General features: G+C 65.1%; 201 protein-coding genes, 6 tRNA genes, 8 pseudogenes, 1 CRISPR repeat array and 1 riboswitch (1 of these 217 running past the window's edge). Of the genes and pseudogenes, 113 read left to right on the top strand and 102 right to left on the bottom strand.

The genetic code is table 11. The features are described 5' to 3' along the window. Positions 1–473: 473 nt before the first annotated feature. From cas3 to deoC, 10 genes are all read left to right on the top strand, one after another. Entirely contained in the window at positions 474–3,131 is a 2,658-nt protein-coding gene (cas3, locus tag QSJ95_RS09340; RefSeq protein WP_285641837.1) for a CRISPR-associated helicase Cas3', read from the top strand. A gap of 373 nt (positions 3,132–3,504) precedes the next feature. Further along, entirely contained in the window at positions 3,505–5,070 is a 1,566-nt protein-coding gene (gene casA / locus QSJ95_RS09335; RefSeq protein ID WP_285641835.1) for a type I-E CRISPR-associated protein Cse1/CasA, read from the top strand. Continuing rightward, on the top strand, positions 5,067–5,588 hold the full coding sequence (casB, locus tag QSJ95_RS09330; RefSeq protein ID WP_285641833.1) for a type I-E CRISPR-associated protein Cse2/CasB: 522 nt from the start codon (positions 5,067–5,069) through the stop codon (positions 5,586–5,588). The genes casA and casB overlap by 4 nt, the downstream gene beginning before the upstream one ends. Positions 5,589–5,599: 11 nt before the next feature. Continuing rightward, positions 5,600–6,733 (top strand): type I-E CRISPR-associated protein Cas7/Cse4/CasC, encoded by a 1,134-nt coding sequence (gene cas7e, locus QSJ95_RS09325; protein WP_285641831.1) that lies wholly within the window; start codon positions 5,600–5,602, stop codon positions 6,731–6,733. A 2-nt stretch (positions 6,734–6,735) separates the two neighbouring features. Beyond that, the gene (gene cas5e, locus QSJ95_RS09320) at positions 6,736–7,407 is read left to right on the top strand and encodes a type I-E CRISPR-associated protein Cas5/CasD (protein ID WP_285641867.1); all 672 of its coding nucleotides are present in this window, start codon (positions 6,736–6,738) and stop codon (positions 7,405–7,407) included. Continuing rightward, positions 7,382–7,993, top strand: a complete 612-nt coding sequence (gene cas6e / locus QSJ95_RS09315) for a type I-E CRISPR-associated protein Cas6/Cse3/CasE (RefSeq protein WP_285641829.1) — start codon at positions 7,382–7,384, stop codon at positions 7,991–7,993. The genes cas5e and cas6e overlap by 26 nt, the downstream gene beginning before the upstream one ends. Next, complete coding sequence (cas1e, locus tag QSJ95_RS09310) at positions 7,993–8,910, top strand: type I-E CRISPR-associated endonuclease Cas1e (RefSeq protein ID WP_285641827.1); 918 nt, start codon at positions 7,993–7,995, stop codon at positions 8,908–8,910. Before cas6e ends, cas1e begins: the two co-directional genes overlap by 1 nt. Beyond that, positions 8,907–9,206, top strand: a complete 300-nt coding sequence (gene cas2e / locus QSJ95_RS09305; RefSeq protein WP_285641825.1) for a type I-E CRISPR-associated endoribonuclease Cas2e — start codon at positions 8,907–8,909, stop codon at positions 9,204–9,206. Before cas1e ends, cas2e begins: the two co-directional genes overlap by 4 nt. 66 nt (positions 9,207–9,272) lie before the next feature. Then, positions 9,273–10,092: direct repeats of the CRISPR family, unit length 29 nt; unit sequence GTGTTCCCCGCGGGTGCGGGGATGAACCG. 407 nt (positions 10,093–10,499) lie between these two features. After that, the gene (gene amn, locus QSJ95_RS09300) at positions 10,500–11,975 is read left to right on the top strand and encodes an AMP nucleosidase (protein ID WP_009617376.1); all 1,476 of its coding nucleotides are present in this window, start codon (positions 10,500–10,502) and stop codon (positions 11,973–11,975) included. Positions 11,976–12,059: 84 nt separating this feature from the next. Further along, positions 12,060–12,818, top strand: coding sequence for a deoxyribose-phosphate aldolase (deoC, locus tag QSJ95_RS09295; protein WP_285641822.1), 759 nt, complete (start codon positions 12,060–12,062; stop codon positions 12,816–12,818). Positions 12,819–13,116: 298 nt separating this feature from the next. Here deoC and QSJ95_RS09290 read toward each other — a convergent pair whose 3' ends face one another. Further along, the gene (locus tag QSJ95_RS09290) at positions 13,117–14,163 is read right to left on the bottom strand and encodes an MBL fold metallo-hydrolase (protein WP_285641820.1); all 1,047 of its coding nucleotides are present in this window, start codon (positions 14,161–14,163) and stop codon (positions 13,117–13,119) included. Between the two features lie 97 nt (positions 14,164–14,260). Between QSJ95_RS09290 and QSJ95_RS09285 the strand changes: the two genes are divergently transcribed. Continuing rightward, a complete protein-coding gene (locus QSJ95_RS09285) occupies positions 14,261–14,878 on the top strand; it encodes a pseudouridine synthase (RefSeq protein ID WP_285641819.1) in 618 nt (205 codons plus the stop codon). Between the two features lie 7 nt (positions 14,879–14,885). Here the strand turns inward: QSJ95_RS09285 and QSJ95_RS09280 are convergent, their stop codons facing one another. Both QSJ95_RS09280 and QSJ95_RS09275 read right to left on the bottom strand, forming a co-directional pair. Then, positions 14,886–15,089, bottom strand: coding sequence for a DUF2788 domain-containing protein (locus QSJ95_RS09280; RefSeq protein ID WP_009617380.1), 204 nt, complete (start codon positions 15,087–15,089; stop codon positions 14,886–14,888). Between the two features lie 526 nt (positions 15,090–15,615). Continuing rightward, the gene (locus QSJ95_RS09275) at positions 15,616–16,095 is read right to left on the bottom strand and encodes an Lrp/AsnC family transcriptional regulator (protein WP_009617381.1); all 480 of its coding nucleotides are present in this window, start codon (positions 16,093–16,095) and stop codon (positions 15,616–15,618) included. A 443-nt stretch (positions 16,096–16,538) separates the two neighbouring features. Here QSJ95_RS09275 and QSJ95_RS09270 point away from each other — a divergent pair, with 443 nt between their 5' ends. Then, positions 16,539–17,657 carry a DUF6515 family protein gene (locus QSJ95_RS09270; protein WP_084229636.1) on the top strand — a complete coding sequence of 373 codons (1,119 nt, stop codon included), beginning with the start codon at positions 16,539–16,541 and terminating at the stop codon, positions 17,655–17,657. On the opposite strand, the gene QSJ95_RS09265 is transcribed toward QSJ95_RS09270, so the two are convergent. Genes QSJ95_RS09265 through pmcY form a run of 3 tightly spaced genes read right to left on the bottom strand, consistent with a single transcriptional unit; the run spans position 17,650 to position 19,476 of the window. Continuing rightward, complete coding sequence (locus tag QSJ95_RS09265) at positions 17,650–18,540, bottom strand: cation diffusion facilitator family transporter (RefSeq protein WP_009617383.1); 891 nt, start codon at positions 18,538–18,540, stop codon at positions 17,650–17,652. The two genes, QSJ95_RS09270 and QSJ95_RS09265, sit on opposite strands and share 8 nt — an antisense overlap. A 2-nt stretch (positions 18,541–18,542) precedes the next feature. Beyond that, a complete protein-coding gene (locus QSJ95_RS09260; protein WP_009617384.1) occupies positions 18,543–19,058 on the bottom strand; it encodes a DinB family protein in 516 nt (171 codons plus the stop codon). A gap of 1 nt (position 19,059) precedes the next feature. Then, positions 19,060–19,476, bottom strand: a complete 417-nt coding sequence (gene pmcY / locus QSJ95_RS09255; protein WP_069862083.1) for a periplasmic Zn2+ metallochaperone PmcY — start codon at positions 19,474–19,476, stop codon at positions 19,060–19,062. A gap of 168 nt (positions 19,477–19,644) precedes the next feature. Here pmcY and hrpB point away from each other — a divergent pair, with 168 nt between their 5' ends. From hrpB to QSJ95_RS09225, 6 genes are all read left to right on the top strand, one after another. Further along, positions 19,645–22,161 carry an ATP-dependent helicase HrpB gene (gene hrpB, locus QSJ95_RS09250; RefSeq protein ID WP_285641808.1) on the top strand — a complete coding sequence of 839 codons (2,517 nt, stop codon included), beginning with the start codon at positions 19,645–19,647 and terminating at the stop codon, positions 22,159–22,161. A gap of 178 nt (positions 22,162–22,339) precedes the next feature. Then, a complete protein-coding gene (locus QSJ95_RS09245) occupies positions 22,340–22,471 on the top strand; it encodes a hypothetical protein (RefSeq protein ID WP_285641806.1) in 132 nt (43 codons plus the stop codon). Between the two features lie 136 nt (positions 22,472–22,607). Further along, positions 22,608–22,997 carry a helix-turn-helix domain-containing protein gene (locus QSJ95_RS09240; protein WP_051879367.1) on the top strand — a complete coding sequence of 130 codons (390 nt, stop codon included), beginning with the start codon at positions 22,608–22,610 and terminating at the stop codon, positions 22,995–22,997. Positions 22,998–23,114: 117 nt separating this feature from the next. Beyond that, the gene (locus tag QSJ95_RS09235) at positions 23,115–23,771 is read left to right on the top strand and encodes a paraquat-inducible protein A (RefSeq protein ID WP_009617388.1); all 657 of its coding nucleotides are present in this window, start codon (positions 23,115–23,117) and stop codon (positions 23,769–23,771) included. Then, positions 23,758–24,378, top strand: a complete 621-nt coding sequence (locus QSJ95_RS09230; RefSeq protein WP_285641803.1) for a paraquat-inducible protein A — start codon at positions 23,758–23,760, stop codon at positions 24,376–24,378. Before QSJ95_RS09235 ends, QSJ95_RS09230 begins: the two co-directional genes overlap by 14 nt. After that, on the top strand, positions 24,371–26,674 hold the full coding sequence (locus tag QSJ95_RS09225) for a PqiB family protein (protein WP_285641801.1): 2,304 nt from the start codon (positions 24,371–24,373) through the stop codon (positions 26,672–26,674). Before QSJ95_RS09230 ends, QSJ95_RS09225 begins: the two co-directional genes overlap by 8 nt. Before the next feature lie 398 nt (positions 26,675–27,072). Here QSJ95_RS09225 and QSJ95_RS09220 read toward each other — a convergent pair whose 3' ends face one another. The 5 genes from QSJ95_RS09220 to mksB all read right to left on the bottom strand — a co-directional run bounded on the left by QSJ95_RS09220 (position 27,073) and on the right by mksB (position 34,582). Beyond that, positions 27,073–28,632, bottom strand: coding sequence for an ABC transporter permease (locus QSJ95_RS09220; protein ID WP_285641799.1), 1,560 nt, complete (start codon positions 28,630–28,632; stop codon positions 27,073–27,075). Next, positions 28,632–29,639: an iron ABC transporter substrate-binding protein gene (locus QSJ95_RS09215; RefSeq protein ID WP_061560657.1), complete on the bottom strand. Its 1,008-nt coding sequence runs from the start codon at positions 29,637–29,639 to the stop codon at positions 28,632–28,634. The genes QSJ95_RS09220 and QSJ95_RS09215 overlap by 1 nt, the downstream gene beginning before the upstream one ends. 122 nt (positions 29,640–29,761) lie before the next feature. Then, entirely contained in the window at positions 29,762–32,599 is a 2,838-nt protein-coding gene (gene mksF, locus QSJ95_RS09210) for an Mks condensin complex protein MksF (protein ID WP_285641797.1), read from the bottom strand. Further along, positions 32,596–33,315, bottom strand: a complete 720-nt coding sequence (gene mksE / locus QSJ95_RS09205; RefSeq protein ID WP_009617400.1) for an Mks condensin complex protein MksE — start codon at positions 33,313–33,315, stop codon at positions 32,596–32,598. Before mksE ends, mksF begins: the two co-directional genes overlap by 4 nt. After that, on the bottom strand, positions 33,305–34,582 hold the full coding sequence (gene mksB, locus QSJ95_RS09200; protein WP_009617402.1) for an Mks condensin complex protein MksB: 1,278 nt from the start codon (positions 34,580–34,582) through the stop codon (positions 33,305–33,307). The genes mksE and mksB overlap by 11 nt, the downstream gene beginning before the upstream one ends. Before the next feature lie 458 nt (positions 34,583–35,040). On the opposite strand from mksB, the gene QSJ95_RS09195 reads away from it, so the two are divergent. The 9 genes from QSJ95_RS09195 (at position 35,041) to QSJ95_RS09155 (ending at position 43,062) form a co-directional block, all read left to right on the top strand. Further along, the gene (locus QSJ95_RS09195) at positions 35,041–35,646 is read left to right on the top strand and encodes a hypothetical protein (RefSeq protein ID WP_009617406.1); all 606 of its coding nucleotides are present in this window, start codon (positions 35,041–35,043) and stop codon (positions 35,644–35,646) included. 161 nt (positions 35,647–35,807) lie between these two features. After that, positions 35,808–36,872, top strand: a complete 1,065-nt coding sequence (locus QSJ95_RS09190; protein WP_502945267.1) for a hypothetical protein — start codon at positions 35,808–35,810, stop codon at positions 36,870–36,872. Between the two features lie 14 nt (positions 36,873–36,886). Next, entirely contained in the window at positions 36,887–37,432 is a 546-nt protein-coding gene (locus QSJ95_RS09185; RefSeq protein WP_488410140.1) for a DUF6160 family protein, read from the top strand. 43 nt (positions 37,433–37,475) lie between these two features. Further along, positions 37,476–38,495: a DUF6160 family protein gene (locus QSJ95_RS09180; RefSeq protein ID WP_009617413.1), complete on the top strand. Its 1,020-nt coding sequence runs from the start codon at positions 37,476–37,478 to the stop codon at positions 38,493–38,495. Between the two features lie 106 nt (positions 38,496–38,601). Continuing rightward, positions 38,602–39,411: an energy transducer TonB gene (locus QSJ95_RS09175; RefSeq protein WP_285641794.1), complete on the top strand. Its 810-nt coding sequence runs from the start codon at positions 38,602–38,604 to the stop codon at positions 39,409–39,411. Further along, positions 39,408–39,860, top strand: a complete 453-nt coding sequence (rimI, locus tag QSJ95_RS09170) for a ribosomal protein S18-alanine N-acetyltransferase (RefSeq protein ID WP_009617416.1) — start codon at positions 39,408–39,410, stop codon at positions 39,858–39,860. Before QSJ95_RS09175 ends, rimI begins: the two co-directional genes overlap by 4 nt. Before the next feature lie 163 nt (positions 39,861–40,023). Then, positions 40,024–41,268, top strand: a complete 1,245-nt coding sequence (locus QSJ95_RS09165; RefSeq protein ID WP_285641791.1) for a C69 family dipeptidase — start codon at positions 40,024–40,026, stop codon at positions 41,266–41,268. 66 nt (positions 41,269–41,334) lie between these two features. After that, positions 41,335–41,979, top strand: coding sequence for a carbonate dehydratase (gene can, locus QSJ95_RS09160; RefSeq protein WP_009617419.1), 645 nt, complete (start codon positions 41,335–41,337; stop codon positions 41,977–41,979). Between the two features lie 87 nt (positions 41,980–42,066). Beyond that, positions 42,067–43,062, top strand: coding sequence for an isocitrate/isopropylmalate dehydrogenase family protein (locus QSJ95_RS09155; RefSeq protein ID WP_285641788.1), 996 nt, complete (start codon positions 42,067–42,069; stop codon positions 43,060–43,062). 2 nt (positions 43,063–43,064) lie between these two features. Here the strand turns inward: QSJ95_RS09155 and QSJ95_RS09150 are convergent, their stop codons facing one another. Next, the gene (locus QSJ95_RS09150) at positions 43,065–43,259 is read right to left on the bottom strand and encodes a hypothetical protein (protein WP_009617424.1); all 195 of its coding nucleotides are present in this window, start codon (positions 43,257–43,259) and stop codon (positions 43,065–43,067) included. A 180-nt stretch (positions 43,260–43,439) separates the two neighbouring features. Between QSJ95_RS09150 and QSJ95_RS32980 the strand changes: the two genes are divergently transcribed. From QSJ95_RS32980 to QSJ95_RS09130, 4 genes are all read left to right on the top strand, one after another. After that, positions 43,440–43,817 carry a type II toxin-antitoxin system Phd/YefM family antitoxin gene (locus QSJ95_RS32980; RefSeq protein WP_502945269.1) on the top strand — a complete coding sequence of 126 codons (378 nt, stop codon included), beginning with the start codon at positions 43,440–43,442 and terminating at the stop codon, positions 43,815–43,817. A 26-nt stretch (positions 43,818–43,843) separates the two neighbouring features. Next, positions 43,844–44,095, top strand: coding sequence for a HigA family addiction module antitoxin (locus QSJ95_RS09140; RefSeq protein WP_009617426.1), 252 nt, complete (start codon positions 43,844–43,846; stop codon positions 44,093–44,095). A gap of 1,505 nt (positions 44,096–45,600) precedes the next feature. Beyond that, complete coding sequence (locus QSJ95_RS09135; RefSeq protein ID WP_285641784.1) at positions 45,601–47,028, top strand: AAA family ATPase; 1,428 nt, start codon at positions 45,601–45,603, stop codon at positions 47,026–47,028. After that, complete coding sequence (locus QSJ95_RS09130; RefSeq protein ID WP_285641782.1) at positions 47,025–47,690, top strand: hypothetical protein; 666 nt, start codon at positions 47,025–47,027, stop codon at positions 47,688–47,690. Before QSJ95_RS09135 ends, QSJ95_RS09130 begins: the two co-directional genes overlap by 4 nt. Before the next feature lie 430 nt (positions 47,691–48,120). Here the strand turns inward: QSJ95_RS09130 and QSJ95_RS09125 are convergent, their stop codons facing one another. Next, positions 48,121–48,363 (bottom strand): DNA-binding protein, encoded by a 243-nt coding sequence (locus QSJ95_RS09125; protein WP_285641780.1) that lies wholly within the window; start codon positions 48,361–48,363, stop codon positions 48,121–48,123. A 172-nt stretch (positions 48,364–48,535) separates the two neighbouring features. On the opposite strand from QSJ95_RS09125, the gene QSJ95_RS09120 reads away from it, so the two are divergent. From QSJ95_RS09120 to QSJ95_RS09105, 4 genes and pseudogenes are all read left to right on the top strand, one after another. Beyond that, positions 48,536–48,757 carry a helix-turn-helix domain-containing protein gene (locus QSJ95_RS09120; RefSeq protein ID WP_285641859.1) on the top strand — a complete coding sequence of 74 codons (222 nt, stop codon included), beginning with the start codon at positions 48,536–48,538 and terminating at the stop codon, positions 48,755–48,757. 223 nt (positions 48,758–48,980) lie between these two features. Continuing rightward, positions 48,981–49,673: pseudogene (locus tag QSJ95_RS09115) on the top strand (tyrosine-type recombinase/integrase); the annotation flags it as partial. Positions 49,674–49,753: 80 nt separating this feature from the next. Then, positions 49,754–49,999: a FitA-like ribbon-helix-helix domain-containing protein gene (locus tag QSJ95_RS09110; RefSeq protein WP_009617429.1), complete on the top strand. Its 246-nt coding sequence runs from the start codon at positions 49,754–49,756 to the stop codon at positions 49,997–49,999. Beyond that, positions 49,996–50,415 (top strand): type II toxin-antitoxin system VapC family toxin, encoded by a 420-nt coding sequence (locus QSJ95_RS09105; RefSeq protein WP_061560667.1) that lies wholly within the window; start codon positions 49,996–49,998, stop codon positions 50,413–50,415. Before QSJ95_RS09110 ends, QSJ95_RS09105 begins: the two co-directional genes overlap by 4 nt. A gap of 81 nt (positions 50,416–50,496) precedes the next feature. On the opposite strand, the gene QSJ95_RS09100 is transcribed toward QSJ95_RS09105, so the two are convergent. From QSJ95_RS09100 to QSJ95_RS09055, 10 genes are all read right to left on the bottom strand, one after another. Beyond that, positions 50,497–50,573: transfer RNA gene (locus tag QSJ95_RS09100), tRNA-Met, on the bottom strand. A gap of 177 nt (positions 50,574–50,750) precedes the next feature. Continuing rightward, a complete protein-coding gene (gene ychF / locus QSJ95_RS09095; protein WP_009617432.1) occupies positions 50,751–51,851 on the bottom strand; it encodes a redox-regulated ATPase YchF in 1,101 nt (366 codons plus the stop codon). Positions 51,852–51,875: 24 nt separating this feature from the next. Then, entirely contained in the window at positions 51,876–52,460 is a 585-nt protein-coding gene (gene pth / locus QSJ95_RS09090; protein ID WP_009617433.1) for an aminoacyl-tRNA hydrolase, read from the bottom strand. 40 nt (positions 52,461–52,500) lie between these two features. Further along, positions 52,501–53,112 (bottom strand): 50S ribosomal protein L25/general stress protein Ctc, encoded by a 612-nt coding sequence (locus tag QSJ95_RS09085; RefSeq protein WP_009617434.1) that lies wholly within the window; start codon positions 53,110–53,112, stop codon positions 52,501–52,503. A gap of 106 nt (positions 53,113–53,218) precedes the next feature. Then, positions 53,219–54,160 (bottom strand): ribose-phosphate pyrophosphokinase, encoded by a 942-nt coding sequence (locus QSJ95_RS09080; protein ID WP_024128138.1) that lies wholly within the window; start codon positions 54,158–54,160, stop codon positions 53,219–53,221. Positions 54,161–54,244: 84 nt separating this feature from the next. Next, a tRNA-Gln gene (locus QSJ95_RS09075) sits at positions 54,245–54,319 on the bottom strand. Between the two features lie 58 nt (positions 54,320–54,377). Further along, positions 54,378–54,452 (bottom strand) — tRNA-Gln (locus tag QSJ95_RS09070). Positions 54,453–54,484: 32 nt separating this feature from the next. Continuing rightward, positions 54,485–55,333, bottom strand: coding sequence for a 4-(cytidine 5'-diphospho)-2-C-methyl-D-erythritol kinase (gene ispE, locus QSJ95_RS09065; RefSeq protein WP_285641776.1), 849 nt, complete (start codon positions 55,331–55,333; stop codon positions 54,485–54,487). A 1-nt stretch (position 55,334) separates the two neighbouring features. Then, complete coding sequence (lolB, locus tag QSJ95_RS09060; protein WP_009617438.1) at positions 55,335–55,958, bottom strand: lipoprotein insertase outer membrane protein LolB; 624 nt, start codon at positions 55,956–55,958, stop codon at positions 55,335–55,337. A gap of 8 nt (positions 55,959–55,966) precedes the next feature. Further along, the gene (locus QSJ95_RS09055; protein WP_043273584.1) at positions 55,967–57,688 is read right to left on the bottom strand and encodes a tetratricopeptide repeat protein; all 1,722 of its coding nucleotides are present in this window, start codon (positions 57,686–57,688) and stop codon (positions 55,967–55,969) included. A gap of 189 nt (positions 57,689–57,877) precedes the next feature. Here QSJ95_RS09055 and hemA point away from each other — a divergent pair, with 189 nt between their 5' ends. From hemA to QSJ95_RS09025, 6 genes are all read left to right on the top strand, one after another. Continuing rightward, positions 57,878–59,146: a glutamyl-tRNA reductase gene (hemA, locus tag QSJ95_RS09050; RefSeq protein ID WP_009617447.1), complete on the top strand. Its 1,269-nt coding sequence runs from the start codon at positions 57,878–57,880 to the stop codon at positions 59,144–59,146. After that, positions 59,143–60,225 (top strand): peptide chain release factor 1, encoded by a 1,083-nt coding sequence (gene prfA, locus QSJ95_RS09045; RefSeq protein WP_043273586.1) that lies wholly within the window; start codon positions 59,143–59,145, stop codon positions 60,223–60,225. The genes hemA and prfA overlap by 4 nt, the downstream gene beginning before the upstream one ends. A 6-nt stretch (positions 60,226–60,231) precedes the next feature. Further along, entirely contained in the window at positions 60,232–61,062 is an 831-nt protein-coding gene (gene prmC, locus QSJ95_RS09040) for a peptide chain release factor N(5)-glutamine methyltransferase (protein WP_285641770.1), read from the top strand. Continuing rightward, positions 61,056–61,826 (top strand): molybdopterin-synthase adenylyltransferase MoeB, encoded by a 771-nt coding sequence (locus tag QSJ95_RS09035; protein WP_285641769.1) that lies wholly within the window; start codon positions 61,056–61,058, stop codon positions 61,824–61,826. The genes prmC and QSJ95_RS09035 overlap by 7 nt, the downstream gene beginning before the upstream one ends. Beyond that, complete coding sequence (gene murI / locus QSJ95_RS09030; RefSeq protein ID WP_285641767.1) at positions 61,819–62,613, top strand: glutamate racemase; 795 nt, start codon at positions 61,819–61,821, stop codon at positions 62,611–62,613. Before QSJ95_RS09035 ends, murI begins: the two co-directional genes overlap by 8 nt. Before the next feature lie 126 nt (positions 62,614–62,739). After that, the gene (locus QSJ95_RS09025) at positions 62,740–63,264 is read left to right on the top strand and encodes an acyloxyacyl hydrolase (protein WP_043273589.1); all 525 of its coding nucleotides are present in this window, start codon (positions 62,740–62,742) and stop codon (positions 63,262–63,264) included. Between the two features lie 501 nt (positions 63,265–63,765). Here the strand turns inward: QSJ95_RS09025 and QSJ95_RS09020 are convergent. The 4 genes from QSJ95_RS09020 to QSJ95_RS09005 form a co-directional block, all read right to left on the bottom strand. Beyond that, positions 63,766–65,193, bottom strand: a complete 1,428-nt coding sequence (locus tag QSJ95_RS09020; RefSeq protein WP_285641764.1) for a cryptochrome/photolyase family protein — start codon at positions 65,191–65,193, stop codon at positions 63,766–63,768. Further along, on the bottom strand, positions 65,190–66,140 hold the full coding sequence (locus tag QSJ95_RS09015) for a MerR family transcriptional regulator (protein WP_285641763.1): 951 nt from the start codon (positions 66,138–66,140) through the stop codon (positions 65,190–65,192). The genes QSJ95_RS09020 and QSJ95_RS09015 overlap by 4 nt, the downstream gene beginning before the upstream one ends. Continuing rightward, a complete protein-coding gene (locus QSJ95_RS09010; protein ID WP_285641762.1) occupies positions 66,130–67,101 on the bottom strand; it encodes a YbgA family protein in 972 nt (323 codons plus the stop codon). The genes QSJ95_RS09015 and QSJ95_RS09010 overlap by 11 nt, the downstream gene beginning before the upstream one ends. Before the next feature lie 116 nt (positions 67,102–67,217). Beyond that, on the bottom strand, positions 67,218–68,201 hold the full coding sequence (locus QSJ95_RS09005) for an NAD(P)/FAD-dependent oxidoreductase (RefSeq protein WP_009617460.1): 984 nt from the start codon (positions 68,199–68,201) through the stop codon (positions 67,218–67,220). Positions 68,202–68,468: 267 nt separating this feature from the next. On the opposite strand from QSJ95_RS09005, the gene QSJ95_RS09000 reads away from it, so the two are divergent. Both QSJ95_RS09000 and hemH read left to right on the top strand, forming a co-directional pair. Continuing rightward, a complete protein-coding gene (locus QSJ95_RS09000) occupies positions 68,469–69,395 on the top strand; it encodes a TIGR01777 family oxidoreductase (protein WP_285641761.1) in 927 nt (308 codons plus the stop codon). Positions 69,396–69,404: 9 nt separating this feature from the next. Next, complete coding sequence (hemH, locus tag QSJ95_RS08995) at positions 69,405–70,430, top strand: ferrochelatase (RefSeq protein ID WP_285641759.1); 1,026 nt, start codon at positions 69,405–69,407, stop codon at positions 70,428–70,430. A 551-nt stretch (positions 70,431–70,981) separates the two neighbouring features. Here the strand turns inward: hemH and QSJ95_RS08990 are convergent. Continuing rightward, on the bottom strand, positions 70,982–73,123 hold the full coding sequence (locus QSJ95_RS08990; RefSeq protein ID WP_285641758.1) for a methyl-accepting chemotaxis protein: 2,142 nt from the start codon (positions 73,121–73,123) through the stop codon (positions 70,982–70,984). A gap of 192 nt (positions 73,124–73,315) precedes the next feature. Between QSJ95_RS08990 and QSJ95_RS08985 the strand changes: the two genes are divergently transcribed. Both QSJ95_RS08985 and QSJ95_RS08980 read left to right on the top strand, forming a co-directional pair. Then, the gene (locus QSJ95_RS08985) at positions 73,316–74,137 is read left to right on the top strand and encodes a M48 family metallopeptidase (RefSeq protein ID WP_061560681.1); all 822 of its coding nucleotides are present in this window, start codon (positions 73,316–73,318) and stop codon (positions 74,135–74,137) included. Positions 74,138–74,216: 79 nt separating this feature from the next. Further along, entirely contained in the window at positions 74,217–75,200 is a 984-nt protein-coding gene (locus tag QSJ95_RS08980) for an NAD-dependent epimerase/dehydratase family protein (RefSeq protein ID WP_074977386.1), read from the top strand. A 279-nt stretch (positions 75,201–75,479) separates the two neighbouring features. Here the strand turns inward: QSJ95_RS08980 and QSJ95_RS08975 are convergent, their stop codons facing one another. The 5 genes from QSJ95_RS08975 to QSJ95_RS08955 form a co-directional block, all read right to left on the bottom strand. After that, a complete protein-coding gene (locus tag QSJ95_RS08975; protein WP_043313657.1) occupies positions 75,480–75,923 on the bottom strand; it encodes a ketosteroid isomerase-related protein in 444 nt (147 codons plus the stop codon). Positions 75,924–76,009: 86 nt separating this feature from the next. Further along, complete coding sequence (locus QSJ95_RS08970; protein WP_009617469.1) at positions 76,010–76,591, bottom strand: TMEM165/GDT1 family protein; 582 nt, start codon at positions 76,589–76,591, stop codon at positions 76,010–76,012. Between the two features lie 67 nt (positions 76,592–76,658). Continuing rightward, a riboswitch (yybP-ykoY riboswitch) is annotated at positions 76,659–76,809 on the bottom strand. Between the two features lie 39 nt (positions 76,810–76,848). After that, the gene (locus tag QSJ95_RS08965; RefSeq protein ID WP_285641857.1) at positions 76,849–78,315 is read right to left on the bottom strand and encodes an amino acid permease; all 1,467 of its coding nucleotides are present in this window, start codon (positions 78,313–78,315) and stop codon (positions 76,849–76,851) included. A 124-nt stretch (positions 78,316–78,439) separates the two neighbouring features. Continuing rightward, complete coding sequence (locus QSJ95_RS08960) at positions 78,440–79,444, bottom strand: methyltransferase (RefSeq protein WP_285641753.1); 1,005 nt, start codon at positions 79,442–79,444, stop codon at positions 78,440–78,442. 41 nt (positions 79,445–79,485) lie between these two features. Continuing rightward, positions 79,486–80,448: a 2-hydroxyacid dehydrogenase gene (locus QSJ95_RS08955; RefSeq protein ID WP_285641752.1), complete on the bottom strand. Its 963-nt coding sequence runs from the start codon at positions 80,446–80,448 to the stop codon at positions 79,486–79,488. Between the two features lie 83 nt (positions 80,449–80,531). Here QSJ95_RS08955 and QSJ95_RS08950 point away from each other — a divergent pair, with 83 nt between their 5' ends. Further along, on the top strand, positions 80,532–81,161 hold the full coding sequence (locus QSJ95_RS08950) for a LysE family translocator (protein WP_285641750.1): 630 nt from the start codon (positions 80,532–80,534) through the stop codon (positions 81,159–81,161). Between the two features lie 378 nt (positions 81,162–81,539). Here QSJ95_RS08950 and QSJ95_RS08945 read toward each other — a convergent pair whose 3' ends face one another. Further along, positions 81,540–82,715 carry an acetyl-CoA C-acyltransferase gene (locus QSJ95_RS08945; RefSeq protein WP_285641749.1) on the bottom strand — a complete coding sequence of 392 codons (1,176 nt, stop codon included), beginning with the start codon at positions 82,713–82,715 and terminating at the stop codon, positions 81,540–81,542. 200 nt (positions 82,716–82,915) lie between these two features. Between QSJ95_RS08945 and QSJ95_RS08940 the strand changes: the two genes are divergently transcribed. The 4 genes from QSJ95_RS08940 (at position 82,916) to QSJ95_RS08925 (ending at position 88,722) form a co-directional block, all read left to right on the top strand. Then, on the top strand, positions 82,916–84,598 hold the full coding sequence (locus QSJ95_RS08940; RefSeq protein ID WP_009617479.1) for a fatty acid--CoA ligase: 1,683 nt from the start codon (positions 82,916–82,918) through the stop codon (positions 84,596–84,598). A 200-nt stretch (positions 84,599–84,798) separates the two neighbouring features. Beyond that, entirely contained in the window at positions 84,799–86,676 is a 1,878-nt protein-coding gene (locus QSJ95_RS08935; protein WP_285641747.1) for a DUF1302 domain-containing protein, read from the top strand. Between the two features lie 112 nt (positions 86,677–86,788). Continuing rightward, entirely contained in the window at positions 86,789–88,162 is a 1,374-nt protein-coding gene (locus QSJ95_RS08930; protein WP_009617481.1) for a DUF1329 domain-containing protein, read from the top strand. A gap of 119 nt (positions 88,163–88,281) precedes the next feature. Beyond that, positions 88,282–88,722: a response regulator gene (locus QSJ95_RS08925; RefSeq protein WP_169720925.1), complete on the top strand. Its 441-nt coding sequence runs from the start codon at positions 88,282–88,284 to the stop codon at positions 88,720–88,722. A 649-nt stretch (positions 88,723–89,371) separates the two neighbouring features. Here the strand turns inward: QSJ95_RS08925 and ypfJ are convergent. Together ypfJ and QSJ95_RS08915 are read right to left on the bottom strand one after the other, a co-directional pair. Next, positions 89,372–90,253: a KPN_02809 family neutral zinc metallopeptidase gene (gene ypfJ / locus QSJ95_RS08920; protein WP_074977409.1), complete on the bottom strand. Its 882-nt coding sequence runs from the start codon at positions 90,251–90,253 to the stop codon at positions 89,372–89,374. Between the two features lie 67 nt (positions 90,254–90,320). Then, a complete protein-coding gene (locus QSJ95_RS08915) occupies positions 90,321–91,181 on the bottom strand; it encodes a PhzF family phenazine biosynthesis protein (protein ID WP_074977411.1) in 861 nt (286 codons plus the stop codon). A gap of 141 nt (positions 91,182–91,322) precedes the next feature. On the opposite strand from QSJ95_RS08915, the gene alaC reads away from it, so the two are divergent. After that, positions 91,323–92,546, top strand: a complete 1,224-nt coding sequence (alaC, locus tag QSJ95_RS08910) for an alanine transaminase (protein WP_285641739.1) — start codon at positions 91,323–91,325, stop codon at positions 92,544–92,546. Positions 92,547–92,842: 296 nt separating this feature from the next. Here the strand turns inward: alaC and QSJ95_RS08905 are convergent, their stop codons facing one another. After that, on the bottom strand, positions 92,843–93,277 hold the full coding sequence (locus QSJ95_RS08905) for a DUF411 domain-containing protein (protein ID WP_058071514.1): 435 nt from the start codon (positions 93,275–93,277) through the stop codon (positions 92,843–92,845). Between the two features lie 173 nt (positions 93,278–93,450). Here QSJ95_RS08905 and QSJ95_RS08900 point away from each other — a divergent pair, with 173 nt between their 5' ends. The 3 genes from QSJ95_RS08900 to QSJ95_RS08890 all read left to right on the top strand — a co-directional run bounded on the left by QSJ95_RS08900 (position 93,451) and on the right by QSJ95_RS08890 (position 94,815). Further along, positions 93,451–93,918, top strand: a complete 468-nt coding sequence (locus QSJ95_RS08900) for a DUF4345 family protein (RefSeq protein ID WP_009617493.1) — start codon at positions 93,451–93,453, stop codon at positions 93,916–93,918. A 156-nt stretch (positions 93,919–94,074) separates the two neighbouring features. Then, positions 94,075–94,425 (top strand): hypothetical protein, encoded by a 351-nt coding sequence (locus QSJ95_RS08895; protein WP_069862010.1) that lies wholly within the window; start codon positions 94,075–94,077, stop codon positions 94,423–94,425. A gap of 87 nt (positions 94,426–94,512) precedes the next feature. Next, positions 94,513–94,815: a DUF1883 domain-containing protein gene (locus tag QSJ95_RS08890; protein ID WP_256514259.1), complete on the top strand. Its 303-nt coding sequence runs from the start codon at positions 94,513–94,515 to the stop codon at positions 94,813–94,815. A 6-nt stretch (positions 94,816–94,821) separates the two neighbouring features. On the opposite strand, the gene QSJ95_RS08885 is transcribed toward QSJ95_RS08890, so the two are convergent. From QSJ95_RS08885 to QSJ95_RS08875, 3 genes are all read right to left on the bottom strand, one after another. Then, positions 94,822–95,316, bottom strand: a complete 495-nt coding sequence (locus tag QSJ95_RS08885; RefSeq protein ID WP_069862008.1) for a DUF4136 domain-containing protein — start codon at positions 95,314–95,316, stop codon at positions 94,822–94,824. Positions 95,317–95,389: 73 nt separating this feature from the next. After that, positions 95,390–96,484: a tRNA (uridine(54)-C5)-methyltransferase TrmA gene (gene trmA, locus QSJ95_RS08880; protein WP_285641732.1), complete on the bottom strand. Its 1,095-nt coding sequence runs from the start codon at positions 96,482–96,484 to the stop codon at positions 95,390–95,392. 122 nt (positions 96,485–96,606) lie between these two features. Then, positions 96,607–97,902, bottom strand: a complete 1,296-nt coding sequence (locus QSJ95_RS08875) for an NCS2 family permease (RefSeq protein ID WP_074977418.1) — start codon at positions 97,900–97,902, stop codon at positions 96,607–96,609. A 330-nt stretch (positions 97,903–98,232) separates the two neighbouring features. On the opposite strand from QSJ95_RS08875, the gene QSJ95_RS08870 reads away from it, so the two are divergent. After that, positions 98,233–98,700 (top strand): SecDF P1 head subdomain-containing protein, encoded by a 468-nt coding sequence (locus QSJ95_RS08870; RefSeq protein WP_249917834.1) that lies wholly within the window; start codon positions 98,233–98,235, stop codon positions 98,698–98,700. A 306-nt stretch (positions 98,701–99,006) separates the two neighbouring features. On the opposite strand, the gene glyA is transcribed toward QSJ95_RS08870, so the two are convergent. Together glyA and QSJ95_RS08860 are read right to left on the bottom strand one after the other, a co-directional pair. Next, positions 99,007–100,260, bottom strand: coding sequence for a serine hydroxymethyltransferase (glyA, locus tag QSJ95_RS08865; protein ID WP_074977422.1), 1,254 nt, complete (start codon positions 100,258–100,260; stop codon positions 99,007–99,009). A 331-nt stretch (positions 100,261–100,591) separates the two neighbouring features. Then, positions 100,592–104,851 (bottom strand): sensor domain-containing protein, encoded by a 4,260-nt coding sequence (locus QSJ95_RS08860; protein WP_502945268.1) that lies wholly within the window; start codon positions 104,849–104,851, stop codon positions 100,592–100,594. Positions 104,852–105,100: 249 nt separating this feature from the next. Between QSJ95_RS08860 and ettA the strand changes: the two genes are divergently transcribed. Further along, a complete protein-coding gene (gene ettA / locus QSJ95_RS08855; RefSeq protein WP_253390049.1) occupies positions 105,101–106,765 on the top strand; it encodes an energy-dependent translational throttle protein EttA in 1,665 nt (554 codons plus the stop codon). Between the two features lie 230 nt (positions 106,766–106,995). Then, positions 106,996–108,330, top strand: a complete 1,335-nt coding sequence (gene gdhA / locus QSJ95_RS08850) for an NADP-specific glutamate dehydrogenase (RefSeq protein ID WP_074977429.1) — start codon at positions 106,996–106,998, stop codon at positions 108,328–108,330. Between the two features lie 495 nt (positions 108,331–108,825). On the opposite strand, the gene QSJ95_RS08845 is transcribed toward gdhA, so the two are convergent. The 4 genes from QSJ95_RS08845 to QSJ95_RS08830 all read right to left on the bottom strand — a co-directional run bounded on the left by QSJ95_RS08845 (position 108,826) and on the right by QSJ95_RS08830 (position 113,655). Then, positions 108,826–109,848 carry a cytochrome-c peroxidase gene (locus tag QSJ95_RS08845; protein WP_285641727.1) on the bottom strand — a complete coding sequence of 341 codons (1,023 nt, stop codon included), beginning with the start codon at positions 109,846–109,848 and terminating at the stop codon, positions 108,826–108,828. Positions 109,849–109,976: 128 nt separating this feature from the next. Further along, complete coding sequence (locus QSJ95_RS08840) at positions 109,977–111,197, bottom strand: RtcB family protein (RefSeq protein WP_285641725.1); 1,221 nt, start codon at positions 111,195–111,197, stop codon at positions 109,977–109,979. Between the two features lie 46 nt (positions 111,198–111,243). After that, positions 111,244–113,109, bottom strand: coding sequence for an Lnb N-terminal periplasmic domain-containing protein (locus QSJ95_RS08835; protein ID WP_285641724.1), 1,866 nt, complete (start codon positions 113,107–113,109; stop codon positions 111,244–111,246). A gap of 57 nt (positions 113,110–113,166) precedes the next feature. Continuing rightward, entirely contained in the window at positions 113,167–113,655 is a 489-nt protein-coding gene (locus QSJ95_RS08830) for a DUF3015 domain-containing protein (protein ID WP_009617533.1), read from the bottom strand. A 231-nt stretch (positions 113,656–113,886) separates the two neighbouring features. Between QSJ95_RS08830 and QSJ95_RS08825 the strand changes: the two genes are divergently transcribed. The 6 genes from QSJ95_RS08825 (at position 113,887) to bamJ (ending at position 119,095) form a co-directional block, all read left to right on the top strand. After that, positions 113,887–114,216, top strand: a complete 330-nt coding sequence (locus QSJ95_RS08825) for a TraR/DksA family transcriptional regulator (protein WP_043273629.1) — start codon at positions 113,887–113,889, stop codon at positions 114,214–114,216. Between the two features lie 99 nt (positions 114,217–114,315). Further along, positions 114,316–116,799: a Lon protease family protein gene (locus tag QSJ95_RS08820; RefSeq protein WP_249917828.1), complete on the top strand. Its 2,484-nt coding sequence runs from the start codon at positions 114,316–114,318 to the stop codon at positions 116,797–116,799. A 179-nt stretch (positions 116,800–116,978) separates the two neighbouring features. Further along, the gene (locus QSJ95_RS08815) at positions 116,979–117,320 is read left to right on the top strand and encodes a PA4575 family protein (protein WP_009617539.1); all 342 of its coding nucleotides are present in this window, start codon (positions 116,979–116,981) and stop codon (positions 117,318–117,320) included. A gap of 168 nt (positions 117,321–117,488) precedes the next feature. Then, positions 117,489–117,983, top strand: coding sequence for a TIGR00645 family protein (locus tag QSJ95_RS08810; protein ID WP_043273630.1), 495 nt, complete (start codon positions 117,489–117,491; stop codon positions 117,981–117,983). Positions 117,984–118,107: 124 nt separating this feature from the next. Further along, positions 118,108–118,407: a DUF6482 family protein gene (locus QSJ95_RS08805; protein WP_009617543.1), complete on the top strand. Its 300-nt coding sequence runs from the start codon at positions 118,108–118,110 to the stop codon at positions 118,405–118,407. A gap of 70 nt (positions 118,408–118,477) precedes the next feature. After that, entirely contained in the window at positions 118,478–119,095 is a 618-nt protein-coding gene (gene bamJ, locus QSJ95_RS08800) for a BamJ family beta-barrel-assembly machinery protein (RefSeq protein ID WP_009617545.1), read from the top strand. 337 nt (positions 119,096–119,432) lie between these two features. Here bamJ and QSJ95_RS08795 read toward each other — a convergent pair whose 3' ends face one another. Both QSJ95_RS08795 and QSJ95_RS08790 read right to left on the bottom strand, forming a co-directional pair. Continuing rightward, on the bottom strand, positions 119,433–119,657 hold the full coding sequence (locus tag QSJ95_RS08795) for a PA4570 family protein (RefSeq protein WP_009617547.1): 225 nt from the start codon (positions 119,655–119,657) through the stop codon (positions 119,433–119,435). A gap of 176 nt (positions 119,658–119,833) precedes the next feature. After that, the gene (locus tag QSJ95_RS08790; RefSeq protein ID WP_285641715.1) at positions 119,834–120,802 is read right to left on the bottom strand and encodes a polyprenyl synthetase family protein; all 969 of its coding nucleotides are present in this window, start codon (positions 120,800–120,802) and stop codon (positions 119,834–119,836) included. A 240-nt stretch (positions 120,803–121,042) separates the two neighbouring features. Here QSJ95_RS08790 and rplU point away from each other — a divergent pair, with 240 nt between their 5' ends. From rplU to QSJ95_RS08765, 5 genes are all read left to right on the top strand, one after another. Next, positions 121,043–121,354: a 50S ribosomal protein L21 gene (gene rplU, locus QSJ95_RS08785; protein WP_009617549.1), complete on the top strand. Its 312-nt coding sequence runs from the start codon at positions 121,043–121,045 to the stop codon at positions 121,352–121,354. Between the two features lie 24 nt (positions 121,355–121,378). Beyond that, positions 121,379–121,636, top strand: coding sequence for a 50S ribosomal protein L27 (gene rpmA, locus QSJ95_RS08780; RefSeq protein WP_089391111.1), 258 nt, complete (start codon positions 121,379–121,381; stop codon positions 121,634–121,636). Positions 121,637–121,792: 156 nt separating this feature from the next. Next, a complete protein-coding gene (cgtA, locus tag QSJ95_RS08775; protein WP_009617552.1) occupies positions 121,793–123,013 on the top strand; it encodes an Obg family GTPase CgtA in 1,221 nt (406 codons plus the stop codon). Between the two features lie 62 nt (positions 123,014–123,075). Then, positions 123,076–124,194, top strand: coding sequence for a glutamate 5-kinase (gene proB, locus QSJ95_RS08770; protein ID WP_009617553.1), 1,119 nt, complete (start codon positions 123,076–123,078; stop codon positions 124,192–124,194). Positions 124,195–124,205: 11 nt separating this feature from the next. Then, a complete protein-coding gene (locus tag QSJ95_RS08765; RefSeq protein ID WP_285641706.1) occupies positions 124,206–124,667 on the top strand; it encodes a CreA family protein in 462 nt (153 codons plus the stop codon). 304 nt (positions 124,668–124,971) lie between these two features. Here the strand turns inward: QSJ95_RS08765 and rpsT are convergent, their stop codons facing one another. After that, complete coding sequence (rpsT, locus tag QSJ95_RS08760; RefSeq protein WP_009617555.1) at positions 124,972–125,241, bottom strand: 30S ribosomal protein S20; 270 nt, start codon at positions 125,239–125,241, stop codon at positions 124,972–124,974. 243 nt (positions 125,242–125,484) lie between these two features. On the opposite strand from rpsT, the gene murJ reads away from it, so the two are divergent. From murJ to ispH, 6 genes are all read left to right on the top strand, one after another. Then, positions 125,485–127,023, top strand: a complete 1,539-nt coding sequence (murJ, locus tag QSJ95_RS08755) for a murein biosynthesis integral membrane protein MurJ (RefSeq protein WP_285641694.1) — start codon at positions 125,485–125,487, stop codon at positions 127,021–127,023. A 106-nt stretch (positions 127,024–127,129) separates the two neighbouring features. Next, positions 127,130–128,068 carry a bifunctional riboflavin kinase/FAD synthetase gene (gene ribF, locus QSJ95_RS08750; protein WP_074977447.1) on the top strand — a complete coding sequence of 313 codons (939 nt, stop codon included), beginning with the start codon at positions 127,130–127,132 and terminating at the stop codon, positions 128,066–128,068. A 23-nt stretch (positions 128,069–128,091) separates the two neighbouring features. After that, the gene (gene ileS, locus QSJ95_RS08745; protein WP_285641691.1) at positions 128,092–130,926 is read left to right on the top strand and encodes an isoleucine--tRNA ligase; all 2,835 of its coding nucleotides are present in this window, start codon (positions 128,092–128,094) and stop codon (positions 130,924–130,926) included. Further along, positions 130,919–131,422: a signal peptidase II gene (lspA, locus tag QSJ95_RS08740; protein WP_043318028.1), complete on the top strand. Its 504-nt coding sequence runs from the start codon at positions 130,919–130,921 to the stop codon at positions 131,420–131,422. Before ileS ends, lspA begins: the two co-directional genes overlap by 8 nt. After that, entirely contained in the window at positions 131,415–131,867 is a 453-nt protein-coding gene (fkpB, locus tag QSJ95_RS08735) for an FKBP-type peptidyl-prolyl cis-trans isomerase (protein WP_009617560.1), read from the top strand. The genes lspA and fkpB overlap by 8 nt, the downstream gene beginning before the upstream one ends. An 80-nt stretch (positions 131,868–131,947) precedes the next feature. Continuing rightward, positions 131,948–132,892 (top strand): 4-hydroxy-3-methylbut-2-enyl diphosphate reductase, encoded by a 945-nt coding sequence (gene ispH, locus QSJ95_RS08730; protein ID WP_285641686.1) that lies wholly within the window; start codon positions 131,948–131,950, stop codon positions 132,890–132,892. Between the two features lie 232 nt (positions 132,893–133,124). Here ispH and QSJ95_RS08725 read toward each other — a convergent pair whose 3' ends face one another. The 7 genes from QSJ95_RS08725 to QSJ95_RS08695 all read right to left on the bottom strand — a co-directional run bounded on the left by QSJ95_RS08725 (position 133,125) and on the right by QSJ95_RS08695 (position 141,573). Continuing rightward, entirely contained in the window at positions 133,125–133,556 is a 432-nt protein-coding gene (locus QSJ95_RS08725) for a type IV pilin protein (RefSeq protein ID WP_285641685.1), read from the bottom strand. An 11-nt stretch (positions 133,557–133,567) separates the two neighbouring features. Then, the gene (locus tag QSJ95_RS08720) at positions 133,568–138,544 is read right to left on the bottom strand and encodes a PilC/PilY family type IV pilus protein (protein WP_285641683.1); all 4,977 of its coding nucleotides are present in this window, start codon (positions 138,542–138,544) and stop codon (positions 133,568–133,570) included. A gap of 15 nt (positions 138,545–138,559) precedes the next feature. Then, a complete protein-coding gene (locus tag QSJ95_RS08715; RefSeq protein ID WP_181925953.1) occupies positions 138,560–139,093 on the bottom strand; it encodes a pilus assembly PilX family protein in 534 nt (177 codons plus the stop codon). Further along, complete coding sequence (locus tag QSJ95_RS08710; RefSeq protein WP_116422683.1) at positions 139,090–139,869, bottom strand: PilW family protein; 780 nt, start codon at positions 139,867–139,869, stop codon at positions 139,090–139,092. Before QSJ95_RS08710 ends, QSJ95_RS08715 begins: the two co-directional genes overlap by 4 nt. A gap of 11 nt (positions 139,870–139,880) precedes the next feature. Continuing rightward, positions 139,881–140,435, bottom strand: a complete 555-nt coding sequence (gene pilV / locus QSJ95_RS08705; protein ID WP_061560710.1) for a type IV pilus modification protein PilV — start codon at positions 140,433–140,435, stop codon at positions 139,881–139,883. Continuing rightward, positions 140,432–140,911, bottom strand: a complete 480-nt coding sequence (locus tag QSJ95_RS08700; RefSeq protein ID WP_285641672.1) for a GspH/FimT family pseudopilin — start codon at positions 140,909–140,911, stop codon at positions 140,432–140,434. The genes pilV and QSJ95_RS08700 overlap by 4 nt, the downstream gene beginning before the upstream one ends. 149 nt (positions 140,912–141,060) lie before the next feature. Then, on the bottom strand, positions 141,061–141,573 hold the full coding sequence (locus QSJ95_RS08695; protein ID WP_285641670.1) for a GspH/FimT family pseudopilin: 513 nt from the start codon (positions 141,571–141,573) through the stop codon (positions 141,061–141,063). A gap of 176 nt (positions 141,574–141,749) precedes the next feature. On the opposite strand from QSJ95_RS08695, the gene thiO reads away from it, so the two are divergent. Continuing rightward, positions 141,750–142,859 carry a glycine oxidase ThiO gene (gene thiO / locus QSJ95_RS08690; protein ID WP_285641668.1) on the top strand — a complete coding sequence of 370 codons (1,110 nt, stop codon included), beginning with the start codon at positions 141,750–141,752 and terminating at the stop codon, positions 142,857–142,859. 748 nt (positions 142,860–143,607) lie between these two features. Here thiO and QSJ95_RS08685 read toward each other — a convergent pair. The 4 genes from QSJ95_RS08685 to QSJ95_RS08670 form a co-directional block, all read right to left on the bottom strand. Beyond that, complete coding sequence (locus tag QSJ95_RS08685) at positions 143,608–144,945, bottom strand: sigma-54-dependent transcriptional regulator (RefSeq protein ID WP_256514291.1); 1,338 nt, start codon at positions 144,943–144,945, stop codon at positions 143,608–143,610. An 11-nt stretch (positions 144,946–144,956) separates the two neighbouring features. Beyond that, positions 144,957–146,546, bottom strand: a complete 1,590-nt coding sequence (locus QSJ95_RS08680; RefSeq protein WP_249917817.1) for a sensor histidine kinase — start codon at positions 146,544–146,546, stop codon at positions 144,957–144,959. After that, entirely contained in the window at positions 146,539–146,769 is a 231-nt protein-coding gene (locus QSJ95_RS08675) for a PP0621 family protein (RefSeq protein WP_009617584.1), read from the bottom strand. Before QSJ95_RS08675 ends, QSJ95_RS08680 begins: the two co-directional genes overlap by 8 nt. A gap of 138 nt (positions 146,770–146,907) precedes the next feature. Further along, on the bottom strand, positions 146,908–147,921 hold the full coding sequence (locus QSJ95_RS08670; protein ID WP_074977475.1) for an outer membrane protein assembly factor BamD: 1,014 nt from the start codon (positions 147,919–147,921) through the stop codon (positions 146,908–146,910). 146 nt (positions 147,922–148,067) lie between these two features. On the opposite strand from QSJ95_RS08670, the gene rluD reads away from it, so the two are divergent. The 4 genes from rluD (at position 148,068) to clpB (ending at position 152,660) form a co-directional block, all read left to right on the top strand. After that, entirely contained in the window at positions 148,068–149,027 is a 960-nt protein-coding gene (rluD, locus tag QSJ95_RS08665; RefSeq protein ID WP_069861972.1) for a 23S rRNA pseudouridine(1911/1915/1917) synthase RluD, read from the top strand. Next, entirely contained in the window at positions 149,024–149,752 is a 729-nt protein-coding gene (pgeF, locus tag QSJ95_RS08660; protein ID WP_074977477.1) for a peptidoglycan editing factor PgeF, read from the top strand. The genes rluD and pgeF overlap by 4 nt, the downstream gene beginning before the upstream one ends. Positions 149,753–149,852: 100 nt before the next feature. After that, positions 149,853–150,017, top strand: a complete 165-nt coding sequence (locus tag QSJ95_RS08655) for a hypothetical protein (RefSeq protein WP_159458809.1) — start codon at positions 149,853–149,855, stop codon at positions 150,015–150,017. A 78-nt stretch (positions 150,018–150,095) separates the two neighbouring features. Then, positions 150,096–152,660, top strand: coding sequence for an ATP-dependent chaperone ClpB (gene clpB / locus QSJ95_RS08650; protein WP_116422676.1), 2,565 nt, complete (start codon positions 150,096–150,098; stop codon positions 152,658–152,660). 401 nt (positions 152,661–153,061) lie between these two features. On the opposite strand, the gene QSJ95_RS08645 is transcribed toward clpB, so the two are convergent. Further along, positions 153,062–153,394, bottom strand: a complete 333-nt coding sequence (locus QSJ95_RS08645) for a PilZ domain-containing protein (RefSeq protein ID WP_043274046.1) — start codon at positions 153,392–153,394, stop codon at positions 153,062–153,064. 3 nt (positions 153,395–153,397) lie between these two features. After that, entirely contained in the window at positions 153,398–155,743 is a 2,346-nt protein-coding gene (locus QSJ95_RS08640; protein ID WP_253390066.1) for a DUF1631 domain-containing protein, read from the bottom strand. Positions 155,744–155,953: 210 nt separating this feature from the next. Here QSJ95_RS08640 and QSJ95_RS08635 point away from each other — a divergent pair. From QSJ95_RS08635 to cyoE, 8 genes are all read left to right on the top strand, one after another. After that, positions 155,954–156,029: transfer RNA gene (locus QSJ95_RS08635), tRNA-Asn, on the top strand. A gap of 9 nt (positions 156,030–156,038) precedes the next feature. After that, positions 156,039–156,115 (top strand) — tRNA-Pro (locus tag QSJ95_RS08630). 6 nt (positions 156,116–156,121) lie between these two features. Further along, positions 156,122–156,197 (top strand) — tRNA-Lys (locus QSJ95_RS08625). A 1,310-nt stretch (positions 156,198–157,507) separates the two neighbouring features. After that, entirely contained in the window at positions 157,508–158,434 is a 927-nt protein-coding gene (cyoA, locus tag QSJ95_RS08620; protein ID WP_009617601.1) for a ubiquinol oxidase subunit II, read from the top strand. Positions 158,435–158,442: 8 nt separating this feature from the next. Then, positions 158,443–160,419: a cytochrome o ubiquinol oxidase subunit I gene (gene cyoB, locus QSJ95_RS08615; RefSeq protein ID WP_074977484.1), complete on the top strand. Its 1,977-nt coding sequence runs from the start codon at positions 158,443–158,445 to the stop codon at positions 160,417–160,419. A gap of 3 nt (positions 160,420–160,422) precedes the next feature. Next, positions 160,423–161,052 carry a cytochrome o ubiquinol oxidase subunit III gene (cyoC, locus tag QSJ95_RS08610; RefSeq protein WP_285641643.1) on the top strand — a complete coding sequence of 210 codons (630 nt, stop codon included), beginning with the start codon at positions 160,423–160,425 and terminating at the stop codon, positions 161,050–161,052. Beyond that, positions 161,052–161,390: a cytochrome o ubiquinol oxidase subunit IV gene (gene cyoD / locus QSJ95_RS08605; protein WP_109934233.1), complete on the top strand. Its 339-nt coding sequence runs from the start codon at positions 161,052–161,054 to the stop codon at positions 161,388–161,390. Before cyoC ends, cyoD begins: the two co-directional genes overlap by 1 nt. Positions 161,391–161,400: 10 nt before the next feature. Next, a complete protein-coding gene (gene cyoE, locus QSJ95_RS08600) occupies positions 161,401–162,288 on the top strand; it encodes a heme o synthase (protein ID WP_089390508.1) in 888 nt (295 codons plus the stop codon). Between the two features lie 280 nt (positions 162,289–162,568). Here cyoE and QSJ95_RS08595 read toward each other — a convergent pair whose 3' ends face one another. From QSJ95_RS08595 to QSJ95_RS08555, 9 genes are all read right to left on the bottom strand, one after another. Further along, a complete protein-coding gene (locus QSJ95_RS08595) occupies positions 162,569–163,063 on the bottom strand; it encodes a JAB domain-containing protein (protein WP_285641640.1) in 495 nt (164 codons plus the stop codon). Positions 163,064–163,162: 99 nt separating this feature from the next. Further along, a complete protein-coding gene (locus tag QSJ95_RS08590) occupies positions 163,163–163,561 on the bottom strand; it encodes a hypothetical protein (RefSeq protein ID WP_285641638.1) in 399 nt (132 codons plus the stop codon). A 154-nt stretch (positions 163,562–163,715) separates the two neighbouring features. Next, positions 163,716–164,051: a hypothetical protein gene (locus QSJ95_RS08585; protein ID WP_285641636.1), complete on the bottom strand. Its 336-nt coding sequence runs from the start codon at positions 164,049–164,051 to the stop codon at positions 163,716–163,718. Positions 164,052–164,141: 90 nt separating this feature from the next. Then, positions 164,142–164,324, bottom strand: coding sequence for a hypothetical protein (locus tag QSJ95_RS08580; RefSeq protein WP_285641634.1), 183 nt, complete (start codon positions 164,322–164,324; stop codon positions 164,142–164,144). Beyond that, positions 164,321–165,262 (bottom strand): recombination directionality factor, encoded by a 942-nt coding sequence (locus QSJ95_RS08575; RefSeq protein ID WP_285641632.1) that lies wholly within the window; start codon positions 165,260–165,262, stop codon positions 164,321–164,323. Before QSJ95_RS08575 ends, QSJ95_RS08580 begins: the two co-directional genes overlap by 4 nt. 88 nt (positions 165,263–165,350) lie before the next feature. After that, positions 165,351–166,358: a YqaJ viral recombinase family nuclease gene (locus tag QSJ95_RS08570; RefSeq protein ID WP_285641630.1), complete on the bottom strand. Its 1,008-nt coding sequence runs from the start codon at positions 166,356–166,358 to the stop codon at positions 165,351–165,353. Positions 166,359–166,433: 75 nt separating this feature from the next. Next, the gene (locus QSJ95_RS08565) at positions 166,434–167,402 is read right to left on the bottom strand and encodes a DUF932 domain-containing protein (RefSeq protein ID WP_285641627.1); all 969 of its coding nucleotides are present in this window, start codon (positions 167,400–167,402) and stop codon (positions 166,434–166,436) included. A gap of 122 nt (positions 167,403–167,524) precedes the next feature. Further along, positions 167,525–167,854 (bottom strand): hypothetical protein, encoded by a 330-nt coding sequence (locus tag QSJ95_RS08560; protein WP_276213687.1) that lies wholly within the window; start codon positions 167,852–167,854, stop codon positions 167,525–167,527. A gap of 149 nt (positions 167,855–168,003) precedes the next feature. Next, positions 168,004–169,701, bottom strand: coding sequence for a YfjI family protein (locus QSJ95_RS08555; RefSeq protein WP_285641624.1), 1,698 nt, complete (start codon positions 169,699–169,701; stop codon positions 168,004–168,006). 838 nt (positions 169,702–170,539) lie between these two features. Here QSJ95_RS08555 and QSJ95_RS08550 point away from each other — a divergent pair. Beyond that, positions 170,540–171,490, top strand: coding sequence for a YagK/YfjJ domain-containing protein (locus QSJ95_RS08550; protein ID WP_285641622.1), 951 nt, complete (start codon positions 170,540–170,542; stop codon positions 171,488–171,490). 35 nt (positions 171,491–171,525) lie between these two features. Here the strand turns inward: QSJ95_RS08550 and QSJ95_RS08545 are convergent, their stop codons facing one another. The 4 genes and pseudogenes from QSJ95_RS08545 to QSJ95_RS08530 all read right to left on the bottom strand — a co-directional run bounded on the left by QSJ95_RS08545 (position 171,526) and on the right by QSJ95_RS08530 (position 175,755). Further along, the gene (locus QSJ95_RS08545; RefSeq protein WP_285641853.1) at positions 171,526–171,759 is read right to left on the bottom strand and encodes a helix-turn-helix domain-containing protein; all 234 of its coding nucleotides are present in this window, start codon (positions 171,757–171,759) and stop codon (positions 171,526–171,528) included. Then, positions 171,736–172,355: pseudogene (locus QSJ95_RS08540) on the bottom strand (serine hydrolase domain-containing protein); the annotation flags it as partial. The gene QSJ95_RS08545 and the pseudogene QSJ95_RS08540, both read right to left, overlap by 24 nt. A 277-nt stretch (positions 172,356–172,632) precedes the next feature. Then, positions 172,633–174,579: pseudogene (locus tag QSJ95_RS08535) on the bottom strand (DUF1302 family protein); the annotation flags it as partial. Between the two features lie 276 nt (positions 174,580–174,855). Continuing rightward, complete coding sequence (locus QSJ95_RS08530; protein WP_285641620.1) at positions 174,856–175,755, bottom strand: LysR family transcriptional regulator; 900 nt, start codon at positions 175,753–175,755, stop codon at positions 174,856–174,858. 94 nt (positions 175,756–175,849) lie between these two features. On the opposite strand from QSJ95_RS08530, the gene QSJ95_RS08525 reads away from it, so the two are divergent. Further along, positions 175,850–177,031 carry an MFS transporter gene (locus tag QSJ95_RS08525; protein ID WP_285641619.1) on the top strand — a complete coding sequence of 394 codons (1,182 nt, stop codon included), beginning with the start codon at positions 175,850–175,852 and terminating at the stop codon, positions 177,029–177,031. 36 nt (positions 177,032–177,067) lie between these two features. On the opposite strand, the gene QSJ95_RS08520 is transcribed toward QSJ95_RS08525, so the two are convergent. Both QSJ95_RS08520 and QSJ95_RS08515 read right to left on the bottom strand, forming a co-directional pair. Next, positions 177,068–178,375 (bottom strand): NtaA/DmoA family FMN-dependent monooxygenase, encoded by a 1,308-nt coding sequence (locus tag QSJ95_RS08520; protein WP_285641617.1) that lies wholly within the window; start codon positions 178,373–178,375, stop codon positions 177,068–177,070. Between the two features lie 69 nt (positions 178,376–178,444). Further along, positions 178,445–180,511 (bottom strand): TonB-dependent receptor, encoded by a 2,067-nt coding sequence (locus QSJ95_RS08515; RefSeq protein ID WP_285641616.1) that lies wholly within the window; start codon positions 180,509–180,511, stop codon positions 178,445–178,447. A 265-nt stretch (positions 180,512–180,776) separates the two neighbouring features. Here QSJ95_RS08515 and QSJ95_RS08510 point away from each other — a divergent pair, with 265 nt between their 5' ends. Beyond that, positions 180,777–181,562, top strand: a complete 786-nt coding sequence (locus tag QSJ95_RS08510) for an IclR family transcriptional regulator (protein ID WP_285641851.1) — start codon at positions 180,777–180,779, stop codon at positions 181,560–181,562. Between the two features lie 6 nt (positions 181,563–181,568). On the opposite strand, the gene QSJ95_RS08505 is transcribed toward QSJ95_RS08510, so the two are convergent. Further along, the gene (locus QSJ95_RS08505) at positions 181,569–182,363 is read right to left on the bottom strand and encodes an ABC transporter ATP-binding protein (protein ID WP_285641615.1); all 795 of its coding nucleotides are present in this window, start codon (positions 182,361–182,363) and stop codon (positions 181,569–181,571) included. Between the two features lie 186 nt (positions 182,364–182,549). Here QSJ95_RS08505 and fepB point away from each other — a divergent pair, with 186 nt between their 5' ends. The 6 genes from fepB to QSJ95_RS08475 all read left to right on the top strand — a co-directional run bounded on the left by fepB (position 182,550) and on the right by QSJ95_RS08475 (position 191,353). Next, on the top strand, positions 182,550–183,452 hold the full coding sequence (gene fepB / locus QSJ95_RS08500; protein ID WP_285641613.1) for a Fe2+-enterobactin ABC transporter substrate-binding protein: 903 nt from the start codon (positions 182,550–182,552) through the stop codon (positions 183,450–183,452). A gap of 3 nt (positions 183,453–183,455) precedes the next feature. Further along, entirely contained in the window at positions 183,456–184,499 is a 1,044-nt protein-coding gene (locus QSJ95_RS08495; protein ID WP_285641611.1) for a FecCD family ABC transporter permease, read from the top strand. After that, a complete protein-coding gene (locus tag QSJ95_RS08490) occupies positions 184,487–185,524 on the top strand; it encodes a FecCD family ABC transporter permease (protein WP_502945266.1) in 1,038 nt (345 codons plus the stop codon). The genes QSJ95_RS08495 and QSJ95_RS08490 overlap by 13 nt, the downstream gene beginning before the upstream one ends. A 260-nt stretch (positions 185,525–185,784) precedes the next feature. Beyond that, entirely contained in the window at positions 185,785–186,948 is a 1,164-nt protein-coding gene (locus tag QSJ95_RS08485) for an MFS transporter (protein ID WP_285641609.1), read from the top strand. A 198-nt stretch (positions 186,949–187,146) separates the two neighbouring features. Continuing rightward, a complete protein-coding gene (locus QSJ95_RS08480; RefSeq protein WP_285641607.1) occupies positions 187,147–189,405 on the top strand; it encodes an EAL domain-containing protein in 2,259 nt (752 codons plus the stop codon). 10 nt (positions 189,406–189,415) lie between these two features. Continuing rightward, positions 189,416–191,353 (top strand): sensor histidine kinase, encoded by a 1,938-nt coding sequence (locus QSJ95_RS08475; RefSeq protein WP_285641605.1) that lies wholly within the window; start codon positions 189,416–189,418, stop codon positions 191,351–191,353. Positions 191,354–191,589: 236 nt separating this feature from the next. Here QSJ95_RS08475 and QSJ95_RS08470 read toward each other — a convergent pair. After that, positions 191,590–191,709 (bottom strand): annotated as a pseudogene (locus tag QSJ95_RS08470) (DoxX family protein); the annotation flags it as partial. Here QSJ95_RS08470 and QSJ95_RS08465 point away from each other — a divergent pair. Then, positions 191,702–191,872 (top strand): annotated as a pseudogene (locus QSJ95_RS08465) (transposase); the annotation flags it as partial. The pseudogenes QSJ95_RS08470 and QSJ95_RS08465 sit on opposite strands and share 8 nt — an antisense overlap. Positions 191,873–191,892: 20 nt before the next feature. Further along, the gene (locus QSJ95_RS08460; RefSeq protein WP_285641600.1) at positions 191,893–192,219 is read left to right on the top strand and encodes a hypothetical protein; all 327 of its coding nucleotides are present in this window, start codon (positions 191,893–191,895) and stop codon (positions 192,217–192,219) included. Positions 192,220–192,304: 85 nt separating this feature from the next. Here the strand turns inward: QSJ95_RS08460 and QSJ95_RS08455 are convergent, their stop codons facing one another. After that, a complete protein-coding gene (locus tag QSJ95_RS08455) occupies positions 192,305–193,129 on the bottom strand; it encodes an alpha/beta fold hydrolase (RefSeq protein ID WP_285641599.1) in 825 nt (274 codons plus the stop codon). A gap of 157 nt (positions 193,130–193,286) precedes the next feature. On the opposite strand from QSJ95_RS08455, the gene QSJ95_RS08450 reads away from it, so the two are divergent. The 5 genes and pseudogenes from QSJ95_RS08450 to QSJ95_RS08430 all read left to right on the top strand — a co-directional run. After that, a complete protein-coding gene (locus tag QSJ95_RS08450; protein ID WP_285641597.1) occupies positions 193,287–194,513 on the top strand; it encodes an NADH:flavin oxidoreductase/NADH oxidase family protein in 1,227 nt (408 codons plus the stop codon). A gap of 35 nt (positions 194,514–194,548) precedes the next feature. Further along, complete coding sequence (locus tag QSJ95_RS08445) at positions 194,549–195,499, top strand: MBL fold metallo-hydrolase (protein WP_285641595.1); 951 nt, start codon at positions 194,549–194,551, stop codon at positions 195,497–195,499. A gap of 113 nt (positions 195,500–195,612) precedes the next feature. Then, positions 195,613–196,023: a MerR family transcriptional regulator gene (locus QSJ95_RS08440; RefSeq protein ID WP_285641592.1), complete on the top strand. Its 411-nt coding sequence runs from the start codon at positions 195,613–195,615 to the stop codon at positions 196,021–196,023. Positions 196,024–196,449: 426 nt separating this feature from the next. Further along, positions 196,450–197,202 carry an SDR family oxidoreductase gene (locus tag QSJ95_RS08435; RefSeq protein WP_285641591.1) on the top strand — a complete coding sequence of 251 codons (753 nt, stop codon included), beginning with the start codon at positions 196,450–196,452 and terminating at the stop codon, positions 197,200–197,202. A 174-nt stretch (positions 197,203–197,376) separates the two neighbouring features. Then, positions 197,377–197,721 (top strand): annotated as a pseudogene (locus QSJ95_RS08430) (histone-like nucleoid-structuring protein, MvaT/MvaU family); the annotation flags it as partial. 151 nt (positions 197,722–197,872) lie between these two features. Here the strand turns inward: QSJ95_RS08430 and QSJ95_RS08425 are convergent. The 5 genes from QSJ95_RS08425 to QSJ95_RS08405 form a co-directional block, all read right to left on the bottom strand. Continuing rightward, positions 197,873–198,178: an addiction module antidote protein gene (locus QSJ95_RS08425; RefSeq protein ID WP_285641589.1), complete on the bottom strand. Its 306-nt coding sequence runs from the start codon at positions 198,176–198,178 to the stop codon at positions 197,873–197,875. A 177-nt stretch (positions 198,179–198,355) separates the two neighbouring features. Beyond that, entirely contained in the window at positions 198,356–199,249 is an 894-nt protein-coding gene (locus tag QSJ95_RS08420) for an alpha/beta hydrolase (RefSeq protein WP_285641587.1), read from the bottom strand. Then, complete coding sequence (locus QSJ95_RS08415) at positions 199,249–201,810, bottom strand: autotransporter family protein (protein WP_285641585.1); 2,562 nt, start codon at positions 201,808–201,810, stop codon at positions 199,249–199,251. The genes QSJ95_RS08420 and QSJ95_RS08415 overlap by 1 nt, the downstream gene beginning before the upstream one ends. A gap of 174 nt (positions 201,811–201,984) precedes the next feature. Continuing rightward, entirely contained in the window at positions 201,985–202,302 is a 318-nt protein-coding gene (locus QSJ95_RS08410) for a lipoprotein (RefSeq protein WP_034040884.1), read from the bottom strand. Between the two features lie 29 nt (positions 202,303–202,331). Beyond that, on the bottom strand, positions 202,332–202,778 hold the full coding sequence (locus QSJ95_RS08405; protein WP_285641581.1) for a YfjT/YkfB family phage-associated protein: 447 nt from the start codon (positions 202,776–202,778) through the stop codon (positions 202,332–202,334). 102 nt (positions 202,779–202,880) lie between these two features. Here QSJ95_RS08405 and QSJ95_RS08400 point away from each other — a divergent pair, with 102 nt between their 5' ends. Further along, entirely contained in the window at positions 202,881–203,213 is a 333-nt protein-coding gene (locus QSJ95_RS08400; protein ID WP_285641579.1) for a helix-turn-helix domain-containing protein, read from the top strand. On the opposite strand, the gene QSJ95_RS08395 is transcribed toward QSJ95_RS08400, so the two are convergent. The 5 genes and pseudogenes from QSJ95_RS08395 to QSJ95_RS08375 form a co-directional block, all read right to left on the bottom strand. Further along, on the bottom strand, positions 203,210–203,413 hold the full coding sequence (locus QSJ95_RS08395) for a hypothetical protein (RefSeq protein ID WP_285641577.1): 204 nt from the start codon (positions 203,411–203,413) through the stop codon (positions 203,210–203,212). The genes QSJ95_RS08400 and QSJ95_RS08395 overlap by 4 nt on opposite strands. A 34-nt stretch (positions 203,414–203,447) precedes the next feature. Then, positions 203,448–204,167 (bottom strand): annotated as a pseudogene (locus tag QSJ95_RS08390) (recombination directionality factor); the annotation flags it as partial. A gap of 236 nt (positions 204,168–204,403) precedes the next feature. Beyond that, positions 204,404–205,702: an NAD(P)/FAD-dependent oxidoreductase gene (locus QSJ95_RS08385; RefSeq protein WP_285641575.1), complete on the bottom strand. Its 1,299-nt coding sequence runs from the start codon at positions 205,700–205,702 to the stop codon at positions 204,404–204,406. Positions 205,703–205,748: 46 nt separating this feature from the next. Next, positions 205,749–205,922, bottom strand: a complete 174-nt coding sequence (locus QSJ95_RS08380) for a DUF3094 family protein (protein WP_009617611.1) — start codon at positions 205,920–205,922, stop codon at positions 205,749–205,751. A 69-nt stretch (positions 205,923–205,991) separates the two neighbouring features. Continuing rightward, positions 205,992–206,621 carry a DUF1780 domain-containing protein gene (locus QSJ95_RS08375; protein WP_285641571.1) on the bottom strand — a complete coding sequence of 210 codons (630 nt, stop codon included), beginning with the start codon at positions 206,619–206,621 and terminating at the stop codon, positions 205,992–205,994. Between the two features lie 132 nt (positions 206,622–206,753). Between QSJ95_RS08375 and QSJ95_RS08370 the strand changes: the two genes are divergently transcribed. The 4 genes from QSJ95_RS08370 to QSJ95_RS08355 all read left to right on the top strand — a co-directional run bounded on the left by QSJ95_RS08370 (position 206,754) and on the right by QSJ95_RS08355 (position 208,679). Beyond that, positions 206,754–207,170 carry a GNAT family N-acetyltransferase gene (locus QSJ95_RS08370; protein WP_285641569.1) on the top strand — a complete coding sequence of 139 codons (417 nt, stop codon included), beginning with the start codon at positions 206,754–206,756 and terminating at the stop codon, positions 207,168–207,170. A 2-nt stretch (positions 207,171–207,172) separates the two neighbouring features. Next, complete coding sequence (locus QSJ95_RS08365) at positions 207,173–207,643, top strand: FAD/FMN-containing dehydrogenase (protein ID WP_285641567.1); 471 nt, start codon at positions 207,173–207,175, stop codon at positions 207,641–207,643. Beyond that, positions 207,640–208,356, top strand: a complete 717-nt coding sequence (locus QSJ95_RS08360) for an energy-coupling factor ABC transporter permease (protein ID WP_285641565.1) — start codon at positions 207,640–207,642, stop codon at positions 208,354–208,356. The genes QSJ95_RS08365 and QSJ95_RS08360 overlap by 4 nt, the downstream gene beginning before the upstream one ends. 107 nt (positions 208,357–208,463) lie before the next feature. Next, complete coding sequence (locus tag QSJ95_RS08355) at positions 208,464–208,679, top strand: hypothetical protein (RefSeq protein WP_089390514.1); 216 nt, start codon at positions 208,464–208,466, stop codon at positions 208,677–208,679. A gap of 287 nt (positions 208,680–208,966) precedes the next feature. Here the strand turns inward: QSJ95_RS08355 and QSJ95_RS08350 are convergent. From QSJ95_RS08350 to pilB, 8 genes and pseudogenes are all read right to left on the bottom strand, one after another. Continuing rightward, positions 208,967–209,080 (bottom strand): annotated as a pseudogene (locus QSJ95_RS08350) (putative toxin-antitoxin system toxin component, PIN family); the annotation flags it as partial. Beyond that, entirely contained in the window at positions 209,080–209,319 is a 240-nt protein-coding gene (locus QSJ95_RS08345) for a ribbon-helix-helix domain-containing protein (protein ID WP_285641562.1), read from the bottom strand. The gene QSJ95_RS08345 and the pseudogene QSJ95_RS08350, both read right to left, overlap by 1 nt. Positions 209,320–209,560: 241 nt before the next feature. Next, the gene (relB, locus tag QSJ95_RS08340; protein WP_285641560.1) at positions 209,561–209,764 is read right to left on the bottom strand and encodes a type II toxin-antitoxin system RelB family antitoxin; all 204 of its coding nucleotides are present in this window, start codon (positions 209,762–209,764) and stop codon (positions 209,561–209,563) included. A 172-nt stretch (positions 209,765–209,936) separates the two neighbouring features. Further along, positions 209,937–210,146, bottom strand: coding sequence for a DNA gyrase inhibitor YacG (yacG, locus tag QSJ95_RS08335; protein ID WP_089390516.1), 210 nt, complete (start codon positions 210,144–210,146; stop codon positions 209,937–209,939). Further along, a complete protein-coding gene (coaE, locus tag QSJ95_RS08330; RefSeq protein ID WP_285641557.1) occupies positions 210,143–210,751 on the bottom strand; it encodes a dephospho-CoA kinase in 609 nt (202 codons plus the stop codon). Before coaE ends, yacG begins: the two co-directional genes overlap by 4 nt. A gap of 69 nt (positions 210,752–210,820) precedes the next feature. Next, complete coding sequence (locus QSJ95_RS08325) at positions 210,821–211,693, bottom strand: prepilin peptidase (RefSeq protein ID WP_285641555.1); 873 nt, start codon at positions 211,691–211,693, stop codon at positions 210,821–210,823. A 2-nt stretch (positions 211,694–211,695) separates the two neighbouring features. Further along, positions 211,696–212,913, bottom strand: coding sequence for a type II secretion system F family protein (locus QSJ95_RS08320; RefSeq protein WP_285641554.1), 1,218 nt, complete (start codon positions 212,911–212,913; stop codon positions 211,696–211,698). 3 nt (positions 212,914–212,916) lie between these two features. Then, positions 212,917–214,620 (bottom strand): type IV-A pilus assembly ATPase PilB, encoded by a 1,704-nt coding sequence (pilB, locus tag QSJ95_RS08315; RefSeq protein ID WP_285641552.1) that lies wholly within the window; start codon positions 214,618–214,620, stop codon positions 212,917–212,919. A gap of 230 nt (positions 214,621–214,850) precedes the next feature. Here pilB and QSJ95_RS08310 point away from each other — a divergent pair, with 230 nt between their 5' ends. Genes QSJ95_RS08310 through QSJ95_RS08290 form a run of 5 tightly spaced genes read left to right on the top strand, consistent with a single transcriptional unit; the run spans position 214,851 to position 220,052 of the window. After that, positions 214,851–215,267, top strand: coding sequence for a pilin (locus QSJ95_RS08310; RefSeq protein WP_285641550.1), 417 nt, complete (start codon positions 214,851–214,853; stop codon positions 215,265–215,267). 59 nt (positions 215,268–215,326) lie between these two features. Then, entirely contained in the window at positions 215,327–217,270 is a 1,944-nt protein-coding gene (locus QSJ95_RS08305) for a tetratricopeptide repeat protein (RefSeq protein WP_285641548.1), read from the top strand. Then, on the top strand, positions 217,257–218,141 hold the full coding sequence (locus QSJ95_RS08300; RefSeq protein ID WP_285641546.1) for a glycosyltransferase family 2 protein: 885 nt from the start codon (positions 217,257–217,259) through the stop codon (positions 218,139–218,141). The genes QSJ95_RS08305 and QSJ95_RS08300 overlap by 14 nt, the downstream gene beginning before the upstream one ends. 1 nt (position 218,142) lies before the next feature. After that, entirely contained in the window at positions 218,143–219,231 is a 1,089-nt protein-coding gene (locus tag QSJ95_RS08295; protein ID WP_285641544.1) for a UDP-N-acetylglucosamine 2-epimerase, read from the top strand. Continuing rightward, positions 219,228–220,052: a polysaccharide deacetylase family protein gene (locus QSJ95_RS08290; protein ID WP_285641542.1), complete on the top strand. Its 825-nt coding sequence runs from the start codon at positions 219,228–219,230 to the stop codon at positions 220,050–220,052. Before QSJ95_RS08295 ends, QSJ95_RS08290 begins: the two co-directional genes overlap by 4 nt. Here the strand turns inward: QSJ95_RS08290 and QSJ95_RS08285 are convergent. The 4 genes in view from QSJ95_RS08285 to QSJ95_RS08270 are tightly spaced (at most 10 nt apart) and all read right to left on the bottom strand, a layout consistent with a single transcriptional unit that may run on beyond the window. After that, a complete protein-coding gene (locus tag QSJ95_RS08285) occupies positions 220,047–220,955 on the bottom strand; it encodes a lysylphosphatidylglycerol synthase transmembrane domain-containing protein (RefSeq protein ID WP_285641540.1) in 909 nt (302 codons plus the stop codon). The two genes, QSJ95_RS08290 and QSJ95_RS08285, sit on opposite strands and share 6 nt — an antisense overlap. Next, positions 220,937–222,004: an ATP-grasp domain-containing protein gene (locus tag QSJ95_RS08280; protein WP_285641538.1), complete on the bottom strand. Its 1,068-nt coding sequence runs from the start codon at positions 222,002–222,004 to the stop codon at positions 220,937–220,939. The genes QSJ95_RS08285 and QSJ95_RS08280 overlap by 19 nt, the downstream gene beginning before the upstream one ends. After that, positions 222,001–222,693 (bottom strand): class I SAM-dependent methyltransferase, encoded by a 693-nt coding sequence (locus tag QSJ95_RS08275; protein WP_285641536.1) that lies wholly within the window; start codon positions 222,691–222,693, stop codon positions 222,001–222,003. Before QSJ95_RS08275 ends, QSJ95_RS08280 begins: the two co-directional genes overlap by 4 nt. Positions 222,694–222,703: 10 nt before the next feature. Then, positions 222,704–223,575 carry the 3' portion of a nucleotide sugar dehydrogenase gene (locus QSJ95_RS08270; protein WP_285641534.1) on the bottom strand. Its footprint extends 433 nt past the window's final position, so the window shows 872 of its 1,305 coding nt (coding positions 434–1,305); its start codon lies off the right edge, out of view; it ends in the stop codon at positions 222,704–222,706.

The following is a 223,575-nucleotide window of genomic DNA, read 5'->3' as shown; positions in this document are numbered from 1 at the left end:
GGCTTATCCTGAACATCTTGCGGGGGCTGTGAGGTTGAGTTGGCGCTCAACGGTTTAACCCGTGCCTTCAGCCCCCGCAAGCCCTCCAGACGCCCCCTCGAAAATATTCCGGACAGTAGTGCGCGAATGCGGGGATGAACCGTAGTGCTCGCTGGCGATGACCGCCTCGATGTCGTGTTCCCCACGGAGGCGGGGATGAACCGCAGGTGTCGCGCATCGACGCCGATACCGTTCTGTGTTCCCCGCAGATACGGGGATGAACCGGTCAGACCAGTGCCGTAGACGCGGTCGGTGAAGTGTTCCCCGCATGTGCGGGGGTGAACTGGTCATAGTGATGCAGGCGCCGATCTGCTTCTATGCCGGCGACAACTTCGAAGTGGCAGGCTGCCTGCGTTTCGTTGACGCAGACACTGGTGCGTGCTGGCACTTTAAAATAATCTCGAACGCCATTGGTGGACAGTGGAGGTTCCCGGATGGGCGAAGGCAGGCCGTCGTTTTCCGGTCTCAGCGCTGCTGGTCGTACGGTCTGGGCGAAGAGCGGCGACGAGGGCGGCCATGGGCTGCTGGCGCACCTGCTGGATGTGGCGGCGGTGGCCGAAACGCTGCTGGAAATCGAGCCCGCCTCGACTCGACGTTGGGCCTCCCGTGCCCTTGGCGTCGATGAAGCTGAAGTCGGGCGCTGGGTAGCCGCCATCGCCGGGTTGCACGATTTCGGCAAAGCCATTCCCGGCTTCCAGGCGAAGTGGCCGGATGGCATGGCGGCCGACCAGGCCTATGGGCTGGCCTTCCCTGCCAGTGCCTGCAACCAGGGCCGACACGACCTCGCGACAGCCAGCCTGTTGGGTAGGGCCTTGCTGGATGTGGTCGCCATCGAGGCAGGTTGGCTGCGGGATGCGGTCCAGGCGGTCAGCGCCCACCACGGCTATCACTTTCTTCCCGACGAAACGAACCAGGGCAGGCCTTTGGCTGAGCCCGCCGCCTGGCCGGCCGTGCGCGACGAGATTCTGCGTGGCTACTGGCAGGTCGTGGCGCCCAATGGGATTCCAGCGCTCGATGAGCTTTCCCTCCCGGCGGTGAACTGGCTTGCCGGGCTGACCAGCGCGGCGGACTGGATCGCCTCCAATCCGGAATGGTTCGTGCCCGGCCAGCGCGGGTTCGACGGCCTGGCCGACTATTTCCTGGATGCCTGCCGACTGGCCCGCCTGGCCTTCAGCCAGATCGGCTGGCAGCCCTATCGGCCCCTGCTGGCCGGGCCGGCGGATACCGACGCCATGCTGGCCCGTATCGTCGGGCGTCCCGGGCTGTCCGCACGTCCTCTCCAGCGGGTTGGCGACCAACTGTTACAGGGCGTCCGCGGGCCCGCGCTCGTCGTGGTGGAGGCCCCGATGGGCGAGGGCAAGACCGAGTTCGCCTTTCTTGCCCACCTGCGCCTGCAGGCCGCCAATGGCCATCGCGGTCTGTACGTGGCGCTGCCGACCCAGGCCACCGGCAACGCGCTGTTCGACCGGGCCCTGACCTTTCTGGAGCAGTTCACGACCGGCCCGCTGGATGTGCAGTTGGTCCATGGCGGTGCCGGAATGAACGAGCAGGTCCGGCATCTGCGTGGCATCGATCATTCCTCCGCCGAGAGCCTCTCGGCTTCGGCCTGGTTTTCCCAGCGCAAGCGTCCGCTGTTGTCGGCCTATGGCGTCGGCACCGTCGACCAGGCGCTGTTCGCTGCGCTGAACGTCAAGCACCACTTCGTCCGCCTGTGGGGGCTGGCCAATCGCGTCGTGGTGCTGGATGAGGTCCATGCCTACGACACCTACACCTCAGGCCTGATCGCCGCCTTGCTGCGCTGGCTGAAAGCGCTGGGCTGCTCGGTGGTGCTGATGAGTGCGACCTTGCCGTTGGGACGGCGCGCCGAACTGCTACGAGCCTGGGGCGTGCCGTCGGACCAGGTGCCGGAGCTGGACTATCCGCGCCTGCTGGTTGCCGACGAGGGCGGCATACGGGGCGAGCACTTCGGCGCCCGGCCGCAGTCGCCGATCCGCCTGGCTGGGTTGGACGAAAGCCTGGACACACTGGCCGATACGGCGGTCGAACTGCTCGCAGGCGGCGGCTGCGGGGCACTGATCGTCAATACCGTGGAGCGGGCGCAGAAGCTCTACATAGGCTTGCGCCAGCGTCTCGGCGATGAGGTCCCGCTGCTGTTGTTCCATGCCCGTTTCCCCGCGGATGAGCGCGCCGAACGCGAGCGCGAGGTGCTTGCCGCCTTCGGCGCCCAGGGGGACCGCCCGCGGCGGGCATTGCTGGTCGCCACCCAGGTGGCAGAGCAATCGCTCGATATCGACTTCGACTTCATGCTCAGCGACCTGGCGCCGGTCGACCTGTTGCTGCAGCGTGCCGGGCGGCTACACCGCCATGATCGTGAGCGTCCCACCAAGCATGCGCAGGCCTGTCTGTGGGTTGCCGGCCTGCGGAACGGCGAATTGCCCGAACTCGAGAACACCGCTTGGCGCCATGTCTACGATGCCTACATCCTGCTGCGTACCTGGGCGCTGTTGCGGGACGGGGAAAGCCTGAGCCTGCCTGGGGATGTCGATCGCCTGGTCCAGGCGGTGTATGGCGACGATCCCTTGCCCGATGCTCTGGAAGAGAAGGTCAGGGCACTGATCGAGATCGAATCCTATGGCGGATACCTGGCGCGGGTGCAGAAGGAGCGGCGCGAATCCTTCAACATCGCTATCGACCCTGCGGAGGAACCGCGCAGCGCCTACAACGGAAAACCGCGAGGCAGCGAGGAGGGCGAAGGTGTCGGGCTGGAGAACAAGACGCGCCTGGGATCTGAGTCGATCACCCTGATCCCGGTCGAGGAAGTGGAGGGTGGCTGGTGCGTGCGCCCCGGCGAGCCGCCATTCGACCCGGCACGACCGTTGGACGATGCCCAGGCCCGCCGCTTGTACGAGCGCCAATTGAAAGTGTCTCGTCGGGCATTGGTCGCGCACTTCAAGCGTATCGACCTGCCCGCCGCGTTCGAGCATCCGCTGCTGCGGAACTGCTATCCGTTGCCGCTGCGGCAGGGGCGTTATCGGGAGAAGGGATTCAGCCTATGGCTGGATAAAGAGATCGGACTGGGTTTTGAGGACTAGGAGAACGGCTCCTAGTCCCCATCGTCCCTACGAATGTAGGGAAAGGCTTTGTTGGAGTAGGTCAACCAACTACCTATCCGGTTCATCCCCACTAAATCCTGGGGGGGGGTAATTCAGTTGATAGTCTAGTCTAACTATCTATCCTTTGTGCTGTTGGCGAGCTGCTCATATCTGCCCCTTTAGGCGACAGCCGTTGAGGTGATGGTTATGTCTAGCGAAGGCTTTTATCAGTTGTTGGAGTTCTTGTTCCGCCATGGCTCGGACTGGAAAGTATGGGTAGGCGTTCTTTTGGGGGCTTTCGTATGGGGCCTGTGGCGGGCCAAACGCTTTCGCTTCCTGATCGAGTACAAATCCAAGGAATAGGGGGGAAGGGATGACGGAACTCTACAACGTGCTGGACGAACCCTGGCTACCGGTGCGCCTTGCCGACGGGCACGTCGAGGCATTGGGGCTGCTGGAGGTTTTCGCCCGCAGCGGCGAGATCATCGCCCTGGCGGACACCGCGCCGCCCAACCTGGTGGCGCACTACCGGCTGCTGCTGGCCATTACCCACCGGGCGCTGAGCGAGGCGTTCGGCCGCTGGCGGGAAAAGGACCGTGCCCGCTGGTTCCGCGAAGGCCTGCCGCAGGCCGAGATCCGCGGCTACCTGGAAACCTGGCGCGAGCGCTTCTGGCTGTTCCACCCCGAGCAGCCTTTCATGCAGGTGGCCGCACTGGCGACAGCCGAGGAAACCCGCGACAAGTACAAGCCCTGGACGCAGATCGCCCTTGCCAGCGCCAGTGGCAATGCACCGATGGTGTTCGATCATGCCTGCGACCTGGCGCCGACAGCCATTCGGCCTGCGCTGGCCCTGGCCACCTTGCTCGGTTTCCTGCAGTTCACGCCCGGCGGCCTGGTCAAGAGCCTGCGCGACTCGGACAAGGCCGGCGCCTTGGCCAATACGGCTGCGGTGTTGCCGCTGGGGGAAAACCTGGCGCAAACGCTCTGCCTCGCACTGCACCCCGCGCCGCGCAGCGATGCCGAGCCCGATCTGCCGACCTGGGAGCGTGATCCGCCCAGTATCGCCGCCTTGCGCGGGGAGCCGCTTCTGGCCACAGGCCCCAATGATCGCTACACCCGCTTGAGCCGTGCAGTGCTGCTGCGCCGCGAGGCGGACGGCAACGTGCGCTGGCTGCACTATGCTGCCGGCCTGGCCTTGGGTGAGGACCCGAACGCGCCGGACCCGATGGCCAGTTTCCGGGCCGGCAGTAATGGCCTGGTGCGGCTGACCTTCAGCGAAGGGCGCGCCCTGTGGCGAGACCTGCCGGCGTTGGTGCCCCATGCGGGTGCGGGCAGCCAGGCCGCCGCGGTGGTGCAGAACGCGATCGGCTTGCATGGCGACCTGGCGTACTTCGAGCCGGTACACCAGCCATTGCTGGTCGCCGGCCTGGCCAGCGACCAGGCCAAGCTGCTGCGCTGGCGCCTGGAGCGGATTTCCCTGCCGTCGGCCCTGCTTCTGGAGCCGGACAAGGCCCTCTACCTGCGCGGGCGCCTGGAACTGGCCGAGACGCTGTTCCTGGAACTGAGGCGCCTGGCCAGCGGCATGCTCGCCGAGACCCTGCCTGACCCCGCCAGCAAGGACACCCGGGCCCGGGCGCGCAGCCTAGTGGACGCCGGGCCGCTGGCCGCCAGCTACTTCGCGGCAGCGGAGCGGGCCCTGCCCGAGTTGCTCGACGGCATCGGCGCCGGGGCGCTGGACGAAGCGGAGTCTCTCTGGCGTGGCGTCCTGCGCCGCTCTGCCGACGCGGCCTGGCAGCAGGTCCTGGCCGGGCTGGGGTACTCCTCCCGTGCCTTGCGCGCCGACGCTCGCTACTGGCCCCGCTTCCGTGGCCTGCTGAAGGCGCAGCTGGCGCTTTCCGACGATCCCACCATAGACGTAGACAAGGAGGCCGTGTCGTGAGTGACCACGCCGAAAAGTTCATCGAGCACCTGGCCGTGCTCAAGGACAGGGACCGCGGGGCAATGGCCGCATTGCGCCATAGCCTGGCCTTCGAGCCGGGCACCTACCCCAGGGCCTTTCCCTATGTCGAGCGCTTCGCCGGTGCTGCCGCCGATGAGCGCAATGCCCATCGGCTGGCGCTGTATGCCGTGGCGGGGTTGTTCGCGCGCCACCCGCTGCGGCGGTCGCAGAGTTTCGCCGCAGCCTTGGGTGAGCTGCTGCGCCTGCGGCAGAGCCCGAGCATCGAAAGCCGCTTCGTTGCCCTGCTCGGCGCCGATGCCGAGAACATCGTCGAATACCTGCGCCAGGCCGTCAGCCTGCTGGCCGCCGATGGCATCGGTTTTGATCATGCCCGCCTGCTGGTGGACCTGTCGCAGTGGCTGAACCCCGGCACCGATCCGAGCCGTCTGCGCCAGCGCTGGGCCCGCGACTTCTACCGGGCCGCCCAGCCCGTCGGCGAACCCACCGATAGCGAGTAAAGGAAGACTTCATGAGCCTGTTCCTCGAATTCCACCTGATCCAGAATTTCGCACCTTCCAACCTCAACCGCGACGACACCGGCGCCCCGAAGGACGCCATTTTCGGTGGCCAGCGCCGTGCGCGGGTGAGCAGCCAGTGCTTCAAGCGGGCCGTGCGCCTTGCCGCGAAACAACACGAACTGCTGCCCGAGGCCAACCGCGGTATTCGCACCAAGAAACTCAAGGCCCTGCTGCTCGAACGCCTGGCCGGACGTGATGCCGAGGAAGCCGGCTCGAAGGTCGAGGCGGCCTTGGGCGCCGCCGGCCTCAAGCTCAAGGACGATGGCAGGACCGAGTACCTGCTGTTCCTCGGTGAGGGCGAGGTGGCGGCCTTTGCCGCGTTGATCGAACAGCACTGGGACGAACTGCCGGTCGGCGGCGACAAGAAGAGCAAGAAGGACGCCAAGGCGAGCCTGCCAGCGGAAATCATCAAGAAGGCCAAGGCCCTGCTGGACGGCGGCAAGGCCGTCGACGTCGCGCTGTTCGGCCGTATGCTGGCGGACATGCCGGCGGTCAACCAGGATGCCGCCTGCCAGGTCGCACATGCCATCAGCACCCACCGGGTGGAGCGCGAGTTCGACTACTTCACCGCGGTGGACGACAAGGGCGATGAAGGCGAGACCGGCGCCGGGATGATCGGCCAGGTGGAGTTCAACTCCGCCACCCTCTACCGCTATGCCGTGCTCGACCTGCGCAAGTTGCTGGGCAACCTGCAGGAGGACCGGGAACTGGCGCTTTCGGCGGTGGAGGCCTTTACCCGGGCCCTGGCGCTGGCCATCCCCACCGGCAAGCAGAATAGCTTCGCCGCGCACAACCCGCCCGAATTCATCGGCGTGTGCCTGCGCCATGCCAGCCCCCTGAGCCTGGCCAATGCCTTCGAACGGCCGGTGTCGCCGCGTGCTGACCGGGCGCTCACCGAGCAGTCGGTCGAGCGCCTGGCTGCCTACGAAGACAAGCTGGCGCCTGTCTACGGGGCACCGCAGGACCGTTGGCTCAGCCTCGACCTCACCGACCGCTGGCCGGCGAGCAAGGGGGAACGGCTGGCCAACCTGGCCGCCCTGGCCCAACGCGCGCGCGAACTGGCGGCCGATGCGCTGGGGGCTTGAGCATGGCCACCTTGCTGCTGCGCCTGCAGGGGCCGATGCAATCCTGGGGCACCACCAGCCGCTTCGACGAACGCGATACCCAGCTGGAGCCCTCCAAATCCGGGGTGCTCGGCCTGGTCTGCGCCGCGCTCGGCCGTGACCGCCGCGAGCCGGTGGATGACCTGGCGGCCCTGCGCATGGGCGTGCGTGTCGAACGCGAAGGCGTGCCGATGCGCGACTACCAGACCGCCACCGGCGTGGTGATCGCCTCCAGCGGCAAGCCCGACCTCGATCGCACTGTCGTCAGCCCCCGCTACTACCTGGCGGACGCGGTGTTCCTGGTCGGCCTGGAAGGTGAGCGTGCGCTGCTGGCCGATGTCCATGCCGCCCTGGCCCGTCCGGTCTGGCCGTTGGCGCTGGGGCGCAAGAGCTTCGTCCCGACATCGCCTGTTCATTTGCCCGAGGGACTACGCGATCAGTCGCTGGAGTATGCGTTGGCGAACTGCTCCTGCCTGCTGGAAGGCGGTACGCCGCGAACGTCCAGGCGGCTACTGCTCGAGCATCCCAACGAAGGCAGCGTGCGCCTGGACCAACCGGTCGCCCCCTTCGCCGAACGGCGTTTCGGCCCGCGCTTCGTCAAATCCGCACTGTTCACCCCCGGAGGCGCGCATGCACCTGACCCGACTGCGGCTTGACCCGCGTAGTGCCCAGGCGCGGCGCGACCTCGGCGATGCCTACGAGATGCACCGTACCCTGGTGCGCGCCTTTGTCCGCGATGAGCAGCACACGCCGCCGCGCATCCTCTGGCGAGCGGAACCTATCTCCGCCTGGAGCGATCCGGTGGTGCTGGTCCAGGCGCAGGAGGCGGCCGACTGGTCGGTGCTCCAGGCCCTGCCGAACTACCTCAAGGGGCCGGTGGAAACCCGCCCACTGGTGCCGGAGCAATGGCTGCGGGAGGACGAGCACTTTCGTTTCCGGCTGTTCGCCAACCCGACGGTGACGCGCGAAGGCAAGCGCCTGGGACTAGTCGCGGAAGATGCCCAACTGACCTGGCTCGCCCGTCAGGGCGAACGGCTCGGTTTCTCGGTGGAGGCCGCTTTGGTGACCGGCAGCGAATTGCTGCGCAGCCGCAAGAGCGAGCATCGCATCAGCCTGCTGAGGGTGTGCTTCGAGGGGCGCCTGCAAGTCCGCGACCCGGCTGCGCTGGCCCAGGCGCTGCGCGCCGGCATCGGCCCGGGCAAGGCCTTCGGTTGCGGCCTGCTCAGCCTGGGGCGGGGTTGATGCTGCCGCCGCTCAAGCCTCTGCCTATGAAGGACCGCGTTTCGATGATCTTCATCCAGTACGGGCAGATCGACGTGCTGGACGGCGCCTTCGTCGTCATCGACAAGAGCGGCGTGCGCACCCACATACCTGTGGGCTCAGTGGCCTGCATCATGCTCGAGCCGGGTACGCGGGTATCCCACGCCGCGGTGCACCTGGCGTCGACGGTGGGCACCTTGCTGGTGTGGGTGGGAGAGTCGGGCGTGCGCCTGTACGCCAGCGGCCAGCCCGGCGGCGCCCGGGCTGACCGCCTGCTCTACCAGGCCCGGTTGGCGCTGGACGACGAGTTGCGCCTGAAGGTCGTGCGCAAGATGTACGAACTGCGCTTCCAGGAGCCCGCGCCAGCCCGGCGCAGCGTCGAGCAATTGCGCGGCATTGAAGGCGCGCGGGTGCGCGGAACCTACAAGCTGCTGGCGCGCCAGTACGGCGTCGACTGGCGCTCGCGTAACTATGATCACAAGCAATGGGATGCCGCCGATATTCCCAACCGCTGCCTGTCCGCCGCTACCGCGTGCCTGTACGGCATCACCGAGGCGGCTGTGCTGGCGGCCGGTTATGCGCCGGCGGTCGGCTTCATTCATACCGGCAAGCCGCTGTCCTTCGTCTACGACGTGGCCGACCTGTTCAAGTTCGAGACCGTGGTGCCCCTGGCCTTCCGCATCGCTGCCCAGTCTCCGCCGGAGCCCGAGCGCGCCGTGCGCCTGGCCTGCCGCGACCTGTTCCGCAGCAGCAAGCTGCTGGGGCGGATCATCCCGACCATCGAGGAGGTGCTCGCCGCAGGAGGAATCGCCCCTCCCGAGGCGCCGCCGGAGTCGGTGCCCCCGGCTATCCCCAATCCCGAAGGCATTGGCGAGGCAGGACACAGGACGCAGGGATGAGCTTTCTCGTCGTGGTGACCGAAAACGTCCCGCCGCGCCTGCGCGGCCGGCTGGCCATCTGGCTGCTGGAAGTGCGCGCGGGCGTCTACATCGGCGATGTGTCCCGGCGCACGCGGGAAATGATCTGGCAGCAACTGAGCGAAGGTCATGGGGATGGCAACGTCGTGATGGCCTGGGCAAGCGCCCATGAGTCCGGCTATGAATTCCAGACCTTGGGACCGAACAGGCGACTGCCCGTGGAGTTCGACGGCTTGCGATTGGTGGCTTTTCAGCCGCTGGATAACCCTGATCTTTAGCAAGAAAACTTTGGTGGATTTTTAGCGACTGATTTTCTCTTTGTAGAACAGTTGGTTACGCTAAGAGTGTTCCCCGCGGGTGCGGGGATGAACCGCAAACCGTCAAAGCCTCGCTTGCGCGGCTGCTGTGTTCCCCGCGGGTGCGGGGATGAACCGAGGAGCGCAAGCGTATCGGCCTCAACCAGGACGTGTTCCCCGCGGGTGCGGGGATGAACCGCATCCACTTCCCGCCGTGGTAGCGAACGATTGGTGTTCCCCGCGGGTGCGGGGATGAACCGGTGTTCGGCGAGTCGAGGCCGCCCACCACCACGTGTTCCCCGCGGGTGCGGGGATGAACCGGAGGGGAGGGCCGAGCCCTGGTCCGCTTCAGCGTGTTCCCCGCGGGTGCGGGGATGAACCGAGACGTTCATCATCGGCGGCTGGCTGAAGGCGGTGTTCCCCGCGGGTGCGGGGATGAACCGGCAATCTACACGCGCACCAGCGCCGTCATCGTGTGTTCCCCGCGGGTGCGGGGATGAACCGACGACAGCCTGTACTGGGGCGAACTGGGTGTGGTGTTCCGCGGGTGCGGGGATGAACCGCGTGCCGGACTGATGCAGACGGTTGTGGGGGTGTGTTCCCCGCGGGTGCGGGGATGAACCGCGCTTGCGCGACTGAGCCAGGCCGCCCAGCTCGTGTTCCCCGCGGGTGCGGGGATGAACCGTGCAGGTCGTACAGCGCCTGGATGGCCTGATGGTGTTCCCCGCGGGTGCGGGGATGAACCGGGTGCCAGGTGGTGGTGCTTGGTAGACCGGGAGTGTTCCCCGCGGGTGCGGGGATGAACCGAACGACCAGATTGCCGAGGTCGTCAACAACGTGTGTTCCCCGCGGGTGCGGGGATGAACCGTACCGCAGCGGCATCGACGAGATCACCAACAAGTGTTCCCCGCAGGTGCGGGATGAACCGACTTGCTTGAGCTTGCCGCTGACGACGGCGATGTGTTCCCCGCAGGTGCGGGGATGAACCGGAGCTCTACCCCGAGTTGTTCGACGACTGGAGGTGTTCCCCGCGTGTGCGGGGATGAACCGATCGTCGCGAGCTTGCTGCCCCTCCTGGAGAAGTGTTCCCCGTAGGTGCGGGGATGAACTGAACAACAAGTTGCTCGTTCGCCCCGTCCGTAGGTATTCCCCACGGTCGCGGGGATATACCACCGGAGCAACTGGTCGACTTGCTAATCAAGCACAAAATCCGTCATCCCCTTCCTGCAAATAAGCAGGCAAGATGGAGCTGATCGCTCAGACAGGAAGCCCACCATGAATGCCGAGCTCGGCGACGCTTTCGTCGTCGCCCATACCGCAGAAGAAGCGGTCGACCGCCTTGCCGCCTTGCACCAGCGCGCCACCGGGGCGCTCAGCCAGGCTCTGCGGCGCTACCTGAAGACCCGCGAGCAGCCGGGCGCCGAGGAGCGCGCGCTGTTCCGCTATCCGCAGCTGCGCCTGACCTACCTGTGCCAGGGCGAGGTGCCCTCGACCACCCGCGCCTACGCCAAGGTGCAGACGCCCGGCACCTATGCCGTCACCATCACCCACCCCGCGGCCTTCCGCAAATACCTGCTGGAGCAGTTGCGCCCGCTGATGGAAGACTTCACCGTGCGCATCGAGGTCGGTCCCAGCGAGCAGAACATTCCCTATCCCTACGTGGTGGAGCAGGGCGACGAGCTGGCCGGCTCGGGCGTGACCGCCGCCGAGCTGGCGCGGGTGTTCCCCAGCACCGATCTGTCGGCCACTTCCGACGGCATCGCCGACGGCCTGTACCAGTGGGAAGGCGCCGACCCCATGCCGCTGGCGCTGTTCGACGCGGCGCGCACCGACTTCTCGCTGCGCCGCCTGGTGCACTACACCGGCAGCGACTGGCGCTGCGTGCAGCCGTGGATCCTGCTGACCAACTACCACCGCTACGTCGACCAGTTCATCCACATGGGCCTGGAGCGCCTGCACGAGGACCCGCGCTTCGTGCGCATGGTGCTGCCGGGCAACGTGGTGATCGAGCGCGACATGGATCGGGGCGAAGCCAATGCCATCATCGCCGGCGTCGAGTGGCACCGCTTCCAGATGCCGGCCTACCACCTGATCGCCAGCGACGGCGACGGCGTCACCCTGATCAACATCGGCGTCGGCCCGTCCAACGCCAAGAACATCACCGACCACCTGGCCGTGCTGCGCCCGCACTGCTGGCTGATGATCGGCCACTGCGGCGGCCTGCGGCAGTCGCAGACCATCGGCGACTACGTGCTGGCCCACGCCTACATGCGCCGCGACGGCATCCTCGACCGGGTGCTGCCGCCGCACATCCCGATCCCGGCGCTGGCCGAGGTGCAGGTGGCGCTGCAGGAGGCCGCGGCGCTGGTCACCGGCGAACGCGGCGAGCAGCTCAAGCGGCGCCTGCGCACCGGCACCGTGCTGACCTACGATGACCGCAACTGGGAGCTGCACTGGGCCCAGGAGCGCCCGCTGATCAACCTGGCGCGGGCGGTGGCGGTGGACATGGAGAGCGGCACGATCGCCGCCCAGGGCTACCGCCTGCGGGTGCCCTACGGCACGCTGCTGTGCGTGTCGGACAAGCCGCTGCACAGCGAGATCAAGCTGCCCGGCGCCGCCAGCGCCTTCTACCAGCGCGCGGTGAGCCAGCACCTGGCGATCGGCATCGCCGCCGTCGACCTGCTGCGCACCCAGCTCAACTCGCTGCACTCGCGCAAGCTGCGCAGTTTCGACGAGCCGCCGTTCCGTTGATCCGACGCCTGGCCACGGCCCTTTCCCGCCCGCGCGGGGAGGGCCCGTGGCAGGATGGCGCAAAGGCCGCAACCGGAGGACGCCATGGCTGAACCCCTGCAACCGACCCGCGCCGAGCGCGCCGCGCGGGTACTGTCGCTGCTCGACCTGACCTCGCTGAACGCCGACGACGACATGCCGCGCATCGTCCAGCTCTGCCGCCGGGCGTTGACGCCTTATGGCGAGGTGGCTGCGGTGTGCGTCTACCCGCGTTTCGTGCATGTGGCGCGGCGTACGCTCAATGGCTTTGGTGCGCGGGCGGTGAAGGTCGCCAGTGTGTGCAACTTTCCCGCCGGCAATGCGCCTTTGGCCGAGGTGGTGGAGGAGGTGCGGCGTACCCTTGCCGAGGGTGCTGATGAGATCGATCTGGTCTACCCGTGGAAGGCGCTCAAGGCTGGCCGGGCCGATGGCGCGGTGGAGCTGATACGGGCCTGCAAGGCGCTTTGCGGGCCCTACCATCGGCTCAAGGTGATTATCGAAAGCGGCGAGTTGGGTGAGCCCGAGTTGATTCGTACGGCTTGTCGCGAGGCTATTGCCGGTGGTGCCGATTTTCTCAAGACCAGTACTGGCAAGGTGGCCGTGAACGCCACGCCTGAGGCTGCGCGGGTGATGCTGGAATGCATCGTGGAGGCGGGCGGCAAGGTGGGCTTCAAGGCTGCTGGTGGCATTCGTAGCCTGGACGATGCCGAGGTCTACCTGGCTATCGCGCAGGAGATGCTTGGGGATGACTGGATTACGTCCGAGCACCTGCGCTTTGGGGCTTCGGGGTTGCTCGATGAGCTGTTGCGCGAAATGGAGGCGTGACTTTTGTAGGAGCGAGCTTGCTCGCGAATGGTGCCTCTCTGCGATGCCTCCAAAGAGCACCCTCTCCCCAGCCCTCTCCCTGAAGGGAGAGGGGGCTAGTCCGTGCCGACGTGGAAGACATGTCTCATGGAAATATCAGGCGCTATGCGGGGCATCAGGGAGTGCGGAAGTGCCAGCGCACGCCGAACGACTCCCTCTCCCTTCAGGGAGAGGGTTGGGGAGAGGGGCGGCGTTCGTATTGGCACCAATGGTTCCGGGAGACTCTGGTCGAGAGTCCCCCCACACACGAAGCTAAGGCCTACCCACCCATCCGCCCCACCAACCACTGCTCCCCCGGCTTTGGCGCACGAAACGCCTGGCTTTCCACGCCCTGTTCGTCCAGCGCCCGGGCCAGGTCGTGGACGGGGGCGAACTGGCCTTCGTCGCTCAGGCGGAAGGTGCCGAAGTGGATGGCCATGCTGCACTGCGATTCCAGCGTGCGGTGGGCTTGCACGGCGTCGTCCGGGTTCATGTGGTGGTGGCGCATGAACCAGCGTGGTTCGTAGGCGCCGATGGGCAGCGCGGCGAAGCGCATCGGCCCGAAGCGTTCGCGGATCAGCGCGAATTCCGGGCCCAGGCCGGTGTCGCCGGGGAACAGCACGGGGCCGTCCGTCGATTCCAGCACGAAGCCCAGCCACAGGGTGCGGTTGGTGTCGTAGCGCGAGCGCGCCGACCAGTGCTGCGCCGGCACGCCGGTGAGCAGCATGCCCTCGTGCAGCGGCAGGCTCTGCCACCAGTCCAGCTCGTGCACGTCGACGAAGCCGCAGGCGCGGATCAGCTCGGCGTTGCCCAGGCCGGTCACCACCTTGGCTTGCGGGAAGCGCCGGGCCAGTTCGCCCAGGCTGCCGACGTCCAGGTGGTCGTAGTGGTTGTGGCTGACCAGGATCAGGTTGATCGGCGGCAGTTCGTCCAGGGCCAGGCCCGGCGGATGGTGGCGCCTGGGGCCGACGAAACTGAAGGGGCTGGTGCGCTCGCACCACAGCGGGTCGGTGAGGATGTTCAGGCCGCGGTGCTGGATTAGCAGGGTGGCGTGGTTGATGTAGGTGACGCGCAGCTCCTCGCCGCTGACCTGAGCCGGGGTTTCCGGACGGCGTTCGGCGCCGGGCTGTTCGATCCAGGCCAGTTGCCTGTCGCGCTCCAGCTGCCACTTGAGGAATTCACGGAAGCCATGGTGCGGCTTGGCGTCCAGGTTGCGGAAGCGCAGGCCGTCGAAGTTCGGGCTTTGCGGCCCGCTGTAGCCGCCGCCGAGGCGGCCGGCGAGGTTGAGCAGGGTGATCAGCCAGGGGGAGCGACGGGCCTTGGGCATGGTGGGATGCTCTGCGTGCTCTTGCGGGGGAACGGTGGCACAACCTAGCATGCCGGCCCATCCTTGTGCTCCGCCGACTCGTTGCCGTTTCCTGCCCATGCCCCGTCCGCCCCGTCCGCCTCGTCCCACCTCCCGCCGTCCCGCTCCCCGCCGCGTCGCCAAGGCTCCGCCGGCTCAGCCGCGGCTGATCCTGCTGAACAAGCCGTTCGACGTGCTGACGCAGTTCAGCGATGGCGAGGGCAGGGCGACGCTCAAGGACTACGTGCCGGTGCCCGGCATCTATCCCGCCGGGCGCCTGGACCGCGACAGCGAGGGCCTGCTGCTGCTGACCAACGACGGCCGCCTGCAGGCGCGCATCGCCGACCCCAGGCACAAGCTGCCGAAGACCTATTGGGTGCAGGTGGAAGGCGAGCCGGACGAGGCACAGTTGCAGCGCCTGCGCGAGGGTGTACAGCTCAACGACGGCCCGACGCTACCGGCCGAGGCGCGGCGCATCGACGAACCGCAACTGTGGGAGCGGGTGCCGCCGGTGCGTTTCCGCAAGTCGGTGCCCACCGCCTGGCTGGAGTTGGTGATCCGCGAGGGACGCAACCGCCAGGTGCGGCGTATGACGGCGGCCGTCGGCCTGCCGACCCTGCGCCTGGTGCGGGTGCGCATCGGCCCTTGGGGCCTGGACGGGCTGCAGCCGGGGGAGTGGCGCGAGGCGCAGCCCTAGGGCCGGATCAGAAACCGCCTTCCAGGCCGGCGACCACGAAGGATTTGACCAGGAAGCCGAAGACGCCGAGGCCGAGGGCGAAGAACAGCACCATGGTGCCCATGCGTCCGGCCTTGGACTTCTTGGCCAGGTCCCAGACGATGAAGGCCATGAACAGGACCAGGGCGCTGACCAGCCCGTACATCATCCAGTCTTCGAAACTCTCGTTCATTGCTGCTCCTGCCCGGCGCGGGCGCTTGAGTGGGGGCCGGAAGGTCCGGCGGTCGCGAGGACGGGCGGCATTATAAGGGCTTGGTCGCGGGTTGATCAGCGCTGTGCAGAAAGTGAGCAGAATTTCCCGCGCGGGGCCGGCGACGGCCGAAGAAGTCCCGCCGCAGCGGCCCCGGCGGGAAATAGTCGAGCGCCGGGCGGCCCCGGCAGGATGTGGGGTGCGCGCATTTGTCGCAGCGGACGCCCTTCGTAGGAGCGAGCCGTGCCCGCCTGGACGGTAGGAGCAACTGTCTTGCCGGCTGTGCCAAGGCGCGCCTCAACGGATGGGTTGAGCCTTGGCGAAACCCATGCGGTCGTGGTGATGGGTATCGCTTCGCTCAACGCTATCCTACGGGTCTTGTGTTTGCCGGAGGTATCGGCGCGATTCGCGGATGAGATCCGCTACGCTGCCCCATCCACGCCATTCCCCTGTAGGAGCGGGCCCTGCCCGCGATTCGCGCGCAGGGCGCGCTCCTACATTTGCCGGGTCAGCTGCGCAGGTGCTCCAGCGGCAGCTCGGTGCTGGCCATGATGTTGCGCAGCACGAAGCTCGACCGCACGCTGGTCACGCCTTCGATGCGCGTCAGGGTGCCGAGCAGGAAGTGCTGGTAGTGCTCCATGTCCGGCACCATCACCTTCAGCTGGTAGTCCGCGTCCATCCCGGTGACCAGGCTGCATTCCAGCACCTCCGGGCACTGGGCGATGATCGACTGGAAGTGCTCGAAGCGCTCCGGGGTGTGCCTGTCCATGCCGATCAGGACGAAGGCGGTGAGGCTCAGGCCGAGCTTCTTGCTGTCCAGCAGGGCGACCTGGCGCAGGATGTAGCCGTCGTCTTCCAGTTGCTTGACGCGTCGCGAACAGGGCGAGGGCGACAGGCCGATGCGTTCGGCCAGCTCCTGGTTGGAGATGCGCGCGTCGCGCTGCAATTCGGCGAGGATTCGCAGGTCGTAGCGGTCCAGTTTGTTCATTGTGGCCTCGAAAATTTATCGGCTTGCATGTTTTTATACATTCTTGGTGATTTATTGCGCAATGGGTAGTTCGATGCGCAATCTTCGCAATCCGCTGCCGGTTCGCTCCCCGTAACATGGCTCCAGAAATCACGGCCCGGACCCATACGTCCACGGCGATCCGCCCAATCAGGCGCATCGCGGCCTGCCGACCCGATCGGGTCGCCCAGGCCACCGGGCTACGCACCGCCCAGAAGGTGGAGCGAGGTGAGCCGGCGCCAGAAGCGACGAGCCAGGACGAATTCCCCGAGGGGAGGTCACCGACCTCCCTTTTTTCTTGCCTGCGATTTGCCCGCCGACCTTTACCTTGACTTTACCCTGGCCCCGGGGATGCGCTGCCTGCGCGGTTGTCTATCTGTCATGCAAACGAGCGAGGTCGGCCGGCAGGCCGCTGCGAGGCATTCATGAAGTCGAGCATCTGGCGTCTGGCATCCGTTGGGTTGCTGTCACTGGCCATCGCCGGCCAGGTCTTCGCCGAAGGCCAGGGGCCCGGGCAGGACGGCCATGGCGGACAGGGTGGGCATGGTGGCGGCAATGGGGGCGGCCAGTGGCAAGGTCGTCCGCAAGGCAATCAGGGTGGCCAGTGGCAGGGCCGACCGCAAGGTAACCAGGGCGGCCAATGGCAGGGCCGTCCGCAAGGCAACCAGGGTGGCCAGTGGCAGGGCCGACCGCAAGGCAACCAGGGCGGCCAGTGGCAAGGTCGACCGCAAGGCAACCAGGGTGGCCAGTGGCAGGGCCGTCCGCAAGGCAACCAGGGTGGACAGTGGCAGGGCCGTCCGCAAGGCAATCAGGGCGGCCAGTGGCAAGGCCGACCCCAGGCCAATCAGGGCCAAGGCCGACCCCAGAACAACTGGAACGGCCAATGGCAGGGTCGCCCTTCCGCCGGTCATGACGACCACGGCCCCGGCCGGCCTTCCGGCGGAGGCAGCTCCTGGCAGGGCCGTCCGCCGTCCGCGCCCGGCAATGCCTGGCATGGCCGCCCGGGCGGCAACTGGGGGCCGCATCCGTCGAACTGGCGGCCGGGCTATGTGGTGGACCGCGTGCCTTCGGGCTACTACCGGGTGCCCTGGCGCGGCAGCGACTATTTCTTCAACGACGGCTACTGGTACCGCCCCCATGGCGCGCGCTACGTGGTGGTGGCGCCGCCCTACGGCGTGCGGGTGCGCTACCTGCCGTCCTACGCCGAGCAGCTGTGGTTCGGCAGCATGCTGTACTTCCTCGCTGCCGGCACCTACTACCTGTTCGACAATTCCTCGCAGACCTACGAGGTGGTGCCGCCCCCGCCGCAGGTGGCGCAGGCCCCGCTGCCGACGGGCAATCCCTACGACGTGATCGCCTACCCGATGTACGGGCAGAGCCCGCAGCAGCAGGCCCAGGACCATTACGAGTGCCACACCTGGGCGGTCGGGCAGAGCGGCTTCGACCCGGCCATGGCCGGCTACGCGCCGTCGCAGCAGGCCGTGGATACCTACCGCGGCGCGCTGGGCAGTTGCCTGCAGGGGCGCGGCTACAGCATCAACTGATGGTTTCCCGGCCCACCACTTCCAGTGGGTCGGCATGCACCAGCACCTCGGCCCGGGGGAACTCGGCGCGGATCGCCAGCACGGCCTGGTCGCACAGGGTGTGGGCCTGGGACAGGCGCATGTCGCCGGGCAGCTCCAGGTGCAGCTGGACGAACCAGCGATCGCCGGAAATCCGTGTGCGCAGGTCGTGGGCGCCGACCACTCCGGGCACCTGGCGCACCAGTTCGAGCATGCGCTCGCTGACGTCCGCCGGCAGTTCCTCGTCCATCAGCACCGCCACCGACTCTCGGGCGATGCGCACGGCGCTCCAGAGGATGTAGGCGGCGATGCCCAGGCCGAAGACCGCATCCATCCGCGGGAAGCCGTAGTGCGCCAGCAACAGGGCAACCAGGATGCTGCCGTTGAGCAGCAGGTCGGAGCGGTAGTGCAGCGAGTCGGCCTGCACCGCCAGCGAACCGGTGTGCTTGATGACGTAGCGCTGCACGCCCAGCAGCGCGGCGGTCAGCGCCAGCGACAGCAGCATCACCAGGATCCCCCAGCCGGTGGCGCCCAGCGGTTCGGGGTGCTGCAGGCGGTCCAGCGCCTGGGAGCCGATGAGCACCGCGCTGACCGAGATGAACAGCGCCTGGCCCATGCCCGACAGCGACTCCGCCTTGCCGTGGCCGTAGCGGTGGTCGTCGTCCGCCGGGCGCAGCGAATAGCGCACCGCCAGCAGGTTGAGCAGCGAGGCAGCGCCGTCGAGCAGGGAGTCGGTCAGGCCGGCCAGCAGGCTCACCGAGCCGCTGTGCCACCAGGCCAGGGCCTTGGCCACCACCAGGGTGACGGCCGCCGCCAGCGAGGCGCTGGTGGCCAGGTGCAGCAGGCGGGCGCGTCGGTTGTCCAAGTTCAGCGGGTGTCCTGGCGTTGCGGCAGGAAATAGATGTAGTCGAGCAGCGGCGCCGGCTGGCCGAGGGCGGTGAGCGCGGCGCTCATCTGCCCGCGGTGGTGGGTGCCGTGGTTGACCAGGTGCTGGACGATGTCGGCCAGGCTCTGGCGGTGGTCCTGGCCGGCCATGTTGCGGTATTCCAGCAGCTTGCCGAGGTCGCGCTCGTCCTGCCGGGCCAGCCACTGTTTCCAGCCCTGTACGCCCTCGCGGAGGAAGTCGGCCAGGGCGGTGCGGTCCGGCGCGGCCTCGCTGTCCAGGCGGGTGAACTGCCAGGGCCGGCCCTCGACGCGATCGAGCCAGATGCGGTCGCCCACCGCGAGGTGGTTGAGGGTGCCGTGCAGGCTGCCGAAGAATAGCCCGCGCGGTTCGCGGTAGGCGGCCTCGTCCAGGGGCGCGACGGCCTCGAGGATGCGCTCGTGGGCCCACAGGTGGTAGTCGAGGAGTTTTTCCAGGTGGCGCCCCAGTGCCGCGTGCATGTCAGCCCTCCAGCTTGAGCCCCAGGCTGGCCAGTTGCTGCGGGTTGCCGACGCGCTGGATCAGGCGTGGGTCGTCCAGCGGCAGGGCGCGGCCGGTCTCGCGTTCGATGATTGCCTTGAGTTTAGTCCGGTCCACCCGGCCGTCGGCGCCGATCGCCTCGTGCAGTTTCTCGGGGGCGACGGAGTACTTTTCGTCCGGCAGGTAGATGGCTCCGGTGGCGAAGTCTACGCCGAAGGCGATCAGCCCCGGGATGATGTAGAACAACAGTCCGATGGCGTCGAACACGGCGATGGCCGGGTCGATGCGGCCGTCGATCTGGCCGCGGCGGTCGGGGTAGAACAGGGTGCCGCAGGCGGCCAGCTGGCTCAGCAGGGCTGCGCTGAGAACCGCGCAGGAAACTCGGGTGGCAAGACGCATCTAGGACCTCCGGAATAGGCTTCGAGCAACTATATCAATGCGGCGCAGGGGCCTCTATCGTCGGCCGCTGCTCCTTGTTGCATAGGACTGCGGCGGGCCGGCCGTGGTTCGCCGTTATAATCGCCGGTTCGTTATTTCCGCGTGCTTAAGGGTGGATGAAATATAGCCATGAATGCCCTTCCCATCGATGCCATTCTGCCATCCCTGCGCCAGGCCCTGGGCGAGCGCGACGAGGCCGTGCTGGAGGCGCCGCCCGGCGCCGGCAAGACCACCCGGGTGCCGCTGGCGCTGCTCAACGAGCCCTGGCTGGCCGGGCAGGGCATCCTCATGCTCGAACCGCGCCGCCTGGCCGCCCGCGCCGCGGCCGAGCGCCTGGCCGCGGAGCTGGGGGAGAAGGTCGGCGACACGGTCGGCTACCGCATCCGCCTGGACAGCAAGGTGGGGCCGAAGACGCGCATCGAGGTGGTCACCGAAGGCATCCTCACCCGCCGCCTGCAGGACGACCCGGCGCTGGAAGGCGTGGGCCTGGTGATCTTCGACGAATTCCACGAGCGCAGCCTGGACGCCGACCTGGCCCTGGCGCTGACCTTGAACGGCCGCGAGCTGCTGCGCGACATGCCGCTGAAGGTGCTGGTGATGTCCGCCACCCTGGAGGGCGAGCGGCTGTCCGCCTTGCTCGACGAGGCGCCGGTGGTGCGCAGCGAGGGGCGCATGTTCCCGGTGGAGCTGCGCTGGGGCCGGCCCTGGCAGGCCGGTGAATTCGTCGAGCCGCGGGTGGTGCAGACGGTGCTCCAGGCCTTGGCCGACGAGCCCGGCAGCCTGTTGGTGTTCCTCCCCGGGCAGGCCGAGATCCGTCGCGTCGCCGAGCAACTGGGCGAGGTCCTGGCCGGCCGCGACGAGGTGCTGCTGTGCCCGCTGCACGGCGAACTGGAGCTGTCCGCCCAGCGCGCCGCCATCGAGCCGGCGCCGGCCGGCAAGCGCAAGGTGGTGCTGGCTACCAACATTGCCGAGACCAGCCTGACCATCGACGGCGTGCGCGTGGTGGTCGACGCCGGCCTGGCGCGGGTGCCGCGCTTCGATCCGGGCAGCGGCATGACGCGCCTGGAGACCCAGCGCATCTCCCGCGCCTCGGCCACCCAGCGCGCCGGCCGCGCCGGGCGCCTGGAGCCGGGCGTGTGCTACCGCCTGTGGTCCGAGGCGCAGCACGAGCAACTGCCGGCCTACGGCACGGCGGAAATCCTCCAGGCCGACCTCGCCGGCCTGGCCCTGCAACTGGGCCGCTGGGGCGTGGCGCCGGAGGAACTGGCCTGGCTCGACGTGCCGCCGGCGGCGGCCTACGCCCAGGCCCGCGAGCTGCTCGCGCGTCTCGGCGCACTGAACGACAGCGGCGCGCTGAACGCCCACGGCCAGGCCATGGCCGAACTGCCGGCGCACCCGCGCATCGCCCACCTGCTGCTGCGCGGCCAGGCGCTGGGCCTGGGCAGCCTGGCCTGTGATGTCGCCGCCTTGCTGGGCGAACGCGACATCCTGCGCGGCGCCGGCGCCGACCTGCACGAACGCACGGCGCTGCTCGCCGGAGAGTCGGCCGGCAACCGCGCCAGCCGCGGTGCAGTACAACGGGCCAAGCAACTGGCCCGGCAGTTCCGCGGCTACCTGCGCGGCAAGCCGAGCGAAGCGGTGGCCGACCCCGACCATCCACGCTGGCTGGGCGCTCTACTGGCCTTCGCCTACCCCGACCGCGTGGCCCGCCAGCGCCGCGAGGGTGGCGGCGAATACCGCCTGGCCAACGGCCGCGCCGCGCAGTTCGGCGAGCCTGATGCCTTGATGAAGGAACCCTGGCTGGTGGTCGCCGACCTCGGCAGCCGCCAGGGCCAGCGCGAAGAACGCATCTACCTGGCCGCCGCCCTGGATGCGGCGCTGTTCGACTCGGTGCTGGCCGAGCAGGTGAGGGTGCACGACGAACTGGACTGGGACGAGCGCGAAGGCGTGCTGCGCGCCGAACGCCAGCGCAAGGTCGGCGAACTGGTGCTCAGCCGCGAGGCGCTGCCCGGCCTCGACGCCGAAGCCCGCAGCCGCGCGCTGCTCGGCCTGGTGCGGCGCAAGGGCCTGGAACTGCTGCCCTGGACCCCGGAACTGCGCCAGTGGCAGGCGCGGGTGAACCTGCTGCGCCGTCTCGACCTGGAAGGCAAGGGCGAAAGCGAGTGGCCGGACGTTAGCGATGCGGCCCTGCTGGCCTCCCTGGAGGACTGGCTGCTGCCGTACCTGGGCAAGGTCTCGCGCCTGGCCCACTTCGCCAACCTGGAACTGCCCGGCATCCTCCACGGCCTGCTGCCCTGGCCGCTGCCGCAACGCCTGGACGAGCTGGCGCCGCGCACCCTGCAGGTGCCGTCCGGCTCGAACATCCGCTTGGACTACAGCGAATTCCCGCCGGTATTGGCGGTGCGCCTGCAGGAACTGTTCGGCCTGGCCGACACCCCGCGCATCGCCGGCGGCCGCCTGGCGGTGAAACTGCACCTGCTGTCGCCGGCGCAGCGCCCGGTGCAGGTGACCCAGGACCTGGCCAACTTCTGGCGCAGCACCTACGCCGAGGTGAAGAAGGACCTCAAGGGCCGCTACCCCAAGCACTACTGGCCGGACGACCCGCTGATCGCCGAACCCACCGCCCGGGCCAAGCCGCGCAAATGAATGTGAATCGGAATTAAAATGCCGACTTATAGGGGCTGGAAGGGCCGAGTCGGAATTTTATTGCCGGAAAAGGCTGGGATAGCTAAATTGATCGGCATTAAAGTTCCGGTTAAGGTGCCCGCATGTCCGAGCAACTTACTCTCCAGACCTACTAGACGGCCAGTGGCACGATGCCCTGGTGCTGACGGTCGAAAACCCCGAGAAGGTCTTGCTTGGCGCGACTTCGGCCGGCTATGACACGAACTATCTCGTGACGTTCATCGAGTTGATGGACTCGGTGATAAGGATATTGCGGAGCCGCGCGCCCTGATGGCTCGCTTGACGCAGGCCGCGCAGACGTTCAGGGCTCTCCCCGAATTGCTCGCGGACCTGCCCGACGAGGTGAAGAGGTCGGCGAACATTCCGCTCAACGACCTGGACAGACGCATGGGCGAATGGGGCCTGCTATGAGGAACATCACCACCGAGGAGCGCCAGCGGCTGATCGACGACATTCTGCGGGCGAATGTGCAGGGGCGGGAGTCGCTCGGTGTTTCCATTCGCCGGTTGCGCGTCGAGGTCACCGGGCTCGACCAGGACACCTTCGCCGCCATGTGCAGGATATCGACGAAGGCGCTCTACCAGCTCGAGAGCGACAAGGGAAACCCCACCATCGGGACGCTCAATGGCATCCTCAACAAATTCGGCATGCGGATGACGCTGGGTGCGATCGTGGCTGATGCGGTACTCCCGGCGCGGCCCGCCAAGGCCGAGGGCCGGTTCCTTCCACGCGGCACCAGCCCCGCCATGGCAAAGCGCCGGGCGGCGGCAGGAGCCACTGGGAAACCCAGGGCCTGAAACACCGCCGATGGCAAGCCCCGCGAGCGGCTTTTCGGCCGATTCCGAGGCGTTGCGGGCGCAGCGCCGCGGGGGCCGCCTCGTCTACAATAGGCACAAATCATCCAGAGTCCCCCCATGTCCGAAACCGACAGCCGTGCGCTGCAAGACCTGCCGCTGGAGCAGCTGATCGCCTGCCATGAATGCGACCTGCTGATGCGCCGCGAGCCGGTCCCCACGGGCAGCCGCTCGGTCTGCCCGCGCTGCGGCTACGAGCTGGAAATCCACCGGCCGCACATGGTGCGCCGCGCCATGGCGCTGGTGCTCACCGCGCTTTTCCTCTACATCCCGGCCAACTTCCTGCCGATCATGAAGATCGACATCCTCGGCCAGGTCGGTATCGACACCGTCTGGGGCGGGGTGCTTGGCCTGTACGCCTCGGGCATGCACGGAGTGGCCGTGCTGGTGTTCCTGTGCAGCATGGTGATTCCCCTGGCCAAGCTGCTGTGCCAGCTGTTCGTCCTCTGCAGCCTGCGCTTCGACGTGGCGCGCGCGCAGGCCATGCAGTTGCTGCGCTGGTACCAGCACCTGCGCGAGTGGGGCATGCTGGAGGTCTACCTGATGGGCATCCTGGTGGCCATCGTCAAACTGATCGACATGGCCGAGCTGCACATCGGCGTGGGCCTGGCCTGCTTCATCGGCCTGCTGCTCAGCCAGATATGGCTGGAGGTGACCATGTCGCGCCACCAGGTGTGGGAATCGCTGGCCGGGGAGTTCGACGATGAGGGCCATTGACGCCGGCATCCTGACCTGCGGCGAATGCCACCAGCTCAACCGCGCCACCGGCGAGGAGCCGCAGCACTGTTCGCGCTGTGGCTCGGTGCTGCACGCGCGGCGGCCGAACAGCCTCACCCGCACCTGGGCGCTGCTGATCACCGCGGCCATCCTCTATATCCCGGCGAACCTGCTGCCGATCATGACCGTCAACTTCCTCGGCAGCGGCACCCCGGCGACCATCATGGAAGGGGTGGTGGAACTGATCCACGCGGACATGATCCCGGTGGCCGCGGTGGTGTTCGTCGCCAGCATCCTGGTGCCGACCTTCAAGCTGGTCGGCATCGCCCTGCTGCTTTATTCGGTGCAGCGCCACCAGCCGATGTCGGCGCGGCAACGCATCCTGATGTACCGCTTCATCGAGTGGATAGGTCGCTGGTCGATGCTCGATATCTTCGTCATCGCCATCCTCGTGACCCTGGTGAACTTCGGCAATCTGGCCAGCATCGAGGCGAACCTCGGTGCAGCCGCCTTCGCCACTGTGGTGGTGCTGACCATGCTGGCGGCAGTGACTTTCGATCCCAGGCTGATCTGGGATAACACGGACGCGGAAAACGACGATGAGTGAACTCCCCACCCCGAAACTGCGCAAGACCACCAACTGGTCGGCGATCTGGATTTTGCCGCTGATCGCCCTGGCCATCGGCGCCTGGCTGGCCTGGCGCGCCTACGACCAGGCCGGGGTGACCATCAACATCCAGTTCGAGAGCGGCGACGGCATCCAGCCGAACAAGACCGAGGTGATCTTCAAGGGCATCGCCGTGGGCAAGGTCGTCGACCTGCACGTGAACAAGCCTACCCTGGGCGTCACCGCGGTGGTCGAGATGCGCAAGGAAAGCATCGAGTACCTGAGCAAGCGCACGCGCTTCTGGCTGGTCAAGCCGCGTGTGTCCCTGGCCGGGGTGACCGGGCTGGAGACCCTGGTGTCGGGCAACTACATCGCCGTCGACCCGGTGAAGGGCGAGCTCAACCACGACTTCGTCGCGCTCAAGGAGCCGCCGCCGCTGTCCGACAGCCTGCCCGGCCTGCACCTGATGCTCAAGGCCGAGCGCCTGGGTTCGCTGGAGCAGGGCAGCCCCATCTACTACCGGCAGATCCAGGTCGGCCAGGTGAAGAGCTACCAGCTGGCCGACGACCAGAAGACCATCGAGGTGAAGATCCACATCGAGCCGGCCTACGCCAACCTGGTGCGCAAGCACACGCGCTTCTGGAACGCCAGCGGCATCACCCTGTCCGGCAGCCTCAGTGGCCTGAAGCTGCGCACCGAGTCGCTGGCCAGCATCGCCGCCGGCGGCATCGCCTTCGCCACCCCGGACAGCTACCCGGACAGCCCGCCCACCGACCCGACCAAGCCGTTCCGCCTCTACGAGGACTACGACGCCGCCCAGGCGGGCCTGGCGGTGCGCCTGAAGGTGGACGACGTCAGCGGCCTTTCCGCCGGCAGCACCCCGGTGATGTACAACGGCGTGCAGGTGGGCACGGTGAAGGCCATCGACATGAACAAGGACTTCAACGGTGCCACCGCCACCCTGTCCATGGACCCGCGCACCGAGGAGTTCCTCAACGCCAAGAGCGAGTTCTGGCTGGTCAAGCCGAGCATCTCGCTGGCCGGCATCACCGGGCTGGAGGCGCTGGTGAAGGGCAACTACATCGCCGTGCGCTTCTCCAAGGAGGGCGAGCCGACCCGCGAGTTCACCGTGCGCCCGAAGGCGCCGCCGCTGAACCTGGACGCGCCCGGCCTGCACCTGGTGCTGACCAGCGACCGCCTGGGCTCGCTGGAAGTGGGCACGCCCATCCTCTACCGGCAGATGAAGGTCGGCACTGTGCAGAGCTACCAGCTGTCCCGCGATCGCCAGCGGGTGGTGGTGGGCGTGCACATCGAGCCCGAATACGCGGCCCTGGTGAACACCTCGACGCGCTTCTGGAACGTCAGCGGCGTGACATTGAGCGGCGACCTCAACGGCATCAAGTTCAAGAGCGAATCGCTGCAGACGCTGATCAGCGGCGGCATCGCCTTCGACACCCCCGACCCCAAGGCCGCGCCCGTCACCAAGGTGCGCCGCTTCGCCCTCTACGACAGCGAGGACAGCGCTCACGCCAAGGGCCAACTGATCGAGCTGCGCGCCGACTCGGCCGACGGCCTGCGCGAGGGCACGGTGATCCGCTACCGCGGCCTGGACGTGGGCCGCGTGGAGCAGGTGGACCTCAGCCGCGACCTCGGCGGCGTGGTGCTCAAGGCGCGCCTGATCAAGGCCCAGGACAGCATCGCCCGCCAGGGCAGCCGCTTCTGGGTGGTCTCGGCGCAGTTGGGCCTGGGCGGCGCGGAGAACCTCGGCACCCTGGTCAGCGGCCCGTACATCGAAGTGCTGCCGGCGGCCAAGCCGGGCCCGGCGCAGACCGGCTTCAAGCTGCTGGGCCAGGAACCCAACCGCCTGCTCGACGCCGACGGCCTGCGCCTGACCTTGAGCGCCGCCCGCCGCGGCTCGCTGAAGCCCGGCGTGCCGGTGACCTACCGCGAGGTGCAGGTGGGCAAGGTGACCTCCTTCGAACTGGGCGAGCAGGGCGACCGGGTGCTGATCCACATCCTCATCGAGCCGCGCTACGCGCCCCTGGTGCGCACCGGCAGCCGCTTCTGGAACACCAGCGGGGTAGGGGTGGATGCCGGGCTGTTCAAGGGGGTGAAGGTGCGTACCGAGTCCTTCGAGACCATCCTCGCCGGGGGCGTGGCCTTCGCTACGCCGGACAATGCGCAGATGGGCGTCGCGGCAAGGCCGGGGCAGACCTTTGCGCTGTTCGACGAGTACCAGGATGAGTGGTTGCAGTGGGCGCCGAAGATTCCGTTGGGGAAGGCGGTGGGCGAGTAGGGCGTATAACCGTTCGCGGTTATACGCCGCTTATCCGAGACCAAGCGCCCCGCTGGGAGACCGGCGGGGCGTTTTTGCTTGGGGCGTGCGGGGGCTTTTGATTTTCGTAGGAGCGAGCTTGCTCGCGAACCAGGCTCCTTGTGACATAGGTGCGGTGAGACACTCCGCCCCTCTCCCTAACCCTCTCCCTGAAGGGAGAGGGGACCGTTGGGCAGAAACGGTTGTTCTGGAGTTAGCCGGCAACACCGAAAGCTACCGGCTGAAACCATCACTTCTCTCGGCACGGACAAGCCCCCTCTCCCTTCAGGGAGAGGGCTGGGGAGAGGGTGCTCTTTGAGCCAAACACCAAGCCGCCTGTTGTTCGCGAGCAAGCTCACTCCTACGAAAGCGCTCCCGCTTCAGCGCCCGCTCCGCGCCGCCCGCGTCGTCAGCAGGTACACCGGCACCCCGGAAATCAGGATCAGCAACGCCGCATAGGGCGCCGCCGCCGCGTACTCCAGCGTCGAGGTATGCACCCACACCGCCGTAGCCAAGGTGGTCAGCCCCGTAGGCCCAAGCACCAGGGTGGCGGTCAGTTCCTTCATGCTATCCAGGAACACCAGCACGAACCCCGCCCCCATGGCCGGCGAGATGATCGGCAGGGTGATGCGCAGGAAGGCGCGCAGCGGTGTCTGGCCCAGCGTGCGGGCGGCTTCTTCCAGTTGCGGCGAGGCCTTTTCCAGGGCTACACGGATCGGCGCCTGGGCCAGGGGCAGGAACAGCAGGGCGTAGGCGACCAGCAGCAGCGCACTGGTCTGGTACAGGTCCGGCACGTAGTGCAGGGCGAAGTACACCAGCGACAGGGCGATCACCAGCCCCGGCAGGGCCTGCAGCAGGTAGGGCAGGCGTTGCGCCCAGCGCGCCAGCGGGCCGGGGTAGCGCACCACCAGGATGCTCACCGGCAGCGCCAGCAGGCAGCCGAGCAGGGCGCCGCCGAAGGACAGCGACAGCGACGACAGCAGCGCCTGGCCGATCTCCAGCAGCGGGAAGGCCGCCGAGGCGCCGGTGAGCAGCCAGTAGCCGAGCATGGCCATGGGGATGCCGGTGCCGATCACCACCAGCGCCACCAGCAGCAGTTGCAGCGGCCATTTCCAGGCGTGCAGGCGCACCCGCTCGGCCTGCCGCGCGCTGCCCTGGCCGGTGCGCACCAGGCGGCCACGGCCGCGCATGCGCAGTTCCAGCCACAGCAGCAGGAAGCACAGCGCCAGCAGCACCGAGGAGAGCATGGCCGCGGTGGCGTTGCTGAACTCCAGTTCGAACTCCTGGTAGATCGCCGTGGTGAAGGTCTGGAAGCGCAGGATCGACAGCGCGCCGAACTCCACCAGCATGTGCAGCGCCACCAGCAGGCTGGTGGCGGCCAGGGTCGGGCGCAGCAGCGGCAGGGTCACCCGCCAGAACACCTGGCGCCGCGACACGCCGAGCATGCGCGCGCTTTCCTCCAGCGACGGGTCGAGGTTGCGCAGGGTGGCGGCCAGCGGCAGGTACACCAGCGGGTACTTGGACATGGCCATGACCAGCACCGCGCCGCCCAGGCCTTCGTAGGCCGGGCTCAGGGATACCCAGGTGAAGCTGCTGACGAAGGAGGGGATGGCGAACGGCAGGCACAGCAGCACGTTCCAGTAGCGCCGCCCGGGCAGGTCGCTGCGCTCCACCAGCCAGGCGCAGGCCAGGCCGAGCAGGGCGCTGAGCACGGTGACCAGCACCAGCAGCTTGAGGGTGTTGCCGAACAGGCGGAACACGTAGGGCCGCCAGAGCAGTTCCCAGGCCAGGTGCCAACCCGAGTCCCAGGCCTTGGCCGCGACGTAGAACAGCGGCAGCGCCGCCAGCAGGGCGAGCAGGAGCACCGGCGGCAGCAGCCACAGCGGCGCCTTGCGCCCGTGGCCGCCGCGGGCCTGGACCACGGGCGCGGCGATGGACATCAGTTCAGGCCGACGTCGCGTTCGAGGTCCAGCGCATCCTTGGCCTCACCCATGTCGGCGGGGCTGAGCTGCGGCGGGTTCAGCTCGGCGAACGGCTTGAGCTGCGGGTCGGCCTGCATGCCCTTGCGCAGCGGGTATTCGGCGGACTGGCTGAGGATGGCCTTCTGGCCCTCTTCGCTGAGCATGAAGGCGACGAACTGCTGGGCCTCCTTCGGATGCTGGCTGGACTTGAGCACGGCGGCACCGGAGACGGTGACCAGCGCGCCCGGGTCCTGGTTGCCGAAGAAGTGCAGGCGCGAGTTCAGCTCGCCCTTCTCCTTCTTCAGGGTGTACCAGTAGTAGTTGTTGATCAGCGCCATGTCGACCTCGCCGTTCTCCACGGCTTTCATGGCGGTGACGTTGTTGGTGTAGATGGAGCCGAAGGCCTTCAGCCCGGTGAGCCAGTCCTCGGCGGCGTCGCGGCCCTTGAGCTTGATCACCGCGGAAACCTGTTCGAGGAAGGCGCCGCTGGTAGGAACGAAGCCGAAGCGCCCGGACCACTGCGGGTCGGACAGGTCCATCAGGCTCTTGGGCAGGTCCTTCTCGTCGATCTTCTTCGGGTTGTAGGCCAGCACCCGGGCGCGGGCGGTGATGCCCACCCAGTCGCCCTTGCCGCCGGCGTTCTGCGCCTCGACCAGGGCCAGGGTACCGGCGTCCAGCGGGGCCAGCAGGCCGGCGCCGGACAGGCGCATCAGCGGCGGCGATTCCTCGGTGTAGATGACGTCGGCCGGCGAGCGCGCGCCTTCCTCGGTGATCTGGCTGGCCAGCTGGCCGTCGCCGCCCTTGCGGATCTTGACCTGGATGCCGGTCTTGTCGGTGAAGGCCTTGGCGATGGCGATGCCGGTGGCGGCGTGCTGGCCGTTGTACAGGGTGAGGGTGACCGGATCGGCAGCGGCGTGCAGAGACAGGCCGCCGAGCAGGCAGGCCAGGACAGCGCCCTTGACGCCGGCGAGCAGACGAACAGACATGGAAACTCCCGTGGTGTCGCCAATGAGAATGCAAGCCATTATATGTAACCTGGCCTTTCCGGCCAAACTCCATAGCCTGCTCATGAATGCCGCCGCCGGCTGCGCGCCGGCGGCGGGGGCGCTCAGGCCGGCTCCGCGGCCTCCTCGGCCGTGGCGGCGGGGTGGTCGACGGCCAGTTCGCGGCGGCGGATGAACTTCCAGTCGGCCTCGTCGATGTAGATGCCGTTGGGGCCGCTGCCGCCTTCCAGGTCGATGGCCACCTGCGCCGAAACCTGCGGCTTGACGCTCGCCAGGATCGGCACGAAGCCCAGCTGCAGGCTGGTTTCCAGCAGCGCGGCCTGGTTGCGTTCGTCGATGTCGGCGGCCTCGTCGAGGTAGTAGGGCAGGCGGATGCGCCCGGCCTGCTCGCGGTCCATCAGGTGCAGCAACAGGTACATGTTGGTCAGCGCCTTGATGGTCATGGTGGTGCCGTTGGAGGCGGCGCCGTCGATGTCGGTGTGGACGATCGGCTGGCCGCCGACCTTGGTGATCTCGAACGCCAGCTCGAACAGGTCCTTCAGGCCCAACTGGTTGTTGTTCGCCGCCACCAGGCGCGAGAGGTAGTCCTTGGCTTCCTCGTTCTTGGCATCCTGCTCGGCGCTCTGCGTCAGGTCGAACACCGAGAGGTTCTCGCCTTCCTCGTACTGGCCGGCGCTGTGGATGATCTGGTCGATGTGCTTGAGCGCTTCCTTGTTCGGCGCCAGCACGATGCGGAAGCTCTGCAGGTTCGACACCTGGCGCTTGTTGATCTCGCGGTTGAACAGCGCCAGCTGGTGCTCGAGGTTGTCGTAGTCACTGCGGATGTTGCGCAGCGTCCGCGCGATGTCGGTCACCGCCGCGCGGCGCGCCTTGGCCAGGGTCAGCGCCTCGTCGGTGCGGTGCGCGTAGGCGTTGATCAGCAGTTGCAGGCGACGCTCGGGGTCGTCCTCGCTGTCGAACTTGGCCACGCCCTTCAGGCGCACCTGGGCGTACAGCGCCTCGATCTGGCCGTCGATGCGCTGCAGTTGCTGCCAGGTGTCCTGGTAGTCGTTGAGCAGCGGCAGCAGGTTGTCCAGGGAATCTTCCACCGGCTCCATGAACGGCGTGCCGAAGGGCAGGTCGGCGGGCAGCAGCTGGCGGCGGCGCAGGGCGTCGTCGAGGGTGCGCTGCTTGGCTTCCAGGTCGGCCAGCTGGCGGCCCACCAGTTGCAGCTTGGCGGAAAGCTGCTGGACGCGCTCGGTGAAGGCGTCGGCCGAGCGCTTGAGCTCGTCCTGGGTGGCTTCCAGTTGCGCGAGTTTTTCCAGCTTGGCCGGTTCCTCGGCGCTCAGCGTCTCGCTGCGGCGGAAGTCTTCCAGGGCCTTCTGCGCGTCGAGCACATCCTGGTACAGCTTGTCGGCCTGGGCCTTGCTGGCGTTGCGGTCGGCGGCCACGGCCTGCTGCGTCCTGAGCTGCTTGAGCTCCTTCTCCAGGCGCTCCTTCTGGTCGCGCAGGGCGGCGCGGTCGGCCAGGGCCTGCAGCGCCGGCGGCTCGATGTGCGACAGGTCGATGGCAAGGCCCGGCACCTCGAAGCGCTCGCCCTTGAAGGCGTCGAGGATCTTCTCGACGCTGCCGACCCACTGGCCGTCCTCGTCCAGGCTCACGCCCTTGTCGCCCAGCGGCAGGCTGAACAGCGCGCCGTTGAACAGGCGCATCAGGCGCTCCACGTCCTGCTGCGAGAATTCTTCGCGCAGGCGCGCATAGCTGTTGTTGTCGGCGTGTTCGAGCTGCTGGCGCACGCTCTTCACGCGCTTCTCCAGATCGCGCACGCGCTCGTCCAGGTCCTCGCTGGAGAACTGCCGCGAGTGGGCCAGGGCGCCGGCCAGTTCGTCGTGGGCGTCCTTGGCGGCGAGCAGCTGCTGCTCCAGGACCTTGGCGTCGTCGACCAGGGCGAAGCGGTTCTTCAGCACCGCCAGCTCACCCATCCAGCGCTGGATTTCGCTGATCTCGCGCTCCAGGCGCATCAGCTCGGCGGTGCCGCCGCGCTGTTCGTTCTGCAGGCCGTCCTGCTCGCTGCGGTAGTGCTCGGCCTGGATCACCAGCTCTTCCTTGCGCGCCCCGGCGTAGTCTTCCCAGGTGCCCAGCAGGTTGTCGAGCAGCGGCGAGAGGCGGTGCATCTTGCCGCGCAGGAATTCGCGCTGCTGCACGCCGTTGGCCAGCGCCTCGACCAGCGGGCCGGCGGCGACCAGGGCCTGGTAGTCGCCCTCCATGCGGCGCACGTCGCGGAAGGCTTCCTCGCAGGCGGCGATGTAGTCGACGCTGCCCGAGCGCAGGCTGTGCTCGAAGGCGTCGAGGAACAGCTGCTTGAGCTTGGCCGCGGTGATCTCGCGCATGTGCAGCAGGTTGATGAACAGCGAGCGGAAGGTCTTCAGGCTCTGCTCGCTGGTGGAGCGCAGCGGGATCAGTGTCAGGTCCAGCGGCACCGAGGTGTGGCCGCCGACCAGCAGCCGGCGCAGCTCGTCGGGCTTGAGCTCGTAGGCCTTCAGGCCGGCGCGCTCCAGGCTGGCGTACAGCTCGCGCAGGCGCAGGCAGGTGCCGTTCTTCTGGTAGTGCTCCAGGTCCAGCTCGCCCTGGTAGGCGAAGAACTGGTGGCCGAAGCCGCCGCCCGGGCCGCGCCCGCCGCAGCCGATGACGTGGCGGCCGTGGGGCAGTTCCAGCTCGATGAGGATGTAGCTGGTGTCGGTGGCGAAGTAGAACTTGCGCGAGGCTTCCAGGCTGTACTTGCCGAAGCTCATGTCCGACATGCGCGCCAGGATCGGGAACTGCAGGGCGTTGATCGAGGCGGACTTGCCGAGGTTGTTGGCGCCGTACACCGACAGCGGCTGCTCCAGGGGGAACACGCCGAGGCTGTAGCCGGCGGTGTTGAGCAGGGCGAAGCGGCGAATGCCGTAGCGTTCCTGGGTCATGCCTGGGCCTCCATGTCGGCTTGTTCTTCGGCGATGGCGCGGGCGAGGGCGTCTTCCTCGCTTTCCGCTTCTTCAACCAGCGGCGCGGCCGGCTCGGCGGGCTCTTCCAGGCTGACGATCGGCTCTTCGTCCTCCTCGGCCAGGGCCGGGGCGACGTAGGCCAGGTCCTTGGCGTGCAGGCTGGCGGCCAGGTCGCGGTCCTGCTGCACCGACAGGCAGACGTCGAGGAAGCGGTGCACAGGCGGCAGGAAGCGGTACACGCCGTTGTCCTCGGCGGCGAAACCGAGCTGGGTCATCCGGCGCATGACCTTTTCTTCCAGTTCCTCCTGGGTGGTCACCTCGGCCTGCAGGAACAGGTCGCGGTACTTCTCCAGCAGCGGCGGCAGCTCGTCGCGGCCGATGCTGCCGCCGTCGAGCACGGCCAGCGGGTCGCGGCCCTGGTCGGCCAGGTGTTCCACCAGGATGAAGGTGAACAGCGCCAGGCGCTGGGCGGTCTTGTTGACCTGGGCGCCGATCTGCTCGGGGACGAAGTAGTAGAAGCCGCGGGTGTCGCAGACCAGCTCGAAGCCCAGCGAGCGGAACAGCGCGCGGTACTGGTCCTGCTGGTTGGACAACTGGCTGTACAGCTCGGGGTCGCGGCGGCTGATGTGGAAGCCCTTGAACAGCTCGCGGAAGATGGGCCCGAGCTGGGTCAGTTCGGAAAGATCAATTTGCATGGGGTTCGCTCGCTTTGTCGGCCTTGCCGCTCGGGGCGGCGAGCAGGGCGAAGGAGCACAGGCTGACGCTGTGCTGGGCGGTATCGTAGTCGCGGCGCTCCAGGCGCTCGCGCTGGAAGCGGCCGTCGCGCGACAGGCGCGAGAACCAGTAGAGCAGCTCGTCGGTGGCGCCCTCGGGCTCCTGCTCCAGCAACCAGACCATCAGGTCCGGCAGCGGCAGGGCGGCCTGGCAGCGCTCGAGCATCTCCCGCGCGGTGCGTGGCGCGTTGCGCGGGCCGTCGCCGCCGCGCTTGCCGGTCGCCTTGGGGAAGTGCGCAGGCTTGGGCTCGAAGCGGGCCAGGGCGAAGACGTAGCTTTCCACCTGCGAGGCGCTGCCGAGGAAGGTGCTCTGCGGCCGGGTGAACAGCGGCAGGGAGGCCTGCGGCACGGCGTCGATGCCCTTGCGGCGGATCACCGACAGGGCCAGCGCGGCGCCGCGGGTGATCGCGTTGTGCCGGCGGGCCTCCTCGCGCAGCGGCAGCAGCAGCTCGCGGGCGCGGCGCAGGGTGAGCTGGGCGGTGGTCTGCATCTCCAGGATGCGCGCGTGGGTGCGCAGCAGCTGGTCGTCGTCCACCAGCTGGCCGAGGCGCTGCTGTTCGCCCAGCAGGCGCAGCAGCACCTGCTCGACGCGGCGCACGCCCTGTTCGAAGGCGCCGTCGGCGGAAACCAGCTGGATCATCGGCTCGACGTACTCGTCCCAGGTCGCCAGGACCTCGGCGTAGCGCTGGCGCAGGGGAATCTGCCGGTCGCTGGTCTTGGCCCGCTCGGCCACGGCGATCAGCGCCTGTTCGTCGTTGGCCAGCTTCTTCAGCACGTCGCGCACGCGCATGTCGAGCAGGCGCAGCTGGCGCGCCAGGTCGTTGCCGTCGCGCACCTCGAAGGCGTCGCGGATGTAGCCGGCCAGGCGCTCCAGGTGGCGCAGGTAGGCCTCGATCTCCAGGCACAGGCCCAGGCGGTGCTCGTGGCGCAGGTAGGCGAGGAAGTCGTGGATCTGGGCGTTGAGCTCGAAGCGGTTGGGGCTCTTGGCCACCGGCACCAGGATGTCCAGGCGGATCCACTGGTCGAGCAGGGCGGTGACGTCCGCCGGGCTGCCTTCGGGCAGCTGCGCCGTGAGTTGCAGGCGCAGCTCCGCCAGGGCCAGGGTGCCGCTGTCGAAGCGCTCGCAGAGCGGTTCGAGCAGGGCCCAGTGTTCGGCGAGGGCGCGCAGTACGCGTCGGGGGTCGATCATCGGGTAGCCGCTGTTGACGGGTAAAGGGGGCGATTGTACTGCAAAGGTCCGCCCGCGGCGGAAGGGGTGACGAAACGCGGCAGTTTACGCCGTGAGGGATGTCGCCACGGCCCTGAAAAACGGCGTTAACCCCCTGAAATTCCTGGCATGTTTTCTGCCAGTTGGTCAGGGCCTGTTCCCGTTTCGTTCGCGGCCGCGCCGGAGCCAGTTTTTGCGCGAGGCTAGGCGCGAGGAGAGAGATTTGGTCATTCCAAATGAACGACGAGCAACGACGCATCGCACAAAAACTGGCCCGGCCCTGCGGGTTGCGCGAGAAATGGCGCCATGCGTCGTTACGGAACTTGACAAGGGAGTGCCATTGCCTGCGTTCCGTGCCTAGCCTGGCGCCATTTCTCGCGGCAACGCGGCTCGTGAACGAAACGGGAACAGGCCCTAATAGCCAATAGCCAATTGCCGCCATGACTTACGACGCCGCACTCGCCAAGGCCCGCTGGGCCGAACTGGAGCGCCAGGACGACCTGGACTGGGACCTGGACGCCATCACCGACCGCAGCGAGGCCATCGACTTCCTCAGGCGCTTCGAGAACCGCCTGTGCATCTATTCCTCCTACGTGGAGAAGCTCTACAGCAACTACAGCTTCGTGATCCCGGAGAGCCAGGAGGGCGGCATCACCATCCTGCCCAACGAGCAGGCCTGGTTCGACACCTTCCACGACATCCCCGCCGACGCCGTGGAGCCCACCGGCATCCACATCCTGCCCGGCGAGACCATGGGCCACAGCGGCCTGTACCTGAAGATCCCCGGCGAGCACCGCCTGGTGGGCTCCGCCGAACTGCCGTTCCAGGACGGCCTGAAGCTGCTGATCCGCCGCTACCGCATGCGCGACGAGCCCTTCCTGCCGGTGCTGGTCAAGGGCGACCTGCGCGAGTACGAGGCGCGCATGCCCTCGCTGCACCTGCATCGGCTCAACAGCGCGAAGCTGCAGGCGCAGTCGCGGCTGAACCTGGAGGCCATCAAGGGCGCCATCGCCGAGCACCTGATCGGGCTGTTCCGCCACGGCTGACGCGGCTGTTACGCCGGTGTGACCTTGGGTAACACGGCGGCCACCTGCCAGCAGGCGATTCTCGACTATGGGTCGGGCCACGATGGCCGGCGACTCCCTATAGTGGCAGACAGGGTTTTTTGCCCCTTGGTCGGCGAACGAGAAAAGAACAAGAGGTGGCCATGGCCAGCAGCCGTATCAGCCTTCCGCGCCCCGCCCGCATTGCGCTGGCGATGGGCGCCTGCCTTGCCTGGATGGCCCTGGCGGCGCGCGCCGACATGGTCGCCCTGGACGACGAGCAGCTGTCCGACGTGCAGGGCGCCGGCATCGGCTTCGTGGTGGACAACGCCATGATCGACGGCAGCAAGGCCACCACCAACATCACCGGGCTGAAGGACCCCAACGGCAAGGATGTCTCCATCGCGGTGCGCAACCTCTACCTGGGCGCCACCGGCAGCAACCACGGCAGCAACCTGCAACCGGTGACCATCGGCCGCCTGACCTACCCCTTCAAGCTCAACCTGGCCAAGGGCTCGGTGCTCACCACCCAGCTCGCCGACGGCCGCGTGGTCAACACCCTGCCCAGCGACGCCGACGTACTGGAACTGGCCTTCCCGCCGCAGATCGCCAACAACGCCGGGCAGCCCTGCATCAGCGGCTTCGCCGGCGCCGGCAGCGGCTGTTCGAGTCGCGCCAGCGAGAAGGTCGACCTGGGCGCGCGCTTCGACTTCACCGTGCCGGTCAGCGGCGGCACCCGCACCGACGTGCTGGCCCTGGACTTCCAGGACCTGGCGATGGACGGCAGCTACCTGCGCCTGTGGGGCTCCAGCGCGCGCAGCCAACTGGTCGGCGAACTGCGCCTGAACCTCTACGCCAAGACCCTCGACATCCTCTCCTGCGCCGCGGGCAACGCCAACTGCGCCAGCGCGGCGGAGAAGGCCGCGCGCAGCGTCTATCTGACCAATGCCTACGCCAGCGTCGCCCTGGGCTACGGCAAGTCCCAGCCGCTGCTGCTGTCGGTGACCGCCGACGGCAACTTCACCTTCGAGCTGCCCATGCTGACCGCGGCCAGCGCCGCGGACTTCTACGCCAACGCGCCGCGCACCAGCCTGGTGATCGACAACCTGAACATCGGCGGCACCCGGGCCTCCTACGGCGCGGTGCCGACCGGCGGCGTCAACCTGGGGCGCAGCGAGCTGTCCGGGTTGAGCTTCAACTACCTCAAAGTCACTTCCCACAACCTCTGACGGAGCACGGCACGATGAGCTTTCCACCGCTGCTTCCGCCCCGCCGCCGGCTCCGGGCCGCCGCCGTCGCCCTGCTGGCGATGCTGGCCGGCCCGCTCGCCCAGGCGGAACTGCGCACCCTGCCGGACGACGACCTCGGCCAGGTGGTGGGCCAGGACGGCCTGAGCCTGGGCGTCACGGTCAACATCCAGAAGACCCCCGGCATCACCCGCTGCCCGGGTGGCTGCGGCGCGCGGGTGGCGATCCAGCCGGCGGGCAGCGGCAACAACTTCCTGGTGCTGGACAACATCAGCGGGACCTTCAGCTTCGACGAGGTCACCGTGGACATCCTCTCCATCAACAGCGGCTTCGGCGGCGACGGCGCCGCCTTCAACCGCCAGGTCCTGCGGGTCGGCCTGAAGGACGTCAACTTCAACGGCGTCAGCCTGACCCTGGCCGGCGCCAACAAGGCCCGCAGTACCGATGCCGGCCTGGTGCAGACCGACCTGCTCAGCGCCCGCGTCGACGGCGTGCTGCACGTGCAGGGCAACCTCAACCTGTTCCAGGTCCCGGCCCGATGAGGGGAGCGCCCATGGCCGGGACCAAGCTCCAGGGGGAAAACCCATGACCTTCCTTTGCGTACGGCGCCTGCTGCTGGCCGGCGTGCTGCTGTGCCTGGCCGGCGGCGCGAACGCCGAGCTGCGGGCGCTGAGCGACAGCCAGCTGTCCGACGTCACCGGCCAGGCCTTCATCAACCTGGCCACCGACGCTGCCGCGGGGATCAACTACACCCGGCTGAACATCGGCGCCACGGTGGAAACGCAGCTGAACATGAACAAGCTGCAGCTCGGCCTCTACGACCGCGCCGGCGAAGCCGCCAACAGCGCGGACATCTCCATCAACAACTTCGCCCTGGGCACGGTCAACAACCAGACCGGGCAGATCAACCCCTTCACCATCGTCGATCCCTACGTCGAGTTCGCCTACGACGGCAACAAGATGGTCGGCGTGCGCATCGGCTTCAACCAGGCCAAGGGCGTGCTGTCCGGCGACATCCAGTCGCTGACCGGGAACATTCCGGTGCACATCAAGGGCACTGCCGACGCCATCTACAACAAGGCCACGGTAGGGCAGCAACTGCTGCTCGGCCTGGCGGGCATCTACCGCAGCAGCACGGTGGAGGCGGATGCCGGCCTGGTCACCTCCGGCGGCGCCAGCGACCCGGTGCGCGGCACCTACGCCGGCATGACCAACGGCTCGCGGCTGGACTGCACCAACGGCTGCGTGCCGCTGTGGACGGACATCGTCACCGGGCTGTTCACCTCCAACAGCTGCGCCATCCTCGGCATTACCACCTGCTTCAAGCTCAGCCAGTTCCAGTCGCTGCCGGTGGGCGACCTGAGCCAGGCCGGCCTGGCCGGTGCCGCCAAGGGCTTCTTCATCTCCTTGCAGAGCCAGGACGTGCAGTGGCGCGACATGGACTCCGGGCAGATGATCACCGCGCTCAAGGGCGCCTTCATGAACATGCCCAAGTACCGCGACGCCAACGGCAACCTGGTTTCGCCGATCAACATCGACTTCAACCAGGCCTTCAACGGCATCCCCCGCCAGGACACCTGCGTCGGCATGAACAAGGGCTGCTGAGCGGCCCATCCGCCGGCCGGCCTTTCCGTCGGGCGCGTTTCACGCGACAATTCCGCTCCGTTGCGTTTAGCCCTGCGCCCGCAGGATGCCCACAGGTACAGGACTCTTGATCGAAGAAGCCCGCCGCCGCGCCTATCTCGGCGCCATGCAGGTCGCCTCCTGGCTGCCCCGCGTGGTGCTGCCTTTCGCCGCGCCTTCGCGCCCGCAGTTGCTGGAAGCGCCGGAGCCCGTCCAGGCCCCGGCGCCGAATGCTGCGCCCGAAACCGCCCGCACGCCGGTCGCCGCGCCGGAGAAACCGGCGCCGACGCCCGAGGCCCGGCCCTCGATCCCGGTGGTGGTGCCGCGCCCCGCCGCCCAGGCCCGCACGCCGGTGGCCGCAGAAGTGCCCGCCGAAGCCGAGGCGCCTGCACCGCGCGCGCCGGTCGAGCCGCCGCCGCGCTTCAGCCTGCAACTATTGCGCGCCGGCGATTGCGCGCTGCTGGTCGAACTGCCCACCGGCGAGCCCCTGGCCAGCCGCGACCCGGCCTACCTGCTGCTCAAGGACCTGCTGCGCGCCGCCGGCTTGCCGGACAGTCCGCAACTGCTCGGCGAGCCGGTGCGCTGGCCGCTGCTCTCCGGCGGCAACATGGACCAGGGCCCGCAGGCGGCCCGCGAGTTCGTCCAGGGCTTCGTCGCCGCGCGCCTGGAAGACAGCGGCCCGTGCCGCTGCCTGTGGCTGGTCGGCCGGCCCGCCGTGCGCTTCGCCGGCGAGGCGGACGACGAGGCGATGCTGCGCGAGCTGCAGATCGAGGAACTGGGCGTGGCCTGGGCCATCCCCGGCCTGGAGCGGCTGAGCGACGAACCCGCCCTCAAGGGCGAGCTGTGGCGCGCCATGCGCCGGGTGCGCCAGCGCTGGCTGGACCAGGACGCAGAATGACCGACGCCATATCCTTCCGCCCGATGACCGAGGCGGATCTCGACGCCGTGCTCAAGATCGAATACGCCGCCTTCAGCCACCCCTGGACCCGCGGCATCTTCACCGACGGCCTGAAGAGCTACGACTGCTGGCTGATGTTCGAAGGCACCCAGCAGGTCGGCCACGGCGTCATCCAGATCATCCTCGACGAGGCGCACCTGCTGAACATCACGGTGAAGCCGGAAAGCCAGGGCCGCGGCCTCGGCCTGCGCCTGCTCGAACACCTGATGGCGCGGGCCGGCGAGCTGGGCGCGCGGGAATGCTTCCTGGAAGTGCGCGAGACCAACCAGAGCGCCTACCGCCTGTACGAGCGCTTCGGCTTCAACGAGATCGGCCGCCGACGCGGCTACTACCCGGCGGTGGGCGGGCGCGAGGACGCCCTGGTGATGGCCTGCACGCTGCTCGACTGACCGTCATCCAGGCCATATCCGGCCGCCGCGCACAGGCGTAGGCTGGGCGATCAATAACAAGAACAAGGTCGCGACATGAAGCCAACCGCTGCAGCGGCGGCGCCTGCCCGTCGTCATCCGCTTCTCGCCTCACATGCCGCCGGCGCGCGGCAGGAGGGCGCCCATGTGTGACACCCTCGTCCTGCGCGCCGACGGCTGCACCTGGTTCGCCAAGAACAGCGACCGCGAACCCTCCGAACCCCAGCGCCTGCTGCGCCTGCCCGCGGTGCGCGGCGATACGGCCAGGCAGATGCGCGCCACCTACCTGGAGATTCCCCAGGTCGCCGACCGCCATGCCGTCATCCTCAGCCAGCCCGCTTGGCTGTGGGGCGCGGAAATGGGCGTGAACGAGCACGGCGTGGCCATCGGCAACGAAGCGGTCTTCACCCGCCTGGTGGACCAGACCGGCGAGGCGCTGCTGGGCATGGACCTGGTGCGCCTGGGCCTGGAGCGCGGCGCCAGCGCACGCGAAGCCCTGGAGGTGATCTCCGGCCTGCTGGAGCGCCACGGCCAGGGCGGGCCGGCGGGCTTTCGCAACAAGCGCCTGCGCTACGACAACAGCTTCGTCATCGCCGATGCCGGCGAGGCCTGGGTGCTGGAAACCGCCGGCCGCCTGTGGGCGGCGCGGCGGGTGGAGCGCTGCGCCATCTCCAACGCCCTGAGCATCGGCCACGAATACGACCTGTGCAGCCACGACCTGCCGGCCCACGCCCGGCGCCTGGGCTGCTGGAACGGCCGCGGCGACTTCCACTTCGCCCGCGCCTTCGACGGCCGCCTGCTGCCCTGGGTGGCCGGGGCGCACCAGCGCCGGCGGATGAACCAGGAGTTCCTCGCCAGTTGCCCGCGCCAGCCCGGCTGGGAGGCCCTGGTGGTCGCCCTGCGCAACCACGGCCGGCGCGACCACAACTTCACCCGCCACGACAACCGCCAGGTGTGCATGCACGCCGGCAGCTTCTGGCGCCCCTCGCAGACCACCGCCAGCCTCATCGCCCGCCTGGGCCCGGACGGCCCGCGCCTGGCCGCCACCGGCACCTCGGCGCCGTGCCTGTCGCTGTTCCAGCCGCTGGGCTTCGAGGCGGCCGCCGGCGCCAGCCTGCTCAGCAAGGCCGACGAGCCGCTGGAACAGTCCCTCTGGTGCCGTTTCGAAGCGGTGCACCGCCGTGCGCTCGTGGACGCCGAATTCGCCGCCGCCCTGCGCGCCGGGCACGCCTGGCTTGAGGCCGAGCAACTCGCCGCGCTGGACCGCCGCAACCCCGACTGGGCGCGCCTGGCCGCCGAAGCCGAGGCCTGGCATGCGGCCTGGCAGCAACTCGCCGGGCAACTGGAGCCGCGCCTGCCGCGCTGGTGGCGGCAGCACGCCACGCCTTGAGCCATAGTGCTTGTCAAAGGCCGTCGGCGTTACGTAAGGTGCGCCAGCCGCAGAGGAGGAGCCACCATGAGCGACCTGGAACAACTGTTCGAGAACAACGCCCGCTGGGCCGAAGCAATCAATCGCGAGGACCCTGACTTCTTCGCCAAGCTGGCCCGCCAGCAGGCACCGGAATACCTGTGGATCGGCTGCTCCGATGCGCGGGTGCCGGCCAACGAGATCGTCGGCATGCTGCCCGGCGACCTGTTCGTCCACCGCAACGTCGCCAACGTGGTGTTGCACACCGATCTCAACTGCCTGTCGGTGATCCAGTACGCGGTGGACGTGCTCAAGGTGAAACACATCCTGGTCACCGGCCATTACGGCTGCGGCGGCGTGCGCGCCTCGCTGCAGGACCAGCAGTTCGGCCTGATCGACGGTTGGCTGCGGACCATCCGCGACCTCGCCTACGAGTACCGCGACCACCTGTCCCAGTTCGCCAGCGAGGAAGAGCGCGTCGACCGCCTGTGCGAGCTGAACGTCATCCAGCAGGTGGCCAACGTCAGCCACACCACCATCGTGCAGAACGCCTGGCACCGCGGCCAGTCGCTGTCGGTGCACGGCTGCATCTACGGCATCAAGGACGGCCGCTGGAAGAACCTCAACGTCACTGTCAGCGGCCTCGACCAGCTGCCGCCGCAGTACCGCCTGCGCCCCATGGGCGAGGCCTGAGCCGCCCCGTGCCGGTCGTCCGGCCCGCCTCGCCGGGCGCGCCGGGCAGACCGAAGATAGGGCAAGGCCACTGACGAAGAGGCGAGCATGCGCGAACTCTGCGTGATCCCCGGCGACGGCATCGGCCGTGAGGTCGTGCCGCCGGCCGTGGCCGTACTGCAGAAACTGCTGCCCGACCTGCGCCTGCGCGAAGCAGAGGCGGGTTGGGAGTGCTTCCAGCGCCACGGCACCTCGGTGCCCGAAGCCACCCTGGAAGCGCTGCGGGCATGCGGGGCCGGGCTGTTCGGCGCGGTGTCCTCGCCCAGCCACAAGGTAGAGGGCTACCGCAGCGCCATCCTGCGCCTGCGCCAGGAGCTGGGCCTGTACCTCAACCTGCGCCCGGTGCGCACCTGGCCGGTGGTATCGCCCCACGCCGGCATCGACCTGCTGATCCTGCGCGAGAACAGCGAAGGCCTGTACAGCGGCCGCGAGCACTGGGAGGCCGACGGCGTGGCCATCGCCGAACGGGTGATCAGCCGCGCCGCCTGCACGCGCCTGGCCCAGGCCGTATCACGCATCGCCCGGCAACGCCAGGCGCGGCGCATCACCCTGGTGCACAAGGCCAACGTCCTGCCGCTGACCTGCGGCCTGTTCCGCGACACCTGCCGCGACCTGCTGGCCACCGAAGGCTGGGGCGACGTGCTCGACGAGCGCCTGGTGGACGTGGCGGCCCTGCAACTGGTGGAGCGCCCGGAAGCCTTCGACCTGATCGTCACCAGCAACCTGTTCGGAGACATCCTCTCCGACCTCGCCAGCCACTGGGGTGGCGGCCTGGCCCTGGCGCCCTCGCTCAACCTGGGCGAGCGACTGGCCCTGGCCGAACCGGTCCACGGCAGCGCCCCCGACATCGCCGGCAGCGGCCGCGCCAACCCCCTGGCTGCCATCCTCAGCGCCGCCATGCTGCTGCGCTTCCACTGGCACGACGAAACCGGCGCTACACGCATCGAGCGCGCGGTGGAAAGCTTCCTGCGCGAAGAAGGCCACCTCGACCACGGCCTCGAAACCACCCGCGTGGTGGGTGAGGGCGTCCTGCAGCGTCTCTAGGGCTAGCCCAACTCGGGATGGTCGGCCAGCCAGGCCGCGCAGCCGCTGCCCACGGCCAACAAGGGCAGCACCGTCAGCATCGCGCGCAAGCCTCCGCCCATGGGCAGCCCCTGGACGAACAACGTCCATTCCTGGGCCGCCAGCCCGAGCAGCAGGGAAAGACAGACCACGATCAGCGTGCGGACGAGATAACGCATACAAACGCCCTGAAAAGCGGGAAAAAAGAAGCCATCGCCCGCTCGGAGCGGGGGCGGGCAATGGCTATGGGAGGGCAGGGAAATGGAAGAACCTGCGAAGGCAAAGGTAGCGCCCGGGGATAACATTAGCTAGCTAACGAATGCGCGAAGGAGTTTTTCCCGGGGTGAAACAATTCGGGTATCTGGAGTGGGGGCCGATGGGCGGGGCTGCGTCCTACGGCATGCCTTCGCCTGTCATTACAGGAGTGGGGGAGGGGGCATACCGCCGTTGCGGCGAATTCCGGGGCACTCTTCGATCATCATGGATGCGCTATTGCCCGGAAGTCTTGGAGTCCGCCATGCATCCTTTTCTCCTATGCCCACAACAACCTGAAGAAGCTCATCGAAGATGTTGTCGGTGGCGAGGATTTCATCGTGATTTCTCGTCGAGATACGCCGGATGCCGTGCTGCTTTCGCTCGATAGCTTCAACGGCCTGATGGAAACCGTCCATCTGCTGAAGTCCCCAGCCAATGCCGCCCACCTGGCGCGTTCCTTGGCTCAAATGGAGCAGAGATAGTGGATTGCCACTGAGGGAGCTGGACCATGACAACCAACGGAATGCGCCCCATTCATCCTGGGGAAATCCTGCGTGAAGAGTTCCAGCAGGCGCTGGGGATAACTCCGGCCGCGCTGGCTCGCGCCTTGAACGTGTCGGTCCCGACTGTTAAAGACATTGTCCGCGAGCGCCGTGGCGTCACTGCGGATATGGCTATTCGGCTGGGCCGCTACTTCGACACCTCAGCCGGGTTCTGGATGAACCTGCAGAGCCAGTACGAGCTAGCGACTCACGGTTAGAACTACTGGCTCGATGAAAGTATCAGGATGACTCCAAACTCCCAGCGCCTAAGGCTCTCGGGAAATCCGTAGGGCGCATAACGCCGATGGCGTTATCCGCCGAATCGCGGACAGAGTCCGCTCCTACGATTCAGGGAAGCATGGGCGTAGGACTTCGTCCGCGATTGGACTTGCCGGCCACGCCAGCCGTCCAGATGGCACTACGTGTTCAGGATGACTCTGGAGTTTCCGGCAGCTCCTCTCACCCCAGCCCTCTCCCTCCGGGAGAGGGCTGGGGTGAGAGGAGCGGAGCCAGGATTAGGCACCTTCGCTGAGCCAACGCATCGCTTACTTAAATGAACAGCGGGATGCGGTGGGACTTGAGGGGCGCGAGAGGGAGGGCCAGGTTGCTGACGCTTTGTAATCGCCGCCCAAAAGAAAAGGGGCTAGCTTTCGCTAACCCCTTGAAAATAATGGTGGCTACACCGGGACTTGAACCTGGGACATGAATCGCATGAGACGCCCCCTGCCTCACCCCGAAGCCCCATGAATCGGGCCTTGCAGCGATTCCATTCCCTCACACGAACAGGCTATTTCCGATAATCCGTCTGATGTAGTCACCCTAAACTCTTTACGGGTACTAGCGCCTCGCGCTAATTTCGATCATGGCTCCGTGCCATGAATGGATGCACCGTAAGGAAAAGGTTCATGGGTCTAGATGACCGCGACTGGATGCGTCGCGAAAGCCAGGAGCGCCGAGAAGAAGGTTGGTCTCACCGCCAAGCTCGGCGAGGATTTCGGCTGAACGCACTCCATGTGTTCGCCAGCCTGATATTTCTGATTGCCATGGTGGTGGCTTGGCCATCTCTCCACGCGTTTGTGCAGCGGCTTACTGCTCCACCTTCTGTTGATGAGCTCGGTCCGGTCGTGGACGTCCCCGAAGACTCATCCTCCATATCCCCGTCCCCCACGATTGCTCAACGCCAGGTCCCCTCTGCAGAGCCCGCTCGGCGTTCCCTTCGAGATTGTCTTAATGGCCGTACGGTCATTGATGAAAGTGTGATCCGTTGCCAGAACGGTGGGGAGCTGCCGAGCCTACGTAGCCCCAAGCCCAATGCTGAGCCTCGGGGTATGGTCTCTCCCGAATATCTTGCCAAGTTTCAAGCTGAGCGCGATCAGCAAGTTTCGCAACGTGGCAGTGGTCGCAGCGCTACTCAGGAACGAGACTCTCAATGGATAAAAAGTTGGGATGGTAGCAGTAGATACTTAGCTGAATGGATTGTTGTGAATAACGTTATTGACGGTGGAACTGTTTGTGAAAATCACCGCTGGGGTTCTATCGAATATCGAGAGCGTCGTAAGGGGGCAAAAATTTATTTTCGAGAGCAGTGTCGGGCTTGGAGGGATCGTGCTGGACGAGATCGTAAAGATTGGAGTTATATAATGAAGGATCGCTATTGCTCGGCAGAGAGTTCGTTTAGCCCAGCCGGTTAGGTCTTAGGCATAAATCTATAATTGGAGCGATCATGAAGATTGTTACGCTGTATAACCATAAAGGTGGAGTCTCTAAAACAACCACCACTTTTAACATAGCAACATATTTGGCTGATCATGGGAAAAAAGTCCTAATGGTCGACGCTGATCCTCAGTGCAATTTGACTGAGATTGCGTTGGCAAGGACAATTGCTGCTTTAGATAAGAGAGCAGAGGAAAGTGGAACTGGAGATGTAGGGGTATTGCCGGGTACAAGTATACTGGATGCGTTGAATCAGCGTATCAAGGGTGATGTTGCTTATATCGATATTGACAAAATTGAGCCTTGTGAGATTCATAAGAATCTGGACCTTCTCAGGGGCTCGGTTGACTTAAGTTCGATTGAGGATGATTTGGCGGAGGCGCATGTTCAACGCATGAGTATGCGAACTAACCTCATGCGCACATATGTCGCCATTGGTGATTTCTTAGTGAGGCTTGCTGACAAAAAAGGATATGATTATATATTCATTGACGTAGGCCCGAGCTCAGGGGCGCTTACTCGAGCGTTTTTCTTGGCGTGTGATGCGTTCTTCATTCCAGTAGCACCGGATCGCTTTAACGTGCAAGCTATTGGTACTTTATCCAAAATTCTTAGTCGTTGGATTAGAGAACACCAAGAGGTGATTTCTAAATATAACGAACTAGAAATGCCGATTAGGTCGGGGCGGCCAGCATTCCTAGGTGCAATTGTGCAAGCATTTAAGAAGTATGCTGGGGAGGCTAAGCCAGGCTTTAAGCTTTGGATGGGGCGTTTGCCTATTGAGATAAACAGTTCTTTGCGGCCTGTTTTGGAGAATTATTCTGAGGAGTTATATCTCCCTTCTATAACGAATCGTAATTCAGAGAACTCTATTGCTGTTGAGATTCCAGACTTCAACCAGCTTGCCCCTTTGATGCAAGAGGTTGGAAAGGCTGTGTTTAATATTGATCGTCTTGATACTGCCTTGATCACAAAAAGTGACAAACCCTGGGGGGGGAACAACTGGTCTGGCGCACAAAGGCGTATGGCTAGTTATAAGTTGCTGTTTAAGTGGCTGGCAGACGACTTGATTGCTTTTGATAATGGGAAGAAGATTTCTCCATTCCCTAAACCTGTTCTGCCGAAGAGAGCTCCTCGGAAAAATGCAGCTAAGAAGGCTGAGCCGAAAGTTTCGGCCGATGCTAAGTCGGCGAAATCCTTGGTTAAAAAGTCGACTGCAAAACCAGTAGGTAAGAGTGGGGCTGTAGAGGGTTCTGTTCAGAAGCCTGAAAGTAAACCTTCCCTGAGAAAGCCAGCATCTAAACCTGCCGCAAAGCCATCTGCTAAAAAGCCTGCTGTAAAGCCCGTAGCTAAATCTCCTGCTAAGTCTCCTGTGAAACCTGTGGCAAAGTCTTCCGGAGAAACAGGGGCGCCGAGGGTTAAAAGAGGTAAGAAATGAACTCCGAAATGAAGTTTCACTATGTGGCCTTCTTGGATATTTTGGGGTTCAAGGCCATGGTTGAAAATGAATTAAAAAGTGGGGAAGGCTTCTATTTACGGAAGCTATATAATTGTCATCAAAAGGCTAGATCTATATTTGAGACTGATCCGGAATTATCTGTAATTCAGTTTTCTGATTCAATTGTAATTTCTCGACCGTATTCTAAGTGTTATTTTGAGAGTTTCGTGGAGAGAATATGTGTATATCAAGGGTATCTTCTTGAGGAGGGGTTGCTTTGTAGGGGGGGAATAGCCGTAAACCAGTATTTTAATGATGAGTCGTTCACCTTCAGTGCTGGTCTTATTGATGCTTATATGGTCGAAAGCAAAAGTGCAAAGTACCCTAGGGTGGTGGTTTCTTCGGATGTTGTTGAGTTGGTTTTTTCGGAGGGAGATGTTTCGGGTAGTCTTATAAAAGAAGATGATGGTTTATATTTTGTAGATTATCTGGGTGGTTGTGAAGGTGAACGTGAAAGGTTGATTCCTGTAGTTGAGGAGATCGTCAATAAGGTATCTAGCTCGGTTAGTTCAAGCGTGAGGGAGAAAGGAATATGGCTTGCATCTTATTGTGATGCAGTCTGGGGGACTAATCTCTGCCCTCCAAGATTCATGACTGTATAGAGTATTGGCGATGCCTCCAAATTTAGGCATTGCCAGCTTTGCTGGAGAGAGTTCGATTTGCAAAGGTGATGACTGCTCTTGTTTCTCTTCTCTAGCTTCCCTAGTGAGTCAGTTATGATCTACTGTTTTTTAGTTCTATCCTGTGCGAACTTTTGTAATATTTAATTATTGTATCATAGGTAGGGCTGGGTTGATCTATATTTGGACGCTCTGTCCCCGTAATCCATTACCCTCTGTATTGAGGGTGGGTTCTACTTAAGTATCTCGATTTATCTGCTGCTGAGTGAGTTTACTTCGCTTGATATTCCGCTAGCGAATATATTTTTAGAGTCTGTATTAATTCTGGATAATCCCAATAATTGAAGTCTGCACTCTGTGGTTTTCTCTGTCATACAGACTTGCTGGGACTTCTCCAGAGGTTTTCTGCTTTTTAGCTTGATTTCTCATAGTCGGGGCTGAGATGGCCATGTTCTGGTTCAATTCTTCCAGATATGAGCCAGAGAGCGAAGTGAGGATATGCGTCAGCTAAAATTCCAACTTCCTCAGTGCTGATCCTAATCTTGCCACCGCTGATATTTTTCCAGCGATCGTAGTTTTTTCCTCCAAGCTCGCTGAGATGTTTAGGGCCAACCGTTCGGATCAGTTGTAATGCTCTATTTCGTACAGGATCCATAGAAATTTCCCGCTAGGAGTAACCTTTACTAAGTCTAGAGCCGGGAGTAACCTTTACTAATGGGGTAAATTTTACTCCAATTGAGAGCTGGTTAAGTCTCGCCCGATTATAGGGATTTCGTATGGAAGATTCTGGAATAGTGGGGTTCTCTGTCACCTGAGCCGCTGAGAAAATTTCTGATTTCCGCACCGCTCCATTCTGCTCCCAGTCGGTATTCGCCCAGATGCTGGGCCTGGAAGAGATCACCGAGGACGTAGTGCGCGGCTGGGTCGAGACCAAGACCCTCCCTACCGCCAAGATCGGCCGTCGTCGCGTCATCAACCTCCAGCGCATCCGCCGCGACCTGGAGCGGGGCAAGTCGATCTTCTGCCAAGGGGATTATGACGATGAGTAAGCCACTCCCTACTCAGAAAACGGGGAGCATCTGCTACCTCGTCGAAATGTCCACGCTCCACGGCCCGACTCGCCAACGCCGCTGGCATCGCATCCATCAGGGGGCTTCCCGCGCCGATTGTCAGCGCTGGATTGAAGAGTCGGTTTCGTGCTTCCCCACCGAAGCTGAGGTCCGCCGCTATTTTAGCCTTCCCCGCGAACGCGCCTTGCAGGCCTACCGCGTGCGTGGGGTGTCGGCGGTCTTCTCGGAGCTGATTCGTCTAAGGTCCTGGCACAAGGTGAACCCCCTGGCCAAGGTCCGCCAGATCAAGACGGATCAGGTGTCGCTGCTGCTGGAGGAGTGCAAAGCAAGCACGATCACCCACACGTATCCCGTCGCGATGTTGTGTCTCGCCACTGATGCCCGTTGGAATGAGGCCGAAAGCCTGCCCCGAGGCGCCGTCCAGGGAGGGAAGGTCCACTATCACCGAACCAAGAACCGGCAGAGTAGGGCGGTGCCTATTCCTAAGGACTTGGAGAGGCTGATTCTCAAACGGGGTATGCCCGGTACTGGTCGCCTGTTCATGTCCTGCCGTGCTGCCTTTCGCAGTGCATACCGGCGTTGCGGTTTCCACACGCCCGGCCAGATGACACACATCCTACGGCATACCTTCGCTAGTCATTACATGATGGGCGGAGGCGACATACTGACGTTGCAGCGCATTCTCGGGCATTCCTCCATCACCATGACCATGCGTTATGCACACCTGTCGCCGGAGCATCTGGAGTCCGCCATGCGTTTATCCCCCCTCGTGCAGTCGGAGCACAAACTGGATGCAGCAGATATCGACGAAGCTGAAGACGATATGGAGCTGCGCCGAATAGTTGAGGAGCGAGTGAACGAGCCGTCTCGGGAGGTTTCTCTGGATGAGCTGTGAACGTTGTCAGGAACCGTTGGTGTAATGAGATGAGCCCTAGTATGCTATCAGTGATTTCATTGATTGCGTCGGAGGCGATTATGGCCAGCATCACTATTAGAAACCTGGATGAAGATCTCAAAGCCAAGCTTCGCGTGGTTGCCGCCAGCCACGGTCGCTCGATGGAGGAGGAAGTGCGGATCATCCTCGCTCAGGCGCTCTCCAAGGGGGAGAAGCGGGGAGGGCTGGGTAGCCGAATCCATGCTCGCTTTGCTTCCGTGGGTGGCGCTGAAATCGAGCTACCGGCGCGCAAGACCAAGGCTCGGGCTGCGGACTTTGACGAATGATTCTGCTCGACACCAATGTGCTTTCGGAATTGATGAGGCCCAAGCCGGATCCGGCAGTGGTGGCCTGGCTCGATGCCCAGTCTGTGGATGACTTGCACATCTGTGCGATCACTGTGGCAGAAATTCTCTACGGCATAGCCAGGATGCCCGATGGGAAGCGTAAGCAGGCCCTCCATGACCTGGCCCTCGCAATGTTCGAGGAAGACTTCTCCGGCAACATCCTGCCGTTCGATACCGATGCAGCGGTGCACTATGCCGAACTGGTTGCTGCGAGCGAAGCGCGAGGCAAGATTGCCGATATGGCGGATGGGCAGATTGCCGCGATTGCCAGGTTGAATGGCGCGCAGATCGCCACGCGGAATGTCCGGCACTTCGAAAGCTTCGGTGTTCCGCTGATTGATCCCTGGAAAGGCTAGGCGGTAGGCACGCTGTAGTCACTTCGTAGTCACCACAGGCAAAAGAAAAGGGGTTAGCTTTCGCTAACCCCTTGAAAATAATGGTGGCTACACCGGGACTTGAACCTGGGACATCAGCATTATGAATGCTGCGCTCTAACCGACTGAGCTATGTAGCCGAGTGGCGCGCATTTTCCGGATCTTTCGGGGGGCTGTCAACCCCCTTTGGTTAGATATTTTTCTGTTCTTTCAAGCGTTTAGCGGGACGAGCGGTAGGGCGGGAACGAAAAAGGCCCCGCGGGGTGCGCGGGGCCTTTTCGGCTTGCTGGCGGGCGCCCTGGGGCGCTGCCGGGGGCTTAGACGTTGAAGCGGAAGTGCATCACGTCGCCGTCCTTGACGATGTAGTCCTTGCCTTCCAGGCGCCATTTGCCGGCTTCCTTGGCGCCGGCTTCGCCCTTGTACTGGATGAAGTCGTCGTAGGAGATGACTTCGGCGCGGATGAAGCCCTTTTCGAAGTCGGTGTGGATCACTGCGGCGGCCTGCGGGGCGGTGGCGCCGATGCGCACGGTCCAGGCGCGGACTTCCTTCACCCCGGCGGTGAAGTAGGTCTGCAGGTTGAGCAGTTCGTAGCCGGCGCGGATCACGCGGTTCAGGCCCGGCTCTTCCATGCCCATGGACTCGAGGAACATCTGCTTCTCCTCGTCGTCGTCCAGTTCGGCGATTTCTGCTTCGATCTTGTTGCACACCGGCACCACGACCGCGCCTTCTTCTTCGGCGATGGCGCGCACGGCGTCCAGGTGCGGGTTGTTCTCGAAGCCTTCCTCGGCGACGTTGGCGATGTACATCACCGGCTTGCTGGTCAGCAGGTGGAAGCCGCGCACCAGGCGCTTCTCTTCGTCAGCCATGTCCTTGACCAGGCTGCGCGCGGGCTTGCCGGCGGTGAAGTGGGCGATGAGCTTTTCCAGCAGGGCCTTCTGCGCGATGGCTTCCTTGTCGCCGCCCTTGGCGTTGCGGGCGACCTTCTGCAGTTGCTTCTCGCAGCTGTCGAGGTCGGCGAAGATCAGTTCGAGGTCGATGATCTCGATGTCGCGCTTGGGGTCGACGCTGTTGCTGACGTGGATGACGTTGTCGTCCTCGAAGCAGCGCACCACGTGGGCGATGGCGTCGGTCTCGCGGATGTTGGCGAGGAACTTGTTGCCCAGGCCCTCGCCCTTGGAGGCGCCTGCCACCAGGCCGGCGATGTCGACGAATTCCATGGTGGTGGGGATCACCCGCTCGGGCTTGACGATCGCCGCCAGGGCGTCGAGGCGCGCGTCGGGCATGGGCACGATGCCGCTGTTCGGCTCGATGGTGCAGAAGGGGAAGTTCTCCGCCGCGATACCCGATTTGGTCAGGGCGTTGAACAGGGTGGATTTGCCGACGTTGGGCAAGCCGACGATGCCGCAGTTGAAGCCCATGCTGTGTACCTCTGGCGAGACGGGTCAGGCCTTCGGGCTGTGCAGCTTCTGCATCGCGCGGGTCCAGTCGCCTGCGAGCATTTCCGGCAGCACGCCGAGGGCGGAATCGATGCTGGCGTCCAGCAGCTCCTGCTCGCTGCGCGGGGCGCGGCCGAGGACGAAGCCGGAGACCAAGCTGCTGTGCCCCGGATGGCCGATGCCAAGCCGCAGGCGATGGAAGCCGTTCTGGTTGCCGAGCTGGGCGATGATGTCGCGCAGCCCGTTGTGCCCGCCATGGCCGCCGCCCTTCTTGAGCTTGGCGGTGCCGGGGGGCATGTCGAGTTCGTCGTGGGCCACCAGGATGGCTTCGACCGGGATGCGGAAGAACCCGGCGAGCGCCGCCACGGCCTGGCCGCTGCGGTTCATGTAGGTGGTGGGGATGAGCAGACGAACGTCGCGGCCCTGGTGGCTGAACTTGCCGACCAGGCCGAAATACTTCTTGTCGGGGCTCAGGCTGACGCGTTCGCGGTCGGCCAGGCGCTCGACGAAAAGGGCCCCCGCGTTATGCCGGGTCTGTTCGTATTCCGGGCCTGGGTTGCCCAGGCCAACGATCAGTTGCACGGCGGTCACGACGGGGGCCCTTTCCTTGAGGCGGGAGGCTAGCGAGCGATTACTCGGCCGCGCCTTCCTCGCCTTCTTCCTTGACTACGCGGGAAGCGTGGATGTTGGCCACGGCCAGGTCGTTGCCATGGGCCAGCTGAACCAGTTCCACGCCTTTCGGCAGCTTGAGGTCGGACAGGTGAACGATCTGACCGACTTCGACTTTCGCCAGGTCGACTTCGATGAATTCCGGCAGGTCTTTCGGCAGGCAGGAAACTTCGACTTCGGAAATGACGTGGGAAACTTCACCGCCGCCTTGCTTGACGCCAACTGCGGTTTCCTCGTTGAGGAAGTGCAGCGGAACGTGAGCGGTCAGCTTGTGGTCGGCGACGACGCGCAGGAAGTCGGCGTGCATGACGAAGCCTTTGGCCGGATGGCGCTGCAGGGCCTTGATCAGCACGGTTTCCTTGGCGCCATCGACGTTCAGGGCGATGACGTGGCTGAAGGCAGCCTCGTTTTCCAGCAGTTTGGCGATTTCACGCAGTTCCAGGGTCACGGAAACCGGGGCTTTCTCGCCACCGTAGATGACCGCGGGAACCAGGCCGGCGTTACGACGCAGGCGGCGGCTCGCACCTTTCCCCAGGTCGGAACGCGCTTGGGCATTCAGAACAAAGTCAACCATTACTCTATCTCCACAATGAAAAGATCGCCCGAGCGCTTGCGACCAGCGTTCGGGCGAATCTTCAATTGCCCCGCCGTGGCGGGGCGCTTTCGTCAGGCCCTGTTCCTCAGCGGAACATGGCGCTGATCGATTCTTCGTTGCTGATCCGGCGCATGGCTTCGGCCACGACCGGAGCGATGTCCAGCTGGCGGATGCGGCCACAGGCCTGGGCAGCGGCGGACAGCGGGATGGTGTTGGTCACCACCAGCTCGTCCAGTACGGAACCTTCGATGTTCTCGATGGCACGGCCCGACAGCACCGGGTGGGTGCAGTAGGCGATGACCTTGGCGGCGCCGTGCTCTTTCAGAGCCTTGGCGGCGTGGCCGAGGGTGCCGGCGGTATCGACCATGTCGTCGACCAGTACGCAGGTACGGCCTTCGACATCGCCGATGATGTGCATGACTTCGGACTGGTTGGCCTTCGGACGACGCTTGTCGATGATGGCAAGGTCCACGCCCAGGGACTTGGCGACGGCGCGAGCGCGCACCACGCCACCGATGTCGGGGGAGACGATCATCAGGTTCTCGAAGCGCTGGTCCTCGATGTCGTCGACCAGTACGGGCGAGCCGTAGATGTTGTCGACGGGGATATCGAAGAAGCCCTGGATCTGGTCGGCGTGCAGGTCGACGGTGAGGACGCGGTTGACGCCCACCACGGTCAGCATGTCGGCGACGACCTTCGCGCTGATGGCCACGCGGGCGGAACGCGGACGGCGATCCTGGCGGGCATAGCCGAAGTAGGGGATGACCGCGGTGATACGAGTGGCCGAGGAGCGGCGGAAGGCATCGGCCATCACCACCAGTTCCATCAGGTTGTCGTTGGTCGGAGCGCAGGTCGGCTGGATCAGGAAGACGTCCTTGCCGCGGACGTTCTCGTTGATTTCGACACTGATTTCGCCATCGGAGAACTTGCCGACGGAAACATCACCGAGGGGAATGTGCAGTTGACGCACGACTCGGCGTGCCAGGTCGGGGTTGGCGTTCCCCGTGAAGACCATCATCTTGGACACGCGCAGTACCTGCCGGCTGAGGGTGGGCCTGATGAACCAAAAAGCTGTTCAAAGGCCGTGGCTTTTGAACAGCTTTTTTGTATATGGCAGGGGCGGCTGGATTCGAACCAACGCATGGCAGGATCAAAACCTGCTGCCTTACCGCTTGGCGACGCCCCTATGAATTTTGCTGTGCAGTGCTTCGGTTACCGTCGTACGCAAACCCCCGTGGGGTTAATGGCAGGGGCGGCTGGATTCGAACCAACGCATGGCAGGATCAAAACCTGCTGCCTTACCGCTTGGCGACGCCCCTGTATCGTACAACCGAATGCTCTGCATCCCTTCTCAGGTCAGCTCTTGAAGCTTGCGATGCAACAGGGAGATGTTGCGACCCCGTGCGACGAAGCTTGGCAGAGTGGCCGGAAGTTGGCGGCGAACTTTATCAGCATCGCCCTGGTTTGGGAAGCTCCCAAACACACAAGCTCCGGTTCCGGTCAGTCTGGCCGATGTGAATTTGTTCAACGACATCAGCGCGTTACGTACAGCTGGGTAACGTTTCTCGACGACCGTCTGACAGTCGTTTCGACCGTCCACCCCGAGAAGGCTGCGAACTTTAATGGGCGCGCTATCCCGTGTCAACTCGGGATCGGAGAAAACTTCTGCTGTGCTGACAAAGACTTGCGGCACGGCGACGAGGAACCAGGGCTCCTCCAGTTCGACCGGCGTGAGCTTCTCGCCCACCCCTTCGGCGAAGGCCGCGCGGCCGCGCACGAACACCGGCACGTCGGCGCCCAGGCCCAGGCCCAGGGCCGCCAGGCGGTCTTCGTCCCAGCCCAGTTGCCAGAGGTGGTTGAGGCCGACCAGGGTGGTGGCCGCGTCCGAGCTGCCGCCGCCGATGCCGCCGCCCATGGGCAGGTGCTTGTCCAGCCAGATGTCGGCGCCCAGCCGGCAGCCGGACTGCTCCTGCAGCTGGCGCGCGGCGCGGACTATCAGGTTGCTGTCGTGGGGCACGCCGGGGATCTCGGTGTGCAGGCGAATCTGCCCGTCCTCGCGGGGGGCGAAGTGCAGCTCGTCGGCGTGGTCGAGGAACTGGAACAGCGTCTGCAGCTCGTGGTAGCCGTCGGCGCGGCGCCCGAGGATGTGCAGGAACAGGTTGAGCTTGGCCGGGGCCGGCAGGGTCAGGCGTTCGCGCATGTCAGCGGGCCTGGCCGAGCAGGCGCGGTTGCCAGCTCTTGATCACCAGGGTGACGTCGAGGTTCTCGCCGTGCAGCTTCAGGCGCTCGGGCAGCCAGTAGCCGTCCTGCTGGGCGTAGCTGCTGTACTCCACGTCCCAGCCGTCCTGCTCCAGGCGCGCCAGGCGGCTGTCGCTGTCGAGGGTCAGGCGGCTCTTGCTGTCCGGCGCCGGCAGGCCGCGGATCCACCAGAGCAGGTGGGATACCGGCAGGCGCCAGCCCATCTGCTGCTCCAGCAGGGCCTCGGGGGACTCGGCCTGGTAGCGGCCCTGCCCGGCGACTTCGAGGGTCACCGCGCCTTCGCGCCCGGTCAGGCGCGCCGCGCCGCGGCCCAGCGGGCCGGACAGGCGGATGTCGTAGTAGCCCTGGCGCTGCAGCCAGAACAGGGTGCCGCTGCCGGAATCCCGGGGCGCGCGGATGCCGACCTTGCCGTCGATCTGCCAGCCGTCGAGGGCGGCGACGCGTTCCTTGTGGGTCTTCCAGCTGTTGGCGTTGCCCTGGCCTTGCAGGGCTTCCTGGGTGGTGAAGCCGGCGCAGCCGCTGAGCAGGAGCAGGGCGGCGGCGCCAAGGACGTGAATCAGACGCATGGGAAATCTCAGGGGGTCTTGGACCCGGTCAGGCGCAGCAGGGTGTCGCGCAGCACCGGGCTGTCGGGCTGGTTCTGCAGGGCGGTGCTCCAGACTTCGCGGGCCTCGCGCTGCTTGCCGCGGGCCCAGAGCACTTCGCCCAGGTGGGCGGCCACTTCGTGGTCGGGGAACTTCTCCAGGGCCTGGCGCAGGTAGGTTTCGGCCTGGTCGAGGTTGCCCAGGCGGTAGTTGACCCAGCCCAGGCTGTCGAGGATGGCCGGGTCGTCCGGGTTCAGCTGGTGGGCCTTCTGGATCAGCTCGCGGGCCTCGTCGTAGCGCGTGGTGCGGTCGGCCAGGGTGTAGCCCAGGGCGTTGAGCGCCATGGCGTTGTCCGGCTCGCGCTGGATGATCAGGCGCAGGTCCTTCTCCATCTGCACCAGGTCGTCGCGCTTCTCCGCCAGCATGGAGCGGGTGTAGAGCAGGTTGAGGTCGTCGGGGAACTGCTTGGTGCCCTGTTCGATGACCTGCCAGGCGCGGTCGGTCTGGTTGCGGTTGGACAGGCCCTCGGCCTCGATCAGGTACAGCTGGATGGCGTAGTCGGGCTGGCGCTCGCGGGCCTCGGCGAGGCGCCGCGAGGCTTCGGCGCTGCGCCCGGAGTCCATGAGGATTTCGCTCTGGCGCAGCTGCGCCGGGAGGAAGTCGTTGCCCGGGCCGACCTGGGCGTATTCCTTCAGTGCGGTTTCCGGGTCCTTCTGCTCCTCGGCGAGGCGGCCGAGGTTGAAGTGCGCGGCGTCGGTGTGGCTGTCGCGCTCGACCAGTTCCTGCAGGTAGACCTTGGCTTCGTTCCAGGCCTGGGCCTCCAGGCACACCAGGGCCAGGGAGAAGCGCAGGTCGTCGTCGTCGGGGAACTGCTGCACCAGGGCGGAGAACTCGGCCTTGGCGTCGTCCAGGCGGTTCTGCTCCACCAGCAGGCGGGCGTAGGCCAGGCGCACGCGCTTGTCGTCCGGGTGTTCCTTGATGCCGGCCTTGAGCAGCGGCAGGGCCTCGTCGCTGCGCTTCATGCTCTGCAGCAGGCGCGCGCGCAGCAGCATCGGCGCCACCTCGTGGCGGCTGGCCGGCTTGCTCTCCAGCAGGCTCAGGGCCTCCTGCGGGCGGCCGTCCTGCTGCAGCAGCAGGGCCTTGCCGAACAGCAGCTGGCCGTTGTCGGGGTACTTCTTCAGCAGGCGGTCGAAGCTCTGCAGCAGGCCGGCGCGGGTGTCCGCGTCGGTTTCCGCGGCGGACAGGGCGAGGAAGTCGAAATGGGTGTCGCCCTGGCCGTTGAGGACCTTCTCCATGTACACCATGGATTCGTCGTACTGGCCGGTGCGCGCCAGTTGCAGGGCGGCAGCGCGCTGTGCGTCGAGGTCGTCGGGGGCGGCCTTGGCCCAGATCAGCGAGGTGTCCAGGGCTTCCTGGTCGGCGCCCAGGTACTCGGCGATGCGGAAGGCGCGTTCGGCCACGCCCGGGTCCTGGGTCTGCTTGGCCTGGTCGACGTAGTTGGCCAGGGCGATGTCGAAGCGGTTGCGCTGGCCGGCGATCTCCGCCACCAGCAGGGAGTACAGGGTGTCCTCGCTGAAGGAGCCGTACTTGCGGCCCTTCTCCGCGCTGGCCGCACTGTCCTTGGCCGGTTTCGGCGCCGGTTCCTTGTGCAGCATGGATTGGCAGCCACCGAGCAGCAGCAGGGCGGTCAGCAGCGCTAGGGATTTGTTCATAGACGAAAGAGAGGGACCTGAACGGCGGGTTGTGCCCCATCATGACATAAGCCATTCGGCAAGCCCATGGGGTGGGGGCCGCCAAACCCAGCATAGACGCACAGATCGGCTGCTTGTATTGCGGTGGTTGTCCTCCACCGGTCGACGTAGGACAATTGCGGGCTTCCCGAATTACCTCAGCGATCCCGCATGGCCTTCATCGCCCTTGGCATCAACCACAAGACAGCTTCCGTGGCCGTCCGCGAGCGCGTGGCGTTCACCCCCGGGCAGATGGTCGAGGCCCTGCAGCTGCTCTGCCGGCTGACCGCCAGCCGCGAGGCGGCGATCCTCTCCACCTGCAACCGCAGCGAGCTGTACCTGGAGATCGAGCATCCGGAAGCCGAGGACGTGCTGGCCTGGCTCGCCGACTACCACCGCCTGAGCCTGGACGAGCTGCGCAACTGCGCCTACGTGCACCAGGACGAGGACGCGGTGCGCCACATGATGCGCGTGGCCGCCGGCCTGGACTCCATGGTGCTCGGCGAGCCGCAGATCCTTGGCCAGATGAAGTCCGCCTACGCCGTGGCCCGCGAGGCCGGCACCATAGGCCCGATGCTCGGCCGCCTGTTCCAGGCCACCTTCAGCACCGCCAAGACCGTGCGCACCGACACCGCCATCGGCGAGAACCCGGTGTCGGTGGCCTTCGCCGCGGTCAGCCTGGCGCGGCAGATCTTCAGCGACCTGCACCGCAGCCAGGCGCTGCTGATCGGCGCCGGCGAGACCATCACCCTGGTCGCCCGCCACCTGCACGAGCAGGGCGTGAAGCGCATCGTGGTGGCCAACCGCACCCTCGAACGCGCCAGCCTGCTGGCCCAGGAGCTGGGCGCCGAGGCGATCCTGCTGGCGGACATGCCCGAGCACCTGGCGCACAGCGACATCGTCATCAGCTCCACCGCCAGCCAGTTGCCGATCCTCGGCAAGGGCGCGGTGGAACGCGCGCTCAAGCAGCGCCGGCACAAGCCGATGTTCATGGTCGACATCGCCGTGCCGCGCGACATCGAGCCGGAAGTCGGCGAGTTGGACGACGTCTACCTCTATAGCGTCGACGACCTCCACGAAGTGGTGGCGGAGAACCTCAAGAGCCGCCAGGGCGCCGCCCAGGCCGCCGAGGAGCTGGTCGGCGACGGCGTCCACGAATTCATGCAGCGCCTGCGCGAGCTGGCCGCGGTGGACGTGCTGCGCGCCTACCGCCAGCAGGCCGAACGCCTGCGCGACGAGGAACTGCAGAAGGCCCAGCGCCTGCTGGCCAACGGCGGCGACCCGGCGGACATCCTCGCCCAGCTGGCCCGCGGCCTGACCAACAAACTGCTGCACGCGCCCAGCGTGCAGATGAAGAAACTCTCCGCCGAGGGCCGCATCGATGCGCTGGCCCTGGCCCAGGAACTGTTCGCCCTCGACGAGAGCCCTGAGAAGCGATGAAAGCCTCCCTGTTGACCAAGCTGGACACCCTCAGCGACCGCTACGAGGAGCTCACCGCTCTGCTCGGCGACGCCGAGGTGATCAGCGACCAGACCAAGTTCCGCGCCTATTCCCGCGAGTTCGCCGAAGTCGAGCCGGTGATCCTGGCGTTCCGCGACTTCCGCAAGACCCAGGCCGACCTGGAGGGCGCCCAGGCGCTGCTCAAGGACAGCGACCCGGACCTGCGCGAAATGGCCGAGGAAGAAGTCGCCAGCGCCAAGGCGCGCCTGGCCGAGCTGGAAGACGCCCTGCAGCGCATGCTGCTGCCCAAGGACCCGAACGACGGGCGCAACGTGTTCCTGGAAATCCGCGCCGGCACCGGCGGCGACGAGGCGGCGATCTTCTCCGGCGACCTGTTCCGCATGTATTCGCGCTATGCCGAGCGCCAGGGCTGGCGCGTCGAGGTCCTCTCGGAGAACGAGGGCGAACACGGCGGTTATAAGGAGGTGATCGCCCGCGTCGAGGGCGACAACGTCTACGCCAAGCTCAAGTTCGAGTCCGGCGCGCACCGCGTGCAGCGCGTGCCGGCCACCGAGTCCCAGGGCCGCATCCACACCTCCGCCTGCACCGTGGCGGTGCTGCCGGAGCCCGACGAGCAGGCGGCCATCGAGATCAACCCGGCCGACCTGCGCGTCGACACCTACCGCTCCTCCGGCGCCGGCGGCCAGCACGTGAACAAGACCGACTCGGCGGTGCGCATCACCCACATCCCCTCGGGCATCGTGGTCGAGTGCCAGGAGGAGCGTTCGCAGCACAAGAACCGCGCCAAGGCCATGGCCTGGCTCGCGGCCAAGCTCAACGACCAGCAGCAGGCCGCGGCGCAGCAGGCCATCGCCAGCACCCGCAAGCTGCTGGTGGGCTCGGGCGACCGCTCCGAGCGCATCCGCACCTACAATTTCCCCCAGGGGCGGGTCACCGACCACCGCATCAACCTTACCCTGTACTCCCTGGGCGAGGTGATGGAGGGCGAAGTGGAGCAGGTGATAGAACCGCTGCTGCAGGAATACCAGGCCGACCAGCTGGCCGCCCTGGGGGATTGAGGCGCCATGGCCACCATCATGACTCTGCTCGCCGAAGCGCAACTGCCGGATTCGCCCAGCGCGCGCCTGGACGCCGAGCTGCTGCTGGCCGCCGCCCTGGGCAAGCCGCGCAGTTTCCTGCGCACCTGGCCGGAGCGGGTGGTCGACCGCGAGGTGCGTGAGCGCTTCGAAGGCTGGCTGGCGCGCCGCCGCGCCGGCGAGCCGGTGGCCTACATCCTCGGCCGCCAGGGCTTCTGGAGCCTGGACCTGGAAGTGGCGCCGCACACTCTGATCCCGCGTCCGGACACCGAACTGCTGGTGGAAACCGCCCTGCAGCTGCTGCCGGCCAGCCCGGCGCGGGTGCTCGACCTGGGCACCGGCACCGGCGCCATCGCCCTGGCCCTGGCCTGCGAACGCCTGAGCTGGCAGGTCAGCGGCGTCGACCGCATTCCCGAGGCCGTGGCCCTGGCCGAGCGCAACCGCGAGCGCCTGCGCCTGGCCAACGTCGGCTTCCGCCAGAGTCACTGGTTCTCCGCCCTGGAAGGCGAGCGCTTCGCCCTGATCGTCGGCAACCCGCCGTACATCCCCGGCAGCGACCCGCACCTGCAGCAGGGCGACGTGCGCTTCGAGCCGAAGAGTGCGCTGGTGGCCGGCCACGATGGCCTCGACGACATCCGCCTGATAGTCGCCCAGGCCCCGCGCTTCCTCGAACCGGGCGGCTGGCTGCTGCTGGAGCACGGCTACGACCAGGCCGCGGTGGTGCGCGACCTGCTGCTGGGCAACGGTTTCAGCGAAGTGGAGAGCCGCCGCGACCTGGGTGGCCACGAACGCATCAGCCTGGGGCGCCTGCCATGTTGAACGACCAAGAGTTGAACGACGACGAACTGCTGCGTTACAGCCGGCAGATCCTCCTGCCGCAGATCGACATCGACGGCCAGCTGCGCCTGAAACAGGCCCGCGCGCTGATCGTCGGCCTCGGCGGGTTGGGCTCGCCGGTAGCGCTGTACCTGGCCGCGGCTGGCGTCGGCGAGCTGCACCTGGCCGACTTCGACAGCGTCGACGTGACCAACCTGCAGCGCCAGGTGGTGCACGACAGCACCCAGGTCGGCCGCAGCAAGGTGGACTCGGCGATGACCCGCCTGGCCGCCATCAACCCGCAGGTGAAGCTGGTGCCGCACCGCCAGGCGCTGGACGAGGATTCCCTGGCCGCGGTGCTGGCCCAGGTCGACCTGGTGCTGGACTGCTGCGACAACTTCTCCACCCGCGAGGCGGTCAACGCCGCCTGCGTCGCCGCCGGCAAGCCGCTGGTCAGCGGCGCGGCCATCCGCCTGGAAGGCCAGCTCTCGGTGTTCGACCCGCGCCGCGACGACAGCCCTTGCTACCACTGCCTCTACGGCCACGGCAGCGAAGCCGAGCTGACCTGCAGCGAAGCCGGCGTGGCCGGGCCGCTGGTGGGCCTGGTCGGCAGCCTGCAGGCGCTGGAGGCGCTGAAGCTGCTGGCCGGCTTCGGCGAGCCGCTGGTGGGCCGCCTGCTGCTGGTGGACGCCCTGGGCACGCGCTTCCGCGAGCTGCGCGTCAAGCGCGACCCGCAGTGCGCGGTCTGCGGTTCACGGCATGGCTGACGAGCGGCCGATAGGGGTCTTCGACTCCGGCGTCGGCGGCCTTTCGGTGCTGCGCGAGATCCGCGCGCGGCTGCCGGACGAATCGCTAGTGTACCTGGCCGACTGCGGCCACGTGCCCTACGGCGAGAAAACCCCGGAATACATCCGCGAGCGCTGCCGGCGCATCGCCGAGTTCCTCATCGCCCAGGACTGCAAGGCCCTGGTGCTGGCCTGCAACACCGCCACCGCGGCGGCGGCCTCCGACCTGCGCGAGCGTTATCCACAGCTGCCGATCCTGGCCATGGAGCCGGCGGTGAAACCGGCCGCGGCGGCAACCCGCAGCGGCGTGGTCGGCGTGCTCGCGACCACCGGTACGTTGAAGAGCGCGCGCTTCGCCGCGCTGCTCGACCGCTTCGCCAGCGACGTGCGGGTGATCACCCAGCCCTGCCCGGGGCTGGTCGAGCGCATCGAGGCCGGCGACCTGGACGGGCCGCAGACCCGCGAGCTGCTCCAGGGCTTCGTCGAGCCGCTGCTGGCCGAAGGCTGCGACACCCTGATCCTCGGTTGCACCCATTACCCCTTCCTGCGCCCGTTGCTGGGCCGGATGCTGCCGCCCGGCGTATCGCTGATCGACACCGGCGCCGCAGTGGCCCGCCACCTGCAGGCGTCGCTGGCCAGCCGCGGCCTGGAGGCGCGGGGGCTGGCAAAAAAAACGCACTTCTTCACCAGCGGGGCGGTCGAGATGTTCGAGAGGGTGTTGCCGGTGCTGTGGGGCCTTGATGAATCGGTCAGTTTTTTTGCCGATTGAGCAAGGAAGTTTCCGCGCATACGTAACAATGCGCTGACATTTCGCAGGCCATATCTGGCAAATCGCCTTATAATCATTAGCTATTCGCGGGGATTTTTCATTCAGCTTATCCATAAGGATCTTTCGATGAAGAAGCTACTCTCGCAGGCCGCCTTGGCCGCAATCATGATGGTGGGTGCCGCCGGCGCAGCGCAGGCCGCGAATCTGACCGCCGCGGCAGGCGCCACCGGCCAGGGCGACATGACCCTGCGCCTGGGCGCGAGTTTCGACTGGGACAAGACCTGGTGGGAAAGCAGTACCGGCCACCTGACCGGCTACTGGGACACCGGCGTCACCTACTGGGGGGCCGGCGACCGCGCGGGCGCCCGTTATTCGCTGTCCGTCGCGCCGGTGTTCGTCTACCAGTTCAACGGCGACAGCGTGAAGCCCTTCATCGAGGCCGGCATCGGCATCGCCGGCTTCACCGGCTCCGAGGTCGGCGACCATGACCTGGGCAGCGCCTTCGCCTTCGAAGACCGCCTGGGCTTCGGCCTGAAGTTCGCCGGCGGCCAGTCGGTGGGCATCCGCGCCATCCACTACTCGAATGCCGGGCTCGCGATGCCCAACGACGGCATCGAGTCCTACAGCCTGTTCTACAGCCATCCGCTGTAAGTTCCAGCTGTGCGAAAAAGCCGGCCCTGGTCAGGCTGTGTGAAAACCCGAGCGGCTCTTCGAAGAGTGCGTTCCTACGTGAAATCTGAAAAGGCTTGGCTATTCAGCCAACCCAGAATCCGCGTAGAAACGCGAAATCCAGGTTGTTTTTTAACCAGCTGGACCGATCCGGAGGTTTTCACACAGCCTGCTGGTGGCCGGTTTTTTCATGCCCGTATGGTTGACACAGCTTCCTTGCCGATCGCACCAAAGCGCTTTTCGTAGGATGGGTTGAGCTTGCGAAACCCATGCGGACATGGCGATGGGTATCGCTTCGCTCAACCCATCCTACGGGGGGCTTCTTCCGGACCCTGTCACACCCCGGCGCGATTCGCGGATGAATCTCCTACGCCGCCCCACCCGCGCCATTCCCATGTAGGAGCGCGCCCTGCGCGCGAAATCGCGGGCAGGGCCCGCTCCTACAGGTCCCGAGAAGCCATGTTCGCCTGCAACGTAGGCGGACTAGGCAGCCCCCGGCAGATTGCGGAAGGCCTCCAGCACCCGCTCGCGGCTCGCCGCCAGGTCGAGCATCGGCGCCGGGTAGCCGGGCGCGCCGAACAGCCCCAGGCGCGATGGCTCGTGCAGGCTTTCGTTGTCCAGGCCGGCCAGCTCCGGCAGCCACTGGCGCAGGAAGCGCCCGTGGGGATCGAAGCGGCGCGATTGCGCCAGCGGGTTGAACAGGCGGAAGTAGGGCGCGGCGTCGGTGCCGGTGGAGGCGCTCCATTGCCAGCCACCGTTGTTCGCCGCCAGGTCGCCGTCCACCAGGTGGCGCATGAACCAGCGTTCGCCTTCGCGCCAGTCGATCAGCAGGTTCTTGCTGAGGAACATGGCGGTGAGCATGCGCAGGCGGTTGTGCATCCAGCCGGTGGCCAGCAACTGGCGCATCGCCGCGTCGATGATCGGGAAGCCGGTGCGGCCCTGCTGCCAGGCTTCCAGCTCCGCCGGCGCGTGGCGCCAGGGCAGGGCCTCGGTTGGCGCGCGGAAGGCGCGGCCGCGGCTGACCTGCGGGAAGCCGACCAGGATGTGCTTGTAGAACTCGCGCCAGAGCAGCTCGTTGATCCAGGCCACGGCGCCCGGGCCGCCACTCTCGAATTCGCCCCGGTTGTTCGCCAGTGCCGCGTGCAGGCACTGGCGCGGCGAGAGCACGCCGGCGGCCAGGTAGGCGGAGAGTTGGCTGGTGCCGTCGAGGTCCGGGCGGTCGCGTCTTTCGTGGTAGTGCGCCAGGCCATCCTCGGCGAAGCCGGCCAGGCGTTCGCCGGCGGCCTTTTCCCCGGCGGGCCAGAACTCCCGCGCCAGGGCTGCGCTGGGCGTGAAGCCGGGCAGTTCCCCTGGCACGGGGTCGCTGTCCACCTCCAGCGGCGCCTGTGCTGGCGGTACCGGCTGGCAGGCGGGCAGGGCAGTGGCCAGGCGCTGGTAGCAGAGCTTGCGGAACTGGCTGAAGACCTGGAGGTAGCCGCCGCCGCGGGTAAGCAGGCTGCCGGGGGCGAACAGCAACTGGTCCAGGTGGCTGAGGAAGCCGACGCCGGCTTCGGCCAGGCGCCGTTTCACCGCCTCGTCGCGGCGGCTTTCGTGGATTCCGTACTCCTCGTTCACTCGTACCGCGGCGATGCCCAGGCTGCGGCACAGCTGCAGCAGCACTTCCGGCGCCTGGCTCCAGGTGTCCGCCTCGCGCAGCAGCAGCGGGATGTTCAGCAGCTCCAGGTCGCGCTGCAGCGTGTGTAGGTTGCGCAGCCAGAAGTCGACCTTGTTCGGCGAATCGTCATGGGCGCGCCACTGGCCGGGGCTGAGCAGGTAGCAGGCGATCACCGGGCCGGCCTGGGCGGCGGCGGCCAGGGCGCTGTTGTCGCGCACGCGCAGGTCGCTGCGTAGCCAGAGCAGTTGGCGCCTCATTCGCCACCCCCGCCGTTGAGCAGGCCCAGGGCGTGCAGGGTGGCGCGCGCTTGTAGCGGGTCTTGCGCCAGGTGCAGGCCCGGGTGGCTTTCACGTTGCAGCTCGGCCAACTCCTGGGCATGGATGTCCACGCTGGCGCCCACCAGCAGGGTGGGGCAGATGCAGCCGGCGAGCAGGCGCGACAGCTGCGCCGGGCTCAGGCTCTGGTCGGAGTAGAGGAGCAGGGCGCGCGGGTTCAGGCGCTGCTCGACCAGGGCGATCTCGGCGCAGGACAGCGGGCCGTCGAACACCTGCACCGGGCAGCCGGCGGAGCTGGCCAGCCAGGCGCACAGCCAGTGGCCGGTTTCCCGCGGGTGTTCCGACTGGTTCACCAGCAGCAAGGGCCGGCCCTGGTGCTGGCGGTTGTAGTGGTACAGGCGGCCGCCCAGCTTGCTGCGCAGCCAGGAGTGGTAGAGCAGGCGCTCCAGGCCGCTGCCGAACTGGCCCTGCCAGCGTAGCTGGAGGTCGCGCTGCAACGGCAGCATCAGGTGCTCGCACAGTGTCTGCGCCGGGTAGATCGACAGCGCGCCGTTGAACAGCTCGTCCAGGCGCTGTTCGTCGAGCCGGGCGATGGCGCTCAGCGCCTGCTGGCGCAGGTCGTCCCAGGGCGAGTGGGTCTCGGCTGCCGCCCGCGGCGGTTCGTCGAGCAGGTCGCGCACCTTGCCCACCGCCACGCCGCGCTCCAGCCAGGTGAGCACGCGGCGGATCCGCTCCAACTGCTCGGCGGAGTACAGGCGGTGGCCCTTGGCGGTGCGCTGGGGGACGACCAGCCCGTAGCGGCGTTCCCAGGCGCGCAGCGTCACCGGGTTCACCCCGGTGCGCCGGGCCACTTCGCTGATCGGCAGCCAGCCGGCGGCCAGCGCCTGGCGATAATCGTCGGGAAGGGTGTTGCTCGGTTCAGATGGCATTGCGTAGACCCAGGGCCTCGGGGTGGGGTTGCAGGTACGCCTGGCGGGCGATGTACGGGTGCGGGTGGCGGCGGAAGTGGTGCTTGAGCAGCGCCAGGGGCACCACCAGCGGTACCTCGCCGTGGCGGTACTGTTCGATCAGCCGCTGCAGCTCGGCGCGGTCGTCCGCCCCCAGCGCGCGCTTGAGGTAGCCGGCCAGGTGCTGCAGCACGTTGCTATGGCTGCCGCGGCTGGCGCAGTGGCCCAGCGCCTGGCTGAAGGCCCGGTAGTACTGCGGGCCGAACTGCCCCGCCGGATAGCGGCCGATGTCCGCCAGCAGCCGGCCCAGTTCGGCGTACTGGCGCGGGTCGTGGGCGAGCAACTGGTACTTGTGGCGCGAGTGGAAGTCGAGGATCGCCTTGTGCGTCAGCCCTGCGCGGCACAGGGTGAGCCAGTCGAGGTGGGCGTAGACGCGGGTGACGAAGTTCTCGCGCAGGCGGGGATCGTGCAGGCGGCCTTCCTCTTCCACCGGCAGCTCGGGGCGGGCGGCGCAGAAGGCTTCGGCGAACAGGCCGCGGGCGCCGGCCATGGGCGGCTGGCCATCTTCCGCGTAGAGCTTGACGCGGTGCAGGCCGCAGGAAGGGGACTTCTGCATGAAGATGAAGCCACCCAGCTCGCTCAACTGGCCGGCCTGTTCCGCGCCATAGCGACGCAATGCCGCACTGTGGTCCAGGGTCGCATCGCGGCTATCTACCGCACTGGCCACCGCGCGTGGCTGCGTGGCCTCGCCAACCAGGCGCAGGGTAGGGCGCGGCACGCCCAGGCCGATGGCGACTTCCGGGCACAGCGGGACGAAGTCGAAGTGCCGGGCGAGGTCCTCCAGGCACAGGCGCGAAGCCTTGTGCCCGCCGTTGTAGCGGACGTTCGCGCCGAGCAGGCAGGCGCTGATGCCGAGCTTGGGCCGGGAAGGGGAGGTGGGCATGGTCTGACCCTGTACAAATAGGCTTCGCGTGTACAACTGCTTTCAGCATAGGCCGAACGTTGTACAGCCGCAAATCATTTGTACAGGGTACGGCGCCCAAGCGGGCGCCGTCGGGCTCAGAGGTGTTGCAGCAGGCGGCGGGCGGCTTCCAGGCCGCTCAGCCAGGCGCCTTCGACGCGGCCGGAGAGGCACCAGTCGCCGCAGGCGTAGATGCCCAGGTCGGCATCGGCCAGCGCGCCCAGCTGGTGCGCTTCCAGCGGCCGGGCATAGAGCCAGCGGTGGGCCAGGGCGAACACCGGTTCGGGCACCGCGCAGCCGATCATCTCGGCGAAGGTGCCCAGCAGGTGCTCGATGACGGTTTCCTTGGGCTTGTCGATGTTCTGCCGGCTCCAGCTGCTGCTGGCGTGCAGCACCCAGGTGTCCATGTGTTCGTCGCGGCCGGGCTTGCAGCGGTTGCTGGCCATCCAGGTCAGCGGGCCTTCCTGGACGAAGCAGCCTTGCACCGGCGTCTGCAGGGGCTCGGCGAAGCCCAGGGCCACGGCCCAGGTCGGCTCCATGGCGATGCTCGCCGCCGCCGCCGCCAGCTTGGGCGCGCCGGCCAGCAGCGCCGCGGCCTGCGGCGCCGGGGTGGCGACCAGGACGTGGCTGAACGGGCCGTGGTTGCAGCCTTCGGAGTCCTGCAGGTGCCAGTGCTGTTGGCCGCGGAAGACTTCGGTGATGCGGCAGGAGAAGGTGACCTGCAGCCCCTGCAGCAGCGCGCGGGTGATGGCGCTCATGCGCGGGGTGCCGACCCAGCGCGGCTGCTCGTCCGGCGACGGGCTGAGCATGCCGTCGCGGTACTGGTACAGGGCCGGGTCCCACTCGGCGACCCAGCCGGCATCGCGCCAGTGCTGGATGGCGTCGAGGAAGCGGCGGTCGCGGGCGGTGAAGTACTGGGCGCCGAGGTCGAGCGCGCCAGCATCGCTGCGCTTGCTCGCCATGCGGCCGCCGCTGCCGTGGCCCTTGTCGAAGAGCTGGACTTCCTGTCCCGCGTCGAGCAGGGCGTGGGCGGCTGAGAGTCCGGCGATTCCGGTGCCAATGATGGCAATGGGGGCGCTCATGACATGCCTCGTAGGTTGTTGTGTTCAGGTTAGCGAGTCGAACAGCCTTGTACAATCTGTTTTATTTGTATAGTTGTTCGGTCGCCGTTCGAACGGTCGAGCGGAATTTCGTCCACGCTTCGCGGCCATTCCTTCGGGGGCGTCGCGTATCGGTTCCGGCATTTACAGCGTAGACGTTCGCCACACTCGGACGGGTGCAGTAATGCAAGCGTCGTTCCCTCGTCCAGACTGATGGTAGGTGTGGGAGTTCAGCGCAAGGAGGTTCAGATGCACATCTTCATTACCGGCGGTACCGGCCTGATCGGCCGCCGCCTGTCCCGCCACTGGAGCGCCGCCGGCCATCGGCTGATAGTGCTCAGCCGCCGTCCGGAGCGCGTCGCCGAGCTTTGCGGGCGCGAGGTGCGGGGCGTTTCCAGCTTCGAGGCGGTGGGCGACGAACAGGTCGACGCGGTGGTCAACCTGGCCGGCGAGCCCATCGCCGAGCGGCCCTGGACGGCGCGGCGCAAGGCGCTGCTGTGGGACAGCCGGGTACGCCTCACCGAGCGCCTGGTGGAGTGGCTGGAAGGCCGCAGCCAGCGGCCCTCGGTGCTGATCAGCGGCTCGGCGGTCGGCTGGTACGGCGACGCCGGCGAGCGTCCGCTGGACGAAGGCAGCGCGGCGGCCGGCGAGGATTTCGCCAGCGAGCTGTGCCTGGCCTGGGAACAGATCGCCATGCAGGCAGAGGGCCTGGGCATCCGCGTGGTGCGCCTGCGCACCGGGCTGGTGCTGGCGCCGGAGGGCGGTTTCCTCGCGCGCCTGGTGCCGGCCTTCCGCTTCGGCCTGGGCGGCCAGCTGGGCAACGGCCGGCAATGGATGTCCTGGGTGCACATCGAGGACATGATCGGCCTGATCGATTTTCTCTTGCAGCTAAGCGACGCCAGCGGTCCGTATAATGCGTGCGCGCCGCAGCCGGTGCGCAACCGCGATTTCACCCGGGCCCTGGGCCAGGCGCTGCACCGCCCGACCCTGCTGGGCGTGCCGGCCTTCGCCCTGCGCACCCTGCTCGGCGAGCTGTCGCTGCTGTTGCTCGGCGGCCAGCGCGTGGAGCCTCGGCGCCTGCTGGAAGCCGGCTTCGTGTTCCGCTACAACGATCTGCCGGCCGCCCTCGCCGATGTCCTCGCGCATCGCCCGGCGGCCGCCGCCCACCGTCACTAAGGATGCTGCATGACCCTCAACGCCCTGCTGCTGGTCAACCTGGGCTCGCCGGCCTCGACGGAGGTGGCCGATGTGCGCCGTTACCTGGACCAGTTCCTCATGGACCCGTACGTCGTCGACCTGCCCTGGCCGGCGCGGCGCCTGCTGGTGTCGCTGATCCTGCGCAAGCGCCCGGAGGAGTCGGCGCACGCCTATGCCTCCATCTGGTGGGACCAGGGCTCGCCGCTGGTGGTGATCAGCCGCCGCCTGCAGCAGGTCATGCGCAAGTACTGGCCGCACGGCCCGGTGGCGCTGGCCATGCGCTACGGTCAGCCGTCCATCGAGAACGCCCTGCTGGACCTCTACGAGCAGGGCGTGCGCCAGGTGACCCTGGCGCCGCTGTACCCGCAGTTCGCCGACAGCACCACCACCACCGTCATCGAGGAGGCCCGCCGGCTGATCCGCCAACTCGGCCTGCACGGCATGCACCTGCTGGTGCTGCCGCCGTTCTACGCCGAGCCGGAATACCAGCAGGCCCTGCTGACCAGCGTGCAGCCCTACCTGGAGCAACCCTACGACCACTTGCTGCTGAGCTTCCACGGCCTGCCCGAGCGGCACATCCGCAAGCTGGTGGGCGACCGCAAGCATGACCTCGACGCCGCCGACAGCCGCCACGTGCGTCCGGAGGTCCTGGCGCTGTGCTACCGCAGCCAGTGCCTGCGCACCGCGGAGCTGTTCGCCGAGAACGCCGCCCTGGAGAAGGGCCGCTGGTCGGTGTCGTTCCAGTCGCGCCTGGGCCGCGCCAAGTGGATCGGCCCCTACACCGACGCGCAGCTGGAAGTCCTGGCGAAGCAGGGCGTGAAGCGTTTGCTGGTGATGTGCCCGGCTTTCGTCGCCGACTGCATCGAGACCCTGGAGGAAATCGGCCAGCGCGGCCGCGAGCAGTTCCTCGCCGCCGGCGGTGAGGAGCTGGTGCTGATCCCCTGCCTGAACGACCAGCAGGCCTGGGCGCTGGCGCTGGCGCGGTTGTGCGAGCGCTTGCCGGAGCCGCTCTGACGGCCGGCTTTGCGCCCGCAGGAGAGACGTCGTCGTAGGATGGGTTGAGCGAAGCGATACCCATCACCATGGCTCGGCTTTGGCCCGGCGGCTCCGGGGCTGGCCTTGGCGTTGGCTGTGGCCCCGGTGTATCGGCGGATAACCGCGAACGGTTATTCGCCCTACGTCCCGGTCGGGCCTGGCGTAGGGCGCATAACGCCTACGGCGTTATCCGCCGCTTGGCCTCGACTCCCGGCGCCTCCGGGGTTGGCCTGGGCGTTGGCTGTGGCCTCGGTGTATCGGCGGATAACCGCGAACGGTTATTCGCCCTACGTCAAGGTCGGGCCTGGCGTAGGGCGCATAACGCCTACGGCGTTATCCGCCGTTTGGCCTTGGTTCCCGGCGGCTCCGGGGCTGGCCTTGGCGTTGGCTGTGGCCCCGGTGTATCGGCGGATAACCGCGAACGGTTATTCGCCCTACGTCCCGGTCGGGCCTGGCGTAGGGCGGATAACGCCTACGGCGTTATCCGCCGCTTGGCCTGGGCTATGCCGATTCAGGGCGGCAGCCAGGCCCTACACCTTGAATTGATTCACCAGCCGCCGCTGCTGCTCCGCCAGCCTGGTCAGCTCGGCGCTGGCCTGGGAGGCTTCGTCGGCGCCGCCGGCCACCTGGTTGGCGACCAGGCCGATGTTGGCGACGTTGCGGTTGATGTCCTCGGCTACCGCGCTCTGTTCCTCGGCGGCGCTGGCGATCTGGGTGTTCATGTCGTTGATCACCGACACCGCCTGGGTGATCGACTCCAGCGCCTGGGCCGCCTCGTGGGCGTGGCGCACGCTGTCGTCGGTCTTCTCCTGGCTCTGCTGCATCACCTGCACCACTTCGCGGGTGCCGTTCTGCAGCTGCTGGATCATGCTCTGGATTTCCTCGGTGGCCTGCTGTGTCTTCTGCGCCAGGTTGCGCACTTCGTCGGCCACCACGGCGAAGCCGCGGCCCTGCTCGCCGGCCCGCGCCGCCTCGATGGCGGCGTTGAGCGCCAGCAGGTTGGTCTGCTCGGCGATGCCGCGGATGGCCACCAGGATGGCGTTGATGTTCTCGCTGTCGCGGGCCAGGGTCTGCACCACGCCGACCGCGCGACCGATCTCGGTGGCCAGGGCCTGGATCGCCGCCGAGCTGCTCTCGACGATCTGCTTGCCCTGGTGCGCGGCCTGGTCGGCGTGGCTGGCCGCTTCCGCCGCGTGGGTGGCGTTGCGCGCCACGTCCTGGGCGGTGGCGGTCATCTCGTGGACGGCGGTGGCCACCAGTTCGATCTCCGCCAGTTGCTTCTGCACGCCCTGGTTGGTGCGGATGGCGATGTCCGCGGTGTGCTCGGAGGAGTCGCTGACGTGCTGCACCGAGGTCACCACCTGGCCGATCATGCCCTGCAGCTTGCCGAGGAAGGTGTTGAAGCCGCGGGCGATGGAGCCCAGCTCGTCGGCGCGCTCGCTGGACAGGCGGCGGGTCAGGTCGCCTTCGCCCTGGGCGATGTCGTCGAGCATGCCGACCAGCTGGCGCAGCGGCCGGGCGATGCCGTGGCCCACCAGCCAGATCACCAGCAGGCCGCCGGCGGCGATGAGCAAGCCGACCAGGGTCATGCCCAGGGTGTCGGAATCGCTCTGCGCCTTGAGCGCGCCCTGCAGTTGCTTGAGTTCGCCGAACACGGCCTGGCGCGGGATTTCCAGCATCAGCGTCCAGTGCGTGCCGGTGTCGCCGATGGCGAAGGGCAGGAACACGGCGATGGTGTCGCGGGCCTCGTCCTGCTGGTACAGCGGCTGCTCGCCCTGCAGCTTGCCGAGGCTGGCGGCCTGGCTCGCGTCCAGCACCTTGCCGGCCGGCTCGCCGAGCTTGCCGGCGTCCTTGGTGTAGGCCACCAGGCGGCCGTTGGCGGAGATCAGCGCCAGCTCGCCGGCGCCGTCGTAGAGGGTGGCGTCGGCGGCCTTGAGCAGGTCCTGGATGAAGTCCAGGGACAGGTCGGCACCCACCGCGCCGCGGAACTGGCCGTCGACCATGACGGGCGCGTTGAAGGACGACATCATTACCATCCTGCCGCCCATTTCATAGGGCGCGGGGTCGATCACGCAGGGCTTGTGGCGTTCCTTCGGGCACAGGTAGTACTCGCCCTCGCGCACGCCGGTGGGCAGCACCTTCTGGCTTTCCAGGGTGTCGCCCATGGCTTCCACGGTGAGGCTGCCGTCGGCCTTGCGGTACCACCAGGGCATGAAGCGCCCGCTGGCGTCGTAGCCGGCGCCGGTCTGCCCGGCGTAGAGGCTGTCGGGGCCGGCGAAGGCGCCGGGTTCCCAGCCGGCGAAGGCGTCCAGCAGCTTGGGGTTCTGCTGCACGGTCTGGCGCAGCAGGTTGGACATCTCGCCGCGGCTGATGCCCAGCAGCGGCTTGCCTTCGGCGTCCTTGCCATCCATCAGCATGTTGGCCTGGGCCAGGCCCTTGACCACCGTCAGCGGGTATTCCAGTTCGCGCTGGATCTGGCTGGCCTGGGCACGCGCCAGGGCTACCAGGCGTTCGTTGATGACCTTCTCCAGCAGCGCCTGGGTGCGCTCCTGTACCAGTGTCTGGGTGCGCCCGCCGGCGAACAGGGCATAGAGTACCAACGCCGCCACCACAGCCAGGACACTGGCCCCGGCCAACGCCACCACGGAAAACTGGATCGACTTGAACTTCATGGCGAAATACTCGCGTACCAGGGACAGCCTGTTCCGGTGTATCGGCAGGACTTCAGAGTTTCCTTAGGAAATGCCTGTAATGGGTTGTAACGCCCTTGTGTCGTCTCCTTTGCGGAGCGGTTGCCGGCCATCGGGGGGCGGCCTACCATTGCGCGCTGTCCAAGGGAGATTGCATTGCTTCAGGAGAGCATCATGCCCAGCCTATTCCGCTTCACCGGCCTGGCCGCCGCCCTGCTCCTGGCCGGGTGCCAGCAGGTCAACACCACCAGCGGCGGCGCCGTCGGCGTCGAGCGCAAGCAGTACATGTTCAGCATGCTGTCGAGCCAGCAGGTCGACCAGATGTACTCGCAGTCGTACCAGAAGACCCTCACTGACGCGACTTCGGCGGGCAAGCTGGACAACGACAGCAGCGACGCCAAGCGCGTCAAGGCCGTGGCCGCGCGGTTGATTCCGCAGACCGGCGCGTTCCGCCAGGACGCCCCGGGCTGGGACTGGCAGGTCAACGTGATCAAGAGCGACGAGCTCAACGCCAACTGCGGCCCCGGCGGCAAGATCATCTTCTACAGCGGCCTGATCGATCAGCTGAAGCTCAGCGACGACGAGATCGCCGCGGTGATGGGCCACGAGATCGCCCACGCCCTGCGTGAGCACGGCCGCGAGCAGATGTCCCGCGCCTACGCCGTGCAGATGGGCGAGAACCTCGGCGGCGCGCTGCTGGGCCTGGGCGAGACCAGCAAGCAGCTGGCCGACCAGGTGGTGCAGTACAGCCTGACCCTGCCCAACAGCCGGCAGAACGAGACCGAGGCCGACCTCATCGGCCTGGAGCTGGCCGCCCGCGCCGGCTACAACCCCCAGGCCGCGCTGACGCTGTGGCAGAAGATGGGCCAGGCCGGTGGCGACGCGCCGCCGGAAATCCTCAGCACCCACCCGGCGGACAGCACGCGCATGGCCAACCTGCAGGCCGCCATTCCCAAGGTGATGCCGCTGTACGAGCAGGCCAAGGGCCGCAATTGACGAGCGGGGGGATCGACGCCGTCGATCCGTTGCAGCCGGCCGCCGACGCGGCCGGTTCGACCATCACCAGGGAGCGCCAGTGAAAATCGCAGTACTCGGAGCCACCGGGCTCCTCGGCCACCACGCCGCGCGCGCCATCAAGGCCGCCGGCCACCAGTTGGTGCTGGTCCATCGCCCGTCCTCGCAGATCCAGCGCCTGGCCTACCTGGAGCCGGAGTGCCGGGTCGCCGAACTGTTCGACTACAAGGGGCTGGAGCGCGCCCTGAGCGGGCTCGACGCGGTGATCTTCAGCGCCGGCTACTACCCGCAGCGGCCGCGCCGCTGGCAGGAGGAGGTGGCCAGCGCCCTGGACCAGACCAATCATTTCTACGCGGCCTGCCTGCACAACAAGGTGCCGCGCATCCTCTACGTCGGCTCGGCCTTCGCCATGCCCCCGCACCCCCAGGGCCTGCCCGGCCACGAGGGGCTGTTCTACGAGAGCCTGCCCACCGGCAAGAGCGCCTACGTGATGTGCAAGTGGGCGCTGGACGAACAGGCCCGCGAGCAGGCCCGCGGCGGCCTGCCGGTGGTGATCGGGATTCCCGGCATGGTGCTGGGCGAGCTGGACATGGGCCCGACCACCGGGCGCCTGATCACCGCCATCGGCCGCGGCGAGATGTCCCACTACGTGCCGGGGCGGCGCAACGTGATCGATGCCGGCGAAGCGGGGCGCGGCCTGCTGATGACCCTGGAGCGCGGGCGCATCGGCGAGCGCTACCTGCTCACCGGGCACAACGTGGAGATGGCCGAGCTCACCGCCACCATCGCCCACCTGCTGGGCCGCCCGGCACCGCAGCCGATGCCGCTGCACCGCGCCCGCGCGCTGGCCACCCTGGGCCGCTGGCGCTATCGCCTGACCGGCAAGCTGCCGCTACTGGACGAAACCGCCATCGAGGTGATGGCCGGCGGGCAGTTCCTCGACGGACGCAAGGCCCGCGAGGAGCTGGGCTTCGAAAGCCACGTGCCGCTGGAAGACACCCTGCAACGAGCCATCGACTGGTTCCGCGCCAACGGGTACCTGTAGGCGCAACAGTCTTGCCGACTGCGCCGGGGAATACCGTGCCTTACCGCAAACTGTAGGAGCGGGCCCTGCCCGCGAATCGCGCGCAGGGCGCGCTCCTACAGGGGAATGGTGTGGGTGGGGCGGCGCGGATCCTATCCGCGAATCGCGCCGATACGCCCGGCTATCGCGGACAAGGTCCGCTCCTACGGGGAAACTCCGTGCCTTACCGAAAACTGTAGGAGCGGGCCCTGCCCGCGATTTCGCGCGCAGGGCGCGCTCCTACAGGAGAAGGCCGCTGCCTCAGGGTAGCGCCTGCTCCGCCAGCGGGCGGTTCTGCAGGCCCATCTGGCTGCGGAAGCTTTCCATGTCGATCAGCGTGCACAGCTCCTGCAGCTTGCCGTGGCTGTTGAACAGCCACAGGGCCATGCCGGGGATGCTGACCACCTTGTCGCTGGCCGGGTAGCCGAAGGCGGGGCGGCTGATGGTGCCCACCAGGGTGCTCCAGGTGAACACCTTGTGGCCCTCGCTTATGCATTCCTCGACCACCACTTCCAGGTCGTCCATGGACGCACGGATGCCCTCGATCAGCTGCCGGTAGCCGGCGCTGTCCAGGGGCTGGGCGGAGAAGCTGCTCTTGTAGAGGAAGTCCGGGCTGTGCAGCTGGGTGGCCAGGGCCAGGCGGCCCTTGTTCCAGCTCAGGTCGATGTGCTGGCGGGCGAGGCGTTTCAGGTCCTTGTCGGTCATGGCTGTTTCCTTCAGCGAAGGGGTGACAGCTACAACTGTAGGACGATGGCGTGGCGGCAACATTGGCCGCCACGCCGGAGCGGCTGTCAGAACAGCCCGGACAGCGTGGCCGCGTGCCAGGCCGCGGCCAGACCCAGGACGGCGAAGGCACAGGCGGCCAGGCGGCGGATCAGCGCCAGCGGCAGGCGCTCGGCGGCGAAGTTGCCGGCCAGCACCACCGGCACGTTGGCCAGCAGCATGCCGATGGTGGTGCCCAGTACTACCAGCCAGAAGTGCGGGTACTGCGCGGCCAGCATCACGGTGGCGACCTGGGTCTTGTCGCCCATCTCGGCGAGGAAGAAGGCGATCAGCGTGGTGAGGAAGGGACCGAACTTCTTCAGGCCTCCCTCTTCGTCGTCATCCAGTTTGTCCGGCACCAGGGTCCAGGCCGCCACGGCGAGGAAGGAGGCGGCCAGCAGCCAGCTCAGGGCGGCTTCGGAGAAGAAGGTGGAGACCCATTTGCCCACGGCGCCGGCGGCGAAGTGGTTGACCAGGGTCGCGGCGACGATGCCGGCGATGATCGGCCAGGGCTTGCGGAAGCGCGCGGCGAGGACGAGGGCGAGCAGTTGCGTCTTGTCGCCGATTTCGGCGAGGGCAACCACCAGGATGGGGACGAACAGGGATTCCATCAGGCTTTCCTAAGGGGGCGGGTCGACTAATCACCAATGACACGCGCCATCCGCCCACCCCGGGTCGGATCGCTCGTGTCATAGGTCTTGTCAAACCCGGGCCCGACTGCTGCGGGCCTTGGGGTCGCACGCGCCATGGTCTGCGGACCAAGTGTGTTGACGCGTGCCGGGCGAGGGCGGGAACCGCTCGCGGGAGACTACTCCCCTAGGACGGGGCGCATTCTGCCCAAGTCGTCCGGCTTGGGCAAGCCCGGCGTTCAGTCGACGTCGCGGCCGGAGGTGACGTCCATCTCCTCGTAGCGGACGAAGCGGTTGCCGTTCTTCAGGCGGTAGCCCCACCAGATGACGAGGAATAGCGGCAGGCTTATGTAGGTGGCGACCAGCCCGGTCCAGTCGATCGTCTCGCCGACGAACGCCTGGTAGTTCTGCCCGAGGGTGATTGCCAGGCACAGGGCGAAGGCGAACAGCGGGCCGAAGGGGAACCACTTGGCGCGGTAGGGCAGCTCCTCCAGCTTGCCGCCCTGCAGCAGGTAGCCCTTGCGGAAGCGGTAGTGGGAGATGGCGATGCCCAGCCAGACGATGAAGCCGCACATGCCCGAGGTGTTGAGCAGCCAGGTGTAGACGGTCTTGTCGCCGATGAAGCTGGTGAGGAAGCACAGCCCGCCGACCAGCGTGGTGGCGTAGAGCGCGTAGCGTGGCACGCCGCTCTGCGAGATCTGCCGGAACAGGCGTGGCGCCTGGCCATGCAGGGCCATGGTGTAGAGCATGCGGGTGGAGGCGTACATCCCCGAGTTGCCGGCGGAGAGGATCGCCGAGAGGATCACCGCGTTCATCACCCCGGCCGCCGCGGCCAGGCCGGCGCGCTCGAAGAGCAGGGTGAAGGGTGAGGTGCTGATGTCGCTGCTGTCGGTCTTGAGCAGGTTCGGATCGGTGTAGGGGATGAGCATGCCGATGACGAAGATCGACAGGATGTAGAACATCAGGATCCGCCAGAACACCTGGCGGATGGCGATGGGGATCGACTTGTGCGGGTGCTCCGACTCGCCGGCGGCGACGCCGATCAGCTCGGTGCCCTGGAATGAGAAGCCGGCGATCATCGCCACCCCGACCATGGCCTGCAGGCCGCCGACGAAGGGCGCGTCGCCGGTGGTGAAGTTGCTGAAGCCGGGGGAGTCGATGCCGTGCATGATGCCGAAGATGCTGGCCAGGCCGATGCCGATGAAGATCACCACGGCCACCACCTTGATCAGCGCGAACCAGAACTCGCTCTCGCCGAAGCCCTTCACCGAGAAGAAGTTGAGGCCGAACATGATGGCCAGGAAGATCGCGCTCCAGTACAGGCCGGGCACGTCGGGGAACCAGAAGTTCATCACCAACTGCGCGGCCACCAGTTCCGCGGCGATGGTCACCGCCCAGTTGTACCAGTAGTTCCAGCCCATGGCGAAGCCGAAGCCTTCGTCGATGAAGCGGCTGCCGTAGGTGGAGAAGGAGCCGGAGTCGGGAATGTAGGCGGCCATCTCGCCCAGGCTGGTCATCAGGAAGAACACCATCAGGCCGATCAGCGCGTAGGCCAGCAGCGCGCCGCCGGGGCCGGCGGTGGCCACGGTGCTGCCGGAGGCGACGAACAGCCCGGTGCCGATCGAGCCGCCGATGGCGATCATGTTCAGGTGCCTGGGCTTGAGCGAACGCTTGAGGTGCGCAGGGGTCTTTTCCGGTGACTTCACGAAGGTCAGCTCGGCTTCTTTCACGGTGCTTTTCACGGCGATCCTCGGCTCGTGAGGCGCGCCGGCCCGGCGCGCCCTTTCGGTCTGGGTGGAGTGTAGTGGGGCTGCGGCGAGGCGCCCGGGCTCAGGGGCGACGGGCGCTGTAGATGCGGAAACCGTCGCCCTCGGCGAGGCTGCGGCAGGGCCCCAGGTGCTGTTCGATCAGCGGCGGGTACTTGAGGAAGCTGTTGGCCACCAGGCGCAGTTCGCCGCCCGGGCGCAGGTGTTGCGCGGCTTCGCGCAGCAGGCGTTCGCTGGCCTGGTAGTCGGTGTGCACGCCCTGGTGGAAGGGCGGGTTGCTGACGATGGCGGCCAGGCCGGCCGGCGCCGCGTCGATGCCGTCGCCGCCGATCACCTCGCCTTCCAGGCCATTGGCGGCGAGGGTCAGGCGGCTGCTCTCCAGGGCGAAGGCGTCGACGTCGAGCAGGCTCAGGCGGCTGCCCGGGTAGCGGCGCTTGAGCACCGCGCCGAGCACGCCGGCGCCGCAGCCGAAGTCCAGCACCTGGCCTTCGGGCAGGCCGTCCAGGTGTTCCAGCAGCAGGGCGCTGCCGCGATCCAGGCGGCCATGGCTGAACACGCCGGGCAGGGTGACCACCTGCAGTTCGCCGTCGGCCAGGGCCAGCGTGTAGCGCAGGGCCAGGGCGTGCAGGTCGGGGCAGGGCAGGGCGCCGTCGATGGCGGCGTGCCACAGCTGGCAGTGCCGCGCGCTGTCGAGCTTGGCGGCCTTGGCCAGGGCGCCGAGCTGCCTGGCGGCGCGCTCGACGCCGGCGCGTTTCTCGCCCACCAGGTACAGCTGGCCGCCGGGCACGCGGCTGGCCAGGGCGGCCAGCAGGTAGTCGGTCAGCTCGCGGGACTTGGGCAGGAACAGCACGGCGGCGTCGAACCCGCCCTCCGGCGGCGTCACGCCGAAGTGGCAGCGCCCCGGATAGCGGCCGTCCAGTTGCCGCTGCTCGCCGGCATGCCAGCTCCAGCCCAGGGCTTGCGGCAGCTCGCCGAGCAGGCCGTCGGCGGGCAGGCCGGCCAGCAGCACGCGGCCGGCGAAACGTTCGATCTGGCGCAGCAGCACCTCGCTGGTGGGGGCGTTGGACATGCGGCCTCCTGAAAAAGGGCGCGAGTTTAGCACTTCGCGCTTCAGTCGACCCGCCGCAGCTTGTCGCCGCGGAAGAAGGCCGCGGCGTTGTCCGTCACCTGGCCGACGATGCGCTGCCGCGCCTCGCGGCTGCCCCAGGCGTTGTGCGGGGTGACGATCAGCCGCGGGATGTCGCCGGCCAGCAGCGGGTTGCCGTCCTTCGGCGGCTCGACGCTGAGCACGTCGGTGGCGGCGCCGCCCAGGTGGCCGCGGCGCAGGGTGTCGGCCAGGGCCTGCTCGTCGATCAGGCCGCCGCGGGCGGTGTTGACGATGAAGGCGCCGGGCTTCATCAGGTCCAGTTCGCGCTGGCCGATCATCCCGCGGGTCTGCTCGGTCAGCGGGCAGTGCAGGCTGATGGCGTCGACCTGCGGCAGCAGCTCGTCCAGCGCCAGGCGGTCGGCGCGCGGCGGGCGGCCAGGAAGTTGGCCGAGCAGCACGCGCATGCCGAAGGCTTCGGCCAGGCGGGCCACCGCGCCGCCCAGCTCGCCATGGCCGAGCAGGCCGAGGGTCTTGCCTTCCAGCTCGACGATGGGGAAGTCCAGCAGGCAGAACTGGGTGGACTGCTGCCAGCGCCCGGCGCGGACCGCCGCCTGGTAGTCGGGCAGCCGGGTGGCCAGGGCGAGCAGCAGCAGGATGGCGTGCTGGGCCACCGAAGCGGTGCCGTAGCCCTGGCAGTTGGCCACGGCGATGCCGCGCTCGCGGGCGGCAGCCAGGTCGACGTTGTTGGTGCCGGTGGCGGTGACCAGGATCAGCTTGAGGTCCGGGCACTGGGCCAGGGTTTCGGCGCTGATGGGCGCCTTGTTGCTGATGGCCACGTTGGCCTCGCGCAGGCGCCCGGCGATCTCGTCCGGGGCGCTGGCGGGGTGCAGGACCAGCTCGCCGAAGGCCTGGCGCAGGGGTTGCAGGTCGAGGTCGCCGAGGTCGAGGGAGGCGGTGTCGAGGAAGACGGCGCGAGTGCTGTTCATCGCTGGCTGTACCTTTTGCGGGAAGCGGGGCTGACGTAAGGTTGCCAGCCTGACAGCGTTAATCCCACCCCTGCGGAGGTTGCATGTACTGGACGGAATTTTTCACCGTGGCGCTGATCCACCTGCTGGCGGTGGCCAGCCCGGGCCCGGACTTCGCCGTGGTGGTGCGCGAGAGCGTCACCCACGGCCGCCGCGCCGGCACCTGGACGGCGCTGGGCGTGGGCTGCGCCATTTCCATCCACGTGACCTACTCGCTGCTGGGCATCGGCCTGATCGTTTCGCAGTCGATCATGCTGTTCAACACCCTCAAGTGGCTGGCCGCGGCCTACCTGTTCTACATCGGCATCAAGGCCTTGCGCGCCAAACCCAGCGGTGGCGACGGCAGTGTGACGGCTGCTGCGCCGAGCGAACGCACCCCGCGCGGCGCCTTCGTCGCCGGCTTCGTCACCAACGGCCTGAACCCCAAGGCCACGCTGTTCTTCCTCTCGCTGTTCACCGTGGTCATCAACCCGCACACCCCGGTGCTGGTGCAGGCCGGCTACGGCGTCTACCTGGCCTGCGCCACCGCGGCCTGGTTCAGCTTCGTGGCGCTGCTGTTCAGCCAGCAGCGCGTGCGCGCCGGCTTCGCCCGCATGGGGCACTGGTTCGACCGGATGATGGGGGTGGTGCTGGTGGGGTTGGGGGTCAAGCTGGCGCTCACCGAGTTGCGCTGAGGGTTAGGGGCCGCCTTTCGTAGGGGCGAGCTTGCTCGCGGATGGTGTTTGGCTGGGGCTTTGGGGGTTGCGCTTTAGAGCGCCCTCTCCCTAACCCTTTCCCTGAAGGGAGAGGGGACCGTTCGGTGTGTTCGGTTGCTTCGGCGTTAGCCGGCTTGTACCGATTACCCGGCTAACACCAAATCCTTTCTCGGCACGGACAAGCTCCCTCTCCCTTCAGGGAGAGGGCTGGGGAGAGGGGCTCTCAAGCAGCCGAGAATCGCGACAGCCCTGTCCGCGATATCACGCGCAGGGGAATGGCATACACAGCGGCTCGCACGGAGCCGAAACGAAAAGGGCGCGACCGAAGTCGCGCCCTTTGCGTTTCCGGTAACAGCGTTACAGCAACTCGACGGCCACCGCGGTGGCTTCGCCGCCGCCGATGCACAGCGAGGCCACACCGCGCTTGCCGCCCTTGTTCTGCAGGGCGTTGATCAGGGTGACGATGATCCGCGAGCCGGTGGAGCCCACCGGGTGGCCCTGGGCGCAGGCGCCGCCGTAGACGTTGACCTTGGCGTGGTCCAGGCCGTGCTCGCGCATGGCCAGCATGGTGACCATGGCGAAGGCTTCGTTGATCTCGAACAGGTCGACGTCGTCCTTGTTCCAGCCGGTCTTCCTGAACAGGTTGGTCATGGCGCCGATGGGGGCCAGGGTGAATTCGCTCGGGTCCTGGCTCTGGGTGGCGTGGCCGACGATCTTCGCCAGCGGCTTGAGGCCGCGGCGGGCGGCTTCCTCGGCGGTCATCAGGACCAGCGCGCTGGCGCCGTCGGAGATGGAGCTGGCGTTGGCCGCGGTGATGGTGCCGTCTTTCTTGAAGGCGGGTTTCAGGCTGGGGATCTTGTCCAGGTTGGCGGTCAGCGGCTGTTCGTCGTCCTTCACCACCACCTCGCCCTTGCGGGTGGTGACGGTGACCGGGACGATCTCGCTGGCCAGCGAGCCATCCTGGATGGCGGCCTGGGCGCGCTTGAGCGATTCGATGGCGTAGGCGTCCATCTCTTCGCGGGTGATGCCGTTGCTGTCCGCGGTGTCCTGGGCGAAGGAGCCCATCAGGCGGCCAGTGCGGGCGTCTTCCAGGCCGTCGAGGAACATGTGGTCCTTGATCTCGGCGTGGCCCATGCGCAGGCCGGTGCGGGCCTTTTCCAGCACGTAGGGGGCGTTGGACATGCTTTCCATGCCGCCGGCGACCATCACCTTGTTGGTGCCGGCCTTGAGCAGGTCGTGGGCCAGCATCACCGCCTTCATGCCCGAACCGCACAGCTTGTTGATGGTGGTGCAGCCGGTGGCGGCGGGCAGGCCGGCGTTGAGCGCCGCCTGTCGGGCCGGGCCCTGCTTCAGACCGGCGGGCAGCACGCAGCCCATGATCACTTCCTCGACATCGCCGGCCTCGATGCCGGCGCGGGCGACTGCTTCGCGGATGGCGATGGCGCCCAGGTCGACGGCGGAAACGCCGGCCAGGCTGCCCTGGAAGCCGCCCATAGGAGTGCGGGCGCCGCTGACGATGACGATTTCGGACATGGAAACTACCTCTTGGCTTTTGTTCTCGGGGTGTTCTGGAGGCTCGGCCGTGAACGACCGGGTGGCGGCGATTCTAGCGCGTGACCGGATCAGGCCAAAGAGTCACCCGCAAATCACTCTTTGGATGGATGATTGGTCATGGTTGCGCCTCTACAGTCACCGGCATCGACTCCCATGAAGGTCCCACAGGTAAGCCGAACATGCTCAAGACCCGTCTCCTCCCCGCTGCGAGCAATGCCTACCAGTACCCGTTGCTGATCAAGAGCCTGCTGCTGTCCGGCGCGCGCTACGAAAAAAGCCACGAGATCGTCTACCGCGACCTGGTGCGCTACAACTACGCCACCTTCAACGAGCGCGTCGCGCGCCTGGCCAACGTGCTCACCGAGGCCGGCGTGCAGGCCGGCGACACCGTGGCGGTGATGGACTGGGACAGCCATCGCTACCTGGAGGCGATGTTCGCCATCCCGATGATCGGCGCGGTGCTGCACACCATCAACATCCGCCTTTCGCCGGAGCAGATCCTCTACACCATGAACCATGCCGAGGACCGCTTCGTGCTGGTCAACGCCGAGTTCGTGCCGCTCTACCAGGGCATCGCCGGGCAACTGACCACGGTGCAGAAGACCCTGCTGCTGACCGATGGCGCCGACAAGAGCTGCGCACTGGCCGACTGCATCGGCGAGTACGAGACGCTGATGGCCGCGGCCAGCCCGCGCTACGCCTTCCCCGACTTCGACGAGAATTCGGTGGCCACCACCTTCTACACCACCGGCACCACCGGTAACCCCAAGGGCGTGTACTTCACCCACCGCCAGTTGGTGCTGCACACCCTGGCCATGGCCTCGACCATCGCCAGCCTGGACAGCATCCGCCTGATGGGCAACAGCGACGTGTACATGCCGATCACGCCGATGTTCCACGTGCACGCCTGGGGTACTCCCTACGTGGCCACCATGCTCGGTATCAAGCAGGTGTACCCGGGGCGTTACGACCCGGAACTGCTGGTCGAGCTGTGGAAACGCGAGAACGTCACCTTCTCCCACTGCGTGCCGACCATCCTGCAGATGGTGATGAACGCCAAGGCCGCCCAGGGCGTGGACTTCAAGGGCTGGAAGATCATCATCGGCGGCAGCGCGCTGACCCGCTCGCTGTACGAGGCGGCCCAGGCCCGCGGCATCCAGCTGACCGCGGCCTACGGCATGTCCGAGACCTGCCCGCTGATCTCCTGCGCCTACCTCAACGACGAGCTCCTGGCCGGCAGCGAGGACGAACGCACCACCTACCGGATCAAGGCCGGCGTGCCGGTGCCGCTGGTGGACGCGGCGATCATGGACGAGCACGGCCAACTGCTGCCGGCCGACGGCGAGTCCCAGGGCGAGCTGGTGCTGCGTTCGCCCTGGCTGACCCAGGGCTACTTCCGCGAGCCGCAGAAGGGCGAGGAACTCTGGGCCGGCGGCTGGATGCACACCGGCGACGTGGCCACCCTCGACGGCATGGGCTTCATCGACATCCGCGACCGCATCAAGGACGTGATCAAGACCGGCGGCGAATGGTTGTCCTCGCTGGAGCTGGAAGACCTCATCAGCCGTCACCCGGCGGTGCGCGAAGTGGCGGTGGTGGGGGTGCCGGACCCGCAATGGGGCGAGCGCCCGTTCGCCCTGCTGGTGCTCTTCGAGGGCCAGCAGCTGGACGCCAAGGGGCTGAAGGAACACCTCAAGCCTTTCGTCGAACAGGGCCACATCAACAAGTGGGCGATTCCTTCGCAGATCGCCGTTGTTACTGAAGTTCCCAAGACCAGCGTGGGCAAGCTGGACAAGAAGCGCATCCGTGTGGATATCGCTCGTTGGCAGGAGTCCGGCAGCGAATTCCTCTCCGCCCTGTAAGCCCTTCCCTACAGGCTGCGTCCCCCGAGCAAGCGCTTGGCACGGGGCGCGGCCTCTGCTAATCCTTCCTGCGAGCCGTCTAGCTTGCGGCTCGTTGCCGCAGCGACGCGCTAAATCACACTTTCGAGGGATCAAGCCCGCCGGGGGGCTGGCTATAGTCGCTGCCACTCATAACAAAAAACACACATGGAGTAGCGTCGATGACACAAATGAAGAAGATCTGGCGCCTGGCTCGTTTGCCACTGGCCGTCAGCCTGGCTTCCACGCTTGCCACCCCCGCTTCGGCGGTCACCTTCAACATCGGCGAGATCGAGGGCTCCTTCGACTCCAGCCTGTCGGTCGGCGCCAACTGGTCGACGCAGAATCCGGACAAGAACCTGATCGGTTCCAACAACGGCGGTCACGGCCTGTCGCAGACCTCCGACGACGGCCACCTGAACTACAAGGCCGGCAAGACCTTCTCGAAGATCTTCAAGGGCATCCACGACCTGGAGCTGAAGTACGGCGACACCGGCGTGTTCCTGCGCGGCAAGTACTGGTACGACTTCGAGCAGAAGGACGAGAGCACCGAGTTCAAGCCGCTCAGCGACAGTGGCCGCAAGACCGCCGCCAAGGCTTCCGGCGCCGAGCTGCTGGACGCCTTCATCTATCACAAGTACAGCATCGCCGACCTGCCGGGCAACGTGCGCCTGGGCAAGCAGGTGGTGAACTGGGGCGAGAGCACCTTCATCCAGGGCGGCATCAACTCGATCAACCCGTTCGACGTCACCGCGCTGCGCCGTCCTGGCTCCGAGATCAAGGAAGCCCTGGTGCCGGTGAACATGTTCTACCTGTCGCAGAACCTCACCGACAACCTCTCCGCCGAAGGCTTCTACCAACTGGAGTGGGACCAGACGGTGGTGGACAACTGCGGCACCTTCTTCTCCCAGCCGGACGTGATCGCCGACGGCTGCACCGACAACCTGCGCGTGCTGACCAATGCCCAGGCGCTGGGGGCGGGGAACGTGGCGCTGGCCAAGCAGTTCGGCGTGGACGTCAACAACGAGGGCGCCCTGGTGCGCCGCGGGCCGGACCGCGATGCCCGCGACAGCGGCCAGTACGGCCTGTCGCTGAAGTACTACGCCGACGCCCTGAACACCGAGTTCGGCGGCTACTACATGAACTACCACAGCCGCCTGCCGATCTTCAGCGGCCGCGGCGCTTCCCAGTCCATCTACAACCTGGCCAACTCCCTCAGCGGCACCCCGCTGCAAGCCTTCGCCCCGCTGCTGGTGGCGGGCAACTCCTCGTACTTCGTCGAGTACCCGGAAGACATCCACCTGTATGGCCTGAGCTTCTCCACCACGCTGCCCACCGGCACGGCCTGGCAGGGCGAGATCAGCTACCGGCCCAACGCCCCGGTGCAGCTGAACACCACCGACATCCTGTTCTCCGGCGTGGTGCCGCTGGGCGGCGTGTACGGCAACGCTTCGGTGCTCGAGGGGGTTCCGGACACCGACCTGCACGGCTACCGCCGCAAGGAAATCACCCAGCTGCAGACCACCTTCACCCACTTCTTCGACCAGGTCATGGGCGCCGAGCGTCTGACCCTGGTGGGCGAGGTGGGCTGGACCCACGTCGGCGGCCTGGAAAGCACCTCCAAGGCGCGCTACGGCCGCGACCCGGTATTCGGCCCCGGCCCGCTCCCGGCGACCGGCAACCTGAACACCTGCCAGGTGCTGAACAACTCGACCCTGGGCAGCGCGCCGAAGAACAACCTGTCGCGCAACTGCGAGAACGACGGCTTCACCACCGCCGACTCCTGGGGCTACCGCATGCGCGCCATCTGGGACTACAACGACGTGTTCGCCGGGGTGAACCTCAAGCCCAACGTGGCCTGGTCCCACGACGTAGACGGCTATTCGCCCGGCCCGGGCGGCAACTTCGAGGAAGGCCGCAAGGCGATCAGCCTGGGCGTCGACGCCGACTACATGAACACCTACACCGCGAGCCTTTCCTACACCAACTACTTCGACGGCAAGTACTCCACCCTGGTCGACCGCGACTTCGTCGCGCTCAGCTTCGGCGTGAACTTCTAAGCGGCACCCGCGCCCCGCCCGGGCCCGGGCGGGGCGCCAGCAGACAGAGATCGCGAGCGCGGCGGCGCGGCCGCCGCGCGAGCAGTAACGACTCATCGAGGACGACGCGATAATGAGAACAACAAAGAGACTGCTGCAAACCGGCGCACTGGCCCTGGGCCTGAGCCTGCTGGCCACCCAGGTGATGGCTGCGGTGTCCGCCGCCGACGCCGCCAAGCTGGGCACCACCCTGACCCCGGTCGGCGCCGAGAAGGCCGGCAATGCCGACGGCAGCATTCCCGCCTGGACCGGCGGCCTGCCGAAGAACGCCGGCGCCGTGGACAGCAAGGGCTTCCTCGCCGACCCCTTCGCCAGCGAGAAGCCGCTGTTCACCATCACCGCGCAGAACGTCGAGCAGTACAAGGACAAACTGACCCCCGGCCAGCTGGCCATGTTCAAGCGCTACCCCGACACCTACAAGATGCCGGTGTACCCGTCGCACCGCACCGCCACCCTGCCTGACTCGGTGCTCGAAGCGACCAGGAAGAACGCCACCGCCACCAACCTGGTGCAGGGCGGCAACGGCCTGCAGAACTTCCAGACCGCCAACCCCTTCCCGATCCCGCAGAACGGCCTGGAAGTCATCTGGAACCACATCACCCGCTACCGCGGCGGCCACGTGCGCCGTCTGGTGACCCAGGCCACCCCGCAGGTCAACGGCAGCTACTCGCTGGTGTACTTCCAGGACGAGTTCGTGTTCCGCACCGACCTGAAGGACTACGACCCGAGCAAGCCGAGCAACGTGCTGTTCTACTTCAAGCAGCAGGTCACCGCCCCGGCGCGCCTGGCCGGTAACGTGCTGCTGGTGCACGAGACCCTCGATCAGGTCAAGGAACCGCGCCTGGCATGGCTCTACAACGCCGGCCAGCGCCGTGTGCGCCGCGCCCCGCAGGTGTCCTACGACGGCCCCGGCACCGCCGCCGACGGCCTGCGCACCTCGGACAACCTGGACATGTACAACGGCGCGCCGGACCGCTACGACTGGAAGCTGGTGGGCAAGCAGGAGCTGTACATCCCGTACAACAACTACAAGCTCGACGATCCCAAGCTGAAGTATGCGGACATCATCAAGCCCGGCCACCTCAACCAGGACCTGACCCGCTACGAGCTGCACCGCGTCTGGCATGTGGTCGCAACCCTGAAGGCCGGCGAGCGCCACATCTACGCCAAGCGTGACTTCTACATCGACGAGGACACCTGGCAAGCCGCCGAGATCGACCATTACGACGGCCGCGGCACCCTGTGGCGCGTAGCCGAGGCCTTCTCGCAGTACTACTACAACAACCAGGTACCGTGGTACACCGCGGAAACCCTGTACGACCTGCTCTCCAGCCGCTACCTGGTGCTGGGCCTGAAGAACGAGGAGAAATCCGCCTACGACTTCAACTACAGCGCCTCTGAAAGCGACTTCACCCCCGCAGCGCTGCGTCAGGAAGGCGTGCGCTAAGTCGAGTCGCCTTGCTGAAAGCCGGCCTTCGGGCCGGCTTTTTCATGGGCCCGGGGTGGCTACGGTGGCGTGGCAGAATGCCGCTATACTCACGGCAAAACGCCGCCATGGGTGAGCCCTTGCCTCACGCGTACCGCAACCTGCTCGACGACGAAGAGATCGAGGCGCTGCTGGAAATCACCGTCCGTCCCGAGCGCCCCCCGACGGTGCTGCTGGTGGACGACGACCCGCAGGTGCTCGCCGAGATGCGCGAGCTGATCGAAAGCGCCGACCTGCAATGCCTGACCGCGAGCAACAGCGCCCAGGCCCTGCGCCGTATCGGCCGCGACGAATCGGCCATCGACCTGCTGGTCACCGACCTGTGCATGGAAGGCGAGGGCGCCGGCCTGGAGCTGATCCGCCAGCTCCACGCCCGGGGCACCTTCCTGCCGATCATCGTGCTCTCCGGCACCACCCGCGCCCGCGACGTGGTCGAGGCGATGCGCCTGAACGTGCTGGACTTCCTGCTCAAGCCGGTGGAGCCGGAGGAGTTTCTGCGGACGCTCAAGCGTTGCCTGTGAGGCCCCTGGTCATCTCCGCTACGGGGGAGGAACACCGCGCTTTCCCGGCTACCTGTAGGAGCGGGCCCTGCCCGCGATTCGCGCGCAGGGCGCGCTCCTACATGGGAATGGCGCGGGTGGGGCAGCGTAGGAGCGGATCTCATCCGCGAATCGCACCGGGATGGCCGGTTATCGCGGACAAGGTCCGCTCCTTGGGGGGAGGAACACCGCGCTTTCCCGGCTACCTGTAGGAGCGGGCCATGCCCGCGATTCGCGCGCAGGGCGCGCTCCTACATGGGAACGGCGCGGGTGGGGCAGCGTAGGAGCGGATCTCATCCGCGAATCGCGCCGGGATGGCCGGTTATCGCGGACAAGGTCCGCTCCTACGGGGGGAGGAACACCGCGCTTTCCCGGCTACCTGTAGGAGCGGGCCCTGCCCGCGATTCGCGCGCAGGGCGCGCTCCTACATGGGAATGGCGCGGGTGGGGTAGCGTAGGAGCGGATCTCATCCGCGAATCGCGCCGATACGTCCGGCCATCGCGGACAAGGTCCGCTCCTACGGGGGGAGGACCGTGCTTCCCGGCTACCCTACATTGCAGGTGAGCACGGCTTTTCGTGGGAGCGAGCTTGCTCGCGAACATGTCCGCGCGGCGGAATCCCTTCGTACTGGTTACAACGCCTGCGCCTTGAAGGTATCGCACTTGCCCGGCGAGCCCGAGTCGAAGCCGAGCTTGAACCAGCGCATGCGCTGCGCCGAGGTGCCGTGGGTGAAGGAGTCCGGCACCACGGTGCCGCGCGACTGCTTCTGCAGGCGGTCGTCGCCGATGGCGTTGGCGGCGTTCAGCGCGCTTTCGATGTCGCCCGGCTCCAGCCATTGCAGGCGCTTCTGGGCGTTGTTGGCCCATACGCCGGCGAAGCAGTCGGCCTGCAGCTCCAGGCGCACCGACAGGCCGCTGGCGCCCTCCATGGGCGCGCCGCGGCGGCGCGCGGCCTCGACCTTGGCCGAGATGCCCAGCAGGTTCTGCACGTGGTGGCCGACCTCGTGGGCGATCACGTAGGCGCGGGCGAAGTCGCCGGCGGCAGAGAAGCGCTGCTCCATCTCGCGGAAGAAGCCCAGGTCCAGGTACACCCGGTGGTCGCCGGGGCAGTAGAACGGGCCCACCGCCGAGGAGGCGAAGCCGCAGGCGGAGTTCACCCCGCCGTTGAACAGGATCAGCTTGGGCTGCTCGTACTGGGCGTTGCTGTGGGCGAAGATCTGCCCCCAGGTGTCCTCGGTGTCGCCGAGCACGGCGCGCACGAAGTCCACCTGCGGGTCGGCGCCGGTCGCCGGGCGGCCCTGCACCTGCGGGCGCGCCGGGGCCTGGCCGGCGTCCATCTGGCCGAGCAGGCTGCCGAGGATCTGCATCGGGTCCTGGCCCATCAACAGGCCGACCACCACCACGATGGCCACCCCGCCCAGGCTCAGGCCGCGGCCGCCGATGCGCATGCCACCGCCGCTGTCGTCGCGGGCATCCACCACGTTGTCGCTGCGTCGTCCTTTGCGCCAGAGCATGGCGTCTTCTCCTGAAAGTTCGTGGATTGAGTGTCGTCGGCGCCCGGCCGACCCGCCAGGCCGGCCGTCAGGCCAGCGCGCAGAGCAACTGGGCGTGGGCCAGCAGTTGCACCTTGCCGCCCACCTGCACCTGGTCGTCGTCGCCGACGCGCACTTCCAGCAGGCTGGGGCGACCGGCGAAGCGGCCCTGGTTCAGCTCGAAGGTCTCGCCGCGACGGGCCTTGCCCAGCTCCACCAGGTAGGCGGCGACCGGGCCGGCGGCGCTGCCGGTGGCGACATCCTCGACCAGCCCGGCGTTGTCCCAGGTGCGGCCCTCGCGGTTATCCACATCCAGCAGGAAGACGAAGGCCGCGCCCAGGGCGGCCAGGCGCTCGCCCAGCTCGGCGCGCTGACGGATGCGCCCGAGAGCCTCGCTGCGCACCGGCAGCAGCACGTAGGGCAGGCCGGTGCTGATCACCTGCGCCGGGTAGTCGGCGAGGTCGCCCGCGTTCAGCGAGAAGGCTTCGGCGAACCAGCGACGTTCCTCCGCGTCGAGCACGGCGCCGAACTGCGCCTGGCCCTGGTTCATCTGCGCGATGAAACCGTTGCCGTGGCGGCGGGTGGTGAGGTTCACGTCCCTGGTCGCCAGCTGCAGCGTCCAGTGCTCCTGTTCGCCACGCTGGTGGATGTGGTGCAGCAGCGCGGCGGCGCCCAGCAGCGGGTGGCCGGCGAAGGGCAGTTCTTCCTCGGGAGTGAAGATGCGCGCGGCGTAGGTGTCCAGCTCGGCGCTGGGGAACAGGAAGATGCTCTCGAACTGGCGCAGCTCCTGGGTCAGCGCCTGCAGCGTGGCGTCGGCCAGGCCGCGCGCGTCGGCGAACACCGCCAGGCCGTTGCCGGCCAGCGGGCGGTCGGCGAACACGTCGAGTTGCCAGTAATGCAGAAAGGACATGGTGCTCCCGTGGAAAGTAGGGCTCGACAGCGAGCCTAGCGGCGGATATGTTCGCCGACAAGAAAAGCCCAGCTTTTCAGGCCACCGCAGTGGCCGGCGTCGCTCGGACGGTTCCGGGCGCTTACGTTCACCGAGGAAATCATGACTGAACCCCGTTCAGCACGCCGTTTCGCGCGTATCGACCGTCTCCCGCCCTACGTCTTCAACATCACCGCCGAACTGAAGATGGCCGCCCGCCGCCGCGGCGAGGACATCATCGATCTGTCCATGGGCAACCCCGACGGCGCCACCCCGCCGCACATCGTCGAGAAGCTGGTGCAGGTCGCCCAGCGCGAAGACACCCACGGCTACTCCACCTCCCGCGGCATTCCGCGCCTGCGCCGGGCGATCTCGCACTGGTACAAGGAGCGCTACGCGGTGGACATCGACCCGGAAACCGAGGCCATCGTCACCATCGGCTCCAAGGAAGGCCTGGCGCACCTGATGCTGGCCACCCTGGACCACGGCGACAACATCCTGGTGCCGAACCCCAGCTACCCCATCCACATCTACGGCGCGGTGATCGCCGGCGCCCAGGTGCGCTCGGTGCCGCTGGTGCCGGGCATCGACTTCTTCAACGAGCTGGAGCGGGCGATCCGCGAGTCGATCCCCAAGCCGAAGATGATGATCCTCGGCTTCCCCTCCAACCCCACCGCGCAGTGCGTGGAGCTGGACTTCTTCGAGCGCGTGGTGGCCCTGGCCAAGCAGTACGACGTGCTGGTGGTGCACGACCTGGCCTACGCCGACATCGTCTTCGACGGCTGGAAGGCGCCGTCGATCATGCAGGTGCCGGGGGCCAAGGACATCGCGGTGGAGTTCTTCACCCTGTCCAAGAGCTACAACATGGCCGGCTGGCGCATCGGCTTCATGGTCGGCAACCCGGAACTGGTCTCGGCGCTGGCGCGGATCAAGAGCTACCACGACTACGGCACCTTCACCCCGCTGCAAGTGGCCGCCATCGCCGCCCTGGAAGGCGATCAGCAGTGCGTGCGCGACATCGCCAGCCAGTACCAGGCGCGCCGCGACGTGCTGGTGAAGGGCCTGCACGAGGCCGGCTGGATGGTCGAGAACCCCAAGGCGTCGATGTACGTCTGGGCGAAGATCCCCGAGCCCTATGCGCACCTGGGCTCGCTGGAGTTCGCCAAGAAGCTGCTGAAGGACGCCAAGGTGTCGGTGTCGCCGGGTATCGGCTTTGGTGACTATGGCGACGACCATGTGCGCTTTGCGTTGATCGAGAACCGTGATCGCTTGCGCCAGGCGGTGCGGGGGATCAAGGCGATGTTCCGGGCGGATGGGGTGTTGCCGAAGGCCAAGGTGGCTGAATAAGGCGGGAATGAAGAGAAGCGGCCGGTTGGTCGCCCCTTTTTGTTTGTGGGGGAGGGGCGGAAGGGCTTGGTGGAGGACTGGAGAGCGCCCTCTCCCTAACCCTCTCCCTGAAGGGAGAGGGGACCGTTGGGCAGGGTTGGATGTCGTGGCGTTAGCCGGCAACGCCGGAGGTTTCCGGCTGAAACCATTCCTTCTCTCGGCACGGACTAGCCCCCTCTCCCTTCAGGGAGAGGGCTGGGGAGAGGGAGCGGAGTTGATCCCAGGCTCCAAAGCAGCAGGGATACTCCAAGCTCCCCTCAACGCCCCGGATAATCCGCCAACACCACCGCCTTCCCATCCTTGCCCAACCCCAGCACCTGGTAGGCATCGTAACGCCCACCCATCTCCATCCCCGGCGAGCCCATGGGCATCCCCGGCACCGCCGCGCCCACCAGGTCGGCGCGCTCGCGCAGCTTGAGCACTTCGCTGGCTGGCACGTGGCCTTCGACGAACTTGCCGTCGATCACCCCGGTGTGGCACGAGCCCATGGTGTAGGGCACGCCCAGGCGCGTCTTCACCGCGCTCATGTCCGCCTCGACGTGGTCGTTGACCGTGAAGCCGTTGGCCTGCAGGTGCTTGATCCAGTCCTTGCAGCAGCCGCAGTTGACGTCGCGGTGCACGTCGATGGTCAGCGGCTCGGCGGCCTGGGCGGTGCCGGCGAGGAGGGCGGCGAGAAGGAGGATGCGGCGCATGGGAAGCTCCTGTCAGAACGAAATCCGTGGAGCATACTCTCAGGGACGGCGGTGCCCGTCCCTGCTCTGTATCAGCTTATGACGCCGCCGGCGAACTCGGCGTGCCGAGCAAGGTCTGTGTCCTTTATCCATCTTCATTTTGCCGAGGGCTGACGGGCCCCAGGAGGAACAGGATGCTCTTCGCCCGCTTCGTCTTGCTGCTACAGGCCTTGGTGTGGGCCGGCCTGGGCCTGCTGTACTGGGTGCGCCCCTACGAGATGGCCAACCTCAGCGGCATGCTGCTGATGGAACCGGAATCGGTCAGCGACGCCCAGGTGTTCTACGGCGGCCACCAGTTCGCCCTGGCGCTGTTCCTGCTGTTCGCCCTGCGCCGCCGCGAGCTGCTGCGCGCCGGGCTGATCCTGGTGGTGCTGGTGCAGCTCACCCTGACCCTGTCGCGGCTGCTCATCGCCTGGTCCTCGGGCCTGGGCATCGACACCGACGCCACCCTCTACGGCCTGGTCTACCGCGGCAGCGTGTCGCTGCTGGCGATCTTCGCCCTGTACTGGCTGGAGCGCGGCCGGCGCGAGCCGGAGCCGGCCGAACCGCTGCCGGAGGCGCCGGTGGAGAAGGTGCGCGACGCCGACTTCGAAGGGCTCTGAAACAAGGTCCGAATGACTCTGCGGCGAGTCAGGATGACTCCGCCGGATGATGTCATTTAGACTCTGTTATCGCGCCAGCCCTTGATTCATGGGCCCTCGGGAGCTGGCACGCTTGCTGTAATGGCTTGGCTACCTTCAAACGCCAATGGAGCGATCATGAAAGTAGCGAGCCTGTGTGCAATGGGTGTGGTGCTGTTGTCCTGCGCGGTGGCGCAGGCGGACCAGGTGGTGGCTGAACGGCCGGACAACACGGTCGGCGGCGGTTTCGGCGCGGGCAGCGGGGTGCTGATCGGCGGCGCCCTGGGCGGGCCCTTCGGCGCGCTGGCGGGGGCCGGCATCGGCTGGTTGGCCGGCAGCAGCGTGCAGCAGGCCAGCGGCGCCAGCCAGAAGGCCTACGTGGTACAGGCGGAGGACGGCGGCCAGCGCACCGTGCGTTCGCCCAACGCCGAGTTCCAGGTGGGCCAGCGCGTGGAGGCCGACGGTATCCGCCTGCGCGCCGCGAACTGACGCGCATCCGCACGGCGCCGCTGGGGCGGCGCCGGCTTCCGTGCTATCGTTGCGCCCCGTTCGACCGTCACCCGCAGGCCCCGCAACATGAAATTCATCCACAAGCGCGAACACCTCAACGAGGGCGACCTCGTGGTCATCGAATGCTCGCGCACCTGCAACATCCGCCTGATGACCGACGCCAACTTCCGCAGCTTCAAGAACGGCGCGCGCCACGCCTACCACGGCGGTGCCTTCGAGCGCTTCCCGGCGCGCATCCGCGTGCCCAGCACCGGGTTCTGGAACGTCACCCTGGACACCGTCACCCGCCGCGCCATCAGCGTCACTCGCAAGCCGGACTTCAGCTACACCATCAAGTTCGTGCGCAAGACTCCCTCCAGCTACAGCTGAGCCGCCTCAGGGGCGGTGCGCCGGGAAATCCTCCAGCAGCTTCGCCAATGCCTTGTCGAAAGCCTCCTGGCTCAGGTTCGGGTCCTGTAGCTGGCTGCTCAGCTGCGCTTCGTAGAGCACTTCGCGGCTGCGTTCGTCGACGATGCGCATGACCAGCCGCGCCAAGTCGGAATCGGCGAACTGCGTCTGGTTCACCACGCCTTCCTGGGTCGCCACCGGGCGCTGGATCACCCCGGTCTGGCGCTCCAGGCCCAATGCATAGAGCACCCGCAATTCGCCATTCTGCGCCTGGAAGCGGTAGCCCTTGGCTTCCAGGGCGCGGCGCAGGGCGGCGTCGAAGCGCTCCTCCAGGTCCAGGCGATGGCCGGGGGCGCGTACCGCCTGGATGGAGAAGCTGCCCTGGTGGCCATCGGCGGCCGGGGAGACCGTGACTTTGGCCGGGTCGCTGCCGGCGCAGGCGGCCAGCAACAGGGCGAGCAGGGGAAGCAGGAAGCGGTGCATGGCGAGGCTCTCTTGTGGTTATCCACAGCAGCCTAGCCGGCGGCGCGGTGCGCGCCGCCCAACCCAGGTTGGGTTAGCCGCGGCGTTCCAGTAGCACGCCCGCTTCCATGTGGTGGGTGTAGGGGAACTGGTCGAACAGCGCGCAGCGCGTCACCTGGTGGGTGTCGTGCAGCTGGGCGATGTTCTGCGCCAGCGTCTCCGGGTTGCAGGAGATATAGAGGATGCGCTCGAAGCGGCGGGTCAGCTCGCAGGTGTCCGGGTCCATGCCGGCGCGCGGCGGGTCGACGAACACGCTGCCGAAGTCGTAGCCCTTCAGGTCGACGTCGGCCAGGCGGCGGAAGGGGCGCACCTCGTTCAGCGCCTGGGTCAGCTCCTCGGCGGACAGGCGCACCAGGGTGACGTTATCCACAGTGTTGTCGGCCAGGTTGGCCAGGGCGGCGTTCACCGAAGTCTTGCTGATCTCGGTGGCCAGCACCTTGCGCACCCGGGTGGCCAGCGGCAGGGTGAAGTTGCCGTTGCCGCAGTACAGCTCCAGCAGGTCGTCGTCGCGCTGGCCGAGGGCCTCGTAGGCCCAGTTCAGCATCTTCTGGCAGACCGCGCCGTTGGGCTGGGTGAAGGCGCCCTCCGGCTGGCGGTAGTGGAAGGTCCGCCCGGCCACCTGCAGTTCCTCTTCGACATAGTCGCGGCCGACCACCAGGCGCTTGCCGCGCGAGCGCCCGACGATGCTCACGCCCAGTTCGGCGGCCAGCTTCTGCGCGGCGGCCTGCCAGGCATCGTCGATGGGGCGGTGGTAGCAGAGGGTGATGAGCGCGTCGCCCGCCAGGGTGGTGAGGAATTCCACCTGGAACAGCTTGTGGCCCAGGGCGCGCTCGGCCCAGGCGGCCTTCAGGCGCGGCATCAGCGCGTTGATGCGCTGGCTGGCGATGGGGAACTGCTCGATGTAGATGGGCGTGTGTTTGTCGCCCTGCTCGAACATCGCGTAGTGCCGGCTTTCGGTCCCGGCGTCGCGCCACAGGCGGAACTCGGCGCGCAGGCGGTAGTACTCGCGGGGCGAGTCGAACACCTGCGGCTCGGGCGCGGCGAAGGGCGCCAGCAGCTCGCGCAGGCGCGCGGCCTTGTCGGCCAGTTGGGTGTCGTAGGTGGCGGGGTCGAAACGGGGACTGCTCATGGGGAACTCTTGCTGCGCGCGGTGGCGGGCGATGGATTTCGTTGCGCCCGACCCATCCTGCAGGTGATTCGCGGGATGGGTGGAGCGAAGCGATACCCATGCTGCACGGGTATCGCTATCGGTCAGGCGTTGTACCAGCCCAGCTTGATGACGAACAGCACCGAGAGGATCACCAGCGCCCAGTTCAGTTCGCGGAAGCGGCCGGACAGCAGCTTGCAGGCGGTCCAGGTGATGAAGCCGAAGGCGATGCCGTTGGCGATGGAGAAGGTCAGCGGCATGGCCAGGGCGGTGACCACCACCGGCGCGGCCACGGTCAGGTCGTCCCAGTCGATCTCGGCCAGGCCCGAGGCCATCAGCACGGCGACGAAGAACAGCGCCGGCGCGGTGGCGAAGGCCGGGACGTTGCCCGCCAGCGGGGCGAAGAACAGCGCCAGGAGGAACAGGACGGCGACCACGATGGCGGTCAGTCCGGTGCGCCCGCCGGCGGAAACGCCCGCGGCCGACTCGATGTAGCTGGTGGTGGTGGAGGTGCCCAGCAGCGAGCCGAACATGGCCGCGGTGCTGTCGGCGATCAGCGCGCGGCCCATCTTCGGCATGTGCCCGTCCTTGCCCATCAGCCCGGCGCGCTTGGCCACGCCGATCAGGGTGCCGGAGTTGTCGAACAGGTCGACGAAGAGGAAGGCGAAGATCACGCTGGTCAGGCCGATGTCCAGGGCGCCCTTGATGTCCAGCTGGAGGAAGGTCGGCGCCAGCGACGGCGGCATCGACACCACGCCGCCGAACTGGGTAACGCCCAGGGCGATGGCGACGAAGGTCACCACCAGGATGCCGATCATCACAGCGCCGGTCACACGGCGCGCTTCCAGGGCGACGATGAGGATGAAGCCGAGGATGGCCAGCAGCGGCTCGGGCCTGGCCAGGTCGCCCATGCCCACCAGGGTGGCCTGGTTGGCGACGACGATACCCGATTCCTTGAGCGCGATCAGCGCCAGGAACAGGCCGATGCCGGCGGCGATGGCCGAGCGCAGGGCCAGCGGGATGCTGTTGATGATCCATTCGCGGATGCGGAAGATCGAAATGATGAAGAACATGCACGCCGAGAGGAACACCGCGCCGAGCGCCACCTGCCAGGTGTGGCCCATGTGCAGCACCACGGTGTAGGTGAAGAAGGCGTTCAGGCCCATGCCCGGGGCGAGGGCGATGGGGTAGTTGGCGATCAGGCCCATGATCGACGAGCCGATGGCCGCGGCCAGGCAGGTGGCGACGAACACCGCGCCCTTGTCCATGCCGGTTTCGCCGAGGATGCTCGGGTTGACGAAGAGGATGTAGGCCATGGTCAGGAAGGTGGTGATCCCCGCCAGGATCTCGGTGCGTACGTTGGTATTGTGCGCCTTGAGTTGGAACAGCTTTTCCAGCATGTCGTGCTCCCGTGTTTGGGCGTCTTGTCGGCTCGACCGGTCGGTCAGGATTGGCCGTCTTGCGCGGCCTGGGCAAAAAAGGCGGGCATGATAGCAGCTCGCCGGAAACGCGGGTATCGAGCCCGTCGACCGGCCCCACGACGAGCCTAGTTGGCTGGGGCCGTCACTGCCAGCGCAGGGCCCGCGCCAGCCCCTTCGTTGACTTCGGCCACGCCTGCCGGGCCGCCATCGGCGTTATCATGCGCCGGCCGGTACGCAATGACCGGCGCGTGTCGTTGTCCAACCGGCATTCGGCCCGATTCCATTGTTGCCTGACCCCATCGTCGACCCATGAAACGCCTGATCCCGCTCTGCCTCCTCGCCCTGCTGGGCGCCTGCGCCGGCGCGCCGCCAGTCCTGCCGCAGCACAGCTTCGACATCCACGCCACCGCCGACAAGCCCACCGCCAGCACGCGCACCCTGGCCGACCCGCAGGGCCAGGCGGTGCTGGTCGTGGCCCGCGCCGAACTCACCCAACGCGACGTGCAGCGCGCCGAGGTGGTGCTGGGCAACGGCGGCCGCCCCGGCGTGCTGGTGACCTTCGCCCCCGACGCCAGCAAGCGCCTGGCCCGGCTGACCGAAAAGCAGCAGGGCAAGGCCCTGGCGGTGGTCATCGACGGCCGCCTGCGCATGCTGCCGCAGGTATCCGAGCCGGTGCGCGACGGCCGGGTGATGCTGGAGGGCTTCGACAGCCAGGCCGAGGCGGAGGTGCTGGCGCGGCAGCTCAATGGGCTGCGGGATGTGCCGGTGCAGCCCTGATCCGTCGCTTCCAACGACGGATAATTGCGGACGGAGTCCGCTCCTACGGGGGCGCCTGACAATCGTAGGATGGGTTGAGCGAAGCGATACCCATCGCCATGGCCGCATGGGTTTCGCAAGCTCAACCCATCCTACGAAGAGCGCCTTGGTGCGGCCCGCAAGACAGTTGCTCCTACGATCGTGCTTCCCCGGAGGCGTAGGAGCGGACTCCGTCCGCGATTGGGCTCGCAGGCTGCGCGGGGCTATCCGAAGGTGAAACGAAAAAGCCCGGCAAATGCCGGGCTTTTCGTCGTTCTCGGCTAAGGCTTACTTGCCATACACCGGGAACTTGCCGCACAGGGCCTTGACCTGCTCGCGCACGCGGCCTTCCACGGCCTCGTCGCCCAGGTTGGCGAGGATCTCGCAGATCCAGCCGGCCAGTTGGCGGCACTCGCCTTCCTTGAAGCCGCGGGTGGTCACGGCCGGGGTGCCGATGCGCAGGCCCGAGGTGACGAAGGGCGAGCGCGGGTCGTTCGGCACGCTGTTCTTGTTCACGGTGATGAAGGCGCGGCCCAGGGCGGCGTCGGCGTCCTTGCCGGTGATGTCCTGCTTGATCAGGCTGAGCAGGAACAGGTGGTTCTGGGTGCCGCCGGAAACCACGTCGTAGCCGTTCTCGATGAACACCTGGGCCATGGTCTGGGCGTTCTTCACCACTTGTTCCTGGTAGGCCTTGAACTCGGGCTGCAGGGCTTCCTTGAAGCACACGGCCTTGGCGGCGATGACGTGCTCCAGCGGGCCGCCCTGGCCGCCCGGGAAGACCGCGGAGTTCAGCTTCTTCTCCAGCTCTTCGTTCTTGCGCGCCAGGATCAGGCCGCCGCGCGGGCCGCGCAGGGTCTTGTGGGTGGTGGTGGTGACGACGTCGGCGAAGGGCACCGGGTTCGGGTAGATGCCGGCGGCGACCAGGCCGGCCACGTGGGCCATGTCGACGAACAGGTAGGCGCCTACCTTGTCGGCGATGGCGCGGAAGCGCGGGAAGTCGAGGATCTGCGAGTAGGCGGAGAAGCCGGCGATGATCATCTTCGGCTTGTGCTCCACGGCCAGGCGCTCGACCTCGTCGTAGTCGATCAGGCCGTTGCCGTCGATGCCGTATTGCACGGCGTTGTAGATCTTGCCGGAGAAGCTGACGCTGGCGCCGTGGGTCAGGTGGCCGCCGTGGGCCAGGCTCATGCCCAGCACGGTGTCGCCGGCATTCAGCAGGGCCATGTAGACCGCGGCGTTGGCCTGGGAGCCGGAGTGCGGCTGGACGTTGGCGTAGTCGGCGCCGAACAGTTGCTTGGCACGGTCGATGGCCAACTGCTCGACCACGTCGACGTACTCGCAACCGCCGTAGTAGCGCTTGCCCGGGTAGCCTTCGGCGTATTTGTTGGTCAGCACGCTACCCTGGGCTTCCATCACCGCCGGGCTGGTGTAGTTCTCGGAGGCGATGAGCTCGATGTGCTCTTCCTGGCGCTGGGCTTCCTGCTCCATCGCGGCGAAGAGTTCGGCATCGTAGCGGGCGAGGGTCAAATCACGGCTGAACATGGCGGTCCTCATAAGGATCGGTGCTGGGAAAGGGGCGCATTCTAACCCAGGGCGCGTGCGCTGGCATATGAAAGGCGGTCATGTGGCGGATAAGCGGGGTTCACGCGGGGGGAGCGCTGTAGGAGCGGGCCCTGCCCGCGATTCGCGCGCAGGGCGCGCTCCTACAGGTGGCGCCGGGGGCATGGCGTAGGAGCAACTGTCTTGCCGACTACGCCGAAGTGCTCTTCGTAGGAGCGAGCTTGCTCGCGAATGAGCCCCGCTGCGGAATCTGTTCGCGAGCAAGCTCGCTCCTACGAGAAGCCGTGCCTGCCCGTACAGGGGAATCCTGGCGCTAGCCGAGCAGGAACAGCGCATTGCTGGAGAACAGCGCGGCGAACTGCTCGGCGGTCATCGGCCGGCCGAACAGGAAGCCCTGCACCTCGTCGCAGCCGTGCTCGCGCAGGAAGTCCAGCTGCGCCTGGCTCTCCACGCCCTCGGCGATCACCATCAGGTTCAGGCTGTGGGCCATGGCGATGATGGCGCGGGCGATCTGCGCGTCCTGCTCGCCGTGGGGCAGGCCGTCGACGAAGCTGCGGTCGATCTTCAGCACGTCGATGGGGAACTGCTTGAGGTAGTTCAGCGACGAGTAGCCGGTGCCGAAGTCGTCCACCGCGATGGCCAGGCCCAGGCGCTTGAGGCCGGAGAGGATGTGCATGGCCTCGGACACGTCGCTCATCAGGATGCTTTCGGTCAGCTCCAGCTCCAGGCAGGCCGGCGGGATGCCGGTTTCCATGAGGATGCCGGCGATGCGCGTGCCCAGTTGGCCATCGGCGAACTGCCGCGCCGAGAGGTTCACCGAGACCTTGGGCACCCGCACCTTGTCGCGGTGCCAGATGCGGATCTGCCGGCAGGCCTCGGCCAGCAGCCAGTCGCCGACCTGGGCGATCAGCCCCAGTTCCTCCAGCACCGGGATGAACTCGGCCGGCGCGATCAGCCCGCGCGTGGGGTGCTGCCAGCGCAGCAGGGCCTCGGCGCCGGTGAGGCGGCGGCCGTCGCCGGTGAACTGCGGCTGGTAGTGCAGGATGAATTCGTCCTGCTCGATGGCGCGGCGCAGGTCGCTTTCCAGCTCCAGGCGCTCCAGGGCGCGGGCGTTCATCTCGGCCTGGTAGAACTGGAAGTTGTTCTTGCCCACTTCCTTGGCGTGGTACATGGCGGTGTCGGCGTTCTTCATCAACTGGCTCAGCTCGGCGCCGTCCTGTGGCGACAGGGCCACGCCGATGCTGGCGGTGACGAAGAACTCGCGGCCTTCCAGGGTGAAGGGCCGGGCGAGGCTGGCGAGGATGCGCTCGGCCACCTGGATGGCGCGCTTGAGCGCCTTGTCGCGGTCCTCCAGGCCCGGCAGCAGCAGGGTGAACTCGTCGCCGCCCATGCGCGCCACGGTGTCGTTGTCGCTGACGCACTGGTTCAGGCGCTCGGCCACTTCCTTGAGCATGCGGTCGCCCGCGGCGTGGCCCAGGGAGTCGTTGATCGGCTTGAAGCGGTCGAGGTCGAGGAACATCAGCACCACCCACTGGCGGTGCCGCTCGGCCTGCATCAGCGCGGTGTGCAGGCGGTCCTGGAACAGCGTGCGGTTGGGCAGGTGGGTGAGGGCGTCGTAGTAGGCCAGGCGGTGGATGCGCCGCTCGCTGGCCTTGCGCTCGCTGATGTCGCTGAAGAAGCAGACGAAGCTGACCAGGTCGCCTTCCTCGTCTTGCACCGCGGTGATGCCCACCCAGGACGGGTACAGCTCGCCGCTCTTGCGTTTCTGCAGGATCTCGCCCTCCCAGCTGCCGCTGCGCTGCAGGCTGTCGAGCACGTGCTTGAGCTGGTTGGCTTCCTGCTGGTCGGCGGTGAGCAGGCGGGGCTGCTGGTCGAGCACCTCGGCGGCGCTGTAGCCGGTCAGGCGCGAGAAGGAGTCGTTGACCTGGACGATGTAGCCGGCCGGGTCGGTGACCATGATGGCCGCGGTGGAATGCTCGAACACGGTGGCGGCCATGCGCATCTCGCGCTCGGCGCGGCGCTGCTGGCTGATGTCGCGGGCCACGCCGAGCAGGCCGACGAAGCGCCCGTTGTCGTCCCACATCAGGGCGATGCGCAGCTCCACCGGGACCTTGCGGCCGTCGGCGCGCAGGCAGTCGAAGGTGAACAGGTGCACCGCGCTGGATTCGCGCAGGGCGGCCAGCCGGCGCGGCGCGCCTATGGCGTCGCGCACGCGCTCCAGCAGGTCGTGCAGGCGCCCCAGCTGCGCCGGGTTGGCGGCGATCTGCTGCAGGTCGTTGTGCAGCAGCCAGGCCGGGCTGTAGCCGAAGGTCTGCTCGATCGACGGGCTGATGTAGTCGATGTTCAGTTGGGCGTCGGTGGTGAGGATCACGTCGCTGATGCTTTCCGCCAGCATCTGGTAGCGGCGGCTGCTCTCGCGCAGCGAGTTGTTCGCCTCCACCGTGTCGGTGATGTCCTTGGCCACGCCGATCAGGCGCGCCACGCGGCCGTCGGCGTCGCGGCTGAAGGCCTGCTCGCGGATGTCGAACCAGTGCCAGCTGCCGTCGCGGTGGCGCCAGCGCAGCAGGCTGTCGAGCAGCAGGTTGTCGCCGATCACCTGTTGCAGGTTGCGCACGCGCCAGTAGTACTCGACGTCGTCCGGGTGCAGCAGGCATTCCCAGAAGCGCTCGCCCATCTGCTCCAGCTCGTCCTTGCCGTAGCCCAACTGGCTGCCCAGGTGGTGGTTGCTGAAGATCACCCGGCGCGCGGTGATGTCGTGGATGTAGAGGGTGTCGGGCACCGCGCGCACGGCGTCGGACCAGAACTTCTCGCGCTCGATCAGCGACAGCTCGACCTGCTTGCGGCTGCTGATGTCGGACAGGCTCAGGGTGACCGCGCGGTAGTCCGGCAGGTGCTCGGGGATGCGAAGCTGCAGCCAGAAGTGGCGCAGCTCGCCCTGGCCGGTGCGGATGGCGACTTCCTGCTCGATGGGGCCGGTGCCGCAGAGGATCGCCTCGATGATGCGCGCGCGCGCGCTGCCGGGGCGCCGCGGGCTGTCGCTGATCAGGCGCCGCCAGGCCTGCTCGCCGCTCTCCACGCCGAACAGCCGGCGCGCCACCTCGTTGACCTCGCTGATGCGGATCAGCCGCAGCAGCTGCGGCCAGTGTTCCTCGCGACGATCCAGCCAGGCCTCCAGGCGGCCCGGCTCGCGCAGGCCGTTGTCGGTGAAGAAGCGCTGCAGGTCTGAGAGGTCGAGCACGCAGAGCGCCACGCCGACGCCGTCGAAGATGTCCTGGTAGCGCCGCCGCGTTTCTTCCAGCACCTGCAGCGAGCGCTGTTCCTCGGTGACGTCGCGCAGCACCCAGACGTGCCCGCCCGGCGCCTGCTGGCCGCGCAGCACCCAGCCGGGCGCCTCGCCCGGCGGGGATTCTTCCAGCGGATGGCGGCTGACGGCATAGCGCCGGCGGCGGCCGTTGCGTTCCAGGGTGACGTGCTGGGTGCCCGATGGCTGGCCTTCGCCGCTCTGCCGTTCCAGTTCCGGCAGCAGGCGGGCGAGATGGTGCTGCGGGGCGTCTTCGGCGCTCACGCCCAGCAGCCGCTCCGCCGGCGGGTTGAGATAGACCAGGCGGCCGTCGGCGCTGGTCACCAGCACCCGCTCGTCCACCGCCGCCAGGGCCTGGGCGGCCTGGCGCAGGCGCGACTGCGAATCGGCGGTCTGCGCGCGCAGGCTCTGTTGTTCGCGTTGCAGGCGCAGCAGGGCGGCGCAGCTGATGCCGGCCAGCAACAGCAGCAGGCCCAGCTCGCCGAGCAGGCGCGGCGGCAGCCTGGGCTGCAGGACGGGCGCATCGACCAGCGGGCGGACCTGCCAGTCGCTGTTGGCGACCTTCAGCGCCGGCGCTTCGACGCTTTCCGGCGCGGCGTCGGTCGGCTCGTCGGGCGCGGCCAGGATCGGGTGGCCGACCTCATCTTCCAGCACCCAGGCGTGGCCGCCGTCCAGGATGCGTCCGGTCCATTGCCGGCGCGCCTCGGCGGCGTCCAGGCGGAGCACGGCGAAGGGGCCGCCGGCGTCCTGGAGGCGCAGCAGCAGGTAGAAGTGACCGCCATCGGCGTCGCTGTAGGCGTAGTGGAAGGGGCTGGCGCCGGCGCGTTGGCGCAGGCCGGCGATGAAGGCGTCGTCGCCGCTGTCCGGCGCGGTGTCCAGTTGCTTGGCGCCGCTGGCCGCGTACCAGGCCAGGCTGCGCAGGGCGGGGTAGACCTGGCGCAGGTCGTCGAGCAGCAGCGCCGGCTCCTCGCCGCGGCCCAGGCGTTGCAGCGCCAGGCTGCGCGCGGCCAGGGCCTTGAGTTCCAGGGCCAGGGACAGCTGGTGCGCCAGTTCCTGGCTCTGGTGCACCACGCGCTCGCGCTCCAGCCGCGCCTGGCCGAAGTATTCCTGGCCCAGCTGCCAGAGCAGCAGGCCGAGCATCAGCGGCACCAGCAGCAGGGCGCTCCTGATGGCCAGCCGTTCAGGCCGGGCCAGGCTGGCCGGAGGGCGGGGAGGTCTGGACAAGGAGCGGCTACCTGGAACGGGGCGACGGGGTTCGGCGCGCAGTAGCATGCCCGGAAGCAGGGCCAAGTGCCAGTATCGCCGACGAGCGTCGTTTGCCCTTCACGGTCCATTCCGGTAGCTTTGCCGCACGCGCGCGTTGAACGCTGCGCCCTGTTTCCGCGAGTCCGGCCCTGCCGTCGCCGTTCTCGCCGGTCGCCCGCGGCCAATGGTCGCGCCCGGAGCCCCGGGCAACACCGGCCCGCAGGCCGCGACAGCCATAACGGCCATTCACTCTTTCATCCCAGAAGCTAGGTATCCATGGCTCAATACGTCTACACCATGCACCGGGTCGGCAAGGTCGTGCCGCCCAAGCGTGAAATCCTCAAGGACATCTCCCTGTCGTTCTTCCCCGGCGCCAAGATCGGCGTGCTGGGCCTGAACGGCGCGGGTAAATCCACCCTGCTGCGCATCATGGCCGGCGTCGACACCGAGATCGAGGGCGAAGCCCGCCCGATGCCGGGCATCAAGGTCGGCTACCTGCCGCAGGAGCCGCAGCTCGACCCGCAGAAGACCGTGCGCGACGTGGTCGAGGAAGCGGTGGACGAGGTCAAGCAGGCCCAGGCCCGCCTGGACGAGGTCTACGCCGCCTACGCCGAGCCGGACGCCGACTTCGACGCCCTGGCCGCCGAGCAGGCCAAGCTGGAAGCCATCATCCATTCCTCCGACGGCCACAACCTGGAGCGCCAGCTGGAAGTCGCCGCCGACGCCCTGCGCCTGCCGCCGTGGGACGCCAGGATCGAACACCTCTCCGGTGGCGAGAAGCGCCGCGTGGCGCTGTGCCGCCTGCTGCTGTCGGCCCCCGACATGCTGCTGCTGGACGAACCGACCAACCACCTGGACGCTGACTCCGTCGCCTGGCTGGAACACTTCCTCCACGACTTCCCCGGCACCGTGGTGGCGATCACCCACGACCGCTACTTCCTCGACAACGTCGCCGGCTGGATCCTCGAACTGGACCGCGGCCACGGCATCCCCTTCGAAGGCAACTACTCCGGCTGGCTGGAATCCAAGGCCAGCCGCCTGGCCCAGGAAGCCAAGCAGGAAGCCTCCCACGCCAAGGCCATGAAGGCCGAACTGGAGTGGGTGCGCCAGGGCGCCAAGGGCCGCCAGGCCAAGTCCAAGGCCCGTCTGCAGCGCTTCGAGGAAATGCAGTCGCAGGAGTTCCAGAAGCGCAGCGAGACCAACGAAATCTACATCCCGGCCGGCCCGCGCCTGGGCGACAAGGTCATCGAGTTGCACAACGTGTGCAAGGGCTACGGCGACCGCGTGCTGATCGACGACCTGTCGCTGAGCATTCCCAAGGGCGCCATCGTCGGCGTGATCGGCGGCAACGGCGCGGGCAAGTCCACCCTGTTCCGCATGCTGACCGGCAAGGAGCAGCCGGACTCGGGCACCATCGATATCGGCGATACCGTGCAGATCGCCAGCGTCGACCAGAGCCGCGACAGCCTGGAAGGCACCAAGACCGTGTGGGAGCAGGTTTCCGACGGCTTCGAGCAGATCAGGATCGGCAACTACGAAGTCCCCTCGCGCAGCTACGTCGGCCGCTTCAACTTCAAGGGCGCCGACCAGCAGAAGTTCGTCAAGGACCTCTCCGGTGGTGAGCGTGGCCGCCTGCACCTGGCCCTGACCCTGAAGCAGGGCGGCAACGTGCTGCTGCTCGACGAACCGTCCAACGACCTCGACGTGGAAACCCTGCGCGCCCTTGAAGAGGCGCTGCTGGACTTCCCCGGCGCCGCCATCGTGATTTCCCACGATCGCTGGTTCCTGGACCGTATCGCCACCCACATCCTGTCCTACGAGGACGATGGCAAGGTGACCTTCTTCGAAGGCAACTACACCGAGTTCGAAGCCGACCGCAAGAAGCGCCTGGGCGAGGCTGCCGCGCAGCCGCACCGCGTGCGCTACAAGAAGCTGGCGTAAGCCGCTTCTCACGACAGACGGGGCCTTCGGGCCCCGTTTTCGTAGGTGTACGAAGCTGTTTGAAATGTTTTGAAATACTTGCTGCAGCCCAGTAGCTGAAAGGGCTTTCTTACAGATTTGCACCAAAAAGATTCATAAAGGCGTCATGTCGCACTGTCTCGGTGCGATATCGGTTGTTAGAGTCTCGCCGCAAAAGGGCCCCGCCCATAATCAGAAAGACCGGTGTAGACATGACGCAATCCGTTGACTCGTTCCTCGAGCGCCTCAAGCGGCGCGACCCCGATCAGCCCGAATTCCACCAGGCGGTGGAAGAGGTGCTGCGTTCCCTCTGGCCATTCCTCGAAGCCAACCCGCGCTACCAGCAGGCCGGCATCCTCGAGCGCATCGTCGAGCCCGAACGCGCCATCCTGTTCCGCGTGCCCTGGGTCGACGACCAGGGCCGGGTGCGGGTCAACCGCGGCTTCCGCGTACAGATGAGCAGCGCCATCGGTCCGTACAAGGGCGGCCTGCGCTTCCACCCCTCGGTGAACCTGGGCGTGCTCAAGTTCCTGGCCTTCGAGCAGGTGTTCAAGAACTCCCTGACCTCGCTGCCCATGGGCGGCGGCAAGGGCGGCTCGGACTTCGACCCCAAGGGCAAGAGCGACGCCGAGGTGATGCGCTTCTGCCAGTCGTTCATGAGCGAGCTGTACCGCCACGTCGGCGCCGACCTGGACGTGCCGGCCGGTGACATCGGCGTGGGCGCCCGCGAGATCGGCTACCTGTTCGGCCAGTACAAGCGCCTGGCCAACGAGTTCAGCTCGGTGCTCACCGGCAAGGGCCTGGCCTACGGCGGCAGCCTGATCCGCCCGGAAGCCACCGGCTACGGCTGCGTGTACTTCGCCCAGGAGATGCTCAAGGCCCGCGAAAGCGGTTTCGACGGCCAGCGCGTGGCCATCTCCGGCTCCGGCAACGTGGCCCAGTACGCGGCGCAGAAGGTGATGGAACTGGGCGGCAAGGTGATCTCGCTGTCCGACTCCGAAGGCACCCTGTTCGCCGAAGGCGGCCTGAGCCTGGAACAGTGGGAAGAGGTGATGGAGCTGAAGAACGTCCGCCGCGGCCGTCTCAGCGAAATGGCCGGCCCCGGCCTGCGCTTCCTCGCCGGCCAGCGCCCCTGGTCGCTGCCCTGCGACATCGCGCTGCCTTGCGCGACGCAGAACGAACTGGACGCCGAGGACGCCCGCACCCTGCTGGCCAACGGCTGCATCTGCGTGGCCGAAGGCGCCAACATGCCGTCGACCCTGGAGGCTGTGGATATCTTCCTCGAAGCCGGCATCCTCTACGCGCCGGGCAAGGCCTCCAACGCCGGCGGCGTCGCCACCAGCGGCCTGGAGATGAGCCAGAACGCCATGCGCCTGCACTGGAGCGCCGGCGAGGTGGACCAGCGCCTGCACGGCATCATGCAGAACATCCACCACGCCTGCGTCGCCCACGGCGAGGAGAATGGCCGGATCAACTACGTGAAGGGCGCCAACATCGCCGGCTTCGTCAAGGTCGCCGACGCCATGCTGGCGCAAGGGGTGGTCTGACCTGCTGGTGCGTAGGGCGTATAACGCTCCGCGTTATACGCCGCCTGGCCTTGGTCCCAGGCGCGCTCGGATTTGGTTTCGGAGCACCTGTTCCCGGGGCTTCGGTCCCGACCAATAAGCCGGGCATGAGATAGGTGTAGCGGCGGATAACCGCGAACGGTTATTCGCCCTACGTACCGGTCAGCCATGGCGATGGGTATCGCTTCGCTCCACCCATCCTACGCGAGCGCACCGAAGTGCTTTTCGTAGGAGCGAGCTTGCTCGCGAACGAATTCCGCTGCGGGGCATCAGGTTCGCGAGCAAGCTCGCTCCTACAGTTCCCGGGAGGCACGGTATTCCACCCGAGCGGACCTTGTCCGCGATAGCCGAAGGTTCCGGCGCGATTCGTGGATGAGATCCGCTCCTACACTGCGCCACCTACGCCTTTCCCCTGTAGGAGCGCGCCCTGCGCGCGAATCGCAGGCAGGGCCTGCTCCTACAGGGGGAGGCCCCTGGTCAATCCACCGGCCGCGGCGTGCTGGCGGTGCTTGGCGGCAGCAGCGGGTATTCCACCTGCGGCTGCTTGCCGGTGACGGTCTTGAGGAAGGCGACTATGTCGCTCACCTCGCCGGCATCCAGTTGCTTGCCCAGTTGCGCGGTGCCCATGATCGTCACCGCTTCCTCCAGGTCCCACACCTGCCCGCTGTGGAAGTAGGGCGCGGTGAGGGCCACGTTGCGCAGCGGCGCGGCGCGGAACACGTATTCGTCGTTCTGCGTCTTGGTCACCGCGAAGCGGCCCTTGTCGCCGCTGGGCAGGATGCTGGCGTCGGGTTTCTTCACCAGGCCGAACGGGAAGTAGGCCTGGCCGCCGAGGTTCACGCCGTTGTGGCAGCTGATGCAGCCGGCGCTCATGAAGGCCTGCAGCCCTTTCTTCTCCTTGGCGTCCAGGGCCTTGTCGTCGCCCTTGAGGTACTGGTCGAAGCGCGAGTCGGGGGTGATCAGCGTCGATTCGAAGGCCTGCAGCGCGCGGGCCATGTTGTCGAAGCTCGTCGCCTGCTTGTCGCCGGGGAAGGCCTTTTCGAAGGCCGCCACGTACTCGGGCATGCTCCTGAGGGTGGTTTCGACGTTCTTCGGCGTGTTGTGCATCTCCACCGGGTTCTGCACCGGGCCCTTGGCCTGTTCCTCCAGGTCCTTGGCGCGGCCGTCCCAGAACTGCGCCACGTTGAACACCGCGTTGAACACCGTCGGCGAGTTGCGCGCGCCTTTCTGCCAGGCATGGCCGCTGGAGGCCGGCACGTTGTCGACACCGCCGGTGCCGATGTTGTGGCAGGTGTTGCAACTGATCACGTGGCTGGCCGACAGGCGTGGCTCGAAGAACAACTGGCGACCCAGCTCCACCTGGGCCGCGTCCAGCCCGGTGGTCTGCTCGGGGATGGGCTTGAAGATGGCGTTGGCCTGCTCGCGCAAGGCGTCGGCGTGGGCGGCGGTACTGCTGGCGGCCAACAATAAACCGCCCAGGGCCAGTTTCAGGGGCTGCATGGAGTGTTCTCCTCGTTATCAGGCTATTGGTCTTTTCTGATTCAAGGAGAGGCCAGCCGGCGAAGCGGCGACTTGACCGGGATCAAGCCCGTGGCATGCGGTGGGGTGCGGGGCTTTGCCGCAGGCGTTCAGCCCTTCACGCAGACCACCTGGCGCAGGGTGTGCACCACTTCCACCAGGTCGCGCTGGGCGGCCATCACTGCGTCTATGTCCTTGTAGGCCATGGGGATCTCGTCGATCACGTCCTTGTCCTTGCGGCATTCGACGTGGGCGGTGGTGCGCACCTGGTCCTCGACGCTGAAGCGCTTCTTCGCCTGGGTGCGGCTCATGCTGCGCCCGGCGCCGTGGCTGCAGGAGCAGAACGCTTCTTCGTTGCCCAGGCCGCGGACGATGAAGCTCTTCGCCCCCATGGAGCCGGGAATGATGCCCAGCTGGCCCTTCTGCGCCGAGACCGCGCCCTTGCGCGTGACCAGCACCTCGCGGCCGAAATGCTGCTCGCGCTGCACGTAGTTGTGGTGGCAGTTCACCGCTTCCAGGCTGGCCTCGAAGGGTTTGCGGATCACCTTGCGCGCCGCGGCGATCACCGCCTGCATCATCAGCTCGCGGTTCTGCCGGGCGAAGTCCTGGGCCCAGCCCACCGCTTCGACGTAGTCGTCGAAGTGCCGGCTGCCTTCCTCGAAGTAGGCCAGGTCCTTGTCCGGCAGATTGGCCAGGTGCTGGCGCATGTCGGCCTGGGCCAGTTCGATGAACAGGCAGCCGATGGCGTTGCCCACCCCGCGCGAGCCGCTGTGCAGCATGAACCAGACGCGCCCGGCCTCGTCCAGGCAGACCTCGATGAAGTGGTTGCCGGTGCCCAGGGTGCCCAGGTGGTTGCGGTTGTTGGTCTTCTCCAGGCGCGGGTACTTGTCGGTGATGGCGCGGAAGCGCCGGGCCAGGCCCTTCCAGGCCTGGTCGGCGTGGGCCGGCACCTCGTTCCAGGCGCCCTGGTCGTGGCGGCCGAAGGTCTTGCCGTGGGGCACCGCCTTTTCGATGGCGCTGCGCAGGCCGTGCAGGTTGTCCGGCAGGTCGGCGGCGAGCAGCGAGGTGCGCGCGGCGATCATGCCGCAGCCGATGTCCACGCCGACCGCGGCCGGGATGATGGCGCCGACGGTGGGGATCACGCTGCCGATGGTCGAGCCCTTGCCCAGGTGCACGTCGGGCATCACTGCCAGGTGCCTGAAGATGAACGGCAGGCGCGCGGTGTTCATCAACTGCTGGCGCGCCTCGTCTTCCACGGGCACGCCCTGGGTCCAGAGCTTGATCGGCTTGCCGCCGGCGACTTCGAGCAGGGTGGGGGCTGGGGTTTTCATGGCGCGCTACCCGCCCGCCATCGCGGCGGGCGCTGAATCCGGTGATTCAGTAATGGTACCAGCGCAGCTCCAGCATGACCTCGCTGACCGGCCCGGCCTGGTGGCTGAACTGGCGTTCGGCGGACAGCCGCAGGCCCAGGTTGCGGCCCAGTTCCACCTGCTGGCCGAGGCTCAGGCTGCGGCGCACCTCGCCGTTGTGGAAGTAGTCGCCCTTGCCCTCCAGGGCCAGGTTGCCCAGCGGGTTGCGCCAGAGCACGCCGGTGTCGAAGCCCACTGCCGGCGCTATGGTCGCGGCGAAGTCGGGGTTGTTCTCGATGCGCGCGGTGCCCAGGGCGTAGGCCTGCAGGTCGTCGGCGAGCTTCCAGCTGCCGCCGGCGCCGCCGTTGACGTGGCCGGCCAGGGGGTCGTGGTCGTCGTCGCTGTGCTTGCCCGGCACCCGCTCCCAGCCGCCGGTGACCTGCCAGGACAGCGGCTGCAGCAGGGCGTTGCGCGGCGTCATGGAGCGGATGCTGACCACGTCGAAGCGCTGCAGCTGCCAGCGGTTGCCCTCGTACTGGCGCAGGCGCAGGTCGCCCAGTTCCAGCTGCGCGCCCTGGGGGAAGCCGTAGCTGTTGTCCAGCAGGTCGTGGTAGGCCATGCGCAGGCCGTAGTCGGCGAAGGCCTGGCCGTCGCGGCTGCCGGCGCCCAGCTGCCAGGTCAGTGACTGGTGGCCTTGCTCCGGTTGCCCGGGGCGTTCCACCCGGGCTGGCGGCGGCGGGTTCTGGTTGATCGCGCGCAGCAACTGGTAGCTGCGCGCGGCGTCGGCCTCGTCGCGCTCCTTGCCGGTGGCGCGGTAGCGCAGCAGGCGGAAGGCGGTGTCCTGCACCAGCGCTTGGCGCGGTGCGGGCAGGGCCTTGAACTCGGGGCTGTCGAGCAGCCGGTCGTCGTCGGCCAGGCGCCGGGCCAGCTGCTTCTCGCCGGCGTCCAGCGGCTCGGCGCGGGCCAGCAGTTCCTTCTCCCGCGAGGGGCGGTAGTCGACCTTGTCGATCATCCCGGCCTGCTTCACCGCGCGCACCGTGTCGGTGGGGATGGCGTAGAGCGGGAATTCGTCGGTCAGCTTCACCCCGGGGCGGGCGATCTCCAGCAGTTCGAGCAGGCGGAAGGAGCAGTTCTCGTCGAAGAAGAAGTACTTGAAGCGGACCTGCTTGAGCTCCCAGACGTGCTCGACCATGCGCCCGGTCTCCTCGGGCGTGAGGTTCAGGCGGTACTCCCAGAGGTCGCGGTTCTCCAGGCGGCTGTATTCGGAGAGCTTCTCGCGGTAGGGCACCAGGGCGAACAGGCCGGGGTAGCCGCCCATCAGGCCCTTCCAGGCGTAGAGGATGCTGTTGTCCATGCCCTCGATGTAGGCGCCGAAGTTCAGCGCGTAGCTGAGCAGGGCGGTGTTGTTGCTGTCGACGTCGGCCTGGTCGATGCGCAGCAGGGTGTGGCCGAACATCGACGAGGGGCTGTTCAGGTAGGCGGCGGGGAACACCAGCACGGCGCTGTGCGGGTTGATGTCGCCGTACCAGGTGTCGTACTCCTTGCACGCCGGCCGCGGCAGGTCGGTCAGCTGCAATTGCTGCTTCAGCCAGCGGGTGCGCGCCGGGTAGACGCACTGGGCATGCTTGTCGCCGAGGCCGGGGGAGGCGTAGAGGGCGTCGACGGTGGCCTTGAGCTCATGCTCCGGCGAGCGGTCGCCGTCCTCGGCGAGGAAGAACCTGTCGTCGTCGACGAAGCTGCGCCAGCCGCCCAACTTGCTCGGCGTATAGTGCCCCAGGGCCAGCCAGTAGGGCTGCGCGGCCAGGGCCTGGAGGCGGGATTCGGGAAACTGGGGGCTCGCGTGCAGGGATGCGCAGGCGCACAGCGCCAGCCATGGCAACAGGCGTTTGGGCATGGGGACCTTAGCGGGTCGGGGTAGGGGAGCCCGCCCCGGTGGGGCGGGCCATCAGGCTCAGGCCTGTTCGGCGTACTTGGCCAGGCGGGTGTCCTGTTTCAGCACGGCCTGGGTGTTGGCGTAGACGTCCTCGGCGGTGACGTCGGACTTGTTGAAGATCTGCGCGAAGTGCTCGTGGGTCACTTCGGCGAAGTGCGCGCGGTCTTCGGGTTTCACGCCCAGGACCACGGCGTAGGTGGTCAGCGCTTCGCCGTCACCCTTGGCCATGTCTTCGGACAGCTCGTCCATCATGCTGCTGAGCACGATCATCGGCTTGCCGCCGTAGGTCAGCGCACCATTGGTGTGGCAACCGTTGGTGCCGGTGGTCATGCCGAAGGTGTTGTTACCCGAGGAGCCGTTGGTGGTGGCCGCCAGCACGTGGGTGGCGGTGCCGCGCTGGCCCTTGAAGAGCATCTGGCCCCAGCCGCAGCCGTCGCTGCCGGGGGCGTCGGCGAAGGCGCCGATGGAAACGGTGGCGAGGAGGGTACCGAGTAGAATCCTTTTCATCTGCGTATCTCTCTTTGTTCGAATGCATGGCTGTACGTAGCCGCTGACAGCAAACAGCGCCAGGCAGAGCTTTGTAGGAATATCCTGAGGGTGTCAAGGCGCGATGTCCCCCAACCCTCGACGGGGCGAACTGCGTCATGCTCCTTGCAACAGGCTATTGATCGGTATCAGCGGCGATTCCCTTGGAACCGGCCACACTTGAAACAGTTCCTTGTCCGTCGGAGAGGCGTCATGGCCGTAGATGATTTCGACCCCCGTTCTGCCCTGGATACGCTGGCCAGCGAATATTCCCAGCGTGCCGCCGCGATCCGCAGCGACCTGGCGCGGACCCACTCGCCGGACTTCGCCGAACAGGCCCAGCAGCGGGAGAACGACGATGTGCTGCGGGCCCTGCTGGCCGAGGCCGAGGCGGGCATGCGTCTGGTGGGCCTGGCCCGCCTGCGCCTGGCAGACGGAACCTACGGACAGTGCGTACGCTGCGGCGAAGCCATCGAGCCCCGCCGCCTGCGCGCCCTGCCGGCCACGGAATACTGCCTGCGCTGCGCCGATCTGCAGCACTGATCGGCCAGGGCTTGCGCGCGCCTTGCCAGTGGCGCGCGGGCAGCGCGAGAATGCGGGCAACTCTCCGCGGCTCCGTGCCGCCCGATGCAAGGATTTCCGATGCCCCAATCCGTTGCCGCCGGCCTGCGCCTGGCGCCCGATGAACTGACCCGTCCCTTCTCGCCCGAGCAGTTTGCCTTCGCTACCACCGACGATCTGGACCCCTTCCTCGGCGTCCTAGGACAGGAGCGCGCGGTGGAGGCCCTGCAGTTCGGTGTGGCGATGCCGCGGCCGGGCTACAACGTGTTCGTCATGGGCGAGCCGGGGACCGGGCGCTTCTCCTTCGTGCAGCGCTATCTGAAGGCCGAGGCCAAGCGCCTGCCGACGCCGGCCGACTGGGTCTACGTCAACCACTTCGAGGAGGGCCGCGAGCCGCGCGCCATCGAGCTGCCGCCGGGCAGCGCCGCCGACTTCGGCACGGACATCGACCAACTGATCGACAACCTGCTGTCGACCTTCCCCTCGGTGTTCGAGAACCCGGCCTACCAGCAGAAGAAAAGCGCCATCGACCGCGCCTTCAACCAGCGCTACGACAAGGCCCTGGACACCGTCGAGCGCCTGGCCCTGGAGAAGGACGTGGCGCTGTACCGCGACAGCGCGAACATCGCCTTCACCCCGATGAAGGACGGCAAGGCCCTCGACGAGGCCGAGTTCGCCCAACTGCCGGAGGCCGAGCGCGAGCGTTTCCACGCCGACATCGCCGACCTCGAGGAGCAGCTCAACGAGGAGCTGGCCAGCCTGCCGCAGTGGAAGCGCGAGTCCAGCAACCAGCTGCGCCAGCTCAACGAGGAGACCATCACCCTCGCGCTGCAGCCGCTGCTGGCGCCGCTGGTGGAGAAGTACAACAACAACACCGGCGTCTGCACCTACCTGCAGGCCATGCAGCTGAACCTGCTGAAGACCGTGGTCGACCAACTGGTGGACACCGAGCGCAGCGATGCCCAGCGCAAGCTGATGCTGCAGGAGCTGTACGCGCCCAACCAGGTGATCGGCCACCACACCACCAGCGGCGCGCCGGTGGTGTTCGAGTCGCACCCGACCTACGACAACCTGTTCGGCCGCATCGAGTACGCCTCCGACCAGGGCGCCCTCTACACCAGCTACCGGCAGCTGCGCCCGGGCGCGCTGCACCGCGCCAATGGCGGCTTCCTGGTGCTGGAGGCGGAGAAGCTGCTGGGCGAGCCCTTCGTCTGGGACGCGCTCAAGCGCGCCCTGCAGTCGCGCCAGCTGAAGATGGAATCGCCGCTGGCCGAACTCGGCCGCCTGGCCGCCATGAGCCTGACGCCGCAGGTGATCCCGCTGCACCTGAAGGTCATCATCATCGGCTCGCGGCAGATCTACTACACCCTGCAGGACCTGGACCCGGACTTCCAGGAGATGTTCCGCGTGCTGGTCGACTTCGACGAGGACATCCCGCTGGCCGAGGACAGCCTCGAACAGTTCGCCCAGTTGCTCAAGACGCGCACCTCGGAAGAGGGCATGGCGCCGCTGAGCGCCACCGCGGTGGCGCGCCTGGCCACCTACAGCGCGCGCCTGGCCGAGCACCAGGGGCGGCTGTCGGCGCGCATCGGCGACCTGTTCCAGCTGGTCAGCGAGGCGGACTTCATCCGCCAGCTGGCCAACGAGCCGGTCACCGACCTGGGCCACATCGAACGCGCCCTCAAGGCCAAGGAAACCCGCACCGGCCGCGTCTCGGCACGAATTCTCGACGACATGCTGGCCGGCATCGTGCTGATCGACACCGAAGGCGCCGCCGTGGGCAAGTGCAACGGCCTCACCGTGCTGGAGGTGGGCGACTCGGTGTTCGGCGTGCCGGCGCGCATCTCCGCCACCGTCTACCCCGGCGGCAGCGGCATCGTCGACATCGAGCGAGAGGTCAGCCTCGGCCAGCCGATCCACTCCAAGGGCGTGATGATCCTCACCGGCTACCTGGGCAGCCGCTACGCCCAGGAGTTCCCGCTGGAAATCTCCGCGAGCATCGCCCTGGAGCAGTCCTACGGCTACGTCGACGGCGACAGCGCCTCGCTCGGCGAGGTCTGCACGCTGATCTCGGCGCTGTCGCGCACGCCGCTGCGGCAGTGCTTCGCCATCACCGGCTCGATCAACCAGTTCGGCGAAGTGCAGGCGGTGGGCGGCGTCAACGAGAAGATCGAAGGCTTCTTCCGCCTCTGCGAGGCCCGCGGCCTGACCGGCGAGCAGGGGGTGATCATCCCGCGCTCCAACGTCAGCACCCTGATGCTCGACGAGCGCGTGCTGCAGGCGGTGCGCAACGGCCTGTTCAACGTCTACGCGGTGCGCCACGTCGACGAGGCGCTGGGCCTGCTGGTCGGCGAGCCGGCCGGTGCGCCGGACGCCAAGGGCCAGTTCCCGGCCGGCAGCGTCAACGCGCGGGTGGTCGAGCGTCTCAAGGAGATCGACGCCATGGGCATGGACGAGGAGGACAAGGAAAAGCTCGCCAAGGAAGCCGCGCCGGCCGCTGCCAAGGCCGCCAAGGCGCCCCAGGTGGAGAAGGAGCGGGCGCGCAAGAAGAAGGACAGCGACTGAGCCCGCTGCCGCTGGCCAGTCCTTGATCAGCGGCGGGGTCCCCAGCAACGGCGCTCGTCGGGCGCCGTTGCCCCCGTGGTGTCCACAACGATATCCACAGCTATGGTGGATAAAACGGGCTTTTCCGAGGTCAACCCCGGGTGTAGGCTCGAAAACAGGACAACCGCGAGGGTGCCGCCATGCCGCGTAACCTCTGCCTTATCCGCCCCTGTCTGGGGCTGACCACGCGCATCGAGTGCGTGATCAGGCCGCTGGCCGGAGAGAATGGACTCTGGACACTGCTCTGCGCCGCGGGCATGGCGGGGGCCCAGCCCACCGCCATCAAGGCCCAGGGCCCGTTCTACGGGCCTTTCGTGGCAGAAGGCGTGCTCGACGCCATCGCCGACTGCCTGGCCCAGCAGGGCTACGTGCCCGCCGACGACCTGCCCATCTGGCAGCTGCACCTGCAGGCCGAACTGCGACGCATCAACGGTGAGCGCGTGCGCAATTTCGGGGACTACCAGTCTCACCCCGAGTCCTGAAGGCGCATTGCGCAGTCTCTGAGCGACAGCCGGCGACCCCCGGCGGGCGGGGGCTTGCGCGTTTCTTCCCGCGTTCCTGCACATATTTATCCACAGAATAACTGGATAACTCGTCGCGGGCCTTCAGCTATAATCCTGCGCCATTTCTGAACTCCCCTTGCGAAGGCCATGGAACGTTTCATCGAAAACAGCATGTACGCCGCCCGCTGGCTGCTGGCGCCGGTCTATATAGGCCTGTCGCTGGCATTGCTGGCGCTGACCATCAAGTTCTTCCAGGAAATCTTCCACATCCTCCCGGACATCTTCTCGATCGCCGAGGCCGACCTGATCCTGGTGCTGCTGTCGCTGATCGACATGGCCCTGGTCGGCGGCCTGCTGGTGATGGTGATGTTCTCCGGCTACGAGAACTTCGTCTCGCAGCTGGACATTTCCGAAGGCAAGGAAAAGCTCAGTTGGCTCGGCAAGATGGACGCCAGTTCGCTGAAGAACAAGGTGGCCGCTTCCATCGTGGCGATCTCCTCGATCCACCTGCTGCGCATCTTCATGGACGCCAAGAACGTCCCGGACAACAAGCTGATGTGGTACGTGATCATCCACCTCACCTTCGTCCTCTCCGCGTTCGCCATGGGCTACCTGGACAAGGCCACGCGCCACGACCACTGATCGCTTTTCCCGCCTCCAGCGCACCGCCCGTCAGCCGCAACTGACGGGCGGCGTCGTTTGCGCTGGGCGCGGCCGGCGCGCTGTACCAGACTGGCTGCGTTGGAGCCTACCCTGGAGGTGCGCGATGAACCTGCAAGAGCTGACCAACCGTTCCCTCGCCGGGGATATCGACGAACTCAACCTGGTATCCCTGGAGGGCGGCATCTACGTGCTGGAGGCGCGCGTGGGCCAGCGTTTCTTCCCGATCCAGGACGCCAAGGGGCACGTGCTCGGGGTGCGTTCGCTGGAGCACGCCCGCCAACTGCTGACGGCGTTGCCTCCGATCCCTTTCCAACTGGTGCATGCCGCGGTGCAGGACGAGATGTGCGGCTCGCAGAGCGGCAGCGCGCAGAACGACGAGGGCGTGCCCATGCCGCTGCATTGAGGTCGCGGTGGGGCGGGGCGGCCGACTGTGCTAGGCTGGCCGCCCTTTTTTACCCAGCGGAGCCCCCGCCATGAGCGAACTCAACCTTTCCACCGACGAAGCCCGCGTCAGCTACGGCGTCGGCCGCCAGCTGGGCGACCAGCTGCGTGCCAACCCGGTCCCGGGCATGAGCCTGGACGCGGTGCTGGCCGGCCTCTCCGACGCCTTCGCCGGTGCCGATAGCCGGGTGCCCGCCGAGCAGCTGTCCGCCAGCTTCCAGGTGATCCGCCAGCGCATGCAGGCCGAAGCCCAGGCCAAGGCCGATGCGGCCGCCGCCGAAGGCAAGGCCTACCTGGTGGAGAACGCCAAGCGCGAGGGTGTCACCGTGCTGCCGTCCGGCCTGCAATACGAAGTGCTGGTCGCCGGCGAGGGCGCCAAGCCGTCCCGCGACGACACCGTGCGCACCCACTACCACGGCACCCTGATCGACGGCAGCGTGTTCGACAGCTCCTACCAGCGCGGCCAGCCGGCCGAGTTCCCGGTGGGCGGCGTGATCGCCGGCTGGGTCGAGGCCCTGCAACTGATGAACACCGGCAGCAAGTGGCGCCTGCACGTGCCGGCCGAGCTGGCCTACGGCGGCCAGGCGGTGGGCAGCATCCCGCCGCACAGCACCCTGGTGTTCGACGTCGAGCTGCTCGACATCCTCTGATGGATGCAGCCCGCGGCGGCCGTCCCTGGCCGCCGCGGCGTGCAGGGGGCTCCACGTTGCCCCCGCTGTGCAGCCGCCTCCCGGGCGGCGACCGCACGGATGGCGCGTCCTGCGCCATCGCAAAAAAACCTGTACATCCCGCTCCCGCTCTTGCTCTTCGTAGGAGCGAGCTTGCTCGCGAACCCGGATTACGCCGCCCCTCTAATCGATCCGTCACTCCCGCGAACGCGGGAGCCCAGAGCCTCTGGTTCCCCGTGTGCGCGAGGATGACGGGGATGGGTGGTGAGGTGCGGGCCGTTCGCGAGCAAGCTCGCTCCTACGAAAAGCACTCTTCAGCTCAGCGCAGCGCGCGGGCGTAGCAGAACAGGAACAGGTTGCGCACCAGCTCCTTGAGCACCTGCGGCTCGCTGGTGCCCAGTTCGTGAAGGTCCAGGCCGCCCTGTTCGCGCAACTCGTCCAGGGCGTCTTCCTGCAGCAGGGCGCAGACTTCCCCGGTATCGCGATTGAGGATGCGCAGATAGGGATGGGGGCGGTCCAGCCAGGCATCGATCATGTAGGTCATCTCTGCATCTCCTTGGTAGTCGAGTTAATGAGAATAATTCTTATTATCTCGATAGCAAGCCCCTATGCAGAATTTTTTTCCACCAACCGACCAATGCCATGGCCTGGATCAACCGCGCATAACGCAGAACGCCCGCGCGGCAGGGCCGGGCGGGCGTTCGTCGGATCGCGTGTGGATCAGTGGGTGCGGGCGACGGCGAACTCGCTCAGCTCGATCAGCGCGGCGCGGTACTCGTTGTCCGGCAGCGCCTTGAGGCAGTCGATGGCGCGGGTGGCGTATTCGCGCGCCAGCTTCGCGGTGTAGTCCAGGGCGCCGGCGGCTTCCACGGCGGCGCGGATGCCTTCCAGGTCCTGGCTGCCGCCCTGCTGGATAGCCTTGCGCACCAACTGCGCCTGCTCCGGGGGGCCGTCGCGCATGGTGGCGATCAGCGGCAGGGTGGGCTTGCCCTCGGCGAGGTCGTCGCCGACGTTCTTGCCCAGGGTGCTGGCGTCGCCGCGGTAGTCCAGCAGGTCGTCCACCAGCTGGAAGGCGATGCCCAGGGCGTCGCCGAACTGGCGCAGGGCCTCGGCCTGTTCCGCGGTGGCGCCGGCGATGGCGGCGGCGCTGTGGGTGGAGGCCTCGAAGAGCATCGCGGTCTTGCCGCGGATGACTTCCATGTAGGTTTCTTCGGTGGTGCTGGCGTCGCGCACCTTGGTCAGCTGCAGCACCTCGCCCTCGGCGATCACCCGGGTGGCCTGGGAGATGATGCGCATCACCGGCATGGAGCCGAGTTCGACCATCATTTCGAAGGAGCGGGCATAGAGGAAGTCGCCGACCAGCACGCTGGGCGCGTTGCCCCATTGCGCATTGGCGGTGGCGCGGCCGCGGCGCAGACCGGAGGCGTCGACCACGTCGTCGTGCAGCAGGGTGGAGGTATGCAGGAATTCGATGGTGGCGGCCAGCAGGCGCAGGTCGTCCCCGGAGTAGCCCAGTGCCTTGCCGCTGAGCAGCACCAGCAGCGGGCGAAGACGCTTGCCGCCGGCGGAGATGATATAGTCGCCGATCTTCTCGACCAGGGGAACGCGGGAGCTGAGCTGGCGACGGATGATGCCGTCGACGGCGGTGAAGTCGTCCGCCACCACCCGATAGAAAGCCTGGGGTTGCATATTACGAAGGCGCTCCTCGAAGAATGCGCGGCATGCTAGGTGCCGGGGTGGGGGCTGTCAAGGAACGCGCCGCAAGGCTTGTGTCCGCGTAGGGCTTTGCGTACAATCGCGGCCCCGAACTTCCCTGGCATACCCTGCCTTACGCAATTGCACGGGCGCTCTTCCGGCCCCATGCAGCCATGCCGACCGATACCTCTTCCTATAAAGCGTCGGGTGAGCAGGTCTAACGGAGACATCCAGATGTACGCAGTTATTGTTACCGGCGGCAAGCAATACAAAGTCGCCGAAGGCGAATTCCTCAAGGTCGAGAAACTCGACGTCGCCACCGGCGAAGCGATCAACCTGGATCGCGTTCTGCTGGTCGCCAATGGCGATGACGTCAAGATCGGCCTGCCGGTGGTAGAAGGTGCGAAAGTGACCGCTGAAGTGGTTTCCCACGGTCGTCACGACAAAGTGCGCATCATCAAGTTCCGCCGCCGCAAGCACCACATGAAGCGTCAGGGCCACCGCCAGTGGTTCACTGAAATCAAGATCACCGGCATCCAGGCCTAATTCCTTTTTTGGAGGATATGACTCATGGCACACAAGAAAGCTGGCGGTAGTACCCGCAACGGCCGCGATTCCGAAAGTAAACGCCTTGGCGTGAAGCTGTTCGGCAGCCAGGTCGTCAAAGCAGGCAACATCATCGTGCGTCAGCGCGGCACCCAGTTCCACGCCGGCTACGGCGTTGGCATGGGCAAGGATCACACCCTGTTCGCGAAAATCGACGGCGTGATCAAGTTCGAAGTGAAAGGCGCCTTCGGCCGTCGCTACGTAAGCGTCGTCGCTGCCTAAGCGAGCCTTCACTGAAAAAGCCCTGTCTCGCGACGGGGCTTTTTTGTTTCTGGCGTTTCCCGGCAACGGATCCCGGGCTCCTGCGTTTGCGCGGGCTTGGCTGTATCCTATGCTCCTTTTCTTATTCAACCCGCCACGCTGGCGGGAGGCGTTCCCATGAAATTCGTCGACGAAGTATCCATCCACGTGAAAGCCGGTGACGGCGGCAATGGCCTCATGAGCTTTCGCCGCGAGAAGTTCATCGAGAAGGGCGGCCCCAACGGCGGTGACGGTGGCGACGGCGGCTCGGTGTTCCTCGAGGCCGACGAGAGCCTGAACACCCTGGTGGATTACCGCTACACCCGCCGTTTCGACGCCCAGCGCGGGCAGAACGGCGGCAGCAAGGACTGCACCGGCGCCAAGGGCGACGATCTGGTCCTGCCGGTGCCGGTGGGCACCACCGTGATCGATGCTAGCACCCATGAAGTCATCGGCGACCTGACCGAGCCCGGCCAGCGCCTGATGGTCGCCCAGGGCGGCTGGCATGGCCTGGGCAACACCCGCTTCAAGTCCAGCACCAACCGCGCGCCGCGGCAGACCACCCCGGGCAAGCCCGGCGAGGCCCGCGACCTCAAGCTGGAGCTGAAGGTCCTGGCCGACGTCGGCCTGCTGGGCCTGCCGAACGCCGGCAAGAGTACCTTCATCCGCGCCGTGTCCGCGGCCAAGCCGAAAGTCGCCGACTACCCCTTCACCACCCTGGTGCCGAACCTGGGCGTGGTCAGCGTCGGGCGCTTCAAGAGCTTCGTGGTCGCCGACATCCCCGGCCTGATCGAGGGCGCCGCCGAAGGCGCCGGCCTGGGCATCCGCTTCCTCAAGCACCTGGCGCGTACCCGCCTGCTGCTGCACATCGTCGACATGGCGCCGCTGGATGAGAGCGACCCGGCCGATGCCGCCGAGACCATCGTCAACGAGCTGGCCAAGTTCAGCCCGGCGCTCACCGAGCGTGACCGCTGGCTGGTGCTGAACAAGATGGACCAGATCCTCGAGCCCGAGGAGCAGGAGCGGCGCAAGCAGCAGGTGGTCGAGCGCCTGGGCTGGGAAGGTCCGGTCTACGTGATCTCCGCCCTGGAGCGCGAAGGCACCGAGGCGCTCAGTCAGGACATCATGAAGTACCTCGATGAGCGCAGCCTGCGCATCGAGGAAGACCCGGCCTACGGCGAGGCCCTGGCCGAACTCGACCAGCGCATCGAAGACGAGGCGCGTTCCCGTCTGCAGGCCATGGACGACGCGCGTGCGCTGCGCCGTGCCGGTCTGAAGAATGCCGACGACCTCGACGACGACGATGATTTCGACGACGAGGACGACGGCGACGGGCCGGAAATCTTCTACGTGCCCTGACCGGCGCCGCGTGCGCCGGTCCCGAAGCAACCTGGTGAAACCTGACTTCGTAAGGTTGATGTATGCGTGAGAAAGTGACCGGCGCGCGGCGCTGGGTGGTGAAGATCGGCAGCGCCCTGCTCACGGCCGATGGCCGCGGGCTGGACCGCGACGCCATGGCGGTGTGGGTCGAGCAGATGGTCGCGCTGCACTGCGCGGGCGTCGAGCTGGTGCTGGTGTCCTCCGGCGCCGTGGCGGCGGGCATGAGCCGCCTGGGCTGGGTTTCCCGCCCGAGCGACATGCACGAGCTGCAGGCCGCGGCGGCCGTCGGCCAGATGGGCCTGGTGCAGGCCTGGGAGTCCAGCTTCGGCCAGCATGGCCTGCAGACCGCCCAGGTGCTGCTGACCCATGACGACCTGTCCGACCGCAAGCGCTACCTGAACGCCCGCAACACCCTGCGCACCCTGGTCGACCTCGGCGTGATCCCGGTGATCAACGAGAACGACACCGTGGTCACCGACGAAATCCGCTTCGGCGACAACGACACCCTGGCGGCCCTGGTGGCCAACCTGGTGGAAGCCGACCTGCTGGTGATCCTCACCGATCGCGACGGCATGTTCGACGCCGACCCGCGCAACAACCCCGAAGCCCAACTGATCTACGAAGCCCGCGCTGACGACGCCCAGCTCGACCTGGTGGCTGGCGGCAGCGCCGGCGCCCTCGGCCGCGGCGGCATGCAGACCAAGCTGCGCGCGGCGCGCCTGGCGGCGCGTTCCGGCGCGCACACGGTGATCGTCGGCGGGCGCATCGAGCGCGTGCTCGACCGCCTGCGCTCCGGCGAGCGCCTGGGCACCCTGCTGACCCCCGAGCAGAGCCGCAAGGCCGCGCGCAAGCAGTGGCTGGCCGGCCACCTGCAGATGCGCGGCACCCTGGTGCTGGACGCCGGTGCGGTCAAGGCCATCGCCGAGGACCACAAGAGCCTGCTGCCGGTGGGCGTGAAGCAGGTCCAGGGCAGCTTCCGCCGCGGCGAGATGGTGGTTTGCGTGGACCCGCAGGGTCGCGAGATCGCCCGCGGCCTGGCCAACTACAGCGCCCTGGAGGCGCAGAAGATCATCGGCCAGCCGACCGATGCCATCGAAGGTCTGCTGGGCTACGTCGACGGCCCGGAGCTGGTGCACCGCGACAACCTTGTGCTGGTCTGAAGGAGCGAGCCATGAAGCTATGGAAGGGCGTGTGCGCCGGTCTGCTGATGCTGCCGGCGCTGGCCGGCGCGGAGGAGATCGGTGAGGTCTCCACGGTGTTCAAGTGGGTGGGGCCGAACGACAAGATCGTGGTCGAGGCCTTCGACGATCCCAAGGTGGAAGGGGTGACCTGCTACCTGTCGCGGGCCAAGACCGGCGGCGTCAAGGGCGGCCTGGGCCTGGCCGAGGACCGCGCCGAGGCGTCCATCGCCTGCCGCCAGGTCGGGCCGATCCGCTTCGCCGGCGAGCTCAAGGGTGGCGAGGAGGTGTTCAAGCAGCGCACTTCGCTGGTGTTCAAGTCCATGCAGGTGGTGCGCTTCTTCGACAAGAAGCGCAACGCGCTGGTCTACCTCGTCTACAGCGACCGCATCATCGAAGGCAGCCCGCAGAACGCGGTGACCGCCATCCCGATCATGCCCTGGCCGACGAAATAAAAGCCTTTTGCTTTTCGTAGGAGCGAGCTTGCTCGCGAATCCGCCCGTCACTGGATTCCCGCGTTCGCGGGAATGACGGGGGATGGTTAGGCGTTTCAGGATGACTCCAAACTCCTCACCCACTCCGAACAGCCCCCTCTCCAGGGAGAGGGTTGGGGAGAGGGCGCTCTTAACTCCAGCACCTACGCCAGCGGGAAGCACTGTTCGCGAGCAAGCTCGCTCCTACAGGTCCGGGGTCGGGTTTAGGTTTTTCGCGGGCAATAAAAAACCGGCCACTGGGGCCGGTTTTTCAAGAACGCAACGCTTACGCGGTGGCCAGGGCCTTCACGTGGGCGTTCAGGCGGCTCTTGTGGCGAGCGGCCTTGTTCTTGTGGATGATGCCTTTGTCAGCCATGCGGTCGATGACCGGTACGGCGGCAACCAGAGCGGCCTGGGCCTTGGGCAGGTCCTTGGCATCGACTGCCTTGACTACGTTCTTGATGTAGGTGCGGACCATGGAACGCAGGCTGGCGTTGTGGCTGCGACGCTTCTCAGCCTGTTTGGCGCGTTTTTTGGCGGAAGGTGTGTTGGCCACCGTCGAGCTCCTCGAGAAAAACTTGGGATGTAGCGAATAAATTAAGGCCGCGAATGATGCCGTCGAGTCCGTGCCTTGTCAAGGGTATGAGCGGCCGCCGACGAGCGGCATGGCCGGGGATTCGCGGTATGGGTGGGTGATTTATTCGACCGGCGGCCATACACTCGACGCCCTTTACTGGCCGCCGGGCGATCCGGCCGCCCCGCGGGCAGGGCCACCCTGCGCTGACAAGTCCCGGATGCAATGAACCTACTCAAATCGCTGGCCGCGGTCAGCTCCATGACCATGATCTCGCGGGTGCTCGGCTTCGTCCGGGACACCATAGTAGCGCGCATGTTCGGCGCCGGCATGGCCACCGACGCCTTCTTCGTCGCCTTCAAGCTGCCCAACCTGCTGCGCCGCATCTTCGCCGAGGGCGCCTTCTCCCAGGCCTTCGTGCCGATCCTCGCCGAATACAAGACGCAGCAGGGCGAGGAGGCCACCCGCACTTTCATCGCCTATATCTCCGGCCTGCTGACCCTGGTGCTGGCATTGGTCACCGTGCTGGGCATCCTCGCCGCGCCCTGGGTGATCTGGGTCACCGCGCCGGGCTTCGCCGACACTCCGGAGAAGTTCGACCTGACCACAGCGCTGCTGCGGGTGACTTTCCCCTACATCCTGCTGATTTCCCTGGCCTCGCTGGCCGGGGCCATCCTCAATACCTGGAACCGCTTCTCGGTGCCGGCCTTCGTGCCGACCCTGCTGAACGTCAGCATGATCGTCTTTTCGCTGTTCCTCACGCCGTACTTCGACCCGCCGGTGATGGCCCTGGGCTGGGCGGTGCTGGCCGGCGGCCTGGCGCAGCTGCTCTACCAGCTGCCGCACCTGAAGAAGATCGGCATGCTGGTGCTGCCGCGCCTTAACCTGCGCGACAGAGGCGTATGGCGCGTGCTCAAGCAGATGGGCCCGGCGATCCTCGGCGTGTCGGTGAGCCAGATCTCGCTGATCATCAACACCATCTTCGCCTCCTTCCTGGCCGCAGGCTCGGTGTCCTGGATGTACTACGCCGACCGCCTGATGGAGCTGCCCTCCGGCGTGCTGGGCGTGGCCCTGGGCACCATCCTGCTGCCGTCCCTGGCCAAGACCTACGCCAGCGACGACCGCCATGAATACTCGCGCCTGATGGACTGGGGCCTGCGCCTGTGCTTCCTGCTGGTGCTGCCCTGCGCCCTGGCCCTGGCGCTGATCGCCGAGCCGCTGACCGTGTCGCTGTTCCAGTACGGCAAGTTCAGCGCCAACGACGCGCTCATGACCCAGCGCGCGCTTATCGCCTACGCCGTGGGCCTGCTCGGGATCATCCTGGTCAAGGTGCTGGCGCCGGGCTTCTACGCCCGGCAGAACATCCGCACGCCGGTGAAGATCGCGCTCTTCACCCTGGTTTCCACCCAGGCGATGAACCTGGTGTTCATCGGCCCGCTCAAGCACGCGGGCCTGGCCCTGGCCATCAGCCTGGCGGCCTGCCTCAACGCCGGCCTGCTGTACTGGCAGTTGCGCAAGCACGACCTGTTCGAGCCGCAGCCGGGCTGGGCGAAGTTCCTCGGCAAGCTGGTGCTGGCGGTGCTGGCGATGTCCGCCGTGCTGCTGGGCCTGATGCACTTCATGCCGGCCTGGGACCTGGGCGGCATGCCGCTGCGCCTGGCGCGCCTGGGCGTGCTGGTGGTGGCCGGCGTAGTGGCCTATTTCGGTATGCTGGCGCTGCTGGGCTTCCGCCTGCGCGACTTCTCGCGGCGGGCGGTGAGCTAGCCCGGCGCCGGCACTTGGGTGCATCCGTGACGCACGGCGGCTTTGTGCCTGTCGCGCGGCGGCGGGTGCAGGTATAATCGACCACTTTCTGAGCAATACGCGCGCTATGCAGCTGCTTCGAGGCCTCCACAACCTGCGGCCCCTGTCCGGGGGTTGCGTTGCCACCATCGGCAATTTCGACGGCGTCCACCTTGGCCACCAGGCGATCCTGGCGCGTCTGCGCGAGCGCTCGCAGGAGCTGGGCGTGCCCAGCTGCGTGGTGATCTTTGAGCCGCAGCCGCGCGAGTACTTCGCCCCGGATGCCGCGCCGGTGCGCCTGACGCGCCTGCGCGAGAAGCTCGAACTGCTGCGCGAGCAGGGTGTCGATTTCGTCCTCTGCCTGACCTTCAACCGCCGCCTGCGCGAACTGTCGGCCGCCGAGTTCGTTCGCCAGGTGCTGGTGGACGGCCTGGCGGTGCGCCACCTGGAAGTGGGCGACGACTTCCGCTTCGGCTGCGACCGCTCCGGCGACTTCGCCTTCCTGGTCCGGGCCAGCGCCGAGCAGGGCTTCACCGTCGAGGCCGCCACCACGGTGGAAGTCGACGGCATGCGGGTGAGCAGCTCGCGCATCCGCAAGGTGCTCGCCGACGGCGATCTGCACCAGGCCGAGCGCCTGCTGGGCCGGCCGTTCCGCCTGAGCGGGCGGGTGCTGCACGGGCAGAAGCTCGGCCGCACCCTGGGTTCGCCCACCGCGAACATCCAGCTCAAGCGCCGCAAGGCGCCGCTGAGCGGCGTCTACCTGGTCAGCACGGAAGTGGCCGGCCAGCGCGTCAACGGGGTGGCCAACATCGGCACGCGGCCGTCGGTCAACGGCGACGGCCGGCCCCACCTGGAAGTGCATCTGCTGGACTTCGCCGGCGACCTCTACGGCCTGCACCTGGATGTGACCTTCCACCAGAAGCTGCGAGATGAGCAGCGCTTCGCCTCCCTCGAGGCACTGAAGGCGGCGATCCTCGCCGACATAGCCGCCGCCCGGGCCTACTGGCTGGGCCAACCGCTTGATTGAAGAGATTCCGAACAGGCCCTGAGATGACCGACTACAAAGCCACGCTGAACCTTCCCGATACCCAGTTCCCGATGAAAGCCGGCCTGCCCCAGCGCGAGCCGGAAACCCTGAAGTTCTGGAACGACATCGGCCTGTACCAGAAGCTGCGGAAGGCCGGCGAAGGTCGCCCGAAATTCATCCTGCACGATGGCCCGCCCTACGCCAACGGCAGCATCCACATCGGTCACGCGGTCAACAAGATCCTCAAGGACCTGATAGTCCGCTCGCGCACCCTGGCCGGCTACGACGCCCCCTACGTGCCGGGCTGGGACTGCCACGGCCTGCCCATCGAGCACAAGGTCGAGACCACCCACGGCAAGAACCTGCCGGCGGACAAGACCCGCGAACTGTGCCGCGCCTACGCCAGCGAGCAGATCGAGGGGCAGAAGGCCGACTTCATCCGCCTGGGCGTGCTCGGAGAGTGGGACAACCCCTACAAGACCATGAACTTCGCCAACGAGGCCGGCGAAATCCGCGCCCTGGCCGAGATGGTCAAGCAGGGCTTCGTGTTCAAGGGCCTGAAGCCGGTGAACTGGTGCTTCGACTGCGGCTCGGCCCTGGCCGAGGCGGAAGTCGAGTACGCCGACAAGAAGTCCGACGCCATCGACGTCGCCTTCCCGGTGGAAGACGCCGACAAGCTGGCCGCCGTCTTCGGCCTGCCGAGCCTGGCCAAGCCCGCCGCCATCGTCATCTGGACCACCACCCCCTGGACCATCCCGGCCAACCAGGCGCTGAACGTCCACCCCGAATTCACCTACGCCCTGGTCGACACCGGCGCGCGCCTGCTGGTGCTGGCCGAGGAACTGGTCGAGTCCTGCCTGCAGCGCTACGGCCTGGAAGGCCAGGTCATCGCCACCGCCAAGGGCGAGGCGCTGGACCTGATCCGCTTCCGCCACCCGTTCTACGAGCGCTTCTCGCCGATCTACCTGGCCGAGTACGTGGCCCTGGACGCCGGCACCGGCATCGTCCACTCCGCGCCGGCCTACGGCGAGGACGACTTCCGTACTTGCAAGCAGTACGGCATGAGCAACGACGACATCCTCAGCCCCGTGCAGAGCAACGGTGTGTATGTTCAGGACTTGCCGTTCTTCGGCGGCCAGTTCATCTGGAAGGCCAACCCGAACATCGTCGCCAAGCTCGAGGAAGTGGGCGCGCTGCTTAAGCACGCCAGCATCAACCACAGCTACATGCACTGCTGGCGCCACAAGACGCCGCTGATCTACCGCGCCACCGCGCAGTGGTTCGTCGGCATGGACAAGCAGCCGCAAAGCGGCGCCACCCTGCGCGAGCGCGCGCTGGAAGCCATCACCCAGACCGAATTCGTGCCCAGCTGGGGCCAGGCGCGCCTGCACGGCATGATCGCCGGCCGTCCGGACTGGTGCATCTCGCGCCAGCGCAACTGGGGCGTGCCGATCCCGTTCTTCCTGCACAAGGCCACCGGCGAGCTGCACCCGCGCACCGTCGAGCTGATGGAAGCAGTCGCCCAGCGCGTGGAGAAGGAAGGCATCGAGGCCTGGTTCAAGCTCGACGCCGCCGAGCTGCTCGGTGACGAAGCCGCGCAGTACGACAAGATCAGCGACACCCTGGACGTCTGGTTCGACTCCGGCACCACCCACTGGCACGTGCTGCGCGGCTCCCACGCCGAACTCGGCCACGCCAGCGGCCCGGCCGCCGACCTCTACCTGGAAGGCTCCGACCAGCACCGCGGCTGGTTCCACTCCTCGCTGCTGACCGGTTGCGCCATCGACGGCCACGCGCCGTACCGCCAGTTGCTGACCCACGGCTTCACCGTGGATGAGTCCGGTCGCAAGATGTCCAAGTCCCTGGGCAACACCGTGGTGCCGCAGACCGTGATCGACACCCTGGGCGCCGACATCCTGCGTCTGTGGGTCGCCTCGACCGACTACTCCGGCGAGATCGCGGTCTCCCAGACCATCCTGCAGCGCAGCGCCGACGCCTACCGGCGCATCCGCAACACCACGCGCTTCCTGCTCTCCAACCTGACCGGCTTCGACCCGGCCAAGGACCTGCTGCCCAACGACCAGCTGCTGGCCCTGGACCGCTGGGCCGTGGACCGCGCCCTGCTGCTGCAGCGCGAACTGGAAGAGGCTTACCGCGACTACCGCTTCTGGAACGTCTACTCCAAGGTGCACAACTTCTGCGTGCAGGAGCTGGGCGGCTTCTACCTGGACATCATCAAGGACCGCCAGTACACCACCCAGGCCGACAGCGTCGCCCGCCGCTCCTGCCAGACCGCGCTGTTCCACATCGCCGAGGCGCTGGTGCGCTGGGTCGCGCCGATCCTCGCCTTCACCGCCGAGGAAGTGTGGAAGTTCCTGCCCGGCGAGCGCGCCGAGTCGGTCATGCTGACCACCTGGTACGACGGCCTGTCCGAACTGCCGGCCGACGCCGAGTTGGGCCGTGCCTACTGGGAGCAGGTCATGGCCGCCAAGGCCGCGGTCAACAAGGAACTGGAGAACCAGCGCACCGCCAAGGCCATCGGCGGCAACCTGCAGGCCGAGGTCACCCTCTACGCCGAGGACGACCTGGCCCGCAGCCTGGGCAAGCTGGGCAACGAGCTGCGCTTCGTGCTGATCACCTCCACCGCCACCCTTGCGCCCCTGGCCGAGGCCCCGGCTGATGCCGTGCAGAGCGAACTGCCCGGCCTCAAGCTGAAGGTGGTGAAGTCGGCCCACGCCAAGTGCGCCCGTTGCTGGCACCACCGCGAGGACGTCGGCAGCCACGCCGCGCACCCGGAAATCTGCGGCCGTTGCGTGGAGAACATCGAAGGCGCCGGCGAGGTTCGCCACTATGCCTAACCGCTTCGGCCGCCTTGGCTGGTTGTGGATAACCGTGCTGGTCCTGGTCCTCGACCAGGTCAGCAAGGCCTACTTCGAAGGCACGCTGAGCCTGTACCAGCAGATCGTGGTCATCCCCGACCTGTTCAGCTGGACCCTGGCCTACAACACCGGCGCGGCCTTCAGCTTCCTGGCCGACAGCTCCGGCTGGCAGCGCTGGCTGTTCGCCCTGATCGCCATCGTGGTCAGCGCGGTGCTGGTCATCTGGCTCAAGCGCCTGAAGCCCAGCGACACCTGGCTGGCCATCGCCCTGGCCCTGGTGCTGGGCGGCGCGCTGGGCAACCTGTACGACCGCATCGTGCTCGGCCACGTGATCGACTTCATCCTGGTGCACTGGCAGAACCGCTGGTACTTCCCGGCGTTCAACCTGGCCGACAGCGCCATCACCGTTGGCGCCATCATGCTGGCGCTGGACATGTTCAAGACGAAGAAATCTGGAGAGACCGCCCATGGCTGACAGCAGCAGTGATATCCAGCGCATCGGAGCGGATACCGAAGTCACCCTGCACTTCGCCCTCAAGCTGGAGGACGGCAACGTCGTCGACAGCACCTTCGACAAGCAGCCGGCCACCTTCAAGGTCGGCGACGGCAACCTGCTGCCGGGCTTCGAGCAGGCGCTGTTCGGCCTCAAGGCCGGCGACAAGCGCACCCTGAACATCGAGCCGGAGCAGGGCTTCGGCCAGCCGAACCCGGCCAACGTACAGGTGATGCCGCGCGACCAGTTCCAGGACATGGAGCTGGCCGAGGGCCTGCTGGTGATCTTCAACGACGCCGCCAAGACCGAGCTGCCCGGCGTGGTCAAGGCCTTCGACGAGCAGCAGGTGACCATCGATTTCAACCACCCGCTGGCCGGCAAGAGCCTGACCTTCGAAGTGGAAATCATCGACGTAAGGGCGCTCTGAGGGCCCTTCGCAGGCGTAGGATGGGTTGAGCGAAGCGATACCCATCACGCCATCCCCTCTGCGCGCCGAGACAACCGACCATGCAAATCAAACTCGCCAATCCCCGCGGCTTCTGCGCCGGCGTCGACCGGGCGATCGAAATCGTCAACCGCGCCCTGGACGTGTTCGGCCCGCCGATCTACGTGCGCCATGAAGTGGTGCACAACAAGTTCGTGGTGGAGAACCTGCGCAACCGCGGCGCGGTGTTCGTCGAGGAACTCGACCAGGTGCCGGACGACACCATCGTCATCTTCAGCGCCCACGGCGTCTCCCAGGCCGTGCGCAAGGAGGCCGAGAACCGCGGCCTGAAGGTCTTCGACGCGACCTGCCCGCTGGTCACCAAGGTGCACATGGAAGTGGTGCGCTACAGCCGCGACGGCCAGGAGTGCATCCTCATCGGCCACGAAGGCCACCCCGAGGTGGAAGGCACCATGGGCCAGTACAACCGCGACAACGGCGGCGACATCTACCTGGTCGAGGACGAGGAAGACGTGGCCGCGCTGGAAGTACGCAACCCCGAGGCCCTGCACTTCGTCACCCAGACCACCCTGTCGATGGACGACACCTCCAAGGTGATCGACGCCCTGCGCGCGAAATTCCCGCACATCAAGGGCCCGCGCAAGAACGACATCTGCTACGCCACCCAGAACCGCCAGGACGCGGTCAAGGAACTGGCCGACCAGTGCGACCTGGTGCTGGTGGTGGGCAGTCCGAACAGCTCCAACTCCAACCGCCTGCGCGAACTCGCCGAACGCATGGGCACCCCCGGCTACCTGATCGACGGCGCCGAAGACCTCAAGCGCGAATGGTTCGAAGGCAAGCAGCGCATCGGCATCACCGCCGGCGCCTCCGCCCCGGAAGTGCTGGTGCGCGGTGTGATCGAGCAACTGCGCAAATGGGGCGCGGAGCCCGAGGTGGAGCTGGATGGGCGGGAGGAGAACATCACGTTCTCGATGCCCAGGGAACTGCGGGTCAAGGCGGTCTGAACCCGTTCCTGCCAGGAGGCATCTTCCGCCACACCCTAGGAACCATGGCGCAGGATGGGTGGAGCGAAAGTGATACCCATCGCCATATTCGACCGAACGCCGGCTTGTGCCGGCGGAATCGCGGATAAATCCGCTCCTACGCTGTGTTCCGTCCCTTCCTGTAGGAGCGGACTCTGTCCGCGATTCGGCGCATAACGCCGTAGGCGTTATGTGCCCTACGTGCCGCAGCGCTTCACTTCCAGCAGTCGTTCACACTGGTGCTGCCGCTGACGCCGCGGGTGCCCATGGCATTGAGCGTCAGCTTGTCGCACTTGGTGTCCTTGGCCTGTGCACCTTGCGGAGTCGCCGTGAGCAGGTAGCCACCGCTGTTGTTGGGGTTGCTGATGGTGAGGGCGTACTTGCCGGTATCCGAGGTCACGGTCGTGCCGCTGGTATTGCGCATGCCCAGCCTGGCGATGTTGGCCTGGGCGGTGACATAGGCATTGTTCTGGGCGAAGTAGCGCTCCTGGCGCGCGGCCGCGTCATTCAGCAATGCCTGGCCCTCGCTGCGGTTGCCGCGCAGGACGTATTCCTGGTAGCTGGGGTAGGCGATGGCCGCCAGGATGCCGATGATGGCCACCACGATCATCATCTCGATCAGGGTGAAACCCGTTGTCTTCTTCACGTACTGGTTCCTCATTGCGGTGCCACGCGCCAGGTCTGGCGACCAGTGGACTCGGGGCCGAAGCTGATGTTCATCGGGGCGCCATCGGCGGTGAAGCGCGTATTGCCGGAAAGGGCCGCGCCACCGGCAGGGGTCTTGTAGCCGGAGACCACGTTGCTGGTATCGCCGGAAACATAGGCGTCGCCCTGGTCCACCACGAAGTTCTGGCTGAAGTCGAAGATATTGAAGTTGGCGCGACCGCCGGTATAGGGGTCGATACCGTATGACCAGCCTTCCACGCCGGCCTGGCAGACATCCAGGCTGGGTGTGCGGGTATTGACCAGCAGTGCCTGTCCGCGGGCGGCCATCTCATCGACGATCCGCTCGCCCACCAGGCTGCCGCCGGTGACCTGGAGGTTCAGGTACCAGCCGCTTTTCGTCGCCCAGTCTACGGTCTCCTGGCTGAGCAGGCGGATGTCGAAGGTGTTAGCGGTATTGTCTGCGAAGATTGCTCCGTTTACCTGGGACGAAATGGTTTGTTCTTGCAGGCTGGCCCGAGACAGGTTCGGGGTGGTGGTGGCCGCTTCGCCCTTGGTCTGCTTGTCCCAGATGCCGTAGAGCGTCTGCAACTGGAACGGGCTGGTCTTGTCCACGGTGCCCAGGTAGCGGCCGGTACCGAAGATCACCAGGTAGCCGTTGGTGGAGGGATGGCGGACCAGCGACGGCGGTGCGGTGATCGGCTGGCGCACGCCGCCGGTACCGTCGGCATCCTTGGCCACGTACAGCGGGGTGCCGTTGAAGGACGTCTTGAATTTCGAGGCGGCAATGGTGGTGCTGGAGAACGGTGCGGTATTGGTAGCGCTGTTGTCTATCAGGTCGAAGCGCCACAGGTTGCCCTGCAGGTCGCCGGCATAGGCGTAGTCGATGATGCCATCGCTGTTGTTGTCGGCGCCGCGGATGCTGGACAGGCCGTTGGTGCCGCTGGCCCCCTGTGCCTCCAGTGTCTTGAGGACGGTGCCGGTCTTGATGTCCAGCACGTACATCACCGCCTTGCCGCTGCTGTTGTTGGCGCTGTTGTAGCCGTTGGGCAGCAGCACGCCCCATTGTCCGCTGTGCAGGCGGGCGACCACCGGGGTGGGGATGGTGAAGCCGAGGTTGCTCAGCGTCGTGTTGGTGCCGTCCTTGCTGCTGGTGTTGTCGTCGTCGAACTCCCAGAGCAGGGCGATGTTGTCGGGGTCGGTCACGTCCAGGGCGAAGGCGGACTTGCCGCCGGCGCCGAGGGTGCCCACCAGCACGGTATGCCAGGCGTCGTCGTAGTAGACGTCGCGCACGGTCAGGCTGCCGTCGACGAACCAGCGGTGCTGGGCGGCGGTGTAGTCCTTGCTGCTCAGGTACTGCAGGTTCGGGATGACGGCGCGGGGCACGAAGGCGAACTTCTCCACGCCGGTGGCGCCGTCGAAGGCGTGCAGCATGCCGTCGTTGGCGCCGACGTAGACCTGGCTGCGGCGTTCCTTCTTGGCTTCGATGAAGTCGGCGTACTTCTGGTAGCCGCCATCGATGGCGCCTGCCAGGTAGGCCAGGTACTGGGCGCCGGACACCACCACCGGGTTGGAGTTGATGATGTCGCCCAGCAGCGTGTTGCGCCGACGGAAACTGCTGCCCTCGCCGCTGCGGTCGCCCAGCACGTAGCCGAGCTGCGCGGAGGTCAGGGTGGTCTGCAGGTCGACGCCGTTGTAGGTCACGCCCGACAGGTTGCTGTAGGTGAGGGTGGCCAGGCTGCCGTTGCTGCCCTTGAACTTGATGTTGCGGGTGCTCGGGAACTGGTCCTTGGCGTGCCAGACCACGGTACGGGCGAAGGTGGCCGGGTTGATGGTCTCCTTGATCAGGTCGCCCGACCAGTCGTCCACCAGGAAGTTGGAGCGGTAGACCGAGCGTGCGTCGCTGATCGAGGCGCCGGGTTGCAGGCGTTCCACCGACGGGGTGGATACGGAGCTGTTGCGCTGGTAGATGTCGTTGAACGCCTTGTTCAACTGGTCCTTCAGCGTCAGGGCGTTGGTGACCAGGAAGTAGTTGTCCGGTACGCCGTTGCCGTCGGTGTCATTGTTGGTCGCGTTGGTGCCGTACTTGGCGGCGTACCACAACGGGTTCTCCAGGAAGGTGGCCGCCGGGGTGCCCGACAGGGTGAAGGTACGCGAGGAGCTGAGCCGGCTCAGGGTGCAGTCGTTGGGTTTGGTGGTCGCGTTGCAGTAGTTGGGATCGCGACCATCGGGGGTATCCAGCTTGTAGGCGACGTTGTTGCCGCCCTGGTCCTTGACCTCCAGGTAGATGCCGTCCTTGGTGGTGCCGGAGATCACGTAGCCCATGTGCTGGTCGATGCCGCCGGCGGCGTATTCGGAGGTCATGTTGATGACCAGCTTGCCCTGGTCGTTGACCAGCAATTCGTACAGGGCGATGGCGTCCATGTCATGGTCGGCGCCTTGCTCCACGTCTTCGTAGTTGATGCGGAACTTGGCGTAGGGGCGGCCACCGTTGAGGGTGGCGTCGCAGTCGCTGACCAGGCTGGGCGTGCCGCCATTGCAGGCTGGCGAAGTGTTGGCGAACTTCTCCACGTAGTAGTCGACGATCTGGTCGGTGGGCTGGAAGCTGCCGTCCGCATTGATGCTGCTGCCGCCGACGGACTTGGCGAAGGGCACTACGGTCACCACGCTGGTGACGCCATTGCTGGTGACCGGGAACTTGATGGTCGGCAGGGGCGAGGCCAGCGCCACCGAGTAGGTCAGCAGGGCCTTGTCGCCGCCGATCTTGTTGTTGGCGCCATAGCGCGCCACGGCAGCGGAGTAGTAGGTACCCTGCTTGCTTGGCTCCTCCGGCGCCAGGCCGCGGACCGTGGACAGGTTGCTGACGGTCTTGGCCGTGGGGGCGCTGTCGGCGACACCGTTGGACTCGCCGATGAAGATGGACTTGCTGCCACCGCCTTCGGCAGCCCAGATCTTGTCCGCTTCGGTGGAGACGTTCAGGCCCGCCAGCGACCCTGTGGAGGGCGCCGAAACGGCGGTGGACCATTTGCTGCCCGGCAGCTTGAAGTCATAGGACGGGTTGATGTCGCTGATGACCGTCATGGCCGGGACCGAGCACACGGGGTAGCCATTGGGGTTGGCAGTCGACTTGTAGGGCGGGGTCCAGGTGCCGATCCGCGGAAGACCCAGCACGTCCTTGTCCTTGCTGTTGCCGGAACCATAGTCATAGGTGCTGGTGGGAGCCGTTTCGCCGGAGAAGTAGCGCATCGTCTCGTACATCATCTCGCCGATCGGGTTGCCCCACATGTAGCAGGTGTCGTCCTGGGTGATCGGGCGCGTGGTGATCCAGCCGCAGCCATAGGTATGGTCGCCGTAGTTGAAGTCGATGATGCGCAGCTTGTTGATGGTCGCCACGATGCCGTTGCTCACGCCGTCGGAACCGCACACGTTGGTGCCGGCGAAGCAGTATTGCCCGGTGGTCGCGCTGTACTCCTTGGAGAAACTCTGCAATTGGCTGCGCAGCACGCCGCCGCTGATGTTCTTCTGGAACGAGCCGGTCAGCAGGCCGAAGTACATCTTGTTGGTGGCGCCGTAGTCGTGAAGGATGCCGGTCGGCTTGAAGCCGTTGCCATAGGCGATGCAGTTGCTTTCGCGCAGGCCGGCGTTGTCGGCGCCGCTGGGGCAGACCGAGACCTTGACGTTCCTGTCGGTCATCTCGCTGGTGCCGGTGGCCGGGGTCTTCCAGTACAGGTAGAAGTTGGCGTCGCCGCCGTTTTCCTCATGGCGGAAGGTGAAGGAGTAGGCCGTGCCCGCCGTGAGTGTGACGCTAGCGGTGGTTCCGGCACCACCGCTACCGGACTTGCCGTGATCGCCGTAGTACGAGGCGGTAACGCCGTTGACCTGGAATTCGACGGCGTCGTCACCGTCCACCGAGAATTGGTAGACGCCGCTGAGAGCGGGGGTGAGCGTGCCGGTGATCAGGGTGTGGTAGCCGTCCTGGCCACAGCCGTTGGCGGAGTAGGGGTTGGTGAAGTTCTGCGGGCTGTTGATGTTGGTAAAGGGGGCTGTGCCTGTACCGCATCTCGAGTTGGTGTTGCTGTAGGTCGATCCGAACAGCTCATCCATCTGCGACTTGCTGGTGGACGTCGCGCGCGAGTCCTTCCAGGTTGTGAGCGTGAGGCCCGACATCTGGTCGGCGGGCACGATGGCCCAGTTGCCGCCACTGGGGCCACCACTGGTGCAGTTGACCTCCGAGCCGGAACTGTTCACGCAGGTGCTGCCGGCCACCGGTCGCTCCTTCGACACCCAGTTCCAGATGCGGAAGCTGGTGTTGGTCAGGGTGCGCAATTGCGGCACGCCGGTGTCCTGGGTCAGCGACACCACGGCGAACAGGTGCCGGTAGCCGCCGGCTGCCGGCTGGCTCAGCGGGGTGTAGTCGGAAATGCGGTAGCCGTCGTAGGCCTCGCTCAGGTATTCCTTGCCCCAGGCATGGTCGTCCTGGGGGATGTAGGCAGCCTGCAGCACGGTGGAGGACGTGGTGTCCTCCACCCGGTAGCCGCCGTAGAGCACTTTGCGCAGGGCGTCCATGCGCGAGGTGGCGAGGTAGTTGAGGAAGTCGCCGCTCCAGTGGCCGGGGCACTTCTTGTCGGTGGTGGCGCTGACGGGGCTGAAGCGGCCGTCGCTATAGTCGTAGCAGGCGTTCGAGTTGAAGTAGCCGTAGTAGTCGATGCCGCCGTGGTCCTTGTCCAGGTGCCCCTTGTAGCCCACGTCGAGGATGCCGTCGCCATTGAGGTCGGAGGCGTCGTTGTAGGCCTCGTAGTAGAGCTTGTGGTCGCGGCCCATGACCAGCATGTTCAGCGGTGGCACCGAGTCGTTGACGAAGACCGGGGTGCGCGAGATGTCGATGTCTGCCCAGGCGCTGGCGCACGGAAGCAGGAGGGCGCAGAGCAGGCTGGCGCTGGCGTTGATCGCGGTTTGGCGGAGAGTCTTCATGTCAGTGCCTGGGGGTCAGTTGTTGTATACCCGGGCCACCACGGAGCGCAGTGGGGCCTCGCGGTTGTTGCTGGAGGCGCGGCTGTTCACTTCATAGAAGAAGGTGCCGTTGCCCAGCATCATCGAGCCGTACTCGGGGTTGATCGACTGGCCGCCGACATTGCCGCTGGGAGCGGCGATCATGTAGCGACTGACACTGGTGGTCTGCGAGGAGGGGGTAACGCCGTTGCCGGTGTAGCCCATGGCGTCGGAGAAGTCCTGGGCATAATCGTTGGCGGTCTTGTTCCAGATGCAGGGCAGGTCATCGGTGGTGGCGTCTGCCGGGCAACGATCGGGCGGCAGCAGCGACTCGCTGAGGGTCTCCTCGGTGTTGCGTAGCGCCGATTCGGCGCTGTTGAACAGGCGCTTCTCCTCGGCCACGCTGCCGGTGATGCGGGCCTCCAGGGCCGACTGGCGGACGCTGGAGATGGCCAGCACGGAGATGACCAGCAGGATGATCAGCGAGACGAACAGGATCGCGCCCTGCTGCGAATGGCGGGATGCATTCATGGCATGAGGTTCCTGAGGGTGATCGAGCCTTGGGCGATCTGGTAGAGCTGCCCGTTGTCGGTGCCGATGCCGGAGTCGGGGTAGCGGGTCTTCCATTGCGTCAGGGTGGCGCTGTCCATGCCCTGGCGGGCATTGACCGAACTCACCATCAGGGCGGCATAGCGCACGGCCCGGATCGGCAGGGTGCCCGGGGAGGTCGTGTAGGTGTTGACCTGGCGTTCATCGGTCTGCGGGCCGACTCCGTATTCGAACTGAATGTCGGCGACGCCTCTTAGGATGGCTTCTGGCTCATCTTCACCCGCTGCACACTTGAGTTCGTTGTCTTCGATGAAGAACTTTTCCATCACAGTCAGCGTGCTGGTGGTGTAGGGCTCGTCGGGAACGGTTGCGTCGGCGGGCTTCGCCCCCAGGCAATTGCGCTCGTCGGGGTCGCGGGGTTCATAGCGGATGCAGATGCCGCTGTCGCTGGCCAGCGTGACAGTCTGGCCCTTGGCGAATGCGCATCCATCCGGGGCTCCGCTGCTTGAGTCTGCCGCCGGGAAACTGGTATCGAACCCGCGGTCGGGCTGGCGCCGGTAGCCGGTCTTGCTCAGTTCCTGGTCGAGCAGCAGGAAGGTGTAGCGGCTGTTTCCCTGGTTCTCCGTCTGGGCCTGCTGGAAGACGAAGGTGTTCTTGTTGTCGATGAATATCTGCACTATCCCGATGATCAGGAAACTGCTGACGGTCAGGGCGACCATCAGCTCGATCAGGGACAGGCCTTGCTGGCGCTTCTGCATGCTGGTCCGCCTCAGATTTCCGCTCTTACCCGATAGCGGCAAATGGTCTTGTCGTCGCCGCTGTCCGCCGCATCCATGCACTCGCCGTTCTTCACCCGCCAGGCCACCTGGATTTCGATGGCGCGGCCCGCGCTGCCACAAGTGCCGGCGCTGCTCCCAGCGCGGCAGACGTGCACCTCGGCTGCCAGACCGCTGGCGCCGGGCAGTGTCTCCTGCACGCGGGTCAGCCAGCAGTTGAGCTGCTCGGCGGGGTTGGCGTTGGCGGGGAGCGGCTGGCAGCTTCCCTCCTCGGGTGCCTCCGGGTAGCCGTCGCTACCGGTGAAATACGCCGAGTTCGGGTTGAGGTTGCCGCTGGCGGTATAGACCTGGTCGCGGTTGCTGCGCATGGTCTCCAACATCTCGTTGGCCAGCATGGCGGCGGTGCTGCGCTGCACGGAGTCCTGGGTGTACTGCACTGTGCGTCCTTGCATGGCGACCATGCCCAGCACGCCGATGCAGATCAGCAGCAGGGCGACCAGCACCTCGATCAGGCTGAAGCCGGAGGATTGCCTGCGAACGTCATTCATGATCCGCAACTCCCGAGTGCTTCACCTGCGTCCGACGTGCCGCGAGGCCACAGTCTCACCTGTCCGGCCACGCTGACGGTCAATTGATAGCCGGTGGCGGCATCACCGTCGTTGCAGATGTAGATGTTGGTATTGGCGGAGGCAGTGCCATTCGGATAGAAGGTCACCGAGGCAGTGGCCGGCAGGATGCTGAGGGTGCTTTGCTGGCTATCCAGTTGGCGAAGGACGGTATTGCCCTGGCTGACTGTCCAGGCTTCGCTGCTGGCTGCTGCGGTGATATCGACATTGCGCGTCACCGCTTCGGCGCGGGCGTATTGCAGCAGGGAGGCGAGTTCGCTGGCGGCGCTCTGAGTCCGGTTGGTCTTGATCAGGTAGCTGAAACTGGGTAGCGCGATGCTGACGAATATCACCAGCAGCGCTACGACGATCATCAACTCGATCAACGTGAACCCCGCCATTTCCTTGGGGCGCGACATGGCGCATTCCTCCAGTTTGTCTTGAAGGAAATGCTGCCAATTTGTGTGGGAAATGTCCCTTTTTGTTGGATGGCCGATACAAATCGCGCGATGTCCGGTCATGTCCGCTGGTCTTCTGTGACCTCGGTCGCAGAGCGGTTGTGCGCTGCTCAGCGTGGGCAGAGGCTGGCGCTGGGGGCGCTTTCGTTGCGGATGCGGCCGCTGCGGTTGATCACGATCCGGTGGGCTGTGGCGTGCTGGGTACAGATCCTGAAATGGCCGGCGTGGAAGGCTCCGTTGGGGCGGATGGCCTGGCCCTGGGGGCGGTAGTGGATGTAGCTGCGGGAGGTTTCGTCCGGGTATATCTGCACGCCTTCCAGGGGTGGGTGGAGGCGCAGCCGGGGTTCGCCGGATTGCTGCTGGCCGTCGTTGTTGTCGTCGTGGAACAGCGCCCAGCCGTTGGCCCAGTCGCCTTCGCGGGCCGCGACGCTGACCGGGCGGCCGGTGAAGACCGCGGTGTGCCGGGCATGGCTCAGGGCGCCGCGCAGGCTGTGCAGGGCGACCAGGCTGCGCTGGGACTGGAGCAGGTTGTCGAAGGCCGGTACGGCCAGGCTGGCGACCAGCCAGAGCAGGAGGATCGAGAGCAGTGCTTCCAGCAGGCTGAATCCGCGATTCTTTTGCATGGTGCCATCCCTGGCGCTATCCCACCGCCGCAGTATCGGGCCTTGGGCGCTCTGCCTGGGCCCAGGGTGTTGCGCGTCGCTTCCGGCGAAGGTGTAGGGCGCTTCGCTTTGGCGGGGTTGGTATAGTGGCGCGCCGGATGACCGTCCGGTTTCCTGTCGGTTCGAGGTGCAGCGGTATGTCGGATGTTCTGCTTGTCGGTGGTGGCGTTGTCGGGCTGTTGAGCGCCTGGACCCTGGGGCGCGAAGGGTTGCGGGTGACCCTCGTCGAGCGTGGCGAGACCGGGCGCGAGGCATCCTGGGCCGGCGGCGGCATCGTTTCCCCGCTCTATCCCTGGCGCTACAGCCGGGCGGTGGCGAACCTGGCGCACTGGTCGCAGGAGTTCTACCCGGCGCTGGGCCAGCAACTCCTGGAAGACACCGGCGTCGATCCCGAGGTGCACGTCACCGGCCTCTACTGGCTGGACCTGGACGACCAGGCCGAGGCCCTGGCCTGGGCCCGCGCCAACGCTCGCCCGCTGCGGGAGGTGGATATCTCGGCGGTCCACGATGCCGTTCCCGCGCTGGGGGCCGGTTTCCGGAAAACGGTCCACATGCCGGGCGTGGCCAATGTGCGCAACCCGCGCCTGGCGCGTTCGCTGCGCGAGGCGCTGCGGCGTATGCCGAACGTCGAGGTGCTTGAGGGTTGCGAGGTCAGCGGTTTCATCCAGGAGCAGGGCTCCATTCGCGGCGTGCGCTGCGCCGCCGGCGAGCTGCGGGCCGATGCGACCGTGCTGGCGGCCGGCGCCTGGAGCGGCGAGTTGCTGGCCAGCCTGGGCCTGGAGCTGCCGGTCGCGCCGGTGAAGGGGCAGATGATTCTCTACAAGTGCGCGGTGGATTTCCTGTCCAGCATGGTGCTGGCCAAGGGGCGCTACGCCATTCCGCGGCGCGACGGCCATATCCTGGTGGGCAGCACCCTGGAGCATGCCGGCTTCGACAAGACGCCCACGGACGAGGCCCTGGCCAGCCTGCGCGCATCCGCCGAGGAATTGCTGCCGGCGCTCGCCGGGCAGGCGCCGGTGGGGCATTGGGCAGGGCTGCGGCCGGGTTCGCCCGAGGGTATTCCCTTCATCGGGCAGGTGTTGGGGTACGAAGGGCTTTGGCTGAACACCGGGCACTACCGCAACGGCCTGGTGTTGGCGCCGGCGTCCTGCCGGTTGCTGGCGGACCTGATGTTGAAGCGCGAGCCGATCATCGAGGCGCAACCCTATGCGCCGGAAGGGCGGTTGGTGGCGACGCCGTTGGCGTAGAGCGTGTGGGGCTGGTTGTTTAAGTGAGGTGTGTTGGTTTGGTGGCGGAGTATTGGTGAAGTCCGTTGCCCTCACCCCGGCCCTCTCCCGGAGGGAGAGGGGGCTGTCCTGAACGAAGGGAGAATCCTGAGTCATCCTGAAACGCCTAACCCCACCTCGTCATTCCCGCGAACGCGGGAATCTAGTGACTGCGGGGTTCGCGAGCAAGCTCGCTCCTACGAAAAGCAAAAGCAAAAGCAAAAGCGCGTTCGCTCTTGCTCTGGCTTTTGGATTTCCAGAGAAACATCCGCGCACTCCGAAACGCCCCTTCAGAAGGCCGAGCGAAACCCGCGCTCAGGAGGTCATGCGACATGGATGTCGCGAGAGCCCCGCGGGCTACAGGGATGTACCCTCGGGGCGGGCCTCCGTGGCGGGGGAGTTCGCGAGGGTAGCCCGGCTTCATCGGGCCCGTATGTTGGGGCAAGCCTTCTTGGTTACTTCTTTGGCGTTTGAAAGAAGTGACTCGCCCGAGGGGGCGAAACAAGAGACATCCGAACACTCGGAGCGGCGCGTCACACCAAGCCCCTAAGCCTCTGGGTTCCCGCGTTCGCGGGAATGACGGGGTTAAGGGTGGAGCGGAGGACAGGATTCGCGCGCGAAGCCCTAGCCCTACCCCATATGAAAAATGCCGTTTCTCTCATGGAGAGAAACGGCATTCGCTCTTCATTAAATAGCATTACGACCATGCCACGGGGCTCACGCCCTATGATCAATCGATACCCAGCTTCTTCAAGCGATAGCGCATCGAACGGAACGTCAGACCCAATCGCTGGGCCGCGGCCGTGCGGTTCCAGCGGGTTTCCTCCAGCGCCTGCATGATCAGCTTGCGCTCGATCTCTTCGAGGTAATCCTCGAGATTGTCGATCTGCGCCAGGCTGGCCTCGCCGCTTTCGCCGCCGCCGGTGGCCTCGGCGAAACGCAGGTCCTGGGGCTGGATGACATCGTCCTCGCACAGGGTGTAGGCGCGCTCGAGCATGTTCTCCAGCTCGCGCACGTTGCCCGGGAAACGGTAGCTCTTGAGCTTCTCCAGGGCCTCGGGGCTGACCTGGGCCGCAGCCAGGCCACTGTCGCTGGCCAGGCGCTTGAGCACGCGCTCGGTGAGCAGCGGGATGTCCTCGCGGCGCTCGCGCAGTGGCGGCACGCGCAGCTCGATGACGTTCAGGCGGTAGTAGAGGTCCTGGCGGAAGCGGCCGGCGGCGACTTCCGCGGCCAGGTCCTTGTGGGTGGCGCAGAGCACACGCACGTCCACCGCCACTTCCTGCTGGCCGCCCACTGCGCGCACGGCCTTTTCCTGGATGGCGCGCAGCAGTTTCACCTGCATCGGCAAGGGCAGGTCGGCCACTTCGTCGAGGAACAGGGTGCCGCCGTTGGCGGCCTGGAACAGGCCCTGCTTGTCTTCCACGGCGCCGGTGAAGCTGCCTTTCTTGTGACCGAAGAATTCGCTTTCCATCAGCTCGGACGGAATGGCGCCGCAGTTCACCGGGACGAAGGCCACTTCGCTGCGCGGGCCCTGTTCGTGGATCAGCCGGGCCACCAGCTCCTTGCCGCTGCCGGATTCGCCGCTGATGTAGACCGGCGCCTGGCTGCGCGCCAGCTTGGCGATCTGGTTGCGCATCTGCCGCATCGGCGGCGAGTCGCCCAGCAGGCGGTTGTCCACCGGCGCGTCCTCCGCGCCCGGCGAGCGCAGGCGCAGGGCCGTGGCCACCAGTTCGCGCAGGCGGCCGAGGTCCACCGGCTTGGTGAGGAAGTCGAAGGCGCCGGCCTTGAGCGCGTTGACCGCGGTGTCCAGGCTGCCGAAGGCGGTGATCATGGCCACCGGCACCTGCGGGTGGCGCTGCTGGATGTGCTGCACCAGGTCCATGCCGGTGCCGTCGGGCAGGCGCATGTCGGTCAGGCACAGGTCGAAGGGCTCGCGGGCCAGGTATTCCTTGGCCTCCTTGACGTTGCGGGCGCTGCGGGTGTCCAGCTTCATGCGGCCGAGGGTGATCTCCAGCAGCTCGCGGATATCCGGTTCGTCGTCGACGATCAGGGCTTTTTGCCGGCTCATGCTCTTTTCTGTCAGCTCTGCTTGCGCGGGTGGGCGAAGGTGATGCGGAAGCCGCCACCGCCTTCGTCGCGGTTCTTGAAGTCGATGCGGGCCTGGTTGCTTTCGCACAGCTCGCGGGAAATGTACAGGCCCAGCCCGGTGCCCTTGCTCTCGGTGGTGAAGAAGGGCTCGAACAGCTTGCCCAACTGCTCCGGGGCGATGCCGGGGCCGTCGTCGAGCACCTCCAGCACCGGCAGGTCGCTGTCCCGGTCGCGGAACAGGTTCAACCACACCTGGCCGCTGCCGTTCTGCCGGGCACTGTACCGTAACCCATTCTGCACCAGGTTACCCAGCACCTGGGTGAGTTGGCTGGGGTCCATGCGCGTCTGGATCTCGCCACCGCCCATTTGCAGGTGGATCTGCTGGTCACCGCGCAGGCCTTCGCGCTGCTCGTCGGTGAAGCGCTGCAGCCACTCCTTGAGGTCCAGCTGTTGCGGCTCGGCCTGGCGCCGCCGCGACAATTGCAGGACGTTCTCGATCACCAGGTTCATGCGCCGCGACTGGTCCTGGATGATCTGCGTCAGGCGCCGGTCGGGGGCGTCGAGCGCTTCGGACTCCTGCAGCAGCTGCGCGGCGTGGCTGATGGCGCCCAGCGGATTGCGGATTTCGTGGGCGATGCCGGCGGTCAGCCGGCCCAGGGCCGCCAGCTTGAGCTGCTGGGCCTGCTGGGCGATCTGCGAGATGTCTTCGAGGAAGACCAGGGTGTGCTGTTCCTCGCCGCGGCGCAGCGGGATGAAGCTCGGCTGCAGCATGGGGCCGCCTTCGGGCGCCTGCAGGCTGGGCGGGCGCAGCGAGGGGTTGCGTTCCCACTGCTGCAGGCTGTCGAGCAGCTCCGGGCAATGCTCGGTGGCGAGCTTGCCCGCCAGTTCCGGCTGGGCCAGCAGGCCCAGGGCGCTCTGGTTGGCCAGCAGCACTCGGTGCCGGCTGTCCAGCACCAGGATGCCGGTGCGCATGCGCTGCAGGATGAGGGCGTTGAGTTCTTCGAGGTTGGCCACGGTGGTGGCGCGTTCCTCGGCCAGGTGCTCGGTGAGTTGCTGGCGCCGCGCCAGGCCCTGCAGCAGCAGCGCGGCGGCGAAGCTCAGGGCGCCGAGGCTGCCGGCCTGGACGTAGTGGTTGATCGCCGTGGGCTGGCTGAGGCTGAGGTAGAAGGTCAGGTAGATCATGCCGATCGCGGCGACGGCGGCGATCAGCAGGCCGATGCGCCCGCGCAGCAGGATGTTGGCGATGCCCACCGCCACCACCAGCAGGTTGCCGATGCCGCTGGGCACGCCGCCGGCGGCGTAGAACAGGCCGCACAGCGCGAGGATGTCGAACAGCGCCAGGAGGAAGATCGGCAGCAACTGGCGCGGCGTCGGCATCAGCACGGCGATCAGGATGTTGACGATCAGGTAGCTCCAGCAACTGGCATGGAACAGCGCCGACTGGCCGACGTTGAGCACGCGGTCGTCGAGGTCGCTGGAAATCAGCAACACCAGCAGCAGGCCGATACTCAGGCGGTACAGGTGGTACAGGCGGAGGATGCGCTGCCCCTGCTGGCCGCTGATGGGGATGGCCTTAGCCATGCCGCTGGCTGTCCTGCTGCAGATGGGCCTGGCTGCAGTACCAGCGCTGCTCGTGCTGCAGCGCGTTGGCGCGCGGCACGTGCACGCCGCACTGGGCGCAGCGGACCATGGGCTCGGCCGGGTCGTCCGGCGGCGCCTGGGGCGGGCGTTGCGGGCGGGTAGCCTTGCGCCACAACCACCAGATCAGGGCGATGAGGAGGATCCAGAACAGCAGGCGGACCATGGCGTTCCCTTTTTTCGTGAAGAGCCGCAGTTTATCCGAGCCGCCACGTCGCACAAGTCGCGCGGGCCGGTACTGTGCGGAAGATTCGCGCGGGCATGAAAAAGGGAGGCCGGAGCCTCCCTCTGCATGGCGGGTCGATCAGTCGACCAGGCCGAAGGTCAGGTAGTGCCACCAGGAGTGGCTCTTCTTGCCGCTGGTGTCGGGCTTCTCGGTTTCCTCGTCCTGGTGCTCCGGCTGCAGCTCGCGCGGGATCTGCTGGCGCGCGTCCTCGTACTGGCGCATCACGTCCTTGCTCGCCTGGGTTTCCATCTGCGGCGGCGCGGTGTTGGAGTCGATCAGGCCGAGGGTGGCCTTGGCCAGCCAGGAGCGGCTGCTGTCGTCGTCCTCGCGGGGTACGAACTGGCCGTCCTTCAGGCTGGGGTTGTCCGGGTAGTTGAGCTTGAGGGTCTGCAGGCTGCTGTCGGCCAGGTCGTTCAGGCCCAGGCGCTGGTAGGCCTCGGTCATGATCGCCAGGCCATCGCCGACGGCCGGGGTCTCCTGGAAGTTCTCCACCACGTAGCGGCCACGGTTGGCGGCGGCCACGTAGGCCTTGCGCTTGAGGTAGTAGTGGCCGACGTGCACTTCGTAGGCCGCCAGCAGGTTGCGCAGGTAGACCATGCGCGCCTTGGCGTCCGGGGCGTAGCGGCTGTTGGGGAAGCGGCTGGTGAGCTGGGCGAACTCGTTGAAGGAGTCGCGCGCCGCGCCCGGGTCGCGCTTGGTCAGGTCCAGCGGCAGGAAGCGCGCCATCAGGCCGCGGTCCTGGTCGAAGGAGGCCAGGCCCTTCATATAGTAGGCGTAGTCGACGTTCGGGTGCTGCGGGTGCAGTCGGATGAAGCGCTCTGCCGCCGAACGCGCGGCTTCCGGCTCGGCGTTCTTGTAGTTGGCGTAGATCAGCTCCAGCTGCGCCTGTTCGGCGTAGCGGCCGAACGGGTAGCGTGACTCCAGCGCCTTCAGCTTGTTGATGGCGTTGGTGTAGCTGTTGTTGCCGAGGTCTTCCTGCGCCTGCTGGTACAGCTGGCTCTCGCTCAGGTTCTCGTCGACCTTGTCGCCCTTGGACGAGCAGGCGGAGACCAATACGAGGGTGGCGATCAGCAGCAGGTGTTTCACTTGCATGGCGGCTTGCGTCCCTGGACGGTCGGCTGTCGCGGCCGCATCCGTCTGTTATGATTGGCGCCCCAGGCGAACCCCTGGGACAAAGGCCCCGTATTTAACCACAGCGTGCCGCCCACCAAAAGGTGGCGCGCCCACTGCGTCCCATCATGTCCGATCTCATCCAACTGGCGGCAGAAGTGCCGTTCGACCTGGGAGGCCAACGCCTCGACCAGGTCGCCGCACAACTCTTCCCCGAACACTCCCGCTCGCGCCTGGCCGGCTGGATCAAGGACGGCCACCTGACCGTCGACGGCGCCGTGCTGCGCCCGAAGGACGTCGTCCACGCCGGCTCGCGCCTGGCGCTGGAGGTGCAGCTGGAGGCCCAGGGCGAGTGGAAGGCCCAGGACATCGAGCTGGACATCGTCTACGAGGACGAGCACATCCTGGTGATCGACAAGCCCGCGGGGCTGGTGGTCCACCCGGCCGCCGGGCACCAGGACGGCACCCTGCTCAACGCCCTGCTGCACCACGTGCCGCACCTGGCCAACGTGCCGCGCGCCGGCATCGTGCACCGCCTGGACAAGGACACCACCGGCCTGATGGTGGTGGCCAAGACCCTCGAAGCCCACACCAACCTGGTCGCCCAGTTGCAGGCGCGCTCGGTGAGCCGTATCTACGAGGCCATCGTGGTCGGGGTGATAGTCGCCGGCGGCAAGATCGACGCGCCCATCAGCCGCCACGGCGTGATGCGCCAGAAGATGGCGGTGGTGTCCACCGGCAAGCAGGCGATCAGCCATTACCGGGTGCTGGAGCGCTTCCGCTCGCACACCCACACCCGGGTGAAGCTGGAGACCGGCCGCACCCACCAGATCCGCGTACATATGTCGCACATCGGCTTCCCGCTGGTGGGCGACCCGGTCTACGGCGGGCGCTTCCGCATTCCGCCGGGAGCCAGCCCGACGCTGGTCGAGTCGCTGCGCGACTTCCCGCGCCAGGCGCTGCACGCGCGCTTCCTCGAACTGGACCACCCGGCCACCGGCGTGCGCATGAAGTGGGAGTCGCCGCTGCCTGACGACTTCACCTGGCTGCTCAGCCTGCTGCGTCAGGACAACGAGTCCTTCGTATGACCTCGCCCTGGCTCATCCCCGACTGGCCGGCGCCGGCCAACGTGCGCGCCTGCGTCAGCACCCGCGCCGGCGGGGTGAGCCAGGCGCCGTTCGACAGCTTCAACCTCGGTGACCACGTCGGCGACGAGCCGGCCGCGGTGGCCGAGAACCGCCGCCGCCTGGAACAGGCCCAGGGTTGCCGGCCGGCCTGGTTGAGCCAGGTGCACGGCATCGAGGTGGTGGAAGCCGATCCTTCCCGCGTCGCCACTGCCGACGCCAACTGGAGCGCCACGCCGGGCATCGCCTGCGCGGTGCTCACCGCCGATTGCCTGCCGGCGCTGTTCTGCGACCGCGCCGGCACCCGTGTTGCAGCGGCCCATGCCGGCTGGCGCGGGCTGGCCGGCGGCGTGCTGGAAGCCACGTTGGACAGGCTGGCGGTGCCGGCTGACGAGGTGCTGGTCTGGCTCGGCCCGGCCATCGGCCCGCAGGCCTTCGAGGTCGGCCCGGAAGTCCGTGAAGCCTTCCTCGCCGACCACGCCGAGGCCGAGGCGGCCTTCGTGCCCAGCATGAATGCCGGCCGCTACATGGCCGACATCTACCAGCTCGCACGTATCCGCCTGGCCGCGCGGGGTGTGACCGCCGTCTACGGTGGGGGGCTGTGCACCTTCAGCGACACCGAGCGCTTCTATTCCTACCGCCGCAACCCGCGCACCGGGCGCCAGGCCAGCCTGGTCTGGCTGGCCTGACTCTGTAGCTCCCGATCTTCGTAGGAGCGAGCTTGCTCGCGAACAGGTTCCGCAGCCCCGTAGGATGGGTTGAGCCTGCGAAACCCATGCGGTCGTGGTGATGGGTATCGCTTCGCTCAACCCATCCTACGAAGAGCGCCTCGGCGCAGTCGGCAACACCCTTCCCCTGCATTCGGATGCCTATGCCGTGGTGGCCTTGCGCCGGCACGAACTGACCGGCGTCATGGCGATTTGGCTTGAAGCGGCCAAAATCGTCCTTATCTAACTGGCATCCCGGCGGGTTGTTTCTTCATCAGGGGCAGGTATCGCCCCGACCCGCTATCTAGAAGGAAGGACGAACTCCATGCGAATCGACCGTTTGACCAGCAAGCTGCAACTGGCGCTGTCCGATGCCCAGTCCCTGGCCGTTGGCCACGATCACCCGGCCATCGAGCCGGTGCACCTGCTTTGCGCCCTGATCGACCAGCAGGGCGGCTCCATCAAGCCCCTGCTGATGCAGGTCGGCTTCGATATCCCGGCCCTGCGCACTGCCCTGAATAAAGAGCTGGACGCGCTGCCGAAGATCCAGAATCCCACCGGCGACGTGAACCTCTCGCAGGACCTGGCGCGCCTGCTCAACCAGGCCGACCGCCTGGCCCAGCAGAAGGGCGACCAGTTCATTTCCAGCGAACTGGTGCTGCTCGCCGCCCTGGACGACAACGCCAAGCTCGGCAAGCTGCTGCTCGGCCAGGGCGTGAGCAAGAAGGCCCTGGAGAACGCGGTGAACAACCTGCGCGGCGGCGAGGCGGTCAACGACCCCAATGCCGAGGAGTCGCGCCAGGCCCTGGACAAGTACACCGTGGACATGACCAAGCGCGCCGAGGACGGCAAGCTCGACCCGGTGATTGGCCGTGACGACGAGATCCGCCGCACCATCCAGGTCCTGCAGCGGCGCACCAAGAACAACCCGGTGCTGATCGGCGAGCCTGGTGTGGGCAAGACTGCCATCGTCGAAGGCCTGGCCCAGCGCATCGTCAACGGCGAAGTACCCGACGGCCTCAAGGACAAGCGCCTGCTGGCCCTGGACATGGGCGCGCTGATCGCCGGCGCCAAGTTCCGCGGCGAGTTCGAGGAGCGCCTGAAGGCGGTGCTCAACGAGCTGTCCAAGCAGGAAGGGCGGATCATCCTGTTCATCGACGAACTGCACACCATGGTCGGCGCCGGCAAGGCCGAGGGCGCGATGGACGCCGGCAACATGCTCAAGCCGGCCCTGGCCCGCGGCGAGCTGCACTGCGTCGGCGCCACCACCCTGGACGAATACCGCCAGTACATCGAGAAGGACGCGGCCCTGGAGCGGCGTTTCCAGAAGGTGCTGGTGGACGAGCCCAGCGAGGAAGACACCATCGCCATCCTGCGTGGCCTCAAGGAGCGCTACGAGGTACACCACGGTGTGACCATCACCGACGGCGCCATCATCGCCGCGGCCAAGCTGTCGCACCGCTACATCACCGACCGCCAGCTGCCGGACAAGGCCATCGACCTGATCGACGAGGCCGCCAGCCGCATCCGTATGGAGATCGACTCCAAGCCGGAGGAGCTGGACCGCCTGGACCGCCGGCTGATCCAGTTGAAGATCGAGCGCGAGGCGCTGAAGAAGGAAGACGACGAGGCCACCAGGAAGCGCCTGGCCAAGCTGGAAGAAGACATCGCCAAGCTCGAACGCGAATACGCCGACCTGGAAGAGATCTGGAAGTCGGAGAAGGCCGAGGTGCAAGGCTCGGCGCAGATCCAGCAGAAGATCGAGCAGGCCAGGACCGAGCTGGAACTGGCCCGCCGCAAGGGCGACCTGAACCGCATGGCCGAGCTGCAGTACGGGGTTATCCCGGACCTTGAGCGCAGCCTGCAGATGGTCGACCAGCACGGCAAGGCGGAGAACCAGCTGCTGCGCAACAAGGTGACCGACGAGGAGATCGCCGAGGTCGTGTCCAAGTGGACCGGCATCCCGGTGTCGAAGATGCTCGAAGGCGAGCGCGAGAAGCTGCTGCGCATGGAAGATGAGCTGCACAAGCGCGTCATCGGCCAGCACGAAGCGGTGGTGGCCGTGGCCAACGCCGTGCGCCGCTCCCGCGCCGGCCTGGCCGACCCGAACCGGCCCAGCGGTTCCTTCCTGTTCCTCGGCCCGACCGGGGTGGGCAAGACCGAGCTGTGCAAGGCCCTGGCCGAATTCCTCTTCGACACCGAAGAGGCGCTGGTGCGCATCGACATGTCGGAGTTCATGGAAAAACACTCGGTGGCCCGCCTGATCGGCGCCCCGCCGGGCTACGTCGGCTATGAGGAAGGCGGCTACCTGACCGAAGCCGTGCGCCGCAAGCCGTACTCGGTGGTGCTGCTGGACGAGGTGGAGAAAGCCCACCCGGACGTCTTCAACATCCTCCTGCAGGTGCTCGAAGACGGCCGCCTGACCGACAGCCATGGCCGCACCGTGGACTTCCGCAACACTGTGGTGGTGATGACCTCCAACCTCGGTTCGGCGCAGATCCAGGAACTGGTCGGCGACCAGGAGGCCCAGCGCGCGGCGGTGATGGACGCGGTGAACGCGCACTTCCGTCCGGAGTTCATCAACCGGATCGACGAGGTGGTGGTGTTCGAACCGCTGGCCCGCGAGCAGATCGCCGGCATCGCCGAGATCCAGATGGGCCGCCTGCGCAAGCGCCTGGCCGAGCGCGAGCTGAGCCTGGAGTTGAGCACGGAGGCGATGGACAAGCTGATCGCCGTCGGCTTCGATCCGGTGTACGGCGCGCGGCCGCTGAAACGGGCGATCCAGCGCTGGATCGAGAACCCGCTGGCGCAGCTGATCCTGGCCGGCAAGTTCCTTCCCGGGGCGAAGATTCATGCCAAGGTGGAGGGCGACGAGATCGTGTTTGCCTGATCTTGGTGCCTCTGGAAAAGCCCCGCGTTGCGGGGCTTTTTCTTTTTTGCTTTTTGCTTTTGTAGGAGCGAGCTTGCTCGCGAACAGCGTTCTGCTGGTCAGGTTCGGTGCATATCCTGAAGAACGCCCTCTCCCTAACCCTCTCCCTGAAGGGAGAGGGGACCGTTGGGCAGGGTTCGGTGCTGTGGCGTTAGCCGGCTATCACGGCAATACCCGACTGAAACCATTCCTTCTCTCGGCACGGACAAGCCCCCTCTCCCTTCAGGGAGAGGGCTGGGGAGAGGGAGCGGAGTCAAAGCGAGGCACCTAGGCCACCTGGAAACTCCATTCGCGAGCAAGCTCGCTCCTACGAGGAGCCCAGCTGGGAAATCGGGAATGGTCCGTGTAGCACGAAGCCTCCCTCAAAGATGCGCAATCAACTCCTCCAGCGCCTTCGCCTGGTCGTCCGCCAGGTCGATGATGTGGAAGCCCGCCCAGCCCAGCTGACCCTCGCCGCCACTGCGGCTCCACAGGCAGTCGGCGCCCAGGGTGATCTCGCCCACCTCGTGCAGCGGCGGCAGGGGCACCAGGCGGCATTCCAGCACCGAATCCGCTGCCGGCACGTCGACGCCGCAGAGCATGAAGCCTTCGACGGAGAGGTCGGCCAGGCGGCCGAGGCTGCGTCCGGTGTGGCGGTCGAAGACCTCGACCTTCAGGTCCGTGCTGTGCCGGTTGTGCTGGCGGCGTTCGTCCATCGCTTACTCCTCGGATGGGCTGTTGGGGCGCCCGGCAAAGCGCTGCAGCATGCGGTAGATGGCGCCGAGCGCGCGGTCGACCAGGGGCTGGGCCCCGGCTCCGGCCAGGCGCACCTTGCCCTGTTCCATCTCCAGCGCCAACTGGCCGATGGGTTTGACGGCGACGCGCTGCCCCAGGTGATCGACGAACATATAGTTGCGCGTGGTGGGGCTGAACCAGGACAGCTTCAGGCGCCGTGGCGGCGTGCTGTCGGTGAACTCGAACCAGGTGCCGAATTCGATGCGGCGCAGTTCCTCCATGATCGCCCGGGCGCGGATGGACAGGCTTTCCTCGGTCTGCCGCTCGGCCACGCTTTCGCCGTCGAGCATCGCCCCCAGCGGGCTTTCCGGCAGTTCGGGGTGCAGCCTGGCGGCGATTTCCGGCTGCTGCGCCTGGATCGCGTGCTGGCAGGCGACCAGGTCCTGCAGCAGGCGGCGGATGCCTTCCTCGTGGTAGCCGCCGAGCACTTCCAGGCCCTTGCGCAGGTCTTCCAGCAGCGCCGGGCGCATGGCTTGCAGGCGCTCGCGGCCGGCGCTGTCCTGCGGCGTGACGCTCCAGGCCAGTTGCTCGGCGATCTCGCAGGCGCGGCGCCATTCATCGCTGTCCTCGCCGTTGCGCAGGATGATGAAGGTCAGGGCATCGGCCCAGCTGAGGTCGAGAAAATTGCGCACCAGTTGCGGTAGTTCGCGTTCGGCGCAGGCGTTGCGGATGACCTCGATCGCCTGTTCGCGCGCGCCCAGCAGCCGGTCGCGGCCGCGGGCCGCCTCGGTGGCGCGGCGTTCGCGCAGTTCGGCCTTCTGGCGGATGTTGCCGATGTATTCGTTGAAGTCGCCGAGCAGCTCGTCGAACAGGCGCAGGTCGCCGGCGAAGTCCTGGATCACCCGCTCGACCACCCAGTGCATCTTCGCCAGCAGCCCGCGCTCCTCGCCGTCGCCGCCGTACAGCGAGCCGGCCTGGGCCATGGCGTTGAGCAGGCGGCGGGCCGGGTGGTGGTGCTGGGTGAACAGCGCCTTGTCCTGCAGGGCCACCTTGAGGAAGGGCGTGTGCAGGTGGGAGAGGGTGGTCTTGCAGCTGTCCGGCAGGCTTTCGTCGTCGAGGATGAAGTCGAAGACCATGCCGACCAGGTCGATGACGTCGGCTTCCTGGTCGGTCAGCTTGTTCTGCCCGGGGCGGTCGCTGCCGGCTTCCAGTTGCTGGTGCAGGTCCTCCTTGAACTGCTGGACCGCCTGGGGCTGGCGGATGCGCCGGGCGAGGTCCTGGGCGGAGATACGCTGCAGGCGATTGAGCGCGTCGAGCAGTTCCCCGGCGCTGTAGGTGCGGGTCGCCCCGCGTGGCGTCAGGCGGGCGATGCTGTCGCTATGGCCGAAGTTCTCCAGGCCGCGCCGCCGGTGTTCGGCGAGCAGGGCGTTGAGGCCGCCGTAGAGCGCCTGCTGGTCGCTGGGCGGGTAGGGCGGCAGCTCGCTGAAGTCCAGCGGCGGCGCTTCGGTGCTGGCGGATGCGCCCGGGGCGCCGGGAGGCACCGCGGCGTTGCTGCCTCCGCTGCCGGTATCGGCCGGCGCCGCTGGCGTGGCTTGCCCGGGGGCCGCTGCACTCGGGCGTGGTGCCGGGCGAGAGCCCTGCTGGGCGCGGTAGCGCAGGTTGGGCAGGATGCCGGCCTCGGTCAGGCGTCGGTTCAGCTGTTCATATAGAGGTGGCAGGTTGCGCATCACCTGCTGGTCGAACAAGACATAGAGCACGGTCTTGATGCGCAGGGCGAAGCGGCTTTCCGCGAGCATCTCGCGGAAGCACTGGGCGATCGCCTGGGGGCCGAAGGGGTTGCTGTCCTCGGCCAGCTTGCTGCCGTTGTTGAGCAGGGCCAGGCGCTGGTCCAGGGCGAACAGGGATTGCGCACACTGCGCCTTGACCTGGTTCACCATGTTGGTGATGAGCAGGGTTTCCTCGTATTCCTCGTTGCCGACCAGGGACAACTGCTCGACGTCCAGCTCCTCCAGGTGCGCCCGGGAGGGCAGGGTGCCCTGCATGAAGTCGCCAAGGCCCTTGGCGAAGCGCTGGTGATAAAGGCGCTCGAGGGTGGGGCGCTGGCGGCGGATCTCGCGCATGCTGTCGAAGAACAGCGCCTGCACCTGGTTGTTCTCGGCCTTCTCGGCGCATTCGAAGAGGGTGTCGTCGACTTGGGCGAAAACCGCCGCCAGGAGTTCCGCCAGGTGGTTCATCGCCAACTGCCGGCAGCCCTGTACCAGCTCGCCGAAGCGTGGCTGGATGGCCCGGCTGGCGACGTTGGAAGACGGCGGGGTGTCCTTCGAACTCATGGGCGATCCTGTCCGTGATCTCAGCGCCTGCAGGCGAGGGCAACTTTGTTTTATGCAGATATAGCAATCTGCCTGCCGGCCTGCAAAGAAAAAGAAGAAAAACTTTTTGGATCAGAGGGTTGACAGTCCGTTCGAGACCCGTAAAATGGCGCGCCTCTGATACGGGAAACGGCAACGCCGAAACGTAGAAGGGATTGGAAGGCTCGTCGTTCCGCGATAGCTCAGTCGGTAGAGCAAATGACTGTTAATCATTGGGTCCCTGGTTCGAGTCCAGGTCGCGGAGCCAACTTCCAAGCGGGGTATAGCGCAGTCCGGTAGCGCGCCTGCTTTGGGAGCAGGATGTCGGGAGTTCGAATCTCTCTACCCCGACCATATCGAGGGTCGTTAGCTCAGTCGGTAGAGCAGTTGGCTTTTAACCAATTGGTCGTAGGTTCGAATCCTACACGACCCACCATCTTCCAGCCGGTCGCCCAGGTGAACGGCAATCGAAAAGCCCGCAGTCTCGTTGAGATCGCGGGCTTTTTCGTTTTTCGGTTGGGGTGTTTGGGCTGGGGCTTGTAGGAGCGAGCTTGCTCGCGAACCGGCCGGTGATATCTGCGCTTTGGTTCCACTCCGCTCCCTCTCCCTAACCCTCGGCTGCGCGCCCCGCCCAGAAGGGAGAGGGGACCGTTGGGTAGGCGCTGATGTTCTGGAGTCAGTCGGCTAGCACAGAGATTACCGACTGAAACTTGCCTACTCTCGGCGCGGACTGCCCCCTCTCCCTTCAGGGAGAGGGCTGGGGAGAGGGGCTCTTGAGGATGTAACCGAGTCCACCCAGTATCTCCCCTTCGCGAGCAAGCTCGCTCCTACGAAAAGCCGGGCCATCCGTAATGAGGCTGTCATTTCGCCGAGCTAATGTTTTTCACCGTTTGTGCCCTTCGCGAAATCAGTCATATCCGGCCGGATTTTTCCCAGTCAAAAACGGCCTCGCCGTTAGAATCTGAAACGCTTTTCCCGCCCGAATCGCTTGCTGCGGCGATGTGTCGCACTCTGCGCAGGGCGTTTGCGACAGCTTTTTCGGCTCTCTTGATCGAGATCATTTCCAGCCTTGCGAGGTTGTTCTAAGGCACCTCGCCAAGGCACCTTCCGATGCGGCTGGATGCCGCGCCAGCCGGGACATTCAGCCCTCTTGGCGAGGGCTTTCGGAGGGCTCCGGAAAGCGCCTTTCCAACCTTGCATTTCCTGTGGGAATTGCTCGTTTTTCGAGCAGTCGCGGCGGCCACTCTTAACCCTGGCGAGATAATGTCTTGTTAAAAATGAGACCGTCAGGCCTTGCCAGTGGTTTCTGAAATGTCTTGTAATATCGCCCGCCCATTCCTGACCCCATAGCGCCTCGGTTCCAGCGTCGCAGAACCTTGGCAGGCACCCGCCGCAGGCGGTGCTGGAATAACAACGAGGGGCTGACTGTGGTGGGTTTCTGCTCAACAACGAGTAGGGCAATCCGCTCGTGAACAGGTGTCGGCCAGGCAGGCTTCCGAGGAAGCGGCAGGGCAGGCGCCAACACGCTGAATAACACGGAACGAATCAGCACACGGATCGGTTTCGCTACGCGAAAGCCGGGCTGGGTTCCTTTTGCCTTGTTTTCTTGCAGCGCCGATTCGCTACCCCATGGATCCACTAAGACGTCTCGCCTTGGAAGGCGCGGCGGGCAGTTCGTCGAGCATGAACCCTGCGTGGGTAAATCTCATGGGCGGTGTAGCTATGTTCATCCATTAAGGCCGCAAGATGAAAATAGACCAGTACTCTGGATACCTGAAGAGATTGTCCGTGCTGCTCCCCCTGCTCTCGCTGGGTGGTTGCAACATGGTCCTGTTCGACCCCAAGGGGCAGATCGGCGTCGACGAGAAGTCGCTGATCATCACCTGCACCCTGCTGATGCTGCTCGTGGTGGTGCCGGTCATCGTCATGACCCTGGCATTCGCCTGGAAATACCGCGCTTCCAACACCAAGGCCACCTACATGCCCGACTGGGCGCATTCCACCCGTATCGAGGTGGTTGTGTGGCTGGTGCCTTGCATCATCATCGCCATCCTCGGCTGGCTGACCTGGGAATCCACCCACAAGCTGGACCCCTATCGCCCGCTGGATTCCGACGTCAAGCCGATCACCATCCAGGCCGTCTCGCTGGACTGGAAATGGCTGTTCATCTATCCGGAACAGGGCATCGCGACCGTCAACGAGATCGCTTTCCCGAAAGACACCCCGGTGAACTTCCAGATCACCTCGGACACCGTGATGAACTCCTTCTTCATCCCGCAACTGGGTAGCCAGATCTACTCGATGACCGGGATGCTGACCAAGCTGCACCTGATCGCCAACGAAGAAGGCGTGTTCGACGGCATCTCCGCGAACTACAGCGGCAGCGGCTTCTCCGGCATGAAGTTCAAGGCCATCGCCACTTCCGAGCAGGGCTTCCAGGACTGGGTCGCCAAGGTCAAGTCCGCCCAGGCCGGCCTCACCGAGGAAGGTTTCCCCGAGCTGGCCAAGCCGAGCGAGAACGTTCCGGCTACCTACTTCTCCTCGGTCACCCCGGACCTGTTCCAGCACATCCTGACCAAGCACGAGCGTGCTGGCCTGGCGATGGGCAAGGGCAAGGCTGAACACGCCGAAGGCGAAGCAGAATCGCAATCCAATCCGAGTATCCAGGAGTAACCGCGCAGATGTTCGGGAAACTGACTCTGTCGGCCGTGCCCTACCACGAGCCGATCATCATGATCACGCTGGCGGTCGTTGCCCTGTTGGGCATCGGCGTCTTCGGCGCGGTCACCTACTACCGCAAGTGGACCTACCTGTGGACCGAATGGCTGACCTCCATCGACCACAAGAAGATCGGCGTGATGTACATCATCGTCGCCCTGATCATGCTGCTGCGCGGCTTCGCCGACGCCATCATGATGCGCGGCCAGCTGGCCCTGGCCGAAGGTGCCAACCACGGCTTCCTGCCGCCTGAGCACTACGACCAGATCTTCACCGCGCACGGCATGATCATGATCATCTTCATGGCCATGCCCTTCATGACCGGCCTGATGAACCTGGCTGTTCCGCTGCAGATCGGCGCCCGCGACGTGGCCTTCCCGTTCCTGAACTCCCTCAGCTTCTGGCTGCTGGTGGTCAGTGCGATGCTGGTCAACGTGTCCCTGGGCCTGGGCGAATTCGCCCGTACCGGCTGGGTGGCCTACCCGCCGCTGTCCGAGCTGGCCTACAGCCCGGGCGTGGGTGTGGACTACTACATCTGGGCCTTGCAGATATCCGGCATGGGTACGCTGCTGACCGGTATCAACTTCCTGGTCACCGTGTTCAAGATGCGCACCCCGGGCATGAAGCTGATGCAGATGCCGATCTTCACCTGGACCTGCACCTTCGCCAACATCCTGATCGTCGCGTCCTTCCCGATCCTGACCGCGGCCCTGGGCCTGCTGTCGCTGGACCGCTACCTGGACATGCACTTCTTCACCAACGAGCTCGGCGGCAACGCCATGATGTACATCAACCTCTTCTGGGCCTGGGGCCATCCTGAGGTGTACATCCTGATCCTGCCGGCCTTCGGTATCTTCTCCGAAGTCACCGCCACCTTCGCCGGCAAGCGCATGTTCGGCTACACCTCGATGGTGTGGGCGAGCGCCGCGATCACCTTCCTCGGCTTCACCGTGTGGCTGCACCACTTCTTCACCATGGGTTCGGGCGGCGACGTCAACGGCTTCTTCGGCGTTGCGACCATGCTGATCTCCATCCCGACCGGGGTGAAGCTGTTCAACTGGCTGTTCACCATCTACCGCGGCCGCCTGCGCTTCGACACCCCGATCCTGTGGACCCTGGGCTTCATGATCACCTTCACCATCGGTGGCATGACCGGCGTTCTGCTGGCTATTCCGGGTGCTGACTTCCTGCTGCACAACAGCCTGTTCCTGATCGCCCACTTCCACAACACCATCATCGGTGGCGCGGTGTTCGGCTACCTGGCCGGCTTCGTCTTCTGGTTCCCGAAAGCCTTCGGCTTCAAGCTGGACGAGAAGTGGGGCAAGCGTTCCTTCTGGTGCTGGCTGGTCGGCTTCTACATGGCCTTCATGCCGCTGTACATCCTCGGCTTCATGGGCATGACCCGTCGCCTGAACCACTACGACAACCCGCTGTGGAAGCCGTACCTGGTGGTGGCGTTCTTCGGCGCCGTGCTGATCCTGTTCGGCATCCTCAGCCAGCTGATCCAGCTGTTCGTCTCCATCAAGAACCGCAAGCAACTGGCCGACGTGACCGGCGACCCGTGGGGCGGCCGTACCCTGGAATGGTCCACTTCCTCGCCGCCGCCGTACTACAACTTCGCCGAGCTGCCGGTGGTGCGTGATGTCGACGCCTTCCACGAAATGAAGCAGAACGGTCGCGCCTACCAGGCCCCGGCCTCGTACAAGCCGATCCACATGCCGAAGAACACCGCCGCTGGCTTCTCCATCGCGCTGTTCGCCTTCATCTTCGGCTTCGCTGCGATCTGGCACATCTGGTGGCTCGCGGGCATCGGCTTCGTCGGCATGATCGCCTCCGTCATCGTGCGCAGCTACGTCACCGACCTGGACTACTACGTCCAGCCGGACGAGATCGAGCGCATCGAGAACCGCCACTTCCAGCAACTCGCCAAACAGGTCTGATCCATGTCTACGGCAGTATTGAGCAAACACTCGGTCGCCCACGAAGCGGGGCATGACCACGATCACGAACACCACGACGCGGGTGGCATGACGGTCTTCGGCTTCTGGCTGTACCTGATGACCGACTGCATCCTGTTCGCCAGTGTCTTCGCCACCTACGCTGTGCTCGTCGGCCATACGGCCGGCGGCCCCAGCGGCAAGGACATCTTCGAACTGCCCTACGTGGCCGTCGAAACCGCGATCCTGCTGATCTCCAGTTGCACCTACGGCCTGGCCATGCTGGCCGCGCACAAGGGCGCCAAGGCCAAGGCCATCGCCTGGCTGGGCGTGACCTTCCTCTGCGGCGCCGCGTTCATCGCGATGGAAGTCAACGAGTTCCATCACCTGATCGTCGAAGGCTTCGGCCCGAGCCGCAGCGCGTTCCTGTCGTCCTTCTTCACCCTTGTCGGCATGCACGGCCTGCACGTGACCGCAGGCCTGCTGTGGATGCTGGTGCTGATGGCGCAGATCGGCACTCGTGGCCTCACCGCGCAGAACAACACCCGCATGATGTGCCTGAGCCTGTTCTGGCACTTCCTGGACATCGTGTGGATCTGCGTATTCACCGTCGTTTACCTGATGGGGGCCGTGTAATGAGCGCTGCTGCACACGACAACCACGGCGCCGGCCACGGCAGCCTGGGTTCCTACGCAATCGGTTTCGTGCTGTCGATCATCCTCACCGCGATTCCGTTCTACATGGTCATGGACGGCGGTTTCACCCGCCACGCGACCATCCTCGCCATGGTCATCCTCGGTCTGGTGCAGGTGGTGGTGCACCTGGTGTGCTTCCTGCACATGAACATGTCCTCGGAAGGCCGCTGGAACGTGATGGCGTTCATCTTCACGGTGATCGTCATCCTGCTGGTGGTGGGCCTGTCGCTGTGGATCATCTTCAGCGCCGACACCCTGATGATGCCGATGGTGAACTGAGGCTGACGACGTGAAGCTGAAGCGTTATCTCCTGGTGACCAAGCCAGGCATCATCTTCGGCAACCTGATCGCCGTGGCGGGGGGCTTCTTCCTCGCCGCGCGCGGCAGTGTCGACCCGATGCTGCTGCTGGCGACGGTGATCGGGCTGTCGCTGGTGGTGGCCAGTGGTTGCGTGCTGAACAACTGCATCGACCGTGACATCGACCGCCACATGGAGCGTACCCGCGGCCGCGTGACTGTGACCGGGCAGATCTCGCTGAAGGCCGCCCTGGCCCACGGCGTGGTGCTCGGCCTGGCGGGCTTCGGCCTGCTGGGGTGGAAGACCAACGTGCAGGCGACCCTGATGGCGGCGTTCGGCTTCGTCGTCTACGTCGGCTTCTACAGCCTCTGGCTCAAGCGCACGTCGATCTACGGCACGCTGGTGGGCAGCCTCTCCGGGGCCATGCCGCCGGTGGTGGGCTACTGCGCCGCCGCCGGTCATTTCGACATGGGCGCCGCGGTGCTGCTGCTGATCTTCTGCCTTTGGCAGATGCCGCACTCCTACGCCATCGCCATCTTCCGCCTGAACGACTACAAGGCGGCGGGCATCCCGGTGTGGCCAGTGGCGCGCGGCATCGAGGCGACCAAGCGGCAGATCCTCTACTACGTGCTGGCCTTCGGCGCCGCCACCCTGCTGCTGACCGTCACCGGCTTTGCCGGCTACGGTTACCTGGTGGTGGCCCTGGCGGTCAGCGCCTGGTGGCTGTTCATCGCCGTCTCGGGCTTCCGCGCCGAAGACGATCGCCTGTGGGCACGCAAGCTGTTCGCGTTCTCCATCATCGCCATCAGCGTGCTGAGCCTGATGATGTCGATCGACTTCCAGGGCCTGCCGGCCCCGGCGCTGGTCGCCGCGCTGTAAGGCAAGCCTGTGGTACAAAAAAGCCACCCCTTGGGGCGGCTTTTGGGGGATTGCGCTTTTCCGGAGAAAGCGGCTTTGATCAAGAAGTAGGCTAAATCCTTGTAACCATAAGCCATGCGCTTGATCGCTTTCCCCTAAATTCCGCGACGAACCAAAAAATAAACCAACCCCCTACGGACAACCATCAGGTTGTCCGTAGGGGGTTGGTTTTTTCATTCGGCCTCCTGTCGAGTTTGCTTCATTGCGCTCTGTGCATTCACCCGCGCCAGCCTGCTGACAATCAGAGATACCCTTGCTCCGCCAGCGATACACAGCCCTCGCCCCCGACGATGATGTGATCCAGGGTGCGCATGCCAACGAGCTCTAGCGCCTGCTTGAGTTTGGTCGTCAGCGTGTAGTCCGCCTGACTAGGCTGTGGATCACCGGAGGGATGGTTATGCACCAGAACCACGGCCGCAGCGTTGTACGACAGCGCGAGCTTCACCACCTCGCGAGCATAGACACTGGTGGTATCGAGCGTGCCGCGAAAGAGCTCCTGGAAGCGGATGATCCGGTGTTTGCTATCCAGTAGCAGCAACGCGAAGACTTCATGTTCGTAGGCCTGCAAGAGCATCTGCAGATAGCTGAACACCGCCTTGGGATGCTGCAGGGGTTGTCCTTTTCTGAAGCGCCGGCGGGCCAGGTGTTGGGCCATCGCCAAGATGTCGGTCTCGGTCAGGGGGGCTTCGGCAATGTATGTGCCGACGGATTCGCCGGCTTTGAACTTGGTGTTCATCGGGACTCCATGGGTGAGCGTTGGATACGGGTATGACGCGCCGCCTGATCCGCGGAGGGAGCAGGCGGTGCTTGCGGTGAAAAGGGCTTGGGCGCGGGCTCAGGCCAGTGCTTGATGTGGTAATGCGGCCGAGTGATGGCGACGCGCGTGATACGCCTGGACCTTCTCACGCCAGGGGGCGGAGAGCGTTGGGGTCATGTCGAGGTAGCGCAGCGGGCAGGTGTAATAGTAGGGCGCCATGGACTCGTCCATGGCCTTGTAGCCCCATGAGCCACCACTGCGCTGCAACAGGTCGCAGCGGATGTAACGCAGCGACTCGCCGGGGGCGAGACTCGGGTGAACCCCAGCAGCCTTCGCCGTCACTTCACTGACGGACCACAGCACGTTGCCGCGCAAGGTGTGCGCAATCACCCGCACACGGGCCTGGGCGGTGTCAGTGGGGCGGATCAACGCCTGGATGAGTTCGGAGCGGGTAGGGGATGAGAAGAGCCAGCCCATGGGGTGTTCTCCTGAAATGGGCCGAGACTCATCCTCCTGGACGAACCTCGGCAGGTGGATGAAAAGCGCCGTAGCGCGGGTGTCATCAAGGGATCGCGGCACGGCGGCCGGGTAGTCCGGTAGCGGGTGGATCTATGGTGGACGTGACGTCGCGCTAGCGGCGGGAAATCGGCTGTTCGTTGTACTTCGCGCCACAACGCAGGCAGAGGCAGTCGTACTCCATGAACTGGAAGCGACGCACGTCGCGAATGAAATCGCGGGTGCTGTCCCAGTTCGCCGCGGCGCCGCAGATGCCATCGAGCATCAGGTTGAACGCGCGCTCCAGCGGACTTTCGCAATGCAGGTCCGAGGTTATCGGTGGCTGCCGGGCCGGCGATTGCTGGATGCCACGCAGAAAACCATCCAGCGTGCCCATCAGTCGGGCCAGCGCCTTGGCGGCGTCCTTGGACAGCACCACGGAAGAGTTACAGATCAGGCACCGTGTGATCATGGTGAGTGCTCCTGTATCAGGTGGGAAATGGTTGGGGTGAGCGCTCGGCGCACAGGCGCCTGGACGGCGCCTGCTGATACCGTTGCGGGGCTAGAAGGAAATCCGCAGACCGAGCCGCTGAAGCAGTCGGTGGAACAGGACCAATGCCAGCACGATGGCCAGTGCCAGCGGCCAGAAACGCAGCATGAGCACCAGCAGTGCGACCATCACGGCACAGCTGGCCAACACGCCGACGAATACGAACAGCAAGCCCAAAAAGCGCAGCAGGTTCATGGCGTGGCCCTCTTCGTCGGCGGTGTGACAGAGACGGCCCGGGGCTTGATGGCGCGAGCGTGCAACAGCGCACTCAGGGCGGAACTCGGCTCGCTGGGAGGCTCTACGGCCGAGACCGCCTTCGGCGGCTCAGCAGCCGGCTCCGGAGTTACCCCGTCGGCAAGGGGACCACTTTCGTCGTCACGGTCTTCGAAAGCGCCATTGGCCAAGCACCACCGTGCGGCGCTATCCAGCGCGGCCTGATCAAACCCCGCCGCTTGGCGCGCCTCGTCGAGCTCCCGGGCTTGCCGCAGGGCATCTTCCATCGACAGCCCACTGCGCAGGGTGATGTCGACATAGAAAATCGGTAAGCCATGGCTCTGTGAGGTGGACTTGCCGCGCAGACACAGCTCCAGCGGCAGGCAGGCCAGGCGGTTACCGGAAATCGCCTGCAGGTACTGCAGCCGTGCCGCCAGGGTACGAATGCTGTTGAAGCTGGAGGTGCGGAAGACGAAGCTGCCCAACGGATCGTCGTCGCCGATGGCGACGTTGAGGCGCCCGTAGGGCTTGCAGGCGCCACCGTTGGCCAGCGGACAACCCTCCGGCGAAGGGCACGGATGCGCGACGATGCCGTCCTGGCCACGACGCTTGCAGGTCTCGCCGTTGCCGACACACTGGGGCCGCCCGGACTGCGGATCGAACAGGCAGTACTCGGCACGGAAGTTCAGCTCCGGCGCGTTGAACAGCAAGCGGATCGGAATGCTGCGAAGCTTGCCGCCCTGGGCGTTACGCAGTGTCTCGTCCAGGGGGTGGGGTAGCCAGTCATCCCAGCACTGGATCTGCGAGGTAATCGTGAATTGATCGTCTTTCTCCGGCAAACGCTTGCCGTTCTTCTCGACGACCTTGCCGATGGAAATCCGCCCGAGCACCGGCGGGGTAATGGCCAAGCCTTTGAGCATGGTGGTTCTCCAGTGGATGAATAAAAAGGGCCATGCCGACGCTGGGGAAGCGCCGGCATGGCCAATGAGAGAAATGAGGGAATCGAAATCAGGTGATCAGGAAGCGCCGGCTGCCGACCTTGGTGGTGGGGTAGCGCGCCAGCAGGTAGGGTTTTTCCTTGAGCAGCTGCGGAACATCGAGCACCACGCTGTCCTTGGCCTTGCGCCAGGACACCGCGCCGTTGGCGAACAGCGCTCGACTGGCATCGCCCATGGCCTGTTGCAGTTGTTGCTTCAGTTCGGCTTCGCGCTGGCTCTGCAACTCCAGATTGGCGCGTACCGCCCGCAGCTCATCGAAGGCTGCCGACAGCGCCAGGTCCTGGGTGAAGTCCAGGGTATGGCCCTGGTCTTCCGGGTACAGGCAACGTAGAGCTTGCGCCGCCGAGTCGGAACCATCCGCCGGTGGCGGCGTATCCCGCTGCACGTAGTTCCAGAAGTCACGTTCCAGCTCGATCAGTTGGGCGATCAGCGCGTCGTCACGCGCGATACGATGGATCTCCAGATGTTGGCCGCCGAGTAGTACGGCCACGTCGGCCGCCTGCTTGCCAGTGACCGCCAACTGGTGCATTACCTGCAACTGCACGTACACCGGCACGCCGTCCTTCCAGGAAGGCGCGCCGTTGATGCCCGCACTCTTGCATTCGAGAATCTGCACGTCGCTGGCACCGATGACCTCGCGGTCGATATTGGCCAGCATCCAGTCCAACGTGGGATCTGGATGCTGCAGCACGGCATTGACCCGGCGTACCCGGTTGCCGGTACGGCGGCGGTAGTGGGTGGCGACGATGGGCTCGAGGATGTTGCCCCAGTAGGTGGGACTTTCCTCATCCGTGGGATCGCTCTTGGGCAGCCCGGCATCACGACCGGTCTTCTCCAGCCACAGCTCCAACTGCGACTTGTAGGGGTTGAGGCCGACCGCGGCAGCGGCGTCCGAACTGCCAATACCGTGCTTGCGTACCGCCAGCCAGTCCTCGCGGGACAGGTCTTTGGTGCTGACCAGGCGCAAGGCGGGGCGTGGCCGGCTCCGAGTGGGGGGTGTGGCATGGGCATGAGCCATTGGATGTTCCTCCGGGCATAAAAACGCCCGACCGGCAGATTTAGGAAAGGGTGGAGTTGAACGCGACGGGGATGTTCAGGCCACCAGCGTCAAGGCTGCATCCAGCGCACGTTGTTTGATGACGGCGCCCTGGCCGAACCAGGCCGAATCCATGCGGTACTCGTTGCTGCGGGCGCGGCGCGCATGGTCAACGTATTCGGTGACGGCATTGAGCAGACCCCAGGCGGTGCCGTTGGCCGATTCAAGGCTGCTGCCACGACCGTGCCCCTGGTACAGGTTTTCCACCTTTTGCATGGCGCGAATGTTCGGCACGCCATTGGTCTGCTGGGCGCTGGGCGAGTGATCCCCCAGCACTGTGGTGAGGAAGCTCAACACCTCCTTGGAGGTCACCTTGCGTTCGGCCAGGGTGCGCAGGCGGTACATGAAGTCGTCCCATTGCGAAACGGCGATGCCCAGTTGCTGCTTCACCTGCTGCGGATCGAAGCGGGTGTTGTGCGGCACCTTGATCGCGCGCGTTGCGCCATCGAGGGCGATGCTCAGGGTGTTGTTGCACACCACCCGCACCGTGGTCGGCGTGGCCGTGGTGGCCAGGGTGCCGTCGCAGGAGGTGGCCAACAGCAGATAGCCGTTGACCTGGTCGTTGCCCTTGATCGCCGTACCTTGCCCGGTACGCGCCAGCGCCCAGAACTTGCGACCGCCCTTGAGCACGCCGGCGGTTTCCAGTTCATAGCCGGAGACCTGGGTAAGTTCGCGATAGAAGTCCAGCACGTCGCGTGGTTGCACCACCTGGTAACGCTGCGAGACCACCGACAACGGCGCGTGGGTGTCGGAGCGATAAAGCACCTTCTGTTCGGGGAAGGCATGGAGGCTACCCAGGTGACCGACCACGTTCGCTTTGAAGTGGACCGGGCTTTCGAGGATTTGCCAGTCCATGCCGGCCTCACGCTGCCAGACCTCCAGCGGTTGGTGCGGGGACAGGCGGCTACCCAGGCCGTGCCAGGGTGCGTCGCCGACGTAAGCCATGCGTTCGATGAGATGAGCCATGATGGGTTTCCTGTAAGCAAGCGCCGGCCTACAGCGCTGCGCACCGCGCAGCACCGGCAAAAGACATGAAGTGAACGTGAGGAAAACGAGAAGAGCGAGAAGAACGGAAAGAACGAAACCGATCAGGTCGGCAGGTTGAAGCGGTGTCCGCAGATCAGGCAGAGGTTGTTGGCGAGCACGTGGCGATCCAACTGATCACCGAGCTGGGCGCCCAGTGCGCAGCCGCCGACGCCACCGGCCAGGCCGCCGAGCAGGGCGCCGGACAAGGAGCCGAGCGTCATACCCAGTGGACCGGCCAGGGCGCCGACCGCCGCGCCGGCTTGGCTGCCCGCCAGTGCAACGGATGCGCCGCGGGCCGCACCGCCGACGGTGCCGATGACGGCACCGATCTTCAGCGCGGAATGCAGGGATGCAATCTTGGGGGAGTGACAACGAGGACACTGCAATGACATGAAGGAACCTCCAGGGTGGTTATGTCAGGGCAGTGATATAGGACTGAAATTGTTTGGAATGGAATGCCGCACGCAATAATTACATCGACTATCTTGATGGCCTCTTTGCGACGCTGCTCAGTCAAGATTAGACGCACTCTAGTGCGCGCCTAATCAATTCGAATAGCGTAGTGGGGGGAACTGGCCAGACCGTGGCGTCGTTCCGGTATCCAATATTCCTGCTCTCTGAACAGGGGCAGTTCCTTGATCGTGACGATCTCGCCGTTCTTCAATTGAGGTTCACCGGATCTCAGCAGAAGCGCTTCGCCGAATCGATAGAAGCTGCCTTCTTTTTTGACATGCCCCAGCTTGGTCAGCAACTCGATAGTGGCCTCCAGTCGTTCGGCATTGGCCCGCCCTCGGAAACACGTGGGGCCACGTTGTTTTATCGTGGTAAGGGTGAAGTCTGTCCCTATGCCATGGCGAAGATGATTAGGCAGTGGTTCATAAGGCAGCGGTCTGTTGTCGCGCAAGGCCTCTTTCTGCTTGGTTTTCTTTTTATCTTGAGCCTCCTCACTATTTCGATGCTCATTAACGGCAATGCGCAACAAGAAGTGCGCTAACAGGTTCGCATCCGCCACCAGTTGCGGTTCGTTTGCCAAATACTCGGTGAAGTGCTGGGAACAGATCCGGGCAAATGTCCAGCAGAACGTGAGGGTGAAGGCGTCAATCTCCCTGTCGCTGTCGATGCCGTACTCGAAGGCATGCAGGATGGCGGCTAAACGGCTGACGTTTTCCAGCAACTTGGACGCATGGTCCTTGGCGTAATGGTACAGGCCGTTTTCCCGCATTTGCGCTTCGAGGTACTGGCTGTGTTCGTACCAGAGCGCTGCGGCCGATTCCGAAAAGCGCAGGACGTGACGCGCCTCGGGGACGCCGGTCTCCAAACGTTCACGCAGACGGGCATTGAAGGCCTGCCGGCGCGGTAGTTCAAACACTGTGTGGAATTCTCGGAAACCCGCCATCGGGCGGGGCTTGGCGACCAGGAAACGGGCCAGAAAGCCGGTGCCACGGGCCTCCTCGCCGCGCCGCCCCATGAAGCGGGAGATCACACTGGGTTGGGCCATCAGTGCCAGCGTGAGACGAGCATTCTGGAGCGTGAAGCCTTCCCGGGAGATTCGGTCGACGATCACGCTGCTGCCGTCCCACAGCGTATTGAGCTTGTCGAGTTCGCCCAGTGCCTTGCCACTGAAAATACTGTTGGCTTCGCTGGTCAGCATGCAGGCATTGGGCATGTTCTCGTACAACATCAGTACCAGCGCCTGGGGCGTGGTGTCCTCATAGAGGAACTTGCCCGAGCGGGGAGGACGGGGTTCGGCTCGGACATGCGCCTCATAAGCCTTGCGGGCCTTCTCTGCCTTTGCCTTGTCGTCTTGGCGGCGGAAGGTGACGTACTCGCGCTCCAGGTGCCGCATGTCCGTATACCACAGGCGGTGAACGACCCGGTGTTCCGCCATGTCGGCCTCGTTTTGCCGGTGCGCCGCATCATTCAGTGCATTGATGGTTCCGAAGAAATAGTTCTGCGTGGTGGTCTTGCGCTCACCCGAGTCCGCGATGGTCAGCAGCATCAGCGAGGTGGGGACCTTATGGCCGGTGGGCATCAGGACATCGACATACCCCTGGCAGGCCGTGGCCATGGCGCCGAAGGCACACATCATGGCCATTTCCCGGGACACCTGCAGTTCCCGAGACGCCTCGGTCACTGCGGCCTCGAACAGGCTGTGCTCGCGGAAACAGGGCCAACCCTCGTGAAAATTCAGGGGCTCGACAGCGGGGGATATCGATGCAACATCATCTTCGTTTGTCATTTTTAGCTGCTAATCTTGCTATAGTTAGCGAAAATAGCATGTGATTTAAGAAAACCTCTATCGTAAATCATGAAAAAGCCCCTCCCAGCGCCCCTCCTAAAGGGCTGCGTCGCCCAGGCGGAACGCACACGAAGGGGCCCGCTGTCTGAGCGGCGGCACGTCCCGTGGACTGACGTTGGCCCGCTGGTGATTACTGCCCCTTACCTTGAGCGCCTGTCACGGCGGCCAGGCGGCCAACGACCTGGAACAGACGAAACATCGCGCCAAGCGGTGGCTACTCTCTCAGGGCGCACCGACATGACGCGGTGCCTCTGATTGCAGGCTGCAGGGAATGGAGGCCGTTCAAGAGCCGCTTGCGGAAACGTTCGAGAAAATATTGCTCATGGCAACAACCGCCCTTTAAACCGTCCCCTTGGTCACTAAAGTTACGTTCTTAGCTTTGTCTTACTTCTCAGATAACGCCCAGTGCATGATGTCGGCATGAGTCTCGGCCAGGCTGAATGTTGTTTGTCGAACAGCCTGGTGATACTGGAGTTTATGGATTTTAGGTGATGGGGTTTATTGATATACACCTGTAAATCAGACATGCCTGAAAATCAGATGCACCTACACATCAGCTGTATATAGGGCTAGACAGTCCTCGGACTTGCCGAACACTCTACCAACTCGCGATTGATATCAAGATATTTATCGCCATCGACTGAGTTATGCTTTAGCTTATCTCTCGCAAAGATCGTTCAATTAAAATACTGTGCCCACTACGCCTGACCCACTACTCCCCCAGTTTTAAAATACCCACGCCGTACTTGGTATGTCTTCAACCAACCAGGTACACGCCATGACCAATCAAACAACCAAACACCTCTCCCAATCCGACATCGCTATCCAGATCGAACGACTCGTGAACGCAGTCATCCGTCACGATGGTCCTGCATTCAGGATCAGCTACGACGCACAGGGGAATGAAGTCATCGAGAGGACCAGGCTCTCTCGGTACTTCGAGCATATTCGGCAAATGTATTATTTGGTGAATGACGATGCATACGCACTGAATGAACACCTGATCGCTTTTCGGGACGCCTGCCACGACATTGGGCTGGAATTCGGCATGGCAGGTATGACGTGCTTGAGCGCGAGCGAGGATCGCTACCTTTCGGAAGCTGAAACCCTGAACTGGCTCGTGGAACAGATCAGCGTGCAGGTCCGGACCAAGCGGTTCCAACGCGGGAAGCATGACCGCACCTATCGTGAGAAGCAGAACCGGCAAACGGTCACCGACTACGTAGAGCGGGTGCTGGGTAGCCGTTCACGTACTCTCGTGGTGAGAGTGGACCTGTACTACCGGGAGGCGGCACGTGTTCGCCTGACGGTGGAGGACGTCTTCGAGGATCTGGACAGGCTGATCCGGGCCAGGGAATACGATCCGATCTTCCAGCACGAGATGGGCTACATTTGCGCGGTGGAGCAGGGGGAGGACATGGGCTATCATCTCCATGCAGCCTTTTTCTTCGATGGCCGGGAGGTATTCAAGGACATCTTCAAGGCGGAGGCCATCGGTGAGCTGTGGGAAAGGATCACCAGTGGCTGGGGCTATTTCCACAGCTGCAACCATGACAGGGCGCGCTATAAAGATCGGTGCGGGGTGGGGATGTTCAAGCGTGACGATGAGGCTGGTAGGCAGAACGTCATCAACGCCTGCCACTACCTGATCGAGGATGGGCAATCGATGCGGGTGAAGCCTGTGGGAGCCAGGATGCTCCGGATGGGACATGTCCCTCGGCGTAACTAGATCGATAAAATCCCCACTCTCGTCACCGGCTCTAGTCAATCTGAGACCTCAAAATATTCTTCTCGAAAAGCACTAACCGACTGGCCAGTCCAACGACGAAACGCATGGCGGAAGCTGGATGCGTCCGAGTAGCCGAGCAGTTCGCTGATGCGTTCCACAGACAGTTCGGTCCGCAGCAATTTCCGGGCGCGGGCCTGGCGGGCGTCGTCGAGGATCTGGCGGTAGCTGCAGCCTTCGGCGCCCAGGCGCGACCACAGCTTCTCCTGCATGTACTGCGCCGGCCCCTTGCCGGTGGCGCCCTTGAGCACCATGCCCAGCACCTGGGTGTCGACGCTGATGTAGTGGTGGCGCCGGCCGGGGGCTCGGCGCTCGGCAGGGTGGCGACCGCGTCGTTCACTGAGCCGCCCAGGGCGAGCGTCCGCCCCAGGCGGTTGATGTCGGCGTCCGGGTCGGCGTAGTCCTCGTTGAAGGCGATGCCGGAGGACATTTCCAGCACGTCGCGCAGGGGGACGCCGTCATAGCCGCCGACCTTGAGCTGCGGGGCGTAGCGGGTCACGGGGTCGAGCAGGTCGTGGATCGCGCCTTCCTCCAGGGCCATGCCGATCAGCAGGGACATGAACGACTTGCTGACCGACCAGCCGATGGAGCGGGTCTGGGCTGTGTTGCCCTGGTAGTAGCGTTCGAAGGCGATGCGGTCGTCGGCCAGGGCCAGCAGGCCGGTGGTGTCGGTCTGGCGGATCCAGTCGTCCACGGCGATGTCTTGGCCCTGGAAGCTGAACCGCGCCAGCAGCGCGTGGGGCTGCTCGGCCAGCGGCTGGGCCGCTTCGCTGCGGCGGACGGGCAGGGCGTCGAACAGCCGGGGCATGGAGCGGAAGTTCTTGACGATACACCCGGGCTCGAACAGCGTGTGCACCTGCCACAGGCGCAGGCCCTTGTAGCCGGCGAACAGCAGCGTGGCGCAAACGAGCACGACCAGGGGCGCGCGAAGCGGACGGGAGAATGTCATGGCGGCTCCTCAGTTGGTGCCCAGGCGGCGCAGGTTGGCGGGCTGCCAGTAGCTGTCCGGCGGCACCCGGCAGGTGGTACTGGCGCGGGTTCTTCTCCTGGCTGCGCAGGCCGAGGGTGCTGTAGTCGCGGTCGATCAGGTCGTGGTAGACGATCATGTCGGTGGTCAGCGTCGGCACCTCGTAGGCCTGCTGGGTGAAGGCGAGGTTGACGCGCCAGAGCTGGCCACGGTTGTCGTAGCTCTCGGCCATGAGGATGTTCCAGCTGTCCTCATCCAGATAGATGCGGCGCTTGGCGTACACGTGGCGCTCGCCCGGCTTGAGCGTGGCTTCCACCAGCCAGACGCGGTGCAGTTCCCAGCGGGTGAGGTCGGGGTTGAGGTGGCCCGGCTTGAGGATGTCGGCGAAGGCCAGCCCCGGCTGGTTCAGCCGGTAGTTGTTGTATGGCACGTAGAGCGCCTTGCTGCCGAGCAGCTTCCAGTCGTAGCGGTTGGGCGCGCCGTTGTACATGTCGGCATCGTCGCTGACGTAGCCGTCCACCGGGTTGTCGTAGGCCACGGTCGGCGCGCGGCGTACCCGGCGCTGGCCGGGGAAGTAGTTCCAGGCCATGCGTGGGGCCTGCACCTGGTCGATGGTCTCGTGCACCAGCAGGGTTTCTCCGGTGTTGCGCGAGGGCGGCAGGATCTGGTTCATGTAGCGGAACAGGATGTTGCCCAGGCCCAGCGCCGGGCCGAAGGTGTGGATGGCCGAGAGCGAGGTGGTGTAGAGCTCGCCGCGCTGGTAGAGGTCGATCGCCGGCCGTGCGGCGCTGCCGAAATGGCCGAGGTCGATCGGCGCGCCGCTACCGCCGCCTTCGCGCAGCGCGCCGTTGGCCAACTGCTCCATTTCCCAGGTCATGGACGACTCCAGGGGCGCGTTGGGGCGGTAGGTCAGCTCCGCCGCGAGGTTGGTGTCGGCGAGGTTGCCGGAGAGGGTGAAGCCGAACAGTCGGATGTCTTCCGGGTAGACCAGGTCGTAGTAGGTGCTGTCCAGCAGGGCCAGGCCATCCACCAGGGGGACGGCGTCGGGCGCCACCGCGCCGGCCAGCGCGCACAGGCTGGAGAAGCGGTCGCCACCGCCCCGGCTGCAGCCGTGGGTGGTGCCCGGGCGCAGGGAAATGAACGGCACCTTGCTGTGGTAGTTGAGGTAGTAGAGGCTGAACTCGGTGTTGTTCAGCGCCTCGGACAGGTAGCGCAGGGCCAGGCCGAACTGGCCGCCGTCGCGGGCATCGCGGTCCTTGCCATAGCGGGCGATGGCCACCACGCCATCCTCGCCGTTGACGCCGGGCACCAAACCCGCCGGCACGCCCATGGCTTCGAGCTGCTGGCGCAGATCGACGAGGGTGCCGTTGGTGCCCTTGCCGAACACGTCGTTGTCGTTGAGGAAGGCCCCGGTGGGCATCACCTCGTTGCCGCGCCAATCCAGTCCGTAGAAGCCCTCCACGCTGAGGCTGTCGCTCAGGCCGACCTGCAGGGCGACCATGTCAGTCGGCAGCAGCGCCTCCTTGAGGCTGGCGCTGGGCAGTGCGATGCGCCCGACGTCGATGGGGTTGGCCACGTTCAGCCCGTCGGCGTAGTAGATGCCTTCGCCCCAATTGATCACCTGCCGGCCCAGGCGCAGGCTCACCGGCATGCCGTGGATTTCCCGGTTGCCGTAGACGTAGGCGTCGAGCAGGCGCGTGCCGTGGCCGAGGCGGTTGCGCAGGTCGGACGGGTAGCGTTGGTCGCTGTCGGTGTTGTGCAGGGCGAAGGCGCCGCCGCTGGGCGGGCGGTCCATCAGCTGGGTGTCGTACCAGGCGCTGCCGCGCACGAACAGCCCGTCGTCGTGGTACTTCAGGTGCAGCTCCGAGGTCAGCTTGAACTCGCTGGTCACCAACCCCCGGACGTAGTACTCGCTGCCGTCGTCGGCATTGGCGAAGAGGTTCTGCCCGTCGCGGACGATGCGCTCGGACTTCGCCGTGCGGACCATCGCCGAGTACTCGGCGACGCTGTCCAGCGAGGCGTCCATGCCCTCCACCGGCGTTGCGAAGGAAAACGCGTACGCCATCGGCGGCGCACTCAAGAGGCTCCCTAGGAGGAGCTGTGCAGTCGATCTTCTCATTGTTATCTGCTCGATCCAGGTTCAATTCCCCGGTGGCAGATGACACCGCCGCGGGCCGGTGCGAACTAGAAGATCAGCGGACAATTAGCGGGGATTTCCGGACACCGCTCCTGAAAAAGCCCGATTGTTGTACACAGCTTGGCGCTGCGACTGTTCAGGCCTCCCGTACATTTGTCTCGGGTTGGCTTGCGGGAGCCGACCGCCCCGCGCGGCCGCAGCGCCTCAGTCGTTGAACAGGCACTGTCGCAACCAGTGATGGCCCGGGTCTTCGTGGCTGCGAAGGTGCCAGGCGACGTGCACCGCGTAGCCGGGCACGGCGAAGGGCAGGTCGATCACGTCCAACTGCGCGTGATGGCGTTGCAGCAAGTTCAGCGGCATCACGCAGACCAGGTCGGTACTGGCCAGGATCGGCGGCACCAGGTGGTAGTGGCCCACCGAGAGCGCCACGTGGCGTCGCCGCCCGAGGTGGGCGAGGTGCTCGTCCATGAAGCCACGCAACCCGCCGCCCTGGGGGGAGACGATCAGGTGGCGCAGGCGGCAGTACTCGTCCAGGTCCGGCGCCGCCTTGCCTCTGGGGTGGCCCTTGCGTTGGGCCATGCGGTAGTCGTCGTGGAACAGCGCCCGCGACTTGAGGTTTTCTGGCAGCTCGGACTGGATGCACAGCAGCAGGTCCAGCTCGCCGCTCTCCAGTTGCGCGTCGACGCTGCGGGCATCCACCGCGCGAAAGGTCACCTGGATGTCCGGCCCGCACTGCCCGTAGAGCCGGGCGATCAGCGCCGGGGCGACGTGGGCCGCGGTGTTGTCGCTGGCGGCGATGTTGAATGTCCGCCTGCTGTGCTGCGGATCGAAGGCCGGGGCATCCTCCAGCACCGCGCCCAGGGCCGCCAAGGCCTGCCGCAGGGGTTGGCGCAGGCGCTCGGCGCGGGGGCTGCGCACCATGCCGCGGCCCTGTCGGGCGGGGACCAGCAGCGGGTCGCCGAAGCGCTCGCGCAGGCGCGCCAGCTGGGCCGACAGCGCCGGCTGGCTCAGGTGCAGGCGCTGGGCGGCGCGGGTGACGTTGCATTCCTCCAGCAGTACGTCCAGCGAGACCAGCAGGGGCAGGTCGGTGCCTTTGATATCCATGGGGTGGATTCGTCCGATATCGAGAATCGATTTCAACTATACCCGAGCCGCCGCGACACTCCAGGCATCGATGGCCACAGGACGGAGAAACGACATGCGTGGGGCGATATCGAGAAAGCTCGGCGTGCTCACCTTCAGCACCGGCGTGCTGGGCGGCGGCTCGCTGGTCATGGTCGGCCTGCAGCCGGCGCTCCAGGCCTCGGGTTTTTCCGTGGCGGAGGCGGCGGCGCTGGTGACGGCGTTCTCGCTGAGCTTCGCCTTGGCGGCGCCGCTGGGCCAGGTGTTGATCGGCCACCTGCCGCGGCGTTCGGTGATCATCGCGGGGCTGTGCCTGCTGGCGCTGGGCTGCCTGTTGTGCGCCGGGCTCGATGACCACCGCGGGGTGTTCCTGGCGCGCCTGCTCAGCGGAGTGGGCGCCGGCCTGTGCAGCCCGATGTCGTCGGCGCTGGCGGCCGGCCTGGTCCCCGAGCGCGAGCGCGGCCTTGCCCTGGCCCGGGTGTTCAGTGGCGTCACCCTGGCCAATGTGCTGGCGGCGCCCCTGGCCGTGACCGTGGCGGCACAGGGCGGCTGGCGCCTGGCGATGGCCGGGCTGGGGGCCCTGGCGCTGCTGGCCGCGATGCTGGTGGCGGTGCTGATCCCCGATGCCGAGCGTGGCCGCCGCCTGAGCCCGGCCGCGCTCGCCGAGGTGCTGGGCCACCGCCCGAGCCTGCTGGCGCTGCTGGGCAACGTGGCGCAGGTGAGCGCGATCTTCGCCAGCTTCACCCTGGTCGCCCCGCTGATGATGCAGCGCTGGGGCTGCGACGCGGCGAGCGTGTCCGCCGCGCTATTGGGCTTCGGCCTGGCGGGGATGCTCGGCAACCTCTGGGTCCGCCGGCTGGCCCTGCGCCATTCGGCGCTGCGCCTGGGGGACGCGGCGAGCCTGGCCTTCCTGCTGGCCTTCGCCCTGCTCGGCGGTGCCCGTGTGCTCTGGCCGCTCGGCGCACTAGCCCTGCTGACCTGGGCTCTGGCCCAGGACGTGTTCTATCCCTCGCAGCAGCGCCGCATGGTTGAGTTGCAACCGACGCACATGGGTTTGGCCTTGGCGCTGAACTCTTCTGCTCTGTTTCTAGGCATGTCGGCAGGCTCAGCTCTGGGCGGGCTGTTGGCCAAGGCGCTAGGCCTCTGGGCGGTGCCCTGGATGTCGCTGGGGCTGGTCGGCGTTGCGCAGACGCTGAGCGCGGCCTCCCGCCGGCAAGCTGCTCGCGCAGCCGCACCGCAGGCCGCGCCGGCCGACTGACCCGGCCCCCGTGGTGCGGCCAGGGGCCCGCAGCCATCAGGCCTCTGCCAGGTGCTCGGCGAAGGTACTGCCTCGATAGCGGTCGCGGAACAGGCCGGCTTCCGCCAGGCGCGGCACCACTTCGTCCAGGAACAGCTGCAGCGAGCCGAACGAGCCGCCCGGCGCGGCGATGAATCCATCCATCGCGCCGGCGGCGGCCCAGTCGGCGATCTGCCCGACGGCGTCATCCACTGTGCCTATCACCTGCCAGTGCGCGGCGGACAGCACTTCCGGGCGCATCAGCAGTTCTTCGGGCAGCAGCGACTCGCGTTCCAGCAGCCGCCGCAGCAGGTCGACATGGGTGCGGCTGGTGCCCGGCCGCAGTTGCGGCAGTGGCAGGTCGGCGGCCCGGATGCGCCGGTCGCTCGGCCAGGCGCTCAGGTCCAGGCCGATCATCTGCTCGATCGCGGCGAACTTGCGGGCCTTGTCCACCCGCGCGTGGGTCTGCATGAACAGCTCGCAGGCCTCTTCGCGGGTGGGTGCCAGGTACAGGCTCAGGCCGGGCAGCAGGCGGATGTCCCCGGGCGAGCGGCCGTGACGCTCGGCGCGGCGCGACAGGTCGCGGCGCAACTCGGTGGCGGCGGCCTTGTCCGGCGTCGGGGCGAAGACGATGTCGGCGACCGAGGCGGCGAAGTCGCGGCCGCTGTCCGAGGCACCTGCCTGCACCAGCGGGATGCGCGCGCCGAAGGCCGGCAGGTTGAGCGGGCCGCGCACCTTCAGGTACTCGCCGTCGTGGTCGATGGGGTGGACCTGCGCCGGGTCGGCGTAGCGCCCGTTCTCGCGGTCGAGCAACAGGGCCTCGTTGGGGAAGCTGGCCCACAGCTCGTGCACCACGCGGGTGAATTCTGCCGCCCGGGCGTAGCGTTCCTCGGCGCTGGGCATGGCCTCCAGGCCGAAGTTCTCGTGGCCCTGCAGCGCGGTGACGATGTTCCAGCCGACGCGGCCCTTGCTCAGCCAGTGTAGCGACTGCAACTGTCGAGCGACCAGGTAGGGCGGGAAGAAGGTGGTCGAGACGGTGGACACCAGGCCGATGCGCGAGGTCTCGCGGGTGAGGGCGGCCAGCAGCACGGTGGGGTCGAGGCTGGCGAAGCCCGAGCCGCTTTCCATCGCCTCGATGGCCAGGCAGCTGACGTCGGGGCGGAACACGAAATCCAGGTGCGCGGCTTCCGAGCGCCTGGCGATGTCGAGCGCGAAGTCGCTGCCGTAGATCTCCTCGGCACGGCTGTCGGCGCGGCGCCAGGCATCGCCGCTCAGCCAGGTGGGCGCGAGGGACATGCCGATGTGCAGGCGTCTGGTGGTGCTCATCTTTCTCTCCTGTACCAATGCCAAAGGGCCGGCCCGTCGCCGGGTCGGCCTGGTGTGACGCGGGGCCGCTCAGAGCGTGCCCTTGATGCCGATGCCGAGGGTGCGTGGCTCGGTCATGCTCGCCTCGATGCCGCCGATGCCGCGGTTCTGCTGCAGGTAGGTGGGCGAGCGGTCGTCGAACACGTTCTTCACGTAGCCGTACAGCTGCACGTGGTCGTTGAAGCGGTAGCTCATGCGGGTGTCGGTGATGGTGTAGGAGTCCACCGCGTAGGACTTGGTGTTGGCCACGTCGGAGTAGTAGCCGTCCAGGTGGCGCACCTGGGCGTTGAGGTTGAGGCGCTCGGTGATGTCCCAGCTGGGCCCGAAGCTGAGGGTGTAGCCGGGCGAGCGGGCGAACTCGTTGTGCGCGTAGCTGCTGTTGCTGTCGATGTCGTCGATGCGGGTCTTCAGCGCGCCGGCGCTGGCCTTGAGCACCAGGTTGTCGAGCACGCGGTAGTCGGCGCTCAGCTCCACGCCGTAGGCGTGGGCCTTCTCGGCGTTGATGGTGTAGGACTGGGTGAGCCCCGAGGAAATCACCACCGGGATGTTGTACTGGGCGTCGCGCATGTCCATGTAGAACAGGTTGCCGTTCAGGTGCAGGCGGTCGTCCAGCAGGCTGGCGCGGGCGAACAGCTCGTAGTTCCAGATCGACTCGTCGTCGAAGGTCTGCCACTGCTTGCTGCTCATGTTCAGCGACACGCCGCCGGGGTTGTAGCCGCGGCTGACCATGCCGCCCAGGGTCCACTCGGGGGTCAGGGCGTAGGCCAGGGAAACCTTCGGCAGTAGGGCCGAGAAGGTCTTGTCGTAGTCCAGCGGGTTGCCGGCGTACACCGAGGTGCCGCTGCGCTCGATCTGGTCCTGCTGGAAGCGCAGGCCGGTGCTCAGCGTCCAGCGCTCGGTCAGGCGGTAGTTCAGCTCGCCGAACACCCCCAGGTTGCGCTTGGTGTCGTCGAAGGCGGAGATGCCACTGAGGTAGAGGATTTCATCGGAGCTGGTGTACGCGTAGTACAGGCCGCCCATGCCGCTGAGTACGTCGCGCTGTTCGCCGAAGGTGATGCGCGCCTCGTTGGAGGCGTTCTTCTGCTGGATGTCGGCGTCGCCGCCGTTGGGCACGCCGATGACCCGGTGCACGTCGGATTGCGAATACTGCGTCTGGTTGAACAGCTTGATGCCGTTCTCCAGGTCGTAGTCGAGGTCGACGATGTGGGTGTTGGTCTGCTGGTGCCAGCTGGGCATGGTGGTGGAGGTGTGGTCCAGCTTGTGGAAGGGCTTCGAGGCGGCCTCCTGGGTGGGGCGGTTGGAGTCGCCGTGGGCGAAGGTGTACTTCGCCGCCAGCCCGGACAGGGCCTCGGGCAGCCAGAGCAGCTTGCCGCGCAGGTTCAGCGCGCGGAAGTCCTGGTCGGTGCCGTGGCTGGCGAACTTCGGGTTGGTGTAGTCGATGAAGGTATCGCGGGCCGAATAGTCCAGCGCCAGGCGCCCGGCAAGGTCGCGGGCCAGCGGGCCGGAGGCGGCCAGCGAGCTGCGCCGGGCGTTGTAGTTGCCGATCTCGGCTTGGTAGGCCGCCTCGGGGGTGAAGGTCGGGTCCTTGGTCTTGACGATGATCGCGCCGGCGATGGCATTGGCGCCTTGCGAGGTGGTCTGCGGGCCGCGGAACACCTCGATGCTGTCGACGTCCCACACCGAGGGGGCGCCGAAGTACATCTCGTTGTAGTTCAGGTAGTGGCCGTCGAGGTTGATGGTGGCGCGTGGCACCGTGCCGCCCCAGAACACGTTCGCCCCGTTGTTCGGGCCCTGGGCGTCCTGGCCGCGGATCACCGGCGCACCCACCGAGTCGGTGTAGATCAGGTTGGGGACGTCGTTGAGCACCTCGTGGACCGAGGCGTCACCGGTCTTCTCGCGGTCGATCTCGCGGGCGTTCTTGACCGACACCGACGAGGCGGTGTTCTTCAGGTCGCGCTCCATCTTCTCGCCGGTGACCACCACCGACTCCAGGGCGAGGGGAGCCGTCTCGGCCAGGGCCGCGGGCGAGGCGAGCAGGGTGGAAAGGGTGAGCACGCCGAAACCCCGGCCGAGCGTGCGGTGGATGTAGGCTTTCAAGATAACCTCCAAATGAGAACGATCCGCGTTTGCGTTGGAAGGTATCATGCGGCCATTACGTTCCGCAATAAAGAATGTATTCCGCAAAGTAGCATGGTGGCCCGCGCCGAGGATCATGCCGGGGCCTCCTGGAAAGAGGGGGAACCGGTATGATTGGCCGGCTCCACGGGTTACCGCCGTGGGAAGGTCTGAATAACAACCCTGCCCGGATACTGATGAGGAGACGAGCCCTTTGAACAACCTGCAGCCCCCGTCGGAGCACGAGCTGGAGACACCGAGCGAGAAGCGCTCCGGCACCATCCAGTCGGTCTCGATCGCCGCGCGCTTCCTGAACGTGTTGGCCAACGCGGAAAGCGAGCTGAGTCTCGGCGAAGTCGCCCGGCGCACGCAGACAGGGGGTTCCACCGCCCACCGCTACCTGCAGAGCCTGGTCAAGGAAGGGCTGGCCAAGCAGGACCCGGCCAGCGGCCTCTACGACCTGGGGCCGGCGGCATTGAGCATCGGTATCGGCGCGTTGAAGCGCATCGAGGCGGTCGACATCGCCGCGCAGCACATGAAGTCCCTGGCCTTGCGCCATGCCGCCAGCGGTGGCGTGGCGATCTGGACAGACCGTGGCCCGACGCTGGTGCGCTGGTACCGCAGCGCCTACTTCTCGATCAACCCGCTGGCCCTGGGCGACATCCTGCCGATCGACAACACCGCCTGCGGCCTGGTCTTCCAGGCCTTCCTACCCAAGGCCCGCATCGAGGCGGCGCGCAAGCAGCAGCCGGCGCATTTCCGTGGCAGCCCGCCGAGCGCCGCGGTGCTCGCGGACATTCGCCAGCACTGCTGGGCCGAGCTGACCAGCCACCTGCTGTCGAACGTCACCGGCCAGGCGGCGCCGGTGTTCGACGCCCAGCAGGAGATCGTCTGCGTGATGACCACGGTCACCGACCTCGGCCAACTGCACTTGCCGGAAGACCGCCAGGCGCTGTTCCACGAGGCGGAGCTGGTCAACCAGGCAACCGGCGGGCGCATGCTCGGTGCGCCGGGCCCGGCGCTGCCGCGCTGAGCCGGCTCAGGCCCCGGCGGCGAAACGCCCCTTCGGCACCAGCATCGGGGTGCCGCTCAGCGGGTCGGCAATGACCACCGAGGCCAGGCCGAACACCTGCTGCACCAGCTCCTCGGTGAAGATCGCCGCGGGCGCGCCCTGGGCGACCACCGCGCCGTCGCGCATGGCGACCAGGTGCGTGGCGTAGCGGCAGGCCTGGTTCAGGTCGTGCAGCACCGCGACTATGGTGCGCCCCTGGCGGTTGAGCTCGGCCAGCAGTTCGAGCAACTCGATCTGGTGGGCGATGTCCAGGTAGGTGGTCGGCTCGTCGAGCAGCAGGATCGGGGTTTCCTGCGCCAGCACCATGGCGATCCACACCCGCTGGCGTTGGCCGCCGGACAGCGCCTCGACCGGCCGCTCGGCCAGCTCCGTCACCCGGGTCGCCTGCATGGCCCTGCGTACCGCCTGCTCATCGGCCTGCGACCACTGCCGCAGGAACGCCTGGTGCGGGTAGCGCCCGCGCGCCACCAGGTCGGCCACGCGGATACCCTCCGGCGCCGTGGCGCTCTGCGGCAGCAGGCCCAGGCGGCGGGCGACTTCCCTGGCCGGCAGGGCGTGGATGTCCTTCGCGTCGAGCATCACCCGGCCGGCGCTGGGCACCAATAGGCGCGATAGCGCCGCCAGCAGGGTGGACTTGCCGCAGGCGTTGGGGCCGACGATGACGGTGAACGAGCCGTCGGCGATGGCGATGGACAGGTTCTGCGAGATGGTCCGGGTGTCGCGGCGCAGGGTCACGGCATCGGCGTGCAGGCGGTGGCTCATTGGGTGTTCCGGGGTCGAGGGCGGAAATTCATTATGCGGAATCTATTCTACGATATGGAATTATTGGCATGAGAAGCATTATCATATTTACCGTGCACACCCGGCGATATCCCATGCCGGGCGTGGCGCCATTCGCGGTTCACGCCATCGCGCCGAGCCCCGCCCACCCCTTGCGAAGACCCTTCGATGACGAACGCACGCCTTCCCGTCCTGCTGGCCAGCGCCGCGCTGGCACTCGTCGCCAACCTGGCGCCCGCCGCCCAGGACGCGCCCCGGCGCATCGTCTCGACCACCCCGAGCGTCACCGGCATCCTCCTGGCGATGGACGCCCCGCTGGTGGCCACGGCCGCGACCACGCCCAGCCGCCTGACCGATGCCAAGGGGTTTTTCTCGCAATGGGCGAAGGTAGCCGATGAGCGCGGGGTGGCGGTGCTGTACCGCAACCTGCAGTTCGATATCGAAGCGGTGATCGCCAGCGACCCGGACCTGCTGATTGTCTCCGCCACCGGCGCCGACAGTGTGGCGCCGCACCAGGCCGAACTGGCGGCGCAGGGCGTACCCACCCTGGTGGTGAACTACTCCAACCAGTCCTGGCAGGACATCGCCACCGAACTGGGCCGGCGCACCGGGCTGGAGCGGCAGGCGCGCGACACCATCCAGCGCTTCGACGCCTACACTGCGCAGGTCGCCGCCAGCATCAGGCCGCCGGCGGAACCGGTGAGCATCGTCGGCTACAACATCGCCGGCAGCTATTCGATCGGCCGGCTCGGCAGCCCGCAGGCGCGTCTGCTCACGGCCCTGGGCTTCAAGGTGAACGAGTTGCCACCGGCGCTGACGGAAAAGGTCACGCGCGCCTCGGACTTCCAGTTCATCTCCCGCGAGAACCTGCCGGCGGCCATCAGCGGCGCCAGCGTGTTCCTGCTCAGCGCCAGCGACAAGGACGTGGAGGCCTTCCTCGCCGACCCGGTGCTGGCCAACCTGCCGGCGGTACGCAACAAGCGCGTGTACCCGCTGGGCCCCAGTTCGTTCCGCATCGACTACTACTCCGGTCGCCAGTTGCTCGACACCGTGGCCAGTCATTTCCGCTGACGCATGCGCCTGCCTGCCGCGAACCTCGTGATCCCCACGCCGCCGCGCCGCCGCTCGCACGCCTGGGGCCTGCTGGGCGGGGTACTGGTGCTCCTGCTGGCCGCACTAGCCAGCCTGGCCATCGGCTCTCACCCGGTGCCGCTGGAGGTGACACTGGAAGCCCTGCGCCACGCCGCCCCGCACGACGACCAGCACCTGATCATCCGCGAGCTGCGCATTCCACGGACGCTGGTCGCGCTGCTGGCCGGGCTGGCCCTGGGCGTGGCCGGCACCCTGATGCAGGCGCTGACGCGCAACCCGCTGGCCGAGCCAGGGCTGCTGGGGGTGAATGCCGGCGCGGCGCTGGCGGTGATCATCGGGGTCGCATTGTTCGACCTGACGAGCATCACCCAGTACATCGGCCTAGCCTTCGTCGGCGCGGGGCTGGCGGGGGCGCTGGTGTTCCTCCTCGGCCGCGCCGGCGAGACCGGCACCAACCCCGTGCGCCTGGTGCTGTCCGGGGCCGGGTTGTCGATCCTGCTGGCTTCGCTGACCGGCATCATCGTCCTCAACGCGCCGCCGGAGGTGTACGACAGCTTCCGCAACTGGGCGGCCGGCTCGCTGTCGGCCAGCAGCTTCGCCACGCTGCCGCTGCCCGCCGCGGCCATCGCCGCGGGGCTGCTCGCGGCGCTGTCGATCGTGGCGCAGCTCAATGCCCTGGCCCTGGGCCAGGACCTGGGCCGCGCGCTGGGCGTGGACGTGCGCCTGACCTGGCTGGTGGCGTGCCTGGCGACCATGCTGCTGGCCGGCGCGGCCACCGCCATGGCCGGGCCGATCGGCTTCGTCGGCCTGGTCGCGCCGCACATCGCGCGGCTGCTGGTCGGCCCGGACTACCGCTGGATCCTGCCGTACTCGGCGCTGTTCGCCGCGGCCCTGCTGCTGGGCGCCGACATCCTCGGCCGGGTGGTCGCGGCCCCGGCGGAAATCGCCGCCGGGACCATCGCCCTGCTGCTGGGCGGCCCGTGCTTCATCCTCCTTATCCGACGGTTTCGCGCATGCCGGCTCTGAGCACGCTCCGCGTCTTGCGCCTGGGGGGCTTCTCCTTGCGCTACCGGCCGCGCAGCCTGGTGGTCTGCGTAGCGCTGGCACTGCTCTGCCTGGCGCTGGGCACCCTCCTGCTGGGCACCGGCAGCCTGTCGATCGGCCCCGGCGAAGTGCTCGCCAGCCTGCTGGGGCAGGGCGAAGGCACCGCGCAGCGCATCATCCTGCGGGTACGCCTGCCGCGGGTGCTCACCGCCGCCCTGGTCGGCGCGGCGCTGGGCATGGCCGGGGCGATCTTCCAGTCGTTGTCGCGCAACGCCCTGGGTTCGCCGGACATCATCGGCTTCACCACCGGGGCGGCAAGTGGCGCGATCGTGCAGATCATCCTGTTCGACGCAGGCCCCCTGGCCGTCGCCCTGGCGGCGGTGGCCGCCGGCCTGTGCACCGCGCTGCTGGTGTTCCTGCTGGCGATGCAGGGCCGCAGCAGCGGCGGCTACCGCCTGGTGCTGGTGGGGATCGGAGTAGGCGCCAGCCTGTCGGGTCTGAACCAGGTCCTGCTGGTCACCGGCAACCTCGACCGGGCGATGTTCGCCCAGCTGTGGCTCGCCGGTTCGCTGAACACCCGCACCTGGGCCCACGTGCTGCCGGCCGCGTCGGGGTTGCTGGCGATCCTGCCGATCGCGCTTTACCACGCCCGCTACCTCGATCTGCTGGAGATGGGCGACGACAGTGCCACGCAACTGGGCGTCGGCGTGGAACGAACGCGCCTGAGCATGATGCTGGCCGCCGTCGGCCTGACCGCCATCGCCACCGCGGCGGCCGGCCCCATCGCCTTCATCGCCCTGGCCGGGCCGCAGCTGGCCAGGCGCCTGACCGGCGCCGCCGCGGTGCCTTTGCTGTCGGGCGCGCTGATGGGCGCCGCGCTGCTGCTGGCGGCCGACTGGCTGAGCCAGGGCCTGGCGAGCCGGGCCAACCTGCCGATCGGCCTGGTCACTGGCCTGCTGGGCGGCTTCTATCTGCTCTGTCTGATCGCCCGCAGCAGGCGGCTGTAGGCCGGGCCCGCGCCGAGCGGTTCCGTACGACCGGTGCGGGGGGCCGAGGTGGGCTGCCAGCGCTGTTTTCATCAGTGCGCCGTTCATCGGCCCTCGAGCATCCTCATCCCCTTGAATGACAGCCGGGCAACGGAAGAAGATAATGGCCGCACGTTCAATATTGCCGGGCTGTTGTCCAACTCCTGATTTCCTGCATGTCTTCGCCTCCTGCCTCACCTGAAACGCCCCCCACGGCTGAGTTTTCATTCAGGCGAATCGCTGTGCCGGCCTTCGGCCCCTCGTTGCTTTTCGGCTTGGGAGAAGGCGCCATTCTCCCGATCATTCCGCTGATGGCGCGTGATCTGGGGGCCTCCGTGCCGATGGCCGCGCTGGTCGTCGCGCTGATCAGCATCGGCTCGCTGCTCAACAACATTCCGGCGTCGTTGATCACGATGCGCTGGGGGGAGCGCTGGGCTATCGTCGCGGCAGGTATCTGGAGCGGGCTCGGTATGGCCCTTTGCGTGCTGACAGCGCATCTTGGCCTGTTCGCGGCCGGCTGCTTCATGGTGGGCATGTCGCAGGCGGTCTACAACCTGGCACGCCAGAGCTACATGACCGAGGCCGTTCCGCTCGCCTATCGGGCGAGGGCGCTATCGACGCTGGGCGGGGTGATGCGTATTGGCATGTTCATCGGTCCCTTTCTGGGGGCGGCGGCCGTCCATGCGTTCGGCCTGTCGGCAGCCTACGCTGTCGGGTTTGCCGGAGTGCTGGGGGCTGCGGCGATCGGTGCACGAGTCCCGGACCTGGAGCCGCTGCCGGTTCCACTGGGCCAGGCGCCTGCCGCCACGACGATCGTTTCGACGCTCAGGGACCACCGCCATGTGTTCCTCACCCTGGGTATCGGCGTCGTCTTGGTCAGTGCCGTGCGAGCCTCGCGCCAGGTCGTCATCCCCCTGTGGGCCGATCACCTCATGTTGGCGCCTGCCTTGGCCTCATTGATCTACGGACTGGCGGGCGGCATCGACATGTTGGTCTTCTACCCCGCGGGCAAGGTGATGGACCACAAGGGCAGGGGGTGGGTCGCGGTGCCCTCAATGCTCATCATGGGCATGGCGATGCTGCTGATGCCTTTCACCTCGGGCTTCTCCACGCTGCTGCTCGCCTCGTTGGCCATCGGCTTCGGCAACGGCATTGGCTCTGGAATGATCATGACCCTTGGCGCGGACCATTCCCCGCGGCATGGGCGGGCGCACTTTCTCGGAGTGTGGCGCCTGATGTCTGATATCGGTTCCTCGTGCGGACCGGCACTTCTATCGTTCCTGGCGGGCAGCCTGTCGCTGGCGGCAGGAATCGCCGCGACCGGGATCATCGCCTTTGCAGCGGCGGGATCGTTGGCGTATTGGATTCCCAAAGTGCAGCGCTCCGAACGGAGCAGCAATCCCTGAGGATACAGTCCATCCTGAATACAGCCCGGGACTATTCTTAGTCTTGGCGAGTCTGTGTCGATAGTGGCCGATAGGTTCAGTAGAGCGATGTTGGGGCGATAGCGAGTGCCGGAAGCTAGCTCAGGGCATTCTGGCTGAATGCCATCCTTTGCTCTATACAGGGAAGGCATGCTTGCCCGGCATCCTCCAGGGTTAGCAATGCTCAAGGACCCGGATGAGGGGATGGCGATGCGAGGGAATGATGAAGTACCCGGAGAGGACATGTTCCAGTTCTCTCCGGAAGAACCATCGGCAGCCCCGATCGACGCGGCCCCCTTGCTGGTGCTCAGCGTCGATGATAACCCTGGTTTCCAGCGGTCGTTGCGGGTAGCGCTGCAGGGGTACCGTTACCAAGGCCAGCCGCTGCGCCTGCTGACGGCCCGATCGGCAGAGGAGGCGGCCACGTTGATGGTGGCTACTCCGGAACTGGCGGTGGTGCTGCTCGACGTTGTAATGGAAACCGACGATGCTGGCCTGCGCTTGGTGCGCAATGTGCGTGAGGTGCAGGGCAATGCCGATGTGCGGATCGTTCTCTTGACCGGTCAGCCGGGCATGGCGCCTATGCAGGCGTCGTTGGACCAGTTGGATATTAGCGACTACTGGTTGAAGACCGAGCTAAGCCAGGAGCGTTTGCACAGCATCCTCACCGGCAACCTGCGTACCTGGCAGCAGATTCGTGCGCTGAGCCGAGCCAAGCGTGGACTCCAGGCGATCGTCGAGGCGAGTAATAGCCTAACCCTTGCCAGGGGGCTGGAGGACTTCTCGGCGCGAATGATCTGTGAATTGTCGAGTTTGCTCGGGGTGGCTCCAGATGGCCTGGTTTGCGTTCAGGCGGAGCATTCCGGTGAGACGTCGTTGCGCGCTTGCATTAGCGCCGCAGCTGGGCGCTTCTCCGGGCACCTGGCCAGGCCATTGGCATCTCTGGATGACCTCCAGATCCGTAGTTTGCTGAGCCGGGCGATGGAGGAGCAGACGGCCATCGCCACCGAGGATAGTCAGGTGCTCTTTTTCCCTGGTACGGCGGGTGTACCCCACGCGGCTGCCTACCTGGCCACCGACCGTCACCTTGACGAGACCGAGCATGAGCTTTTGCGGGTGTTCTCCACCCAAGTCAATTCCGGGTTGATCAACGTTGCCCTCAGCAGCCGCCTCGATCGTATCGCCTACGAGGATGCTTTGCTGTCGATCCCTAATGGCAACGCCTTACTCCGCGAACTGGAAAGCGTCCTAGCCTTGCCTCCACCCTGCGGTCGCATGCTGCTGCTGGTGGATCTGGATCAATACGCCGAGAGCAGCTTGTCGCTGGGTGTCGAACAAGGTGACTTGATGCTACAGGGGATGGCTCGTCGCCTGCGAGCAAGTTTTCCGCCGCCCTGCCTGGTTGCGCGACTCCATGAGGATACCTTCGCGATTCTCGGACCCACTCAGCGTCTCTCAGAGAAGCAGGTGCGTAGCCTGGAGCTGCTCGACGAGAGCGCCCATTCCCCCTTCATCGGGATCGGTGCCGCCCGACTGGACCTGGATGCCTACAGTGGGTCCGCACGGGGAGCCATCTCGGCAGGCCTGCTTTTGCTCAAGCGGGCGCGTAGCGAGGCAGCGCTGCTATGTGAGTACCAACCGGGCATGGAGGCGGAGACCAGCCTGCGTTTCCAGCAGTCCCATGCGCTCTACCATGCGCTTCGTAACACCGAGGGCATCCGCATAGTTCTCCAGCCTCAGGTTGACTTGCTGAGTGGACGGGTATTAGGAGCGGAGGTACTAGCTCGCTGGGTTGATACAAATGGCATTGAAGTGCCTCCTGGTGTGTTCATACCCATCGCGGAGGCGAATGGCCTGATAGTGCCGCTGGGCAAGCGTATCCTGGAGATGGCCTGTGCCGCGGTGCGAGAGATCGACCAAGCCGGTTTTCCCGACCTGACACTGGCGGTCAACGTGTCGCCACTGCAACTGGCGCGTCAGGAGTTTTCGGAAGAGCTTGCCGCGGTGGTCCGCCAGCATGGCATCCGCCCCGAACGTATCGAATTGGAAGTCACCGAATCGGCGGCGATGAATGACCAGCAGGCCGGCGGCACTATCCTCCGTAGTCTGGAGGAGGCCGGATTCTCTATCGCCATCGACGATTTCGGCACCGGTTATTCGTCGCTGAGCTACCTGCATGCGATCTGCGCCTCGACGCTCAAGGTCGACCAGCGCTTCGTTCGCGAAATCGGTCTGGTCGATGACGACCAGAGCATCGCCGACATGATCATCGCCCTCGGTCGCCGCATGCAGATGTATGTGCTGGCCGAAGGGGTGGAAACCGCTGAGCAGGCCGACTGGCTGCGCGAGCACGGTTGTCAGCGAGCCCAGGGTTATCTGTTCGGTCGCCCCGAGCCGTTGGATGCCTTCATCGAGCGTCTGCGTGAGCGGGACCACTGAGCAGCCGGCTATGCCGCAAACCGCCCGAGCCGGTGGTTTGCGGCTCGACGGCCATTGGTGGCGGCAGCGCTGGCGCCATCTGCTGACACTGTCCGTTCCTTGGCTGCTGCTGCTGTTCCTGGGCATACCCTTGCTGTGGAGCGAACTGGAACGAGCGGTGCGGGAGCCGGCCCTGCGTGCTCGCGACGGCGTCCGAGAGGAAGCCGTGCAGATACTGACGCGGGCGCTGGATTTACTACGGCACGATGTGGTCTTCCTCGCCGATCTGCCACCAGAGTTGATCAGTGCCGACACCCGTGCGGACTCCGTGGCGGCGCGTCTTTTCCTCAGCTTCTCGCGCAGCTCCGGTTACTACGACCAGGTGCGCTGGATCGACGAGAAAGGCGATGAGCGCTTGCGCGTCAACAACCGCGATGGTCATGTCGTACTGGTGCCTCCGGAACAACTGCAGAACAAGGCCGATCGTCCGTACTTCAGCGAGGCAGTGGGCCTACCCGACGGCAGCATCTACTTCTCGCAACTGGACCTCAACGTTGAGCACGGCACCATCGAGCATCCGCTGCAACCGACGTTGCGGGTCGTCAGCCCGGTGCTGGACCAGGGGCGCAACCATGGCGTGGTAGTACTCAACTATCGTGCTCAGCGGCTGCTTGACCGCCTACGGCAGTTGGGCGCCCGCCAAGGCGTGAAGCTCTTCCTGGTGAACCACGACGGCTATTGGCTGCTTGGGCCGAGCGCAGAGGATGAATGGAACTGGCAATTGGGCAACGGCGAGCGTCGGCTGGTCGCGAGTCTGCCGGGACTCTGGCAGCAGATGCAGAACCGAAGTAGTGGTAATTGGCGAGGCGAGGGTGGTGACTGGTCGTGGATCGACCTGGACCGCGCCGAAGTGCTGCACAGCCGCGAAGGCGTACAAGTCGACGCTCATCGTTTCGGGCTACGTGTGCTGGTGGAGCTGCCGGACGGAGCTGTCGGCACGCTGGGCTGGCGCTGGAAAGGGGTCGTTGCCGTACTGGCGTTGTTCATCCTCGGCCTGGCTGCTTTCCTGATCCTGCGCCTGCTGCGCAGTATGCTCGCCGAGTCGAGCCGGCGCCGCGAGCTAGAGCTGGCCAATAGCGCCCTGATCGAGGCTGGCCGGGATATGCAGGCGATGCAGGCAGAACTGGCCCGGGTCGAACGCTTGTCTTCGCTGGGGTTGATGATCGCCGGTGTGGCCCACGAGATGAATACGCCGCTGGGGGGCGCCAGCCTGGCACTCTCCACTGTGCAGAGCAGTCTCGATGAGCTCCTGCGACGACTCGACGCCGGGTTGCGCCGTTCCGATCTTGAGCGCTTCCTCGCGGACAGCCGGGAAGCTCTGGCCATCGCCCAGGCCGAGACTGGCCGCGCGGTCGGGGTGGTGCAGCGTTTCAAGCAGGTCGCCATGGATCGAACCAGCCTGCAGCGGCGTCGTTTCGACCTCGCCGAGGCAATCCTCGATGCCGATGTGCGCCTGCGCCACTGGGACCCTCAACAGCCGGTGCAACTGGCGCTGGATTTGCCGCCGGGGCTGTTGATGGACAGCTACCCGGGACCGTTGGGGCAGGTGATCTCCAACCTGCTGAGCAACGCCCTGGAACATGCCTTCCCCGACGGCGGGGCGGGGCGGATTAGCATCGCCATCGCCGCCGACGGGTCGGAGCGGGTGGTGCTGAAGTTCAGCGACAATGGCAAGGGCATCCCTCAGGCCGAACTGCCACGCATCCTCGAACCCTTCTTCACCACGGGGCGTCATCGCGGCAATACCGGGCTGGGTCTGCACATCCTGCATCAGATCGTCAGCGAGGTGCTGGGCGGGCGATTGCAGGTAGAAAGTGTGGTGGTCGACGAGGCGCGGGGTACCGGGCAGGGGACGCGTTTCGTCCTGTTTCTACCGCGCAAGGGACCGGATACCTTGCCTGGCGTTTGAAATCGTCTGGTCGACTTTCGGCAAGGGGCTGCGTTTTCCTCAAGATGCGATGGTGATTGGCTGAGATACCTGATATCAGTTTGGGTTGTACTGATTGTGTCAGTTTGACATTATCGGACTGCCATCATTGCGGCTGACCAGTCTGAACCCCATCTCCTGCTGAGCATCCACAATGATGGATTTCCCTTTAAGGACCCGGCTTCGGCCGGGTTTCTTTTTCTTATCGGACCATCTTTTCATTGAATCTGTAGCGGCTGGTCCAGCGACCAGGGGCCTCGGCCTATCAGTAGCAGGAGCAAGCCGGCCCAGGACAGGTGGGTCGGCCAGGCGTCTTGGTAGACGAACACGTCGATCAACTTCGACGTACGCACCTTGCTCTATCATTTGGTCGGCGTCGATCTGGCCCTGATCCACGGCATTGGTCCCTACTGGGCACTGCGCCTGGTCGCCGAGTGCGGCACGGATCTGAGCCGCTGGCGTACCTCGCAGCACTTCACTTCGTGGCTGATCCTGGCACCATGCAGCGGGCTATGACGGCGATGACCGCCAACCTGCGCAGTCTAGTCGGCTACATCGACACCGGTGTGCGTCGCCTCGCCCAGGCCTCCGACGAGCTGAGCAGCGGCAGCCGGGGCGACCGCCGCATTAAGGCTATGGGTGTCGTCATCGCAGCCAACTCTGGCACGATCCTGAGCAACGGCTGGGAGGGGACGTCCGAAGACCCATGTCAGCCGGGCGTGCCTGCCCTCCTCTCACCCGTCGTGCGCGGGGGCGATAACCGGCGGGTGCGCATGGCGCACCCTAAGGAGCAAGATGGGCTGCCGGGGCCGATGACCACCCTGTTGCACTGGCAACCCCTTGCATGAACTGGCCATCACATCTCCCCAGTCCCCGCGAAAAGGCCAGAGCTGACACAGCGAAGACAACTGCCTGCAGGGGAGGGATACGTTTTCATCCGTGGATACGAATGAAGGACTCGATCATCTCGCTAGCCTCCCCTGGGCACTCCAGACCAGCGAGGTGTGCGGCCCCTTGCATCACGACAAACGATGAGCCTGGGATGGCTTGAGCCATGGCCTGTGTCTCGGCGACGGGAAAGGTCGCATCCTCGGCGCCTGCAACGACCATGACGGGGGTACGGATGGTGCTCAACAGCTCGTGCTGGGCAGGGCGGCGAAGAACAACGCTCTCCACTGCCCAGCGGGCTGAGCGGAAATCGACTCGTGCCAGGGCGGCGCGGACATCGGCGGCGACCTGTGGCCTGTCTCGTAGGCTGGTTGGCCCCAGGAAGGCCGCAACAGCGCTAGCTCGCAAGGGCCCCCTTATACCGTGCAGCAAGCGCCCCAGCTGGACCATCAGCTGAAATTGCAGGCGCTGGCCCGGACCGCAAGGGGAGGCCGTTCCATTCATAAGCACGGCCACACCGACTCTGTCGGGATAGAGCGCAGCAAAGGTTCCGCCGATCATCGCTCCCCACGAGTTGCCCACATAGTGGGCATTGCGGATGCCCAGACTGTCCAGGATTTGGACGATGCAGTTAGCACAGGTCGTGAAGTCGAAATGGCGAGATAGCGCCGAGCTGTCTCCATGTCCGGGGGGATCGATCAGGACTACCTGATAGCGCGACATCAGTCTGTCCGCTACCCCTTGCCACATCGTTCCATCCATCAAAAGGCTCGGCCAGAAGAGAATTGCCGGACCCTGTCCGCCAACCCTGACGTGCAACTCTCCGAGCGCCGTTGGAATGGCGATGTGTTCAAGATGTTCCTGGCTCATGTATCGCCCTCGGCGAGTTCGAAGAGAGCGAAGAATAGATCGTCGGCGCCTGCGTCGGAGCGCTCGAATACTGCCCGATCCGAAGCTGAAATGGAGGTTGACCTTAAACCCGGCTTTAAACCTAGGCTCCCGTAAATTTTACGACCGGGCCAAGCTCATGAACCTTTTCGAACCCCTTGTCCTAGCTAATGGTGCCGTCATTCCCAATCGCCTCTGCAAAGCCGCAATGGAGGAGAATATGGGGGACAAAGAACACTCGCCTTCAGATGAACTGCTGCGTCTGTACCAAACCTGGGCCGATGGCGGCGTCGGCCTGATCCTCAGCGGCAACGTCATGATCGATCGGCGCGCACTGACTGGTCCCGGCGGTGTGGTATTGGAAAACGACCGGCAATTGGCGCGGTTCCGTCAGTGGGCCAGTGCGGGGCGTAGCCGAGGGGCGCAATTCTGGCTGCAGATCAACCATCCCGGCCGGCAGATGCTGGCCAGCATGGGCCAGCCGACCATGGCGCCGTCGGCGGTTGCGCTGGAACTCGGCGCCTTGTCGCGGATGTTCCAGATGCCGCGGGAGATGAGCGAGGCGGATATAGACGATGTCGTGCATCGCTTCACTCGTACGGCAGTGTTGGCAGAACAGGCCGGCTTCACCGGCGTGCAGATCCACGCCGCGCACGGCTACCTGCTCAGCCAGTTCCTTTCGCCGCTGAGCAACCGCCGCAAGGATCGCTGGGGCGGTTCCCTGGAGAACCGTGCTCGCCTGCTACTGGAGGTGATCCGCTCGGTGCGCGCGCAGGTGTCGCCGCAGTTCTGCGTCGCGGTGAAGCTGAACTCCGCCGACTTCCAGCGTGGCGGGTTCGACGTCAGCGATGCGTGCCAGGTGCTGCAGATGCTCAACGAGCTGCCGGTGGACCTGGTGGAGTTGTCCGGCGGCAGCTACGAGGCGCCGGCCATGCAGGGCGACTCGCGGGACGGTCGGACCCTGGCGCGCGAGGCGTACTTCCTGGAGTTCGCCAGGGAAATGGTGTCTTCGGCGCGCATGCCGCTGATGGTCACCGGCGGCATCCACCGGAGCGAGGTGGCGGAGCGGGTGCTTGCTGGCGGCATGGCCATGGTCGGTATGGCTTCGGCGCTGGCGCTGGCGCCGCGGTTGCCGTTGAGCTGGCAGCGCGTCCAGGAGGTCGAGGCGCAGCTGCCGCCGATCCGCTGGAAGCACAAGCTGCTGGCGGCCCGCGCCTACATGGCCAGTATCAAGTACCAGATGCGCGCCATCAGCCTGGGCCGTTCGCCGAAACCCTCGGTGTCGCCGTTGCTGGCGCTGGTCCTGGAGCGCCTGGATGTCGCCCGGCGCACCCGCCAGTACCGCAAGTGGATGGCGCGCGGCTAGATCCAAGCAATCACAACAATAAGGTAGAGAACTGCATGATCAAGAAGACTTTGTTGGCGGCCTTGGTCGTCGCCTTGCTTGCCCTGGGCTGGACCTTCACCCCCCAGAAGCTTCCGCTGCCTGAGCAGGCCGGTGCGCTGCTGCCGCCCGTGCCCGCCACCACGATCGACATTTCGGTGGCTGAGACCGGCACCATGGACTCGAACGCGCTACTGGCCTATCGCGGCGGCGAGATCAAGCAGCTGCCGTTCGGCATGGACTGCTTCGTCATCCGCCATCCCAGGGGGATCATCGTGTTCGAGGGCGGTTTCGGCCGGAACCTGGCCGAGCACATGAAGACCGTGCCCTGGCTGATGCGCACCCTGGCCAAGGTGCATGCGCAGACGCCGCTCGCCGACCAGCTGCAGGCTGCGGGGATCGCGCCCGGCCAGCTCCTCGGGCTGTTCATCACCCATAGCCACTGGGACCACATCGGCGCCGTCGAGGACCTCAAGGGTGTACCGGTCTTCGTCAACCGCACCGAGCGGGAGTTCATCGCCAACGGCGGCGAGGCGACCGCGCTGATGCGCAGCTTCGAGCCGCTGAACTACCAGGTGTACGACTTCGACGGGCCGGCCTACGCCGGTTTTCCGGCCAGCCACGATGTGTTCGGCGACGGCTCGGTGGTGATAGTGCCGATCGCCGGCCACACGCCGGGTTCGGTGGTGGCCTTCGTGCGCACCGTGCAGCATGACTACGCCCTGATCGGCGACCAGGCCTGGCAGCACGAGGGCGTGGACATCCCGGCGGAACGCCCCTGGCTGTCCCGGCGCATGGTCGACGAGGACCCGGCGACGGTACGCGCCAACCTCGGCAAGCTGCATCAGTTGCAGGCGGCAAATCCACGCCTGGTGATAGTGCCCTCGCACGACCGCCGCGTGACCTCGACCCTGCCCAGGTTCCTTGCTGTTTCGACGACGTCCGCCGAGGTATCCACACAGCCTTGATAGGCCCTGCGTCCTTCGGCCGCTGGGGTGCCTCCCGATCCGCGGTGGCCGGCGTATTTTTCGGCAATCGCAGCACGGGCCCGTGCTGCACTGCCTACTGGAGATGACTGCCCATGAGAATCGGTGAACTGTCGCGCCGCACCGGCCTGACGCCGTCGAAGATTCGCTTCTACGAGGCCCAGGGGCTGATCCTCCAGGTCAGGCGCCAGGGCAACGGCTACCGGGACTACCCGGCACAGACGGTGCAGTTGCTGGAGATCATCACCAGCGCCCAGCAGTCCGGCTTTTCCCTCGGCGAGATCCGCCACCTGCTGCCGACGCCCGACTTCGCCAACTGGAACCGCGAAGGGCTGCTCTCGACCCTGCGCCGCAAGCTGGCGGAGATCGAGGCGCTGCAACGCAAACTGCGGCAGAACCGGGCGCGGTTGCTGACGGTGATCCGGCAGACGGAGAACAAGCCTGTCGACCGGCCCTGTTCGGCCAACGCCGAACAGGTGATGGATACGCTGCGGCGATCCGCCTAGTCAGCGGTTGGCCTCGCTGGCCGGGAAGTTGAGTTCGACGGTCAGACCGGAAGGGGTGACCAGGAATACTTGTAGCAACCCCAGTTCGGGCACCACGAGCTCGCTGTACGGTCCGCCGTGTTGTCGGCAGCGTGCGCGGATCTCCGGCTAGTTGCTGGTTAGGAAGGCGATGTGGTCGGGCGCTCTGGAGCCTCCCAGGTCGTAGGCCGTGCGCTCGCCCACCTTTGTTGCGCCGATTAACAGAGTGCAGGGGGGCGGAAATGATTTATCGGAGTGCGATCGGCAGCCTGTTGACGAAAGGCACGAGGGCTGTGCTGCCTGGTTGCTCCCTTATTGGCGCTGCTTGCAACTGATCGGCTGCAGCAGCAAAAGCCGGGCGTGAAAGTGATTCGGCGTGACTCGACAGATACAGATACAGAGGGGAATATGCAGAAACCATCCAAGATCGTACTGATCACAGGCGCCAGTTCCGGTTTGGGCGCCGGTATGGCGCGGGAGTTCGCCGCTCGTGGCTACAGCCTGGCCCTGTGCGCCCGGCGGACCGAGCGGCTGCTCGAACTGGCGGACGAACTGACGAAGACATTCGGCGTGCGAGTCGAGGTCGAGGCGCTGGACGTCAACGACCATCCAGAGGTGTTTCGGGTGTTCCGTCACTTCGCTGAACGATTCGGCGGTCTCGATCGCATCGTCGTCAATGCTGGCGTGGGTGAGGGCAAGCGCATCGGTACCGGCCATTTCGAGGCCAACAGGCGTACCGCCGAAACCAACTTCGTCGCCGCCCTGGCGCAGTGCGAGGCTGCCGTCGAGATATTTCGCCGGCAGAGCGCGGGCCATCTGGTGCTTATCTCGTCCATGAGCGCCATGCGTGGCCTGCCCAGGCACCTGACAACCTATGCCGCCAGCAAGGCCGCGCTCGCGCATCTGGGCGAGGGGATTCGCGCCGAGCTCCTTGGCACGCCGATCAAGGTGAGCACGCTGTTCCCCGGTTACATCCGCACGGAGCTGAATGCTGGAGCGAAGTCGCTGCCTTTCGCTGTCAGCGAGGAAGTCGGTTGCAAGGCGTTGGCAAAGACCATTGAGCGGGCACCGAGCAGTGCTTGCGTGCCAGCCTGGCCGTGGACAGCGATGGCGATCGTTATGAAGGTTCTGCCGCTGCGGTGGGTTGCTAGGATGAACTGAGTCTTATGGGCGTGTTCGAGGTATTTGGACCTGCCCCAAGAACAACTATCCGTTCTTTACGCCAAACGGTGGTTTGCTCTAGTTAGGCTAATCTTTGATTAGAAGCTAATCAATACGCGGTGTCGGACATGCTCTGCATGCTCATCCATTCTCATTGAGATTATTTTAATGTAAAAGCTTGCTGAGTTCCGTGCTGCAGAAAAGGCCCTTGCTGACCAACTGGCTTATCTCGAGTCTCTCAAAAAGGAAATCGAGTTTGAGGAAGAATTGAAAATGCTGATGGGAGAATATGGCAAGTCCCTTCGTGACATCGTAGCGATTCTCGATCCATCGGTTGCTGCTGTGAGCATCCGTGGAACTCGTGCATCGCAACCCAGGCGTCGTGAGCGTGTGGTGAAGGTCTACAAGAATCCGAATACCGGTGAAGTGGTGGAAACGAAGGGTGGAAACCACAAGGTGCTGAAGGCCTGGAAAGCTGAACACGGTAACGATGTGGTCGAGTCGTGGCAGCAGAATTGAATATGAGTGGCTGTAGTAGATGGGCGGTCTCGTAGAGAATTTCTTGCCGATGTATGTGTAAGGCTGCTCCTGATGCAGCCTTCTTAAAAATTCATCTTGGTGGCAAGCCTACAGGACTGAGTCAAGAGTATGGCTGATGCACGCCTGCTGTTTACGAAGGTGGCTGGTTGGCTGCTGGTTTGTTTTTGGGGCGAACGGTCAGCGATAGCTCAAGCGTCTGTATCACTGTGAGTAAATTTTTGAAATTGGGTTTACCATTTTCGCTGAAGGAACGGTAGATCTGCATTCTGGAAATTCCAGTTTCTCTGGAAAAGGCAGATATACCCCTTGCTCGTATAACGGCACCTATGCTTTTGGTGATGTAAGCAGCGTCGCCAGTTTCAAACGCGCCATAGATGAAATCATTGATGGCATCTGTCGATGTCAGCGTTTTGACTTTCTCAATAAGCTCTTTCATTCCTTAACTCGCTATGCATCGGTAGTTTAGTATCGAGTGGTCGCCACATGACGCCGGCACCGGTAAGGGTGGTGCGGTGCATCGCTAAACTAGCGATTGAATAGCACCTGGGTTCATAGACGCCTCTGATTGTCCGCTTTTGGCGATAGCGGGCCATACTTGCTTCGCTGAGGCCGATCAGACTATCGGCGGCTTAGGTATTTGGGGCCAGTTGCTCTCGCAGCTTAACGGCTTATTGCGCCATGTTTTCCAAGCAGCCTCCCAGCCTTGTTTGTGATCTGTAGTCGGCGAGGTAGCAACTTGACTGCAGGCATATGGACGTAGCTGCTCCAGGTAGCCCTTGACTAGCGATGCAGGGACCACGTCGTCTGTTTCTCCCACCAGATGTCGCTGCGGTATCGCCGCCAGCCGATCCCGATAGTCCAACGGATCCAACGAACCATCAAGGGGCGAGAGTCCTTTCATCTGCGCCCAAAGCCTTGGGCTGAGGTTGCCGGCTAGGCTCTGAACCTGAGCAACATCATTCCGTTGAGCTGCCAGCAGCAGTGCCAATGCCGCGCCGCCGGAATACCCCACCAGCTCAAGCTCCCGATTGCCATAGCGCTGCTTCAACTGATCCAGCGCCTGGCTGAGGCTAGTGACCACCTCCTGGGAGAACCGCCGTTGGGTCCAGAGCGTGGGTTCGCAGGTCGGTGCCATCACGAACTGACAAGGCCGCGCCAGGTAGGCATTCGGTGTCGGATCGTCCACGGCCAGGCGCGCCACCAGCAGATTGCGCGGACTCGGATCCAGGCTGGGCTGCGTCGCCGTGGCCCAGGCATGACCATCACCTTCCAGGTAGACGCGTAAACGAGTGGTTTTCTCTACGCCTTGCGGTGCCAGCATGGCGAGCGGGAATGGCTGCCCTGACAGGATCTCCAACTGCCGCCCGTGCGCATCCGACAACTGCTGCAGTGCTTCGCGGGGCGACTGGCAGCCGACGAGCAGGGCGCCGATCAACAGCGCCGTAAGAACTCGAAGGGCTCGAAGAAAACCGGCCCACGTGCGTGGGCCGGAAAGGTAGTGGCTCATCAGAAGTCGTAACGAACCTTGGCGGTGAAGGTATCGGCATTGAAGTCGGTCTTGCCGGTGTAGTCGTAACTGACACCAACCGTGACCGCGCCTAGATGGTAGTCCGCTCCCACACCTGCTTCGTAGCTGTTACGCACCGCCTTGGCACCTTGGCTCACGAAGGGTGTGCCACCCAGTGTGAAGGTCGAGGTGCTCTGGGCTTCGTCCGCGGCGAAGTCATGGTAGGCCATCAGCGTGGCCTGCGGCTGTAGGTTGCCATTACCGACTTGGAAGTTGCCCGCTACCCGCACACCAGCACCGAGCTCCGCTACCTCGTAGCGCTGACTATCCACCTTGAGCGCTGCCGACGAACCCTTCTCGTGGTAGCCGTCGATATCGACGCGGGCGTAACGTGCAGCCAGGCGAGGCTCGACCAGGACCTGGTCGTTCAGGTGATAGGTGTAGCCCCCCACCACATTGGCCCCCAGGACCTGGCTGTCGTAGTCGCCCTTGGCCGTGGTGCCGACGATGCGACGCTTGCTCTCGTTGTCGTTGATCCCATAGCTCAAGTTGGCATCGACGAAGTAGTTGCCCTGTTCGAAACCGCTGTAGAGGGTCAGCGCATTGCCATCGACGTCGGTGGTGTTGCCGCTGTCGCTGTTCACGCTGGTGTGCAGGAAGCTGTAGGCCACGCCCAGGGTTAACTGATCGGTGAGCTTGCCATCGGCGCCGATGGCGATGCCGCGGCTGTAGGCGTTGAAACCGGCCACGCCATCACGCAGGTCCTGGTTGGCATCGCTGTACAACGCCTGGGCCCAGATGCCGGTGTTCTGCAGCACGTCACCCGAGGACGCACCGCGCAGGCTGCTGGTGCGATTGCCGGTGACGTTGCTCATCAGCGTCTGTCCACTGGTGGCCGCCTGGGTCGCACCACCGTTGACCTCAGGAGCCAGTTGCTCAGCCAGTTTCTTCAGCGCTGCCGGATCCTGCGAGGCATTCACGTAAGCCTGGAACACCGGATCGTTGGGATTGCTCTGCGCCAGGCCAGTAATCACCTGGCTGAAGGCTGCACCCGCGCGCTGGGCGTTGGCCGAACCACCAATCTGGCCGATCACCTCACCGACTTCGTCCTGGCCCTTGGTGCTGACCTTCGCCACGATCTGGTTGTCGCCGCTGCTGACGGTGTCGACGTTCAGCAGGGCCGAGCGGCTGGTCACGCTGACCCCTTCATCCTGCAGGGTGCCGGCTTGGACCAAGGTGTAGGTCGTGCCCTGGGCCTTGAAGTCGCTGCCCTGGGCCGCCAGCTGGATCTGCGAGCCCTTGGCGAACTCCGCGGTACCGGATACCGCGACCACGGCCTTGCTCGGATCCGTGGCCGTGCTCAGGTTGAGCCCCAGCGAGGAGTTGCCCGCCACATCCAGGTTGCCCTGAATCGTGGTGTGCGGCTGAGCGAATTCCAGATGCGCCGGTATGTTGCCGGCATCGCTGCCAACATCCAGCCAACCGGCGTCCTTCAGGCGGATGTTCGCGCCATCGGTGCTGGCGTCGGTGCCGCTGAAGGTCACGTCGCCGTTCACTTCGATGTTGGACAGGTCGATCAAGTTACCGGTGATGCTGCCGGCATTCCACACCAGGTGTACGCCGCCACTGGCCTGGGAGGCATCGATGGCTTCGTCCTGGGAAATTAGGTTGCCGCTGTTCTGGATGACCAGCGTGTTACCGGCATTCGCGCCGTCGATGTCGAAGGCGCCCACTTCGATGGCGGCATCGTCAGCCTGGATGGTGCCGGTGTTGAGCACCTGCACTGGCGCACTGGCAAAGCTCACGCCGTCGAGACGCAGCGCGGTTGCATCGTCGCCGTGGGCCACGATGCTGCCATGGTTCTCGATCCCGCCGAGGTCCACTCGATCCGGGCTACCCATGTCGTCGTCATAGGTGGCGAGAACGCCCGTCGATTCGGTACCGCTGACCTGGATCAGGCCATCGTTGATCAGCTTGCCGCCGATGGTGCCGCCCTTGAGCTGGATGCCCGTGGCTTCTTGGCCATCGGCGAGGATCTTGCCGCTGGTAGCGTTGATCAGGTCGCCCTGCAACACCGACTGGCCGGCAAACTTGAGACCACGAATACCGTCGCCCTCGAGCACGCCACCGGCCACCTGCAGGGTGCCGTCATTGACCAGATTGCCGTGGATGATGGCGGGATCGATCAGCAGGCCGGTGACGCCGGCGCCGCTCACCGAAATGCTGCCCTTGTTCTGCAGGTTGCCGAACACCTCGGTCGGCGCGCCGATGGGCGAGGGAGTGTCATCATCGCCGGCGTAGGACAGGTCGGCACCGTTGAGGTCATCGCCCGTAGCCTGCACCTGCGAATTGAGCACCAGGTCGTGGTTGAAAGTGTCGCTGTAGAAGCGAATGGGCTGGTCGCTGCCCGTGAAGGCACCGGTGACTTCGGTGCTGTCGGTGTAGGTGTTGCCTTCGCTATCCAAGCCGCTGTTGGTCAGCGTCAGGGCGTGTGCGGCGAGGGGCAGGGCACTGGCGGAAATCGCCAGAGCGAGCAGGGTTTTGCGATACATCGGGGTCATGGGTTCAGGTCCTTGAGTGTGTGTGGCTGTGGCTCTTTTTCTCTTTTGGGGGTGTGTCTCGACGAGCGGCTCCTGGGTTTTCAAAAAACAAAAAGGTCCCCGCTCCGCCCACGGCCAAGCGATGGCCGTGGGCGGAGTTGGGTATTCCGAATGGGGGTTAAGAGACGCTAGGGATTAGCGGTCGAAGCTGAAGTCGTAGTCGCCCTCGCTGGTGGAAATGGAAACCTCGACGACCTTCTGGCAGTAGCGCGAATCGACTTTCAGCACTTCGCCGAAGGTCATCTTGTGCGGCAGGTCTTCCCAGACGTAGCGCTTACAGTTCCCTCGGTTCACTTCCACGCTGTTGATGGTGACCTCGTTCTTCTTGGAGGTGATTTGGAGCTGGGGGCTGCCCCACATTTCGTTCTGTCCCAGTTCAACGGTGATAGGGGGCTTGGAGTCGCAACCGGTCAGCGCGGCGACGATCAGGAGCAGGGGGAGGTACTTCTTCATCGAAAGGATTCCTGTGAAAGAGCTCCGGGCTACCAGGCGGAGCGGCAGAGGTTTTTCTTGCTGGTCAGGGGTTGAAGAACCTGGGGAAGGTTCTGGGTCGGAAGCGTGACCGTCTGGCTACCGGCGCTGAGCTGCAGGGTGCGGGCCTTGCGCAGCGCGGCCCAGAAGCCCGGGAAGCTGGAGCTGCAGGCTTCGCAGTCGGTGTAGAAGGGGTTGCTGAAGGTGGTGCCATCGACGATGACGTCGAAGCCATCGCTTTCGGAGGAGTAGCGTTTGCCGGCGAGGGTGGCGTAGGCGGAGACGGCGCTTTCGTCATCGTCCGGGCAGGCGATGTCCAACTGGTTGCCGTGGCCGTCGTCGACGAGGTGTTCCTCGACGCCCTGGGTGTAGCTGGCGGTCCATTCATTGGTGCCGGCGTGAGCGGCGGTAATGGATATCAAGCTGAGCAATGTGGCGGTGAAAAACTGTCTACGCATGGGGACTGGTCCTTGTGATTAGGGCGCGGGTATCCGTTCGGGTCTTAGTGTCATTGCGACACTACCAAAACGGTAGTATTTGGTGAAGTACCAACATGCACGATGCTGCTTTTGCAGCGAGTTATCGGGATGTCGGTGCTGGGAAGCCGAATCAAGCAGGCCCGGATGCGAGTTGGGCTCTCGCAGGAGCGTCTCGGGCTAGAGGCTGGTTTGGACGCGATGTCTGCTAGCGCGCGCATGAACCGCTACGAACTGGGGAAACGCATTCCCACACCCGACTTTGTCGAGCGTTTGGGGTTGGTTCTCGGGGTTCCAGCGGCCTACTTCTATTCGACTGAGGAAGACGAGGCTGAGCTTCTGACCAAGTTTCATCAGTTAGAGGCTTCGAAGCGCATACAACTGCTGCAATACCTCGACGAATTGCTTGCTAGTTAGACTGGCTCCTTCAATTGCCCCGGTTGATTAACCGGCGTGCCTCCTTCTAAGAATTTATTGAAGACTGCGCAGGCGGCACTGATCACTAGTAGTAGTGGCCAGAAGCGCAGCATGAGTACCAGCAGCACAACGGCTACCGCACAGCTGGCCAGCACCCCGATAAACACGAACAGCAAACCAATGAAGCGCACCAGGCTCATGGCGCGGTCCTCCTCGTAGGTTGAGTGGCGGATGTCACTCCGCAGCGTGTTGAGCCCGGGCTTTCAGCAGTGTCGACAGGGTTGGTTTCGGCGTAGCTGGGGGCTCTGCTGCAGGAGCGCCCGAAGGTGGCGATTCAGAAACTGGCTCCGGGAAGAACTCCTCGGCGATGGCCCCGTTTCCTCGTCGCTGTCCTCGAAAGCGCCATTGGCAAATCCCAGTCGTGCGGTGGCATCCAGCGCCACCTGGTCGAAGCCGGATGCCTGGCGCGCCTCGTCGAGCTCTCGGGCCTGTAGCAGCGCTTCCTCCATCGACAACCCACTGCGCACGGAGAAGATCGGCGAGCCGTGGCTTTGCCGGGTGGACTTGCCACGCAGGCGCAGCTCCAGCGGTAGGCACGCCAGGCGGTTGCCCGAGATCGCCTGCAGGTACTGCAGCCGGGCCGCGAGGGGCGGATGCTGTTGAAGCCGGTGGTGCGGAACACGAAGCTGCTCAGTGGATCCTCATCGCCGATGGCCATGTTGAGGCGACCGTAGGGCTTACAGGCACCGCCCTTGGCCAACGAACAGCCATCCGGCGAGGGGCAGGGCAGCGAGGCGATGCCGTCCTGGCCCCGGCGCTTGCAGGTCTCGCCGTTGCCAACACACAGCGGTCGCCTGGACTGCCGATCGAACAGGCAGTACTCGGCACGGAAGTTCAGTTCTGGGGTGTTAAGTTAAACAGCAAGCGGATTGGGATACTGCAGATCTTGCCATCTTAGATTTGGCGCATTTTTTCATCTAGGCGATTAGTCAGCGCAATGGGGCCGGCCGTTGGCGTCTCCCTGGGGAAGACCCGCCCCCTGCTCGACGGATCGGCTGAAACGAATCTACGCGAGGTCATGCTAACTCCTGCGTGCCTTTGGACTAGATTCAAGGTCCTAGGGCGTGCTGTGGTTGGTGGAGAGCGAATGACAATGAAGGCGGCGTCAGTAATGACCCGCCTTGCGGACTTCAGTGCAGCTTCAACCGTGGCTCGGTACTGCGCCCGATGCGGTCGCCAATCATCATCAGCGCCGTGCGGGTGAAGCCATACAGCGCCATCTGGTGCATGCGGTACAGCGAGATGTAGAACATCCGCGCCAGCCAGCCTTCCAGCTTCACGCTGCCCATCAGGTTACCCATCAGGTTGCCCACCGCGCTGAAGCGCGACAGCGAGATCAGCGAGCCGTAGTCGGTGTAGCGGTATTCCCCCAGCGGCTTGCCTTCCAGGCGCGCCACCAGCGACTTGGCCAGCAGCGAGGCCTGCTGGTGCGCGGCCTGGGCGCGCGGCGGCACGGTACGTTCGCTGCCGTCGCCGAGCGGGCAGGCGGCGCAGTCGCCGAAGGCGAAGATGTTCTCGTCGCGGGTGGTCTGCAGAGTCGGGCGCACCACCAGTTGGTTGATGCGGTTGCTCTCCAGGCCATCCAGGTCCTTGAGCAGGCTGGAGGCGCGGATGCCGGCGGCCCAGACCTTGAGGCTGGCGGGAATGAACTCGCCGCTGGCGGTCTTCAGCCCCTCGGCGCTCACCTCGCTGACCGGCGAGCCGACCAGCACGCGCACGCCGAGCTTCTTCAGGGTGCGGTGCACCGGCTGGCTGATGCGCTCGGGCAGCGCCGGCAGCACGCGCGGGCCGGCCTCGATCAGGGTGATGCGCATGTTCTCCGGCTGGATGCCGGTCAGCCCGTAGGCCGCCAGTTCCTGCGCGGCATGGTGCAGCTCGGCCGACAGCTCGACGCCGGTGGCGCCGGCGCCGACGATGGCCACGCTGATCTGGTCGTCCTCGCCCTGGCGGGCATGGGCACGCAGGTAGTGGGTGAGCAGTTGCTTGTGGAAGCGCTCGGCCTGCTCGCGGGTGTCCAGGAAGATGCAGTGCTGCGCGGCCCCGGCGGTGCCGAAGTCGTTGGTGGTGCTGCCGATGGCCAGGACCAGGGTGTCGTAGTCCAGGGTGCGCGCCGGCAACAGCTCGCGGCCGTCCTCGTCGAGGGTGGCGGCCAGCTGGATGCGCTTGGTCGCACGGTCCAGCCCGCTCATCCGGCCGAGCTGGAACTGGAAGTGGTTCCATTTCGCCTGGGCGACGTAGTTCAGCTCATCCTCCGAGGAGTTGAGCGAGCCGGCGGCCACTTCGTGCAGCAGGGGTTTCCAGATGTGGGTGAGGTTGGCGTCGACCAGGGTGACCTGGGCGCGGCCCTTCTTACCCAGGGTGCGGCCGAGACGGGTCGCGAGCTCCAGCCCGCCGGCGCCGCCGCCGACGATCACGATACGATGGGACATGGGACGTACTCATAGCTAGGGAATCCTGTGCGGGCCGGCGGCGCTGCTAATGCGCGAGGTAGGCCAGGAGGCGGCTGAGCAGTCCCAGGACGATGACCACGAGGGTGAGCCCGGCCATCATCAGCCAGGGCTTGAAAGGTGCACGCTCGACTTGGTGAACGGGCGAGCTGAGGTACTGCTCGACCTTCTGCTGGTCTTCGGGGCTCAAGCGACTGGGCATGGGCGGCCTCCGTTTCTAATGCCGAGCATTCTAGTCGGCTGTTGGCTCGCGCTCAATCCGACCCGGCGGTCAGAGCCCGACACCGTTGTCCAGCAGCACCACGCGGCCGAGCTGGTCGCGCAGGAAGTCCGGGGCGTCGTCGTGGGCGAAGATCACCCGGGCGAAGTTCGGCCCCACCAGCGACAGCGAACGCCAGCCCTGGCGCAGGAACTCGGTGGGCGGCGGAAAAGGGGTGTTGAAGTCCGGCGTTTCGCGCTTGAGGCTGACGAAGGCGAGCAGGTCCAGCTCGCCTGGGTCGATGCCGCGCTCGCTGTAGTTGTGCGCCTTCTTGCGCAGGGTCGGCGCCAGGCGCCGCTGCAGCTCGGCGCAGTTGATCCGCCTGGGCTTCTGCTCGCGACGGATCAGCTGGCGCAGGCTCTGGGCCAGGCGCCGGCGTTGCAGTTCCTCGCGCCATTCCTCGTTGAGCCGGCGGCCCTCGTCGAGGACGAAGAACACCTCGAAGCAGGCATCGCGGAACAGCACGTCCGGCGGCTGCTGTTCCGGCGCGATGAACTCCTCCTGGCGAAAGGGTACCTTGAGCGTCTGCAGCAGGCGCTCGCAGGCCCAGCACTCCCGGTCCCACTTGCGCGCGTTGGAGAGGAACTCATTGGCCAGTTCCGCCTGGCGCCGGAGCAGGTGCAGGTAATCGGTTTCATTCATATCAACAGCTTAGCCGCTGCTGGCGCTTCGGTCCCGCTGCGACATGGCGCCTCACCCTATGGCCGGGCAAAAGTGCCGGAGTTGGCGGCGCCCTGTGTACACTGTGGCGATCCTTCCCCGGAGCCCTTCAGCATGTTCCTGCGCAGCGCATCGACCGCCGATCACTCGCGGCTCATCGCCCTCTGGGCGCGCACGCCGGGCATCCAGCTGCGCCGCGACGACGACTTCGAACCCTTCGCCGCCTACTTGGCGCGCAACCCCGGTCTCAGCCTGGTACTGGAGGCCGAGGGACAACTGATCGGCAGCCTGCTGGTCGGCCATGACGGCCGCCGCGGCTACCTGCAGCACCTGGTGGTGGATGCGCCCTACCGGGGCCGCGGACTGGCCCGGCGCATGCTCGACGAGGCGCTGGCACGCCTGGCGCGGCTGGGCATCGGCAAGTCCCATGTCTTCGTATTGCGCGACGCGCCCGAAGCCCTGGCCTTCTGGGAGGGCCAGGCCGGCTGGGGGCGGCGCGACGACATCCTGGTCTATTCCGCTGGAGCCTGAGCATGAGAAGCCTGTGTGCCGCACTGTTGTTGTCCCTGGTCCCGCTGCTGGGCCTGGCCGCCGGCGAGGAGGGCGCCCCGGCGGGCTGGACGCTGCTCGACCAGTACGAAAAGCCCTACACCCAGAACGACGACCTGAAGGTCCTGCTGGTCGCCCGCGACATGGCCGGCGGCAAGCTGCTCAGGGCGGCGCTCGAAGGCCGCCCGCAGGGCTACCTGGAGCAGCGGCACGCGGTCTTCGTCGCCGACATCAGCCGCATGCCCTCGCTGGTCTCGAAGATGTTCGCTGTGCCGGCCATGCGCGACTACAACTACCGCGTGCTGCTCGACCGCGAACCGCGGGTGGCCAGCCACTTTCAGGTGCCGGAAGACAGCGTGTTGTGGATAAGCCTGCAGCAGGGCAGGGTGCTCGCCAGCCAGGCCTATACCTCGGCGCCCGCGTTGCGTGAGGCGCTGGAGCAGGTCCGGCCGTGATAGCGGCGCAACTGCTCTCGGAAGAGAGCCTGGCCCTGGGCTGGGCGATCTACCTGCCCGCGCTGGTGCTCGCCGCGTGGCGCGCGCCCTGGGTGGAAATGGTCAGCGACTTCCGCCGCCAGCACCTGGTGTTCGGCACCATGCTGGCGCTGTTCCTGCTGTGGCTGGTGCGCCGGGACTTCGCCTCGGGCCTGTCCTTCCACTTCATCGGCATGACCGCGGTGACCCTGCTGCTGGACTGGCCGCTGGCGCTGCTCGTCGGCCTGGTGGCGCAACTCGGCCTGTGCCTGCTGGGGCGCCAGGACTGGGCGGCGATCGGCGTCAACGGCGTGCTGCTGGTGCTGGTGCCGGTGTTCATTACCGAAATGGCCGCGCTGTTCGTCGAGCGCCGCCAGCCACGCAACCTGTTCGTCTACATCTTCTGCTCGGGCTTCTTCCCCGCGGCGCTGGCGGCCCTGTGCTGCATGCTGCTGGGCCTGGGCCTGCTGTGGGTCGACGGCATCTTCCCGATGCCGCCCTGGCTGGACGACTTCATCGGCTACCTGTGGCTGATCATGTTCCCGGAGGCCTTCATCAACGGCACCGTGGTCACCGGCCTGGTGGTCTTCTACCCGGACTGGCTGGAAACCTTCAACCGCACCCGCTACCTGCAGGCGCCCTGGAAGGAAGAGAAGAAGGACGAGGGCAGGGACGACGAGGATGACCGGCGTTGATGACAGCTGATTCGCAGCTGTCATCCCTTTCCTCGGATTGATCCAGGTCAGTTCGCCGCAATCGCCACGCCGGGACACTCTGCTGCCCCACAGCGATGGAGAACGGCATGAGCATTCACAGTTGGGCCGAACAGCGCCTTCACGAACTGCTGGTGGAAGCCGAGGCGGCCGGCATGGACACGCAACTGGTGCTGCGCGCCCTGCTCAGCTCGGTGGTACGGGCCAACGCCCAGGTGCGCACGGAAGAAGACCTGGCGCACGAACTGCACTTCCTGGCCGAGAACCTCGACGAGGAGCGCGATTACGCGTTCATGCGGCCGTGACGTTGCACCGAGTCCGTTCGTAGGATGGGTAGAGCGAAGCGATACCCATCGCCGGCACCGGATGGCGGGGAATGCCATCCTTGGTGTTGATGGTGGGGTCGTGCGGGCACTGTCGAAACAACCTGCACCGAGATGCTCTTCGTAGGAGCGAGCTTGCTCGCGAACAGATTCCGTAGTGAAGCTCATTCGCGGGCAAGCTAAGCCTGTCCCCGCCGGGCGGATTCATCCGCAATGCCCCCGTAGCGGTGACGTATTCGACTCCTCGACGGCCCGGGCTCCGAGGTCGATGAGCTTGCCACGGCCCGCAATGTTGCCCGCCACGCGCGATAGATGGTGTCGGGTGCGCCATGGGGCGAGATGAGGGCACTGAACAGGATGTTGCTATCCAGCACGACCCGCATCAGCGCTTGCGTGCCCAGGCCAGCGCTTCGTCGACCGCACCAGCCAGTTCGGCTTCGCTCCGCTGGGCGTTGGCGGCCTTGGCCTGTTCGGCGCTCAGTTCCAGGATATGGGCGCGCACCGCCTCCTCGATGAAACGCGACAGGTCGCCCTTGCGCCCTCCGCCTTGGCTGGCCAGGAACATGCGTAGCGACTGGTCGGTAACGGCCGAGACGGCGACGTTCCAGCGAACGGTTTCCATGATGATTTCCTGCAATAGGTGTTTATGTGTCTGTGTGTTCATATGCCGAAATCCGTAGCGAGCACAACAGCGCAATCAAGCCCCGAGGCAGAAGCCATTCGCGAGCAAGCTCGCTCCTACCAGGAATATGTTGTGCGGCGACCGCATAGGTGCAACTGTGGGCCACCTGAGCCGAGCGCTCTTCGTAGGATGGGTTGAGCGAAGCGATACCCATCGCCATGGCCTGATGGGCAGCGCAGTATCAGCTCATTCCGCGTGGCTTATCATTGGCTTGGTGCCAGGCTCCGATGATGGCATCCATGTCGGCCATCACCTCGTCATGAGGGCGTCCCGGCCGGTTGTCCGCAAGGGACTCCTGTACCTTGTGCCGGAACCAGCGGTCATGGCTGGCCGCCTGCTCCAGGGTTTCGAATTCGGAGACTATGGGGGGAAGTCGAGCGTTCATTGTTGGGCCTTCGCTGCATTGCAGAACAGTCTGTACCCCGGTACGGACCGGTGGGCAACCATGATCCTGCCCGTTCTCTCGTAGGATGATATGAGCGATGGGTATCGCTTCGCTCAACGCCATCCTACAAGAGCACTGCAGGTGCGAAGGGGGCGCCTGGTTGCTCGAACCCTCAATGCCCCCGCAGCGGCGGTGCATCCAGTTCCGCGGAGAACACGTCGTCCTCCAGGTCGTTGCCGGGAATCGCATGCTCCTCGGCGGCCCAGGCGCCCAGGTCGATGAGCTTGCAACGCTCGGAGCAGAAGGGGCGGTAGAGGCTCTTGGCGCTCCATTCCACCGGGGCGCCGCAGGTCGGGCATTCAACGGTCAGGGGCTGGCTCATGGGCGTCCTCCGCGCAGGCTGAGATAGAAGTCGTGCAGGCGCTCCACTTCGCGCTGCAGGTGGCCGAGATCGCGGTCGTTCAGCAGTATGTCATCGGCATGCTTGAGGCGGTCGTCGCGTTGCGCCTGCGCCTGCAGGATGGCGCGCACCTGTTCCTCGGGGACGTTGTCCCGACGCACGGTGCGCTCCAGTTGCAGGTGCTCGGGGGTGTCCACCACCAGCACCCGCTGGGCCATGCGGTGCTGCCCGGACTCCACCAGTAGCGGCGAGACCAGGATGGCATAGGACGACTCGGCCTGCGCCAGGTTGCTGGCGATCTCCTGGCCGATCAGCGGGTGCAGCAGTTGCTCCAGCCAGCGGCGCTCCTCCGCGGACTGGAAGATGCGCTCGCGCAGGGCCGCGCGGTTGAGGCTGCCGTCGGGCAGCAGCATGGCTTCGCCGAAGCGCTCCACGATGCTCGCCAACGCGGGCCGGCCGGGCTCGACGACCCAGCGCGCGGCATGGTCGGCATCCACCATGTGCACGCCGAGGTTGGCGAAGTGGGCGGCGGCGGCGCTCTTGCCGCTGCCGATGCCGCCGGTGAGGCCAAGGATCCAGGGTTTCATCGTACTCCTCGCGCCTGGCTCCCCGTCGTCCCGCGAACGCCGGGCCGGAGGGGCAGCGCTCGAGCAGGATTACCGGAAGCCGGCGAACTGCAGATAGGTAGTGGTTATTTGATCACCCCAGAGCAGCGCAATCCAGCCGGCGATGGCCAGATAGGGCCCGAAGGGGATCGGCGTGCCGGTCTCGGCATTGCGCAGGCGCAGCAGAATGACCCCCAGCACGGCACCGACCAGGGACGAGAACAGGATGGTCAGCGGCAACACCTGCCAGCCGCCCCAGGCGCCGAGCATGGCCAGCAGCTTGAAGTCGCCATAGCCCATGCCTTCCTTGCCGGTCAGCAGCTTGAACAGCCAGTACACCGACCACAGGCTCAAGTAACCGAACACCGCCCCCCAAAGCGCATCGCCCAGGCTGGCGAAAAGCCCGAAGTAATTGACGATCAACCCCAGCCAGAGCAGCGGCAGGACCAGCGCATCCGGCAGCAACTGGTGGTCGACGTCGATCAGGCTCATGGCCAGCAGCCCCCAGGTCAGCAACAGCATGGCCCCGGCCTGCCAGGTAAAACCGAAGTGCCAGGCAACGAAACCGGAGAGCAGGGCAGTGGCCAGTTCGACCAGCGGATAACGCGCACTGATCGGCGCCTTGCAGGCCGAGCACTTGCCGCGCAGGGCCAGGTAGCTCACCACGGGGATGTTCTCCCAAGCGTGGATCTCATGGCCGCAATGCGGGCACTGGGAGTTGGGCAGCACCAGGTTGTAGGTGGCCTTCTGCTCGGGCTGGGGCAGGGAAAGCGCATCCCGCGCCTGCCGTTGCCATTCCAGCTCCATCATCTTCGGCAGGCGGTGGATGACCACGTTGAGGAAACTGCCGATCAGAAGGCCGAGCAGGGCGGCGCATAAAACAAAGGCCAGCGCGTGGCTGGCCAGGAAGTCGAGTACAGGCATGCTTAGACGACGGAGCCCAGTTGGAAGATGGGGAGGTACATGGCGATGATCAGGCCGCCGACCAGTACGCCGAGGACAGCCATGATCATGGGTTCCATCAGGGTGGTGAGGTTGTCGACGGCGTTGTCGACTTCTTCTTCATAGTAACTGGCGACCTTGTCCAGCATCGAGTCCAAGGAGCCGGACTCCTCGCCGATGGCTGCCATTTGCACGGCCATACTTGGAAAAACACCGGTGGTGCGCATGGAGAAGTTGAGTTGAGTGCCCGAAGAAACGTCCTGCTTGATCTTGCTCACCGCACTGCGGAATACCACGTTACCTGTGGCACCGGATACGGAGTCCAGCGCCTCTACTAAGGGGACACCGGCCGCAAATGTAGTAGAAAGTGTGCGCGCATAACGGGCTACAGCGGACTTGTAAATAATTCCGCCAATAATAGGAATCTTCAGAATCAGTCGATCAGCCGAGTCGCGAAATTTCTCGGACCGACGGTGTGCTTCGCGGAGTCCGAAGGCCATCGCAAACAGAGCGAGCAGGATAATGAACCACCATTTTTGCAGAATTTCCGACAGGCCGATAACCATCTGGGTGAAAGCTGGTAGTTCAGCCCCAAAACTCGAAAATACTGTCTGGAACTGAGGCACAACCTTGATCAGCAGAATTGCTGAAACGACTACTGCCACGACGATGACCGCTATGGGATAGGTCATCGCCTTCTTGATCTTTGCCTTCAGTGATTCGGTCTTTTCCTTGTAAGTCGCTACACGATCCAGCAGTGTTTCCAATGCACCGGACTGCTCGCCCGCATCGACTAGATTGCAGTAAAGATCATCGAAATAGAGGGGCTTCTTACGTAATGAGTTGGCCAGGCTGTTACCCGCAGCTACTTCCTGTTTGATGTCCTCCACCAGCTTCTTCATATTGGGATTGTCGAAGCCTTCGGCAATGATGTCGAAGGACTGCAGCAGGGGCACGCCAGAGCCCATCATGGTCGCCATTTGCCGGGTGAAGAGGGCGATGTCCATCGGCTTGATCTTCTTGCCCTTGCCCAGCAGTGAAATTCCCTTCTTGCGCACCTTGGTCGGATTGATGCCCTGCTTGCGCAGTTGCGCCTTGACCAATGCCGTATTGGCGCCGGAAAGCTCCCCTTTGACTTTTCCACCTTTCCTATCGGTGCCTTCAAAAAGGAAGACACTGGTTTTCAACGCTTTTTCCGCCATGGATTAATCCTTGGTCACGCGGTTGACTTCCTCGAGGCTGGTAATGCCTTGCATGGCCTTGAGCAGGCCCGAGGTGCGCAGGTCATTGAAGCCTTCTTTGCGGGCTTGCTCCGCGATCTGAATGGAGTTGCCTTCCTCCATGATAATCCGCTGCAGCGCCGGCGTGATTTTAACCACTTCATAAATACCCACGCGGCCCTTGTAGCCGTTCTTGCAATTTTCGCACCCCACGGGGGAGTAAAGCTTGAAGCTGCCGATCCGCTCCTCGGGGAAACCCTCGTGAAGCAGGGTTTCGCGTGGGATATCGTGCTCCTTCTTGCAGTGGGCGCAGAGCTTGCGCGCCAGGCGCTGGGCGATGATCAGGTTGGTCGAGGTAGCCAGGTTGAAGGAGGCCACGCCCATGTTCAGCAGACGCGTGAGGGTTTCCGCGGCGCTGTTGGTGTGCAGGGTGGACATCACCATATGGCCGGTTTGCGCGGCCTTGATGGCGATCTCGGCGGTTTCGAGGTCGCGGATCTCACCGACCATGATCACGTCCGGGTCCTGGCGGAGGAAGGCGCGCAAGGCCTGGGCGAAGTCCATGCCCTGGCGGGGGTTGACGTTGACCTGGTTGATGCCCTCCAGGTTGATTTCCACCGGGTCTTCTGCGGTAGAGATATTGATGTCCGGGGTGTTGAGGATGTTCAAGCCGGTATAGAGGGATACCGTTTTTCCCGAGCCGGTGGGGCCGGTTACCAGAATCATGCCTTGGGGCTGCTTGAGGGCTTCCAGGTAAAGTTCTTTCTGCTCCTCCTCATAACCCAGCGCATCGATGCCCATCTGCGCGCTGGCCGAGTCGAGAATCCGCATCACGATCTTCTCGCCCCACAGAGTCGGCAGGGTGTTGACGCGAAAGTCGATGGACTTGCTCTTGGACACGCGCATCTTGATACGGCCGTCCTGGGGCTTGCGCCGCTCGGAAATATCCAGGCCCGCCATTACTTTGAGGCGCGCGGAAATCCGGCTGGCCAACTGAATCGGTGGTTTGGCCACTTCATGCAGCATGCCGTCGGTACGGAAGCGCACCCGGTAGATTTTCTCGTAAGGCTCGAAGTGCAGGTCGGACGAGCCGCCCTTGATGGCATCCAGCAGCATCTTGTTGACGAAGCGCACCACCGGCGCGTCATCTGCATCGCCGCCGATGGTCTCTTCCTTGCGCTCAGCGTCGCCGCTTTCGATGTCCAGGCCTTCCAGATCGACGTCGCCCAGGTCGTCCAGCCCTCCGGTAGCGCTCTCGAAGAGCTTCTCGATTGCATCACCGAGTTTGTCGTCCTCAACCAGAATGGCTTCGGTGGTCAGGCCTGTACTGAACTGGACATCCGTGATGGCCTGGTGGTTGGTCGGGTCGGAGATGCCGACAAATAGCTTGTTGCCTCGGCGCCACAATGGGATGACGCGGTGCTGGCGAACCAGCTTTTCGCTGATCAGTTCCCTCGGGAGGCCTTCCTTGTCGACAGCGCCAAGATCGCAGAAGGCTATACCGAACTGATCCGCCGCTAACTCGGTCAGTGGCCGGCTTCTCACCAGTTTGTTCTGCACCAGGTAGGTCACCAACGAAAGCTTGTTTCGTTGAGCCTGCTGCTGGGCCTGTTGAGCGCTTTTTTCGTCCAGCAGTTCAGCGATCACCAGTTGGCGGGCGAGACCGGAAAGCACGACTTGATCGTTCATTGGGGGCGATATGCGAGTTGAGTTGGATGGGTCTTATAACGCACGGGGGCGATGGTGCCAAATGTCCATCATGGGGAGTGCCATTTTTTGTCAGAACATGCCCTCAGGTGATGCTCAGGTTGTAGGCTAATGGCTGTACGCCTCTGCCTACGGCCGTGGATAGGTCTGGCACGATCTGTGCTTTTTTTCTGACAGGTCGATAGACCTCTTCCCATTTCAAGGAGAGTTTCATGAAGGCTCAAAAAGGCTTTACCCTGATCGAGTTGATGATCGTTGTGGCGATCATTGGCATTCTGGCTGCTATCGCTCTGCCGGCTTATCAGGACTACACCAAGCGGTCGCATGTTACTGAAGGTCTGTCGTTGGCATCAGGAGCTAAGACTGCTATCACCGAGTACTACTCGACTAAGGGCGAGTGGCCGGCAAGTAACGCTTCGGCCGGAGTTGCTAGCTCCGGTTCTATTACCGGTAACGCTGTGAGCAGCGTAGAGGTAGATGGTTCTAAAATCACTATCACCTACAACACTAAGGTTGCATCGGCTGCTACTTTGATTCTCAAAGGCTCTGCCTCTGATGGTGGTGCAGTGACTTGGGACTGCACTGGCGGTACTTTGGATAGCAAGTATCGTCCGTCTAACTGCAGGTAATTTGTTTGATAAAAAAAGGCCCCATTTAGGGGCCTTTTTTATATGTGAGGAGTTTTGTTTTGCGTGGCCGAATTCTATTCTTTTTGTTATTTGCTTTTCTCCTTTCATTTATTGCTTTTCTTTATGCGCCAGGCCTTTGGGGGGATTTTGAATTTGATGATTTAGGAAATATAGTTGAAAATCAGGCTCTACATGTATCTTCTTTGAATATAGATCAACTGCGTTCAGCAGCCTTTTCGGGTGACGCCGGACCGACTGGTCGACCTATCACGCTTTTGACTTTTGCGCTGAATATTTTCTTTTTTGGGATGCAGCCTTTCTACTTCAAGTTGGTAAATTTGCTCATCCATTTAGCCAATGTTGCTTTGGTGGCTGTGTTTTCTTCGCTGCTCTTGCGAAGAGTCTACAAATTAAATACTAGTACATCTCTATTTGCTGGGTTGGCGGTTGCTGCGATGTGGGGGGGACACCCGCTCAATCTTACTAGTGTTCTCTACATAGTTCAAAGGATGACAAGCCTTTCCTCTTTGTTCGGGTTCGTAGCTCTAGGGCTGTATGCATGGATGCGACAAGACGCGCAGGGAACTATAGGGATCTGGCGAGTGAGGCTAGTAATATCTGGAATATTGCTGAGTCTAGTGCTATCACTGCTGTGTAAGGAGTCAGGTGTTCTTTTTATTCTTATCATCTTGTGGGTGGAGTTGTGTATTTTTGAATTTAGGATGAATGGAAATATACTGCGAATTGGTAATTTCTCAGTTCGGTCGTTAGTAGCGATAGTGGTGTCCGTTTTAGGTTTGGTCGTGGCGTTATGGATAGTTCCACCGATGATCTCTCCGTCCGCTTTTGTTCAACGGGATTTTACATTGATCGAGCGGGTGCTGACTGAAAGCCGTGTGATCTTTATGTATCTGGGGATGATTTTTTATCCGACACTTTCCGGTTTAAGTCTCTATCATGACGATTTTTTGATATCTAGGTCGCTCTTCGATCCCATTCAGACTTTTGTTTCCTCTGCGGCCCTTCTGATGATTTTGCTGTCGATGGTTTTGCTATGGAACCGTTGTCGAATGCTGGTGTTTGCATTTGGATGGTTTTTTATTGCGCATATTTTAGAGTCAACTGTATTTTCTCTTGAGTTAGTACATGAACATCGAAACTATTTTGCCAGTATAGGTTTCTTCCTCTTGTTCGTCGGTTGGGTGATTAAGCTACGTGGTAGGGCTAAGCTATTCTTGATTGTTCTAGGGGGAGGTCTTTTTCTACTATACTCCTTTGTAACTTACAATCGTTCTGTAGTTTGGTCTAATCTAGTGGATCACGCCGCATTCGAAGCAGCTATGCACCCAAATTCTGACCGCGCTAACTATCAGATGGGACGGGTTTATCTGAAGCTTCTGGATGCCACCAAAAATAAAGAATACGGAAATAAGGCCCATGAGTATTTCAAAAAGGCCTCCGAGTCCTATATGCCCGGCAACGGGGCTTATTTTGCTCAAATCCAACTAGCATATTACCTAGGGGAACAGCCGGAAAAAGATCTGGTAACCACTCTGGCCGAGCGTCTGCGATCTTTACCTTCTTACAATAGTAATGTCGGGTTCCTGAAAGCTTTGGTTGACTGTCAGCTGGAAGGGAATTGCAAAATGCCGGGGCCGGATGTGGTCGGGTTATTGGCGTCCGCAGTGGATAATCCAAAGGCATCAGCATGGGGAAAAAGTCAAGTCTATCTACTATTGGGGCGCTATTTTATTGAGTCTATTGGCGATATGTCCAAAGGAGAAGAGTTCATCAGAGATGCTATTGCTAGTAGCGATCATGCGGGGGCTCGTTTGATGCTGGCTCAGGTGCTACGTTTGCAAGGGCGAAGTGCTGAGGCTCTGCAACAGTTGGATCAAGCCGAGGCTTTGGACAGATTTGCAGTCAATGCTCAATGGATCCGTTCGGAGCGAGCAAAGATCAAAGAGATACTTGATAGGAAGGGGCGCGATGCAGAATATTGAAAGCAAACTAGGGAAAATTAGCATTATTTTGCCTGCTAAGAATGAAGCTGAGGGGCTGTCGCTAGTGCTGCCACGCTTGAAGACAATTTATCCCGATGCCGAAATTATCGTAGTAGATGATGGTTCTAGTGATCGAACTGCAGAGGTTTGTGACTTCCTACAAGTCTTCCGAATTTTCCATCACTATAGCAAAGGTAATGGTGCGGCAATAAAAACAGGCCTCAGACGAGCTACAGGGGATATTGTCGTCTGCATGGATGCCGATGGGCAGCATCGCCCGGAGGATATTCATATTCTCCTAGATAAGATGGCGCAGGGGTATGACATGGTTGTGGGGGCTCGTCGACGATCGGGGCAGGCTAGTGGTCATCGTGGTTTGGCTAATGCCTTCTACAATCGCCTGGCCAGTTGGATGGTGGGGCAGCAGGTTGACGATCTGACATCAGGGTTTCGTGCGATGCGTCGCTTGTTGGTGGAGGAGTTCATCTCTTTGTTACCTAATGGTTTTTCCTATCCGACAACAACTACTATGTGTTTCTTCCGTGCAGGATATTCGGTAGCTTACGTGCCCGTAGATGTTCAGCAACGTCTGGCTGGTACCCAGAGCCACATCCGGCTGATTCGAGACGGTATCCGCTTCTTAATGATTATTTTCAAGATTGGAACCTTATTTTCGCCTCTGAAGATTTTTCTTCCAATCAGCGGAAGCCTGTTCTTGTTAGGGTTGGGCTACTATCTTTATACATTTATTGAGTATTCTCGGTTTACGAACATGAGCGCTCTGCTCTTTACTACATCTATCATGGTTTTTCTCATGGGGCTTGTTTCTGAGCAGATTACTAATCTGCTTTACAGTCGTGCTGGGGAATGAAATGATTTATGTTTTGCTTGGAACTAAGGCGCAGTTAATTAAGATGGCTCCTGTCATCATGGAGCTACGTGACCGAGGACTTGAGTATAAATTTATCTCAACAGGACAACATAAGGAAACAACAGACGATATCTTGGCCAATTTTCAGATCCCAGGTCCGGAAATGGTGCTACATCAGGGGCGTGATATTGTTTCGATCCGGCAGATGCTGGCTTGGGGGATTAAAGTAGTTGCTCGTGCGTTCCGTTCTCGCCAAGCATTATTTCCTAAAAATAACGGTTTGGTACTTGTGCATGGTGATACCGCCTCGACCCTATTGGGAGCATTGATTGCCAAGCTGGCGGGGCAGAAGGTTGGCCATGTGGAGGCTGGACTACGCTCCTACAACTACTTTCATCCTTTTCCCGAGGAGTTGATACGAATAGCAGTTGGCCGCCTTGCCGATATCAGGTTTTGCCCTGGTCAGTGGGCAGTTCAAAATGTTTCAGGGTACCGTCTGGGACGAAACATTAATATTGGAGCCAACACTTTGCAGGACTCGCTTAGGATAATTTTGAGCAGACATTCGAGTCTTGATCTACCGATCCCCGACGAGGAGTTTGGGGTCGTCAGTATTCATCGTTTTGAAAATATTAAGGACAAGCGCTCTCTACTAAGAATTGTAGAGTTAATTGAGCTTATTGCTGGTCAGTTTTCGCTGTTGTTCATTCTTCATAAACCTACCGAACGTAAGCTTCGGCAGTTTGGACTATTTGATAGGCTGTCCGCTTTGCCGGGGGTGGAGTTTCGGCATCGCTATGACTATTTGAGGTTTATGCGCTTGGTGATGGCTGCAAAGTTTGTTGTTAGTGATGGTGGAAGTAACCAAGAGGAGTGCTTTTATCTAGATAAGCCTCTTTTGCTGTTACGTGCTGCAACCGAACGCCAGGAAGGATTGGGGAAGAACTGTGTGCTTTCGGAGTATGCACCAGTGAAGGTTAAGGAATTCATGGAGTCGTTACGGGAGCGTCAACCCACTATGCCTAATAAATTATTGGGTTCACCATCTGCTCGGATCGTTGATGTTTGTGAAGAGTACTGTGTGGGATGACGAGGAAGTATGTAGTTCGCCTCGATATTGATACGACGGTTTGTGCGCGCAAGCTGATCGATGTTGTTGAGCTTGGAAATAGGCTGGGAGTTAAATTCACCATCTTTGCCAATATGGGGCGCTCTGTAAGTTTGTCAGCTGCATTTTTACGGCGATTATCTCAACGATCAGTTTGGGGTAGTCCGACAGAGCCGATGATGAAGTTGTCAATACGCGATAAGATTGGATGGAAAGGTATTTTGGAGAGCATTCTGATAAACCCTGAGTTGCACAGGCTCTCTACTGATGCATTGCTCAAGGCACGCGACAGTGGCCATGAAATTGGGTTACACGGTGGGTTAAATCACAGTTTATGGCACTTTGCAGCTAGCTCTATGGACGCTGATCAAATGCACAGATTTCTGACCCCGGCTATCGAGCGCTATCAGAATATCTTAGGTTACAACTCCTTTGGTTTCTCTAGCCCTGGATTCAAGAGTAGCCAGCCTGCATATGAGATTTTGGCGGGGGCTGGGTGTGCTTATCTGTCTGACTTCATTGACTGTACAGGGAGAGTAAGATGTTCTCCATGTGGATTGCCCGACGTTCCCGTTACGCTTAGTGCAGCGAATACTGTCGATTTTCTAGAGTGGTATGTCGCCTCGGGTGCAAGTAGCCCGTTGGAAAATGCAATTGAGCAAAGCATTGGTGAGGATGGGTTTGGGGTTTATTATTCGCATCCCTGCTTTATTGCAGGGAAGGGAAAACAGGTATTTTCCCAATTTGTCTGTGCTCTAAGAGAACAGGCAGAAATAGTTACTATGAGCGAACTGGTCTTATAAGGTTTTATGTGGGGTTATATGCTTGAAGGCAAGCGTAAAGAAAGATGCTAAGACAAAGGTTAAGACTAGCTGAATAGATCTATCTAATATAAGTACAGCTAAAAGTGCCCCTTGATCTAACCCTAGCCAAACACCAAGCGCCGTCAGTGAGAGCTCTTTATATCCAAGGTTTCCCGGTGTTAATGAAGCAATGGAGAGTAGGACGCTGGCTGTGGATAAAAGAATGCAGTCCGTAAGTTTAAACGACATCCCTGTACCATCCAATAGCTGGTAAGTAATTGCGCTTGCGATGGCTATTTGTAGTGTATTAAGTATGGATAAGTGTAATGTGTCTCTAATGGTTAGGCTTTTAAAGGGCTCGGTCAGGCTTGTTAACCAAGGTCTTGATTCGCTTTTTCGTATAACGTATAAACTTAGTGCGATCGCTCCAAGTAGGCCTAGGCTAATGGCCGATAGGGCTAAACTATTAGGTATAAGTTTTGGCGCGTAGCCTATGATCGCCATTGTGATCAATATGCTGCATAGAATATTAAAAACAGATGAAATTAAGAATTGTGCTGCGCTCGTGGTTATCGAGATGGAGAGATATTTTTTTAAGATGGCTGCGCGACTGGTGAACTGTGCAAGACGGAATGGAGCTATGTAGTTGAGGGCGCTAGATATTTGATTGACGCCAATGAAGAATGCTATAGATTTTGTTGGAGTGATTTTGTCGGTTAATGACTTTATTATTAGGGCATTGATTAGATGAAACGCCATATAGAGAATCAAGATTATGAAAAGGTTTTTCCTAGGGAAGCTTAATAGAGCGTAGAGGTCACCTCTATGCAGGTAGCAGTAGCCCGCAAATATAATTGATATAACGACGGGGGCTAGTTTTTTTACTATTTTTTTAATTTGCATTGAATAAATTTGATGAAAGGGGTGAGGTCTTTGAGGTCTATATGAGCAAAAGCCCAGTTTCTTTTTTTCAATAGCTCTTTCAGCACTATTTTTTTCATGTATGAGGGGGCCTTAAGAAAGGCAAGAGGCAAGCCTTCATGAACCCATAGCGCGGTGACTCTGCTCTTAGTCTCTGTTGGTGTAATGCATCCAGTTAATGCTTGATGATAAAGCTTTGGGAAGTTTATGCCAAGCTGCTCACCAATTGCATGCTGTAGCCAGAACCTGCCGTTAATCTCAATTAGCCACAGTATTTCATCTTCCAGAATAGCCTCTAACTCAAAAATTCCTTCATAGCTAATGTGCCGGAGAGCGCTCTCCGCCAATTTTCTAAGGCGCGCTCTTATTTCTTCTGAGTCAATCGTTGATACCATTACTGCTGTTCCTCCAGGGTGAGGGTATTCCAGCAGTTTTCGCGTGTATATTACTGTGTGTAGTTTTCCCGCTAAGAAAAGTCCAGCAATGGAAAGATGATTGTATATATTAGAGTTGAGTTTCTGTTGCCTTACGTAGGTTGATGCGTTCCTAAGATCTTTTATTGTATATAAAAAACCTTTATCTACAAGGCTGGAGTCGATAAAGGATTTTCTTGGTTTTATTATTTCTTCCGGTCTTGTAGGGCCTTTATCGGCAAGCCGCGTTAGGGGAGTCGGAAAGCATGGCGACATTACTTGGAAGAATTTGAGCTTGTCTAAAATTGTTTCTGAGCAGTTATAGGGGGTTTTAAAGAATAAAAAATCATGTTCTTGGAGTGTGGAAGAATTTTTTGCAATAAACTCAACCCAGTAATCGCTTGTGGGGTATAGAGTCTTGGGGGGGGGGGCTTTTAATGAAAGTAATGTTTCTAGAACCTCCTGCTCGTTTTTTGAGGGAAGTCTCAGTCCCTTCGCATATTTTGTAGACATTGCTGGTGAGCAGTCATTGAAGTCTAGAATGATAGAGTTGGGGTCTTTTAGTAGTCTGGCAATGGCTAGTGCATTTGCACTTCCGCCGAGAATGATGTGGCTCATGGTTTTATTATTAGAGTCAATTCGTTCGCAAAGAAAAGGCTTCTGTGAAGGCCGAGTTTTTGAATGACTGGCAAAAGCCAGCGGCAGTTTCTTTGTGAAAAATTCTCGAGCATATTGTCATGCGGCACTATTTCGAATGGGCAGCCAATCGCCGCCCCTATCTCAATAAGCTCTCCCTTTGAGTATCTGCGAAAAGAGAATAACCTATTTCCCATGATGCGTTTTCCATTGCTTATTAGCGTGTCTAGGTGGTTGTGTTTGTTATGTGCAAATATATAGGCGATTGATTTTGTTACTCGTGTCTGCTCTTGAATTATTTTTATGGCGTCGGAGTTGTTGAAGTATATTATCAGGCCGGAGTGGAAAGTGACGCCGAAGTGCCTGTCGCGGAAAGGAAGATTAAAAGCATCTGCCGCGCAGTTAAGTATGTTTTCGGTTTTTCTATCGACCATTGATAGTTCGTTAAGATCTGTTGCTACGAAGGTTTTTTTGGAGAGATTCTTTGCTAGGTAGCTCAAATCCTTGGCGCTGAAAGCTCCTTCTTCTAAGAAGCTTTCAATTTCATCTAATAATTTTATTTGTTTTAGATGATTTATTATGAATTCTGCTCTTTTGGGGCGACCTTTTTTATAGGTACTGACATTGTCTAGATAGAGTTTTTCCCAATCCAAATTTTGAGGATTTTGCATTATGGAACCCTCAAGCTTGTATGGCCTTGTCGTATGGAAAAACCCCTCGTGTGTCAACAATTAGTCTGGCGCGCTTTGTGATGTCTGAGTAGTTGAACATGTCGTGATCTGTGGTTAATACGACACAGTCAAATTTCTCGATAATTCCTGGGCCCAATTCAATGGAGTTGAGTTCGAATGAGTAGTCGCGTTTCTCAGGGAAGTTCGGAATATGTGGGTCTGAGTACTCTACTTCGGCGCCTTTGTCGCGAAGAAGCTTCATTATTTCGATTGCCGGTGATTCTCGGGAGTCGTCAATGTTCTTTTTGTAGGCAATTCCCAAGATTAGAATGCGACTACCTTTAATAGATTTGCATCTATCGTTGAGTGCATCTGTTACCTTCTGTACTACCCATTTGGGCATAAAGTGATTGATCTCTCCGGCAAGTTCAATGAAGCGGGTATTTATGCCATACTCTTTGGCTTTCCATGTTAAGTAGAAAGGGTCGATTGGAATACAGTGCCCGCCAAGCCCAGGTCCTGGATTGTAACGTACGAAGCCAAAAGGTTTTGTTGCGGCCGCCTTTATGACCTCATGGATGTTTATGCCCATTCGGTCTGCAACTATTTTCATTTCATTTACGAGTCCGATATTGACTGCTCGGTGGATGTTTTCCAGAAGCTTGGTCATTTCAGCTGCACGTGGACTACTGACCGGTACCATTACCTCTATGGCTTTGCTATAGAGTGCTTTACCTAAAGAAAGGCATTGTGGCGTCATGCCGCCAATTATCTTGGGAATACTCTTGGTATCGAATTTTGGATTTCCAGGGTCCTCTCGTTCAGGCGAAAAGACTAATGCACAATTTTCTCCTGGGATGAAACCGCGTCGTACCAGTCTAG

This window comes from Pseudomonas sp. NBRC 100443 (assembly GCF_030268185.1).
Taxonomy (GTDB): Bacteria; Pseudomonadota; Gammaproteobacteria; order Pseudomonadales; family Pseudomonadaceae; genus Pseudomonas; species Pseudomonas citronellolis.
Note: the sequence above shows the minus strand (reverse complement) of the source record. Positions and strands in the feature narration are given on the sequence as shown.

Excerpts from the sequence above, each read along its gene's own strand:
- QSJ95_RS08530 (WP_285641620.1), bottom strand. The coding sequence starts at position 175,755 with ATGGATATCAAAGGCACCGACCTGCCCCTGCTGGTCTCGCTGGACGTA.
- QSJ95_RS08480 (WP_285641607.1), top strand. The coding sequence starts at position 187,147 with ATGCTCAAGGACCCGGATGAGGGGATGGCGATGCGAGGGAATGATGAA.
- QSJ95_RS08645 (WP_043274046.1), bottom strand. The coding sequence starts at position 153,394 with ATGGACGAACGCCGCCAGCACAACCGGCACAGCACGGACCTGAAGGTC.
- hemA (WP_009617447.1), top strand. The coding sequence starts at position 57,878 with ATGGCCTTCATCGCCCTTGGCATCAACCACAAGACAGCTTCCGTGGCC.
- QSJ95_RS08715 (WP_181925953.1), bottom strand. The coding sequence starts at position 139,093 with ATGAATGCATCCCGCCATTCGCAGCAGGGCGCGATCCTGTTCGTCTCG.
- QSJ95_RS08955 (WP_285641752.1), bottom strand. The coding sequence starts at position 80,448 with ATGAACAGCACTCGCGCCGTCTTCCTCGACACCGCCTCCCTCGACCTC.
- cas3 (WP_285641837.1), top strand. The coding sequence starts at position 474 with ATGGGCGAAGGCAGGCCGTCGTTTTCCGGTCTCAGCGCTGCTGGTCGT.
- murI (WP_285641767.1), top strand. The coding sequence starts at position 61,819 with ATGGCTGACGAGCGGCCGATAGGGGTCTTCGACTCCGGCGTCGGCGGC.
- QSJ95_RS08870 (WP_249917834.1), top strand. The coding sequence starts at position 98,233 with ATGAAACGCCTGATCCCGCTCTGCCTCCTCGCCCTGCTGGGCGCCTGC.
- rluD (WP_069861972.1), top strand. The coding sequence starts at position 148,068 with ATGTCCGATCTCATCCAACTGGCGGCAGAAGTGCCGTTCGACCTGGGA.
- QSJ95_RS08295 (WP_285641544.1), top strand. The coding sequence starts at position 218,143 with ATGATTTATGTTTTGCTTGGAACTAAGGCGCAGTTAATTAAGATGGCT.
- QSJ95_RS09180 (WP_009617413.1), top strand. The coding sequence starts at position 37,476 with ATGACCTTCCTTTGCGTACGGCGCCTGCTGCTGGCCGGCGTGCTGCTG.
- ileS (WP_285641691.1), top strand. The coding sequence starts at position 128,092 with ATGACCGACTACAAAGCCACGCTGAACCTTCCCGATACCCAGTTCCCG.
- QSJ95_RS08580 (WP_285641634.1), bottom strand. The coding sequence starts at position 164,324 with ATGAACCTGCTGCGCTTTTTGGGCTTGCTGTTCGTATTCGTCGGCGTG.
- QSJ95_RS08490 (WP_502945266.1), top strand. The coding sequence starts at position 184,487 with ATGCCGGCTCTGAGCACGCTCCGCGTCTTGCGCCTGGGGGGCTTCTCC.
- QSJ95_RS09280 (WP_009617380.1), bottom strand. The coding sequence starts at position 15,089 with ATGAACGAGAGTTTCGAAGACTGGATGATGTACGGGCTGGTCAGCGCC.
- QSJ95_RS08930 (WP_009617481.1), top strand. The coding sequence starts at position 86,789 with ATGAGAACAACAAAGAGACTGCTGCAAACCGGCGCACTGGCCCTGGGC.
- QSJ95_RS08410 (WP_034040884.1), bottom strand. The coding sequence starts at position 202,302 with ATGAAGAAGTACCTCCCCCTGCTCCTGATCGTCGCCGCGCTGACCGGT.
- QSJ95_RS08895 (WP_069862010.1), top strand. The coding sequence starts at position 94,075 with ATGAAAGTAGCGAGCCTGTGTGCAATGGGTGTGGTGCTGTTGTCCTGC.
- yacG (WP_089390516.1), bottom strand. The coding sequence starts at position 210,146 with ATGAGCCAGCCCCTGACCGTTGAATGCCCGACCTGCGGCGCCCCGGTG.
- ispE (WP_285641776.1), bottom strand. The coding sequence starts at position 55,333 with ATGCGCGAACGCCTGACCCTGCCGGCCCCGGCCAAGCTCAACCTGTTC.
- pgeF (WP_074977477.1), top strand. The coding sequence starts at position 149,024 with ATGACCTCGCCCTGGCTCATCCCCGACTGGCCGGCGCCGGCCAACGTG.
- mksF (WP_285641797.1), bottom strand. The coding sequence starts at position 32,599 with ATGACCCAGGAACGCTACGGCATTCGCCGCTTCGCCCTGCTCAACACC.
- QSJ95_RS08885 (WP_069862008.1), bottom strand. The coding sequence starts at position 95,316 with ATGCACCGCTTCCTGCTTCCCCTGCTCGCCCTGTTGCTGGCCGCCTGC.
- QSJ95_RS08860 (WP_502945268.1), bottom strand. The coding sequence starts at position 104,851 with ATGCTACTGCGCGCCGAACCCCGTCGCCCCGTTCCAGGTAGCCGCTCC.
- QSJ95_RS08675 (WP_009617584.1), bottom strand. The coding sequence starts at position 146,769 with ATGGTCCGCCTGCTGTTCTGGATCCTCCTCATCGCCCTGATCTGGTGG.
- QSJ95_RS08970 (WP_009617469.1), bottom strand. The coding sequence starts at position 76,591 with ATGGAATCCCTGTTCGTCCCCATCCTGGTGGTTGCCCTCGCCGAAATC.
- QSJ95_RS08900 (WP_009617493.1), top strand. The coding sequence starts at position 93,451 with ATGCTCTTCGCCCGCTTCGTCTTGCTGCTACAGGCCTTGGTGTGGGCC.
- QSJ95_RS08520 (WP_285641617.1), bottom strand. The coding sequence starts at position 178,375 with ATGAGCACCACCAGACGCCTGCACATCGGCATGTCCCTCGCGCCCACC.
- QSJ95_RS08370 (WP_285641569.1), top strand. The coding sequence starts at position 206,754 with ATGTTCCTGCGCAGCGCATCGACCGCCGATCACTCGCGGCTCATCGCC.
- hemH (WP_285641759.1), top strand. The coding sequence starts at position 69,405 with ATGACCCTCAACGCCCTGCTGCTGGTCAACCTGGGCTCGCCGGCCTCG.
- QSJ95_RS08435 (WP_285641591.1), top strand. The coding sequence starts at position 196,450 with ATGCAGAAACCATCCAAGATCGTACTGATCACAGGCGCCAGTTCCGGT.
- ettA (WP_253390049.1), top strand. The coding sequence starts at position 105,101 with ATGGCTCAATACGTCTACACCATGCACCGGGTCGGCAAGGTCGTGCCG.
- pilB (WP_285641552.1), bottom strand. The coding sequence starts at position 214,620 with ATGAACGATCAAGTCGTGCTTTCCGGTCTCGCCCGCCAACTGGTGATC.
- QSJ95_RS08310 (WP_285641550.1), top strand. The coding sequence starts at position 214,851 with ATGAAGGCTCAAAAAGGCTTTACCCTGATCGAGTTGATGATCGTTGTG.
- casA (WP_285641835.1), top strand. The coding sequence starts at position 3,505 with ATGACGGAACTCTACAACGTGCTGGACGAACCCTGGCTACCGGTGCGC.
- QSJ95_RS08940 (WP_009617479.1), top strand. The coding sequence starts at position 82,916 with ATGCTCAAGACCCGTCTCCTCCCCGCTGCGAGCAATGCCTACCAGTAC.
- QSJ95_RS08575 (WP_285641632.1), bottom strand. The coding sequence starts at position 165,262 with ATGCTCAAAGGCTTGGCCATTACCCCGCCGGTGCTCGGGCGGATTTCC.
- QSJ95_RS08845 (WP_285641727.1), bottom strand. The coding sequence starts at position 109,848 with ATGCAGCCCCTGAAACTGGCCCTGGGCGGTTTATTGTTGGCCGCCAGC.
- QSJ95_RS08455 (WP_285641599.1), bottom strand. The coding sequence starts at position 193,129 with ATGAGCCAGGAACATCTTGAACACATCGCCATTCCAACGGCGCTCGGA.
- QSJ95_RS08905 (WP_058071514.1), bottom strand. The coding sequence starts at position 93,277 with ATGCGCCGCATCCTCCTTCTCGCCGCCCTCCTCGCCGGCACCGCCCAG.
- QSJ95_RS08815 (WP_009617539.1), top strand. The coding sequence starts at position 116,979 with ATGCCGCGTAACCTCTGCCTTATCCGCCCCTGTCTGGGGCTGACCACG.
- QSJ95_RS08570 (WP_285641630.1), bottom strand. The coding sequence starts at position 166,358 with ATGGCTCATGCCCATGCCACACCCCCCACTCGGAGCCGGCCACGCCCC.
- QSJ95_RS09235 (WP_009617388.1), top strand. The coding sequence starts at position 23,115 with ATGTCCGAAACCGACAGCCGTGCGCTGCAAGACCTGCCGCTGGAGCAG.
- QSJ95_RS09130 (WP_285641782.1), top strand. The coding sequence starts at position 47,025 with ATGAACTCCGAAATGAAGTTTCACTATGTGGCCTTCTTGGATATTTTG.
- QSJ95_RS08355 (WP_089390514.1), top strand. The coding sequence starts at position 208,464 with ATGAGCATTCACAGTTGGGCCGAACAGCGCCTTCACGAACTGCTGGTG.
- QSJ95_RS08290 (WP_285641542.1), top strand. The coding sequence starts at position 219,228 with ATGACGAGGAAGTATGTAGTTCGCCTCGATATTGATACGACGGTTTGT.
- QSJ95_RS08555 (WP_285641624.1), bottom strand. The coding sequence starts at position 169,701 with ATGACAAACGAAGATGATGTTGCATCGATATCCCCCGCTGTCGAGCCC.
- QSJ95_RS08890 (WP_256514259.1), top strand. The coding sequence starts at position 94,513 with ATGAAATTCATCCACAAGCGCGAACACCTCAACGAGGGCGACCTCGTG.
- gdhA (WP_074977429.1), top strand. The coding sequence starts at position 106,996 with ATGACGCAATCCGTTGACTCGTTCCTCGAGCGCCTCAAGCGGCGCGAC.
- QSJ95_RS09155 (WP_285641788.1), top strand. The coding sequence starts at position 42,067 with ATGCGCGAACTCTGCGTGATCCCCGGCGACGGCATCGGCCGTGAGGTC.
- QSJ95_RS09005 (WP_009617460.1), bottom strand. The coding sequence starts at position 68,201 with ATGAGCGCCCCCATTGCCATCATTGGCACCGGAATCGCCGGACTCTCA.
- QSJ95_RS08385 (WP_285641575.1), bottom strand. The coding sequence starts at position 205,702 with ATGTCCCATCGTATCGTGATCGTCGGCGGCGGCGCCGGCGGGCTGGAG.
- ispH (WP_285641686.1), top strand. The coding sequence starts at position 131,948 with ATGCAAATCAAACTCGCCAATCCCCGCGGCTTCTGCGCCGGCGTCGAC.
- QSJ95_RS08790 (WP_285641715.1), bottom strand. The coding sequence starts at position 120,802 with ATGCAACCCCAGGCTTTCTATCGGGTGGTGGCGGACGACTTCACCGCC.
- QSJ95_RS09190 (WP_502945267.1), top strand. The coding sequence starts at position 35,808 with ATGGCCAGCAGCCGTATCAGCCTTCCGCGCCCCGCCCGCATTGCGCTG.
- QSJ95_RS08765 (WP_285641706.1), top strand. The coding sequence starts at position 124,206 with ATGAAGCTATGGAAGGGCGTGTGCGCCGGTCTGCTGATGCTGCCGGCG.
- QSJ95_RS09125 (WP_285641780.1), bottom strand. The coding sequence starts at position 48,363 with ATGGATCCTGTACGAAATAGAGCATTACAACTGATCCGAACGGTTGGC.
- QSJ95_RS08405 (WP_285641581.1), bottom strand. The coding sequence starts at position 202,778 with ATGCGTAGACAGTTTTTCACCGCCACATTGCTCAGCTTGATATCCATT.
- rimI (WP_009617416.1), top strand. The coding sequence starts at position 39,408 with ATGACCGACGCCATATCCTTCCGCCCGATGACCGAGGCGGATCTCGAC.
- cgtA (WP_009617552.1), top strand. The coding sequence starts at position 121,793 with ATGAAATTCGTCGACGAAGTATCCATCCACGTGAAAGCCGGTGACGGC.
- QSJ95_RS09025 (WP_043273589.1), top strand. The coding sequence starts at position 62,740 with ATGAAGAAGCTACTCTCGCAGGCCGCCTTGGCCGCAATCATGATGGTG.
- coaE (WP_285641557.1), bottom strand. The coding sequence starts at position 210,751 with ATGAAACCCTGGATCCTTGGCCTCACCGGCGGCATCGGCAGCGGCAAG.
- QSJ95_RS09035 (WP_285641769.1), top strand. The coding sequence starts at position 61,056 with ATGTTGAACGACCAAGAGTTGAACGACGACGAACTGCTGCGTTACAGC.
- pmcY (WP_069862083.1), bottom strand. The coding sequence starts at position 19,476 with ATGCGTCTTGCCACCCGAGTTTCCTGCGCGGTTCTCAGCGCAGCCCTG.
- QSJ95_RS09285 (WP_285641819.1), top strand. The coding sequence starts at position 14,261 with ATGCCCCGTCCGCCCCGTCCGCCTCGTCCCACCTCCCGCCGTCCCGCT.
- cas6e (WP_285641829.1), top strand. The coding sequence starts at position 7,382 with ATGCACCTGACCCGACTGCGGCTTGACCCGCGTAGTGCCCAGGCGCGG.
- rplU (WP_009617549.1), top strand. The coding sequence starts at position 121,043 with ATGTACGCAGTTATTGTTACCGGCGGCAAGCAATACAAAGTCGCCGAA.
- QSJ95_RS08960 (WP_285641753.1), bottom strand. The coding sequence starts at position 79,444 with ATGTCCAACGCCCCCACCAGCGAGGTGCTGCTGCGCCAGATCGAACGT.
- QSJ95_RS08830 (WP_009617533.1), bottom strand. The coding sequence starts at position 113,655 with ATGAAAAGGATTCTACTCGGTACCCTCCTCGCCACCGTTTCCATCGGC.
- QSJ95_RS08945 (WP_285641749.1), bottom strand. The coding sequence starts at position 82,715 with ATGTCCGAAATCGTCATCGTCAGCGGCGCCCGCACTCCTATGGGCGGC.
- QSJ95_RS08935 (WP_285641747.1), top strand. The coding sequence starts at position 84,799 with ATGACACAAATGAAGAAGATCTGGCGCCTGGCTCGTTTGCCACTGGCC.
- QSJ95_RS08325 (WP_285641555.1), bottom strand. The coding sequence starts at position 211,693 with ATGCCTGTACTCGACTTCCTGGCCAGCCACGCGCTGGCCTTTGTTTTA.
- QSJ95_RS08545 (WP_285641853.1), bottom strand. The coding sequence starts at position 171,759 with ATGCAGGAGAAGCTGTGGTCGCGCCTGGGCGCCGAAGGCTGCAGCTAC.
- QSJ95_RS09270 (WP_084229636.1), top strand. The coding sequence starts at position 16,539 with ATGAAGTCGAGCATCTGGCGTCTGGCATCCGTTGGGTTGCTGTCACTG.
- QSJ95_RS08720 (WP_285641683.1), bottom strand. The coding sequence starts at position 138,544 with ATGAAGACTCTCCGCCAAACCGCGATCAACGCCAGCGCCAGCCTGCTC.
- QSJ95_RS08975 (WP_043313657.1), bottom strand. The coding sequence starts at position 75,923 with ATGACCGACAAGGACCTGAAACGCCTCGCCCGCCAGCACATCGACCTG.
- QSJ95_RS08680 (WP_249917817.1), bottom strand. The coding sequence starts at position 146,546 with ATGGCTAAGGCCATCCCCATCAGCGGCCAGCAGGGGCAGCGCATCCTC.
- ribF (WP_074977447.1), top strand. The coding sequence starts at position 127,130 with ATGCAGCTGCTTCGAGGCCTCCACAACCTGCGGCCCCTGTCCGGGGGT.
- thiO (WP_285641668.1), top strand. The coding sequence starts at position 141,750 with ATGTCGGATGTTCTGCTTGTCGGTGGTGGCGTTGTCGGGCTGTTGAGC.
- QSJ95_RS08810 (WP_043273630.1), top strand. The coding sequence starts at position 117,489 with ATGGAACGTTTCATCGAAAACAGCATGTACGCCGCCCGCTGGCTGCTG.
- QSJ95_RS08285 (WP_285641540.1), bottom strand. The coding sequence starts at position 220,955 with ATGCAAATTAAAAAAATAGTAAAAAAACTAGCCCCCGTCGTTATATCA.
- QSJ95_RS08835 (WP_285641724.1), bottom strand. The coding sequence starts at position 113,109 with ATGCCCAAACGCCTGTTGCCATGGCTGGCGCTGTGCGCCTGCGCATCC.
- QSJ95_RS08275 (WP_285641536.1), bottom strand. The coding sequence starts at position 222,693 with ATGCAAAATCCTCAAAATTTGGATTGGGAAAAACTCTATCTAGACAAT.
- QSJ95_RS09110 (WP_009617429.1), top strand. The coding sequence starts at position 49,754 with ATGGCCAGCATCACTATTAGAAACCTGGATGAAGATCTCAAAGCCAAG.
- QSJ95_RS08450 (WP_285641597.1), top strand. The coding sequence starts at position 193,287 with ATGAACCTTTTCGAACCCCTTGTCCTAGCTAATGGTGCCGTCATTCCC.
- QSJ95_RS09195 (WP_009617406.1), top strand. The coding sequence starts at position 35,041 with ATGACTTACGACGCCGCACTCGCCAAGGCCCGCTGGGCCGAACTGGAG.
- trmA (WP_285641732.1), bottom strand. The coding sequence starts at position 96,484 with ATGAGCAGTCCCCGTTTCGACCCCGCCACCTACGACACCCAACTGGCC.
- QSJ95_RS08695 (WP_285641670.1), bottom strand. The coding sequence starts at position 141,573 with ATGCAAAAGAATCGCGGATTCAGCCTGCTGGAAGCACTGCTCTCGATC.
- glyA (WP_074977422.1), bottom strand. The coding sequence starts at position 100,260 with ATGTTCAGCCGTGATTTGACCCTCGCCCGCTACGATGCCGAACTCTTC.
- QSJ95_RS09230 (WP_285641803.1), top strand. The coding sequence starts at position 23,758 with ATGAGGGCCATTGACGCCGGCATCCTGACCTGCGGCGAATGCCACCAG.
- QSJ95_RS08805 (WP_009617543.1), top strand. The coding sequence starts at position 118,108 with ATGAACCTGCAAGAGCTGACCAACCGTTCCCTCGCCGGGGATATCGAC.
- QSJ95_RS08445 (WP_285641595.1), top strand. The coding sequence starts at position 194,549 with ATGATCAAGAAGACTTTGTTGGCGGCCTTGGTCGTCGCCTTGCTTGCC.
- rpmA (WP_089391111.1), top strand. The coding sequence starts at position 121,379 with ATGGCACACAAGAAAGCTGGCGGTAGTACCCGCAACGGCCGCGATTCC.
- QSJ95_RS09215 (WP_061560657.1), bottom strand. The coding sequence starts at position 29,639 with ATGTCTGTTCGTCTGCTCGCCGGCGTCAAGGGCGCTGTCCTGGCCTGC.
- prmC (WP_285641770.1), top strand. The coding sequence starts at position 60,232 with ATGGCCACCATCATGACTCTGCTCGCCGAAGCGCAACTGCCGGATTCG.
- QSJ95_RS08395 (WP_285641577.1), bottom strand. The coding sequence starts at position 203,413 with ATGAGCCTGGTGCGCTTCATTGGTTTGCTGTTCGTGTTTATCGGGGTG.
- QSJ95_RS09275 (WP_009617381.1), bottom strand. The coding sequence starts at position 16,095 with ATGAACAAACTGGACCGCTACGACCTGCGAATCCTCGCCGAATTGCAG.
- QSJ95_RS09020 (WP_285641764.1), bottom strand. The coding sequence starts at position 65,193 with ATGAGGCGCCAACTGCTCTGGCTACGCAGCGACCTGCGCGTGCGCGAC.
- QSJ95_RS09290 (WP_285641820.1), bottom strand. The coding sequence starts at position 14,163 with ATGCCCAAGGCCCGTCGCTCCCCCTGGCTGATCACCCTGCTCAACCTC.
- QSJ95_RS09135 (WP_285641784.1), top strand. The coding sequence starts at position 45,601 with ATGAAGATTGTTACGCTGTATAACCATAAAGGTGGAGTCTCTAAAACA.
- QSJ95_RS09055 (WP_043273584.1), bottom strand. The coding sequence starts at position 57,688 with ATGAACAAATCCCTAGCGCTGCTGACCGCCCTGCTGCTGCTCGGTGGC.
- QSJ95_RS08505 (WP_285641615.1), bottom strand. The coding sequence starts at position 182,363 with ATGAGCCACCGCCTGCACGCCGATGCCGTGACCCTGCGCCGCGACACC.
- cyoA (WP_009617601.1), top strand. The coding sequence starts at position 157,508 with ATGAAAATAGACCAGTACTCTGGATACCTGAAGAGATTGTCCGTGCTG.
- mksB (WP_009617402.1), bottom strand. The coding sequence starts at position 34,582 with ATGATCGACCCCCGACGCGTACTGCGCGCCCTCGCCGAACACTGGGCC.
- QSJ95_RS08640 (WP_253390066.1), bottom strand. The coding sequence starts at position 155,743 with ATGAGTTCGAAGGACACCCCGCCGTCTTCCAACGTCGCCAGCCGGGCC.
- QSJ95_RS08685 (WP_256514291.1), bottom strand. The coding sequence starts at position 144,945 with ATGAGCCGGCAAAAAGCCCTGATCGTCGACGACGAACCGGATATCCGC.
- QSJ95_RS08990 (WP_285641758.1), bottom strand. The coding sequence starts at position 73,123 with ATGAAGTTCAAGTCGATCCAGTTTTCCGTGGTGGCGTTGGCCGGGGCC.
- ypfJ (WP_074977409.1), bottom strand. The coding sequence starts at position 90,253 with ATGCTCTGGCGCAAAGGACGACGCAGCGACAACGTGGTGGATGCCCGC.
- alaC (WP_285641739.1), top strand. The coding sequence starts at position 91,323 with ATGACTGAACCCCGTTCAGCACGCCGTTTCGCGCGTATCGACCGTCTC.
- QSJ95_RS08380 (WP_009617611.1), bottom strand. The coding sequence starts at position 205,922 with ATGCCCAGTCGCTTGAGCCCCGAAGACCAGCAGAAGGTCGAGCAGTAC.
- QSJ95_RS08525 (WP_285641619.1), top strand. The coding sequence starts at position 175,850 with ATGCGTGGGGCGATATCGAGAAAGCTCGGCGTGCTCACCTTCAGCACC.
- fkpB (WP_009617560.1), top strand. The coding sequence starts at position 131,415 with ATGGCTGACAGCAGCAGTGATATCCAGCGCATCGGAGCGGATACCGAA.
- QSJ95_RS09240 (WP_051879367.1), top strand. The coding sequence starts at position 22,608 with ATGAGGAACATCACCACCGAGGAGCGCCAGCGGCTGATCGACGACATT.
- QSJ95_RS09185 (WP_488410140.1), top strand. The coding sequence starts at position 36,887 with ATGAGCTTTCCACCGCTGCTTCCGCCCCGCCGCCGGCTCCGGGCCGCC.
- relB (WP_285641560.1), bottom strand. The coding sequence starts at position 209,764 with ATGAACGCTCGACTTCCCCCCATAGTCTCCGAATTCGAAACCCTGGAG.
- cas2e (WP_285641825.1), top strand. The coding sequence starts at position 8,907 with ATGAGCTTTCTCGTCGTGGTGACCGAAAACGTCCCGCCGCGCCTGCGC.
- QSJ95_RS09220 (WP_285641799.1), bottom strand. The coding sequence starts at position 28,632 with ATGTCCATCGCCGCGCCCGTGGTCCAGGCCCGCGGCGGCCACGGGCGC.
- QSJ95_RS08440 (WP_285641592.1), top strand. The coding sequence starts at position 195,613 with ATGAGAATCGGTGAACTGTCGCGCCGCACCGGCCTGACGCCGTCGAAG.
- QSJ95_RS09000 (WP_285641761.1), top strand. The coding sequence starts at position 68,469 with ATGCACATCTTCATTACCGGCGGTACCGGCCTGATCGGCCGCCGCCTG.
- QSJ95_RS08700 (WP_285641672.1), bottom strand. The coding sequence starts at position 140,911 with ATGTCGCGCCCCAAGGAAATGGCGGGGTTCACGTTGATCGAGTTGATG.
- QSJ95_RS08710 (WP_116422683.1), bottom strand. The coding sequence starts at position 139,869 with ATGCAGAAGCGCCAGCAAGGCCTGTCCCTGATCGAGCTGATGGTCGCC.
- QSJ95_RS08425 (WP_285641589.1), bottom strand. The coding sequence starts at position 198,178 with ATGAAAGAGCTTATTGAGAAAGTCAAAACGCTGACATCGACAGATGCC.
- mksE (WP_009617400.1), bottom strand. The coding sequence starts at position 33,315 with ATGCAAATTGATCTTTCCGAACTGACCCAGCTCGGGCCCATCTTCCGC.
- QSJ95_RS08950 (WP_285641750.1), top strand. The coding sequence starts at position 80,532 with ATGTACTGGACGGAATTTTTCACCGTGGCGCTGATCCACCTGCTGGCG.
- cas5e (WP_285641867.1), top strand. The coding sequence starts at position 6,736 with ATGGCCACCTTGCTGCTGCGCCTGCAGGGGCCGATGCAATCCTGGGGC.
- QSJ95_RS08550 (WP_285641622.1), top strand. The coding sequence starts at position 170,540 with ATGACCAATCAAACAACCAAACACCTCTCCCAATCCGACATCGCTATC.
- QSJ95_RS08595 (WP_285641640.1), bottom strand. The coding sequence starts at position 163,063 with ATGAACACCAAGTTCAAAGCCGGCGAATCCGTCGGCACATACATTGCC.
- prfA (WP_043273586.1), top strand. The coding sequence starts at position 59,143 with ATGAAAGCCTCCCTGTTGACCAAGCTGGACACCCTCAGCGACCGCTAC.
- QSJ95_RS08985 (WP_061560681.1), top strand. The coding sequence starts at position 73,316 with ATGCCCAGCCTATTCCGCTTCACCGGCCTGGCCGCCGCCCTGCTCCTG.
- fepB (WP_285641613.1), top strand. The coding sequence starts at position 182,550 with ATGACGAACGCACGCCTTCCCGTCCTGCTGGCCAGCGCCGCGCTGGCA.
- cyoD (WP_109934233.1), top strand. The coding sequence starts at position 161,052 with ATGAGCGCTGCTGCACACGACAACCACGGCGCCGGCCACGGCAGCCTG.
- QSJ95_RS09260 (WP_009617384.1), bottom strand. The coding sequence starts at position 19,058 with ATGCACGCGGCACTGGGGCGCCACCTGGAAAAACTCCTCGACTACCAC.
- QSJ95_RS08365 (WP_285641567.1), top strand. The coding sequence starts at position 207,173 with ATGAGAAGCCTGTGTGCCGCACTGTTGTTGTCCCTGGTCCCGCTGCTG.
- QSJ95_RS08320 (WP_285641554.1), bottom strand. The coding sequence starts at position 212,913 with ATGGCGGAAAAAGCGTTGAAAACCAGTGTCTTCCTTTTTGAAGGCACC.
- QSJ95_RS08825 (WP_043273629.1), top strand. The coding sequence starts at position 113,887 with ATGGCCGTAGATGATTTCGACCCCCGTTCTGCCCTGGATACGCTGGCC.
- pilV (WP_061560710.1), bottom strand. The coding sequence starts at position 140,435 with ATGAATGACGTTCGCAGGCAATCCTCCGGCTTCAGCCTGATCGAGGTG.
- QSJ95_RS09085 (WP_009617434.1), bottom strand. The coding sequence starts at position 53,112 with ATGGTTGACTTTGTTCTGAATGCCCAAGCGCGTTCCGACCTGGGGAAA.
- proB (WP_009617553.1), top strand. The coding sequence starts at position 123,076 with ATGCGTGAGAAAGTGACCGGCGCGCGGCGCTGGGTGGTGAAGATCGGC.
- QSJ95_RS08495 (WP_285641611.1), top strand. The coding sequence starts at position 183,456 with ATGCGCCTGCCTGCCGCGAACCTCGTGATCCCCACGCCGCCGCGCCGC.
- QSJ95_RS08475 (WP_285641605.1), top strand. The coding sequence starts at position 189,416 with ATGCCGCAAACCGCCCGAGCCGGTGGTTTGCGGCTCGACGGCCATTGG.
- murJ (WP_285641694.1), top strand. The coding sequence starts at position 125,485 with ATGAACCTACTCAAATCGCTGGCCGCGGTCAGCTCCATGACCATGATC.
- QSJ95_RS08915 (WP_074977411.1), bottom strand. The coding sequence starts at position 91,181 with ATGTCCTTTCTGCATTACTGGCAACTCGACGTGTTCGCCGACCGCCCG.
- QSJ95_RS09225 (WP_285641801.1), top strand. The coding sequence starts at position 24,371 with ATGAGTGAACTCCCCACCCCGAAACTGCGCAAGACCACCAACTGGTCG.
- bamJ (WP_009617545.1), top strand. The coding sequence starts at position 118,478 with ATGAGCGAACTCAACCTTTCCACCGACGAAGCCCGCGTCAGCTACGGC.
- lspA (WP_043318028.1), top strand. The coding sequence starts at position 130,919 with ATGCCTAACCGCTTCGGCCGCCTTGGCTGGTTGTGGATAACCGTGCTG.
- QSJ95_RS09015 (WP_285641763.1), bottom strand. The coding sequence starts at position 66,140 with ATGCCATCTGAACCGAGCAACACCCTTCCCGACGATTATCGCCAGGCG.
- QSJ95_RS08585 (WP_285641636.1), bottom strand. The coding sequence starts at position 164,051 with ATGATCACACGGTGCCTGATCTGTAACTCTTCCGTGGTGCTGTCCAAG.
- amn (WP_009617376.1), top strand. The coding sequence starts at position 10,500 with ATGAATGCCGAGCTCGGCGACGCTTTCGTCGTCGCCCATACCGCAGAA.
- deoC (WP_285641822.1), top strand. The coding sequence starts at position 12,060 with ATGGCTGAACCCCTGCAACCGACCCGCGCCGAGCGCGCCGCGCGGGTA.
- cyoC (WP_285641643.1), top strand. The coding sequence starts at position 160,423 with ATGTCTACGGCAGTATTGAGCAAACACTCGGTCGCCCACGAAGCGGGG.
- QSJ95_RS09105 (WP_061560667.1), top strand. The coding sequence starts at position 49,996 with ATGATTCTGCTCGACACCAATGTGCTTTCGGAATTGATGAGGCCCAAG.
- QSJ95_RS09010 (WP_285641762.1), bottom strand. The coding sequence starts at position 67,101 with ATGCCCACCTCCCCTTCCCGGCCCAAGCTCGGCATCAGCGCCTGCCTG.
- lolB (WP_009617438.1), bottom strand. The coding sequence starts at position 55,958 with ATGCGTCTGATTCACGTCCTTGGCGCCGCCGCCCTGCTCCTGCTCAGC.
- cyoB (WP_074977484.1), top strand. The coding sequence starts at position 158,443 with ATGTTCGGGAAACTGACTCTGTCGGCCGTGCCCTACCACGAGCCGATC.
- QSJ95_RS08795 (WP_009617547.1), bottom strand. The coding sequence starts at position 119,657 with ATGACCTACATGATCGATGCCTGGCTGGACCGCCCCCATCCCTATCTG.
- QSJ95_RS08280 (WP_285641538.1), bottom strand. The coding sequence starts at position 222,004 with ATGAGCCACATCATTCTCGGCGGAAGTGCAAATGCACTAGCCATTGCC.
- QSJ95_RS08460 (WP_285641600.1), top strand. The coding sequence starts at position 191,893 with ATGACCGCCAACCTGCGCAGTCTAGTCGGCTACATCGACACCGGTGTG.
- QSJ95_RS08655 (WP_159458809.1), top strand. The coding sequence starts at position 149,853 with ATGGGTATCGCTTCGCTCAACCCATCCTACGAAGAGCGCCTCGGCGCA.
- cas1e (WP_285641827.1), top strand. The coding sequence starts at position 7,993 with ATGCTGCCGCCGCTCAAGCCTCTGCCTATGAAGGACCGCGTTTCGATG.
- can (WP_009617419.1), top strand. The coding sequence starts at position 41,335 with ATGAGCGACCTGGAACAACTGTTCGAGAACAACGCCCGCTGGGCCGAA.
- hrpB (WP_285641808.1), top strand. The coding sequence starts at position 19,645 with ATGAATGCCCTTCCCATCGATGCCATTCTGCCATCCCTGCGCCAGGCC.
- clpB (WP_116422676.1), top strand. The coding sequence starts at position 150,096 with ATGCGAATCGACCGTTTGACCAGCAAGCTGCAACTGGCGCTGTCCGAT.
- cas7e (WP_285641831.1), top strand. The coding sequence starts at position 5,600 with ATGAGCCTGTTCCTCGAATTCCACCTGATCCAGAATTTCGCACCTTCC.
- QSJ95_RS08345 (WP_285641562.1), bottom strand. The coding sequence starts at position 209,319 with ATGGAAACCGTTCGCTGGAACGTCGCCGTCTCGGCCGTTACCGACCAG.
- QSJ95_RS08420 (WP_285641587.1), bottom strand. The coding sequence starts at position 199,249 with ATGAGCCACTACCTTTCCGGCCCACGCACGTGGGCCGGTTTTCTTCGA.
- QSJ95_RS08400 (WP_285641579.1), top strand. The coding sequence starts at position 202,881 with ATGCTGCTTTTGCAGCGAGTTATCGGGATGTCGGTGCTGGGAAGCCGA.
- QSJ95_RS08565 (WP_285641627.1), bottom strand. The coding sequence starts at position 167,402 with ATGGCTCATCTCATCGAACGCATGGCTTACGTCGGCGACGCACCCTGG.
- QSJ95_RS08590 (WP_285641638.1), bottom strand. The coding sequence starts at position 163,561 with ATGGGCTGGCTCTTCTCATCCCCTACCCGCTCCGAACTCATCCAGGCG.
- QSJ95_RS08415 (WP_285641585.1), bottom strand. The coding sequence starts at position 201,810 with ATGACCCCGATGTATCGCAAAACCCTGCTCGCTCTGGCGATTTCCGCC.
- QSJ95_RS09165 (WP_285641791.1), top strand. The coding sequence starts at position 40,024 with ATGTGTGACACCCTCGTCCTGCGCGCCGACGGCTGCACCTGGTTCGCC.
- QSJ95_RS08375 (WP_285641571.1), bottom strand. The coding sequence starts at position 206,621 with ATGAATGAAACCGATTACCTGCACCTGCTCCGGCGCCAGGCGGAACTG.
- QSJ95_RS08840 (WP_285641725.1), bottom strand. The coding sequence starts at position 111,197 with ATGAAAACCCCAGCCCCCACCCTGCTCGAAGTCGCCGGCGGCAAGCCG.
- QSJ95_RS08300 (WP_285641546.1), top strand. The coding sequence starts at position 217,257 with ATGCAGAATATTGAAAGCAAACTAGGGAAAATTAGCATTATTTTGCCT.
- QSJ95_RS08820 (WP_249917828.1), top strand. The coding sequence starts at position 114,316 with ATGCCCCAATCCGTTGCCGCCGGCCTGCGCCTGGCGCCCGATGAACTG.
- QSJ95_RS08670 (WP_074977475.1), bottom strand. The coding sequence starts at position 147,921 with ATGCAAGTGAAACACCTGCTGCTGATCGCCACCCTCGTATTGGTCTCC.
- QSJ95_RS09140 (WP_009617426.1), top strand. The coding sequence starts at position 43,844 with ATGACAACCAACGGAATGCGCCCCATTCATCCTGGGGAAATCCTGCGT.
- ychF (WP_009617432.1), bottom strand. The coding sequence starts at position 51,851 with ATGGGCTTCAACTGCGGCATCGTCGGCTTGCCCAACGTCGGCAAATCC.
- QSJ95_RS08560 (WP_276213687.1), bottom strand. The coding sequence starts at position 167,854 with ATGTCATTGCAGTGTCCTCGTTGTCACTCCCCCAAGATTGCATCCCTG.
- QSJ95_RS09150 (WP_009617424.1), bottom strand. The coding sequence starts at position 43,259 with ATGCGTTATCTCGTCCGCACGCTGATCGTGGTCTGTCTTTCCCTGCTG.
- QSJ95_RS08875 (WP_074977418.1), bottom strand. The coding sequence starts at position 97,902 with ATGCTGGAAAAGCTGTTCCAACTCAAGGCGCACAATACCAACGTACGC.